The 226,755-nt window shown below is 71.4% G+C and carries 220 protein-coding genes, 3 tRNA genes, 2 pseudogenes and 1 riboswitch (1 of these 226 running past the window's edge); of the genes and pseudogenes, 151 read left to right on the forward strand and 74 right to left on the reverse strand.

Going from position 1 to position 226,755, the window contains the following annotated elements:
• Positions 1-16 precede the first annotated feature (16 nt).
• Complete coding sequence (locus tag OG990_RS33035; RefSeq protein WP_328420579.1) at positions 17-535, reverse strand: hypothetical protein; 519 nt, start codon at positions 533-535, stop codon at positions 17-19.
• A 679-nt stretch (positions 536-1,214) separates the two neighbouring features.
• Between OG990_RS33035 and OG990_RS33040 the strand changes: the two genes are divergently transcribed.
• The 56 genes from OG990_RS33040 to truA all read left to right on the forward strand — a co-directional run bounded on the left by OG990_RS33040 (position 1,215) and on the right by truA (position 44,367).
• The gene (locus OG990_RS33040) at positions 1,215-3,740 is read left to right on the forward strand and encodes a bifunctional diguanylate cyclase/phosphodiesterase (protein ID WP_328420577.1); all 2,526 of its coding nucleotides are present in this window, start codon (positions 1,215-1,217) and stop codon (positions 3,738-3,740) included.
• 93 nt (positions 3,741-3,833) lie between these two features.
• Positions 3,834-3,906: transfer RNA gene (locus tag OG990_RS33045), tRNA-Thr, on the forward strand.
• Positions 3,907-3,930: 24 nt separating this feature from the next.
• A tRNA-Met gene (locus OG990_RS33050) sits at positions 3,931-4,003 on the forward strand.
• Positions 4,004-4,135: 132 nt separating this feature from the next.
• Positions 4,136-4,303 (forward strand): 50S ribosomal protein L33, encoded by a 168-nt coding sequence (rpmG, locus tag OG990_RS33055; protein WP_007073056.1) that lies wholly within the window; start codon positions 4,136-4,138, stop codon positions 4,301-4,303.
• A gap of 125 nt (positions 4,304-4,428) precedes the next feature.
• Positions 4,429-4,875, forward strand: coding sequence for a MaoC family dehydratase N-terminal domain-containing protein (locus OG990_RS33060; RefSeq protein WP_328420575.1), 447 nt, complete (start codon positions 4,429-4,431; stop codon positions 4,873-4,875).
• 1 nt (position 4,876) lies between these two features.
• Complete coding sequence (locus OG990_RS33065) at positions 4,877-5,269, forward strand: MaoC family dehydratase (protein WP_328420573.1); 393 nt, start codon at positions 4,877-4,879, stop codon at positions 5,267-5,269.
• Positions 5,270-5,398: 129 nt separating this feature from the next.
• Positions 5,399-5,471 (forward strand) — tRNA-Trp (locus tag OG990_RS33070).
• A 211-nt stretch (positions 5,472-5,682) separates the two neighbouring features.
• Entirely contained in the window at positions 5,683-6,075 is a 393-nt protein-coding gene (gene secE / locus OG990_RS33075) for a preprotein translocase subunit SecE (RefSeq protein ID WP_328420571.1), read from the forward strand.
• A gap of 41 nt (positions 6,076-6,116) precedes the next feature.
• Positions 6,117-6,839, forward strand: a complete 723-nt coding sequence (nusG, locus tag OG990_RS33080; protein WP_328420569.1) for a transcription termination/antitermination protein NusG — start codon at positions 6,117-6,119, stop codon at positions 6,837-6,839.
• Positions 6,840-7,026: 187 nt separating this feature from the next.
• A complete protein-coding gene (gene rplK, locus OG990_RS33085; RefSeq protein WP_354964806.1) occupies positions 7,027-7,458 on the forward strand; it encodes a 50S ribosomal protein L11 in 432 nt (143 codons plus the stop codon).
• A gap of 79 nt (positions 7,459-7,537) precedes the next feature.
• Entirely contained in the window at positions 7,538-8,254 is a 717-nt protein-coding gene (gene rplA / locus OG990_RS33090; RefSeq protein ID WP_328420565.1) for a 50S ribosomal protein L1, read from the forward strand.
• A 79-nt stretch (positions 8,255-8,333) separates the two neighbouring features.
• Positions 8,334-9,146, forward strand: a complete 813-nt coding sequence (locus OG990_RS33095) for an ATP-binding cassette domain-containing protein (protein ID WP_406078244.1) — start codon at positions 8,334-8,336, stop codon at positions 9,144-9,146.
• On the forward strand, positions 9,143-9,832 hold the full coding sequence (locus tag OG990_RS33100) for a hypothetical protein (RefSeq protein WP_386987824.1): 690 nt from the start codon (positions 9,143-9,145) through the stop codon (positions 9,830-9,832). The genes OG990_RS33095 and OG990_RS33100 overlap by 4 nt, the downstream gene beginning before the upstream one ends.
• A 346-nt stretch (positions 9,833-10,178) precedes the next feature.
• Entirely contained in the window at positions 10,179-10,724 is a 546-nt protein-coding gene (gene rplJ, locus OG990_RS33105; protein WP_328420559.1) for a 50S ribosomal protein L10, read from the forward strand.
• Between the two features lie 54 nt (positions 10,725-10,778).
• Entirely contained in the window at positions 10,779-11,162 is a 384-nt protein-coding gene (rplL, locus tag OG990_RS33110) for a 50S ribosomal protein L7/L12 (protein ID WP_328420557.1), read from the forward strand.
• Positions 11,163-11,735: 573 nt separating this feature from the next.
• Positions 11,736-15,167, forward strand: a complete 3,432-nt coding sequence (locus tag OG990_RS33115) for a DNA-directed RNA polymerase subunit beta (protein WP_328420555.1) — start codon at positions 11,736-11,738, stop codon at positions 15,165-15,167.
• Positions 15,168-15,247: 80 nt separating this feature from the next.
• Complete coding sequence (locus OG990_RS33120; RefSeq protein ID WP_406078245.1) at positions 15,248-19,138, forward strand: DNA-directed RNA polymerase subunit beta'; 3,891 nt, start codon at positions 15,248-15,250, stop codon at positions 19,136-19,138.
• Between the two features lie 93 nt (positions 19,139-19,231).
• Complete coding sequence (locus tag OG990_RS33125) at positions 19,232-19,600, forward strand: hypothetical protein (RefSeq protein WP_355609865.1); 369 nt, start codon at positions 19,232-19,234, stop codon at positions 19,598-19,600.
• 461 nt (positions 19,601-20,061) lie between these two features.
• A complete protein-coding gene (locus tag OG990_RS33130) occupies positions 20,062-20,442 on the forward strand; it encodes a hypothetical protein (protein ID WP_328426107.1) in 381 nt (126 codons plus the stop codon).
• A gap of 521 nt (positions 20,443-20,963) precedes the next feature.
• Entirely contained in the window at positions 20,964-21,338 is a 375-nt protein-coding gene (gene rpsL / locus OG990_RS33135) for a 30S ribosomal protein S12 (protein ID WP_014440718.1), read from the forward strand.
• 1 nt (position 21,339) lies between these two features.
• Positions 21,340-21,810 carry a 30S ribosomal protein S7 gene (gene rpsG / locus OG990_RS33140; RefSeq protein WP_007465317.1) on the forward strand — a complete coding sequence of 157 codons (471 nt, stop codon included), beginning with the start codon at positions 21,340-21,342 and terminating at the stop codon, positions 21,808-21,810.
• A 74-nt stretch (positions 21,811-21,884) separates the two neighbouring features.
• Entirely contained in the window at positions 21,885-23,981 is a 2,097-nt protein-coding gene (gene fusA, locus OG990_RS33145) for an elongation factor G (RefSeq protein ID WP_328420549.1), read from the forward strand.
• A 213-nt stretch (positions 23,982-24,194) separates the two neighbouring features.
• Complete coding sequence (gene tuf / locus OG990_RS33150; protein ID WP_328420547.1) at positions 24,195-25,388, forward strand: elongation factor Tu; 1,194 nt, start codon at positions 24,195-24,197, stop codon at positions 25,386-25,388.
• Between the two features lie 352 nt (positions 25,389-25,740).
• Positions 25,741-26,049, forward strand: a complete 309-nt coding sequence (gene rpsJ, locus OG990_RS33155; protein ID WP_007073037.1) for a 30S ribosomal protein S10 — start codon at positions 25,741-25,743, stop codon at positions 26,047-26,049.
• An 11-nt stretch (positions 26,050-26,060) separates the two neighbouring features.
• The gene (rplC, locus tag OG990_RS33160) at positions 26,061-26,726 is read left to right on the forward strand and encodes a 50S ribosomal protein L3 (RefSeq protein WP_328420545.1); all 666 of its coding nucleotides are present in this window, start codon (positions 26,061-26,063) and stop codon (positions 26,724-26,726) included.
• Positions 26,723-27,373 carry a 50S ribosomal protein L4 gene (gene rplD / locus OG990_RS33165; RefSeq protein WP_234583436.1) on the forward strand — a complete coding sequence of 217 codons (651 nt, stop codon included), beginning with the start codon at positions 26,723-26,725 and terminating at the stop codon, positions 27,371-27,373. Before rplC ends, rplD begins: the two co-directional genes overlap by 4 nt.
• Positions 27,370-27,672 carry a 50S ribosomal protein L23 gene (rplW, locus tag OG990_RS33170; RefSeq protein ID WP_007465304.1) on the forward strand — a complete coding sequence of 101 codons (303 nt, stop codon included), beginning with the start codon at positions 27,370-27,372 and terminating at the stop codon, positions 27,670-27,672. The genes rplD and rplW overlap by 4 nt, the downstream gene beginning before the upstream one ends.
• Before the next feature lie 12 nt (positions 27,673-27,684).
• A complete protein-coding gene (gene rplB / locus OG990_RS33175; protein WP_053653944.1) occupies positions 27,685-28,524 on the forward strand; it encodes a 50S ribosomal protein L2 in 840 nt (279 codons plus the stop codon).
• A 12-nt stretch (positions 28,525-28,536) separates the two neighbouring features.
• On the forward strand, positions 28,537-28,818 hold the full coding sequence (rpsS, locus tag OG990_RS33180) for a 30S ribosomal protein S19 (RefSeq protein WP_007465299.1): 282 nt from the start codon (positions 28,537-28,539) through the stop codon (positions 28,816-28,818).
• Positions 28,819-28,859: 41 nt separating this feature from the next.
• The gene (gene rplV, locus OG990_RS33185) at positions 28,860-29,318 is read left to right on the forward strand and encodes a 50S ribosomal protein L22 (RefSeq protein WP_089018943.1); all 459 of its coding nucleotides are present in this window, start codon (positions 28,860-28,862) and stop codon (positions 29,316-29,318) included.
• Positions 29,318-30,190, forward strand: coding sequence for a 30S ribosomal protein S3 (gene rpsC, locus OG990_RS33190; protein WP_328420536.1), 873 nt, complete (start codon positions 29,318-29,320; stop codon positions 30,188-30,190). Before rplV ends, rpsC begins: the two co-directional genes overlap by 1 nt.
• Before the next feature lie 3 nt (positions 30,191-30,193).
• Complete coding sequence (gene rplP / locus OG990_RS33195; RefSeq protein WP_007465292.1) at positions 30,194-30,619, forward strand: 50S ribosomal protein L16; 426 nt, start codon at positions 30,194-30,196, stop codon at positions 30,617-30,619.
• Entirely contained in the window at positions 30,619-30,855 is a 237-nt protein-coding gene (gene rpmC / locus OG990_RS33200) for a 50S ribosomal protein L29 (RefSeq protein ID WP_007465283.1), read from the forward strand. The genes rplP and rpmC overlap by 1 nt, the downstream gene beginning before the upstream one ends.
• Positions 30,852-31,130, forward strand: a complete 279-nt coding sequence (gene rpsQ / locus OG990_RS33205; RefSeq protein WP_328420534.1) for a 30S ribosomal protein S17 — start codon at positions 30,852-30,854, stop codon at positions 31,128-31,130. The genes rpmC and rpsQ overlap by 4 nt, the downstream gene beginning before the upstream one ends.
• 97 nt (positions 31,131-31,227) lie before the next feature.
• Positions 31,228-31,596, forward strand: coding sequence for a 50S ribosomal protein L14 (gene rplN, locus OG990_RS33210; RefSeq protein WP_015619002.1), 369 nt, complete (start codon positions 31,228-31,230; stop codon positions 31,594-31,596).
• Positions 31,593-31,913: a 50S ribosomal protein L24 gene (rplX, locus tag OG990_RS33215; RefSeq protein ID WP_328420528.1), complete on the forward strand. Its 321-nt coding sequence runs from the start codon at positions 31,593-31,595 to the stop codon at positions 31,911-31,913. The genes rplN and rplX overlap by 4 nt, the downstream gene beginning before the upstream one ends.
• A complete protein-coding gene (rplE, locus tag OG990_RS33220; RefSeq protein WP_196929473.1) occupies positions 31,913-32,479 on the forward strand; it encodes a 50S ribosomal protein L5 in 567 nt (188 codons plus the stop codon). Before rplX ends, rplE begins: the two co-directional genes overlap by 1 nt.
• Before the next feature lies 1 nt (position 32,480).
• Positions 32,481-32,666 carry a type Z 30S ribosomal protein S14 gene (locus tag OG990_RS33225; protein ID WP_007465272.1) on the forward strand — a complete coding sequence of 62 codons (186 nt, stop codon included), beginning with the start codon at positions 32,481-32,483 and terminating at the stop codon, positions 32,664-32,666.
• A 116-nt stretch (positions 32,667-32,782) separates the two neighbouring features.
• The gene (gene rpsH / locus OG990_RS33230; protein WP_007465270.1) at positions 32,783-33,190 is read left to right on the forward strand and encodes a 30S ribosomal protein S8; all 408 of its coding nucleotides are present in this window, start codon (positions 32,783-32,785) and stop codon (positions 33,188-33,190) included.
• 16 nt (positions 33,191-33,206) lie between these two features.
• Positions 33,207-33,749 (forward strand): 50S ribosomal protein L6, encoded by a 543-nt coding sequence (rplF, locus tag OG990_RS33235; RefSeq protein WP_328420525.1) that lies wholly within the window; start codon positions 33,207-33,209, stop codon positions 33,747-33,749.
• A gap of 8 nt (positions 33,750-33,757) precedes the next feature.
• Positions 33,758-34,135 (forward strand): 50S ribosomal protein L18, encoded by a 378-nt coding sequence (gene rplR / locus OG990_RS33240; protein WP_354995205.1) that lies wholly within the window; start codon positions 33,758-33,760, stop codon positions 34,133-34,135.
• Between the two features lie 33 nt (positions 34,136-34,168).
• The gene (gene rpsE / locus OG990_RS33245; protein WP_328420521.1) at positions 34,169-34,783 is read left to right on the forward strand and encodes a 30S ribosomal protein S5; all 615 of its coding nucleotides are present in this window, start codon (positions 34,169-34,171) and stop codon (positions 34,781-34,783) included.
• A complete protein-coding gene (gene rpmD / locus OG990_RS33250) occupies positions 34,783-34,965 on the forward strand; it encodes a 50S ribosomal protein L30 (protein WP_151488125.1) in 183 nt (60 codons plus the stop codon). The genes rpsE and rpmD overlap by 1 nt, the downstream gene beginning before the upstream one ends.
• On the forward strand, positions 34,965-35,408 hold the full coding sequence (gene rplO / locus OG990_RS33255; protein WP_112584816.1) for a 50S ribosomal protein L15: 444 nt from the start codon (positions 34,965-34,967) through the stop codon (positions 35,406-35,408). The genes rpmD and rplO overlap by 1 nt, the downstream gene beginning before the upstream one ends.
• A gap of 233 nt (positions 35,409-35,641) precedes the next feature.
• A complete protein-coding gene (secY, locus tag OG990_RS33260) occupies positions 35,642-36,970 on the forward strand; it encodes a preprotein translocase subunit SecY (protein ID WP_328420511.1) in 1,329 nt (442 codons plus the stop codon).
• The gene (locus OG990_RS33265) at positions 36,971-37,624 is read left to right on the forward strand and encodes an adenylate kinase (protein WP_328420509.1); all 654 of its coding nucleotides are present in this window, start codon (positions 36,971-36,973) and stop codon (positions 37,622-37,624) included.
• 87 nt (positions 37,625-37,711) lie between these two features.
• Positions 37,712-38,563 (forward strand): type I methionyl aminopeptidase, encoded by an 852-nt coding sequence (gene map / locus OG990_RS33270; RefSeq protein WP_406078248.1) that lies wholly within the window; start codon positions 37,712-37,714, stop codon positions 38,561-38,563.
• A 158-nt stretch (positions 38,564-38,721) separates the two neighbouring features.
• On the forward strand, positions 38,722-39,315 hold the full coding sequence (locus OG990_RS33275) for a DUF1707 domain-containing protein (protein ID WP_406078249.1): 594 nt from the start codon (positions 38,722-38,724) through the stop codon (positions 39,313-39,315).
• A 300-nt stretch (positions 39,316-39,615) separates the two neighbouring features.
• A complete protein-coding gene (gene infA / locus OG990_RS33280; protein ID WP_007073013.1) occupies positions 39,616-39,837 on the forward strand; it encodes a translation initiation factor IF-1 in 222 nt (73 codons plus the stop codon).
• 91 nt (positions 39,838-39,928) lie between these two features.
• Positions 39,929-40,042 carry a 50S ribosomal protein L36 gene (gene rpmJ / locus OG990_RS33285; RefSeq protein ID WP_012184307.1) on the forward strand — a complete coding sequence of 38 codons (114 nt, stop codon included), beginning with the start codon at positions 39,929-39,931 and terminating at the stop codon, positions 40,040-40,042.
• A gap of 266 nt (positions 40,043-40,308) precedes the next feature.
• Positions 40,309-40,689 carry a 30S ribosomal protein S13 gene (gene rpsM, locus OG990_RS33290; RefSeq protein WP_184178702.1) on the forward strand — a complete coding sequence of 127 codons (381 nt, stop codon included), beginning with the start codon at positions 40,309-40,311 and terminating at the stop codon, positions 40,687-40,689.
• An 18-nt stretch (positions 40,690-40,707) separates the two neighbouring features.
• Positions 40,708-41,115, forward strand: coding sequence for a 30S ribosomal protein S11 (rpsK, locus tag OG990_RS33295; RefSeq protein WP_007073011.1), 408 nt, complete (start codon positions 40,708-40,710; stop codon positions 41,113-41,115).
• Between the two features lie 13 nt (positions 41,116-41,128).
• On the forward strand, positions 41,129-41,755 hold the full coding sequence (gene rpsD, locus OG990_RS33300) for a 30S ribosomal protein S4 (protein ID WP_089018952.1): 627 nt from the start codon (positions 41,129-41,131) through the stop codon (positions 41,753-41,755).
• A gap of 99 nt (positions 41,756-41,854) precedes the next feature.
• Positions 41,855-42,877 carry a DNA-directed RNA polymerase subunit alpha gene (locus OG990_RS33305; protein ID WP_089018953.1) on the forward strand — a complete coding sequence of 341 codons (1,023 nt, stop codon included), beginning with the start codon at positions 41,855-41,857 and terminating at the stop codon, positions 42,875-42,877.
• Positions 42,878-42,911: 34 nt separating this feature from the next.
• Entirely contained in the window at positions 42,912-43,469 is a 558-nt protein-coding gene (gene rplQ / locus OG990_RS33310; RefSeq protein ID WP_328420494.1) for a 50S ribosomal protein L17, read from the forward strand.
• A gap of 67 nt (positions 43,470-43,536) precedes the next feature.
• Positions 43,537-44,367, forward strand: coding sequence for a tRNA pseudouridine(38-40) synthase TruA (gene truA, locus OG990_RS33315; RefSeq protein WP_355609852.1), 831 nt, complete (start codon positions 43,537-43,539; stop codon positions 44,365-44,367).
• Between the two features lie 69 nt (positions 44,368-44,436).
• On the opposite strand, the gene OG990_RS33320 is transcribed toward truA, so the two are convergent.
• Positions 44,437-45,501 carry a hypothetical protein gene (locus OG990_RS33320; protein WP_406078250.1) on the reverse strand — a complete coding sequence of 355 codons (1,065 nt, stop codon included), beginning with the start codon at positions 45,499-45,501 and terminating at the stop codon, positions 44,437-44,439.
• 102 nt (positions 45,502-45,603) lie between these two features.
• Between OG990_RS33320 and OG990_RS33325 the strand changes: the two genes are divergently transcribed.
• From OG990_RS33325 to OG990_RS33340, 4 genes are read left to right on the forward strand one after another with little or no spacing between them, the layout of a single operon-like run.
• Positions 45,604-46,209: a class I SAM-dependent methyltransferase gene (locus OG990_RS33325; RefSeq protein WP_406078251.1), complete on the forward strand. Its 606-nt coding sequence runs from the start codon at positions 45,604-45,606 to the stop codon at positions 46,207-46,209.
• Between the two features lie 40 nt (positions 46,210-46,249).
• A complete protein-coding gene (locus tag OG990_RS33330; RefSeq protein ID WP_328420486.1) occupies positions 46,250-47,929 on the forward strand; it encodes an ATP-binding cassette domain-containing protein in 1,680 nt (559 codons plus the stop codon).
• Positions 47,926-48,726, forward strand: coding sequence for a nucleotidyltransferase domain-containing protein (locus OG990_RS33335; protein WP_406078252.1), 801 nt, complete (start codon positions 47,926-47,928; stop codon positions 48,724-48,726). The genes OG990_RS33330 and OG990_RS33335 overlap by 4 nt, the downstream gene beginning before the upstream one ends.
• Before the next feature lie 37 nt (positions 48,727-48,763).
• The gene (locus OG990_RS33340; RefSeq protein WP_406078253.1) at positions 48,764-49,726 is read left to right on the forward strand and encodes an aldo/keto reductase; all 963 of its coding nucleotides are present in this window, start codon (positions 48,764-48,766) and stop codon (positions 49,724-49,726) included.
• A gap of 62 nt (positions 49,727-49,788) precedes the next feature.
• On the opposite strand, the gene OG990_RS33345 is transcribed toward OG990_RS33340, so the two are convergent.
• On the reverse strand, positions 49,789-50,328 hold the full coding sequence (locus OG990_RS33345; RefSeq protein ID WP_406078254.1) for a hypothetical protein: 540 nt from the start codon (positions 50,326-50,328) through the stop codon (positions 49,789-49,791).
• Positions 50,329-50,399: 71 nt separating this feature from the next.
• Complete coding sequence (locus OG990_RS33350) at positions 50,400-56,243, reverse strand: ThuA domain-containing protein (protein WP_406078255.1); 5,844 nt, start codon at positions 56,241-56,243, stop codon at positions 50,400-50,402.
• Between the two features lie 310 nt (positions 56,244-56,553).
• Positions 56,554-56,663: riboswitch (TPP riboswitch) on the forward strand.
• On the opposite strand from OG990_RS33350, the gene thiE reads away from it, so the two are divergent.
• The 7 genes from thiE to thiC all read left to right on the forward strand — a co-directional run bounded on the left by thiE (position 56,658) and on the right by thiC (position 62,579).
• Complete coding sequence (thiE, locus tag OG990_RS33355) at positions 56,658-57,284, forward strand: thiamine phosphate synthase (RefSeq protein ID WP_406078256.1); 627 nt, start codon at positions 56,658-56,660, stop codon at positions 57,282-57,284. It overlaps the preceding riboswitch by 6 nt.
• Positions 57,278-58,486 carry a glycine oxidase ThiO gene (gene thiO / locus OG990_RS33360; protein ID WP_406078257.1) on the forward strand — a complete coding sequence of 403 codons (1,209 nt, stop codon included), beginning with the start codon at positions 57,278-57,280 and terminating at the stop codon, positions 58,484-58,486. Before thiE ends, thiO begins: the two co-directional genes overlap by 7 nt.
• Complete coding sequence (gene thiS / locus OG990_RS33365) at positions 58,477-58,677, forward strand: sulfur carrier protein ThiS (RefSeq protein WP_355609833.1); 201 nt, start codon at positions 58,477-58,479, stop codon at positions 58,675-58,677. Before thiO ends, thiS begins: the two co-directional genes overlap by 10 nt.
• Positions 58,674-59,453 (forward strand): thiazole synthase, encoded by a 780-nt coding sequence (locus tag OG990_RS33370; RefSeq protein WP_406078258.1) that lies wholly within the window; start codon positions 58,674-58,676, stop codon positions 59,451-59,453. The genes thiS and OG990_RS33370 overlap by 4 nt, the downstream gene beginning before the upstream one ends.
• A 113-nt stretch (positions 59,454-59,566) precedes the next feature.
• Positions 59,567-60,187 (forward strand): thiamine phosphate synthase, encoded by a 621-nt coding sequence (locus tag OG990_RS33375; protein WP_406081963.1) that lies wholly within the window; start codon positions 59,567-59,569, stop codon positions 60,185-60,187.
• Positions 60,184-60,969: a bifunctional hydroxymethylpyrimidine kinase/phosphomethylpyrimidine kinase gene (gene thiD / locus OG990_RS33380; RefSeq protein ID WP_406078259.1), complete on the forward strand. Its 786-nt coding sequence runs from the start codon at positions 60,184-60,186 to the stop codon at positions 60,967-60,969. The genes OG990_RS33375 and thiD overlap by 4 nt, the downstream gene beginning before the upstream one ends.
• 17 nt (positions 60,970-60,986) lie before the next feature.
• Positions 60,987-62,579, forward strand: a complete 1,593-nt coding sequence (gene thiC, locus OG990_RS33385) for a phosphomethylpyrimidine synthase ThiC (RefSeq protein ID WP_406078260.1) — start codon at positions 60,987-60,989, stop codon at positions 62,577-62,579.
• Positions 62,580-62,656: 77 nt separating this feature from the next.
• On the opposite strand, the gene OG990_RS33390 is transcribed toward thiC, so the two are convergent.
• From OG990_RS33390 to OG990_RS33405, 4 genes are all read right to left on the reverse strand, one after another.
• Positions 62,657-65,173, reverse strand: a complete 2,517-nt coding sequence (locus tag OG990_RS33390; protein ID WP_406078261.1) for a hypothetical protein — start codon at positions 65,171-65,173, stop codon at positions 62,657-62,659.
• 77 nt (positions 65,174-65,250) lie between these two features.
• Positions 65,251-65,559 (reverse strand): cupin, encoded by a 309-nt coding sequence (locus tag OG990_RS33395; protein ID WP_328420462.1) that lies wholly within the window; start codon positions 65,557-65,559, stop codon positions 65,251-65,253.
• Positions 65,556-66,506: an LLM class F420-dependent oxidoreductase gene (locus OG990_RS33400; RefSeq protein ID WP_406078262.1), complete on the reverse strand. Its 951-nt coding sequence runs from the start codon at positions 66,504-66,506 to the stop codon at positions 65,556-65,558. Before OG990_RS33400 ends, OG990_RS33395 begins: the two co-directional genes overlap by 4 nt.
• Positions 66,507-66,508: 2 nt before the next feature.
• Positions 66,509-67,294 carry an ABC transporter ATP-binding protein gene (locus tag OG990_RS33405; RefSeq protein ID WP_328420458.1) on the reverse strand — a complete coding sequence of 262 codons (786 nt, stop codon included), beginning with the start codon at positions 67,292-67,294 and terminating at the stop codon, positions 66,509-66,511.
• A gap of 271 nt (positions 67,295-67,565) precedes the next feature.
• On the opposite strand from OG990_RS33405, the gene OG990_RS33410 reads away from it, so the two are divergent.
• Complete coding sequence (locus OG990_RS33410; protein ID WP_328420456.1) at positions 67,566-68,597, forward strand: ABC transporter substrate-binding protein; 1,032 nt, start codon at positions 67,566-67,568, stop codon at positions 68,595-68,597.
• A 92-nt stretch (positions 68,598-68,689) separates the two neighbouring features.
• Entirely contained in the window at positions 68,690-69,550 is an 861-nt protein-coding gene (locus OG990_RS33415; RefSeq protein ID WP_406078263.1) for an ABC transporter permease, read from the forward strand.
• A gap of 106 nt (positions 69,551-69,656) precedes the next feature.
• Here the strand turns inward: OG990_RS33415 and OG990_RS33420 are convergent, their stop codons facing one another.
• Positions 69,657-70,838 (reverse strand): ABC transporter substrate-binding protein, encoded by a 1,182-nt coding sequence (locus OG990_RS33420; RefSeq protein ID WP_328420452.1) that lies wholly within the window; start codon positions 70,836-70,838, stop codon positions 69,657-69,659.
• A 445-nt stretch (positions 70,839-71,283) separates the two neighbouring features.
• Here OG990_RS33420 and OG990_RS33425 point away from each other — a divergent pair, with 445 nt between their 5' ends.
• The 4 genes from OG990_RS33425 to OG990_RS33440 all read left to right on the forward strand — a co-directional run bounded on the left by OG990_RS33425 (position 71,284) and on the right by OG990_RS33440 (position 75,860).
• Positions 71,284-74,397, forward strand: coding sequence for a nitrate- and nitrite sensing domain-containing protein (locus tag OG990_RS33425; RefSeq protein ID WP_406078264.1), 3,114 nt, complete (start codon positions 71,284-71,286; stop codon positions 74,395-74,397).
• Positions 74,394-74,801, forward strand: coding sequence for a roadblock/LC7 domain-containing protein (locus OG990_RS33430; protein WP_007465177.1), 408 nt, complete (start codon positions 74,394-74,396; stop codon positions 74,799-74,801). Before OG990_RS33425 ends, OG990_RS33430 begins: the two co-directional genes overlap by 4 nt.
• Positions 74,802-74,890: 89 nt before the next feature.
• Entirely contained in the window at positions 74,891-75,256 is a 366-nt protein-coding gene (locus OG990_RS33435) for a DUF742 domain-containing protein (RefSeq protein WP_406078265.1), read from the forward strand.
• Entirely contained in the window at positions 75,237-75,860 is a 624-nt protein-coding gene (locus OG990_RS33440; RefSeq protein ID WP_328420446.1) for an ATP/GTP-binding protein, read from the forward strand. Before OG990_RS33435 ends, OG990_RS33440 begins: the two co-directional genes overlap by 20 nt.
• Before the next feature lie 42 nt (positions 75,861-75,902).
• On the opposite strand, the gene OG990_RS33445 is transcribed toward OG990_RS33440, so the two are convergent.
• The 5 genes from OG990_RS33445 to OG990_RS33465 are packed head-to-tail and all read right to left on the reverse strand — an operon-like array spanning position 75,903 to position 83,500.
• Positions 75,903-76,991, reverse strand: coding sequence for a uroporphyrinogen-III synthase (locus OG990_RS33445; RefSeq protein ID WP_328420445.1), 1,089 nt, complete (start codon positions 76,989-76,991; stop codon positions 75,903-75,905).
• Entirely contained in the window at positions 76,991-77,338 is a 348-nt protein-coding gene (gene nirD, locus OG990_RS33450; RefSeq protein ID WP_328420443.1) for a nitrite reductase small subunit NirD, read from the reverse strand. The genes OG990_RS33445 and nirD overlap by 1 nt, the downstream gene beginning before the upstream one ends.
• The gene (gene nirB / locus OG990_RS33455) at positions 77,335-79,848 is read right to left on the reverse strand and encodes a nitrite reductase large subunit NirB (protein WP_406078266.1); all 2,514 of its coding nucleotides are present in this window, start codon (positions 79,846-79,848) and stop codon (positions 77,335-77,337) included. Before nirB ends, nirD begins: the two co-directional genes overlap by 4 nt.
• Positions 79,845-81,284 carry an FAD-dependent oxidoreductase gene (locus OG990_RS33460; protein ID WP_406078267.1) on the reverse strand — a complete coding sequence of 480 codons (1,440 nt, stop codon included), beginning with the start codon at positions 81,282-81,284 and terminating at the stop codon, positions 79,845-79,847. The genes nirB and OG990_RS33460 overlap by 4 nt, the downstream gene beginning before the upstream one ends.
• The gene (locus tag OG990_RS33465) at positions 81,281-83,500 is read right to left on the reverse strand and encodes a molybdopterin oxidoreductase family protein (RefSeq protein WP_406078268.1); all 2,220 of its coding nucleotides are present in this window, start codon (positions 83,498-83,500) and stop codon (positions 81,281-81,283) included. Before OG990_RS33465 ends, OG990_RS33460 begins: the two co-directional genes overlap by 4 nt.
• Positions 83,501-83,738: 238 nt before the next feature.
• Here OG990_RS33465 and OG990_RS33470 point away from each other — a divergent pair, with 238 nt between their 5' ends.
• The 7 genes from OG990_RS33470 (at position 83,739) to glmM (ending at position 89,208) form a co-directional block, all read left to right on the forward strand.
• Entirely contained in the window at positions 83,739-84,446 is a 708-nt protein-coding gene (locus tag OG990_RS33470; RefSeq protein WP_406078269.1) for a class I SAM-dependent methyltransferase, read from the forward strand.
• A gap of 87 nt (positions 84,447-84,533) precedes the next feature.
• Positions 84,534-84,791, forward strand: coding sequence for a DUF6364 family protein (locus OG990_RS33475; RefSeq protein ID WP_328420433.1), 258 nt, complete (start codon positions 84,534-84,536; stop codon positions 84,789-84,791).
• Positions 84,730-85,074 (forward strand): hypothetical protein, encoded by a 345-nt coding sequence (locus tag OG990_RS33480; RefSeq protein ID WP_406078270.1) that lies wholly within the window; start codon positions 84,730-84,732, stop codon positions 85,072-85,074. Before OG990_RS33475 ends, OG990_RS33480 begins: the two co-directional genes overlap by 62 nt.
• Positions 85,075-85,215: 141 nt before the next feature.
• Entirely contained in the window at positions 85,216-86,598 is a 1,383-nt protein-coding gene (locus tag OG990_RS33485) for an MFS transporter (RefSeq protein ID WP_406078271.1), read from the forward strand.
• A gap of 209 nt (positions 86,599-86,807) precedes the next feature.
• On the forward strand, positions 86,808-87,251 hold the full coding sequence (rplM, locus tag OG990_RS33490) for a 50S ribosomal protein L13 (protein ID WP_109815637.1): 444 nt from the start codon (positions 86,808-86,810) through the stop codon (positions 87,249-87,251).
• A gap of 20 nt (positions 87,252-87,271) precedes the next feature.
• Entirely contained in the window at positions 87,272-87,736 is a 465-nt protein-coding gene (gene rpsI / locus OG990_RS33495; RefSeq protein WP_328420426.1) for a 30S ribosomal protein S9, read from the forward strand.
• Between the two features lie 116 nt (positions 87,737-87,852).
• Complete coding sequence (gene glmM, locus OG990_RS33500; RefSeq protein WP_328420424.1) at positions 87,853-89,208, forward strand: phosphoglucosamine mutase; 1,356 nt, start codon at positions 87,853-87,855, stop codon at positions 89,206-89,208.
• Between the two features lie 21 nt (positions 89,209-89,229).
• On the opposite strand, the gene OG990_RS33505 is transcribed toward glmM, so the two are convergent.
• Positions 89,230-89,976 carry an ABC transporter ATP-binding protein gene (locus OG990_RS33505; RefSeq protein ID WP_406078272.1) on the reverse strand — a complete coding sequence of 249 codons (747 nt, stop codon included), beginning with the start codon at positions 89,974-89,976 and terminating at the stop codon, positions 89,230-89,232.
• Positions 89,977-89,982: 6 nt separating this feature from the next.
• Complete coding sequence (locus OG990_RS33510; protein WP_406078273.1) at positions 89,983-92,808, reverse strand: FtsX-like permease family protein; 2,826 nt, start codon at positions 92,806-92,808, stop codon at positions 89,983-89,985.
• Between the two features lie 75 nt (positions 92,809-92,883).
• Here OG990_RS33510 and OG990_RS33515 point away from each other — a divergent pair, with 75 nt between their 5' ends.
• Positions 92,884-93,516 carry a PadR family transcriptional regulator gene (locus OG990_RS33515; protein WP_355609798.1) on the forward strand — a complete coding sequence of 211 codons (633 nt, stop codon included), beginning with the start codon at positions 92,884-92,886 and terminating at the stop codon, positions 93,514-93,516.
• Here OG990_RS33515 and OG990_RS33520 read toward each other — a convergent pair.
• Positions 93,482-94,639, reverse strand: a complete 1,158-nt coding sequence (locus OG990_RS33520; protein WP_406081964.1) for a pyridoxal phosphate-dependent aminotransferase — start codon at positions 94,637-94,639, stop codon at positions 93,482-93,484. The two genes, OG990_RS33515 and OG990_RS33520, sit on opposite strands and share 35 nt — an antisense overlap.
• Before the next feature lie 79 nt (positions 94,640-94,718).
• Positions 94,719-95,237: an MmpS family transport accessory protein gene (locus OG990_RS33525; RefSeq protein ID WP_406078274.1), complete on the reverse strand. Its 519-nt coding sequence runs from the start codon at positions 95,235-95,237 to the stop codon at positions 94,719-94,721.
• 747 nt (positions 95,238-95,984) lie between these two features.
• Here OG990_RS33525 and glmS point away from each other — a divergent pair.
• A complete protein-coding gene (glmS, locus tag OG990_RS33530) occupies positions 95,985-97,898 on the forward strand; it encodes a glutamine--fructose-6-phosphate transaminase (isomerizing) (protein WP_406078275.1) in 1,914 nt (637 codons plus the stop codon).
• A gap of 163 nt (positions 97,899-98,061) precedes the next feature.
• On the opposite strand, the gene OG990_RS33535 is transcribed toward glmS, so the two are convergent.
• Together OG990_RS33535 and OG990_RS33540 are read right to left on the reverse strand one after the other, a co-directional pair.
• A complete protein-coding gene (locus OG990_RS33535; RefSeq protein ID WP_406078276.1) occupies positions 98,062-99,654 on the reverse strand; it encodes an alpha/beta hydrolase in 1,593 nt (530 codons plus the stop codon).
• Positions 99,651-99,947, reverse strand: a complete 297-nt coding sequence (locus OG990_RS33540; RefSeq protein ID WP_406078277.1) for a hypothetical protein — start codon at positions 99,945-99,947, stop codon at positions 99,651-99,653. The genes OG990_RS33535 and OG990_RS33540 overlap by 4 nt, the downstream gene beginning before the upstream one ends.
• A gap of 173 nt (positions 99,948-100,120) precedes the next feature.
• On the opposite strand from OG990_RS33540, the gene OG990_RS33545 reads away from it, so the two are divergent.
• The 6 genes from OG990_RS33545 (at position 100,121) to ung (ending at position 105,805) form a co-directional block, all read left to right on the forward strand.
• The gene (locus OG990_RS33545; RefSeq protein WP_355609788.1) at positions 100,121-100,489 is read left to right on the forward strand and encodes a holo-ACP synthase; all 369 of its coding nucleotides are present in this window, start codon (positions 100,121-100,123) and stop codon (positions 100,487-100,489) included.
• Between the two features lie 55 nt (positions 100,490-100,544).
• Positions 100,545-102,014: an NAD(P)H-hydrate dehydratase gene (locus OG990_RS33550; RefSeq protein ID WP_406078278.1), complete on the forward strand. Its 1,470-nt coding sequence runs from the start codon at positions 100,545-100,547 to the stop codon at positions 102,012-102,014.
• Between the two features lie 89 nt (positions 102,015-102,103).
• Entirely contained in the window at positions 102,104-103,222 is a 1,119-nt protein-coding gene (gene alr / locus OG990_RS33555; RefSeq protein WP_328420402.1) for an alanine racemase, read from the forward strand.
• 55 nt (positions 103,223-103,277) lie between these two features.
• Complete coding sequence (locus OG990_RS33560) at positions 103,278-104,384, forward strand: alpha/beta fold hydrolase (RefSeq protein WP_406078279.1); 1,107 nt, start codon at positions 103,278-103,280, stop codon at positions 104,382-104,384.
• Positions 104,381-104,911, forward strand: a complete 531-nt coding sequence (gene tsaE / locus OG990_RS33565; RefSeq protein ID WP_406078280.1) for a tRNA (adenosine(37)-N6)-threonylcarbamoyltransferase complex ATPase subunit type 1 TsaE — start codon at positions 104,381-104,383, stop codon at positions 104,909-104,911. Before OG990_RS33560 ends, tsaE begins: the two co-directional genes overlap by 4 nt.
• Before the next feature lie 177 nt (positions 104,912-105,088).
• On the forward strand, positions 105,089-105,805 hold the full coding sequence (gene ung, locus OG990_RS33570) for a uracil-DNA glycosylase (protein WP_406081965.1): 717 nt from the start codon (positions 105,089-105,091) through the stop codon (positions 105,803-105,805).
• On the opposite strand, the gene OG990_RS33575 is transcribed toward ung, so the two are convergent.
• Positions 105,788-106,492 (reverse strand): helix-turn-helix domain-containing protein, encoded by a 705-nt coding sequence (locus OG990_RS33575; protein ID WP_406078281.1) that lies wholly within the window; start codon positions 106,490-106,492, stop codon positions 105,788-105,790. The genes ung and OG990_RS33575 overlap by 18 nt on opposite strands.
• Positions 106,493-106,825: 333 nt before the next feature.
• Between OG990_RS33575 and tsaB the strand changes: the two genes are divergently transcribed.
• From tsaB to OG990_RS33605, 6 genes are all read left to right on the forward strand, one after another.
• Complete coding sequence (gene tsaB / locus OG990_RS33580; RefSeq protein ID WP_328420390.1) at positions 106,826-107,503, forward strand: tRNA (adenosine(37)-N6)-threonylcarbamoyltransferase complex dimerization subunit type 1 TsaB; 678 nt, start codon at positions 106,826-106,828, stop codon at positions 107,501-107,503.
• Between the two features lie 55 nt (positions 107,504-107,558).
• Positions 107,559-108,041, forward strand: coding sequence for a ribosomal protein S18-alanine N-acetyltransferase (gene rimI / locus OG990_RS33585; protein ID WP_406078282.1), 483 nt, complete (start codon positions 107,559-107,561; stop codon positions 108,039-108,041).
• The gene (gene tsaD, locus OG990_RS33590; RefSeq protein WP_406078283.1) at positions 108,034-109,080 is read left to right on the forward strand and encodes a tRNA (adenosine(37)-N6)-threonylcarbamoyltransferase complex transferase subunit TsaD; all 1,047 of its coding nucleotides are present in this window, start codon (positions 108,034-108,036) and stop codon (positions 109,078-109,080) included. The genes rimI and tsaD overlap by 8 nt, the downstream gene beginning before the upstream one ends.
• Before the next feature lie 14 nt (positions 109,081-109,094).
• A complete protein-coding gene (locus OG990_RS33595) occupies positions 109,095-109,349 on the forward strand; it encodes a hypothetical protein (RefSeq protein ID WP_386988503.1) in 255 nt (84 codons plus the stop codon).
• Positions 109,350-109,442: 93 nt separating this feature from the next.
• The gene (locus tag OG990_RS33600; RefSeq protein ID WP_386987705.1) at positions 109,443-111,143 is read left to right on the forward strand and encodes an ABC transporter ATP-binding protein; all 1,701 of its coding nucleotides are present in this window, start codon (positions 109,443-109,445) and stop codon (positions 111,141-111,143) included.
• The gene (locus tag OG990_RS33605) at positions 111,143-112,948 is read left to right on the forward strand and encodes an ABC transporter ATP-binding protein (protein ID WP_406078284.1); all 1,806 of its coding nucleotides are present in this window, start codon (positions 111,143-111,145) and stop codon (positions 112,946-112,948) included. Before OG990_RS33600 ends, OG990_RS33605 begins: the two co-directional genes overlap by 1 nt.
• Before the next feature lie 3 nt (positions 112,949-112,951).
• Here OG990_RS33605 and OG990_RS33610 read toward each other — a convergent pair whose 3' ends face one another.
• On the reverse strand, positions 112,952-113,692 hold the full coding sequence (locus OG990_RS33610) for a DUF4142 domain-containing protein (protein WP_328420380.1): 741 nt from the start codon (positions 113,690-113,692) through the stop codon (positions 112,952-112,954).
• Positions 113,693-114,094: 402 nt separating this feature from the next.
• Between OG990_RS33610 and OG990_RS33615 the strand changes: the two genes are divergently transcribed.
• The 7 genes from OG990_RS33615 to OG990_RS33645 all read left to right on the forward strand — a co-directional run bounded on the left by OG990_RS33615 (position 114,095) and on the right by OG990_RS33645 (position 117,485).
• The gene (locus tag OG990_RS33615; protein ID WP_406078285.1) at positions 114,095-114,634 is read left to right on the forward strand and encodes a MauE/DoxX family redox-associated membrane protein; all 540 of its coding nucleotides are present in this window, start codon (positions 114,095-114,097) and stop codon (positions 114,632-114,634) included.
• A gap of 10 nt (positions 114,635-114,644) precedes the next feature.
• Positions 114,645-115,169 carry a hypothetical protein gene (locus OG990_RS33620; RefSeq protein WP_406078286.1) on the forward strand — a complete coding sequence of 175 codons (525 nt, stop codon included), beginning with the start codon at positions 114,645-114,647 and terminating at the stop codon, positions 115,167-115,169.
• 115 nt (positions 115,170-115,284) lie between these two features.
• Positions 115,285-115,857 (forward strand): hypothetical protein, encoded by a 573-nt coding sequence (locus OG990_RS33625; RefSeq protein WP_328420374.1) that lies wholly within the window; start codon positions 115,285-115,287, stop codon positions 115,855-115,857.
• A complete protein-coding gene (locus OG990_RS33630) occupies positions 115,854-116,282 on the forward strand; it encodes a hypothetical protein (protein ID WP_406078287.1) in 429 nt (142 codons plus the stop codon). The genes OG990_RS33625 and OG990_RS33630 overlap by 4 nt, the downstream gene beginning before the upstream one ends.
• 13 nt (positions 116,283-116,295) lie before the next feature.
• Positions 116,296-116,838 carry a hypothetical protein gene (locus OG990_RS33635; RefSeq protein WP_406078288.1) on the forward strand — a complete coding sequence of 181 codons (543 nt, stop codon included), beginning with the start codon at positions 116,296-116,298 and terminating at the stop codon, positions 116,836-116,838.
• A complete protein-coding gene (locus tag OG990_RS33640; RefSeq protein ID WP_355608172.1) occupies positions 116,835-117,158 on the forward strand; it encodes a hypothetical protein in 324 nt (107 codons plus the stop codon). Before OG990_RS33635 ends, OG990_RS33640 begins: the two co-directional genes overlap by 4 nt.
• A 69-nt stretch (positions 117,159-117,227) precedes the next feature.
• Positions 117,228-117,485 (forward strand): hypothetical protein, encoded by a 258-nt coding sequence (locus OG990_RS33645; protein WP_328420366.1) that lies wholly within the window; start codon positions 117,228-117,230, stop codon positions 117,483-117,485.
• 53 nt (positions 117,486-117,538) lie between these two features.
• Here the strand turns inward: OG990_RS33645 and OG990_RS33650 are convergent, their stop codons facing one another.
• The 9 genes from OG990_RS33650 to OG990_RS33690 form a co-directional block, all read right to left on the reverse strand.
• Entirely contained in the window at positions 117,539-117,847 is a 309-nt protein-coding gene (locus OG990_RS33650; protein WP_406078289.1) for a DUF1707 domain-containing protein, read from the reverse strand.
• An 18-nt stretch (positions 117,848-117,865) separates the two neighbouring features.
• On the reverse strand, positions 117,866-119,047 hold the full coding sequence (locus tag OG990_RS33655; RefSeq protein ID WP_328420362.1) for an ROK family transcriptional regulator: 1,182 nt from the start codon (positions 119,045-119,047) through the stop codon (positions 117,866-117,868).
• 26 nt (positions 119,048-119,073) lie between these two features.
• A complete protein-coding gene (locus OG990_RS33660) occupies positions 119,074-120,333 on the reverse strand; it encodes a sugar ABC transporter permease (protein ID WP_406078290.1) in 1,260 nt (419 codons plus the stop codon).
• A complete protein-coding gene (locus tag OG990_RS33665; RefSeq protein WP_406078291.1) occupies positions 120,330-121,154 on the reverse strand; it encodes an ATP-binding cassette domain-containing protein in 825 nt (274 codons plus the stop codon). Before OG990_RS33665 ends, OG990_RS33660 begins: the two co-directional genes overlap by 4 nt.
• Before the next feature lie 107 nt (positions 121,155-121,261).
• Positions 121,262-122,359, reverse strand: a complete 1,098-nt coding sequence (locus tag OG990_RS33670; protein WP_328420356.1) for a substrate-binding domain-containing protein — start codon at positions 122,357-122,359, stop codon at positions 121,262-121,264.
• A gap of 191 nt (positions 122,360-122,550) precedes the next feature.
• Positions 122,551-123,030: a Cys-tRNA(Pro) deacylase gene (gene ybaK / locus OG990_RS33675; protein WP_406078292.1), complete on the reverse strand. Its 480-nt coding sequence runs from the start codon at positions 123,028-123,030 to the stop codon at positions 122,551-122,553.
• A gap of 10 nt (positions 123,031-123,040) precedes the next feature.
• Positions 123,041-124,243, reverse strand: a complete 1,203-nt coding sequence (locus OG990_RS33680) for a THUMP-like domain-containing protein (protein ID WP_406078293.1) — start codon at positions 124,241-124,243, stop codon at positions 123,041-123,043.
• Positions 124,244-124,286: 43 nt separating this feature from the next.
• A complete protein-coding gene (locus OG990_RS33685) occupies positions 124,287-124,475 on the reverse strand; it encodes a DUF397 domain-containing protein (RefSeq protein ID WP_210913918.1) in 189 nt (62 codons plus the stop codon).
• Positions 124,466-125,266 carry a Scr1 family TA system antitoxin-like transcriptional regulator gene (locus tag OG990_RS33690; protein ID WP_406078294.1) on the reverse strand — a complete coding sequence of 267 codons (801 nt, stop codon included), beginning with the start codon at positions 125,264-125,266 and terminating at the stop codon, positions 124,466-124,468. Before OG990_RS33690 ends, OG990_RS33685 begins: the two co-directional genes overlap by 10 nt.
• Before the next feature lie 335 nt (positions 125,267-125,601).
• Here OG990_RS33690 and groES point away from each other — a divergent pair, with 335 nt between their 5' ends.
• From groES to OG990_RS33705, 3 genes are all read left to right on the forward strand, one after another.
• The gene (groES, locus tag OG990_RS33695; protein WP_130404589.1) at positions 125,602-125,916 is read left to right on the forward strand and encodes a co-chaperone GroES; all 315 of its coding nucleotides are present in this window, start codon (positions 125,602-125,604) and stop codon (positions 125,914-125,916) included.
• Positions 125,917-125,986: 70 nt separating this feature from the next.
• On the forward strand, positions 125,987-127,627 hold the full coding sequence (gene groL, locus OG990_RS33700) for a chaperonin GroEL (protein WP_328420342.1): 1,641 nt from the start codon (positions 125,987-125,989) through the stop codon (positions 127,625-127,627).
• A gap of 123 nt (positions 127,628-127,750) precedes the next feature.
• Positions 127,751-129,394 (forward strand): molybdopterin-dependent oxidoreductase, encoded by a 1,644-nt coding sequence (locus OG990_RS33705; RefSeq protein WP_406078295.1) that lies wholly within the window; start codon positions 127,751-127,753, stop codon positions 129,392-129,394.
• A 165-nt stretch (positions 129,395-129,559) separates the two neighbouring features.
• Here OG990_RS33705 and OG990_RS33710 read toward each other — a convergent pair whose 3' ends face one another.
• Positions 129,560-129,943 (reverse strand): WhiB family transcriptional regulator, encoded by a 384-nt coding sequence (locus OG990_RS33710; RefSeq protein WP_328420336.1) that lies wholly within the window; start codon positions 129,941-129,943, stop codon positions 129,560-129,562.
• A 252-nt stretch (positions 129,944-130,195) separates the two neighbouring features.
• On the opposite strand from OG990_RS33710, the gene OG990_RS33715 reads away from it, so the two are divergent.
• Positions 130,196-131,017 (forward strand): response regulator transcription factor, encoded by an 822-nt coding sequence (locus tag OG990_RS33715; RefSeq protein ID WP_406078296.1) that lies wholly within the window; start codon positions 130,196-130,198, stop codon positions 131,015-131,017.
• A 127-nt stretch (positions 131,018-131,144) separates the two neighbouring features.
• Here the strand turns inward: OG990_RS33715 and OG990_RS33720 are convergent, their stop codons facing one another.
• Positions 131,145-131,564, reverse strand: coding sequence for a DUF5319 domain-containing protein (locus OG990_RS33720; protein WP_386987663.1), 420 nt, complete (start codon positions 131,562-131,564; stop codon positions 131,145-131,147).
• A 186-nt stretch (positions 131,565-131,750) separates the two neighbouring features.
• On the opposite strand from OG990_RS33720, the gene guaB reads away from it, so the two are divergent.
• Complete coding sequence (guaB, locus tag OG990_RS33725; protein WP_406078298.1) at positions 131,751-133,313, forward strand: IMP dehydrogenase; 1,563 nt, start codon at positions 131,751-131,753, stop codon at positions 133,311-133,313.
• A gap of 27 nt (positions 133,314-133,340) precedes the next feature.
• The gene (locus tag OG990_RS33730; RefSeq protein WP_328420328.1) at positions 133,341-134,459 is read left to right on the forward strand and encodes a GuaB3 family IMP dehydrogenase-related protein; all 1,119 of its coding nucleotides are present in this window, start codon (positions 133,341-133,343) and stop codon (positions 134,457-134,459) included.
• Between the two features lie 69 nt (positions 134,460-134,528).
• Here the strand turns inward: OG990_RS33730 and OG990_RS33735 are convergent, their stop codons facing one another.
• Both OG990_RS33735 and OG990_RS33740 read right to left on the reverse strand, forming a co-directional pair.
• Positions 134,529-137,846 carry a ThuA domain-containing protein gene (locus tag OG990_RS33735; RefSeq protein WP_406078299.1) on the reverse strand — a complete coding sequence of 1,106 codons (3,318 nt, stop codon included), beginning with the start codon at positions 137,844-137,846 and terminating at the stop codon, positions 134,529-134,531.
• Between the two features lie 214 nt (positions 137,847-138,060).
• Positions 138,061-139,188: a sugar phosphate isomerase/epimerase gene (locus OG990_RS33740; RefSeq protein WP_328420324.1), complete on the reverse strand. Its 1,128-nt coding sequence runs from the start codon at positions 139,186-139,188 to the stop codon at positions 138,061-138,063.
• A gap of 392 nt (positions 139,189-139,580) precedes the next feature.
• Here OG990_RS33740 and OG990_RS33745 point away from each other — a divergent pair, with 392 nt between their 5' ends.
• Positions 139,581-141,005 carry a M1 family metallopeptidase gene (locus OG990_RS33745; protein WP_406078301.1) on the forward strand — a complete coding sequence of 475 codons (1,425 nt, stop codon included), beginning with the start codon at positions 139,581-139,583 and terminating at the stop codon, positions 141,003-141,005.
• Positions 141,006-141,113: 108 nt separating this feature from the next.
• Complete coding sequence (locus tag OG990_RS33750) at positions 141,114-142,571, forward strand: M1 family metallopeptidase (protein ID WP_406078302.1); 1,458 nt, start codon at positions 141,114-141,116, stop codon at positions 142,569-142,571.
• 63 nt (positions 142,572-142,634) lie between these two features.
• Here OG990_RS33750 and OG990_RS33755 read toward each other — a convergent pair whose 3' ends face one another.
• A complete protein-coding gene (locus tag OG990_RS33755; protein ID WP_406078303.1) occupies positions 142,635-143,756 on the reverse strand; it encodes an LCP family protein in 1,122 nt (373 codons plus the stop codon).
• Between the two features lie 146 nt (positions 143,757-143,902).
• Between OG990_RS33755 and OG990_RS33760 the strand changes: the two genes are divergently transcribed.
• Together OG990_RS33760 and guaA are read left to right on the forward strand one after the other, a co-directional pair.
• On the forward strand, positions 143,903-145,600 hold the full coding sequence (locus tag OG990_RS33760; protein WP_406078304.1) for an FAD-dependent oxidoreductase: 1,698 nt from the start codon (positions 143,903-143,905) through the stop codon (positions 145,598-145,600).
• A gap of 150 nt (positions 145,601-145,750) precedes the next feature.
• The gene (gene guaA, locus OG990_RS33765; RefSeq protein ID WP_406078305.1) at positions 145,751-147,307 is read left to right on the forward strand and encodes a glutamine-hydrolyzing GMP synthase; all 1,557 of its coding nucleotides are present in this window, start codon (positions 145,751-145,753) and stop codon (positions 147,305-147,307) included.
• A gap of 7 nt (positions 147,308-147,314) precedes the next feature.
• Here guaA and OG990_RS33770 read toward each other — a convergent pair whose 3' ends face one another.
• Complete coding sequence (locus OG990_RS33770; RefSeq protein ID WP_406078306.1) at positions 147,315-147,701, reverse strand: PspC domain-containing protein; 387 nt, start codon at positions 147,699-147,701, stop codon at positions 147,315-147,317.
• 143 nt (positions 147,702-147,844) lie between these two features.
• On the opposite strand from OG990_RS33770, the gene OG990_RS33775 reads away from it, so the two are divergent.
• From OG990_RS33775 to OG990_RS33785, 3 genes are all read left to right on the forward strand, one after another.
• A complete protein-coding gene (locus OG990_RS33775; RefSeq protein WP_406078307.1) occupies positions 147,845-148,795 on the forward strand; it encodes an NUDIX hydrolase in 951 nt (316 codons plus the stop codon).
• 142 nt (positions 148,796-148,937) lie between these two features.
• Positions 148,938-149,828 (forward strand): NUDIX hydrolase, encoded by an 891-nt coding sequence (locus OG990_RS33780; RefSeq protein ID WP_406078308.1) that lies wholly within the window; start codon positions 148,938-148,940, stop codon positions 149,826-149,828.
• Between the two features lie 344 nt (positions 149,829-150,172).
• Complete coding sequence (locus OG990_RS33785) at positions 150,173-151,120, forward strand: CDP-alcohol phosphatidyltransferase family protein (RefSeq protein WP_328420306.1); 948 nt, start codon at positions 150,173-150,175, stop codon at positions 151,118-151,120.
• A gap of 59 nt (positions 151,121-151,179) precedes the next feature.
• On the opposite strand, the gene OG990_RS33790 is transcribed toward OG990_RS33785, so the two are convergent.
• The 3 genes and pseudogenes from OG990_RS33790 to OG990_RS33800 form a co-directional block, all read right to left on the reverse strand.
• A complete protein-coding gene (locus OG990_RS33790) occupies positions 151,180-152,433 on the reverse strand; it encodes a phosphatidylserine decarboxylase (protein ID WP_328420304.1) in 1,254 nt (417 codons plus the stop codon).
• A 623-nt stretch (positions 152,434-153,056) separates the two neighbouring features.
• Positions 153,057-153,251, reverse strand: a pseudogene (locus OG990_RS33795) (hypothetical protein); the annotation flags it as partial.
• Positions 153,248-155,182: a PspC domain-containing protein gene (locus OG990_RS33800; RefSeq protein WP_406078309.1), complete on the reverse strand. Its 1,935-nt coding sequence runs from the start codon at positions 155,180-155,182 to the stop codon at positions 153,248-153,250. The pseudogene OG990_RS33795 and the gene OG990_RS33800, both read right to left, overlap by 4 nt.
• A gap of 186 nt (positions 155,183-155,368) precedes the next feature.
• Here OG990_RS33800 and OG990_RS33805 point away from each other — a divergent pair, with 186 nt between their 5' ends.
• From OG990_RS33805 to OG990_RS33815, 3 genes are all read left to right on the forward strand, one after another.
• Entirely contained in the window at positions 155,369-156,604 is a 1,236-nt protein-coding gene (locus tag OG990_RS33805) for a PspC domain-containing protein (RefSeq protein WP_386987631.1), read from the forward strand.
• A gap of 2 nt (positions 156,605-156,606) precedes the next feature.
• Complete coding sequence (locus OG990_RS33810; protein ID WP_172899192.1) at positions 156,607-157,293, forward strand: response regulator transcription factor; 687 nt, start codon at positions 156,607-156,609, stop codon at positions 157,291-157,293.
• 191 nt (positions 157,294-157,484) lie between these two features.
• Positions 157,485-158,651 (forward strand): Cys-Gln thioester bond-forming surface protein, encoded by a 1,167-nt coding sequence (locus tag OG990_RS33815; RefSeq protein WP_406078310.1) that lies wholly within the window; start codon positions 157,485-157,487, stop codon positions 158,649-158,651.
• Between the two features lie 81 nt (positions 158,652-158,732).
• Here the strand turns inward: OG990_RS33815 and OG990_RS33820 are convergent, their stop codons facing one another.
• The gene (locus OG990_RS33820) at positions 158,733-158,966 is read right to left on the reverse strand and encodes a PIG-L family deacetylase (protein WP_328420298.1); all 234 of its coding nucleotides are present in this window, start codon (positions 158,964-158,966) and stop codon (positions 158,733-158,735) included.
• A gap of 456 nt (positions 158,967-159,422) precedes the next feature.
• Here OG990_RS33820 and OG990_RS33825 point away from each other — a divergent pair, with 456 nt between their 5' ends.
• The 5 genes from OG990_RS33825 (at position 159,423) to OG990_RS33845 (ending at position 165,155) form a co-directional block, all read left to right on the forward strand.
• Positions 159,423-161,060 (forward strand): ABC transporter substrate-binding protein, encoded by a 1,638-nt coding sequence (locus tag OG990_RS33825; RefSeq protein ID WP_328420296.1) that lies wholly within the window; start codon positions 159,423-159,425, stop codon positions 161,058-161,060.
• A gap of 149 nt (positions 161,061-161,209) precedes the next feature.
• Positions 161,210-162,136 (forward strand): ABC transporter permease, encoded by a 927-nt coding sequence (locus OG990_RS33830; protein WP_328420294.1) that lies wholly within the window; start codon positions 161,210-161,212, stop codon positions 162,134-162,136.
• Positions 162,129-163,094 carry an ABC transporter permease gene (locus OG990_RS33835; RefSeq protein ID WP_386987624.1) on the forward strand — a complete coding sequence of 322 codons (966 nt, stop codon included), beginning with the start codon at positions 162,129-162,131 and terminating at the stop codon, positions 163,092-163,094. Before OG990_RS33830 ends, OG990_RS33835 begins: the two co-directional genes overlap by 8 nt.
• A 26-nt stretch (positions 163,095-163,120) precedes the next feature.
• Positions 163,121-164,149 (forward strand): ABC transporter ATP-binding protein, encoded by a 1,029-nt coding sequence (locus tag OG990_RS33840; protein ID WP_386988500.1) that lies wholly within the window; start codon positions 163,121-163,123, stop codon positions 164,147-164,149.
• Positions 164,142-165,155 (forward strand): dipeptide ABC transporter ATP-binding protein, encoded by a 1,014-nt coding sequence (locus OG990_RS33845; RefSeq protein ID WP_355608097.1) that lies wholly within the window; start codon positions 164,142-164,144, stop codon positions 165,153-165,155. The genes OG990_RS33840 and OG990_RS33845 overlap by 8 nt, the downstream gene beginning before the upstream one ends.
• A gap of 141 nt (positions 165,156-165,296) precedes the next feature.
• Here the strand turns inward: OG990_RS33845 and OG990_RS33850 are convergent, their stop codons facing one another.
• Positions 165,297-165,629 (reverse strand): chorismate mutase, encoded by a 333-nt coding sequence (locus OG990_RS33850; protein WP_386988497.1) that lies wholly within the window; start codon positions 165,627-165,629, stop codon positions 165,297-165,299.
• Positions 165,630-166,011: 382 nt separating this feature from the next.
• On the opposite strand from OG990_RS33850, the gene pcrA reads away from it, so the two are divergent.
• Positions 166,012-168,417: a DNA helicase PcrA gene (gene pcrA, locus OG990_RS33855; RefSeq protein WP_406078311.1), complete on the forward strand. Its 2,406-nt coding sequence runs from the start codon at positions 166,012-166,014 to the stop codon at positions 168,415-168,417.
• A 159-nt stretch (positions 168,418-168,576) separates the two neighbouring features.
• Complete coding sequence (locus OG990_RS33860; protein ID WP_328420284.1) at positions 168,577-169,044, forward strand: NUDIX domain-containing protein; 468 nt, start codon at positions 168,577-168,579, stop codon at positions 169,042-169,044.
• A 1-nt stretch (position 169,045) separates the two neighbouring features.
• Here OG990_RS33860 and OG990_RS33865 read toward each other — a convergent pair whose 3' ends face one another.
• Both OG990_RS33865 and OG990_RS33870 read right to left on the reverse strand, forming a co-directional pair.
• The gene (locus OG990_RS33865) at positions 169,046-169,807 is read right to left on the reverse strand and encodes a M23 family metallopeptidase (protein ID WP_406078312.1); all 762 of its coding nucleotides are present in this window, start codon (positions 169,805-169,807) and stop codon (positions 169,046-169,048) included.
• 273 nt (positions 169,808-170,080) lie between these two features.
• Positions 170,081-170,788 (reverse strand): M23 family metallopeptidase, encoded by a 708-nt coding sequence (locus OG990_RS33870; protein WP_328420280.1) that lies wholly within the window; start codon positions 170,786-170,788, stop codon positions 170,081-170,083.
• 98 nt (positions 170,789-170,886) lie between these two features.
• Here OG990_RS33870 and OG990_RS33875 point away from each other — a divergent pair, with 98 nt between their 5' ends.
• The 4 genes from OG990_RS33875 to sucD all read left to right on the forward strand — a co-directional run bounded on the left by OG990_RS33875 (position 170,887) and on the right by sucD (position 174,139).
• Complete coding sequence (locus tag OG990_RS33875; protein ID WP_406078313.1) at positions 170,887-171,234, forward strand: hypothetical protein; 348 nt, start codon at positions 170,887-170,889, stop codon at positions 171,232-171,234.
• Entirely contained in the window at positions 171,234-171,638 is a 405-nt protein-coding gene (locus OG990_RS33880) for a cobalamin B12-binding domain-containing protein (protein WP_252420090.1), read from the forward strand. Before OG990_RS33875 ends, OG990_RS33880 begins: the two co-directional genes overlap by 1 nt.
• Before the next feature lie 432 nt (positions 171,639-172,070).
• Positions 172,071-173,249 carry an ADP-forming succinate--CoA ligase subunit beta gene (sucC, locus tag OG990_RS33885; RefSeq protein ID WP_355608080.1) on the forward strand — a complete coding sequence of 393 codons (1,179 nt, stop codon included), beginning with the start codon at positions 172,071-172,073 and terminating at the stop codon, positions 173,247-173,249.
• A 2-nt stretch (positions 173,250-173,251) separates the two neighbouring features.
• Entirely contained in the window at positions 173,252-174,139 is an 888-nt protein-coding gene (sucD, locus tag OG990_RS33890; RefSeq protein ID WP_328420273.1) for a succinate--CoA ligase subunit alpha, read from the forward strand.
• A 168-nt stretch (positions 174,140-174,307) separates the two neighbouring features.
• Here sucD and OG990_RS33895 read toward each other — a convergent pair whose 3' ends face one another.
• Positions 174,308-174,574: a DUF4190 domain-containing protein gene (locus OG990_RS33895; RefSeq protein WP_328420269.1), complete on the reverse strand. Its 267-nt coding sequence runs from the start codon at positions 174,572-174,574 to the stop codon at positions 174,308-174,310.
• Between the two features lie 201 nt (positions 174,575-174,775).
• On the opposite strand from OG990_RS33895, the gene OG990_RS33900 reads away from it, so the two are divergent.
• The gene (locus OG990_RS33900; protein ID WP_406078314.1) at positions 174,776-176,107 is read left to right on the forward strand and encodes a DUF6350 family protein; all 1,332 of its coding nucleotides are present in this window, start codon (positions 174,776-174,778) and stop codon (positions 176,105-176,107) included.
• A gap of 94 nt (positions 176,108-176,201) precedes the next feature.
• Here OG990_RS33900 and OG990_RS33905 read toward each other — a convergent pair whose 3' ends face one another.
• Together OG990_RS33905 and OG990_RS33910 are read right to left on the reverse strand one after the other, a co-directional pair.
• Complete coding sequence (locus tag OG990_RS33905; RefSeq protein ID WP_328420265.1) at positions 176,202-176,825, reverse strand: DUF4190 domain-containing protein; 624 nt, start codon at positions 176,823-176,825, stop codon at positions 176,202-176,204.
• A gap of 49 nt (positions 176,826-176,874) precedes the next feature.
• Positions 176,875-177,171 carry a CD225/dispanin family protein gene (locus OG990_RS33910; RefSeq protein WP_406078315.1) on the reverse strand — a complete coding sequence of 99 codons (297 nt, stop codon included), beginning with the start codon at positions 177,169-177,171 and terminating at the stop codon, positions 176,875-176,877.
• Positions 177,172-177,348: 177 nt separating this feature from the next.
• On the opposite strand from OG990_RS33910, the gene purN reads away from it, so the two are divergent.
• Both purN and purH read left to right on the forward strand, forming a co-directional pair.
• Positions 177,349-177,969 (forward strand): phosphoribosylglycinamide formyltransferase, encoded by a 621-nt coding sequence (gene purN / locus OG990_RS33915; RefSeq protein WP_406078316.1) that lies wholly within the window; start codon positions 177,349-177,351, stop codon positions 177,967-177,969.
• The gene (gene purH / locus OG990_RS33920) at positions 177,966-179,537 is read left to right on the forward strand and encodes a bifunctional phosphoribosylaminoimidazolecarboxamide formyltransferase/IMP cyclohydrolase (protein ID WP_406078317.1); all 1,572 of its coding nucleotides are present in this window, start codon (positions 177,966-177,968) and stop codon (positions 179,535-179,537) included. Before purN ends, purH begins: the two co-directional genes overlap by 4 nt.
• Positions 179,538-179,645: 108 nt before the next feature.
• On the opposite strand, the gene OG990_RS33925 is transcribed toward purH, so the two are convergent.
• From OG990_RS33925 to OG990_RS33945, 5 genes are all read right to left on the reverse strand, one after another.
• Positions 179,646-180,683 carry a dipeptide ABC transporter ATP-binding protein gene (locus OG990_RS33925; RefSeq protein ID WP_328420257.1) on the reverse strand — a complete coding sequence of 346 codons (1,038 nt, stop codon included), beginning with the start codon at positions 180,681-180,683 and terminating at the stop codon, positions 179,646-179,648.
• Positions 180,667-181,704: an ABC transporter ATP-binding protein gene (locus OG990_RS33930; protein WP_355608061.1), complete on the reverse strand. Its 1,038-nt coding sequence runs from the start codon at positions 181,702-181,704 to the stop codon at positions 180,667-180,669. Before OG990_RS33930 ends, OG990_RS33925 begins: the two co-directional genes overlap by 17 nt.
• Before the next feature lie 7 nt (positions 181,705-181,711).
• The gene (locus OG990_RS33935) at positions 181,712-182,668 is read right to left on the reverse strand and encodes an ABC transporter permease (RefSeq protein ID WP_386987591.1); all 957 of its coding nucleotides are present in this window, start codon (positions 182,666-182,668) and stop codon (positions 181,712-181,714) included.
• Positions 182,661-183,599, reverse strand: a complete 939-nt coding sequence (locus OG990_RS33940; protein ID WP_328420251.1) for an ABC transporter permease — start codon at positions 183,597-183,599, stop codon at positions 182,661-182,663. Before OG990_RS33940 ends, OG990_RS33935 begins: the two co-directional genes overlap by 8 nt.
• 201 nt (positions 183,600-183,800) lie before the next feature.
• On the reverse strand, positions 183,801-185,405 hold the full coding sequence (locus OG990_RS33945; protein ID WP_406078318.1) for an ABC transporter substrate-binding protein: 1,605 nt from the start codon (positions 185,403-185,405) through the stop codon (positions 183,801-183,803).
• 447 nt (positions 185,406-185,852) lie between these two features.
• Here OG990_RS33945 and OG990_RS33950 point away from each other — a divergent pair, with 447 nt between their 5' ends.
• Together OG990_RS33950 and OG990_RS33955 are read left to right on the forward strand one after the other, a co-directional pair.
• Complete coding sequence (locus tag OG990_RS33950) at positions 185,853-186,713, forward strand: bifunctional methylenetetrahydrofolate dehydrogenase/methenyltetrahydrofolate cyclohydrolase (protein WP_406078319.1); 861 nt, start codon at positions 185,853-185,855, stop codon at positions 186,711-186,713.
• Positions 186,714-186,888: 175 nt separating this feature from the next.
• Entirely contained in the window at positions 186,889-187,839 is a 951-nt protein-coding gene (locus tag OG990_RS33955) for a malate dehydrogenase (protein WP_328420245.1), read from the forward strand.
• Between the two features lie 165 nt (positions 187,840-188,004).
• On the opposite strand, the gene OG990_RS33960 is transcribed toward OG990_RS33955, so the two are convergent.
• The gene (locus tag OG990_RS33960; protein ID WP_406078320.1) at positions 188,005-188,802 is read right to left on the reverse strand and encodes an MBL fold metallo-hydrolase; all 798 of its coding nucleotides are present in this window, start codon (positions 188,800-188,802) and stop codon (positions 188,005-188,007) included.
• 138 nt (positions 188,803-188,940) lie between these two features.
• Between OG990_RS33960 and OG990_RS33965 the strand changes: the two genes are divergently transcribed.
• The gene (locus tag OG990_RS33965; protein ID WP_328420242.1) at positions 188,941-190,155 is read left to right on the forward strand and encodes an NADP-dependent isocitrate dehydrogenase; all 1,215 of its coding nucleotides are present in this window, start codon (positions 188,941-188,943) and stop codon (positions 190,153-190,155) included.
• A 270-nt stretch (positions 190,156-190,425) separates the two neighbouring features.
• Here the strand turns inward: OG990_RS33965 and galT are convergent, their stop codons facing one another.
• The 4 genes from galT to OG990_RS33985 all read right to left on the reverse strand — a co-directional run bounded on the left by galT (position 190,426) and on the right by OG990_RS33985 (position 195,569).
• Entirely contained in the window at positions 190,426-191,502 is a 1,077-nt protein-coding gene (gene galT / locus OG990_RS33970; RefSeq protein ID WP_406078321.1) for a galactose-1-phosphate uridylyltransferase, read from the reverse strand.
• Positions 191,499-192,323 (reverse strand): DeoR/GlpR family DNA-binding transcription regulator, encoded by an 825-nt coding sequence (locus OG990_RS33975; protein WP_355608041.1) that lies wholly within the window; start codon positions 192,321-192,323, stop codon positions 191,499-191,501. The genes galT and OG990_RS33975 overlap by 4 nt, the downstream gene beginning before the upstream one ends.
• Positions 192,324-192,436: 113 nt before the next feature.
• The gene (gene cysC, locus OG990_RS33980) at positions 192,437-193,966 is read right to left on the reverse strand and encodes an adenylyl-sulfate kinase (protein ID WP_355608038.1); all 1,530 of its coding nucleotides are present in this window, start codon (positions 193,964-193,966) and stop codon (positions 192,437-192,439) included.
• A gap of 88 nt (positions 193,967-194,054) precedes the next feature.
• Positions 194,055-195,569, reverse strand: a complete 1,515-nt coding sequence (locus OG990_RS33985; RefSeq protein ID WP_328426095.1) for a glycosyltransferase — start codon at positions 195,567-195,569, stop codon at positions 194,055-194,057.
• A gap of 232 nt (positions 195,570-195,801) precedes the next feature.
• On the opposite strand from OG990_RS33985, the gene OG990_RS33990 reads away from it, so the two are divergent.
• The 5 genes from OG990_RS33990 to OG990_RS34010 all read left to right on the forward strand — a co-directional run bounded on the left by OG990_RS33990 (position 195,802) and on the right by OG990_RS34010 (position 199,978).
• Positions 195,802-196,716, forward strand: coding sequence for an ABC transporter ATP-binding protein (locus OG990_RS33990; RefSeq protein WP_328420234.1), 915 nt, complete (start codon positions 195,802-195,804; stop codon positions 196,714-196,716).
• Positions 196,709-197,614 (forward strand): ABC transporter permease subunit, encoded by a 906-nt coding sequence (locus tag OG990_RS33995; protein WP_328420232.1) that lies wholly within the window; start codon positions 196,709-196,711, stop codon positions 197,612-197,614. The genes OG990_RS33990 and OG990_RS33995 overlap by 8 nt, the downstream gene beginning before the upstream one ends.
• Positions 197,614-198,525 (forward strand): ABC transporter ATP-binding protein, encoded by a 912-nt coding sequence (locus OG990_RS34000; protein ID WP_406078322.1) that lies wholly within the window; start codon positions 197,614-197,616, stop codon positions 198,523-198,525. Before OG990_RS33995 ends, OG990_RS34000 begins: the two co-directional genes overlap by 1 nt.
• 4 nt (positions 198,526-198,529) lie before the next feature.
• Complete coding sequence (locus OG990_RS34005; RefSeq protein ID WP_328420228.1) at positions 198,530-199,240, forward strand: ABC transporter permease subunit; 711 nt, start codon at positions 198,530-198,532, stop codon at positions 199,238-199,240.
• A gap of 93 nt (positions 199,241-199,333) precedes the next feature.
• The gene (locus OG990_RS34010) at positions 199,334-199,978 is read left to right on the forward strand and encodes a hypothetical protein (protein ID WP_406078324.1); all 645 of its coding nucleotides are present in this window, start codon (positions 199,334-199,336) and stop codon (positions 199,976-199,978) included.
• 15 nt (positions 199,979-199,993) lie between these two features.
• Here the strand turns inward: OG990_RS34010 and valS are convergent, their stop codons facing one another.
• From valS to OG990_RS34040, 6 genes are all read right to left on the reverse strand, one after another.
• Entirely contained in the window at positions 199,994-202,609 is a 2,616-nt protein-coding gene (gene valS / locus OG990_RS34015; RefSeq protein ID WP_406078325.1) for a valine--tRNA ligase, read from the reverse strand.
• Positions 202,610-202,731: 122 nt separating this feature from the next.
• The gene (locus tag OG990_RS34020; protein WP_406078326.1) at positions 202,732-204,612 is read right to left on the reverse strand and encodes an ABC transporter ATP-binding protein; all 1,881 of its coding nucleotides are present in this window, start codon (positions 204,610-204,612) and stop codon (positions 202,732-202,734) included.
• Positions 204,609-206,465 carry an ABC transporter ATP-binding protein gene (locus tag OG990_RS34025; RefSeq protein WP_406078327.1) on the reverse strand — a complete coding sequence of 619 codons (1,857 nt, stop codon included), beginning with the start codon at positions 206,463-206,465 and terminating at the stop codon, positions 204,609-204,611. The genes OG990_RS34020 and OG990_RS34025 overlap by 4 nt, the downstream gene beginning before the upstream one ends.
• A 37-nt stretch (positions 206,466-206,502) precedes the next feature.
• Complete coding sequence (locus tag OG990_RS34030) at positions 206,503-207,012, reverse strand: methylated-DNA--[protein]-cysteine S-methyltransferase (protein ID WP_406078328.1); 510 nt, start codon at positions 207,010-207,012, stop codon at positions 206,503-206,505.
• On the reverse strand, positions 207,009-208,520 hold the full coding sequence (locus OG990_RS34035; RefSeq protein ID WP_406078330.1) for a DNA-3-methyladenine glycosylase 2 family protein: 1,512 nt from the start codon (positions 208,518-208,520) through the stop codon (positions 207,009-207,011). Before OG990_RS34035 ends, OG990_RS34030 begins: the two co-directional genes overlap by 4 nt.
• Positions 208,521-208,635: 115 nt before the next feature.
• Positions 208,636-210,042 carry an FAD-binding oxidoreductase gene (locus OG990_RS34040; RefSeq protein ID WP_406078331.1) on the reverse strand — a complete coding sequence of 469 codons (1,407 nt, stop codon included), beginning with the start codon at positions 210,040-210,042 and terminating at the stop codon, positions 208,636-208,638.
• A gap of 45 nt (positions 210,043-210,087) precedes the next feature.
• On the opposite strand from OG990_RS34040, the gene OG990_RS34045 reads away from it, so the two are divergent.
• On the forward strand, positions 210,088-210,237 hold the full coding sequence (locus OG990_RS34045) for a hypothetical protein (protein ID WP_406078332.1): 150 nt from the start codon (positions 210,088-210,090) through the stop codon (positions 210,235-210,237).
• 68 nt (positions 210,238-210,305) lie between these two features.
• Here the strand turns inward: OG990_RS34045 and OG990_RS34050 are convergent, their stop codons facing one another.
• Positions 210,306-210,803 carry a hypothetical protein gene (locus OG990_RS34050; RefSeq protein WP_386987553.1) on the reverse strand — a complete coding sequence of 166 codons (498 nt, stop codon included), beginning with the start codon at positions 210,801-210,803 and terminating at the stop codon, positions 210,306-210,308.
• A complete protein-coding gene (locus OG990_RS34055; protein WP_406078333.1) occupies positions 210,800-211,309 on the reverse strand; it encodes a SigE family RNA polymerase sigma factor in 510 nt (169 codons plus the stop codon). The genes OG990_RS34050 and OG990_RS34055 overlap by 4 nt, the downstream gene beginning before the upstream one ends.
• A 138-nt stretch (positions 211,310-211,447) precedes the next feature.
• Between OG990_RS34055 and OG990_RS34060 the strand changes: the two are divergent.
• The 3 genes and pseudogenes from OG990_RS34060 to ychF all read left to right on the forward strand — a co-directional run.
• Positions 211,448-211,879: pseudogene (locus OG990_RS34060) on the forward strand (hypothetical protein); the annotation flags it as partial.
• A 297-nt stretch (positions 211,880-212,176) separates the two neighbouring features.
• Positions 212,177-212,911, forward strand: a complete 735-nt coding sequence (locus OG990_RS34065; protein WP_328420209.1) for a peptidase E — start codon at positions 212,177-212,179, stop codon at positions 212,909-212,911.
• A gap of 93 nt (positions 212,912-213,004) precedes the next feature.
• Positions 213,005-214,090 (forward strand): redox-regulated ATPase YchF, encoded by a 1,086-nt coding sequence (gene ychF / locus OG990_RS34070; protein ID WP_406078334.1) that lies wholly within the window; start codon positions 213,005-213,007, stop codon positions 214,088-214,090.
• Positions 214,091-214,110: 20 nt separating this feature from the next.
• Here the strand turns inward: ychF and OG990_RS34075 are convergent, their stop codons facing one another.
• Positions 214,111-214,398 (reverse strand): hypothetical protein, encoded by a 288-nt coding sequence (locus OG990_RS34075; RefSeq protein WP_355608003.1) that lies wholly within the window; start codon positions 214,396-214,398, stop codon positions 214,111-214,113.
• Between OG990_RS34075 and OG990_RS34080 the strand changes: the two genes are divergently transcribed.
• On the forward strand, positions 214,385-214,852 hold the full coding sequence (locus OG990_RS34080) for a hypothetical protein (RefSeq protein WP_406078335.1): 468 nt from the start codon (positions 214,385-214,387) through the stop codon (positions 214,850-214,852). The two genes, OG990_RS34075 and OG990_RS34080, sit on opposite strands and share 14 nt — an antisense overlap.
• 261 nt (positions 214,853-215,113) lie before the next feature.
• Here OG990_RS34080 and OG990_RS34085 read toward each other — a convergent pair whose 3' ends face one another.
• Positions 215,114-216,046, reverse strand: a complete 933-nt coding sequence (locus tag OG990_RS34085) for an MBL fold metallo-hydrolase (RefSeq protein WP_406078336.1) — start codon at positions 216,044-216,046, stop codon at positions 215,114-215,116.
• A 189-nt stretch (positions 216,047-216,235) separates the two neighbouring features.
• Between OG990_RS34085 and OG990_RS34090 the strand changes: the two genes are divergently transcribed.
• Positions 216,236-217,885 (forward strand): FAD-binding dehydrogenase, encoded by a 1,650-nt coding sequence (locus tag OG990_RS34090; RefSeq protein WP_328420200.1) that lies wholly within the window; start codon positions 216,236-216,238, stop codon positions 217,883-217,885.
• Positions 217,886-217,970: 85 nt separating this feature from the next.
• Here OG990_RS34090 and OG990_RS34095 read toward each other — a convergent pair whose 3' ends face one another.
• Complete coding sequence (locus OG990_RS34095; RefSeq protein ID WP_328420198.1) at positions 217,971-218,306, reverse strand: YnfA family protein; 336 nt, start codon at positions 218,304-218,306, stop codon at positions 217,971-217,973.
• Between the two features lie 72 nt (positions 218,307-218,378).
• Here OG990_RS34095 and OG990_RS34100 point away from each other — a divergent pair, with 72 nt between their 5' ends.
• A complete protein-coding gene (locus OG990_RS34100; protein ID WP_406078337.1) occupies positions 218,379-219,398 on the forward strand; it encodes a hypothetical protein in 1,020 nt (339 codons plus the stop codon).
• 410 nt (positions 219,399-219,808) lie between these two features.
• On the opposite strand, the gene OG990_RS34105 is transcribed toward OG990_RS34100, so the two are convergent.
• Complete coding sequence (locus tag OG990_RS34105) at positions 219,809-220,183, reverse strand: VOC family protein (protein ID WP_328420194.1); 375 nt, start codon at positions 220,181-220,183, stop codon at positions 219,809-219,811.
• A gap of 114 nt (positions 220,184-220,297) precedes the next feature.
• On the opposite strand from OG990_RS34105, the gene OG990_RS34110 reads away from it, so the two are divergent.
• Genes OG990_RS34110 through OG990_RS34120 form a run of 3 tightly spaced genes read left to right on the forward strand, consistent with a single transcriptional unit; the run spans position 220,298 to position 221,548 of the window.
• Positions 220,298-220,756, forward strand: a complete 459-nt coding sequence (locus OG990_RS34110) for an SRPBCC domain-containing protein (protein ID WP_406078338.1) — start codon at positions 220,298-220,300, stop codon at positions 220,754-220,756.
• Positions 220,753-221,103 (forward strand): ArsR/SmtB family transcription factor, encoded by a 351-nt coding sequence (locus OG990_RS34115; RefSeq protein WP_406078339.1) that lies wholly within the window; start codon positions 220,753-220,755, stop codon positions 221,101-221,103. The genes OG990_RS34110 and OG990_RS34115 overlap by 4 nt, the downstream gene beginning before the upstream one ends.
• A gap of 1 nt (position 221,104) precedes the next feature.
• Positions 221,105-221,548 (forward strand): SRPBCC domain-containing protein, encoded by a 444-nt coding sequence (locus tag OG990_RS34120; RefSeq protein ID WP_328420189.1) that lies wholly within the window; start codon positions 221,105-221,107, stop codon positions 221,546-221,548.
• Here the strand turns inward: OG990_RS34120 and OG990_RS34125 are convergent.
• The 5 genes from OG990_RS34125 to OG990_RS34145 form a co-directional block, all read right to left on the reverse strand.
• Positions 221,532-222,812, reverse strand: coding sequence for an MFS transporter (locus tag OG990_RS34125; protein WP_406078340.1), 1,281 nt, complete (start codon positions 222,810-222,812; stop codon positions 221,532-221,534). The two genes, OG990_RS34120 and OG990_RS34125, sit on opposite strands and share 17 nt — an antisense overlap.
• A gap of 148 nt (positions 222,813-222,960) precedes the next feature.
• Complete coding sequence (locus OG990_RS34130) at positions 222,961-223,692, reverse strand: class I SAM-dependent methyltransferase (RefSeq protein ID WP_406078341.1); 732 nt, start codon at positions 223,690-223,692, stop codon at positions 222,961-222,963.
• Between the two features lie 231 nt (positions 223,693-223,923).
• Positions 223,924-224,286: a PH domain-containing protein gene (locus tag OG990_RS34135; RefSeq protein WP_007464929.1), complete on the reverse strand. Its 363-nt coding sequence runs from the start codon at positions 224,284-224,286 to the stop codon at positions 223,924-223,926.
• A 10-nt stretch (positions 224,287-224,296) separates the two neighbouring features.
• Positions 224,297-225,052 carry a class I SAM-dependent methyltransferase gene (locus OG990_RS34140; protein ID WP_406078342.1) on the reverse strand — a complete coding sequence of 252 codons (756 nt, stop codon included), beginning with the start codon at positions 225,050-225,052 and terminating at the stop codon, positions 224,297-224,299.
• Positions 225,049-225,933, reverse strand: coding sequence for a LysR family transcriptional regulator (locus OG990_RS34145; RefSeq protein WP_406078343.1), 885 nt, complete (start codon positions 225,931-225,933; stop codon positions 225,049-225,051). The genes OG990_RS34140 and OG990_RS34145 overlap by 4 nt, the downstream gene beginning before the upstream one ends.
• A 117-nt stretch (positions 225,934-226,050) precedes the next feature.
• Between OG990_RS34145 and OG990_RS34150 the strand changes: the two genes are divergently transcribed.
• Positions 226,051-226,404 carry a DUF1801 domain-containing protein gene (locus OG990_RS34150; RefSeq protein WP_406078344.1) on the forward strand — a complete coding sequence of 118 codons (354 nt, stop codon included), beginning with the start codon at positions 226,051-226,053 and terminating at the stop codon, positions 226,402-226,404.
• Positions 226,401-226,755, forward strand: partial view of a VOC family protein gene (locus tag OG990_RS34155; protein ID WP_406078345.1) — the 5' portion only. 32 nt of this gene lie beyond the right edge of the window; 355 of the gene's 387 nt are visible here — the first part of the coding sequence; the start codon lies at positions 226,401-226,403; its stop codon lies off the right edge, out of view. Before OG990_RS34150 ends, OG990_RS34155 begins: the two co-directional genes overlap by 4 nt.

Here is a 226,755-nt window from a genome sequence, read left to right on the forward strand (position 1 = left end):
AACCCGCAGCCGTCGATCAGCTGTTCTCGCCGGTGGTGTCGCCGACCAGGCGCCGCGCTTCGGCGATGACGTCCGCGTCGATGTCCACGGTCGCGGTACTGGTGCACAGATTCCCGTCATGGACGGCGTCCACGTACTCGTACGCGTTGTCGAGGGCCATCAACTCGGCTGCCCGGGGAGTGCCCTCGTACGTGATGAAGCTGTACGCCCAGGACGTGAGATCGCGAGGCGCGATGGTCTCTGCGAGTAGTCGCCGAGCCATGATCCGAAGCGCTTCCTCCGCACCCTCGCGACTGCCCTCCTGGTGGTAGGTCAGGGAGTGCTCCGCCAGAGCGACGTCGAGCCATCGCCGCAACTCGTCACTCTCGTTGCCCTTCACGGGCGAGATGCCGGCGAGGATCCGGAGGGTCGGGCTGTCCATGCCTGCCGTGAGGCAGTCGCAGGCGGCCTCGATCACCTGGGCTGCACTGCCCGACCCGATACTCCAGAAGACGGCGGCGCCCTGGAGGCGAGCGAGCGCATCGTGACCAGGCACCCGTACATGATCTGCCGGCGCGTCCCCACCGTCGCCGAAATTTCCAGCGGTGCAATGGAGGCGTCAGCGGTTGGTGCCACTCGTCGCGTCCGGCTTCTTGTGTCGACGCGGTAAGCGGGTATGGTGGTCGATGTCTCGGCTCGCATCGGCGCGTTTCCAGGCCAGCAGATCCGTCACGGAGAGCGACTGCACGTGATCACGCCGGCGGAAGCCGAACGGCGTGGGTGAATTGTGCTGAAGGTCGTATCAAGCGCTGTGTGAAGCGCTGAAGTCGCAGGAAGCAGCCCTGATCTGGCCCGGCACGTCGCGGGGGACTGGGCCGAAGGGGGCAACCTTCTCAACGCTCGGACCGGTCCCACACTCACCGCTTTTCGGCGTACCGACCGTGTGGCACGATCGTGGAACCTCCACCATCCCTGTGACACTTCCCCGACAGGAGCAAACATGTCTGGTCGAAGACTGGGTCGACTGTTTGGCCCGCTCCTCGTGCTCGCCGCTGTCCTCGGAGGACTGCTCGGCACCGATTTCCTTCCCGGCGCAGGTAGCGCTCAGCTGACTGACGTCGTTTGGGGTGCGGGGTTGGGTGATGTCGTCTGGGGCGTGGACGCCTCCCGGTAGCCTCGCGGGTCGTCGCCCATGAGGGCAGCACCCACGGGCGGCGTCTTTCAGAGGGAGCGGTATGGCCAGGCGTGACCAACGGCGCAAGTCCACGGACCACGCCTGGCTAATCACCGGCCCGCTGGCACTGGTCGCCATCCTCTCCTGCACCGCGATCAGCGTCATCTCCGACCATCCCTACGGGGAGTGGGGGCTGGCGTTCCTGATTTTCCTGGCGATGGCCGGCATCAGCATTCCGGTGCTGAACTTCGTCGTCCGTCGGCAGTCCGTGGGCGTGACGCTCACCGAGATCCCACTCGTGGTAGGGCTGTTCTTCCTGCCACCGCTGACCGTGATCCTGATCTACACGGTCGCCTCGTTGATCTGGAGCGCCTCGCAGCGCTTCGCGCCAGCGAAGTTCTGGTTCAACGTCGCGAGGGCCGCCGCGGCCACGTCGCTGGCCAGCCTGCTTCTCCTGCGACTGCCACCGCTGGAGGGCGTGGGCCCCGGCACCTGGGGCAGTCTCTTCCTCGCGGTAAACACCATCACCCTGGTCAGTCTCGCCTCTGTCGTCGGCGTGCACGTGCTGCTACAGGGCTGGCAGGCCGGCCGGGAAGCCCTGCGGACCACCCCGTCGGTGCTCCTCACCACCTCGATCAACGCGTCCGTCGGTCTGCTCGTCCTGATCGCTCTGGACCAGACCTGGTGGTCCGCGTTGCTGCTGGGTGCCCTCTTCGCCGCACTCACCCTGGTCTACCGGTCCTACGCCCAGTTCTTCCGGCAGCACCGCACCCTGACCGGGATGTACGACCTGGCCCGGTTGATCACGACCAGCGGTGCCGACGGGTCGCTGGCCGACGTCCTGCTCGACCGGGTCCGTGCCCTCATGCAGGCGGAGTCCGCCACCCTCTGGCTGCCCGCCCAGGGCCGGCACCCCGAGGTGCTGTTGACGGCCCGGGTCGATACGCCAGGGCTGCTCGATGTTGCCCCGACCCCGTCGATACTGCGGGAGCGGGCGCGGGACCTGGCGAAGACGTTGTCGATGGGCCGTCTGCTGGGTGACGAGAGTGCGCTACGCGGCGAGATCAGCGCCCGCGAGATCAAGGACGTGATCGTGGTGCCGCTGCGCTCCGGGCAGGCGGTGATCGGCACCCTGGAGGTGGCGAACCGGCTCAGCGACATCGGCCACTTCGCCCCCGGTGACATTCCCATCTTCGAGACGGTGGCCGCGCACGCCGCCGTGGCGCTGGAGAATTCCCGGCTGGTCGATCGACTGCGGCACGACGCGTACCACGACGCCCTGACCCGGCTGCCCAACCGGCGGCGGATCACCGGCGCGCTGGACGAGTCGGTCAAGATCGGCGCACCCAACGAGGTGGTGGCGCTGCTGCTCTTCGACGTCGACGGGTTGCGCCAGGTCAACGAGTCCCTCGGTCACGCGGCCGGGGACAAGGTCCTCGCCGAGGTCGCCAACCGGTTGCGGGCCAGCGCACCGTCGTCGGCTCTGGTCGGCCGGGTTGGTGGCGACGAGTTCCTGGTGACGCTGCGGTTGGAGAACGCCGACGCGGCGCTGGAGTTGGCTGGCCAACTGCGCGACCAAATTCGTGACGAGATGGTCTTCGACGCGCTCACACTCGATGTGGACACTGCCGTCGGGGTGGCCGTACACCCGGATCACGGCAGCGACGCGGCCACCCTGCTGCTCCGGGTCGACCTCGCCGCCACAGCCGCCAAATCGGTACCGGGCAGCGTGCAGCTGTTCAACCCGGCGCTGGAGTCGCGGTCGCTGCGCCGACTGGGCCTCGCCGGCGACCTGCGCCGAGCGTTGGACCAGGACGAGCTGGAGGTCTACTTCCAGCCCAAGGTGACGCTGCGGGAGCGTCGCCTGGTCGGTGTCGAGTGCCTGGCCCGGTGGGAGCACCCGACGCACGGCACCGTCGCCCCGGAGGACTTCGTCGCGGTGGCCGAGCACACCGGCCAGTTGAGCCGGCTCACCGAGGTGGTGCTCCGCGAGGGGCTGCGCCGCAGCCGGGACTGGGCCGAGGCCGACCTTCCGCTGCCCGTCGCGGTCAACCTCTCCGCCCGTACCCTCACCGACCAGCATTTCCCCGACCGGGTGCAGGAGTTGTTGACCGAGTACGGGGTGCCGGCGCAGAGCCTCACCCTGGAGATCACCGAGGCGGGGGTGCTGGACGGCACTGACCGACCCATCCCGACCCTGCACCGGCTACGCGATCTCGGCGTCCGGCTGTCGGTGGACGACTTCGGCACCGGTGATTCGTCCCTGGCCCACCTGCGGCGGCTGCCGGTGCACGAGGTGAAGGTGGACCGCTCCTTCGTGCAGGGCATGGCGACCGATCCGGGGGACCTGGCCATCGTCAACGCGGTGGTGACCCTGTCTCAGCAGTTCGGCCTGGCGGTGGTGGCCGAGGGCGTGGAGAGCGAGCTGACCCTGGAGCTGCTCCAGGACATCGGCTGTGAGATCGGGCAGGGCTTCCTGTTCAGCCGACCGCTGCCGTACGAGCGGCTGGCGGCCTGGTTCGGCGCCCAGGCCGACCCGGAAACGATCTCCGTCGGAGAGCTTCCCCGCCTTCGTGTCGTGCCCTGAACTGGGCGTAGACGATCTCCGGGGATCCGATTTCACCTGCCGAGCCGGGCCGTGTACTCTTACTTCTGCGCGCCCCACGGGGAGATCGCGCAGGCCCCCTTAGCTCAGTCGGCAGAGCGTCTCCATGGTAAGGAGAAGGTCTACGGTTCGATTCCGTAAGGGGGCTCGAGGGTTCAGCTGGACCCACCACGGCGGTGTAGCTCAGATGGTAGAGCAAGCGGCTCATAATCGCTGTGTCGCCGGTTCAAGTCCGGCCACCGCTACTCTCGTCTTCCGGGCTTGTTTCCGGTGGTCGTGGGGATGGGCGCCACTGGCGCCCACTTTGCATGTCCGCGCTGTCAGCGACTAGGCTGGCGCGTCGTAGTTGTTTCCGTTAGCGAGGAAGGCACTCCGCCGTGGCGAAGGCTACCGATGTCCGGCCGAAGATCACTTTGGCGTGTGTGGAGTGCAAGGAGCGCAACTACATCACGCGCAAGAACCGCCGTAACGACCCCGACCGCATCGAGCTGAAGAAGTTCTGCCCGCGCGACGGTCGGCACACGGTCCACCGCGAGACCCGCTGACCTGGGGCCGGCTCCAACGCCGGCCACCGTTGAAGCTCTCCGATCGCCGATCTGACCGGGCTGGCGCGGTTCCACCGCCGCCGACCGAGCAGATCGGCGATTGTGTTTCCGTGTAGGTTCGCGGCATGTCTCTGGACCCTTCCTTCGTCGGCCGGACCTATCCGCCGACCGCCCCCTACCAGGTGGGCCGAGAAAAGATCCGTGAGTTCGCCACCGCCATCGGCGCCACCGATCCCGCCCACCACGACCCGGCGGCGGCCCAGGCGCTGGGCCACCCGGACGTGGTCGCTCCGCCGACCTTCCCGGTGGTCGTCACGATGGCAGCCAGCCGTCAGATCGTCGAGGACCCGGAGCTCGGCGTCGACTACAGCCGCGTGGTGCACGGTGACCAGCGGTTCGCGTACACCCGGCCGGTGGTCGCCGGCGACGAGCTGGTCTGCGCCAGCACCATCGAGGACGTCAGCACCCGGGGCGGGCACGGCTTCCTGACCACCCGCACCGACGTCAGCACCGTCGCCGGCGAGCCGGTCGTCGCCGTCTGGTCCAAGATCGTCGTACGCGGGGAGGCGTGAGATGGAGCTGCCAGCCAAGACCTTCCAGGTGACCCGCGCGGACCTGGTCCGCTACGCCGGTGCCTCGGGTGACTTCAACCAGATCCACTGGAGCGACCGGTTCGCCACCAAGGTGGGCCTGCCCGGGGTGATCGCGCACGGCATGTTCACCATGGCGCTGGTCGGCCGGGCGATCACCGAGTGGGCCGGGGCGCCCGACGCGGTGGTCGACTACAACGTCCGGTTCACCCGGCCGGTGGTGGTCCCCGACGACGACCAGGGGACCGAGATCGAGGTCACCGCGGTGGTCCGTGAGGTGACCGAGGACGGCCTCACCCGGCTCGATGTGACCGCCACCTGCCTGGGCGAGAAGGTGCTCTCGCAGGCCCGCGCCACCATCCGTACGAAGCGTTGAGTCAGGCCCGCCACGCGTGGCGGGGAGACCGGTTGGGAAAGTCGAGCGGCTACCCGTACACTGGTCCGCCGTGGGGCAAGTGACCCCTGCTCGGTCGTCTGTGGCCGCGTGGGGCGAGTGTTGCCGCACAGGGGTGTAGCTCAATTGGCAGAGCAGCGGTCTCCAAAACCGCAGGCTGCAGGTTCAAGTCCTGTCACCCCTGCGCCTCAGGCCTGACCGTTCCCGTGGGTCGCGCCGCCGAGATGGCGGCGTCCGGCCCGTGGTGGTGGCATTGGCGGGGTGGTCCCGAGGTATCGGGCCCCCGGTTGATCCACCGGCCGCGGCCCGTCGCGGGACGGTTGGTCCGGCCGGCGTGAACAGCGCCGCGCACGCCGCCCGGCGTGCGACCCGAGATTTCCGCGACGGAGGGCGAAGTGGCCGACAACAAGCGGCGCGGCGAGGACGCCGGCGACGATCGTCTGGACGACGAGGTCGTCGACGAGGTAGCTGACGACGACGCCACCAGCGCGGACGAGCCGGTCTCCCGGGGAGGCACCGCGACGCGGTCCCGTGCCCGGGCGGAGTCGGCGGACAGCCGACCGACCACCCGGTCCGAAACCGGTCGGGTGGGCGTCTTCGGGCGCATCGCCCGGTTTTTCCGCGAGGTCGTGGCCGAACTGCGTAAGGTCATCTGGCCGACGCGCAAGGAGTTGCTGACCTACACCGCGGTGGTGGTGACGTTCGTCGCGGTGATGCTGACGATCGTGGCCGTGCTGGATTACGGGTTCGCCAAGGTCGTGCTGTTTGTCTTCGGCAACTCGAGCTGACCGGCTGACTCCAGAGCCGATAGTGACGGAAGTGAGCGAGCGTGCCTGAGTACGACGAGACCGCCGGACCGGTGGACGAGCAGTCCACGGTCGCGACGGCGGCTGGTGACGAGTCGGTTGAGGCCGCCAGCGAGCCGGAGTTCCCAACCACCGAGCCCGCGCCGGACGAGGAGTACGACCCGGTCGCCGAGCTGCGGCAGAAGCTGCGCTACGCGCCGGGCGACTGGTACGTGGTGCACTCCTACGCCGGCTACGAGAACAAGGTCAAGACCAACCTCGAGACCCGGATCACGAGCCTCGACATGGAGGACTTCATCTACCAGGTCGAGGTGCCGACCCGGGAGGAAGTCGAGGTCAAGAACGGCAAGCGGTCCCAGGTCCAGGCCAAGGTCTTCCCGGGCTACATCCTGGTCCGGATGGAGCTGACCGCCGAGTCCTACTCGTGTGTCCGCAACACCCCGGGTGTGACCGGCTTCGTCGGCGCGACCGACCGGGCCGACCGGCCCGCGCCGCTCTCCCTCGACGAGGTGCTGAAGTGGCTGGCACCGGCCATCGAGACCGAGCAGAAGAAGGCGAAGCCCGAGATCAAGGTCCTCGACTTCGAGGTGGGTGACTCGGTCACCGTCACCGACGGTGCCTTCGCGTCGCTGCCGGCCACGATCAGCGAGATCAACGCCGACCAGCAGAAGCTCAAGGTGCTGGTGTCGATCTTCGGTCGGGAGACGCCGGTGGAGCTCAACTTCAACCAGGTCGCCAAGATCTGACCGGTCGTCGGCGGCGGGCCCGGCCCGCCGCCGACGTCGGCGTACGCCCTCCCGCTCGACCTCGGCGGACGAGTGGGCTGCGGCCTGCGCTACTCTTGAACGTCGCCGCTGTCGCACCGCGCTGACCGTGCGCGCCTCGAGGGCGGCGTCAGCCGCATTTTCCCAGCTCCAAGCCCCAGGAAGTGACATGCCTCCGAAGAAGAAGCTCGTCAAGACGTTCACGCTTCAGCTGCCGGCGGGCCAGGCCACGCCGGCGCCGCCGGTCGGCCCCGCGCTCGGCCAGCACGGCGTGAACATCATGGAGTTCTGCAAGTCCTACAACGCGCAGACCGAGTCCCAGCGGGGCGACATCGTCCCCGCCGAGATCAGCGTGTACGAGGACCGGTCCTTCACCTTCGTTCTGAAGACCCCGCCCGCCGCCCGGCTGCTGATCAAGGCCGCTGGTGTGCAGAAGGGCTCCGGCGTCCCGCAGAGCGAGAAGGTCGGCTCGGTCAGCCGCGCCCAGCTGCGTGAGATCGCCGAGAAGAAGATGGCCGACCTCAACGCCAACGACCTGGCCCAGGCCGAGAAGATCATCGCCGGCACCGCCCGGTCGATGGGCATCACCGTCAACGACTGACGTCGGCCCCGGCCAACGACCCGAACCGTGGGAGGGCCCGCGCCGAGCGGCCCGCCAGAGACCACAGGAGTAATCAGCAATGCAGCGCAGCAAGAGCTACCTCAAGGCCGCCGATGTCATCGACCGGTCCAAGCTCTACACCCCCTCCGAGGCCGTGAAGCTGGCCAAGGAGACCACCAACGTCAAGTTCGACGCCACGGTCGAGGTCGCCATGCGCCTCGGCGTCGACCCCCGCAAGGCGGACCAGATGGTCCGCGGCGTGGTCAACCTGCCGCACGGCACCGGTAAGACCGCCCGCGTGATCGTCTTCGCCGCCGGCGCGAAGGCCGAAGAGGCCGCCGCGGCGGGTGCGGACGAGGTGGGCACCGACGAGCTGGTCGCCCGGATCCAGGGTGGTTGGCTCGACTTCGACGCGGCGATCGCCACGCCGGACCAGATGGCCAAGATCGGCCGGATCGCGCGGATCCTGGGCCCGCGCGGTCTCATGCCGAACCCGAAGACCGGCACGGTGACCATGGACGTCACCAAGGCGGTGCAGGACATCAAGGGCGGCAAGATCACCTTCCGGGTGGACAAGCACTCCAACCTGCACCTGATCATCGGCAAGGCCTCCTTCACGGAGAGCCAGCTGGTGGACAACTACGCGGCGGTGCTCGACGAGGTGCTGCGCGCCAAGCCGTCCTCGGCGAAGGGCAAGTACCTCAAGAAGGTCGTCCTCACCACCACGATGGGCCCCGGCGTCCCGGTCGACCCGAACGTGGTGAAGAACCTGCAGGAGGGCTCGGCCGAGGCCTGAGCCGACACTCCGCTCCACCGGGGCGCCGCCACACTGTGGCGGCGCCCCGGCGCGTCTCAGGTGTGGCAGGCTCGACCGCATGCGACTGGAGGACGTCTGGTTGCGGTACCACCGGCGTAGCCCGTGGGTGCTGCGGGGCGTGGACGTGCGGATCGGTCCGGGTGAGGTGGCGGTCGTGCTGGGCCGCAACGGGGTGGGCAAGTCGACCCTGCTCCAGGTGGCCGCCGGCGTGCTCCGGCCGGGCCGGGGGCGGGTCACCGCCCGGCCCGGTCGGGTGGGCTGGGTGCCAGAGCGCTTCCCGGCCGACCAGCCCTTCACCGTGGTCCGCTACCTGACCGGGATGGCCCGGATTGTCGGGCTGGGCCGCGCGGCGGCCGACGAGGCGGTGACGACCTGGACCGACCGGCTCGGGCTGGCCGCGTTCCGTGCGGTCCGCCTGCCGGAGCTGTCCAAGGGCACCGCGCAGAAGGTGGGCCTGGCCCAGGCGATGCTGCGTCCGCCGGGCCTGCTGGTCCTCGACGAGCCGTGGGAGGGCCTGGACGCCACCACTCGCGAGCTGGTGCCCGAGTTGATCCACGAGGTGCTGGTCGCCGGCGGTGCGGTCCTGGTGAGCGACCACCGCGGTGAAACGGTCCGGCTGCCGGGCGCTCGCCGCTGGATGGTGGCGGACGGCACCGTGACCGAGGAGACGTCGCCACCGGACGAGACAATCGCGGTGGTCGAGGTCGCGGTGCCGGCCGCGCGGGTCGCCGGCACCGTCGCCCGGTTGCGCGCCGAGGGCCACCACGTGCTGCGGGTACGCCCCGACGCGTCGACGGCCCCGCCGGGGGAGCCGGTGGCCGTGGACGGTGCGGGCGTGGCGGTCGAACCAACCGCCGGGGAGGCCCGGTGATCGCCCTGATCCGGCTGAGGCTGGCCGGTTTCCTGCGTACCGGACGGGCGGTGGCACCGCTGCTCGCCGGCCTGGTCGCACTCGGCACCCTGTACGGCGGCGGCCGGGCCCAGCCGGCGGAGGCGTACGGCGTCTCTGCGGTGGTGCTCTTCCCGGTGCTCGCCTGGCAGACCAAGATCCTGTTGGACGTTGAGCCGGACGTGCAGCGCCGGCTGGCCCAGGTCACGGTCGGGGTGGCCCGGGAGCGGGTGGCCGGGCTGCTCGCCGCCGGTGTTGCGGCGCTGATCACGGTGGCCGTCGCGCTGGTCTTCCCGTGGCTGGTCGGTGGGGTCACCGGCCCGGTCGACCCGACGGACCGGTCGGTGCCGGTGGGCGTCGCGCTCGGGCTGTGGGCGCATCTGCTGGCCATACCCGCCGGGGTGGCCCTCGGTGCCCTGGCCAGCCGGGCGTCCGTGGGCGGTGCCGGGTACGGCGTCGCGGTGCTGGCCCTCGGCTGCGTCGGTGCGGTGGTGCTCGGCCTGGCCGGTTCGGTGGCTCCCTGGCTGGCGCCGCCGATCATGGCCACGGCGCGGACCACCGCGGGCGATGCCGCCGCGCTCACTCTGCTCGGGCTCACCGCCTGGGCCGTGGTCTGGAGCGGCGCGGCCGTCGGCGGCTACCTGTGGCGGCGGCGGGCCCGGGGCTGAGCGCCCGGGGACGACCGGTGGTGGCCTGTCTCACACGGGGCGATTTGGTGCTGGTCATGGGGTCGCGTACTCTTCAAACGTCATCCGTGTTGTCATGGATGAGGAACCACCCAGAGACCGCTGGTCACCGTGCTTCGGCACGGTCGAAGGTCCCGCGACATCGGGCGACCCGCGCAGGGCGGCAAGCGTAACTCGGCAGTGAGCATGGTCCGCCGACCGTGACGATCCGCCGGCCCTCGCCCCGTGCGCCCTGCGCCGGGGCTTTTCTCGTTGTCGTGCTGCCTCCGCCCCCGTTCCGGCTTCGGCCACGACGGGGACCAGCCTCGAGTAACGAGAGAGGAGGGACATGGCGGACAAGCCGATCCGGGCCGACAAGGCCACGGCCGTCGCTGAGCTGACCGAGAGCTTCCGCAGCTCGGGTGCCACCGTGCTGACCGAGTACCGCGGTCTGACGGTTTCCCAGCTCACCCAGCTGCGGCGCTCGCTCGGTGCCGAGACCAGCTACATGGTCGCGAAGAACACGCTGGCGAAGCGTGCTGCGACGGACGCGGGCATCACTGGCCTCGACGAGCTGTTCACCGGTCCTACCGCGCTGACTTTCGTTTCGGGCGACGTCGTCGAGGCGGCGAAGGGGCTTCGCGATTTCGCGAAGGCCAACCCGAAGCTCGTCATCAAGGGCGGTGTCTTCGAGGGCAAGGCCATTTCCGCGGCCGAGGTCACGAAGCTCGCCGACCTGGAGTCCCGCGAGGTGCTGCTGGCCAAGCTGGCCGGCGCGATGAAGGGCAACCTGAGCAAGGCTGCGGCCCTGTTCCAGGCCCCGTTGTCGAAGACCGCCCGTCTGGCGGCTGCCCTGCAGGACAAGCGCGAGAAGGAGAGCGCCGAGGCGGCCTGAGGCCGTCCGAGCGCACCAGTTCTTACTTATTAGATTCAGGAAAGGACGCCAGATATGGCGAAGCTCAGCACCGACGAGCTGCTCGACGCGTTCAAGGAGATGACGCTGATCGAGCTCTCCGAGTTCGTGAAGCAGTTCGAGACGACCTTCGAGGTCACCGCCGCTGCTCCGGTCGCCGTTGCCGGCCCGGGTGCCGCCCCGGCCGCCGCCGAGGCCGAGCCGGAGAAGGACGAGTTCGACGTCATCCTCGAGGCTGACGGTGGCAAGAAGATCCAGGTCATCAAGGTCGTGCGTGAGCTGACCGGCCTGGGCCTCAAGGAGGCCAAGGACGCGGTCGAGTCCGCTCCGAAGGCCATCCTGGAGAAGGTCAACAAGGAGACCGCCGACAAGGCCAAGGCCAAGCTCGAGGGCGAGGGCGCCAAGGTCACCCTCAAGTGACCTGACGTTCCACCAGCGCTGTGCCCGGCTCGCTGAGCCGGGACACGATCGCGTCGCGGCGGGCGGCGATCCGACACGGATCGCCGCCCGCGGTGTTGGTGGGCCCTTGGCAACCGTCGTGAGCTGGGTGCCGAAGACCGCCGCTGTGGTACCCGGACGAGTGCGGCGGGTCGCTCTCCGGTGGGAAAGAACGGACAACCCGGATAGCGGCCCTTGACGCGACCCCGGGCTGCCAGGCACGCTGGCACCAGCAAGACACCGCGCTTGCGACGGCCACGAAGTGGGTAATGACAGCGGCGGCACCATCAGCCGCTGCAACCCGAGCGGCCCAGCGGGAACGTTGCGTTCCGAGCGGCCCGGCAGACCCCGGTTTTCCGGGGGCCGAGGCACGTTCCGCAAACGGCCTGCGGGGTGGGCTGGACAGCGGTTAGCCTCTCGGCTACACTGCTAGTTTGCGCTGCCTTCCGACTAGACCCCTGCTCGGAAATGTCCGTTTACGGATATTTCTGGTGGGGTCATTGGAGTGCACGCGTACCAGCCGTTCTGCAGCACCGGTCCTCGGAAGGACGCATCTTGGCAGCTTCCCGCCCTGCGAAGACCAGTCGTACGTCGAGCGCATTCGCTCCCCGCCGAGTTTCATTCGGCAGGATCACCGAACACCTCGAGGTCCCCAACCTCCTCGCCATTCAGAACGAGTCCTTCGACTGGCTCGTCGGCAACGAGGGTTGGCAGGGCCGGTCGGCGGACGACCCGCACGCACGCTCGGGTCTCGCGGAGATCCTTGAAGAGATCAGTCCCATTGAGGACTTCTCCGGCACCATGTCACTTTCCTTCTCGGCGCCGCGCTTCGACGAGGTCAAGGCCTCGATCGAGGAGTGCAAGGAGAAGGACCTGACCTACTGCGCTCCGCTCTTCGTGACCGCGGAGTTCACCAACAACACCACTGGCGAGATCAAGAGCCAGACGGTGTTCATGGGTGACTTCCCGATGATGACGCCCAAGGGCACCTTCGTCATCAACGGCACCGAGCGCGTCGTGGTCAGCCAGCTCGTCCGGTCCCCGGGCGTGTATTTCGACAAGCAGCCGGACAAGACCTCCGACCGCGACCTCTCCAGCGTCAAGGTCATCCCGAGCCGGGGTGCCTGGCTGGAGTTTGACATCGACAAGCGCGACACGGTCGGCGTACGCATCGACCGCAAGCGTCGGCAGGCCGTCACCGTCCTGCTCAAGGCCGTCGGATGGTCGGCCGAGCGGATCCGTGAGCGGTTCGGCTGGTCCGAGCTGATGATGACCACGCTCGAGAAGGACCACATCGCCGGCCAGGACGAGGCCCTGCTCGATATCTACCGCAAGCTCCGCCCTGGCGAGCCGCCGACGCGCGAGAACGCCCAGACCCTGCTCGACAACCTCTTCTTCAACCCGAAGAGGTACGACGTCGCCAAGGTCGGGCGCTACAAGTTCAACAAGAAGCTCGAAGTCGGCGTGCCAATCACCACCGGCACGCTGACCGAGGACGACATCGTCGCCACCGTGGAGTACCTCTGCCGGCTGCACGCCGGTGAGGATGGCTACGAGGCCGACGACATCGACCACTTCGGCAACCGGCGCCTGCGCACCGTGGGTGAGCTGATCCAGAACCAGGTTCGGGTCGGCCTGTCCCGGATGGAGCGGGTCGTCCGCGAGCGGATGACCACGCAGGACGTCGAGGCGATCACCCCGCAGACCCTGATCAACATCCGCCCGGTGGTGGCGGCGATCAAGGAGTTCTTCGGGACGTCGCAGCTGTCCCAGTTCATGGACCAGACCAACCCGCTGGCGGGCCTGACCCACCGGCGTCGGCTGAGCGCGCTCGGCCCGGGTGGTCTGTCCCGGGAGCGGGCCGGCTTCGAGGTCCGTGACGTGCACCCGTCCCACTACGGCCGGATGTGCCCGATCGAGACGCCGGAAGGCCCGAACATCGGCCTGATCGGCGCGCTGTCCACCTTCGCCCGGGTCAACCCGTTCGGCTTCATCGAGACGCCGTACCGGAAGGTCATCGAGGGTCGGGTCACCGACCAGATCGACTACCTGACCGCGGACGAGGAGGACCGGTTCGTCAAGGCCCAGGCCAACGCGCCGCTGCGGGCCGACGGCACCTTCGCCGAGGACCGGGTCCTGTGTCGTCGTAAGGGCGGCGAGACCGAGGACGTCGTCCCCGGCGCCGTCGACTACATGGACGTGTCGCCGCGGCAGATGACCTCGGTCGCGACCGCCATGATCCCGTTCCTCGAGCACGACGACGCCAACCGGGCACTGATGGGCGCGAACATGCAGCGCCAGGCAGTGCCGCTGGTCAAGGCCGAGGCGCCGCTGGTGGGTACGGGCATGGAGTACCGGGCCGCGGTCGACGCTGGCGACGTGGTGGTCGCCGAGGTCGGCGGTGTGATCGAGGATCTCTGCGCCGACTACGTCACCATCCACCAGGACGACGGCCACCGCCGGACGTACCTGCTGCACAAGTTCCGCCGCTCCAACGCCGGCTCCTGCGTCAACCAGAAGCCGGTCGTCTTCGAGGGCGACCGCGTCGAGGCCGGTCAGGTCATCGCCGACGGTCCCTGCACCGACGAGGGCGAGATGGCGCTCGGGCGCAACCTGCTCGTGGCGTTCATGTGCTGGGAAGGCCACAACTACGAGGACGCGATCATCCTGTCGCAGCGCCTCGTGCAGCAGGACGTGCTCACCTCGATCCACATCGAGGAGCACGAGGTCGACGCTCGGGACACCAAGCTCGGCCCGGAGGAGATCACCCGCGACATCCCGAACGTCAGCGAGGAAATGCTCGCTGACCTCGACGAGCGCGGCATCATCCGGATCGGTGCGGAGGTCGTCCCCGGCGACATCCTGGTCGGCAAGGTCACGCCCAAGGGTGAGACCGAGCTGACCCCGGAGGAGCGGCTGCTTCGCGCGATCTTCGGTGAGAAGGCGCGTGAGGTCCGGGACACCTCGCTGAAGGTGCCGCACGGCGAGACCGGCACGGTCATCGGTGTGCGTACCTTCTCCCGCGAGGACGGCGACGAGCTGCCTCCGGGCGTCAACGAGCTGGTCCGGGTGTACGTGGCCCAGAAGCGGAAGATCCAGGACGGCGACAAGCTCGCCGGCCGGCACGGTAACAAGGGCGTCATTTCCAAGATCCTGCCGATCGAGGACATGCCGTTCCTGGAAGACGGCACCCCCGTCGACATCGTGCTCAACCCGCTGGGTGTGCCGAGCCGGATGAACATCGGTCAGGTGCTCGAGACCCACCTCGGCTGGGTCGCCAAGACCGGCTGGAAGGTCGAGGGCGACGACGCGTCCTGGAAGAAGCAGCTGCGGTCGATCGGCGCGCACGAGTCCGAGGGGGACACGAACGTGGCCACCCCGGTCTTCGACGGCGCCCGCGAGGAGGAGATCGCCGGTCTGCTCTCGTCGACCCTGCCCAACCGGGACGGCAACCAGCTGATCGGTTCCAGCGGTAAGGCGCAGCTGTTCGACGGTCGCTCCGGTGAGCCGCTGCCGGACCCGATCGCGGTCGGCTACATCTACATCCTGAAGCTCAACCACCTGGTCGACGACAAGATCCACGCACGGTCGACCGGCCCGTACTCGATGATCACGCAGCAGCCGCTGGGTGGTAAGGCGCAGTTCGGTGGTCAGCGCTTCGGTGAGATGGAGTGCTGGGCGATGCAGGCGTACGGCGCCGCGTACGCCCTGCAGGAGCTGCTCACGATCAAGTCCGACGACGTGCTCGGCCGGGTGAAGGTCTACGAGGCCATCGTCAAGGGCGAGAACATCCCGGAGCCGGGCATCCCGGAGTCGTTCAAGGTGCTGCTCAAGGAGCTGCAGTCGCTGTGCCTCAACGTTGAGGTGCTGTCCAGCGACGGCGTGGCCCTGGAGATGCGCGAGACCGACGACGAGGTGTTCCGGGCCGCTGAGGAGCTGGGCATCGACCTGTCCCGGCGCGAGCCGAGCTCGGTCGAAGAGGTCTGAGGTGAGCGGTCGGGGGCCGGCCTGCCGGCCCCCGACCTCGCCCGAGAATTAGCAGTACAGACGACGACATAGGGGACATAGTGCTCGACGTCAACTTCTTCGACGAGCTGCGCATTGGTCTCGCCACCGCCGACGACATCCGTCAGTGGTCGCACGGCGAGGTCAAGAAGCCTGAGACGATCAATTACCGCACCCTCAAGCCGGAGAAGGACGGGCTCTTCTGCGAGAAGATCTTCGGTCCGCAGCGGGACTGGGAGTGCTACTGCGGTAAGTACAAGCGCGTCCGGTTCAAGGGCATCATCTGTGAGCGCTGCGGCGTCGAGGTGACTCGCTCCAAGGTCCGTCGTGAGCGGATGGGCCACATCGAGCTGGCCGCTCCGGTGACCCACATCTGGTACTTCAAGGGCGTGCCGAGCCGGCTGGGCTACCTGCTGGACCTCGCCCCCAAGGACCTCGAGAAGATCATCTACTTCGCCTCGTACGTCGTGACGAGCGTGGACGCGGAGTCGCGTCACCGTGACCTCTCGACGATCGAGAACGAGATCCTGGCCGAGAAGCGGCAGTCCGAGAACAGCCGCGACTCGGAGATCGAGAAGCGGGCCGCCAAGCTCGAGGCCGACCTGGCCGAGCTGGAGGCTGAGGGTGCCAAGGCGGACGTCCGGCGCAAGGTCAAGGAGGGCGGAGAGCGCGAGATGCGCCAGATCCGCGACCGGGCCCAGCGCGAGATCGACCGCCTGGACGAGGTGCTGGACACCTTCCGCAAGCTGGAGCCGAAGCAGCTGGTCACCGACGAGCTGCTCTACCGCGAGCTGCGCGACCGGTTCGGTGAGTACTTCACCGGTTCCATGGGCGCCGAGGCGATCAAGGCGCTGGTCCAAAACATGGACCTCGACGCCGAGGCCGAGAGCCTGCGGGAGACCATCCGGTCCGGCAAGGGCCAGCGGAAGATCCGGGCGCTCAAGCGGCTCAAGGTCGTGGCGGCGTTCCTGAACACCCGCAACTCGCCGCTCGGCATGGTGCTGGACTGCGTCCCGGTCATCCCGCCGGACCTGCGCCCGATGGTGCAGCTCGACGGTGGCCGGTTCGCGACCTCGGACCTGAACGACCTGTACCGCCGCGTGATCAACCGGAACAACCGCCTCAAGCGGCTGATCGACCTCGGCGCGCCCGAGATCATCGTCAACAACGAGAAGCGGATGCTCCAGGAGGCCGTCGACGCACTGTTCGACAACGGCCGCCGCGGCCGGCCGGTCACCGGTCCGGGTAACCGCCCGCTCAAGTCGCTGTCCGACATGCTCAAGGGCAAGCAGGGCCGGTTCCGGCAGAACCTGCTGGGCAAGCGCGTCGACTACTCCGGCCGTTCGGTCATCGTGGTCGGCCCGAAGCTCAAGCTGCACCAGTGCGGTCTGCCCAAGCAGATGGCGCTGGAGCTGTTCAAGCCGTTCGTGATGAAGCGGCTGGTCGACCTCAACCACGCGCAGAACATCAAGTCCGCCAAGCGGATGGTCGAGCGGCAGCGCCCGGTCGTGTGGGACGTGCTGGAAGAGGTCATCGGCGAGCACCCGGTGCTGCTCAACCGGGCGCCGACCCTGCACCGCCTGGGCATCCAGGCCTTCGAGCCGCAGCTGGTCGAGGGCAAGGCGATCCAGATCCACCCGCTGGTCTGCACGGCGTTCAACGCCGACTTCGACGGTGACCAGATGGCGGTGCACGTGCCGCTGTCCGCCGAGGCCCAGGCCGAGGCGCGGATCCTGATGCTGTCGTCGAACAACATCCTCAAGCCGGCCGACGGCAAGCCGGTCACCATGCCCACCCAGGACATGGTCATCGGTCTCTACCACCTCACCCACTTCACCCCCGGTGAGAAGGGCGAGGGCCGGGCATTCAGCTCGGACGCCGAGGCGCGGATGGCGTTCGACAACGGTGAGCTGCACCTGCAGGCGCCGGTGCGGATCCGGCTGCGCGGCGTGACCGGGGTCGACAACGGCGCCGGTGCCGAGCAGTGGACCGCCCCGGAGGGCTGGGTCGAGGGTGACCCGCTGACCGTGGACACGACGCTGGGTCGGGTGCTGTTCAACGAGACGCTGCCGCGGGGCTACCGCTTCGTGAACTACGAGATCCGCAAGGGTCAGCTCTCCGCGATCGTCAACGACCTCGCCGAGCGCTTCCCCAAGGTGGCGCTGGCCGCCACCCTGGACGGGCTCAAGGAGGCCGGTTTCCACTGGGCCACCTGGTCCGGCGTCACGATCGGCATGGAGGACGTCATCGCTCCGCCGCGCAAGGCGGAGATCCTGGCGAAGTACGAGAAGGAAGCCGACCGGATCGACAAGCAGTACCAGCGTGGTCTGATGACCGCCGAGGAGCGTCGCGGCGAGCTCATCGAGATCTGGACCAAGGCGACCAACGAGGTCGCCAAGGAGATGGACACCGCGCTGCCGCAGGAGAACCCACTGTGGAAGATGATCAACTCGGGTGCCCGCGGTAACCTGCTCCAGCTCCGGCAGATCGCCGCGATCCGTGGTCTGGTGGCCAACCCGAAGGGCGAGATCATCCCGCGGCCGATCAAGGCCAGCTACCGGGAGGGTCTGTCCGTGCTGGAGTACTTCATCTCCACGCACGGTGCCCGTAAGGGTCTCGCCGACACCGCGCTGCGGACCGCTGACTCGGGTTACCTGACCCGTCGTCTGGTGGACGTCTCGCAGGACGTGATCATCCGCGAGGAGGACTGCGGCACCGACCGGGCGATCCCGATGCAGATCGGTGAGCGCCTGGAGGGTGGCAAGCTGGTCGTGCACGAGCACGCCGAGACCAGCGTGCACGCCCGTACCCTGGCCGACGACATCAAGGGGCCGGACGGCACCGTCGTCGCCGAGCGGGGTCAGGACATCAACTCCATCGGGGTCGACAAGATCGTCGCCGCCGGCGTGGAGACGGTCCGGGTGCGCAGTGTGCTCACCTGCGAGTCGAAGCTGGGTGTCTGCGGTGCCTGCTACGGGCGCTCGCTGCCGACCGGCAAGACCGTGGACGTCGGCGAGGCGGTCGGCATCATCGCCGCCCAGTCGATCGGTGAGCCGGGTACGCAGCTGACGATGCGTACCTTCCACACCGGTGGTGTCGCGGGTGAGGACATCACCCAGGGTCTGCCGCGTGTCCAGGAAATCTTCGAGGCTCGGGTCCCGAAGGGTAAGGCGCCCATCGCCGACACCCCCGGCCGGATCCGGATCGAGGATGGCGAGCGCTCGCGGAAGATCATCGTGGTTCCGGACGACGGCAGCGAGGAGATCGTCTACGACAAGATCTCCAAGCGGGTCCGGCTGCGGACCCACGACGGCGGTCACGTCGCGGTCGGCGAGAAGCTGACCGAGGGCACCATCGACCCGCACGAGCTTCTGCGGATCATGGGTCCGCGGGCGGTCCAGGTCCACCTGACCCAGGAGGTCCAGGAGGTCTACCGCTCGCAGGGTGTGCTCATCCACGACAAGCACATCGAGATCATCATTCGCCAGATGCTCAAGCGGGTGACGGTCATCGACTCCGGCTCGACCGAGTTCCTGCCGGGTGTGCTGGTCGACCGGGCACTGTTCGAGTCGGAGAACCGCCGGCTCGTCTCGGAGGGCGGCGAGCCTGCCGCCGGCCGTCCGGTGCTGATGGGTATCACCAAGGCCTCGCTGGCCACCGACTCCTGGCTCTCGGCGGCCTCCTTCCAGGAGACCACCCGGGTGCTGACCGACGCTGCGATCAACTCGCGCAGCGACTCGCTGGTCGGCCTCAAGGAGAACGTGATCATCGGCAAGCTCATCCCGGCCGGTACCGGTATCAGCAAGTACCGCAACGTCCGGGTGGAGCCGACCGAGGAGGCCAAGGCCAAGGTCTACTCGATGACCGGGTACCCGGAGACCGACTACGGGTTCGGGCCGGCCAGCGGGCAGGCTGTGCCGCTGGACGACTTCGACTTCGGGTCGTACCGCTAAGCACCAACGCACGACGAGGCCCCCGGCATCCGCCGGGGGCCTCGTCGCGTCCGGACCTGCCCACCCGCAGGCCGGGTTCGGCATGATGGAGGCATGACGACCGCACCCGGGCAGGTGTCCGTGGCGCAGCAGAGCCCGCGCCACCCGCTCGATCCCGACCCGGCCCGCAGCACGAAGGCGCGGGCTGTCTTCGCGCTGGGGTTGCTCGGCCTGCTGACCGGCCTGTTCATCGGCGGGGTGGTACCCGCCACGGTGGCGCTCCAGTTGGCCAGGCAGGCGCGCCGGGAGGCGTACGCCTCGGGGGGCTTCCTGACCGGCGGTGCCTGGCTGCGGCGGGGGGAGCGGATGGCCTGGGCGGGTCTGGTGCTGGTCGCGGTCAGCGTGGTGGCCGCGGTGGTGGTCGGCGTGGTCCGGTTGGCCGGTGCGCCGTTCGGCCACGACTACCCCTCGAACATGGACTGAGCGGCCCGCAGCCGCCGGCGGCGGCGCCCCCGGCGGTAGCCTGGCCGGTGTCCGCCGCGCGGCGGTGGCGGCCCTGTCGACAGGAGGACCTCGTGACGGAACCGGCGCGGCCCCCGGACGAACCAGCCGGGAATCCTGGCGCGCCGGACCGGGCCCCGGGCCCGTCCGAGCCGAGCGGCTGGGCGCGGCCCGATCCGACCGGGCAGCCGGGCTCGCCCGCCGCCTTCCCCGACCCGGGCACGGCGCCGGCGTCCTCGCCGCAGTGGGGTGCCCCGATGCCGTCCGTGCCGGGTGGGGGCACGCCACCACCGCCCGCGCCGTCGTCCGGACCGACGGGCGGGTATGGGGCGCCTACGGGCTGGGGACCGCCGCCGGCGGGTCATGCCCCCGCATGGGGTGCGGCGCCGGGCCGGTCGGTGCCGCCGCCACCGACCGACGACCAGCGCCGGCCGCCGAAGCGGGTGGAGCAGGTACCCGGCACGCCGTTCGGCGTGGTGTACCTGGACGTGCCACCGGTCACCTCCGGGCTGGCCGTCGGGGCGCTGGTGGCCGGGATCGCGTCGCTCCTCGTCGCGCTGCTGGTGACCTGCTTCGGGGTGGCCTTCTCGAACTACGGAGGGGCGTGGGCGTCCGGGGCGTTCGCCGTACTCGGCGTGCTGGCCGGGGTGGCCGCGGTCGTCGCCGGCCTGCTCGGTCAGCGGCAGATCCGCCGTCCGGCTCCACCACCCGCCGTCCGCTTCACCGGCCGCGGCCTGGCGGTGGCGGGGATCAGCTGCGGTGCGGGGGGAGCGCTGCTCAGCCTGCTGGGCCTGGGCCTGGCGCTGGTGATCTCCCTGGCGTGAGGCTGGTCACCGTCGGATCAGCCCTCCGAAGGGGGTCGGCGCAGGTGGCGCACCAGGTCGCGGGTGCCCGGGATGGGGGCGACGGGTGGTCCGGCGGGGAAGCCGGTACACTTGTAGTCGTAGGTGCCCATCGCGGGCGACGGGGCAGGACGAGATCCGGCTGGCGGGTGTGAGTCATTCGCCGGGCCATTCCGTTTTGACCTGTGCGGCTGTGGTAGGTACTCTTTCCCCTTGTGCCCGGGCGTGCCCGGGCAACTCGTGCGTGCGCTGGTTCCGGAGTCCGGACGGCGGCACGACAAGCCAAAGATCCGGGGCGGGGCGACCCGCGTGCCGGTGACAGACCCCGGTACGCCGCGAAAGCGTCCGCACCGGGACCGTGAGCTGGGCGACACGCCCGACCGCGGGTGCCGGGACCGCCGCAGGGTGGCCCTGGTCGGAATGTAGGAGAGCCGGTCATCAGGCCGGCTAACGAGCAGACGGCGCGGCCGCAAGACTGCGGCCGAAGGGAGCGGAGAAACCCGGTGCCCACGATCCAGCAGCTGGTCCGAAAGGGCCGCCAAGCAAAGACGAGCAAGACCAAGACCCCGGCGCTGAAGGGTTCCCCTCAGCGGCGCGGCGTGTGCACCCGCGTGTACACCACCACCCCCAAGAAGCCGAACTCGGCGCTGCGCAAGGTCGCTCGTGTGAAGCTCAGCAGCCAGATCGAGGTGACCGCCTACATCCCGGGCGTCGGTCACAACCTGCAGGAGCACTCGATCGTGCTCGTTCGCGGCGGCCGGGTGAAGGACCTCCCCGGCGTGCGTTACAAGATCGTTCGCGGCTCGCTGGACACCCAGGGTGTCCGCAACCGCAAGCAGGCGCGCAGCCGTTACGGCGCGAAGAAGGAGAAGAGCTGACATGCCGCGTAAGGGACCCGCTCCGCGGCGGCCACTGGTCGCTGACCCGGTGTACAACTCGCCGCTGGTCACCCAGCTGGTGAACAAGATCCTGCTCCGTGGCAAGCGTCAGCTCGCCGAATCCATCGTGTACGCGGCCCTCGAGGGCTGCCGCGAGAAGTCCGGCACCGACCCGGTCGTCACCCTCAAGCGGGCGATGGACAACGTCAAGCCGACCCTCGAGGTGCGCAGCCGTCGTGTCGGTGGCGCCACCTACCAGGTTCCGGTCGAGGTCCGTCCCACCCGGGCGACCACGCTGGGCCTGCGTTGGCTGGTCACCTACTCCCGCGCCCGGCGCGAGAAGACCATGGTCGAGCGGCTGATGAACGAGCTGCTGGACGCGAGCAACGGCCTCGGTGCCGCCGTCAAGCGGCGCGAGGACACGCACAAGATGGCCGAGTCCAACAAGGCCTTCGCGCACTACCGCTGGTAACACCCTGGTTCCGGCGCCCTCGGGCGCCGGAACCGCCACCAGTTGAGTCGAGACGACGATAAGTAGGGATTGAAGTGGCCGCCGCAGACGCGCTCGCCAACGTACGCAACATCGGCATCATGGCGCACATCGATGCCGGTAAGACCACGACCACCGAGCGGATCCTGTTCTACACCGGCATCACGTACAAGATCGGTGAGGTCCACGAGGGCGCTGCCGTCATGGACTGGATGGAGCAGGAGCAGGAGCGTGGTATCACCATCACCTCCGCTGCTACCAAGTGTGAGTGGAAGGGCCACACGATCCAGATCATCGACACGCCTGGCCACGTCGACTTCACGGTCGAGGTCGAGCGGTCGCTGCGGGTGCTGGATGGTGCGGTCGCGGTCTACGACGGTGTCGCCGGCGTGGAGCCGCAGACGGAGAACGTCTGGCGGCAGGCCGACAAGTACAACGTCCCGCGGATGTGCTTCGTCAACAAGCTCGACCGGACCGGCGCCGACTTCTTCCGCTGCGTGCAGATGATGATCGACCGGCTCAACGCCACCCCGCTGGTGCTCCAGATCCCGATCGGGCTCGAGGGCGACCACATCGGCGTCGTCGACCTGATCGGCATGCGCGCTCTCACCTGGCGTGGGGAGACCCAGAAGGGTGACGACTACGCGATCGAGGAGATCCCGGCCGAGCTGGCCGACTCCGCGGCCGAGTGGCGCGAGAAGCTGATGGAGACCCTGGCCGACGTCGACGACTCGGTGATGGAGAAGTACCTGGAAGGCGACGAGGTCTCCGTTGAGGAGATCAAGGCCGCCATCCGGCGTGCCACCATCGCTGGCAAGGCCAATCCGGTGCTCTGCGGCTCGGCGTTCAAGAACAAGGGCGTCCAGCCCATGCTCGACGCCGTGGTCGACTTCCTGCCGTCGCCGCTGGACGTTCCGGCCATCGAGGGTACGGCTCCCGATGGCGAGACCCCGCTGATCCGGAAGCCGTCCAAGTCGGAGCCCTTCTCCGGCCTGGCCTTCAAGATCCAGACGGACAAGCACCTCGGCAAGCTCACCTACGTCCGGGTCTACTCCGGCCTGCTCGAGTCCGGCTCCCAGGTGGTCAACTCCACCAAGGACCGCAAGGAGCGGATCGGCAAGATCTACCAGATGCACGCCAACAAGCGGGAAGAGCGTCCGTCGGCGCAGGCCGGCGACATCATCGCCGTGCAGGGTCTCAAGCAGACCACCACCGGCGACACCCTCTCCGACCCGGCGAACCCGGTGATCCTGGAGTCGATGACCTTCCCGGAGCCGGTCATCTCGGTGGCGATCGAGCCGAAGACCAAGTCCGACCAGGAGAAGCTGGGCACGGCCATCCAGCGGCTGGCCGAGGAGGACCCGACCTTCCGCGTCCGACTGGACGAGGAGACCGGTCAGACGGTCATCTCCGGCATGGGTGAGCTGCACCTGGACATCCTTGTCGACCGGATGCGACGTGAGTTCAACGTCGAGGCCAACGTCGGCAAGCCGCAGGTGGCGTACCGCGAGACGATCCGCCGCAAGGTGGAGAAGATCGAGTACACCCACAAGAAGCAGACCGGTGGTTCCGGCCAGTACGCCCGCGTGATCGTGAGCGTCGAGCCGCTGCCGCTGGACAACGACTCGCCGACCTACGAGTTCGCCAACGCTGTCAGCGGTGGCCGCATCCCGCGGGAGTTCATCCCGTCGGTGGACGCCGGTGCGCAGGACGCCCTGCAGTACGGCATCCTGGCGGGCTTCCCGCTGGTCGGTGTGAAGCTGACCCTGCTGGACGGCCAGTACCACGAGGTCGACTCCTCGGAAATGGCATTCAAGATCGCCGGCTCGATGGTGATGAAGGAGGCGGCCCGCAAGGCCGACCCCGCGTTGCTCGAGCCGATGATGGCCGTTGAAGTCACCACTCCTGAGGAGAACATGGGTGACGTCATCGGCGACCTCAACTCCCGCCGTGGCATCATCCAGGCGATGGAGGAGCGCAGTGGCGCCCGCATCGTCCGGGCTCTGGTGCCGTTGTCGGAGATGTTCGGCTACGTCGGCGACCTGCGGTCGAAGACCCAGGGCCGGGCTAGCTACAGCATGCAGTTCGACTCCTACGCCGAGGTTCCGCAGAGCGTCGCGAAGGAGATCATCGCCAAGGCAACGGGCGAGTAACGCTCTGAGCAGGTGATTCGTGGTTGGTCGCGGGAGGTTTCACCCGCCCGCGGCCACCACGATCGGATTGCGTGAGACCGGGCCTGTAGGCTTCATCGCCGCAGAACCCACAAAAGCTCTCCGGTCGTTCAGGCCGGAAAGGCTGTCGACAGAGTCCTAAGCGCCGACCGGCGCGCCGGGCGTACGAACCAAGAAGTCCACAGGAGGACACCAGTGGCGAAGGCTAAGTTCGAGCGGACTAAGCCGCACGTCAACATCGGCACCATTGGTCACATCGACCACGGTAAGACGACGCTGACGGCGGCCATCACCAAGGTCCTGCACGACCAGTACCCGGACCTGAACCCCTACACGCCGTTCGACGAGATCGACAAGGCGCCGGAGGAGAAGGCCCGCGGCATCACGATCTCGATCGCGCATGTCGAGTACCAGACCGAGTCGCGGCACTACGCGCACGTCGACTGCCCTGGGCACGCCGACTACATCAAGAACATGATCACCGGTGCCGCGCAGATGGACGGCGCGATCCTGGTGGTGGCGGCGACTGACGGCCCGATGCCGCAGACCCGCGAGCACGTGCTGCTGGCCCGTCAGGTCGGTGTGCCGTACATCGTCGTGGCGCTCAACAAGAGCGACATGGTCGATGACGAGGAGCTCCTGGAGCTCGTCGAGCTCGAGGTCCGCGAGCTGCTCTCCTCGCAGGAGTACCCGGGTGACGACCTGCCGGTCGTGCGGGTTTCGGCGCTGAAGGCCCTCGAGGGTGACCCCGAGTGGACCGGCAAGCTGCTGGACCTGATGACCGCGGTCGACACCTCGATCCCGCAGCCGGAGCGCGATGTCGACAAGCCGTTCCTGATGCCGGTCGAGGACGTGTTCACGATCACCGGTCGTGGCACCGTCGTCACCGGTCGGGTCGAGCGCGGCGTTCTCCTGCCGAACGAGGATGTTGAGCTCGTCGGTATCCGGGAGAAGAGCTTCAAGACCAAGGTCACCGCGATCGAGATGTTCCGGAAGACCCTGGACGACGCCCGCGCAGGCGAGAACGTCGGCCTGCTGCTGCGTGGCACCAAGCGCGACGAGGTCGAGCGCGGCATGGTCGTCGTGAAGCCGGGCTCGAACACCCCGCACACGGAGTTCGAGGCGACGGTCTACATCCTCTCCAAGGAGGAGGGCGGCCGGCACACCCCGTTCTTCCAGAACTACCGCCCGCAGTTCTACTTCCGGACCACGGACGTCACCGGTGTCGTCACCCTCCCCGAGGGCACCGAGATGGTCATGCCGGGTGACAACACTTCGATGACGGTGAAGCTGATCCAGCCCATCGCCATGGAGGACAACCTCAAGTTCGCGATCCGCGAGGGTGGCCGCACCGTCGGCGCCGGGTTCGTCACCAAGATCTTGAAGTGAACTAGGTAACCCCGATTAGACCCGCCGCCGGTCGTGCGGCATACTAGTCAGGTTGCGTAACGACAGTTCGTCGCCTGTGTTCGGCTTTCGCTGAACCTCCGGGTGGCGGCACAGTCGAGCGTTGGGGTGGTTGGCGACCCTGGGTCGCCAACCACCCTCGCACGGCGTTCAGGTCGCGTAATGCGATCGGCGCCTTGACCCACCGCGCGGTCAGGACCGCTCCGGAGTTCCGGGGCGGAGCCCGGCCCGAGGGCGCGACACGCCCGACCGCGGGGGTCGGCGAAGTGGGCCTGTGCCAGCCGGCACAGGCGCCCGCAACACAGCGGCATCGAGAGAAGGAACAGAAGCCACCATGGCGGGACAGAAGATCCGCATCCGGCTCAAGGCCTATGACCACGAGGTCGTCGACTCCTCGGCTCGGAAGATCGTCGAGACGGTGACGCGCACCGGGGCGCAGGTCGCGGGCCCGGTGCCGCTGCCCACGGAGATCAACCGTTTCTGCGTTATCCGCTCGCCGCACAAGTACAAGGACTCGCGCGAGCACTTCGAGATGCGCACGCACAAGCGGCTGATCGACATCATCGACCCGACTCCGAAGACGGTCGACTCGCTCATGCGCCTCGACCTGCCGGCTGGCGTCGACATCGAGATCAAGCTGTAGGGACCGGACAAATGGACAGGCAAGTCAAGGGGATCCTGGGCGCCAAGCTCGGCATGACCCAGGTCTGGGACAACAACCGTGTTGTTCCCGTGACCGTGGTCGAGGCCGGCCCGTGCGTCATCAGCCAGGTTCGTAGCGCCGAGAAGGACGGTTACTCCGCGGTCCAGCTGGCGTACGGCATCATCGACCCGCGCAAGGTCAAGAAGCCGATCAGCGGGCACTACGCGAAGGCGGACGTGGCGCCGCGCCGGCACATCGTCGAGCTGCGCACCACGGACGCTGGGGAGTACTCGCTCGGCCAGGAGGTCACGGTCGACGAGTTCCCGGCCGGCGTCACGATCGACGTCACCGGCAAGACCAAGGGCAAGGGCTACGCCGGTCCGATGAAGCGGCACGGCTTCCACGGTCTGCGTGCCAGCCACGGTGTCGAGCGCAAGCACCGCTCGCCCGGTTCCATCGGCGCCTGCGCCACTCCGGGTCGTGTCTTCAAGGGCACCCGGATGGCCGGCCGGATGGGTGGCGTGCGGTACACCGTGCAGAACCTCACCGTCCAGGCGGTCGACACCGAGAACAACCTCCTGCTCGTCCGTGGTGCCATTCCTGGTCCCAAGGGCGCGCTGGTTCTGGTCCGTACCGCGGCCAAGAGCAAGGTGAAGAAGGGCGGTGCGGCCAAGTGACCACCGTTGACGTGCGCACCGTCGAAGGCAGCACCAGCGGCTCCGTCGAGCTGCCGGCTGACATCTTCGACGTGCAAGCCAACGTCGCGCTGATGCACCAGGTCGTGGTGGCCCAGCTCGCGGCGGCCCGACAGGGCACGCACAAGGCCAAGACCCGCGGCGAGGTCGCCGGTGGCGGCAAGAAGCCGTACAAGCAGAAGGGCACCGGTCGCGCCCGGCAGGGCTCGATCCGCGCGCCGCAGTTCGCCGGCGGTGGCGTGGTGCACGGTCCCGTGCCGCGCGACTACAGCCAGCGGACCCCGAAGAAGATGAAGGCCGCCGCGCTGCGGGGTGCCCTCTCCGACCGGGCCCGCGCCGGGCAGGTGCACGTCGTCGAGGCGTTCGTCTCGGGCGAGAAGCCGTCGACCAAGGCGGCCCTGGCCACGCTGACCAAGCTCACCGAGGCCCGTCGGGTCCTGGTCGTGCTGAGCAGCACCGACGAGCTGAACTGGGTGTCCCTGCGCAACGAGCCGCGGGTGCACCTGATCGAGTCCGGCCAGCTGAACACGTACGACGTGCTGGTGGCCGACGACGTGGTCTTCACCAAGGACGCCCTGGACGAGTTCCTGGGCGTGCCCGCCGAGACCACCGAGGAGGGTGGCAAGTGAGCACCATCGCCGACCCGCGCGACATCATCGTGGCGCCGGTCGTCTCGGAGAAGAGCTACAGCGAGCTGAACCGGAACTGGTACACCTTCCTGGTGCACCCGGACGCGAACAAGACCGAGATCAAGATCGCTATCCAGCAGATCTTCAACGTCCGCGTCCTGACGGTCAACACGCTCAACCGCCAGGGCAAGCGCAAGCGCACCAAGACCGGCTTCGGTCAGCGCAAGGCGACCAAGCGGGCGATCGTGAAGCTGGCTGACGGTGACCGTATCGAGGCCTTCGGCGGCCCGGTCAGCTGAGGGGTGTAGACAATGGCTATCCGTAAATACAAGCCGACGACGCCGGGCCGACGAGGGTCCAGTGTCGCCGACTTCGCCGAGATCACCCGGTCCACGCCGGAGAAGTCGCTGCTGGCTCCGTTGCCGAAGAAGGGCGGGCGTAACGCCCACGGCCGGATCACCACGCGGCACCACGGTGGCGGTCACAAGCGCCAGTACCGTCTGATCGACTTCAAGCGGGTCGACAAGGACGGCGTGCCGGCGAAGGTCGCTCACATCGAGTACGACCCGAACCGCACGGCGCGCATCGCGCTGCTGCACTACGCCGACGGCGAGAAGCGGTACATCCTCGCGCCGAAGGACATGAAGCAGGGCGACCGCGTCGAGTCCGGCCCGGGCGCCGACATCAAGCCCGGCAACAACCTGCCGCTGCGCAACATCCCGGTCGGTACCACGATTCACAACGTGGAGCTGCGTCCGGGTGGCGGGGCCAAGCTGGCCCGGTCCGCCGGCGTCGGTATCCAGCTGCTCGGCCGGGAGGGCGCGTACGCGACCCTGCGTATGCCGTCCGGTGAGATCCGGCGTGTGGACGTGCGCTGCCGCGCCAGCGTCGGCGAGATCGGCAACGCCGATCAGTCGAACATCAACTGGGGCAAGGCCGGCCGGATGCGGTGGAAGGGCAAGCGCCCGACCGTCCGTGGTGTCGCCATGAACCCGGTCGACCACCCGCACGGTGGTGGTGAGGGTAAGACCTCCGGTGGTCGCCACCCGGTCAACCCGCAGGGTAAGCCCGAGGGCCGCACCCGCCGTAAGGGCCAGCCGAGTGACCGGCTGATCGTCCGCCGTCGCTACGCCACGCGTAAGCGCGGCTGAGGGAGATAAGACATGCCTCGCAGCCTGAAGAAGGGCCCGTTCGTCGACGACCACCTGCTCAAGAAGGTGGAAGTTCAGAACGACAAGGGCTCGAAGAACGTGATCAAGACCTGGTCGCGGCGCTCGACGATCATCCCGGAGATGCTCGGGCACACGATCGCGGTGCACGACGGACGCAAGCACGTCCCGGTGTTCGTGACCGAGGCGATGGTCGGGCACAAGCTCGGCGAGTTCGCGCTGACCCGCACGTTCAAGGGTCACGAGAAGGACGACCGGAAGAGCCGTCGGCGCTGACGCCGCGGGCATACGGATAGAGGGAACAAGGGGTTACAGCGATGCCAGGAAAGGGCGACGCTCCGGTGCTTCCGGGCGCGCGGGCGGTTGCGCGGCACGTGCGCATCTCGCCGATGAAGGCGCGCCGGGTGGTCAACCTCGTCCGCGGCCTGCCCGCGAAGGAGGCTCTCACGGTGCTGCAGTTCGCGCCGCAGGCTGCGAGCGAGCAGGTGTACAAGGTGCTCGCTAGCGCGATCGCCAACGCGGAGAACAACGAGCGGCTGGACCCCGATGCGCTGCTCGTGAGCGAGGCGTTCGTGGACGAGGGCCCGACGATGAAGCGGTTCCAGCCGCGGGCGCAGGGCCGGGCGTACCGGATCCGCAAGCGCACCTGCCACATCACCGTGGCGGTCGAGGCGGTCGCGCCGGCAGCGCCGAGGAAGGCCGCGGCGAAGAAGGCCGCCCCGGCGACGCAGGCCGCACCGGCCGAAGCGCAGAGCAAGACGGAGGACGCCGAGTAATGGGTCAGAAGGTTCACCCCACTGGGTTCCGGCTCGGCATCTCGACCGACTGGAAGTCCCGCTGGTTCGCGGACAAGCTCTACAAGGACTACATCGGCGAGGATGTCAAGATCCGCCGGATGATGTCCAAGGGCCTGGAGCGCGCCGGCATTTCCAAGGTCGACATCGAGCGCACCCGCGACCGGGTCCGGGTCGACATCCACACCGCGCGGCCGGGCATTGTCATCGGCCGTAAGGGTGCGGAGGCCGACCGGATCCGCGGCGAGCTCGAGAAGCTCACCGGCAAGCAGGTGCAGCTGAACATCATCGAGGTGAAGAACCCCGAGTCGGACGCACAGCTTGTCGCGCAGGGCGTGGCCGAGCAGCTGTCCAGCCGGGTCAGCTTCCGTCGGGCGATGCGCAAGGCCATGCAGTCCGCGATGAAGAACCCGGTCTGCAAGGGCATTCGGGTGCAGGTCTCGGGTCGTCTCGGCGGCGCCGAGATGAGCCGGACCGAGTTCTACCGCGAGGGCCGGGTTCCGCTGCACACGCTGCGGGCCAACATCGAGTACGGCTTCTTCGAGGCTCGTACCACCTTCGGCCGGATCGGCGTGAAGGTCTGGATCTACAAGGGCGACGCGGTTCCGGGCCGGGAGGCTCCGGCCGAGGCGGGTCCGTCTCGTCCGCGTCGTGGTGAGCGTGGCGACCGTCCGGAGCGGCCGCGCCGTGGTCGGTCCGGTTCGTCCGGCACGACTGCCGGTGGCACCGAGGCCGGCCGGGCTGCCGCGACCACCATCGCGCAGCAGGCCGAGACTCCGAGCGGCGAGCCGGTCGACAGCGCTGCTGTCGCCGCCAAGGCTTCCGCTCCGGCAGAAACGCAGCAGGAGGGCTGACAGATGCTGATGCCGCGCAAGCCCCCGAAGGGCTTCCGCAAGCCGCACCACCCGGACCGCAGTGGCGCGTCCAAGGGTGGTAACCGGGTGGTGTTCGGCGAGTTCGGGATCCAGGCTCTCGAGCCGGCGTACGTGACCAACCGCCAGATCGAGTCAGCGCGTATCGCGATGACCCGTCACATCAAGCGTGGTGGCAAGGTCTGGATCACGATCTTCCCGGACCAGGCCCTCACCAAGAAGCCCGCCGAGACCCGGATGGGTTCCGGTAAGGGCTCGCCCGAGTGGTGGGTCGCGAACGTCAAGCCGGGGCGGGTGCTCTTCGAGATGTCCTTCCCCAACGAGCAGATTGCGCGAGAGGCCATGCGTCGCGCGATCCACAAGCTCCCGATGAAGTGCCGCATTGTTACGCGCGAAGTGGGTGAATCCTGATGGCAGCGGGCGTTAAGGCGACCGAGCTGCGTGAGCTCTCCGAAGAGGAGCTGGTCACGAAGCTACGGGAGGCCAAGGCGGAGCTGTTCAACCTCCGCGTGCAGGCCGCAACCGGGCAGCTGGACAACAACCGGCGGCTGCAGGTCATCCGTCGGGAGATCGCCCGGATCTACACGATCATGCGTGAGCGTGAGCTGGGGCTCTCGGCCGCGCCGACTGAGGTGACTGCATCATGACCGACGAGAACACCACCGCCACCGTGCGGGCTCGCCGCAAGGTCCGTGAGGGCCTCGTGGTGAGCGACAAGATGGACAAGACCGTCGTGGTCGAGGTCGAGGACCGGGTCAGGCACGCGCTGTACGGCAAGATCATGCGCCGGACCAGCAAGCTGAAGGTCCACGACGAGCAGAACGCCGCCGGCACCGGCGACCGGGTCCTGATCATGGAGACCCGGCCGCTGAGCGCCACCAAGCGTTGGCGGATCGTGGAAGTCCTGGAAAAGGCCAAGTAGCGAAAGCTCGAGCTCGCCCGGCGTTGCGTCGGGCGTTGGTTCCGCCAGGCTCCGGCCGCCACGGCGGCCGGAGAACCGGCAGACATAGGAGATAGACGTGATTCAGCAGGAGTCGCGACTGCGCGTCGCCGACAACACGGGTGCTCGGGAGATCCTGTGCATCCGGGTTCTCGGTGGCTCCGGTCGGCGCTACGCGAGCATCGGCGACGTCATCGTGGCCACCGTCAAGGACGCGATCCCGGGTGCCGGTGTGAAGAAGGGCGACGTCGTCAAGGCGGTCATCGTCCGCACCGCCAAGGAGAAGCGGCGGCCGGACGGTTCGTACATCCGCTTCGACGAGAACGCCGCCGTCATCATCAAGGACGGCGGGGACCCGCGCGGTACCCGTATCTTCGGCCCGGTGGGCCGGGAGCTGCGGGACAAGCGGTTTATGAAGATTATTTCCCTCGCGCCGGAGGTGTTGTGACCGTGAAGGTCAAGAAGGGCGACACGGTCGTCGTCATCGCCGGCAAGGACAAGGGTGCCAAGGGCAAGGTCATTGCGGCCTACCCGCGGCAGGACAAGGTCCTGGTCGAGGGCGTGAACCGGGTCAAGAAGCACACCCGCATCAGCACCACCCAGCGTGGCGCCAAGACCGGCGGCATCGTCACCCAGGAGGCCGCGATCCACGTTTCGAACGTGCAGGTCCTGGACTCCGACGGCAAGCCGACCCGCGTCGGTTACCGGATCGACGACAACGGCCAGAAGGTCCGCATCGCGCGTAGCACCGGTAAGGACCTGTGATGACCACGGCTACCGAAAAGACCATGCCGCGCCTCAAGGAGCGGTACCGCAACGAGATCGCGGCGCAGCTGCGTGAGCAGCACAGCTACGGCAACCCCATGCAGGTGCCGCGGCTGGTCAAGATCGTCGTCAACATGGGTGTCGGCGAGGCTGCTCGCGACGCCAAGCTGATCGACGGCGCGGTCCGCGACCTCGCCACGATCACCGGCCAGAAGCCGCAGGTGCGGCGGGCGACCAAGTCCATCGCGCAGTTCAAGCTCCGCGAGGGCATGCCGATCGGCGCGAAGGTGACTCTTCGCGGCGACCGGATGTGGGAGTTCATGGACCGGCTGCTGTCCATCGCGCTGCCGCGTATCCGCGACTTCCGCGGTCTGGACGGGCGCAAGCTCGACGGGCACGGCAACTACACGTTCGGTCTGACCGAGCAGTCGGTGTTCCACGAGATCGACCAGGACCGGATCGATCGCCAGCGGGGCATGGACATCACGGTGGTCACCACCGCCACGACCGACGACGAGGGCCGGGCGCTGCTCAAGCTCCTGGGCTTCCCGTTCAAGGAGAACTGAGATGGCCAAGAAGGCGCTGATCATCAAGGCGGCCGCGAAGCCGAAGTTCTCGGTTCGCGCCTACACCCGCTGCCAGCGGTGCGGGCGTCCGAAGGCGGTCTACCGCAAGTTCGGTCTCTGCCGGGTGTGCATCCGGGAGATGGCCCACCGCGGTGAGCTGCCGGGTGTGTCCAAGGCTTCCTGGTAAGGGCGACCGCGTCCCGGCTGTAGGCCGGGAACTCCTGCACCGATTAGGTATTGCTCTTCGCCGTAGGCCCGGGGTCGATGCCCCGGGAACCCCGGCGAGAAAGGCTGACGAAATCCATGACGATGACCGACCCGATCGCAGACATGCTCACGCGTCTGCGTAACGCCAACCAGGCGTACCACGACCAGGTGAAGATGCCCTACTCCAAGATCAAGGCGAACATTGCCGAGGTCCTGAAGGCCGAGGGTTACATCGCCACCTGGTCGGTCGAGGAGCCCGAGGAGGGCGCCGTCGGCAAGCGACTGGTCGTCGAGCTGAAGTACGGCCAGAACCGCGAGCGGAGCCTGGCCGGCATCAAGCGCGTGTCCAAGCCCGGTCTCCGGGTGTACGCCAAGTCGGACGGGCTCCCCCGGGTGCTCGGTGGGCTGGGCGTGGCGATCATTTCGACGTCCCAGGGACTGCTGACCGACCGGCAGGCCCGCAAGCGGAGTGTTGGCGGGGAAGTCCTCGCCTTCGTCTGGTAACGGGAGACAGGTAGAAATGTCGCGAATTGGACGTAAGTCGATCCCGGTGCCAGCCGGCGTCGACATCACGATCGACGGGCAGACCGTCAAGGTCAAGGGCCCGAAGGGCCAGCTCCAGCACACCCTCGCCGAGCCGATCACGATCGAGCGGGCCGAGGATGGGCAGCTGAGCGTCAACCGCCCGAACGATGAGCGCAAGGCCAAGGAACTGCACGGCCTGAGCCGTACGCTTATCGCCAACATGATCGTCGGCGTGACCGAGGGCTACCGCAAGAGCCTGGAGATCGCCGGCACCGGTTACCGGGTCACCGCCAAGGGCACGGATCTCGAGTTCGCGCTCGGGTTCTCGCACCCGGTGGTTGTCCCCGCGCCGGCGGGCATCACCTTCACGGTGGAGCGGCCGACCCTGTTCCACGTGGCCGGCATCGACAAGCAGCAGGTCGGCGAGATCGCGGCCAACATCCGGAAGATCCGTCCGCCGGAGCCCTACAAGGGCAAGGGCGTGAAGTACCAGGGCGAGGTCATCCGCCGCAAGGCCGGAAAGGCAGGTAAGAAGTGAGCGCCACGCTGCTCAAGCGCCGCCGCGGTGTCGCCGCCAAGCGCGCCATTGGGCGTGCGCGTCGGCACTTCCGCGTCCGCAAGAACGTCAGCGGTACGGCCGAGCGTCCGCGCCTGGTCGTCACCCGCTCCCTGCGGCACATGGTCGCCCAGGTCGTCGACGACACCAAGGGTCACACCCTGGCGTCGGCGTCGACCCTGGACGCCTCGCTGCGCGGTGCCGAGGGCGACAAGAGCGCCCTTGCCGGCAAGGTGGGCGCGCTGCTCGCCGAGCGGGCCAAGGCCGCCGGCGTTTCCAAGGTCGTCTTCGACCGCGGTGGCAACCGGTACGCGGGGCGAGTCGCCGCGCTTGCCGATGCTGCCCGCGAAGCCGGGCTCGAGTTCTAACAACCCCGTCACGAGAGATAAGGAAGGCTGCTGATGCCAGGTCAACAGCGCCGTGGCGGCGGGTCCGGTGGCAACGAGGGTGGTCGCCGCGACAACCGCCGTGAGGGCGGCCGCGGAAACGCGCCCGTCGAGAAGACCCCGCACCTCGAGCGGGTCGTCGCGATCAACCGCGTCGCCAAGGTCGTGAAGGGTGGTCGTCGCTTCAGCTTCACCGCCCTGGTGATCGTGGGCGACGGCGACGGCACGGTCGGCGTGGGCTACGGAAAGGCCAAGGAGGTGCCCGCGGCCATCGCCAAGGGTGTCGAGGAGGCCAAGAAGCACTTCTTCAAGGTCCCGCGGATCGGTCAGTCGATCCCGCACCCGATCACGGGCGAGGCCGCCGCAGGCGTGGTGCTGCTCAAGCCGGCCTCGGCCGGTACGGGTGTCATCGCCGGTGGTCCGGTGCGCGCCGTGCTGGAGTGCGCCGGGATCCACGACGTGCTCTCGAAGAGCCTCGGCTCGTCGAACCCGATCAACATCGTGCACGCCACCGTGGCGGCCCTGAAGGGGCTTGAGTCCCCCGAGCAGGTCGCGGCGCGTCGTGGCCTGCCGGTGGAGGACGTCGCGCCGGCCGCCATGCTGGCGTCGCGTGCGGGGGTGGCGCACTGATGGCACGTCTGAAGGTCACCCAGCTCCGATCCGGCATTGGGACCAAGCAGAACCAGCGTGACTCGCTGCGTTCGCTCGGCCTCAAGCGGATCAACGACGTGGTGGTCAAGGAGGACCGGCCCGAGATCCGCGGCATGATCTTCACTGTGAGCCACCTCGTGAAGGTCGAGGAGGTCGAGTAATGACGATCAAGGTGCACCACCTGCGCCCGGCGCCCGGTTCCAAGACCGCGAAGACCCGTGTGGGTCGCGGTGAGGGTTCCAAGGGCAAGACCGCTGGTCGCGGTACCAAGGGTTCCAAGGCCCGCAAGAACATCTCGGCGGCGTTCGAGGGTGGGCAGATGCCCATCCACATGCGCCTTCCGAAGATGAAGGGCTTCAAGAACAAGTTCAAGGTGGTCTTCCAGGTGGTCAACCTGGACCGGCTCGCCGAGCTGTTCCCGAACGGCGGCCAGGTTGGCCCGCTGGAGCTGGTCGAGTCCGGTGCGGTCCGCAAGGGTCACCCGGTCAAGGTCCTCGGCACCGGGGACCTCGGCGGGGTGGCGCTCCAGGTGTCGGCGCACGCGTTCAGTGCGTCGGCCAAGGAGAAGATCGCCGCCGCCGGTGGCTCCACCACCGAGCTGTAAGGCGTACAACCCATGGCGCCCGTCCAGTTGTGAGCAACTGGCGGGCGCCATGGTCTGCCTGGGGCGTATGCGCCCGGTAATATCGGAATCGGTTTATGTAGCCGGGCGCATCTGCCCGGACCGGGATGAGGCTGTTAGAGTCCCATCCCAGCCATGGATTCCGGGCGCTCGCCCGGGATCCACCCCGACCCGCCAGGGATCACCGGCGGCCCGCCTCGCGCAGGAGGAAGAAGTTGCTGTCCGCCTTTCTCAGTGCGTTCCGTACGCCTGACCTGCGCAAGAAGCTGCTGTTCACAGTAGGCATCATCGCGGTCTACCGGCTGGGTGCAACGCTCCCCAGTCCGGGCGTCTCGTACGGCAACGTGCAGAAGTGCCTCGACACCCTCCAGGGTGAGTCGACGGGTGTGCTGAACCTGCTCAACCTCTTCTCCGGCGGAGCGCTGCTACAGCTCTCGGTCTTCGCGCTGGGCATCATGCCCTACATCACCGCGTCGATCATCCTGCAGCTGCTCACCGTCGTTATCCCGCGCCTGGAGCAGCTCCGCAAGGAGGGCCAGGCCGGCCAGGCAAAGATCACCCAGTACACCCGCTACCTGACCCTTGGTCTCGGTGTGCTGCAGGCTTCGGCGTTCGTGGCGCTGGCCCGCTCGGGGCAGCTCTTCCAGAACCGCTGCGACCAGTTCCCGATCATCCCCACGGGCACCGGCATCCCGGACTGGCTGACCCTGGTCATCCTGGTGATGACCATGACCGCCGGTACCGGCATGGTCATGTGGCTCGGTGAGCTGATCACCGACCGGGGCGTCGGCAACGGCATGTCCGTCCTGATCTTCACCTCGATCGCCGCCCGGCTGCCCAGCGAGGGCTGGCAGATCAAGACCAGCAAGGGCTGGGACATGTTCGCCCTGGTCATCGCGCTGGTCCTGGTGGTCATCACCGCGGTCACCTTCATCGAGCAGGCACAGCGCCGCATTCCGGTGCAGTACGCCAAGCGGATGATCGGCCGGCGGATGTACGGCGGCACCTCGACCTACATCCCGCTCAAGGTCAACCAGGCCGGTGTGATCCCGGTCATCTTCGGCTCGTCGCTTCTCTACCTGCCGCAGCTGGCCCTGCAGTTCTTCGATCAGACCGACCCGGGCAAGACCCAGGCGTGGATCCAGAACAACCTGGTCAACCCGAGTAGCCCGATCTACATCACGGTCTACTTCCTGATGATCATCTTCTTCACGTACTTCTACGTCTCGATCACGTTCAACCCGACCGAGGTCGCGGACAACATGAAGAAGTACGGCGGGTTCGTGCCGGGCATCCGCCCGGGCAAGCCGACCGCCGACTACCTGGACTTCATCCTCAGCCGGATCACCCTGCCGGGCGCGCTCTACCTCGGCGTCATCTCGATCCTGCCGAACTTCTTCTTCATCTGGCTGGACAACCAGCAGTACCAGAACTTCCCGTTCGGCGGCACCGCTGTGCTCATCATGGTCGGCGTCGGTCTGGAGACCGTGAAGCAGATCGAGAGCCAACTCATGCAGCGGAACTACGAAGGGTTCCTGCGGTAGATGAGACTCGTTCTGGTTGGCCCACCGGGCGCGGGCAAGGGCACACAGGCCGAGTTCGTCGCCGCCCATCTCTCGGTGCCGAAGATCTCGACCGGGGACATCTTCCGGTCGAACGTCACCCAGGGCACGCCGCTCGGCATCGAGGCGAAGCGGTACATGGACGCTGGCGAGCTGGTTCCGGACGAGGTGACCATCAACATGGTCCGGGACCGGCTGGCCGAGCCCGACGCCAGCGAGGGGTTCCTGCTCGACGGCTTCCCGCGGACCACTCCGCAGGCCGCCGCGCTGGACAAGCTCCTCGCCGACCTGGGCACCGCACTGGACCTGGTCCTGGAACTGGTGGTCGACGACGACGAAGTGATTCGGCGGCTCTCCGGCCGGCGCACATGTCGGGGCTGCGGCAAGATCTGGCACGTCGAGTTCGACGCCACCACCCGGCCCGACATCTGTGACCGGTGTGGCGCCGAGCTGTTCCAGCGCGACGACGACAAGCCGGAGACCATCGCCACCCGGCTGCGGGAGTACAGCGAGAAGACGGCCCCTCTGGTCGACTATTACGGCGCCCAGGGCAAGCTGGTCGGAATCGACGCCACCGGCCCGGTGGAGGACGTCACCACCCGGGCCATCGACGCGCTGCGGTCGTACGGCGGCTGAGGTCCCGCCGGGCCACGGCGGATAGAGTGCGAACAGCGGGGTACGTGCGACGTGCCCCGCTGTTCGGCAACGAAAGGTAATGGCTCCATGCGTCGTCCCCAGCTGGACATCCAGCTGAAGACCCCTGACCAGATCGAGAAGATGCGGGCCGCAGGGCTGGTGGTGGCCGAGGCGCTGCGCCGGATGCGCGACGCGGTGGCCCCCGGTGTGAGCTCGGCCGACCTGGATGCCATCGCCGAGTCGACCATCCGCGAGGCGGGTGGCGTCCCGTCGTTCAAGGGCTACCACGGGTTTCCGGCGTCGATCTGCTCCTCGGTCAACGAGCAGGTCGTGCACGCCATCCCCTCGCCGGGGCAGGTGCTCCGGGACGGTGACCTGATCTCGATCGACTGCGGTGCGGTGCTGAACGGGTGGCACGGCGACTCCGCGATCACCGTCGCGGTCGGCGACGTCGACCCGGCGCTGCTCAAGATGGCCGAGGTTGCCGAGGACGCCATGTGGGCCGGCATCGCCGCCGCCGCACGCGGTGCGGCCAGCGGCAAGGGGCGGCTCACCGACATCTCCCACGCGGTGGAGACCGCGGTCCGCAAGGGCGGCCGGTACGGCATCGTCGACGGTTACGGCGGGCACGGCATCGGCACCGAGATGCACCAGGACCCGCACGTGCTCAACCACGGCCGGCCGGGCAAGGGCCCACGGCTGGTCCCCGGCATGGCACTGGCCATCGAGCCCATGATCACCATGGCGTCCCCGCGCACGGTCGAGCTCGCCGACGGCTGGACGGTGGTCACCCGGGACGGCTCGGTTGCGGCCCACGTCGAGCACTCGATGGCGCTGCTGCCCGACGGAGTCTGGGTGCTCACCGCGTTCGACGGCGGCCGGGCCCGACTCGGCGACCTGGTCACCGCACGCCAGCCCGCCGCCTCGACCGCCCCCTGACCGACACCTACGGCGACCGGGCCGGACGAGCGCCGGCCTGGCGACCCGGCCAGGCGAGCGCCGGCAGGGCCGGCGCCGGAGGCCGCGGCGACCCGGGTGGATCAAGGCGGGACGACCGGGTGGGACGCCGCTGGCGTGTCGGTGGCATGCTTGCCGGCATGGACGGGCGGGACGGGATGCGAGCCGCTGACGCGGACCGTGAGGCGGTTGCGGACCGGTTGCGGGTGGCCCTCGGCGAGGGCCGACTGGACCTGCACGAGTACGACGAGCGGTTGCAGCGGGCCTACGCCGCGCGCACCTACGCCGAGCTGGACGTGCTACTCACCGACCTGCCACCGGTGACGCCCCCGGAGCAGTCGGCGCTGGCGGCGGTCACCCCGCCGGCTGCCGGCCTGCTGGCCGGCGGTACGGGCGGCCAGCCCGCCCCGGTGGCGGCCGGTGGCGTCACCGCCCGCTGGCTCGCCGAGGTGTGGCTGCCGTACCTGCGGGTGATCGCCATCGTGGTGACCATCTGGGCGGTGACCTCGCTGCTCAGCCGGGAGCTGCTCTACTTCTGGCCGGCCTGGGTGGCCGGGCCGTGGGGCGCGGTGCTGGTGGTCCGCACGGTCACCGGGTTGACCGGGGGAGAGCCGCGGCGCCAGGCGATCCAGCGGGAGCGCCGCCGGCAGCGCAAGCGGGCGAAGCGGGACCGCCGACGGGAGCTGCGCGCCGGTGGACTGGACGAACGGGACGACCCGCGACCGGCCGGCTGATCCGCCGGCGTGGGGGAGCCGGTCTGGTGACCCCGGCCGGCGACCGCCCGCGGAGATCATCGGACGCTCGGACGGGGGACCGGCGGCCGACACGGCGGTGCGGTGGGTGGCCGGTTTGGCGACCGCCCGCAGGCCGGCGTACACTTTCAGCTCGGCGCACAGCGTCCACTCCGGCATGCCCACCCTGCGCTTCGGTGGGACCTGGAGCCGCGGCTGGCGCGGGCTTCTGATTCTTGGTCAGTTTCCCGTGTAAGACGTTGTGGGCCGCCCGGAGCAATCGACGTCAGGACAGCGGAGGACATGCCGAAAAAAGACGGAGCCATTGAGATCGAGGGTCGGGTCATCGAGCCCCTGCCGAACGCTATGTTCCGGGTGGAGCTCGCGAACGGCCACAAGGTGCTGGCTCACATCAGCGGCAAGATGCGGCAGCACTACATCCGCATCCTGCCGGAGGACCGGGTCGTCGTCGAACTCTCGCCGTACGACCTGACCCGCGGGCGCATCGTCTACCGCTACAAGTAGTCCTGACGGCGGCCGGGAAGTCCCGTGTCCGTCTTCGACGTCCGGTCTCGTGCTCTGCGCGTCCCCGGGCCAGATGGGAAGTAAGGCAACCGTGAAGGTCAAGCCGAGCGTCAAGAGGATCTGCAACAAGTGCCGGGTGATTCGCCGGCACGGCCGGGTCATGGTGATCTGCACCGACCCGCGCCACAAGCAGCGCCAGGGCTGACTCAGCCCGTCCGGCCGGATCACGGCCGGGTGGTGTTGGTCCGGGCAGATCCCCAGCGACGCACACAACACAAATGCTCGTCCCAGCCACGAGCGGTACGCGAGACGTACTTCTGCGTGGCTGACCCCCGGTCGGAGGCCGGGGCCCGCTCGGGCAACGACCGATCCCGGTCGCCGGCGCTGACAGCGTCGGAAAGACGGGACGGCCGGTAGCGGGGTGGGACGGGTCCACACCTCCGCCACACATCACGAGGAGTACGCCCGCACATGGCACGTCTAGCCGGCGTGGATCTCCCCCGCGAAAAGCGGATGGAGATCGCGCTCACCTACATCTTCGGCGTGGGTCGTACCCGCGCCCTGGAGACGCTCGCCGCCACCGGCATCTCGCCGGACAAGCGCGCTCGGGACCTCACGGACGAGGAGCTCGTTCAGCTCCGCGACCACATCGAGGGCAACTACAAGGTTGAAGGCGACCTGCGCCGCGAGGTCGCCGCTGACATCCGCCGCAAGGTCGAGATCGGCTGCTACGCCGGCATCCGGCACCGCCGGGGCCTGCCCGTGCGTGGCCAGCGGACCAAGACCAATGCACGGACCCGGAAGGGCCCGAAGCGGACCGTCGCCGGCAAGAAGAAGCCCGGCAAGAAGTAACTAGGAGCGCACAGACTTATGCCACCGAAGGCTCGTGCCGGAGCCGCTGTAAAGAAGGTCCGGCGCAAGGAACGCAAGAACGTCGCCCACGGGCAGGCGCACATCAAGAGCACCTTCAACAACACCATCGTGTCTATCACGGACCCGACCGGTGCGGTCATCTCCTGGGCCTCCGCGGGCCAGGTGGGCTTCAAGGGCTCCCGCAAGTCGACTCCGTTCGCCGCGCAGCTGGCCGCCGAGGCCGCCGCGCGTCGGGCCATGGAGCACGGCATGCGCAAGGTCGACGTGTTCGTCAAGGGCCCCGGCTCCGGCCGGGAGACCGCCATCCGTTCGCTGCAGGCCGTGGGCCTCGAGGTCGGGCAGATCTCCGACGTCACCCCGCAGCCGCACAACGGATGCCGTCCGCCGAAGCGTCGCCGGGTCTGAGAGGTAGAGAGAGATGGCTCGTTACACCGGTGCTGACTGCCGCCGTTGCCGGCGGGAGAAGATGAAGCTGTTCCTCAAGGGCAGCAAGTGCGATGGCCCGAAGTGCCCGTTCGAGTCCCGGCCGTTCCCGCCCGGGCAGCACGGCCGCGGCCGCACGAAGGAGACGGAGTACCTGCTCCAGCTCCGTGAGAAGCAGAAGGCCCGTCGTGTGTACGGCGTGCTGGAGAAGCAGTTCCGCGGTTACTACGAGGAAGCCGTTGGCAAGCAGGCCAAGACCGGTGAGGTCCTCCTGCAGATCCTCGAGTCGCGGCTGGACAACGTCGTTTACCGGGCCGGCTACGCCCACTCGCGGGACATGGCCCGCCAGTTGGTCAAGCACGGTCACTTCACGGTGAACGGCAAGAAGGTCGACATCCCGTCGTACCGCGTCAAGGAGCACGACATCATCGAGGTCCGGGGCAAGAGCAAGGAGCTCACCCCGTTCATCGTGGCGCAGGCTCAGGCGGGTTCGCGGGCGGTGCCGGCCTGGCTCGAGGCAATCCCCAGCCAGATGAAGATCCTGGTGCACTCCCTCCCGGCCCGGCAGGTCATCGACACGCAGGTCCAGGAGCAGCTGATCGTCGAGCTCTACTCCAAGTAGTCGGAGCTCGTTGCGGTGGCCCGCCCTCCGGGGCGGGCCACCGGAACAGTTTGTGTCGTGGGCGTCAAATAGCGGGCGTCCCGGAAGAGAAGAGAAACCATGCTCATCAGCCAGCGACCCTCCCTCTCCGAGGAGTCGATCAACGAGACCCGGTCGCGGTTCGCCATCGAGCCGCTGGAGCCGGGCTTCGGCTACACCCTGGGCAACTCGCTGCGGCGCACGCTGCTGTCGTCGATCCCGGGTGCCGCGGTCACCTCGATCAAGATCGACGGCGTGCTGCACGAGTTCACCACGATCCCCGGTGTCAAGGAGGACGTGGTCGAGCTCGTCATGAACATCAAGGAGCTGTGCGTCAGCTCCGAGCACGACGAGCCGGTCAGCATGTACCTGCGCAAGCAGGGCCCGGGCGACGTGACCGCGGGTGACATCCAGCCCCCGGCCGGCGTCTCGGTGCACAACCCGGACCTGAAGCTCGCCACCCTCAACGGCAAGGGCCGGCTCGACATGGAGCTGACCGTCGAGCGGGGCCGGGGCTACGTGACGGCTGCACAGAACAAGCAGTCCGGCGCCGAGATCGGCCGCATCCCGGTCGACTCGATCTACTCGCCGGTGCTCAAGGTGACCTACCGCGTCGAGGCGACCCGCGTCGAGCAGCGCACCGACTTCGACCGGCTGATCATCGACGTCGAGACCAAGCCGTCGATGGGCCCGCGTACCGCGCTGGCCTCCGCCGGCTCGACGCTGGTGGAGCTGTTCGGTCTGGCCCGGGAGCTGGACGAGACCGCCGAGGGTATCGACATCGGGCCGTCCCCGCAGGACGCCCAGCTGGCGGCGGACCTCGCCCTGCCGATCGAGGAGCTGGACCTCACCGTCCGCTCCTACAACTGCCTCAAGCGCGAGGGCATCAACACCGTTGGTGAGCTCATCGGGCGTACCGAGGCCGACCTCCTCGACATCCGCAACTTCGGTCAGAAGTCGATCGACGAGGTCAAGATGAAGCTCGCCGGGATGGGCCTGGGGCTGAAGGATTCGGCCCCGAACTTCGACCCGGCGCACGTCGTGGACACCTTCGGCGAGGCCGACTACGACACCGACGACTACCGCGAGACCGAGCAGCTCTAGTCCGCGCTGCCGCCACAACTGAGGAGCACCAAGCATGCCCACGCCCACCAAGGGCCCCCGCCTCGGCGGCAGCCCCGCGCACGAGCGGCTGATGCTGGCCAACTTGGCCACCGCGCTGTTCCAGCACGGCAAGATCAAGACCACCGAGACGAAGGCCCGGCGGCTGCGTCCGCTGGCCGAGCAGCTCATCACCAAGGCCAAGCGCGGTGACCTGGCCGCGCGGCGGCGGGTGCTGGGCGTCGTCAAGGACAAGGACGTGGTCTACGCCCTGTTCGACCAGATCGCGCCCCGGTACGTCAACCGCCCCGGCGGCTACACCCGGATCGTGAAGACCGGTCCGCGCAAGGGTGACAACGCGCCGATGGCGATCATCGAGCTGGTGGAGGAGCTTCAGGTCGCCGAGCCGAAGGCGAACAAGAAGACCGCCGCCCGCAAGGCCGCGCAGCAGGACAAGGTCGAGGCGCTCGCCCCGGCCGAGGAGACCCCGCAGTCGGCCCAGGCCGACCAGGACTCCGAGGCGCCGGTGTCGGCGTCCGGTGACACCGCCGCCGCCCGCGAGGACAGCGACGAGGCCACCGAGAACAAGGCCTGATCAAGGGCAACGTCGGGCCCGGCACCCCATCGGGGTGTCGGGCCCGACCCATAACTGGAGGTACGAGGTGGACGAGCGGATCCGGCTGCGGCTGGACGTCTCGTACGACGGCACCGGCTTTTCCGGGTGGGCCGCCCAGCCGACCCGGCGCACGGTCGCCGGGGTGCTCGTCGAGACCCTGGACCTGGTGCTCGGTGCCGGCACGGCCACCGGGTTGACCGTGGCCGGGCGGACCGACGCGGGGGTGCACGCGACTGGGCAGGTCTGCCACCTGGACCTCCCCGCCGACGTGTGGCGGCAGCACGAGCAGCGGCTGCTGCGCCGGCTGGCCCGGCTGCTCCCCACCGACGTGCGGGTACGGGCGATGACCGAGATGCCGGCCGACTTCGATGCCCGTTTCTCGGCCACCTTCCGCCGCTACGAGTACCGGGTCACCGACGCCCGGTACGGCGCGGAGCCGCTGCGCCGGCACGAGGTGCTGGCCTGGCCGAGGCCGCTGGATCTGGCCGCGTTGAACGCCGCGGCGACCGGCCTGGTCGGGGAGCACGACTTCGCCGCGTACTGCCGGCGCAAGGAGAACGCGACCACCCTGCGCGAGGTGACCCGGCTGGACTGGCGCCGTGACCCGGACGGCATCCTGGTCGCCACCGTGCAGGCGGACGCGTTCTGCCAGGCCATGGTGCGCAGCCTGGTGGGGGCGATGCTGGTGGCCGGGGACGGCCGCCGCCCGGTGGAGTGGCCGGGCAGCCTGCTCACCCGCCAGGAGCGGTCCAGCGAGGTGACCGTCGCGCCGGCGCACGGGCTGACCCTGGTCGAGGTCGGCTACCCGGCCGACCCGGCCGAGTACGCCCGACGCGCCGACCTCACCCGCCGGCTACGGGTCCCGGTCGAGGGCTGACCACCGACGGCCGACCCCCGGTCGAGGGCTGGCCCGCCGACGGCCGGGACCGTAGCCGGCGGGGCGAGGTCAGTCGCCCGGCAGACTGTCGTTGCGGGTGCCGCCGCTCTGCGTTGCGCCGCTCTCCGTCGGGCCCGGGGTCGGTTGCCCGGCCGTGCCGCCGTCGACCCGCTTCTGCAGCACGCCTTGGCTGAGGTGCAGCTCGATCATGTCGAAGAGGATTTCCCGGACCTTGGTGTCGCCGGACTTGACAGCGGTCCCGTCCGCACGGACCACCAGCGCGTACGCCAGGTAGTGGCCGCGGACCTGCCAGCCGACCCGCGCCGGGGCGGTGGCCACCACGGCACTGCCGTCGCCGTCGCTGCCGACCATGCCCCGGAATCGGCCCTGCCGCTCGTCGAGCAACTGCCGGATCCGGTCCCGGACCCGTTCCGCGCTGACCTTGTCGGTCAGGTTGAACAGCCCGGTGGTGACCAGGTGGTCGCCGTCGGGAGTCCGCAGTGTGGCCCGGACCACCTGGTTGCAGCCGAGCCGGACCAGCAGGTCGGCCACCTCGTCGGTGGCGGCGACGGCGCAGCTGCCGCTGGAATGCGTCTTGAGCACCTTGTAGGCCGGCTGGCCGTCGGTGAGCTTCAGCTCCTTGCCGGGGAAGAGTTCCTTGGCGGTGAGCGGAGCCTGGTCGGTGTCCCGGGAGTCGAGGTCCTCCCGTTCCGCCGGGGCGGCGGACGCGGCGGCGGCGTTCGGCTGGTAGGTCGGAGTGGCCTGCGGCTGCGGGTCGCGATCCATCAGCAGCGCGGCGACGCCCAGGCCACAGAGCGCGAGCAGGACCAGGACGGCCGCGCCGCCGATCAGCACCTGCCAGAGTCGGCCACCGCTGCGCTCGGGGGGCGCCTCGATCGGCTGTGCCGAGGTGTAGACCTGATCGCGAGGCGCGGCGGGCGGGATGTCGGCACGGGCCGGCGGCGGCTGGGACGACGGCAGCGCGATCTGGTTCGGCCGGCGCAGCGACGGGGTGGGGAAGCGCGACGGAGAGGGCCCGGCCGGCGGGGGCGGGCCGCCGGGCACCGCCAGGTCGGACCCGGGCTCCGGGTACTCCTCGAAAGCGTCCTCATCGGACTCGTACCGATACACCATGTCGCCCAGAGTAAGAGGCATTGTCCCTTTAGGGGGTAATAACGGGAAATGTACGCGTGGGCCGTGTCATGGCGTGCCTGGGCCGGTGCGAGAATTGCCGGCGTGACCGGAGACCACTACTTCAGCGCTCAGCCCGCCAGCGACGCTCCGCCGCGCGAGGTCGAGTTCTCCGTGGCCGGCCGCGACTACCGGCTCGCCTCGGCCGGTGGGGTCTTCTCCGCCAGCCGTCTCGACCCGGGCACCGCCGTGCTCCTGCGGAAGGCCGAGCTGCCCACCGCCGACACCACCGGCGATCTGCTCGACCTCGGCTGCGGGTTCGGGCCGATCGCCTGTGTGCTGGCCGACACGGCACCGGCGAGCACCGTCTGGGCGGTCGACGTCAACGCCCGCGCCCGCGAGCTGACCGCGGCCAACGCGGCCCGGGTCGGCGCCGCCGACCGGGTCCGGGTCAGCGCGCCGGACGACGTACCGGCCGAGATCCGCTTCGCCCAGCTCTGGTCGAACCCGCCGATCCGGATCGGCAAGGACGGGCTGCACGACCTGCTGCTGCGCTGGCTGCCCCGGCTCGCCCCGGACGGCGTCGGCTGGCTGGTGGTCGCCCGGCACCTCGGCGGCGACTCACTGCACCGCTGGCTCACCGAACAGGGCTGGCAGGTTGAGCGGTGCGCCAGCCAGAAGGGCTTCCGGGTGCTGCGGGTCACCCGGTAATTGGATGTCCCCCCGGCCCTCACTGGGGCAGGATCCCGGCGTGGGATACGTGGATGTGGCAGCGGTCGGGCACATCCTGCCCGACGGTCGGGAACTCTTCGCCGACGTGTCGTTCCGGGTCGGGGAGGGCAGCAAGGTCGCCCTGGTCGGGCCGAACGGCGCGGGTAAGACGACGCTGCTGCGGATGGTCGCCGGCGACCTGCCGGTGCGTACCGGCGCCGTAGCGCGGGCCGGTGGGTTGGGCGTGATGCGCCAGTTCATCGGCATGATCGGCGACGAGTCGACGCTGGCCGACATGGCGCTGTCGTTGGCCCCACCGGCACTGCGCGAGGCCGGCCGCCGGCTCGGCGAGACCGAGGCGGCCATGCGGGCGGCCGAGGTCCGCGGCAAGTACAGCACCGCCGCCGGCAAGGCCCAGCTGGCGTACGCCGACGCGCTGGGCGCCTGGGGCGAGGCCGGCGGGTACGACGCCGAGGTGCTCTTCGACACCGTCGCCACCATCGTGCTCGACCTGCCCTGGGACGGCGTCCGGGACCGGCCGGTCCGCACCCTCTCCGGTGGACAGCAGAAGCGCTTCGCACTGGAGCTGCTGCTGCGCGGCCCCGACGAGGTGCTGCTGCTCGACGAGCCGGACAACTTCCTCGACGTGCCCGGCAAGCGTTGGCTGGAGGCGCGGCTGCGCGAGTCGACCAAGTCGGTGCTCTACGTCTCGCACGACCGCGAGCTGCTGGCCCAGACCGCCGACCGGGTGGTCGCCGTGGAGGGCGGCAGCGCCTGGGTGCACCCGGGTGGCTTCGCCAGCTGGTACGAGGCGCGGGTGGCCCGACACGCCCGTCTCGACGAGCTGCGCCGGCGCTGGGACGAGGAACACCAGAAGCTGCGCGAGCTGATGCTGATGTACAAGCAGAAGGCGGCGTACAACGACGGGCTGGCCTCGCGCTACCAGGCCGCGCAGACCCGGCTGCGCAAGTTCGAGGAGGCCGGGCCGCCGCCCGTACCGCCGAAGGACCAGGACATCCGGATGCGGCTGACCGGCGGGCGGACCGGCAAGCGCGCGGTCGTCTGCGAGCAGCTGGAGCTGGACGGCCTGACCTACCCCTTCGACCTGGAGATCTGGTACGGCGACCGGGTGGCTGTGCTCGGTGCCAACGGCACCGGCAAGTCGCACTTCCTGCGGCTGCTGGCCCGGGGCGGCACCGACCCCGACCCGGCGAACGGGCCGGTCGACGGTGCGGGCGCGCTCGCCCCGGTGGCGCACGACGGCACGGCCCGGCTCGGTGCCCGCGTCCGCCCCGGGCACTTCTCCCAGACCCACGACCGGCCGGAGCTGATGTCGAAGACGCTGGTCGAGATCCTCTGGCGGGGCGACGAGCACCGGACCGGGATGGACCGGCACGCCGCGATGGGTGTGCTCAGCCGGTACGAACTGGCAGCCCAGGGCGACCAGCGCTTCGGCACCCTCTCCGGTGGGCAGCAGGCCCGGTTCCTGGTGCTGTTGCTGGAGCTGTCCGGGGCGACCCTGCTGCTGTTGGACGAGCCCACCGACAACCTCGACCTGGCCAGCGCCGAGGCGCTGGAGGCGGGCCTGAACGCGTTCGAGGGGACCGTGATCGCGGTCACCCACGACCGCTGGTTCACCCGCTCCTTCGACCGGTTCGTGCTGTTCCGGGGCGACAGCGAGGTGGCGGAGACCCCGGAGCCGGTCTGGGACGTCGGGTGATCCCCGCCGACCTGCCCGACCGGCTGTGCGCCGTCGAGGGGGTGGTGGCCGTGGCGCTCGGCGGTAGCCGGGCACGCGGCGAGCATCGCCCGGACTCCGACTGGGACCTGGGTCTGTACTACCGGGGTGAGTTGGACGTACCGGCGCTGCGTGCGGTCGCCGCGACGGTCGCCGACGACACCGACATCGCGCTCACCGCCCCGGGTGGTTGGGGCCGCTGGGTCAACGGCGGTGGTTGGCTGCGGATCGACGGGTCCGCTGTGGACTGGATCTACCGGGACCTCGACCGGGTGCACCGCGTCTGGACGGACTGCCGGGCCGGTCGGTACGAGGTCGGGGTGCAGGCCGGGCACCCGCTCGGGTTCTACTCGTCCGCCTACGTGGGCGAGGTGGCGCTGTGCCAGGTGCTGGCGGACCCGACCGGCCAGCTGACCCGGCTGAAGGAGCAGACCCGGGAGTATCCGCCCGCGCTGGCCGACGCGCTGGTGGCCGGCGGCTGGGAGGCCGGGTTCCTGCTGGCCGGCGCGGCCAAGGCCAGCGCCGGCGGGGACAGCGGGTACGTCGCCGGCTGCCTGTTCCGGGTGGTCGGGGTGCTCGCCCAGGTGCTGCACGCCCGAGCGGGCCGGTGGCTGGTCAACGAGAAGGGGATGATCGCCGCCGCGGGGCGGTTGCCGGGCGCGCCGCCGGACTTCGAGCAGCGGGCGCAGGCCCTGCTCGGCGCCGTCGGCCGCAGCCCCGCCGAGCTGACCGCCACCCTCAGCGCCGCCCGCGAGCTGGTCACCGAGGTGGTCGGCTGAGCCGCCGCCGAGGTGGCCCACAACCGGCCGGCATAGGGTGGATCTCGTGACTGAGATGACCTATCGCCGGCTGGGCGACTCCGGGCTCGTGGTGTCCGTGGTCGGCATCGGCTGCAACAACTTTGGCCGCAAGCTCGACCTCGACGGCACCCGCGCGGTGGTGGACGCCGCCCTGGACGCCGGGATCACCCTGTTCGACACCGCCGACATCTACGGCGAGCCGCAGGGCGGCTCCGAGGAGCTGCTCGGACAGGCGCTCAAGGGCCGCCGGGACGACGTGGTGGTGGCCACCAAGTTCGGCATGGACATGAACGGCCTGAACGGGCCGGACTTCGGCGCCCGGGGTTCGCGGCGCTACATCGCCCGCGCGGTGGAGGCGTCGCTGCGCCGGCTCGGCACCGACCACATCGACCTCTACCAGATGCACGAGCCCGACCCGGGCACCCCGATCGACGAGACGCTGGCGGCCCTGGACGACCTGGTCCGCGACGGCAAGGTGCGCTACCTGGGCAACTCCAACTTCGCCGGGTGGCAGATCGCCGACGCGGACTGGGTCGCCTCGTCCAGCGGCCGGGCCCGCTTCATCAGCGCGCAGAACCACTACAGCCTGGTGGAGCGGTCCGTGGAGACCGAGGTGATCCCGGCCTGTGAGCGGTTCGGGCTCGGCATGCTGCCCTTCTTCCCGCTCGCCAACGGTCTGCTCACCGGCAAGTACCGGCGCGACGGGCAGCCGCCGGCCGGCAGCCGGCTCTCCGGCGGTGGCCGGTACGCCGAACGGCTCGCCGCCGCCGACTGGGACACCATCGAGGCGATCGAGGCGTACGCGGCCGAGCGGGGGCTGACCATGCTCCAGGTGGCGATCGGCGGGCTGGCCGCCCAGCCGGCGGTGACCTCGGTGATCGCCGGCGCCACCACGCCCGAGCAGGTGCACGCCAACGCCGCCGCCGGCACCTGGGAGCCCACGGACGAGGACCTGGCGGCGCTGCGCGCCATCCTCTGAGCCGCCTGGTCGGGCGTCGGGCCGGGCCGCTCATGGCGGCCCGGCCCGATCATCCGAGACGGTCAGTCGGGGCGGCGGCTGACCAGCATTGCCACCGCCACCGCCAGCGCGGTGAGCACCAGGGCGGCCAGCCCGACCGGCCACCACCAGGCGCTCCCGTCCGCGGCGGCGCGACCGTCGGCCGCCGCCGGCGCCGTCACGGCGACCCGCGCGGGAGCCGGCGGAGGCGACTGCGCCGGCCGCGCCTGCACCTCGGCGCCGGCCTGACCGGGGTTCGGCGCCGGGGCGCTCACCGTCACCCGCCACGTGCCCGGGGAGAGTAGCGGGCCGCTGCTGTAGAAGCCCTGCCCCTCGGGTGCCGGTTCCAACTGCACCGGGCCGAGCCGCCGCCCCTCCGGGCCGGTGCCGGTGAGGGTCAACCGCACCGGCTTGTCCAGCCGATGCCCGTCGGCGTAGGTGGCCTGCACAGTGACCCCGTCGGCCCCGTCGCCGGCCACGGTCAGCTTGAGCTTGCCGGTGTGCGCTGCGGCCGGAGCCGCCGAGAACAGGATCAGGGCCAGTCCGACGAACAGGGCGGCCAACCCCTTGCGGATACGCGTCACGGACGCCTCCTCACTACGGATGAGGGAGGCCCCTCCCCGGCGCCGGAGCGTCGGGGAGGGGCCTCGTCGGATCAGAGCTGGCGACCGGGGGCGAGCCGGGTGGCATCGCCACCGAGCCGCCCGGCACCCTTGACCGGCTCGCCGTCATTGGCCCGGACTCCGGCCTTGCTCGCCACGCCGCCGAGCCGGACGATCATGGCGTCGGCGTCCCGGATCAGGACGTCCCGGATCTCGGCCTCGGCCACCAGGGTGGCGTCGGCGGCGAGCGCCCGGAACGCGGTCAGCTGCTTGATCGCCTGAGCGTCCTTGCCGGACGCCTCGGCCTTCCGAGCCGCGTCGAGCTTCGCCGTCAACTGCTTGTGCGCGTTGGCCGACAGCCGCCCCGTCGCCTTGAACCGGTCCAGCAGGTTCTGCATGTCCCGGAACGAGGTGGTGACGAAGAACCGGACCTCCGAGGTGGTCTTGTTGCCAGCCTTGTCGGTCGCGGTCACGGTCAGCTCGTGCAGGCCGAGTGGCAGCTCGTACATGGCCTGCAGAGTGCCGCTGACGTACGGCCGGCCGTCCAGGTCGCCGACCACGGTCGCGATGCCCGAGGTCGGGTCGACGGCCTGCCAGGACACCCGGACATCCTGGCTGTCCCCGTAGAGCTGACCATCGGCGATCCCGGACACCAGCAGCGTCGGCTTGGTGCCGTCGATCCGTAGCACCGCCGACTTGAGCGTCTCGGCGTTGCCCGCCTTGTCGGTGGACCGGAACAGCAGCTCGTGCTGCCCGTCACCGGTCACCCCGACCGGCGCCGAGTACGGCGTCCAGGCGCCACCGTCCAGCGACCACTCCACCGTCCTGACCCCGGACCCGGCATCGGTCGAGGTCAGCACGACGGGGATGGTCCCGTTGTGCCAGCCGGCGTCGTTCGCGGGAGCGAACGTCGCCGAGGTGACCGGCGCGGTGGCGTCGATCTTGACCGCGACGGTCTTCGTCGACTCCACGTTGCCCGCCTCGTCGGTCGAGCGGAACCGCAGCTCGTGCTCGCCGTCCCCGCTGACCGCCACCGGAGCGGTGTAATCCGTCCAGGTGGTGGCCCCGTCCAGCTGGTACGCCGTACCGGCCAACCCACTGCCGCCGGCCTCGTCGACGCCGGTCAGGGTGACCGTCACCGGCCCGGTGTACCAACCGTCGGTCGGGGTGCCGGAGACCGCCGCCGTGGTCACCGGTGCGGTCTCGTCGGCCGCCTCGGTGCTGAGCCGGAAGTAGTCGAACCCGGCGGTCTTCGAGGCGGTCTGGTTGGCGCCGAGGGTGAACAGCCCGACCTTCGGGGTGGCCCCGACCGCGCTGTTGGTGAGCGCGGTCAACGCGGTCCAGGTTGCCCCGTCGGCCGAGTACGACGCAGTGAAGGTGTCGCCGCTGCGGGCCAGCCGCAGGTACCACACCGCACTGGTCAGGTTGCCCGCCTCCGGCTGCGGGTTCTGGACCGTCCCGCCGATCTCGCTGCGGAACTCGATCCGCCGCGTCACCGGCTGGCCGGGCTGATTGTCCGCGATGTAGTCGAACTTCAGGTAGTTGTCGTCGTCGGCCAGCACGATGAGGCCGGCCTGCTGGTACTGCTCGTTCAGCAGGCTGCCGTCGACCTTCGTCTCCAGGGTCCAGTCGCCGGACGGCGCGGTCTGGAGGATGAAGTTCTTCGGCCCGGTGTTGTCGCCGCCGTAGATGTCACCGTTGGGCACGTCGACCCGCAGCGCGCCACCGGTGACCCGGTAACCGTTCGGGTCCTCCCGCAGGATCGCGTTCCACCGGCACTTGTCCAGCGCGTCGCCGGTGAACTCGTCCGACGGCTCGACCGGCCCGGCCGGGGCGTCCGGCGTGATCTGGAACCAGTCGAAGCTCGCGTCGACCACCGGCGCCTCGGTGCCGCCGTTGAGCGCGAAGAGCCCGATCCGCGGGTTGGTGATGCCGTCGAGCGCGGCCGACCGGCCGACCGGGGTGAAGGTCTGGCCGTCGGCCGAGACGGCCGCGGTCAGGGTCGTCCCGTCGCTGGTGATCCGCAGGTGCAGCGTGTCACCGGCCGGTGCGGCGGTGCTGTCGGCAGCCTCGTTGCGGGGCGTGCCGGCCGTCTCCCGGATGAACTCCACCCGCCGGCTGCCCGAGTAGAGCAGGTCCAGCTTGGCGTAGTTGTCGTCGTCGCCGTACACCAGCAGGCCGGCCTGCTGGTAGTTGGTCGTCACCGGCAGGGTGACCCGGGTGGTCACCTGCCAGGCCCCGGTCGGAGCCGGCTGGAGCACCAGGTTGGTGGCGTCGTTACGGCCGCCGTAGAGGTCACCCACCGCCGTGGGCAGCCGCAGCGCGCCTCCGCTGACCGAGTAGAGCTGGTTCTCCCGGACCACGCTGGTCCACCGGCCCTTGTCGAGGCTGGCGCCGGTGAAGTCGTCCGAGCGCGCCCCGAAGCAGGACGTGTTCGGCGCGTCCACCCGCACCGGCACCGTGGCGTACGCCCTGGCGCCCTTGCTGTCGGTCACCGTGAGGGTCGCGGTGAAGGTGCCCGGGCTGGTGTAGGTGTGGCTGGCGTCCACAGTGGTCGCCGTGCCGCCGTCGCCGAAGTCCCAGGCGTACGTCAGCGGGGTGTCACCCTCGGCGTCGGTGGCCGTGCCGTCGAAGGCGACGGTTACCGGCGCGGTGCCGGTGGCCGGGGTGGCGGTGGCGCTCACCGCCGGCGGCGCGTTCTCGGTGACGCCGCGGCCGAGGAAGTCCATCCAGTTGACGTTGAGCAGCGATCCCGCGCCACCGTTGGGGTCCCGGGCGACGAAGTACAGCGTGCCGCTCCCGGCGCCGGTCACCGGCGCGGTCACGTCCGTGTACGTCTGCCACCCGCCGGTGCCCGGGACGGTGGCCGTGGCGACCACCGGTCCGTCGACCGCACCGGCGCGGACCTCGATCCGGCCTCCGGAAGTGGCCGAGGCGGCCCGGAACCGGATGTCGGTGATGTTGGTGAGGTCCGCCGGGGCGAGCGACCACCAGTCGCCGTCCTCGATGAACCCGATGTTCTGGCCGCCGCCGGCGGTGTCGCCGGTGGTCTCCCGCTGCACGCCGGCGTCGCCGCCGCCGGTGTTCACCGGCGCCCGCCCGGTGGCGGTGAAGTACTCGGCCTGCTTGCGCTTGGGCTGCAACTGCTCGATGGCCCGCCCGGTGAGCGGTCCGGCCCCGCCGGTGCCGCCCTGGTCGGTGTAGGTGGCCTCGAAGACCGCGAAGACGTTCGCCTCGGCGCCGTGCCCGGAGGCGAGCGACGTCTGGACCGTGCCGGTGCAGCCGGTGTGCTGCTCCAGCGGGTGGGCGTGCTCGTCGTGACCGAGCAGCACCTGGAGCTGCACCCGGTCGCAGTCGATCTGCCCGTCCTCCGGGTCGGTCACCTTGACCGTGTAGCGGACCTGGTCACCCCAGTCGAAGAAGCCGCCGTCCGGCGGGAACTCAATGGTCACGGTCGGCGCGGTGTTGCCCACGGTGACCGGTACGTTGGCCACCGCGGTACGGCCCTTCGGGTTGGTCACGGTGAGCTGGGCGGTGTAGCTGCCCGCCGTGGCGTAGGTGTGCGTCGGGTTCGCCTCGGTGGAGGTCTGGCCGTCGCCGAAGGCCCAGGCGTAGGTGAGCGTGCCACCGTCCGGGTCGCGGGAGCCCGCGCTGGTGAAGGCCACCGTCAGCGGTGCCGGTCCCGAGGTGGGGGTGGCGTCCGCCATGGCGATCGGTGCCCGGTCACCGGCGATGTAGTCGATCCGGTAGACGCCGGAGTCGTCGTTGTTGCCGCCGAAACCGGTGCCCCACTCGATCAGGTAGAGCGCGCCGTCCGGGCCGAACTCGAAGTCCATCGGCCGGATCAGGCTCATCCCGGTGAGCAACTGGTTGATGTCCACCAACGACTTGCCGTCGGCGGTCACCTGCATGGTGTACATCTTCGACTGGTTCCACTCGCCGAAGAGCGCCTTGCCGTCGTAGTACGCGGGCCACTTCCGGTCCGAGTTCAGGTCGGCGTCGTACCGGTAGACCGGGCCGGCCATCGGTGCGCCGCCCCCGCCGATCTCGGGGAAGAGCGGGTTGCCGCTGTAGTCGTAGTCGACGGTCGCCGGGACGACCGGCGGCAGGGCGGTGAGGCCGGTGTTGTTGGGCGAGTTGTTCACCGGCGCCGCGCAGTCGAACTTCGCCCCGCTCGGGCCGGACGGGAACGTGTAGTCGTTGTAGGCGTAGTTCGCCCCCGTGCAGTACGGCCAGCCGTAGTTGCCGGGCGTACCGACGATGTTCCACTCCACCGTGCCCTCGGGGCCGCGATTGGGGTTGGCCGCACTGGCGTCCGGCCCGTAGTCGGCGACGTAGAGGGTGTTGGTGCCGGGGTCGATGCCGATCCGGAACGGGTTCCGGAAGCCCATCGCGTAGATCTCCGGCCGGGTCTTCTCGGTCCCCTGCGGGAAGAGGTTGCCGTCCGGGACGGTGTACGTCCCGTCGTCCTCCGGATGGATCCGGATCACCTTGCCGCGCAGGTCGTTGGTGTTGCCGGAGGTGCGCTGGGCGTCGTAGTCCTGCCGGCCGGGCCGCTCGTCGATCGGGGTGAACGCGTCCGACTCGAACGGGTTGGTGTTGTCCCCGGTGACCAGGTAGAGGTTGCCGTTCCCGTCGAAGGTCATGCTGCCGCCAGCGTGGCAGCAGGTGTTGCGCTGCGTGTCGACCCGCAGCACCTGCTTCTCGCTGGCCGGGTCGATGGTGTCGCCGGTCACGGTGAACCGGGACAGCAGGTTACGCGCCACACCGTCGTTCGGCGCGTAGTAGAGGTAGACCCAGTGGTTGGTGGCGAAGTCCGGGTCGAGCCGGATGCCGATCAGGCCGTCCTCGTTGCCGGTGAAGACGTTCAGGTCGACGGCGGTGACAGTGCTGCCGGTGTCCGGCTTGACGATCTGCACCCGGCCGTCGCGCTCGACGTAGAAGACCCGCCCGTCCGGGGCGATGTCCAGCTCCATCGGGTTGCTGGTGTTGCTGTCCAGCGTGACCTTCTCGAAGCTCGAGGTCTTCGAGGCGCCACAGTCGGCGTCCGCCACGCCGGCGGCGGTCCGGATGCCGCCGAGCAGGTGGCTGAGGAACTCCGGCTCGGCGTACGACTCCCGGGTGTGCCCGCCCCCCGTGTACCAGGAGCGGCCGCCGTCGAAGTCCTGGCACCAGGCGATCGGGTGGTCGGCGCCCATCGCGCCAGCTCCCGGGGTGTAGGTCTTCTCGTCCAGGCTGGCCAGCACGTGCACGTCCGGCCGCGGGTTGGTCTGGTAGTTGTACCACTCGTCGAATCGGGACCAACGGTCCGGCAATCCGGTCGTGGACGGGTGGGCGTGCTCCTCCACCTTGACCGTGGCCTGCTGGTTGGCCGGGTGGTTGGCGAAGTACGCGCCGACCAGGTCGCCGTACCAGGACCAGCTGTACTCGGTGTCCGAGGCGGCGTGGATGCCGACGTAACCGCCGCCGGCCCGCACGTAGCGCTCGAACGCCGCCTGCTGCTCGGCGTCGAGGACGTCGCCGGTGGTGGAGAGCCAGATCACCGCCTTGTACTTGGCCAGGTTGGCGTCGTTGAATGCGGCGCCGTCCTCCGAGTTGTCCACGGTGAATCCGTTGGCGACGCCGAGCTGTTGGATGGCCTCGATGCCGGTGGGAATGGAGTCGTGCCGGAAACCGGCGGTCTTGGAGAAGACCAGGACGGAGAAGGGATCGGCCGCGGCCTTCGGCGCCTTCGGCACCACCTGGGTGACCGGGGCTGCGGCTGGCGCCTCTCGTGGGGGGACCTGCGTGGCGGCCGGAGCCGCCTGCGCCGGCAGCCCGAACAGGGTCGTCGAGGCGAGGGCAAGGGAGATCAGGGTCGCAGTGATGGGTACGCGGGCACGACGAGAATCGGACACGCCGCCTCCTATGTCGCGGTGGACAGGGATCGCGGGGGCCGGCTCGCCGAAGACCGTCCCAGATGGAGCCGGTGCGGGCGCCGTGCCAGGGCGTCCACTCCAGCATTTTGTCGAATCGCTGAACAAATTAATTCGGCTGGATCAATGTCGGGCAAGATGCCGACGGGTAACGGTTCTGCAACGGCGGGCGACATTCCGAACAGGACCGCATGAAGCGCCCAACGGATCTCGCCACGCGCCACGGCCGGGCCCGCCGACCAGCCGCCGACCCCGCCTTGGCAGACCGGCGGAACTGTCGTACGGTGACACGCAAGTAACCCACGGGAGCCCGGTGTACCGGGCTGAGAGGGGGGCTGACAGCCCCCGACCGTCGAACCTGATCCGGGTAATGCCGGCGCAGGGAGGAGAGTTGCCGTGCCGTCCCTTGGGCGACTGCATCTGATCACCGACACCCGACCCGGGCGGGATCCGCTCACCGTGGTCCGGGCCGCCCTCACGGCGGCCCGCGCCGACCTGGTGGTGCAGGTCCGGGTCGAGGACTCCGCCACCGACCGCGAGGCGTACGACCTGGCCCGCCGGGTGCTGGCGCTCTGTGCGCCGTACGGGGCGAACTGCCTGGTCAACGACCGGCTGCACGTGGCGCTGGCGGTGGGCGCCGCCGGTGGGCACGTCGGGGCCGACGACCTGCCGGTCGCCGCGGCTCGCCGGGTGCTCGGCCCCACCGGTGTGCTGGGAGCCACCGCCCGCGCGCCGGGGACGGCGGTCGAGGCGGTCGCCGCCGGGGCCAGCTACCTGGGCGTCGGGCCGTGCCACGCCACCAGCACCAAGTCCGGGCTACCCGACCCGATCGGCCCAGCGGGGGTACGCGCGGTCACCGGCGCCGTCGACGTGCCGGTCATCGCGATCGGCGGGGTGACCGCCGACCGGGTGCCGGCGCTGCGGGACGCCGGGGCGTACGGGGTGGCCGTCGTCAGCGCGATCTCCGCTGCCGCCGACCCCGCTCGGGCCACCGCCGAGCTGCTCGGGGCACTGACGTGCTGACCGGCCGGTCCCCGTCGACGCGATCCGACGACCGGGCCCGGCCGGACGTGGCGGTGGTGGGGGCGGGCCCGATCGGGTTGGCGATCGCCTGGCGGTGCGCCGCGCGCGGGCTGCGAGTGGAGGTGCACGATCCAGCCTCCGGCTCGGGGGCGTCGGCCGTGGCCGCGGGCATGCTCTCCCCGGTCGCCGAGGCGTACTTCGGTGAACGGCAGTTGACCGGGTTGCTGCTGGCGTCCGCCGCCCGCTGGCCGGCGTTCGCCGCCGAGCTGACCGAGGCGACCGGCGCCGAGCTCGGCTACCGGACCGAGGGCACCCTGATGGTCGGGCTGACCGGCGACGACCTGGCCGAGGCGCGCCGGCTCTGGGCGTACCAGCAGGGGTTGGGACTGCCGGTGACCCCGCTGCGTCCCACCGAGCTGCGTGACCGCGAGCCGGCGCTCGCCCCGCGGGTGCGCGGCGGCGCGCTCGCGCCCACCGACCACCAGGTCGACCCCCGGCTGCTGGTGCCGGCGCTGCGCACGGCCGCCCGGCGGGCCGGCGCGGTGCTCGTGCCGCAGCCGGTCCGGCACCTCTCCGAGGTGGACGCCCGGATCACCGTGGTCGCCGCCGGGTGCGGCGCGGCCGCCCTCACCGGCCTGCCGGTGCGGCCGGTGAAGGGCCAGGTCCTCCGGCTGCGCGCGCCCGACGGCGTCGCGCCGGGCTTCCGGCACGTGATCCGGGGGTACGCCGACGGCGAGCACGTCTATCTGGTGCCCCGCGTCGACGGCGAGGTGGTGCTCGGCGCGACGGTCGAGGAACGGTCGGACACCACGGTCACCGCCGGCGCGGTGCTGCGCCTGCTCCGTGCCGGCGTCGACCTGCTCCCCGAGCTGGCCGAGTACGACCTGGTCGAGGCGGTCGCCGGGCTGCGCCCGGGCACCCCGGACAACGCGCCCATCCTCGGGCCGCTGCCCGGCCGGCCGGACGTGCTGGCCGCCACCGGGCACCACCGGCACGGCATCGTGCTCACCCCGGTCACCGCCGACCTGATCGCCGACCTGGTGACCACCGGCGTGCCCGATCCGCTGCTCGCGCCCTTCCGGCCTGACCGCTTCTCCAGCAACTCCCCGGAATCAACCGGCGCGGTCGGTGTCGGTGGGCTGGCTGGGTCCGGTGCGGTCGGTGTTGGCGATCGGACGATGGAGGAGGACCGATGGAGTTGACGGTTAACGGCGCCGGACGCAGCGTCCCAGGTGGCGCGTCGGTGGCCGACCTGGTCCGCGACGTCGCACCCCAGCAGCGCGGGGTGGCGGTCGCGGTCAACGGCGAGGTGGTGCCCCGGGCCGGCTGGCCGGCGACGGTGCTGCGCGACGGTGACCGCGTCGAGGTGCTCACCGCCGCGCAGGGCGGGTGAGCGGCGTGCCGTTCGAGCTGGGCGGAGTCACGTTCACCTCGCGGCTGATCCTCGGCACCGGCGGAGCCGCGAATCTGCACGTGCTGGAGCAGGCGATCCGGGCGTCCGGCACGGAGCTGGTCACCCTCGCACTGCGCCGGGTGGACACCGCCCCGGGCTCAGCCGGTGGGCTGTTGGAGCTGCTGGACCGGTGCGGGGTACGGCTGCTGCCGAACACCGCCGGCTGCTACACCGCCGCCGAGGCGGTGAAGGTGGCCCGACTGGCCAGGGACGCGTTCGACACCGACTGGATCAAGCTGGAGGTGATCGGCGACGAGCGGACGCTGCTGCCCGACGGGGTGGAACTGCTCCGCGCCGCCGAGGAGTTGGTCGCCGACGGCTTCACCGTGCTGCCGTACACCAGCGACGACCCCGTGCTTGCGCGCCGGCTGGCCGACGTGGGCTGCGCCGCGGTGATGCCGGCCGGCGCGCCGATCGGCTCGGGGCTCGGCATCGGCAACCCGCACCACATCCGGCTGATCCGGCAGGGCGTGGACGTGCCGGTGATCCTCGACGCCGGCATCGGCACCGCGTCCGACGCGGCCCTGGCCATGGAACTGGGCTGCGACGCGGTGCTGCTGGCCAGTGCGGTCACCCGGGCCGCCGACCCGGTGACGATGGCCACCGCGATGCGGTACGCGGTCGAGGCGGGCCGCCTGGCCGCAGGCGCCGGACGAATCGCCCGCCGCTTCCACGCCCTCCCGTCCACTCCGGACGAGGGAAGACCCGACCTGTGACCCCCACCCCACCTCCGTCTGCGCCGGGACGAAGCCCCGCAGATCTTGGACCGGATTCTTCCAAGACCTCGACGGGGACCGTGCCGTCGGGCGTCGTGGTGTTGACGGATCGGCTGGTGGCGCGGGGGCCGCTTGACCTGGTCGTGGCGGGGGCCGTGGCTGGGGGAGTGCGATGGGTGGTGCTGCGGGAGAAGGATCTGCCCCGCGCCGAGCGCGCCGCCCTGGCCGCCGACCTGCGCGCGATCCTCAGCGAAGCCGGCGGAACCCTGATCGTGGCCGGTCCCGACCCGCTCGGCGGCGACGCCGTCCACCTGCCCGCCGCCGGTCCGTACCCGCCACCGACCCACCCGCTGGTCGGCCGCTCCTGCCACAACCAGTCCGAGCTGCGCCGCCTGACCACCGAGCACTACACCACCCTCTCCCCGGTCCACCCCACCAGGACAAAGCCGGGCTACGGCCCACCCCTGGGCACGGCAGGGCTGCAAGAACTGATCCAGGCCAGCCCGGTGCCGACCCTCGCGTTGGGAGGCATCGAAACCCCGGCCCAGGTCACCGCCTGCGTAGAGGCGGGAGCCATCGGAGTAGCGGTACTCGGCGCGATCATGCGAGCCGAAGACCCCACCGAAGCAGCCACGACCCTGACCAGAGCCTTCAAGAAGGCGGTCACCCCGATGACGCAAACCCGGCGCGGAGCCGCGCAGGTCCCCACCGCAACCACCGGAGACCCGAGATGACACCGAGCACAGTGCTCACCATCGCCGGCTCCGACTCCGGCGGCGGCGCCGGCATCCAGGCCGACCTCAAGGTCTTCGCGGCGCTCGGCGTGTACGGCACCAGCGTCCTCACCGCCGTCACCGCACAGAACACCCGGGGCGTCGACGCCGTCCTGCCGCTGCCCCCGCGCACGGTCACCGAACAGCTCGACAGCGTGCTCAGCGACTTCACGGTCCGCGCGGTCAAGACGGGGATGCTCGGCACCCCCGCCGTCGCCGACGCGGTGGCCGAGGCCGCTCGGGACGGCCGGCTGCCCCAGCTCGTCGTCGACCCGGTGCTGGTCGCCACCAGCGGCCACCGGCTCGGCGTGGTCAGTGCGGTGGAGCGGCTGCTTCCGTACGCCAGGGTGGCGACGCCGAACTGCGCGGAAGCCGCGGCCATCACCGGACGCCCGGTGGACGACGTGGCCGGGATGGTCGTGGCCGCCGAGGCCCTCGCGGCCGGCGGTCCGGAGCACGTGGTGGTCACCGGCGGCGACCTGGACGGGGGAGAGGCGGTCGACGTGCTGCACGGCGGCGGCGTGACCACCCTGCTGCGCGCCCCACGCGTTGCCACCCGGCACACCCACGGCACCGGGTGCTCGTTCTCGGCGGCGATCGCCGTGCGGCTCGCGCTGGGCGATCCGGTGCCGGCGGCGGTCGGGGCCGCCAAGGAATACGTGCTCCGCGCGCTGACCGGCGCGCGGAGTTGGGAGCTGGGCGCGGGACGCGGGCCGCTGGACCACTTCGGCTGGTCCGCTTGATCACCAGGGAGGCTGTCATGCAGGCACGAGGCAAGGTGTATGTCGAGGGGTCGCGGCCGGATCTCCGGGTGCCGTTCGCCGAGGTGGCGCTGACCGGCGACCATCCACCGGTACGGCTCTACGACACGTCCGGCCCCGGCTCGGACCCGGAGGTGGGGCTGCTGCCGCTGCGGGGTCGGTGGATCGCCGAGCGGGGTGACGTCGCCCCGGTGCGGGGCGCGGGTACGCCACTGGCCGGGGTGGCCGGGCACCGCCCGACCCAGCTCGCCTACGCGCGGGCCGGAGTGGTGACGCCGGAGATGGAGTTCGTGGCGATCCGGGAGAACGTCGACCCGGAGTTCGTCCGCGCCGAGATCGCGGCCGGTCGGGCGGTGCTGCCGCTCAACGTGAACCACCCGGAGTGCGAGCCGGCGATCATCGGAAAGGCGTTCCTGGTCAAGGTGAACGCCAACATCGGTACCTCGGCGGTCAGCTCGTCGGTCGCCGAGGAGGTGGAGAAGCTGACCTGGGCCACCCGTTGGGGTGCGGACACCGTGATGGACCTGTCCACCGGCAAGCGGATCCACGAGACCCGCGAGGCGATCGTGCGGAACTCGCCGGTGCCGATCGGGACGGTGCCGATCTACCAGGCCCTCGAAAAGGTCGGCGGCGACCCGGTGAAGCTCAGTTGGGAGGTGTTCCGGGAAACCGTGATCGAACAGGCCGAGCAGGGCGTGGACTACATGACGGTGCACGCCGGGGTGCTGCTGCCGTACGTGCCGCTGGCGGTGGACCGGGTGACCGGGATCGTCTCCCGGGGCGGCTCGATCATGGCGGCCTGGTGCCTGGCGCACCACGAGGAGAACTTCCTCTACACGAACTTCGCTGAACTGTGCGCGCTGCTGGCCCGCTACGACGTGACCTTCTCCCTCGGCGACGGGCTTCGGCCCGGCTCGATCGCCGACGCCAACGACGAGGCGCAGTTCGCCGAGCTGCGCACCCTCGGCGAGTTGACCACGGTGGCCTGGGAGCACGACGTGCAGGTGATGATCGAGGGTCCGGGGCACGTGCCGATGCACAAGATCAAGGAGAACGTGGACCTGCAGCAGGAGTGGTGCCACGAGGCGCCGTTCTACACGCTCGGCCCGCTGACCACCGACATCGCCCCGGCGTACGACCACATCACGTCGGCGATCGGCGCCGCGATGATCGGCATGTTCGGCACCGCGATGCTCTGCTACGTCACCCCGAAGGAGCACCTGGGCCTGCCGGACCGGGACGACGTGAAGGCGGGCGTGATCGCGTACAAGATCGCGGCGCACGCGGCGGACCTGGCCAAGGGGCACCCCGGCGCGCAGGAGTGGGACGACGCGCTGTCGAAGGCGCGGTTCGAGTTTCGCTGGGAGGACCAGTTCAACCTGTCGCTGGACCCGGAGACGGCGCGCTCGTACCACGACGCGACGCTGCCCGCCGAGCCGGCGAAGACGGCGCACTTCTGCTCGATGTGCGGCCCGAAGTTCTGCTCCATGAAGATCACCCAGGAGCTCAAGGAGTACGCGGCCCGTGGCATGAAGGACAAGTCGGAGGAGTTCGTCTCCGGCGGTGGCCGGGTCTACCTGCCGCTGGCCTGATCAACCGCACGGCGCCGGCCCGCTCGAAAGGTGGCGGGCCGGCGCTCGGGTGCGGCGCTGCAGGTCGTCGGTCGGGGTCAGTCGCGGTGGTGTCGACCGGTGGAGCGCAGCGAGCGACGACCGTTCTCCTGCTCCGGCTCGTTGTCCGCCACCGGCTTACTCAGGCCGGCGACCCAGTCGACGAACTCCTCGTCCTGTGTCGGCAGCGGCTCCGCCGTTTCCGGTGCGGTCTGGCTCTCCTCGTCGGCCCGGGACCGGTTGCGGCGAAACAGGCCGCCGATGCGTCCCCGGCGGGAGGGCTGCTCGGCGTCATCCGTCGGCGCGGCCGCGCCACCGTCGGCGCTCGCCGGGCCGCGGGTGGCGTCGCCCGCCTGGGGCGGCCCGGCGGCCTGCTCCGGTATGACCGGAGACGCAGCGGTCGGGGTGGTGGGTGCCGCCGAGCTGTCCTGCGGGTCGGCCGGCCCGGCGGGTCGGGGGGCTGTGAAGGCGTCCCAACGGGTGGCTCGGCCCAGGTCTGGCAGCGGGGCGCGATGCCGGGGCCGGGGCGTCCACTCGGGCTCCTCGGGCTCGGTCGCGGCGTCCGAGGCGGTTGGTCCGGCGTCATTCGTCTGCGGCGTTGCCGTGGATGCCGCGGTGACCGGCCAGACCGGCGCGGCCGGCGTCCACCGGTCCGCCGCCGGGTTGCCGGCGGTCGCCGTCCCGAACAGCGGACCGACGGAACCGCTCTCGGTCACGGATCGCTCGGTGTCGGTGGCCCGGTCGGTCCCGGCCGTGTTGGCGGCAATGGATTGAGTGGCCGGGTCCGCCGTGACGGCCGGCTCCGAGGTCGCCGCCGGGTTGGCCGTGCCGGTCGGCTCCGAGGTCGTCGCCGGGCCGGTGGCGGCGACCGGGGTTGCCGGAGTCCCGGTGCCTCGGCCGGATGCGGTGCCCTGGGTCTCCTTGCCCGGCTGGGAAACAGTGCTGGCCTTGCCGGACCCGGCACCCGTTCCCTTGCCGGGCCGGCTGGCCTTCGCGGTGTCCGCAGCGGTCGTGCCGTCGGTCACGTCCGAGGTCGTGTCCGCCGGGGTGGCCTTCGGCTTGCGCGTCCGGCGCGGCTTGGGTGCCGGGGCGGCGGCCGTGCCCGCGTCGGTCGTGCCCATGTCGGTCGTGGCCGTGCTGGTCGACGTGGCCGTGCTGGTTGTGGCCGGCTCTGCGGTGCTGGCCGCACCGTCATCGCCGGGGCTGCCCGTCGGACTGGCGGCCTTGGCGTCGGTCCGGTCCGACGTGGCGGTGGTGGCCGCCGGGGCGGCCTCGCTCGGGGTACGACCACCGGCGCGGCGGGGTGACCGGCCCCCGGCCGGGCCGTCCTGGACCGGCTCGCCGGTGGCCGTCCGACCGGTGATCGGCTCGCCCGCTGGGGCGGTCACGGCGGGGTCCGGTGCGGCGTCGGTGTGGTGGCGGGGGCGGCCGGCCGGTCGGGGAACGGTGGCGTCCTCGGGGCCGGTCGGGTCGATGGGGACCGGACCGTGCTGGCCGCTCGCCGTGGTAACCGGCCAGTCCCAGTGTGCCGGGACGGTGCGGACGGTGCCGGTGGAGTCGCCGTCGCGCCGGTCCTGGCCGGTGCCGGCCAGTTCGACGCCGGTAGGCGCGACGGTTTCCCGGTCGTCGGCCGAACCCGCCGGCTCGGCGCCGGGCAGGGCTGGGCCGGCGGGCAGCGGCCGCAGGATGTCGGTGGGTTCGATCGCCTGCGGATCGGAGGTGCGGGCATGCACCGGCCAGCGCAGCAGGGCGGCGGCGGCCGCGCCGAGCACGCCGGCGAGGACGGCGATCAGCGCACCGTAGTAGGGGGTGGCCTGGTAGCGGTCCACCGCGTCGCCGGGGCCGGCGGTCAGATAGGCGAATGCCACCAGCGCCGGGCCGGCCACCCCGGTGGCCCCGCTGATCAGCGGGATCTGGCCCCGCCAGCGGGAAAAGCCGGCGGTCGCCGCACCGGCGAGCAGTGCCGTGGTGGGCAGCAGGAGCAGCCCCAGCCGCTGTGCCGCGCCGTCGTCCAGCCAGCTCGGCTCGAGTACGCCGAGCCGGACCGTGGGCAGCGGGCCGGTGGTGCCGAGCGACGGCAGGACGGAGATCAGCGCAAGCACCCAGACGATGCCGGCCACGGCCGCCATGTTCCAGCCCAGCTCGGGTCGGAGCAGGACGCCGATAGCCGCGCCGGCCCCGATCACCGCGCCGAGCACGGCGCAGATGCCGACCGCCCAGACCGGGTCCACGGAGATCAACTCGGCGGCCCGGGCCGGCTGCATGCAGAGCGGGGCGACGATGGTGGCGCCGAGCGCGGCGGCACCCCCGACGGCCAACTGCCGACCGGTGGTGGTCGGCAGCCCGTCCCGGCGGGCCAGCCGTCCGGTCAGGACGGCGCCGACCACTGCGGCGTTCGCGGCGAACCAGCCCACCCAGACGAGCTGGGCCGGCCACTGGTTGACGGTCGTACCGGTGACGGCGCCGGTGAGCCGGACGATGCCGAAACCGTACGCGACGCCGAGCTGGCCGGCTCCGGCCAGCACGCTCACCCCGAGCGCCGTGAGCAGCAGTCTGCCCCAGGTCCGAAAGGCCATGTCCGGCACGTTACGCACCCGGTACACCCGATCGCCACCGGCGCGCCGCGCGGCGTGGCGGCCCGCCGCCGGCGGGTCTACTTGAGTTCGACCAGCCGAGCCAGGTAAGTCGTGTCCCCGACATTGGTGAGCATGTGCACCGCGCCCGGGTCCCGGTAGACCACTCCGCCGGTGGGCTCGTCGGCGTCGATCCGGGTGCCGTCGACCGTCTGAATGACGTTCTTCGCACCCTCGATCGCCACCACCAGATAGGGGTGGTCGTGCCGGTGCAGCGGCTGTCGCTCGCCCGGTTCGAGCCGGATGTGCCAGACCCGGACCCGATCGTTCTCGTACACGATCTCCTGGCCCACCGGCCCGAGTTCGGTGCTGTCGATCACGTCGCTCATCGTTCTCCGTCCAGTTGCGGGAGCACCTCGGCGGCGATCAGCTCAAGGTGGTCGAGGTCAGCGAAATCGATCAGGCGCAGGTGGACCCGGGTGGCGCCGATCGCGGCGAACTCGCCGATCCGCTGCACGAGCTGCGCGGGCGAGCCGACCACCGGGTCCTCCGGGGGCAGAGCGCTCTTCTCGTGCAGTGGCGCGGCCCGCCGCTGCGCCTCCGCGTCGGTCCGCCCGATGGCCACCACGATCCCGGCGGAGAGCACCAGCGGTGCCCGTCCGGACTCGGTCCGGCCGGTCCGGTCGCACGCCTCCCGCACCCGCTCGTACGCCCCGGCGGTCTCCGCCACGGACTTGAACGGCATGTTGAACTCGTCGGCGTACCGGGCGGCCAGCTCGGGGGTGCGCTTGGGACCGCGCCCGCCCACGATGATCGGCGGCCCGGGCACCTGCACCGGCTTCGGCAGGGCAGGGGCGTCCACCAGCTGGTAGTGGTCGCCGGAGTAGCTGTACGTCTCGCCCGCCGGGGTCCGCCACAGCCCGGTGATCACCTCAAGCTGTTCGGCCAGCCGGTCGAAGCGCTCGGCCACCGCCGGGAACGGGATGCCGTACGAAAGGTGCTCGCGCTCGTACCAGCCAGCGCCGATACCCAGCTCGACCCGGCCGCCGCTCATCTGGTCGACCTGCGCGACCATCACCGCCAGCGGACCGGGTGGCCGGAAGGTGGCCGACGTCACCAGGGTGCCGAGCCGGATCCGCTGGGTCTCGCGGGCCAGCGCGGCGAGGGTCAGCCAGGCGTCCGTGGGGCCGGGCAGGCCCGGGTCGGTGCCCATCGACTGGTAGTGGTCGGCGCGGAGGAAGCCCTCGAAGCCGCCCGCCTCGACCAGCCGGGCGAACCGGAGCTGGTCGTCGTAGCTGGCGCCCCGGTGCGGTTCGGTGAAGACCGACACCCGCATGTTCATCGTCCTTCCGCGCCGGCCACGGCCGGCTGGTCACGTTCCATCAACAGCTCGTGCAGGTCGGCGCTGACCTGGGCGACGTCCGCGAGGTGGGCGTTGCGGCCCAGGGTGCGGGGTCGGGGGATGTTCACCTCGACCACCTTGCGGATCCGGCCGGGCCGGGGGCTCAGCACGACCACCCGGTCGGCGAGCAGCACCGCCTCGTCGATCGAGTGGGTGACGAAGATGATGCTCGGCCGGTTCTCCATGTGCACCCGCTGGAGTTCGCCCGAGAGCTCCTCGCGGGTGAGCGCGTCGAGCGCGGAGAACGGCTCGTCCATCAGCATCACCCGGGGCTCGCCGATCAGCGACCGGCACAGCGACACCCGCTGCTGCATGCCGCCGGAGAGCTCGTGCGGCAGCCGCTTCTCGAAGCCGGACAGCCCGGCCACGTCGAGCAGTCGCCGGGCCCGCTCGCGGTGCTTGGCGCGGCTCCAGCCGAAGATCTCCACCGGCAGCAGGACGTTGTCCAGCACGGTGCGCCAGGGCAGCAGCGCCGGCTTCTGGAACAGCATGGCGATGTCCCGGCGGGGCCGGGTGATCGGCGTACCGGCCACGGTGATCTCGCCGGCGGTCAGCGGGAGCAGCCCGGCGACCAGCCGCAGCAGGGTGGACTTGCCGCACCCGGAGCGCCCGAGCACGGCGACGAACTCGCCATCGGCGACGTCGAGGTCGATGCCCCGCAACGCCTCCACCCGGCCGGATCGGCCCTCGAAGGTACGGGACACCCCGGACAGTCGGATCATCTCCGGCGGACCTCCGCTGAGTGGACGGTCAGGAATCCGGCAAAGGTTATCCGGCTCGTCTCCCTATCGCACCGTCCGGGGTGGTCGTCAGGTTGTTTCCGTTCCGCAACGCGGTACGCCTGGCGTCGCAAAGGTGGGTTTCTCGTACGCTGTGCCCGCGAAGAGTCCCCTCACGACGGCGGTGCCCGGCTTCCACCCCCCTCGCCGGTCCCGCCACGACAACCCCCTCCGGTGGCCTGCCGGCCCCGGTCGGAAAGGACATGGTGCACTGATGAGAAGGCTGACCCGTACGGTCGCTACGGCCGCGCTGGCCACCGCCCTCGCCCTCGTCTCCGCCTGCAGCAGCGGGTCGGACTCGTCCGACGACGCCAAGGGCGGCAACGGCGGGGCTCTGGAGAAGGTGACCTACCTCACCTCCTTCGGTAACTTCGGCCGTGACTCCTACGCCTGGGTGGCGAAGGACAAGGGCTTCTTCAAGGAGGCCGGCTTCGACGTCGAGATCAAGGCCGGTCAGGGCACCGGTGGTGTGATCCAGACCGTCGTCGGTGGCCAGGCCGACTTCGGGCCGATCGACCTCACCGGCGGTCTGCTCCAGCTCGGCAACGGCCAGGCGAAGGACTTCGTCGCGGTGGCCGCGATCCAGCAGCGCACGATGGCCGGCATCGCCACCGTCGAGGGCAAGAACATCGCCTCCCCCAAGGACCTGGAGGGCAAGAAGCTCGCCGACACTCCCGGGTCCGTGGTCCGCAACCTGTTCCCGACGTACGCCCGGCTCGCCGGCGTGGACGTCAACAAGGTGACCTGGGTCAACGGTGAGGCGCAGGCGCTGATCGGCACGCTCGCCTCCGGTTCGGTGGACGGCATCGGCCAGTTCGTCGTGGGTCAGCCGACCATCGAGGCGGTGGCCAAGAAGAAGGCCGTCATGCTGCCGTACAGCAACGTGATGCAGGACCTCTACGGCAACGTGCTGATCACCTCCTCGAAGATCGCCAAGGAGAAGCCCGAGATGGTGAAGCGGTTCACCGCGGCGCTGCTCAAGGGCCTCGAGTACAGCCTGGCGAACTCGAAGGAGGCCGCCGACATCCTGAAGAAGAACGTCGACGCCACCAACCCGGCCTCGGCCGCCGCCGAGCTTGAGCTGATGGCGGCGTACGTCCGCTCCGGTAACTCCGGCACCGCGATCGGCACCCTGGACAACGGCCGGGTAGCCAAGAGCATCGCGATCCTGCAGGGCGCTGGCGCCCTGAAGCAGAACATCACCCCCGAGCAGATCATCGACTTCAGCCTCACGCCGAAGGCCTGATCGCGCGCCGTCACCAGGGGGTACGTCCCGCCGATTCCGGTGGGGCGTACCCCCGTCGGCCCATTGGGCCGTGGGATTTCGAGGAGGACAAGATGACCGACGTCCGGGCAGCGGAGCCGGTGGCGGGGGTGCCCACGCCCCCGGGTGCCGGCCCCGAGGTGGGGCGAGCGGGTCGGAGCGCCGGCCTCCGCTCCGGGGCCGGGGCGGCGTTGCTGCCCGTGGCCGGCCTCCTGGTCGCCCTGGCGGCGTGGTGGTTGATCGCCCGGCTGGAGTTGGTCCACCCGGCGGCCCTGCCACCGCCGGGCGATGTGCTCGCCGCTTTCACCGACAAGCCGGCCCGGATGCTGGAGCACACCTGGGACACCCTGCTGGAGATCCTGATCGGCTTCGTCCTGTCGGCGGCGGCGGGTGTCCTGATCGGACTCTCCCTGGCCAGCTCCCGCACGGTGGAGCGGATGTTCACCCCGCTGCTGGTCGCCATCAACGCGGTACCCAAGATCACACTGGGTCCGCTGCTGGTGGTCGCACTCGGCTGGGGTCAGAAGCCGATCCTGACCATGGTGTTCCTGCTCTGCTTCTTCCCGATCGTGCTCTCCACCGCGACCGGGCTGACCACCACCCCGGCCGACCTGGCCGAGCTGGTGCGCTCCTGGAACGCCTCCCGCTGGCAGGCGTTCCGCAAGGTGCGCTTCCCGGCCGCGCTGCCGCAGATCTTCGTCGGGCTCAAGGTGGCCATGCCACTGGCGGCGATCGGCGCGGTGATCGGTGAGTTCCAGGCCGGCGAGACTGGCCTGGGCTACGTCATCCTCCAGTACGCCGGTGTCGGCGACACCGCCACCGCCTGGTCGGCGATCATGCTGGTGGCGCTGGTGAGCATCCTGCTCTACTCGACGCTGGTGCTGGTCGAGCGGCTCGCCCTGCCCTGGGTACGGGAGACCACCAGCAGCCGCTGACCACCGAGGTCATCGCCGAAGCCGAGCCGGATACGGCAGGGCCACACCGCCCTTCGACGCCCGAGAGCGTCGGAGAACGGTGTGGCCCGTTGGCTTTGAGTCGGCCTCAGCCCGCCAGCCGCCACCGGCCGTTGCGGGCAACCAGCGTGGTGAGCGCCTGCGGCATCAGCCCGGAGTGGTTGTCCGGCGTCATCCGGATCGGGCCGGAGAGACCGTCCATCTGGGACGTTTCCAGCACGTCGCGGAGGCCGTCGCGGTCCACCTTCCCGACCGGACCGCCGGCACGCAGCTCGGCATCGGCGATCAGCTGGACCGCGTCGGCGGCGAAGGACGAGGACCCGTTGTACCCGCCGAATCGCGCGGTGTAGTCCTGGAACCACTGCCGCCGGGCCGCCTTGGCCGGTGTGGTGGCGATCACGTCATCGATCACCATGGTCTGCGTGAAGATCAGCGTGGCACGCTCGGTGGCCTGGGCCGCCGCGCCGAGGAAGAGGTCGCCGGCCGCGCCCGCGTCGAAGAAGAGCGACCCACGGAAGGCGGCCTGCTGGGCGCTGGTGGCGGCGAGCGTCGCCTGCTCCGGCGGGGTCCAGATGACCAGCGCGTCGGGCTTTTCCTCGGCGAGCCGTCCGACCTGCTGACCGACCTCGGTGTCGGTGGTCTTCACCGACTCCTCGCCGACCGGCTTGATATTGGCCTTGGTCAGTTCGCGGCGGAGCGCGACGGCGCCCTCCCGGCCGTAGTCATCGTCGGTGTAGAGCAGACCCACCTTGCGGATGTTCTTGCGGCGCAGTTCTGTGGTGAGCGCGGAGGCGCTGTCCACGGCGTTCGGGCCCAGCTTGAACATGTAGCGCCGCTCGGCGGCCGGGCTGGCGATCGTCCCGGAAGCGGCGAGGGCAATGGTGGGGATTTTCTTCTCGTTGATGGTCCCGACCGCGCCGACCGCGCATTCGTTGCAGCCACCCATGATGATGGCGCTGACCCGGGAATCGCTGCTGAAGTCGACGACGTTGCGCAGTGACTCGGCGGCGTCGGAACGGTTGTCCTTCACCTTCAGCTCGATCTTCCGGTCGTTCAGTGCTCCGGAGGAGTTCAACTGGTCCCTCTTGAGTTCCAGCGCGCGCTGGTATGCCCGCCCGACGGGGGCGGCGGCGCCGGAGAGTTCGAGGTCCGCGGCGATCACGATCGGACTAGTGTCCTGCTCTGCCTCGCCGAACTGGCAGCCGGTGAGCGTGGTGGCCATTACGGCCGATGCGAGCGCCGCGATGGTCGCGGAGCGGATGGGGCTCAACTCAGTCCTCCAGGTGCGGGCGCGGGCGCTGCCCGGTCACCGCCGCTAATCCGTCCTCAGTAGAGGGACGGGATCGGTCTGCCGTACGGTGTGACGCGAAGCCTGCAAAACCTTGCCAATGGCCGGCGCTGTGGTCAAGCGCGGACCCTGGTTGCACTTTCGGGACGACCATCCCACATGCTGGGGTAACGCAATGTTTGCAAAAGCTCACTTTGCATACACGCGTGACCACTCTGGAGTCACATGCCCTGTTCAGGGGCTTGCGGAAATGAAGGTATCAGTTGACCGGATCACGGGTTGCGCGCCGTCCGACCGTTTCCTGCCTCACTGCGGCTTCCCAAACAGGATCTTCTCTGATGAAATCGCGGCCGTGCCGCGCGTGGTCCCCTCCGCCTACGGCACGGCTCGGCGGGTCAGGCGGGGAAGAAACGACGGAGGCGATGTCGTGAGCACCGGACCGACGACCCTGCCCGCGCTCGGCGACAGCGCTCGGCCCTCGCGCCGCCGGTTGCCGAGACTGCGTGACGCCCGGATCCGGTCCAAGCTGGCGCTGATCCTGGTCGTCCCGGTGGCGGCAGTGATCGCGCTGGCCACGGTCCGGCTGATCTCGGTTGGCGAGGGCGCCCTCGACGCCACTCGGGCGCGGTCACTCACCGCACTCTCCATCGACGTCAGCGCGCTGACGCAGGACCTCCACTCCGAGCGGATGGCCGCGGCGGCCTACCTGGCCACCCCGCAGCAGCCGGCCGACTCGTACAACCTGCGGGTCCGCCAGACGCAGCAGCGGGTGGACGAGTACCGCACCGAGCGGGGCCGGATCGGCGAGGTGCCGGCGGCGCTGCGGGGCCGGCTGGCGGCCATCGACGACCACCTGGCCACCCTGGACGCCACCCGTCAGGAGGTGCTCGACCGTCGGCAGATGGCCGTCGCCGAGGCGGTGCTGCGCTACGGCGTCATCCTCACCGACCTGGTCGCTTACGGCGACGGGCTGGCCCAGCTGCCTGGCGAGGAGAGCCTGTCGGACAGCCGCCGGGCGGTCGCCGCCTTCGCGCGGGCCAAGGCGTCCGTCGCCGAGGAGCAGGCGGTCGCCTTCACCGCGCTGACCGCCGGCCAGCTCGACTCGGAGCAGTTCTCCTCCTTCGTGGCCACGCTGACCAGCCAACAGGAGGCCCTGGTCTCCTTCTCGCTCGCCGCTGACCCGGTGCAGCGGTCCCTGGTCAACAGCACCGTCTCCGGCGACGCGGTCGGCCTGGCCGACCGGGTGGCCACCGACATCACCCGCTCGGTGGGGCGGCGCTCGCTGGTCGGCGTGCAGGACGCCACCGCCGCCATCGGCGCGGTCAACGATCTGATGCGCTGGGCCGAGGTCCAACTGCAGAACCGGCTGTTCGAGCAGGCCGACCAGGCGCGCTCGGACGTCATCCAGCAGGCTGTGGTCGAGTCGGTGCTGGTGCTGCTGACCCTGATCATCGCCGTGTCGCTGGCCGTGGTGCTGGCCCGGTCGCTGAACCACTCGCTGCGACGGCTGCGTGAGGGCGCGCTCTCGGTGGCCAACCACGACCTGCCCGACGCGGTCAAGCGGCTGCAGAACATGGGCAGCGTGGGCGACGGCGGGGTGGAGGAGATCGTCCGGCAGGTCCGGGACCCGATCCAGCTCACCAACCGCGACGAGGTCGGTCAGGTGGCGTTGGCATTCAACGTCGTGCACCGGGAGGCGGTCCGGGTCGCGGCTGAGCAGGCCGCGCTGCGTACCAGCGTCTCGGCGATGTTCCTCAACCTGGCCCGCCGTAGTCAGAGCCTGGTCGACAAGATGATCGGTGAGCTGGACGCGATCGAGCGCGGCGAGGAGGACCCGAAGCGGCTGGCACAGCTCTTCGAGCTGGACCACCTGGCCACGCGGATGCGCCGCAACGACGAGAACCTGCTGGTCCTGGCCGGCGCCGACTCCGCCGTACCGCGTCGCGACGACGCGCTGGTGGTGGACGTGCTGCGCGCCGCCCAGTCCGAGGTGGAGCTGTACAACCGGATCGAGTTCGGCACCGTCGACACCGACATCTCGGTCGCCGCGCACGCGGTCAACGACGTCGTGCGGCTCGTCGCTGAGCTGCTCGACAACGCCACCCGGTTCTCGCCGCCGAACACCACGGTGGTCGCCGACGGTCGCCGGATCCGCGACTACGTGCTGATCCAGATCGAGGACCGGGGGCTCGGCCTCAGCGACGAGCAGCTCGACTCACTCAACCGGCGACTGGCCGCGCCACCGAGCGTGGACGTCGCCGCGTTCCGGCTGATGGGTCTGGCAGTGGTGAGCCGGCTCGCCTCCCGCTACAGCATCCGGGTGGAGCTGCGCCGCAACGTCGAGGGCGGCACAGTCGCTCAGGTGACGCTGCCCGCCGCCACCGTGGTGCTGCCCGTCAACCGGGGCCGCGACCAGGTGCTCACCCGGCCACGCCAGCCGATGGCGGTCGAGCAGGCGCCGCTCACTCCGGCCGGCCACAGCGAGCCGTTCGCCGGCGCCACCACCGCGGCAGCGACGCTGCCCGACCAGTGGCGGACCAGCGCGCCGGCGCCGGCACAGTGGCAGTCCCCGCTGGATGCGCGGGACACCGCCCCGGCCGTGCAGGCCGGTAGCTTCAGCGGAGCGAACACGGCGGCCCCGGCCGCGCCGGCCCGGCCGGCGTACGGCAACACCACGGGTGCCTCGGTGGGCAGCCCGACCGTGGCCTACCCGACGATCGACCCGCTGCCCCGGCGCGGCTCCGCGGCGGACGCCACCGACGGGCGGAGCGCTCCGGTGCTGCCGGTCGGGCCGGTCGCCGGCCCCGGCGCGGTCGCACCGCCGGCCACGCTGCCGGCGCCGGCCGCACCGATCAGCACCCGGCCGGAGTTCCCCGCCGAGGCGCCGATCTTCCGGGAGATGGAGGCGGTCTGGTTCCGGTCGCACGGCGACGACGCCACCGCGATCTTCACCCGACCGAAGTTCGACTCGCCGCCGGCCACCGTCAGCGCCGGGTCGGCCGATGCGGGTCTGCGCACGGGCAACGGCGGCTACCCGGCAACCGCGTCCGCGCCGGCCGCGGCACCGGCCCGACCGCCGCTGCCCACCCGTACCCCGGGCAGTTCCAACGCCGACGGTCTCGGGCCGTCGGGCACCGGGAGCATCAACGGGTTCGACACGGGTGGAGCCGGCACGGCGCCGCCGTCGTACAACCCTCCGCCGGCCGCCCGAACGGCGCCATCCGCGCCCGCCGCTCCGAGCACGCCCGCCAGGCCGGCCACGGACCCGGACGCCTGGCGGACGGCGGCGGACGAGGGCTGGTCCCGGGCCAGCCGGGCTGCCGAGCCGGCCCCGGCCGGAACAACGCGCTCCGGGCTGCCCAAGCGGGTGCCGCAGGCGCAGCTCGTGCCGGGCGGTATCGAACCGAAGAGCGGCCGGGATCGCAGCCGGCGGACACCCGATGAAGTACGCGGCCTGTTGTCGGCCTACCACCGCGGCGTACAGCGCGGCCGGACGGCCGGTACGGACCTGAACAGCACCTCGACCAAGGAGAGCCGATGAACAGGCCAGCTGCCATGCAGGACATGGGTTGGCTGCTCACCAACTTCGCCGACAGCGTGGCGGGCATCGCCCACGTGGTGGCGGTGTCCGCCGACGGGCTGCTGCTCGCCTCTTCCCGGGATCTGCCCGGGGACCGGGCGGACCAGCTCGCCGCGATCACCTCCGGCGTGGTGAGCCTGACCGAGGGCGCGGCCCGGATGTTCAGCGCGGGCGGGGTGTTGCAGACCGTCATCGAGATGGACAGCGGCTACCTCTTCCTCATGTCGATCAGCGACGGCTCGTCGATGGCCGTGCTGGCCGCGCGTAGCTGCGACGTGGGCCAGGTGGGCTACGAGATGGCGCTGCTGGTCGAACGGGTGGGTGCCGCGCTGGTGCCGCTGCCACGGGACGCGGTGCGCTCGTAGCGCCTAGACACGGCGCGCGGCCCGCGTGCCGGACCAGGGATGGGAGGCGGTGTGGACCGGCTCCGCAGGGGACGAGGAGGTGATCGGGGATGGACCAACGACGCGCTGACCCGCGCGGCGCTCTGGTGCGTCCGTACGCGGTCACCCGTGGTCGTACCGAGCCCCGGCAGGACATCGCTCTCGAGGCGGTCCTCACGGCTTCTCCCACCCAGGTCGCCGAGTCCCGCTTCGCCGGGCATGACAAGCACCGCATCGCCACGGTCTGTGAAGGCCGGGCACAGTCGCTGGCGGAGATCGCCGCGTACACCCGGATGCCGCTGGGCGTCGCCCGGGTGGTGGTCGCCGACATGGTGACCGAGAGCCTGCTGACGTTACACACTGCTGCTCCCGCCGAGGGATTCGAGGAGCGAATGGAACTGCTTGGAAGGGTGCTAAGTGGACTTCGCAGGCTATGACCCCGCTGGGGGGCGGCAGAGCCGGGGAATCGTCTCCGCGAAGATCGTCGTCGCGGGCGGCTTCGGCGTCGGCAAGACGACACTCGTCGGTTCGATCTCCGAGATCACACCGCTGACCACCGAGGCGGTGATGACCGCGGCCGGTGTCGGCATCGACGACCCGTCCAAGGTGCCGGGCAAGGAGACCACCACGGTCGCCATGGACTTCGGCCGTATCACCATGGCCCAGGACCTGATCCTGTACCTCTTCGGCACACCCGGCCAGACCCGGTTCTGGTTCATGTGGGACGAGATCATCCGGGGTGCGGTGGGTGCCGCCGTGCTGGTGGACACCCGCCGGATCACCGATGCGTTCGCCCCGCTGGACTACTTCGAAAACCGCAACCTGCCGTACGTGGTGGCGCTGAACCGGTTCGACGGCGCTCCCCAGTACGACCTGGACGAGGTCCGCGAGGCGCTGGCCATCTCGCCGCACGTGCCGCTGGTGATGACCGACGCCCGGCACCGGGAGTCGGTCAAGCAGGTGCTGGTGACGGTGGTCGAGCACGCCATGCTCCGGCTCCAGTCCGAGCAGGGTCGAGGCTTCCCCACGCCGGTCGGCTGACCCGAGGCGGCCGGCCGGTCCGTTCCGGCCGGCCGCGACGCGTCAGTCGACCCGGAGCCGGTAGCCGCGCTTGACCACGGTCTGCACCACGCGGGGAGCGCGCAGGGCGGCCCGGAGCCGGGCCACGGCCATCTCCACCGCGTGCTCGTCCGCGCCACGGGGCAGGGCCCGCAGCAGCGCCGTGCGCGACAGCACCCGGCCGGGCGACTGGGCCAGCGCCCGCAGCACCGCCATCGGAGCAGGGGCGAGCGGGCGCAGCTCGCCGTCGATCACCGCGGCGTGCCCGCGCAGGGTGAGCAGGTGCCCATCGGCCTTGAACGTCATGGTTCGGCGGGGCAGCTCCTCGACGATGGTCCGTACCAGCGCGCCCAACCGGGCCCGGCTGGGCGCACAGACCGGCACCCCGCGCCGCAGCAGCGGCTCGGCGGTGACCGCGCCGACGCAACTGGCCAGTACGTCCTTGTGAAACGCGGACACCATTGCGTCGGTGCGGTCCCCGGCCGCCCGCAGCAGCGCCTCGGCCGCCGGTGCCGAGGTGAACGTCACCGCGTCCACCAGCCGGCCGGCGATCAGGTCGATCAGTCGGTGCAGCGGCGCCGGGTCGGTCGGCGGGGCCCAGCGGTAGACCGGCACCTCGATGACCGTGGCACCGGCCGCCTCCAGCGCGAGCGTGCACTCCGGCTGCCGCTCGCCGTGCAGCTGCATGGCGATCACCTGCCCGGCCACGCCGCGCCGGCGTAGGTGGTCGACCACCTCGTCGCAGCTCTCCGAGGCAGGCGACCACTGATCGTGCAGCCCTGCGGCCCGGACCGCACCGCGTGCCTTGGGGCCCCGGGCGACCACGTACGAGCTGGCCAGGACCGAGCGCAGCGACTCGGCCAGCCCCCAGCCCTCGGCCGCCTCGAGCCACCCACGCATGCCGATACCGGTGTTGGCCATCAGGATGTCCGGTGGCTGGTCCAGGCAGGCCCGGGTCGCCTCGCGCAGCTCGGTGTCGTCGGACAGCGGCACGATCCGCAGTGCCGGGGCGAGCACCACCCGGGCGCCTCGCCGTTCGAGCAGCGCGGCCAGCTCGTCGCGCCGCCGGTCGGCGGTCACCCCGATGGTGAAGCCGGCCAGTTCCTCCCGCATCAGCCCTCCTGTCGCAGCCGCACTTCGACCAGCCCGCCGCGGCAGCGCGCGTCGTGCCGGGTCACGGCCACCCCGGGCAGGTCGAGGCAGTGCCCGGTGCGGAGGTCGTACACCTGCTTGTGCAACGGCGAGGCGATCGTCGGCACCCCTCTGCGGCTGCCCACGATGCCCCGGGACAGCACGTACGCCCCGGAGACCGGATCGCGGTTGTCGATCGCGAACAGCCCGTCCGCGGTCCGGAAGAGGGCGACCTGCACCCCGTCGACCAGGGCGGCGACCCCCCGGTCCGGTTCCAGCCGGTCGAGAGGGCAGACCGGGGCCCAGCCCAGCGTGGTGGCGTGGTTCATCGCCGCACCTCCGGCAGGCCCAGCGCGACCGGCTGGGGTCGGGCCGGGGTGTGGCCGCCCGCCGGCACCGGCTGGCCGCGTTCCCGCGCAAAGGTGATCGACGGGTCGGGTACCTCGGGAGCATTGACGAAGGAGGTGTAGCGGCGCAGCCGATCCGGGTCGTCCAGCACGTCGCGCCACTCGTCGGAGTACGACGCCACGTGCCGGGCCATTGCCGCGTCCAGTTCGGCGCAGAGGCCCAGCGAGTCGTCCACGATCACCGAGCGCAGGTGGTCCAGGCCGCCGTCCATCGCCTCGATCCAGCCGGCCGTGCGCTGCAGTCGGTCGGCGGTGCGGATGTAATAGATCAAGAATCTGTCGATCAGCGAAATCAGCGCTTCCGTCGACAGGTCGGTGGCGAACAAATCGGCGTGCCGGGGCCGGAAGCCACCGTTGCCACCGACGTAGAGATTCCAGCCGCTTTCGGTGGCGATGATGCCGAAGTCCTTGCTACGTGCCTCGGCGCACTCCCGAGCGCAGCCGGAGACCGCTGACTTGATCTTGTGCGGGGCGCGCAACCCCCGATAGCGCAGCTCCAGCGCCACGGCCAACCCCACCGAGTCCTGCACCCCGTACCGGCACCAGGTCTCTCCGACGCAGGACTTCACCGTGCGCAGCGCCTTGCCGTACGCGTGGCCGGACTCGAAGCCGGCGTCCACCAGCCGCCGCCAGATCTGCGGCAACTGCTCCACCCGCGCCCCGAACAGGTCGATCCGCTGCCCGCCGGTGATCTTCGTGTAGAGCTGGAAGTCCCGGGCGACCTCACCGATCACGATCAGCTTTTCGGGGGTTATCTCGCCGCCGGGGATCCGGGGCACCACCGAGTAGCTGCCGTCGCGTTGCAGGTTGGCCAGGAAGTGGTCGTTGGTGTCCTGCAACGACGCCTGCTCCCCGTCGAGCACGTGCCCGGCGCCCAGCGAGGCGAGGATCGAAGCCACCACCGGCTTGCAGATGTCGCAGCCGCGCCCCCGACCGTGCTCGGCGACCAGCCGGGAGAAGGTGCGGATGCCGCGCACCCGGATGATCTCGAACAGCTCCCGCCGGCTGACGTCGAAGTGCTCGCAGAGCGCGGTGGACTGCGCCACCCCGGCCGCGTCCAGGAGTTGCTTCAGCGTCGGCACGCAGGAGCCACAGCTGGTGCCGGCCCTGGTGCACGCCTTCAACGCCGGTACGTCCGCGCAGCCGCCGGCGATGGCGGCGTCCACGTCGCTCCGGGTCACCGCGTTGCAGGAGCAGACCTGGGCGGTGGCGGGCAGCGCGCCGGCGTCCGCGCCGCCGCCGTCCGGGGCGAGCAGCGCCAGCGGCTTGGCCGGCAGCGGACCACCCACGCTCGCCCGCAGCGTCGGGTATGCGTTGGCGTCGCCGACCAGCACCCCGCCGAGCAGGGTGTGCGCGTCGTCGGAGAGGACCAGCTTCGCGTAGACCCGGGTGGCCGGGTCGGTGAACGTGACGTCCAGGCAGCCCGGGGTCGTGCCGTGCGCGTCGCCGAACGAGGCCACGTCGACGCCGAGCAGCTTCAGCTTGGTCGCGCTGTCCGCGCCCGGGAAGGTCGCCGCGCCGCCCACCAGCCGGTCGGCCACCACCTCGGCCGTCGCGTATCCCGGTGCGACCAGGCCGTGGCAGGTGCCGTCGACCGCCGCGCACTCGCCGACCGCCCAGATCCGCTCGTCGGCGGTGCGGCAGGTCGCGTCGACCAGCACCCCGCCGCGCGGACCCAGTGGCAGGCCGGCGGCTCGGGCCAGCTCGTCCCGGGGCCGGATGCCGGCGGCCACCACCACCAGATCCGCGTCGATATCAGCACCGTCGGAGAGCCCCAGGGCGGCAACGGCGCCGTCCGGGCCGGGCCGGATCGCGGTGGTGGCGACCCCGAGGTGGGTCCGCACGCCCAGCTCCTCGACGTAGCGGCGGAGCATCGCACCGCCGGCCTGGTCCACCTGCACCGGCATCAACCGGGGCGCGAACTCGACCACGTCGGTGCTCAGGCCGAGCAGCCGCAGGGCGTTCGCCGCCTCCAGCCCGAGCAGCCCGCCGCCGATCACCGCGCCGGCCCGCCGGCCTCGGGCGTACGCCTGGATCGCCGCGAGGTCGTCCAGGGTCCGGTAGACGAAGACTCCGGGCAGCTCCGTGCCGGGCACCGGCGGCACGAACGGGTAGGACCCGGTGGCCAGTACCAGCATGTCGTAGCGGTACTCGCCGGTGGCGGTGGTCACCACCCGCCGGCTCCGGTCGATGGCGGTGGCGGGCTCACCGAGACGCAGCCGCACCCCGTCGTGCGGGGTGTGCAGGTTGAGCTCACTCTCGCTCACCCCGTCGAAGAACGCCGAGAGCCGCACCCGGTCGTACGCCGGACGTCGCTCCTCGCCCAGCACGGTCACCCACCAGCGCCCCTGCGGGTCACGGGCGCGCAGCGCGTCAACGAAGCGCTGCCCGACCATCCCATTGCCGATGACGACCAGGTCACCGCCGCTCATCGCGCCACCTCCACCGATTCCGCCTCGGCCAGCCAGTCGACGATCCCGCCCACCGCGTCCCGGCATCCGCCGCAGCCGGTGCCGGCTCGGGTCGCCGCCGCCACCGCGCCGGCCGTCCGGGCCCCGGAGCGCCAGCTGCGCACCAGCGCGCCCTTGGTCACCGTGTTGCACTGGCAGACGGTGGCCGCGTCCGGCATCAGCGCCGGTGACGCGGCCGGCGCCGCACCGGTCGCGCCGAGCGACCGGCCCAACAGCAGCGTCCGCCGGTCGGCCGGCACCGGGTGACCGCGGTCGAAGAGCTGGATCACCGTGCCGACCGCCGGGTTGTCACCGAGCAGGATCGCGCCGATCAGTCGCTCGTCCCGGATCCGCAACCGGGCATACGTGCCCCGGGTCGGGTCCGTGAAGGTCAGCTCCTCGCCCGGCTCGCCACCCACCGCGTCGCCCATCGCGGCCAGGTCGATCCCGGCCGCCTTGAGTCGGGTCACCACAGGCCGTGGCCGGTATCGGGCCAGCGGGTCCGCCCCGGTCAGCACATCGGCGAGCACCCGGGCCTGGGCCCAGGCGGGTGCGACCAGTCCGGTGAGCGCGCCGTCGTGCTCGGCGCAGTCGCCGATCGCCGAGATGCGCCGGTCGCTGGTGCGCAGCCGGTCGTCCACCACCACGCCGCGTCGCAGGGTCAACCCGGCGGCCTCGGCGAGGGCGGTGTCCGGGCGTACCCCGCAGGAGAGCACCAGCAGGTCGGCGTGCAGCGATCGGCCGTCGGCCAGGTCGAGGCGTACGCCGTCGGCGTCCGTGGCCACGCCGGTCGCCGGCACCGCGAGCTGGATGGTGACGCCGAGATCGGCGAGCGTGCCGGCGAGCACGGCGCCGGCCGCCGGGTCGAGCTGCCGTTCCATCAGGTGCCCGGTCGGATGCACCACGGTTGTGGCCAGCCCGCGCGTGGCGAGCCCTCGGGCGGCCTCCAGGCCGAGCAGCCCGCCGCCGAGCACGAGTGCGCTGTGCGCGCCGTCCGCCGCGGCGAGGATCCGCCGGCAGTCGTCCAGGGTGCGGAACGGGACCACCCGCTCCGGCAGGTCGCCCGGGTCGAGGCCGGGCAGTGGCGGCACCACCGCCCGGCTGCCGGTGGCCAGCACCAGGTGGTCGTAGGAGATCCGTTCGCCGTGCGCGGTGCGGACCTCCCGGGCGGACCGGTCCACCGCGGTCACCGGTACGCCGATGCGCAGGTCGATGCCGTGCACGGCGGCCTCGGTCAGCTCCACGTCCGGCTCGCCGATCCGACCTGCCAGCAGCGTGGAGAGCATGATGCGGTTGTACGCGCGGTGCGGCTCCGCCCCGAGCACGGTGACCTTCCGGTCCCCTTCCCGGACGCGTAGCTCGCCGGCCAGCCGGGCGCCCGCCATCCCGTTGCCGACGATCACCACTCGGGCGGTCATGCCTTCTCCACCCTGACCGCGCAGATCTTGAACTCGGGCATCCCGGAGATCGGGTCCACCGCGTCGTTGGTCACTGAGTTGGCGCGGGCCACCCCGGCCCAGTGGAACGGGGCGAAGACGGTGTCTGGTCGGATCCCCGCGCTGAGCCGGGCCGGAGCGAGCATCTCGCCTCGGCGCGACGTGACCCGCACCGGGTCGCCGTCGTCGATGCCCAGCCGGGCGGCCAGGTCGGGATGCAGCTCGACGAACGCCTCGGGCGCGGCGCGGCGCAGCGCGGCCACCCGGCGGGTCTGGGTGCCGGACTGGTACTGGGCCAGCACCCGGCCGGTGGTGAAGTGCAGCGGGTAGGTGGCGCAGACCTCCTCGGCGGCCGGCCGGTGGTCGACGGGGTGGAACCGGGCCCGGCCGTCCGGGGTGGCGAACCGGTCGGTGAAGAGCCGTGGCGTGTCCGGCCCATCCTCGGCCGGGCAGGGCCAGTAGACGCCGTCAGCGGCGTCGATCCGGGCCCAGCTGATGCCGGCGTAGTCGGCGGCCCCGCCAGCGGAGGCGCGGCGCAGCTCGGCGAAGACGGCGGCCGGGTCGGCCGGGAACCGAGCCGCCGCGATGGCGTCCGGTCGGGCATCGGGTCCCCCCGCGGCCGGCCCGATGGCCGCGGGTCGGCTCTGCGCCTCGGTTGTCGGGTCAGCCGCGCCGGGAGCCGCCGGGTCGGCAGCGGCCAGCCGGACCGCGAGGTCGGAGATGATGGCCAGGTCGGTCCGGACGCCCGGTGGCGGCGGGCGTAACGCGCGCCGACGCAGCACACGACCCTCCAGGTTGGTCATCGTGCCGTCTTCCTCGGCCCACTGCGCGATGGGCAGCACCACGTCGGCCAGCGCGGCCGTCTCGGAGAGCAGCAGGTCGGCGACGACCAACAGGTCGAGGTCGCGCAGCCGGCGCTCGATCCGGGCCGCCCGGGGCGCGGAGACCACCGGGTTCGAGCCGAACACCAGTAGCGCGCGGGGACCGTCGGGAGTGCCGAGGGAGTCGAGCAGTTGGTAGGCGGGCACACCCGGGCCGGGCAGCTCGTCGGCCGGTACCCCCCAGACCCCGGCCACGTGCTCCCGGGCCACCGGGTCGTCGATCCGCCGGTAGCCGGGGAGCTGGTCGGCCTTCTGCCCGTGCTCCCGCCCGCCCTGGCCGTTGCCCTGGCCAGTGAGGCAGCCGTACCCCGAGCCGGTCCGGCCGGGCAGGCCCAGGGCAAGCGCCAGGTTCACGTACGCGGTGACCGTGTCCACTCCCTTGGCATGCTGTTCGGCACCGCGCGCGGTCAGGATGATCACTCGCCCGCCAGTGCCCAGCGCCCGGGCGGTCGCCTCCAGGTCGGCCACCGGCACCCCGGAGAGCTGCTCCGCGCGGGCCGGCCACCAGGCGGCGACACTGCGACGGACCACCTCGAAGCCGGTGGTCCGCTCGGCCACGTACGTCTGGTCGATCCAGCCCTCGATGAGCGCGATGTGCAGCAGCGCGTTGGCCACCGCGAGGTCGGTGCCGGGCAACGGTTGCAGGTGCAGATCGGCCAGGCGGGCGGTGGCGGTGACCCGGGGGTCCACGACGATCAGCCGGCCACCGTTACGGCGCTGCTCGGTGAGCCAGCGCACCAGCGGCGGCATGGTCTCCGCCGGGTTCGCGCCGACCAGCAGCAGGGTGTCGGCCTGGCCCAGGTCGGCCAGTGGGAACGGCAGCCCTCGATCGACCCCGAAGGCGCGCAGGCCGGCAGCCGCCGCCGAAGACATGCAGAATCGTCCGTTGTAGTCGATGTGCCGGGTGCGCAGTGCGATGCGGGCGAACTTCCCCAACGCGTACGCCTTCTCGTTGGTCAGGCCACCGCCACCGAAGACGGCGACCGCGTCCCGGCCGGCGCCGTCCTGGACGGTGCGGATGCCGGCGACGACCCGATCCAGCGCGGCGTCCCAGCTGGCCGGGCGCAGCTCGCCGGTGGCCGGGTCGCGCAGCAGCGGGGTGGTCAGCCGCTCCGGGTGGTCGAGCAGGTCGGCGGCGGTCCAGCCCTTCTGGCAGAGCCCGCCCCGGTTGGTGGGGAACTGGCGGGGGTGCACCGTCACCCCGTCGTCGTCCTGGCGCAGCACCATGCCGCACTGGAGCGCGCAGTACGGGCAGTGTGTCGCCACCTCTCGGGGCGTCCGCCCCGGGCGAGTTGCCGACCGCGCACCGTCTGTCATGTCGGGAAAGCGTGCCGCCGGGCGGTTTCCGGTCCGGGTCTCTTCTGTTTCGGTCCTGTCAAGTGGGGCTCACACCGCACAGGGGCAGCGGACGTGACGGGTGGGTGGTGTCCGTCGGCCTGCTGTCCGCCAGCCGTGGCCTGCGCCGCCCGCGTCTCACCGTGCGGTCGGTGCTACGCCAGTCACGCGGTTCCCGTCTAACATATGGGAAGGTTTTCTCATAGAATGGGAGAGTGCGATGAGCGTGGCGGACGCCTTCGACGCGGTTGCCGGCAGCTACGACGAGGCACGCAGGCGACTGGTGCCTTGCTTCGACGCCTTCTACGGCACCGCCGTCCAGGTGGCCGCTCCACCCCTGCGCGCCGCACTGGCCGCCGGGCGTGCCCCGGAGGTGCTGGATCTGGGCGCCGGCACCGGCCTGCTCTCGCTCCTGCTCGCCGAGGCGGTGCCGGGGGTGCGGCTGACCCTGGTGGACGCCGCGCCGGCGATGCTCGCCCGCGCCGCCGACCAGTTGAACGCCCGGTCCATACCGCACCGGACGGTCCGGGCCGGCCTGGCCGACCCGCTACCGGCCGGTCGGTACGACGCGGTGGTCAGCGCGCTGGCGATCCACCACCTGGACGACGCCGACAAGCGTGCGCTCTACCGGCGGGCCTCCGCGGCGCTGGTGCCCGGCGGGGTGTTCGTCAACGCCGAGCAGGTGGCCGGCCCGACCCCGGCCCTGGACCGGCGCTACGACGAGGTGTGGACGGCACGGATCACCGAGTTGGGCTCGCCCCCCGAGGAGATCGCCGCCGCCCGGGAGCGGATGCGGCACGACCGGCCGTCGACGGTCGCCGAGCAGTGCCAGTGGCTCGCCGAGGCAGGCCTGGTCGACGTCGACTGCTACTTCAAGGAATGGCGCTTCGCGGTGTTCGGCGGCCGGGCTGCCGAGTCGACCCGGTGAGGGCCGGAATGTGCGTTTCGACGACCGGGGGTGAGTTGGCGGGCGCGCGGATGACTGGTGGTCATACCGATGGGTAGTCTCCTCGGCATGACTGCCAAGGTGACCCTGTCGTTCACAGACGAGACGATCGAGGAGGCCCGGCGGTTCGCCAAGCGCGAAGGGCTGTCGCTCTCCGCGTGGATGGACCAGGCCGCCCGGGAGAAGGCGCTGCGCGAGGTCTTCACCGCGCATGCCGCCGCCGTGGGTCGCGCCGGCATGGACCTGGAGTCCGCCGCCCTCGCCGATGCCCGCGAGGTGGGCATGGTCGACGACCTGCTCTTCCGCGGCCGGCCGCGTGCTGCGTAGGGGTGAGGTCTGGCGCATCGAGGGCGCTCGGGAACGCCTCGGACTCGTGATCAGTTCGGACGTCTACAACTCCACCGACGTGCCGATCGTGATCGTGGTCGAGGTGGTCGAGGAGTCGCTGCTGCGGGACTCCCCGCTCGCCGTGACGATGGGCCGCTACGTGGTGATGCCCGACCGTCTCTCCTCGCCGATGAAGAAGTGGTTCACCGATTGCGTGGACGTCGCCGACACCGACACCATGCTCCGGGTCGGCCGCGCGCTGCGCATCCTCCAGGAGCTCTGACCTCCGACCGGGGTGCCCCGCTCACTACCGCTGCCGGCCCGCGGTGCGGTTACCGTTTCCGGGCCGACCCGCGACGGGCACCGCCCGGTAACCCGGTGTTCCTAGCGTTCCCCCTGGTCACATCGACGAGGAGGAGCCGCAGTGAGCACGCTCACCAGCACCGCAGTCACCGCCGTGCCGCCGGGCGCCACGGGGCGCCGGCACCGCCTCGACGACTGGCGCCCCGAGGACCCCGACTTCTGGCGGACAACGGGCGCACCGATCGCCCGGCGCAACCTCTGGGTCTCGATCTTCGCCGAGCACGTCGGCTTCTCGGTGTGGAGCCTCTGGTCGGTGACCGTGCTCTTCCTCGGCCCCGAGTACGGCATCGATCCGGCCGGGAAATTCCTGCTCACCGCGGTGCCGGCCGCGCTGGGCGCAGTGCTGAGGCTGCCGTACACGCTGGCGGTGGCCCGCTTCGGTGGGCGGCGCTGGACGATCGTCAGCGCACTGCTGCTGCTGGTGCCCGCGGTGCCGATGACGTTGCTGCTGGAGCCCGGGGTGTCCTACACCACGCTGATGGTGCTCGCCTGCCTCACCGGCGTCGGAGGTGGCAACTTCGCATCCTCGATGGCGAACATCAACCTGTTCTATCCACAGCGGCTGAAAGGCCGGGCCCTCGGGCTCAACGCCGGTGGCGGCAACCTGGGCGTACCCGCGGTGCAGTTGGTCGGGCTGGCGGTGCTGGCCACCGCCGGTGCCGCGTACCCCCGGCTGGTTCCGGCGGTCTACCTGCCGCTGATCGTGCTGGCCGCGCTGGCGGCGGCCCGCTGGTTGGACACCGTGCCCGGGGCGCGCAACGAGCCGGGCGCGCTGCGCGAGGCCGCCCGCGACCCGCACACCTGGATCATGTCGCTCCTCTACATCGGCACCTTCGGCTCGTTCATCGGGTTCGGCTTCGCGTTCGGTCAGGTGCTCCAGCTCCAGTTCGCCGAGCGGTTCCCGACCCCCGTCGACGCTGCCTGGTTGACCTTCCTCGGCCCGCTGGTGGGCTCGCTGATCCGGCCGCTGGGCGGGCACCTCGCCGACCGACTCGGCGGAGCCCGGGTGACCTTCTGGAACTTCGTGGCGATGGCGGCCGGCGCCGGAGCGGTGCTGTACGCGGCCCGGGAGCGCTCGTTCGGGCTCTACCTGGCCGGGTTCCTCGCCCTCTTCGTCTTCTCCGGCATCGGCAACGGCTCCACGTACAAGATGATCCCGGCCATCTTCCGGGCCCGGGCGGCGGACGCGGTGGCCGCGGGCCGGCGCGACCCGGAGGCCGCCGCCCGTTGGGCGCGGCGCATGACCGGCGCGTTGATCGGGATCGCCGGCGCGGTCGGCGCCTCCGGCGGGGTGCTGGTCAACGTCGCGTTCCGCCAGTCGTTCCTCGGCTCCGGCAAGGCCGACGCCGCCTACCTGGCGTTCATCGGCTGGTACGCGCTGTGTGTCGCGGTGACCTGGGTCGCGTATCGTCGTCCGAGGGCCGAAGGGCTCGCTGGCGTGTGAGCTGGGCCACGGCCGTTGGGTCGCCGCGCGGGGCCGTACCCCCGTTTTGACCTGCCGACCGGGCGCCCGGTATCGTTGCCTGCTGTTGTACGACATCCAGAGGCGTGCCCTATCAGGTACGCTTGGTCGTTCGTGCGCGCTGGTCCGGCCTGCAAGATCTGGTCACCTCGGCGCGCGACCCCAGACCGACGACGAGACAAGGTAGACCTGTGCGTACGTACAGCCCGAAGCCGGGTGAGATCGAGCGTCAGTGGCACGTCATCGACGCCTCTGATGTCGTGCTGGGCCGCCTGGCCACCCACGCCGCCACGTTGCTGCGTGGTAAGCACAAGCCGACTTTCGCGCCGCACGTCGACACGGGCGACTTTGTCGTCATCGTGAACGCGGGCAAGGTTGCGCTGACCGGCAACAAGCGCCAGACCAAGGTTGCTTACCGCCACTCCGGTTACCCGGGTGGTCTGAAGCAGGTCGGCTATGACGAGCTGCTGACCAAGCGCCCCGAGCGGGCCATCGAGCTGGCCGTGAAGGGGATGCTCCCGCACAACAAGCTCGGCCGTCAGCTGATCAAGAAGCTGAAGGTCTACGCCGGTGCCGAGCACCCGCACGGCGCTCAGCAGCCGATGCCGTTCGAGATCAAGCAGATCGCGCAGTGAGCGCGGGCGAAGGAAGCAGCATGACCGACATCACCGAGACCGAGGTTGCCCCCGAGGCCACCGAGGCGCCCGCGCCCGTCGCCCGCGCGCCGCGTGGTGACCGCCCGATCCAGACCGTGGGTCGGCGCAAGCAGGCCATCGTCCGGGTCCGTATCGTTCCGGGCACCGGCAAGATCACCTGCAACGGCCGCGACCTTGAGGCCTACTTCCCGAGCAAGGTGCACCAGCAGCTGATCAAGGACCCGCTGGTCACCGCCGAGAAGCCCGAGCAGTTCGACGTCATCGCCAACCTGCGCGGCGGCGGCACCACCGGCCAGGCCGGCGCGCTGCGGCTGGGCATCGCCCGGGCGCTGATCGTGAACGAGCCGGACGACCGCCCGGCCCTGAAGAAGGCCGGCTTCCTCACTCGGGACGCCCGGGTCAAGGAGAGCAAGAAGTACGGCCTCAAGAAGGCCCGTAAGGCTCCCCAGTACTCGAAGCGCTGATCTTCGCCAGCGCGTTGTACTTCTGACGGACGGCCGGTCCGCCTCCCCTCCAACGGGGAGGTGGGCCGGCCGTTCCGCTTTCTCCTTAACAGCAGTGTCATCGGAGGTTGGCGGCTATGGGTCGGTTGTTCGGCACGGACGGCGTACGCGGGCGGGCGAACGCGGATCTCACCCCCGAGTTGGCGCTCGCGCTGGCCGTGGCCGCCGCGCACACTCTCGCCGAGACGGACCGCAGCCATCCGCCGCTCGCGGTGGTCGGCCGGGACACCCGGGCCAGCGGGGAGATGCTGGAGGCTGCCGTGGTGGCCGGGCTCACCAGCGCCGGTGCCAACGTGGTGCGGGTCGGCGTGCTGCCCACCCCGGCGGTGGCGTACCTCACCGCGGAGGCCAAGGCAGACCTCGGCGTGATGCTCTCCGCGTCACACAACCCGATGCCGGACAACGGCATCAAGCTCTTCGCCGCCGGCGGGCACAAGCTGCCCGACGAGATCGAGATGCAGATCGAGGCGGCCGTCGAGACGAACGCCACCACCGCCTGGGACCGGCCGATCGGCGCCGGCGTCGGCCGGGTGCACGACCTGCTCGACGGTGCGGACCACTACGTCCAGCACCTGGTCGGCACCGTGCCGCACCGGCTCGACGGGATCAAGGTCGTGGTCGACTGCGCCAACGGAGCCGCCGCCGAGGTAGCCCCGGTCGCCTACCGGGAGGCTGGCGCGGAGGTCGTGGCGATCCACGCCGAGCCGGACGGGCTGAACATCAACGACGACTGCGGCTCCAACCACATCGAGGCGCTGCGCGAGGCCGTGGTCGAGCACGGCGCCCACCTGGGCATCGCCCACGACGGTGACGCCGACCGCTGCGTGGCGGTCACCGCCGACGGCGACGAGGTCGACGGCGACGAGGTGATGGCGATCCTCGCGCTGGCCATGCGGGACGCCGGCACGCTCACCCAGGACACCCTGGTGGCCACCGTGATGAGCAACCTCGGGCTGCGGCTGGCCATGTCCGCGCAGGGCATCCGGCTGATCGAGACCAAGGTCGGCGACCGGTACGTGCTGGAGGAGCTGCGCGGCTCCGGGCTGGCGCTCGGCGGCGAGCAGAGCGGCCACATCGTCATGCCCGCACACGCCACCACCGGCGACGGGGTGCTCACCGGCCTGCACCTGATGGCCCGGATGGCGGCCACCGGCCGGTCCCTGGCCGAGCTGGCCTCGGTGGTCACCAAGCTGCCCCAGGTGCTGATCAACGTGCCCGTCGGCGACCGGACCGTCGGCGCCAACGCACCGGCCGTACGCGCCGAGGTCGAGCGGGTCGAGGCGGAACTTGGCGAGACCGGCCGGGTGCTGCTGCGCCCGTCGGGCACCGAGCCGCTGGTCCGGGTGATGGTCGAGGCGGCTACCGAGCAGACCGCCCGCGAGGTCGCCGAGCGGATCGCCGAGCAGGTCCGCACCGCCAGCCCTGTCGGCTGAAACCGCCGTCCCGCTGCGCCGTCACAGCCGTAGCCGGGCCGCCCGCTCGTACGTCTCGGCCGGGTCCTCGCCGTCGGTGAGGTCCAGGTCCTCGGTGACACGTCCGTCGTTCAGACGGACCAGTCGGTCGCAGCGGGCGGCGATGGCCTGTTCGTGTGTGGCCAGCAGGATGGTCATGCCGTGCCGGTCGCGAAGGTCGAGCAGCAGATCGAGGATCTGCCCGCCGGTGGTCGAGTCGAGGTTGCCGGTGGGCTCGTCGGCCAGGAGCAGGCCCGGTGTGCCCATCAGCGCCCGGGCGATGGCGACCCGTTGCTGCTGACCGCCGGAGAGCTGCGCGGGCAGCGCGCGCTCCCGCCCGGCCAGGCCAACCGCGTCCAGCAACTCCCGGGCTCGGGCCGCGTGATCGGCCCGGCCCCGGCGGGGGAGGACGGGCGCGATCACGTTGTCCAGCACGGTGAGCGCGGGCAGCAGGTGATAACGCTGGAACACGAAGCCGACCCGTTGCCGGAAGCGTGCCAGCGCCGCCCTGCGCAGGCTGCTGACCACCACGCCGTCGACGGTGACGGTGCCCTCGTCGGGCTGCTCGATCGCGCCGATCAGGTGTAGCAGCGTCGACTTGCCCGACCCGCTCGGCCCGGTCAGCGCGACCACCGAACCGGCCGCGATGGTCAGGGACACGTCGTCGACGGCCGTCAACCGGTCCGCGCCGGTGCCGAACTGTCGGATCAGGTGGTCGACCGCGATCGCGCTGCCGCTCTGCTCGCTCATGATCTGCTACTCCTCTGCCAGTAGTCGGGCGGGCCGCAGGCGCGGCAACAGAGCGGCGGGCACCAGCGCGGCGACGGCGCTGACCAACGCGCCCGCCAGCGCCGTCAGCGCGGCGACCAGGACCAGCGCGCCGGGAAGGTCGCCGATCAGCCAGCCCGCGCTGGCCAGGCCGATCGCCGCTCCGGTCGTCGCCCCCACGATCCCCAGCGCCAGCCCTTCGTAGCCGACCAGCCGGCCCAGCTCGGCGTCGGTCCAGCCGATCGCGCGCAGGGTTGCCAGCTCGGCGGCCCGGTCGCGGATGTTCAGGTAGAGCACGTCCGCGACCGCTGCGGCACCGAGCAGCACCGTGGCGGCAGCGGCCACGGTGTCCGCGCCGCGCACGCTCAGCGAGACCATGTCGCCGAGCAGACTGCCGACGATTGCGCCCCGGAACGCCCACGTGGCGGCGGCGACCAGCGTCAGCGCGGCCACCCCGATCGCCAGCGCACCGGCACCGAGGAATGTGCGCCCGGGGGTGCGGGCCAGGTTGACCAGGGCCAGCCCGAAGAGGGTCCGCGGCCGACGTGCCCAGCCGGCGGGAGCGACCATCGGGCGGAGGGCGGCGGCCGGGTGGGCGCGCGCGGCCCGCAGCGCCGGCACCAGGCCCGCGGCCAGAGCGAGCAGCAGGGCGATGGGTACGGCCAGGGCCGACCGCCGCCAGTCGACGTCGATGCCGAGCGCCATCCCGAGCGGCACCGCGAGCGTCAGCGACAACAGACCGGCGATGAGCCCGAGCAGGGCGACCTCGCCGAGGATCAGCGCCGCGATCCGACGGACCGGCCAGCCGAGGCAGGAGAGCACCGCCAGTTCGGAGCGCCGGTCGCGGACGGCAGCGCTGACCGCGTTGCCGAGGAACAGCACGCAGACCACCAGCACCAGCACGAAGAGCACCAGGCTCTTACGGTCCACCGCCTGCGTGATGACCGATGCCACGCCGAGTGCCGACCAGTTCTCGGTCAGCCGCAGCATCGGCCGTCCGAACGAGCCGGCGGGCAACTCCACGGTCTGTGGTGCGGCCGAGGAGCCGAGCGTGATGTCGACGTCCAGCCCGGTGCGTGCCGCGATCTGCTCGGCGACCAGCCGGACCCGCTCGGCGGAATGCTCGCTGTAGCCGCCCACATCGGCCACCCGCACCCGGATCGCGCTGATCGGCGCCCTGGCCTGTGGCCCGCCGCCGCCCTGAAGGAGTTTCGGCACGCTGCCGAGGTTGGTGAGGAGCAGCGGCGGCGCCGAGAGGTAGCCGGCGGGATTGCCGCTGGGCGCCAGTGGCTGACCGCCCAGTGCTGCCCGGCTGCGGTCGTCGGCACCCTGCGCCATCGGCGCCTGGTAGGTCTCCAGCGGGAGTTGGCCGAGGTCGCTGAACCCGGTCAGCCGGCCCGGGTCGAAGACACCGATGGCCCGCCAGAAGCGATTGGGGGTGTTTCCGCCCGTGGGTAGCGGCAGCGCCCGTACCGATCGCGAACCGCTGTCGTCGGCGAGCCAGGGTCGGGGCATCGGGTTGAAGGCTTCCTCTTCGCCGTACACCTCGGGGTTGCCGGGCGGCTGCTGGCGCGCGCGCAGGCTGCCGTCGGGTAGCCGGTCGTACTGCACGTCGGCCGACTGCACGACGGTTTGCAGTTGGCCGACACAGCACCCGGCCGGCGACAGCTCCTCGGTCAGCATCGCCTGGTGGCCGGCGGTGAGGTCGTACCGGCTGGACCCGGCCGGAGTCCCACCAGGGCGGCTCAACGTCTTTTCCAGGTCGATTGCCTCCACGCCGACGGGACTGATCGCGAGCCGGGTGAATCTGGCCGCCAGCGACTCGTCGATGAAGGGTCGGTTGGTGACGAGGACCGGCACCTCGTGGTTCTCCGCCGTGCCGAGGCGTCTGACGGCAACCGTGTCGTCCACGCGGACGGATCGGCCCGTGACCACGGCATCGTCGAGGCCGACCAGCTGTTCCTCGGCCGCCGGGTCCACCGCCGCCAGGAGGAACGGCACGGTCAGGTCGTACGCCAGCACCAGCCGGTCGGCGGGTGTCGAGGAGCCGTCCCGGTCGGTCGCCAGCAGGTAGGGCGGGCCTTGGAACCGGCCGTCGGGCAGCAGTTGCACGGCGTCCAGGGACCAGTGCTCGCGCTCGGAGAGCGTGCCCGGGTTTCCGAGCAGGGCGAATTGCGGATCGCAGATGGGAAGGCTGCGCCCGTCCGGCTGCACCTCCCGGGTAGTAAGCCCACAGGTGTCCGACCAGGGGTACGACCGCCCATCGGAGTACGGCGTGGCACTGCTGTCGATCTCCCCGTCGAGCCGGGGGTAGATCAGCGGCTTCGTGGTCACGTACACGTACCGGGGTTTGCCCGGCGCGCTGGAGAGACCGCGTTCGGCGTGGAAGGTCGGGTCGACCCGGATGACCTGACGATCGAGCGATCGGTCGACGGCGTCGGTGAGGTCGATCGGCGTCGGTAGCAGGGTGGTGGAATAGCCGAGCATCGCGATCGGGGCCGCCACCTCGATGCCGGGGACCGCTTGTACCTGCTCGTACTGCTGGGCGGTGATGCCGCCGAAGAGCCCGGAGAGATAGTTGGGGCGGACGAGCCCGCGCTCGGCCTCCAGCGGAGTGCGCGTCCCCTTCGGACGGACCAGGATCTCGTAGGCGACCTGGGTGTTGCGCTCGACCGTGCCGATGACGTCCAGGTGGGAGGTGGTGGTGGCGCCGGTCAGGACCACGAAGCCGGTGGTGGCCACCAGCACGCCGACCAACAGCGCCACCGACCGCCCCGCACGGCCGCGCAGCTGTCTCCAGATGAAGCCGAGCATGTCGCGCCTCCCCGTGTGCTGTCTCCCACTCTGCGCGATACATTGTGACAATGCAAGACCCGTACCGGAGGTGACATGGCGATCCAGCACGCCGTCCTCGCCCTGCTCGCTGGTGGCCCCAGCCACGGCTACCAGCTCAAGGGCGCGTTCGAGGCCGCCGTCGGCCCGCAGTGGGGGCCGCTGAACATCGGTCACCTCTACCAGATCCTCGACCGGCTCTCCCGGGACGAGCTGGTCGTCGCCGAACGGCAACCGCAGCCGATCAAGCCGGACCGGGTGGTCTACGAGATCACCCCGGACGGCCGCGCGGAGTTGGCGCGGTGGTTGGCCGAGCCGAGTCCGCGCAGCGGCGGATTCCGGGACGACTTCTTCCTCAAGGTCACCGCCGCCGCCCGGTCCGGCTCGGCAGCCACGGTTCGCGCGGTGCTCAGCAACCAGCGCGGGCACCTGCTGCGCGAGCTGCGCAATCTGGACGGCCTACGCCGTGCCGTCGAGGACCCGGTGGTCGGGTTGCTGCTCACCGCCGCGAGCCGGCACGTGACGGCGGACCTGTCGTTCGTGGACGACGCCGAGTCGGTGCTGCTCGGTGACGAGGGCCAACTGCTGACCCGGCTCGCGACATCGACGGCGGATCAGTCGTCGAGCGACCCCGGGTCGGCCCTCCCCGGGCCGGTCAGTGGCTCGGGCTCAGAGCGCGCAGCCGGGTGACCGCCTCGGTCAGCACCTCGGGACGCTTGCAGAAGGCGAAGCGGATCAGCCGCCGGCCCGCGTTGGCGTCGTCGTAGAAGACCTGGGTGGGCACTGCCACCACGCCGCAGCGCTCCGGCAGCGAGCGGCAGAAATCCACCCCGTCCCGGCCGCCCAGGGCGGTGACGTCGGCCGTGACGAAGTACGTCCCCTCCGGCACCAGCACCTCGAACCCGGCGTTGGTGAGGCCGCCGACGAGCTGGTCACGGCGCTGCTGGAGCCCGTCCCGGAAGCCCGTGTAGTAGTCGTCCGGCAGGGCCAGTGCCACGGCGACCGCCGGTTGCAGCGGTGCCGCGTTGACGAAGGTGAGGAACTGCTTCACCCGCAACACCGCCGAGACCAGCGCCGCCGGACCGCTCACCCAGCCGACCTTCCAACCGGTGCAGGAGAAGGTCTTGCCGGCGGACGAGATGCGCAGCGTTCGCTCTCGCATCCCGGGCAGGCTGGCCAGCGACACGTGCGGGCTCGCCGCGTCGGTGAAGACCAGGTGCTCGTACACCTCGTCGGTGACCGCGTACGCGCCGTGCTCCTGGCACAGCTCGGCGACCAGCGCCAGCTCGGCCGGGGTGAAGACCTTGCCGGTGGGGTTGTGCGGCGAGTTGAGCAGTACCAGCCGGGTGCGGGGGCCGAACGCCGCGCGCAGCGCGGCCGGGTCGAAGGCGTACCGGCCGTCGGCGGCGGGACGAAGCGTGACCGGCCGCCGGACCGCGCCGGCCAGCGCGATCGAGGCGGCGTACGAGTCGTAGTACGGCTCGAAGCAGACCACCTCGTCGCCCGGCTCGCAGAGGGCGAGGATGCTGGCCGCGATCGCCTCGGTCGCGCCTGCGGTGATCACGATCTCGCCGTCCGGGTCGTACGCCAGATCGTGGAACCGCCGTTGGTGCTCCGCGACCGCCGCACGCAGGGCCGGGATGCCCGGCCCTGGCGGGTACTGGTTCTGCCCGCCACGCAGCGCCTCGGCCGCGGCGGCCAGCATCTCCGGTGGGCCGTCGGTGTCCGGGAAGCCCTGGCCGAGGTTGACCGCCCCGGTCCGTACGGCGAGGGCGGACATCTCCGCGAAGATCGTGGTGCCGAACGGCCGCATCCGGGCCACCAGCGGGTCGACATTGGTGCTCGTCGTCACCTGCGCCAGCCTACGGCCACCCCCGGGCCGAACCCCAGCCTCACTCCGTCGTGCAGGTGGTCCGCCAGTACCCCTCGGTCTTGTTGATCACCGGCTTGCCGGCGCCGGTGACCGTGACGGTGCAGTCGATCGGTTTGTCGCCCACCTCGTCGGGCCAGGTGGCCTCCACCATGACCCGGCTTTGGCCGTTGGTCCGGATGGTGGTGCGCCAGGGCAGCTTCGCACGGTCGACGTGGATGAGGTCGCTCTCGGCGTCGTAGAACGAGATGTCCGCCTCGCCCGCTCCGGTGACCTCGTAGACCACCGTCACCGGTGCCGGCCCCGAGGTCGGGCTGGTGATCGGCTTCTTGGTGGGGGTGGGTGCGGTGGTGGTCGGCACCACGGTGGTCGGCTCGGCGGTGGGCGCGGCCCAGCCGTCGTCGTCGCCGTACGGGCCGTCGTACGGGTCACTGGCGACCGGGTCCGGGGCTCCCTCGCTGAGCAGCAGGCCGCCCACGCAGAAGCAGCCACAGACGGTGAGGACGAGCACCACGACGACCGCGACGACGATCCCGACCACCCGACCGGTGTCGCTGGACGGGCTGCCGCCGACCTGCGGGTACCCGGGGTAGGCGTAGGGCGGCGGATAGCCGGGCGGCGGCCAACCGGCGGGCGGCGGACCGGAGGCCGACGGCGGCCAGGGCGCCTCCGATGCTCCCGGCGTCCAGGAGGTTGCCGGTGGCCCGGGGGTGTCCGGCGATCCCGGCGTCCAGGAGGCGGGCGGCGGGGACGGTGTCCACGGGGCGGCGGGCGGATCCGGCGTCCATGGCGCTGCCGGAGGTCCGGGTGTCCACGGGGCCGGCGGGGACGGTGTCCACGGGGCCTGTGGTGCCCACGGTTGGCCCGGGCCCAGCGGGTCAGGTGCCGGAAGCGGGCTCGGGGGTGCCCAGGAGTGCGGTGCCGTCGGGTCCGGCGGTGGGGTGCCCGCTCCCGCGGGGTGCGGCTCGGCGGACGGTCCCGGCGTCGCGCCGGGTGACGGCTCCGGGGACGGGGTCGGGGACGGATCGGGCGGGGGCGCGTCGGACATGGCTGCTCCGGGCGGGAGTGGGTATGGGACGAACGGGCCAGGGAAGGGACGCGCCGAACCCGCCGAGAGACTTTCGTACCCGGAGACCGTCCGCAACCCCCTCGCCCCGGCCCGGGCCCCGACCGGACCGGTGAAGCTCGTCCCGTTGCGTCCCGCCAGCCACCGATCGCTCAGATTCGGTGATTGTTTAGCCGACTTTCGAGCACCCATGATGAGCGAAACTGGGTTAGGCTGCGGGCCATGTGTGGAATCGTGGGATACGCGGGCGCGCGCCCCGCACTCGGCATCGTGCTCGACGGGCTGCGGCGGCTGGAATACCGCGGCTACGACTCGGCGGGCGTCGCGATCGTCTGCGATGACCAGCTGCTGATCGAGAAGAAGGCCGGCAAGCTGGCCAACCTGGAGAAGGTGCTCTCCGAGCGGGCCGCCGACGACCCGGCCTCCTGCGCGGCCAGCCCGATCGGCATCGGTGACGGCACCACCGGCATCGGCCACACCCGCTGGGCCACCCACGGCGGCCCGACCGACCGCAACGCCCACCCGCACCTCGCCCCCGACGGCCGGGTCGCGGTGATCCACAACGGCATCATCGAGAACTTCGCCAAGCTGCGCGCCGAGCTGGAGGCCGACGGCGTCCAGTTCACCAGCGACACCGACACCGAATGCGCGGCCCACCTGCTCTCCGCCGCGCTGGCCGACCTGCGCGCAGCCGGTCAGCCGGACAGCCCGCAGCTGCTCGCCGCCGGAATGCGGGTGGTCTGCCAGCGGCTGGAGGGTGCCTTCACCCTGCTCGCCGTCGACGCCTCGGTGCCCGGCGCGGTCGTCGGCGCCCGGCGCAACTCGCCGCTCGTGGTTGGTCGGGGCGACGGGGAAAACTACCTGGCCAGCGACGTCGCCGCGTTCATCGAGCACACCCGGGAAGCGGTCGAGCTGGGCCAGGACCAGATCGTCCTGATCACCGGTGACAGCATCGAGATCACCGACTTCCACGGCCAGCCCGCCAGCGGCAAGGACTTCCACGTCGACTGGGACTCGTCGGCCGCCGAGAAGGGTGGCTACGACTGGTTCATGCTCAAGGAGATCGAGGAGCAGCCGCAGGCCATCGCCGACACGCTGCTCGGCCGGCTCACCGAGACCGGTGAGATCGCCCTCGACGAGGTCCGCCTCAGCGACCAGGATCTGCGCGACGTGGACAAGATCTTCATCGTGGCCTGCGGCACCTCCTACCACGCCGGGATGGTGGCGAAGTACGCCATCGAGCACTGGACCCGGATCCCCTGCGAGGTGGAGCTGGCCAGCGAGTTCCGCTACCGCGACCCGGTGCTCGACCGCTCCACGCTGATCGTGGTGATCTCGCAGTCTGGCGAGACCATGGACACCCTGATGGCGCTGCGCCACGCCAAGGATCAGAAGGCCCGGGTGCTCGCGATCTGCAACACCAACGGCTCGACCATCCCCCGCGAGTCGGACGCCGTGCTCTACACCCACGGCGGGCCGGAGATCGCCGTCGCCTCCACCAAGGCGTTCCTCACCCAGCTCGTCGCCTGCTACCTGATCGGCCTGCACCTGGCCCAGGTGCGCGGGATCAAGTTCGCCGACGAGGTGGGCGCGGTGGTGGCTCAGCTCCAGGAGATGCCGGGCAAGCTGCGCGAGCTGCTGGACCGCATCGAGCCCGTCCGCGAGCTGGCCCGGGAGCTGAAGTCCGAGCCGACGATACTGTTCATCGGCCGACACGTCGGCTACCCGGTGGCCCTGGAGGGCGCGCTCAAGCTCAAGGAGTTGGCGTACATGCACGCCGAGGGCTTCGCCGCCGGCGAGCTGAAGCACGGCCCGATCGGGCTGATCGACAAGGGCACCCCGGTGATCTGCGTGGTGCCCTCGCCGGTCGGCCGGGGCATGCTGCACGACAAGGTCGTCTCCAACATCCAGGAGGTGCGGGCGCGCGGCGCACGGACCATCGTCATCGCGGAGGAGGGCGACGAGGCCGTCGTCCGGTACGCCGACCACCTGATCTACGTGCCGCGTACGCCGACGCTGCTGGCCCCGCTGGTCACCACGGTGCCGTTGCAGGTGCTCGCCGCCGAGATCGCCGCTGCCCGGGGGCACGACGTGGACCAGCCCCGCAACCTGGCCAAGTCGGTCACCGTCGAGTAACCGAGGCCCGACCTCCGGAGCCCCGGTCGCCGCACCTGCGGTGGCCGGGGCTTCTTGTCGAGCCGGTGCCGGTGCCGGTGCCGGTGCCGGTGGCGGTGGCGACCTGGGCGAGGAGACCGCCAAACGGGCGAGCCCGGCATTCGCCGCCGACAAGTGGCCACCGTCAGCGGCCCAGCACGACGCGGGCCATCCCGTCGAGCGCCGGATTGCCCGGGTCCCAGTAGCCGGCGTGCCCGCGCCGGTCGCTGGGGAAGACCCGCCCGCCGAACCCGGGATCAGCCGGGTCGTGGCCGAACCACAGCTCGTGCCCGCCCCGGTCGGGCCAGCCGAGTACGGCGGCGAGCGGGGCAGCGCCGAGCAGCGCCCGCCGGGCCAGTTCGTCGGCGGGGCGGGCCAGCCGGATCACGTCGTCGGGGGCGCTGCTGGCCCAGACCTGCCCGGGCGGCAGGCCCAACTCGGCGGCGTGCGCCGCACCCACCCCGGGTGAGCCGACGAAGACCAGCGCGTCGGCGGCCAACCCGTGCTCCCGGGCTGCCATGCCCACCACCAGCGAGCCGTAGCTGTGCCCCAGGACGGTCTGCCGGGCCGGCGGTCCCTCGTGGCTGGCCCGTAGCCCCTCCTGGAAGCGGTGCAACGCCGGCCCGGCGTCGCGGGCCTGGCCGGCCGAGGCCGCCTCGGGCAGGAAGTCCGGTGCGTCGTAGTCCAGCCAGAGCACCGCCGAGCTGCGCTCACCCGGGGCGAGCGCGGCACACCGGTCCAGGACCCGCGCCGCCCGGCCCAGCTCGCCGGGGGCGTCGTCCAGACCCGCCGTCATCCCCGGCACATAGGTCAACACCCGGTCGGCATGGTCCGGGTCGCCGAGTGCCATCACCACCCGCCCCTCCCCGGCCGCGTCCAGCCCGAGCAGGTACGCCCGCGGCTCCCCGGCCGCCACCAGCCGCCCAGCCAGCGCCTCCAGCCCGGCCAGCCGCGCCGCCACCCCGCGCAGCCGGACCGACGCGGCCGGCCCGGGCGGCACCCGAGTCAGCAACCGTCGCCGCTCGGCCAGCAACTCCTCGCGCCAGGCACCGAGTCGCAGCCGGTTGGCCTGGTCGCGGGCGGCTACCGGCACCCCGTCCAGGCGGCCGACCAGGGTCGGCTCGTGCCCGACCAGCCACCGCCGCTGCGCCGGGGTCAACCCGGACCACCAGGCCCGGACCAGGGCCGGCGCGGCACCGGGAGCCGGGCGGCCGGGCGGTGGCGGGGACGCCCAGCCGGAGCGGGCGGCGCGGGCCAACTCGTCCAACCGGTCGGCGGCTGTGCGGTCGGCCGCCCCGGCCCGGTCGAGCGCGTCCCGCAGCGCCGCCGCCACCCGGGCTGCCGCCTGGCCGGCCCGCTCGGTCGGCCGCGCCCGGGTCGGATCAACGTGCACCCCGCCCGCCCGGTCCACCACCAGGCCGGACGCATCGGCCAGGGCGACCGCCTCGCCGAGCCGCGCCTTCGCCACCACCAGCCGGCCGGCCAACTCGGCCAGCACCTGGTCGGCCTCGATCAACGCGGGAACGACCGAGGTCAGGTCGTCGCGCAGGCCGGCGAGCCGGGCGTCCGCCGCCGTGGCGGCCGCACCGGACCAGCCGTCCCGCAGCCGCCCGGTGGCCCCACCCAGCTCGCCGGCGCGCCGCTCGACCGGCCCGGTCAACCCGGCCCACGCCGCCCCGGCGGCCCGCCACCCGCCCGGGTCCGCAGCCCAGAGTTGCCGGTAGCCGACGGTGGTCACCGGGGCAGGCCGGCGAACCGGCCGGCGGCCCGGTCGTCCACCGTCTCGTACGCCTCCGCCGCCGCCCGGACCCCACCGGCGGTCGCCGCCGCCCGCGCGCCCAGCCGGCAGAACCAGGCGTGCCCGGCCGCCTCCAGCTCAACCAGGGCGACGGCGGCCCGCCACTCGGGCGCCGGCACCAGCAGCCCGGGCAACCCGGCCAGGCCCAGCGCCAAGCGGTGCGCCGTGTTGTCGAGCGCGACGGCCACGGCGCGCAGCTCCTCCGGCCGGACGGCGAACGGCTCCTCGGTCATGACCACACCCCCGTGGACGATCGATATCGACGCGCCGACGCTAGGCGCGGCATGGACGCCCGGAAGTGCCCTGTGGACAGCCGGCTGCGGCCGTACCCCGGCCTGTCCACAGGCGTTGCCCACCACGGGCCCGACGGCTAATCTGCCGCCTTCGCCGCCGGTAGGGTGAACTGGTGATCGTCGCTGTCGGCATCGACGTCGTCCTGGTGGACCGGTTCGCCCGGGCACTGGCGCGGACGCCGCTGCTCGCCGACCGGCTCTTCACCGAGGCCGAGCGGTACACCCGCTCCGGCAACCCGCGCTCGCCGGAGTCGCTCGCCGCCCGCTTCGCCGCCAAGGAGGCCGTCGCCAAGGCGCTCGGCGCGCCGTCCGGGCTGAGCTGGCACGACTGCGAGATCGTGCCCGACCCGGACGGCCGCCCCTGGCTGACCGTCTCCGGCACGGTCGCGGCGGTGGCGCTCGAGCGTGGGGTCAACCGCTGGCATCTCTCGCTGTCGCACGACGGCGGGATCGCGTCGGCGATGGTGGTCGCGGAACGGTGACGTCGGTCGGGTGGGCCGTCCCGGCCCGCCCGCGAGGGGAATGGGACACGGTGGCATGAGACCGGTGTGGCGGGTGGCTGACGTACGGGCGGCCGAGGCGGGACTGATGGGCGCGTTGCCGGAGGGCACGCTGATGCAGCGGGCCGCCGCCGGGCTGGCCCGACGGGCCGCGCTGCTGCTCGCCGAGCGGGGTGGTCTGTACGGCGGGCGGGTGTTGCTGCTGGTCGGCTCCGGTGACAACGGCGGCGACGCGTTGTACGCCGGGGAGCGGTTGGCCCGCCGGGGCGTCGCCGTGTCCGCTCTGCTGCTCGCCCCCGGGCGGGCGCATGCCGCAGGGCTGGCCGCGCTGCGGGCCGCCGGTGGCCGGCTGGTGGACCGACCGATCGGCCCGGTGGACCTGGTCCTCGACGGCATCGTCGGCATCGGCGGCACGGGCGGGCTGCGGGCGAACGCCGACGAGGTGGTGCAGCGCCTCGCTGAGCTGCGTGGGCGGGACGGCGGCCGGGCCACCGTGCTGGCGGTCGACGTGCCGAGCGGGGTGGCGGTGGACACCGGGCACGTACCGCTGGCCGCGTCCGGCCGGCCCACCGCGGTCCGCGCCGACGTGACGGTGACCTTCGGCGCGCTGAAGCCCGCCCTGGTCGTCGGACCCGCCGCCGTGCTGGCCGGGCAGGTGGAGCTGGTCGACATCGGGCTGCGGCCGTGGCTGCGGGGCACCCCGGCGATGCGGGTCACCGAGTGGTCCGACGTGGTCGACTGGTGGCCGCGGCTGGGCCCGGCGTCGGAGAAGTACAGCCGGGGCGTGGTCGGTGTGGCCACCGGCTCGGCGACCTACCCGGGCGCGGCGGTGCTCTCCGTCGGAGGGGCACTGGCCGGGCCGACCGGCATGGTCCGCTACGCCGGCGGCGCCAAGGCGGAGGTGTTGCACCAGCACCCCTCGGTGATCGCCACCGAGCGGGTCGCCGAGGCGAGCCGGGTGCAGGCCTGGGTCTGTGGCTCCGGGCTGGGCACCGGCGAGGACGCGGCGGCCGAGCTGCGCGCCGTGCTGGCCGCGCCGGTGCCGGTGGTGCTCGACGCCGACGCGCTGACCCTGCTCGTGGACGGCTCGCTCGCCGACCAGCTGCGCGGTCGGGACGCGCCGATCGTGGTCACCCCGCACGATCGGGAGTTCAGCCGGCTCTGCGGGGAGGAGCCCGGCGCCGACCGGGTCGGCGCCGCGCTGCGGCTGGCCGCCTGGATGAACGCCGTGGTGCTGCTCAAGGGGGACCGCACGGTGATCGGCACCCCGGACGGTCGGGCGTACGTCAACCCGACCGGCACCTCGGCGCTGGCCACCGGCGGCACCGGCGACGTGCTGGCCGGGCTGCTCGGCTCGCTGCTGGCGGCCGGCCTGCCCCCCGAGCGGGCGGCGGCCTCCGCGGCGTACCTGCACGGGCTGGCCGGCCGGGAGGCGGCCCGCGGCGGGCCGGTGACCGCGCCCGACGTGGCGATCGCGCTGCGTCCGGTTATCGCCCGGCTGGGCTGATCAAGACGGTTGTGGACGAGACGACCGGCTCGGTGTCCGGGACGTGCGTCGCCGCCCGCGGTGATCACGGCGGAAAGTAGGCTGGGCGTATGTGGCAGGCCGAGGTACGCGTCGATCTTGACGCGATCCGTGAGAACGTGAGTCGACTCCGCTCCGGCACCACCGCTGAGCTGATGGCGGTGGTCAAGGGCGACGGGTACGGCCATGGCATGCTTCCGGCCGCCCGGGCCGCGCTCGACGCCGGGGCGGACTGGCTCGGTGTCTGCACCCTCGACGAGGCGCTCACGCTGCGCCGGGCCGGAGTGACCGCGCCGGTGCTGGCCTGGCTGCTCGCTCCCGGGCTGCCGCTGCACGAGGGGGTCAGCGCCGGGGTGGATCTGGGCGCGGCCAGCCTGCCGCAACTGGACGAGATGGTCGAGGCGAGCCGGCGCGCCGAGCGCCCGGCCCGGTTGCACCTGAAGATCGACACCGGGCTCTCCCGGGGTGGGGCGACCGTCGCGGACTGGCCGGCGCTGCTGGACGCCGCCGCCAAGGCGCAGGCCGACGGCCTGGTCGAGGTGGTCGGCGTGTGGAGCCACTTTGTGTACGCGGACATGCCCGGCCACCCGACCACCGACCGGCAACTGGCCGTCTTTCACGAGGGGCTGGCCATGGTCGAGCGGGCCGGGCTCCGCCCGCGCTGGCGGCACCTGGCCAACTCGGCGGCGACCCTGACCCGCCCGGACACCCACTTCGACCTGGTCCGTCCCGGCCTGGCCGTCTACGGCCTCTCCCCGGTGGCCGGCGAGACGTACGGGCTGCGCCCGGCGATGACCGCGCGGGCCCGGGTGATGCTCACCAAGCGGGTGCCCTCCGGCACCGGTGTCTCCTACGGGCACACCTACACCACTGAGGCCGACGCCAACCTGGCCGTGGTGCCACTCGGATACGCCGACGGGGTGCCCCGGCACGCGTCCAACAGCGGGCCGGTGCAGCTCGCCGGCGCGCGGCGGACCATCTCCGGACGGGTCTGCATGGACCAGTTCGTGGTCGACTGCGGCGACGACCCGGTGGCCGACGGCGACGTGGCGACGCTCTTCGGCAGTGGCGCCAACGGCGAGCCGACGGCCGACGACTGGGCCGAAGCGGCCGGCACCATCAACTACGAGATCGTCACCCGGTTCGGCGGCACCCGGGTGCCCCGGGTCTACGACGGCGAGCGGCCGTGAGCGCGAGGAGTGAGCCGGGGTTGCGAGCCCCGCAGTCGCGAACCGAGGTGGCACCGTGAGCGCGAGGCGCATCCCGCGTCCGCGGACCGCGGCTGGCCGGGTCGCCGGAATCGTCGGTGCCGCGGTCGGGGTGGCCGCGGCCGGTCTGGCCGCCGGCGTCGCGACCGAGCGCACCCTGGTCCGCCGGCTCAAGGCCGACCCGGCCGACCGCTACGCGCACGAGAAGTTCGACGAGCAGTGGTACGACGACGCGTTCCGGCTGGAGCTGCCCGACGGCACCGACATCCACGTCGAGGTGGTCGAGCCGACCCGCCCGGTCTCCGGACATCCGACGGTGGTGCTGGTGCACGGCTTCTGCCTGGACATGGGCACGTTCCACTTCCAGCGGCAGATGCTCGCCGAGCGCGGCGATTACCGGATCGTGGCGTACGACCAGCCCGGTCACGGCCGGTCCGGCCGGCTGGAGACCGGCGAGTACGACCTCGCGGTGCTCGGCCGGACGCTGCGTCAGGTGATCGACCGGACCGCCCCGGACGGGCCGCTGGTGCTGGTCGGCCACTCGATGGGCGGCATGACCATCATGGCGTTCGCCGAGTTGTTCCCGGAGCTGTTCGGAGACCGGGTGGTGGGCACCGTGCTGATGGCCACCTCGGGCGGGCTGATCGCGGAGACCAAGCTGGTCGCGCCGGCGCTGCTCGGCCGGGTCGGCGGCCCGGTGCTGTTCATGGTGAGCAATGCCACCCGGTACGGCGGGTCGGTGATCGACAAGGCCCGCAAGTCGACCTCGAACGTGGCCTGGCTGCTCACCCGCAAGTACGGCTTCGGCACCCGCAAGCCCAGCCCGGCACTGGTGTCCTACGTGGAGATGATGAACTCCCGGACGTCAGCCGACACGGTGACCCGCTATCTGCGGACCCTGGCCACCCACTCGCGCTTCCCGGCGCTCGCGGCGCTGGCCGACACACCGGTGCTCGTGGTGGTCGGCGACAAGGACATGATCACTCCGGTGACCCACTCCGAGGAGATCGTCCGGCGGCTGCCGCACGCCGAGTTCGTGCAGATCCAGGACAGCGGACACGTGGTGATGCTGGAGCACGCGGACGAGGTCAACGCCGCGCTGGCGCGGTTCCTCGAGTCACTGGAGAGCGCGGAGGAACGGTGAGTCACGTCGTCAAGCTGTCGACCGTCGAAGACACTCGGGAGTTCGGCCTCCAACTGGCCGGGCTGCTGCGCGCCGGTGACCTGGTGCTGTTGACCGGCCCGCTGGGCGCCGGCAAGACCGCGCTCACCCAGGGCATCGGCGTCGGGCTCGGGGTTCTCGGGGACATCACCTCGCCGACGTTCGTGATCGCCCGGGTGCACCGACCCGACCCGGCCCGGGGCGGTCGGGTGGCCCTGGTGCACGCCGACGCGTACCGGCTGGGCGACGCCACCGACCCGCGCGCCGAGATCGACGATCTGGACCTGGACGCCTCGATCGACGAGTCGGTGACCGTGGTCGAGTGGGGCGAGGGCATGGTCGAGCAGTTGGTCGACGCCCACCTGCGGGTGCGCATCGACCGCCGCGACGACGACACGCGGGTGGTCGAGCTGGACCCGGTCGGCGGCGACTGGGCGCGGCGCCTGGCGGCCCTGCACCCCTCGCCACTGTCGACGAGGGGCGCCGGCCCGGCCGATCCGGAGCGCTAGGGCTGAAGGGGCATCGTCCAACGCAAGCTAACAGCGGCCCATACCTTAAGTGACCCGCCAGTAAGTTACTCTACGGTAACTTTCGTGGTCGGCTCCGCGTCGTCGCTCGGTGACCGGGGCCGTGCGGTGTCGGTGGCGACTGGTAGGAAGATGGCGATCGACTACGAAAGGTTGCCGATGTCCCACGACGGCCCCACCCTGGACCTGCCGGCGCTGCTGCCGCAGGGCTGGCGTACCGCGCTCACCCCGCACCTCGATCCGTCCCGCACCGCGGAGCTGGCCGCGTTCGTCGCGGGGGAATACGCCACCCGCGCCGTCTTCCCGCCGGTCGAGGACCTCTTCTCGGCCTACCGGCTCTGCGCGCCGGCCGACTGCCGGGTTCTGATCCTCGGGCAGGACCCCTACCACAAGGCGGGGCAGGCGCACGGGCTCAGCTTCAGCGTGCGCGAGGGCGTGACCGTGCCGCCGTCGCTGCGCAACGTCTTCAAGGAGCTGGGCGAGGATCTCGGCGTGCCGAAGCCGCGCGGCGGCAACCTCAGTGGCTGGGCGGCGCAGGGCGTGCTGTTGCTCAACTCCGTCCTCACCGTCCGTGAGGCCACGCCCGGCTCGCACGCCAACCGCGGCTGGGAGGAGTTCACCGACGCCACCATCCGGGCGCTCGACGCGCTGGATTCCCGGGTGGTCTTCCTGCTCTGGGGCGGCTACGCGCGCAAGAAGGCCGCCCTGGTCACCAACCCGCAGCACGTGGTGCTGGAGGCCGGGCACCCCAGCCCGATGAATCCGCGCGGTTTCCTGGGCAGCCGCCCGTTCAGCGCGGCCAACAAGGCACTCGCCGACGCCGGCCTGCCCACCATCGACTGGGAGCGCACCGCCGGTTCACCGGCCGCTGGCTAGCTGCCGGGCCCGGTAGCGGCGCAGCAGGTCGCCGGCTCGCGGGTCGGTCAGCTCCAGTTGGGCCAGCGGCACCACCCGGTAACCCCGTCCAGCGTGGCGCACCTCGATCGTCTCGGGCAGCTCGTCGCACATCGTCGCCCTGATCTCGCCGTAGCGGGTCGACCAGAGGTGCTCGCCCTGCTCCTCGGGCTCCAACCGCACCCCGCCGAACTCACCCCAACGGGCGTTCCACCGCTGGCCGTAGGCCGCCTCCAGCCAGCGGGTGAACCGTTCCGAGTCGTGCCAACACACGGCGATCTCCAGTGCGTCGACGGGCACCGGCGCGCCCTGCAACAGTGCCGCCGTGCCTCCGGTGATCACCTGCGGGAAGTTGGCGAGCCGGTCCAGCGCCCGATCAAGGCCGAGCTCGTCGATGCGCTCGGCAAGCGGTCGGGCGGCAAGTTCGGCGATCCGGGCGTCGAGGTGGGCGTCGAGCGGCTCGACCCCGACGGCCAACTGGACATCCATGGCGGCGAGCAACCGCTCCAGCACCAGGATGCTGGGTGCCCGGTCGCCGCTTTCGATCCGGGCCACCGCCGCCTGGCTGACCCCGGCCAGTTCGGCAAGCTCGCGCTGGCTCAGCTCGCGCAGGTGTCGTTGTCGTCGCACGGTGGCACCGAGGAGGGTGACGAGGCGAGTGGATGACATCCCGGCATGGTGGACCAGGCCGAACTGACGGCGATACCGCTGAGCAAGATTGATGACTCGCCGACATTGCTGCCTGGGGGATCGCCTCGGCGATGCCCCGGCTCCGGACGGCGGGCCCCGCCCTGATGAGCGTGATACCTGTGAGGCATAAATATGACTCACAGGTATCACGCCTATCGGCGGATGTGCCGCCGGCCGGGTGCGCCGTCGCCGGCCCACGCTGAACCGCGCGGGGCCGCGTCGGTAGTCGGGGCGGTGGTCGGGCCGGGGCGGTGCTGTGTGCGGGGCGGGGCGTGACCGGGGCGGCGGGCGGGGCGGCTAGGCTGGCTTACCGTGCTCGTACTCGTGGTGGACAGCTCGACCCCCGCGGTGACCGCGGCGCTGGTGGAGGTCTCGGCGGACGGTGTGGCGTCCCGAGCGCACCGGTGCACGGTCGACGCCCGCGCCCACGGCGAACTGCTCGCGCCTCAGGTTGACGCGGTCCTCGCCGATGTTGACGCGCGCCCGCGCGACCTGGGTGCGATTGTCACCGGGCTCGGCCCGGGGCCGTTCACCGGGCTGCGGGTCGGCCTGGTCACCGCCGCCACCATGGGCCAGGTGCTCGGCATCCCCACGTACGGCGTCTGCTCCCTGGATGGGATCGGCTACCCGGCGGCGGCCGGCGAGCCGGTGCTGGCCGCCAGCGACGCTCGCCGCAAGGAGCTCTACTGGGCCGTCTACGACGGCGCTGGCCAGCGGATCGTCGGACCCGAGGTGTCCGCGCCGGCGGTCGCCGCCGCCCGCGCCCGGGAGCTGGGGGCGACGGTTGCGGTGGGTGATGGTGCCCACCGGTACGCGGACACGCTCGGTCTGCCGGTCCGGGTGGAGCCGCGCTACCCGGACGCCACCGTGCTGGCGCTGCTCGCCGCCGAGCGGATCCGGGCCGGGGCGCCCACGGAGCGGCTCACCCCGCTCTACCTGCGCCGCCCGGACGCCGTGGCGGCGACCAGCCACAAACCGGTCCTCCCGTGAGCGCGAAGAGTGAGCCGGGGTTGCGAGCCCCGCAGTCGCGAACCGAGGGCACACCGTGACGGCGGTGCGGCTGGAGCGGTTCCGCTGGTGGCACATCGACCAGGTGCTGCCGATCGAGGCGGACCTCTTCGGCGCCGAGCAGTGGTCGCCGGCGATGTTCTGGAACGAGCTGGCCAACCGGCACCACTACCGGGTCGCCATCGATGCCGACGGCGCGGTGCTCGGCTACGCCGGGCTCGCCGGGGCTCCGCCGGACGAGGTGTGGGTGCAGAACATCGCGGTCCGCCGCGACGCCCAGCGGCGCGGCGTCGGCCGTGCCCTGTTGGAGGAGTTGCTCGCCGAGGCCGCCCGGCGCGGTGTGCGCAGCACCCTGCTGGAGGTCGCCATGGACAACGCCCCCGCCCAGCGGCTCTACGCGACGTACGGGTTCGAGCCGATCGGGGTGCGGCGCGGCTACTACCAACCGAGCAACACCGACGCGTTGGTCATGCAGCGCGTCGCCGAGCCGACCGGGGACGGACCACACGACCATGGCTGACGAACCGCTGATCCTGGGCATCGAGACCTCCTGCGACGAGACCGGCGTCGGCATCGTGCGGGGGCACACCCTGCTGGCCGACGCGCTCGCCTCCAGCGTCGAGGAACACGCCCGGTTCGGGGGAGTGGTGCCCGAGGTGGCCAGCCGGGCCCACCTGGAGGCCATCGTGCCGACCATGGACCGGGCACTGCGCGAAGCCGGGGTCACCCTGGCCGACATCGACGCGATCGCGGTCACCTCCGGCCCCGGGCTGGCCGGCGCGCTGCTGGTCGGCGTCGCCGCCGCCAAGGGGTACGCGCTCGCCGCCGAGAAGCCGGTGTACGGGGTCAACCATCTCGCCGCGCACGTCGCGGTGGACACGCTGGAGCACGGCCCGCTGCCCGAACCCGCAATCGCGCTGTTGGTCTCCGGCGGGCACTCGTCTCTCCTGCTGATCGACGACCTGGCCCGGGGCGTCACCCCGCTCGGCGCCACCATCGACGACGCGGCCGGTGAGGCGTTCGACAAGGTCGCCCGGCTGCTCGGGCTGCCGTTTCCGGGCGGCCCGCCCATCGACCGCGAGGCGCGGGCCGGGGACGCCGCCGCCATCGCCTTCCCGCGTGGCCTGACCGCCGCGAAGGACCTCGCCGCGCATCGGTACGACTTCTCGTTCTCCGGGCTGAAGACGGCGGTGGCCCGCTGGGCCGAGGCGCGGCAGCGCGCCGGTGAGTCGGTGCCGGTGCCCGACGTGGCCGCGTCGTTCCAGGAGGCGGTCTGCGACGTGCTGACCACGAAGGCGCTCGCCGCCTGCCGGGCGAACGGGATCGAGACCCTGGTGATCGGCGGGGGAGTGGCGGCGAATTCCCGGCTGCGGGCGATGGCCGAACAGCGGGCCGAGAAGTACGGCATCCGGGTTCGGGTGCCTCGGCCGAAGCTGTGCACGGACAACGGGGCGATGGTGGCCGCGCTCGGCTCGCACCTGGTCGCCGCGGGGGTCGCCCCGAGCCGGCTGGACCTGCCGGCCGATTCGGCGCTGCCGCTCACCACGGTCAGCGTGTGACGGGGGCGACGGACATGATCGTGCGGATGTGGGAGGCGCGCGCGGAGGCGTACGGCGTCGCCGACCTGATCACCTGGGTGTGCGACACCGCCCTGCCCGAGTTGGAGCACGACCCGCTGTACGTGTCCAGCGAGGTCTTCTCCTCCACCGACCACCGGGTGGTGGTCATCTCCAAGTGGCGCAGCAACCCGCGCCCACTGCCCGAACCGCCCGCGCTGCTGGTGGCCCGCCCCCCGCACTCCTGGGACTTCACCCAGGTCGACCGCTGACCCTGCCGGGCCCGGTGTCGGCCGTGAGTCACGGCACGTCCGGGCGGTAATTGGTTCGCCGGTTCGGTGCCAGCCGCCTAGCGTCGAGCCGCTATGCGCTTCTCACTGGCCGGTGAACCCGGCGTACCCGATTCCCGGTCGCCGACCCGCTACCTGATCTGGTTGGCCAGCCGGCACAAGCGGCTGTTCACCGGCGGCATCGCACTCGGTGTGGTGTGGATGGTGGCCCAGGCGCTGATGCCGGCCGCCGTCGGTCGTGCTGTCGACGGGCTTGCCCACCGCGACGAGGGCTCTTTGCTCACCTGGGGTCTCGTGCTGTTCGGGCTGGGCGTGCTTCAGGCGGTCGCCGGGATCCTGCGGCATCGTTTCGCGGTGCACAACTGGCTGGCCGGGGCGTACCGGACGGTGCAGTTGACCGTGGGGGCGGCGAACCGGCTCGGCGCCGCGCTGCCCCGCCGGGTGGCCGCTGGCGAGGTGGTGAGCATCGGCACGGCCGACATCGGCCAGATCGGGCACGCCATCGACATCACCGCCCGGGGCACCGGCTCGCTGGTCGCGATCGCCACCGTCGCGGTGATCCTGCTGAACGCCTCGATACCGCTCGGGCTGGTCGTGGTGCTCGGCGTACCGGTGCTGATGGCGGTGGTGGCGCTGCTCATCCGGCCGCTGCACCGCCAGCAGCAGGCGTACCGGGATGCGGAGGGGGCGCTGACCACCCGGGCCGGCGACATCGTCTCCGGGCTGCGGGTGCTGCGGGGTGTCGGCGGCGAGCCGGTGCTCTCCGCCCACTACCGGACCCGGTCGCAGGAGCTGCGTACGCGCGGCCTGCGGGTGGCCCGGGTGGAGTCGCTGTTGGAGGCGGCGCAGGTGCTGCTGCCCGGGGCCTTCCTGGTGCTGGTGACCTGGCTGGGTGCGCGGTTCGCGTTGCAGGGCCAGATCAGCGCCGGGCAACTGGTGGCCTTCTACGGCTACACCGCGTTCCTCGTCAGCCCGCTGCGCAACCTCACCGAGGCGGTCGACAAGCTGACCCGGGGGCACGTGTCGGCCCGCCGGGTGGTCCGGTTGCTGCAGCTCACCCCGGAGCTGGTCGACCCGGCGCAGCCGGTGGCGCTGCCGAACGGGCCGGGTGAGCTGGCCGATCCAGAGTCCGGGGTGGTGCTGCGGCCGGGGCGGTTCACCGCGTTGGCGACCGCCGCCCCCGAGGACGCGGTGGCGATCGTGGACCGGCTCGGCCGGTACACCGATTCGGACGTCACGCTGCACGGCGTACCGCTGCGGGCGCTGGCACTGGCGACGGTGCGCGGGCGGATCCTGGTGGCCGACAACGACGCACATCTGTTCACCGGCCCGCTCCGGGCGGAGCTGGACCCGCACGATCGGGGCGATGACGCGGTGCTCGGCGCGGCGCTGGCCGCGGCGAGCGCGACGGACATCGTCGAGGCGCTGCCGGACGGGCTGGACAGTGCGGTGGCCGAGCGCGGACGGGAGTTCTCCGGCGGGCAGCGGCAGCGGCTGCGGTTGGCCCGTGCGCTGGTCGCCGACCCGGAGACGCTGCTGCTGGTCGAACCGACCAGCGCGGTCGACGCGCACACCGAGGCCCGGATCGCGCAGCGGCTGGGTCCGGCCCGCGCGGGCCGGACCACCCTGGTCTGCACCACCAGCCCGCTGGTGCTCGGCCGGGCCGACCGGGTGATCTTCGTGGAGGACGGCAAGGTGGTGGCCGAGGGGACACACGCCGAGCTGCTGGACGGCGAGCCGCGCTACCGGGCGACGGTCAGCCGGGAGGAGGACTGATGGCCACCGCACTGCCGGTCGCCGACGCGCGGCAGGTCCGCCGGTACGCGCGGACGCTGGTCCGCCGGCACCCGCGCGCGCTGGCCCTCGCGCTCGGCCTGCACGCGCTGGCCGCCGCCGCCGGGCTGGTCGCCCCACGGCTGCTCGGCGACCTGGTGCAGGGCATCTCCCAGGGTGTCGTGCAGTCCACCGTGGACCGAATCGCGCTGCTGATCGCCGGGTTCGTGCTGGCTCAGTCGGTGCTGGTCCGGTTCGCCCACCTGGCGTCGTCCCGGCTTGGTGAGCGCGTCCTCGCCGAGCTGCGCGAGGAGTTCGTGGACCGGATCCTCGACCTGCCGCTGGCCACGGTCGAGCGGGCCGGCACCGGGGACCTGCTCACCCGGACGTCCCGGGACGTCTCCGCGCTGTCCCGTACCGTGCGCCTGGCGGTGCCCGAAACGTTGATCGCGGTGGTCACCTCCGGCTTCATCGTCGGCGCGCTGCTGCTGATCGGTCCGCTGCTCGCGTTGCCCTGCCTGCTGGCGGTGCCGCTGCTCTTGGTCGGCACCCGCTGGTACCTGCGCCGCGCCCCCGCCGGCTACCTGCGGGAGAACGCCGCCTACTCGGACATCACCGACGGGATCAGCGAGACCGTCGAGGGTTCGCGGACCACCGAAGCGCTACGGCAGCAGGCGCGCCGCCGGGCCCGCACCGACGCGGACATCCGCCGGTCGTACGGGGCCGAGCGGTACACCCTCTACCTGCGGACCGTCTTCTTCCCGGTAGCCGAGATCGGGTACGTGGTGCCGGTGGTCGCCACGCTGCTGATCGGCGGCTGGTTCTACCTGCGGGGCTGGGCCAGCCTCGGTCAGGTCACCGCGGCCACGCTCTACGTGCAGCAGTTGGTGGACCCGGTCGACCGGCTGCTCTCCTGGTTGGACGAGCTCCAGGTGGGCGGCGCCTCGATGGCCCGCCTGCTCGGGGTGGCCCGCACCGGTGAGACTCCCGCCGCCGTGCCGGCCGACGGCGGCGCGCCGGCTCGGGACGCGTCCTCCGACGCCGGCCCGGAGCAGCTCGTCGCCCGGGACGTCCGGTACGCGTACCGGACGGGACGGGACGTCCTGCACGGGGTGACCCTGGTGCCGCGGCCGGGGGAGAAGCTGGCCATGGTCGGGCCGTCCGGCGCCGGTAAGTCCACCCTGGGTCGGCTGCTGGCCGGGGTGCACGCCCCGCGCAGCGGCTCGGTGACCGTGGCCGGTCGTCGGCTGGACGAGCTGCCGTTGGACGAGCTGCGTTCGCACGTCGCGCTGGTCACCCAGGAGCACCACGTCTTCATCGGGCCGCTGCGCGAGAACGTGGCCATGGTCCGTCCGGGCGCCGACCCGGCGCAGGTGCGGGCGGCGCTCGCCGCGGTGGCCGCCCTGGAGTGGGCCGAGGCGCTGCCCGACGGGCTGGACACCGTGGTCGGTGCCGGTGGCCACCCGCTCTCCCCGGCGCAGGCGCAGCAGGTGGCGCTGGCCCGGCTGGTGCTGGCTGACCCGCACACCCTGGTGCTGGACGAGGCGACCTCACTGATCGACCCGCGCGCGGCCCGGGAGCTGGAACGCTCCCTGGCCGCCGTGCTGGCCGGCCGTACCGTGATCGCCATCGCGCACCGGCTCTTCTCGGCGCACGACGCCGACCGGGTGGCGGTGGTGGAGGACGGCCGGATCACCGAGCTGGGCCCGCACGAGGAGCTGGTGGCGGCCGACGGTTCGTACGCCGCGCTGTGGCGCTCCTGGCACCAGCCCGGCACCGATCCGGCCGCCGGCCCAGCCCGCGACTAGTGGTCAGGTGCGGCGCAGCATCCGGTAGGTGGCGATCCCGCCGGTGCCCAGCGCGGCGAGGAAGACCAGCCAGACGACGGTGCTGCTGACGCCGACCTGTGGGCCGGTGTTCGCCGCGGCGGCGGCCAGCAGGCCGTCGTTGCCGGGGGCGGGCAGCGCCGCCGGTGGCAGCTCGGGCCAGCGGACCAGCCCGGTGCTCTCCAGCATCTGCATGTGGTGCATCACGAACCCGTTGGCGTCGTCGCAGAGCTTGCGGACGGTGGCGTCCCGGGTGCTGGCCCGTACCGCGCCGATCACCGGGAAGATCTTGCCGTGAGCCACTCGGAGCCGGGTGACGAAGATCTGGTCGAACCGGGCGCCGGAGGCCTTCTGCATCTCCGACAGCCAGCCCTTCTGCTCGGCGGTCGGCTCGCTCGGGATGGTCGCGCCCAGCTTGTTGGCGGCGTTCACGACGAGCTGGTCGAGTTCCTGGTGCTCGTTGGCGATGCCCGCGCCGATCTCCCGGACCTTGGCCGACTGCCCCTTCTCGGCGGCCATCTGACCGGCCGGCATCTCCCACAGTCCGGCCAGCCGTACGCCGTTGAGCAGGGTCATGTCGGCGGCGTTGAGCTGCTGCCCGCCGGCGGGCGCGGCGACGGCCACGCCGGGCAGGACACCGACCCCCGCGACGATGGCGATGAGCAACATCGCCGCCCGGTGGGTCCGGTTGCCCAGCCGGCGACGGGCGGATCTGAGCGGTGCCATGTCTGCGGTGCCTCCTCGGTCCCGACCGATACGCGTCTGGACCGGCCAGCCGCACCCCTGCCGGCTGCCCGTCCGTCCACTGGTACGGACTGACCGCCCGATTAGTTCATCGGACGGCCCGGCTCGGCGGGTGTGGTGTGGGAGCCGCCGGGCGACCCGGTTGTGGTTGTCGTCGAAGGCGCGCGGCGCGACATCCACGCCGGATGGGATGGGCGGCCAGAGGAATCGACCACAGCAAATAAGCCTTCCCGTGAACCTTGACGCTCATCGATGCGCACCGTAAGAATTGGGTCTCGCAGAGCGACGATCGATCGGCGAAGGTGAATCCCTCAGGGGGAAGGCCGGTCAACACGGGGGTGGCGCGGTGTCGATGACCTATGCCCGGACACGGGTGACCGGAGCATGACCGGTTCCGCCCTCGCTGTGGGCCTGATCATCTGTGGAACCACCGCCGTCTTCGTCTCCGCCGGGCTCGGCAAGCTAGCTGCTCCCGAAGCGAGCCGGGCGGCGGTAGCGGCGCTGCTCCGGCTGCCCGAGACCAGAGCGCAGCGAGCGGTACGCCTGCTGGCCGTGGTGGAGACGCTCACCGGCATCGCCCTCATCGTTCCCAGCCTGCGCACCGCCGGAGCGGCGGTCGCCGGCGTGCTCGGCCTGCTCTTCGCCGGCGCCGGGCTGGTCGGCCGGGCACGCGGCCTCGCCACGCCGTGCGGTTGCTTCGGGCAACGCGACAGTCGCCCGCTGGGCCTCCGGTCGGTGCTCGTCGGGCTCGCTCTCGGTGCCGGGGCGCTCGTCGTGCTCCGCGGCGGCGCGGACGCCGTCCCCCGCCCCGACCTGCTCCCGATCGGCGTCGCCGGCCTGACGGTGCTGCTCGCCGTCTGGATCTGGCGGGACATGGTTCGTGAGCTGGTCCGCCCCCGGCCGACGGCCGCCACACACGACTGAGGAGTGCGCCATGACGTACGTGTTCGGGATCGCCCTTCTGGTCCTCGCCGGGGGCGTGGTGGTCCTCTTCGCGATGCTCGGTCAGCTCGCCGACCGCGCGGGCGTCACCCCGTCCCAGGGCAGCGGTATCCGACTACTGGAGGAGGCCCACGTCGGCCGGGTGCCGGCCGCCTGGCCCGCCGGTCTGGCCGGATTCGGCGACGGGCCGCTGCGGATCGTCCTGGTGCTCAGCACGGCCTGCTCCAGTTGCCGTACGGTGGCCGGCCAACTCGCCGACCACGCCGACGTGGCGGACATCGCCGTGGCCGTCTCCACCGCGGATGCCGCCGCCGGCGCGGAGTTCGTCGCCACGAACGGGCTGGCCCGGCTGCCGCACCACGTCGACGAGGGCGGTGACTGGGTTGCCGGCGAGTTCGGCATCGCGGTCAGCCCGGCCGCCCTCGTGTTCCGGGACGGGATGCTGATCTCCGCCTTGGCGTTCACCGACTTCACCATGCTGCGGTCGACGGTTTCGCCGATCCGCCAGCGCGTGTAGGACCAACCCGCCGTCGCACCCGCCGTCAACTGGGAAGGAGTCCGCCATGGTCCTCTGGGTCGTCCTCGGCATAACCGGAGCCATGCTGCAGGCCCTCAGCCCTTGAGGCGTGTCCATGGCCGGGGTCGCCGGTCCCATGTTGCGGCGGAACGCGTTCGAGGGCGTCCGGTTCCTCGTCGGCCTCGCGGTCGGCGGGCTGATCGCCGGTGTGATCCTCGCGGTTCCGGTGTATTTCGCGGGCTCCCTGCTCCAGCAGGCGCTGCCCGAGTGGCTACGGCTGGTGCTGTTGGCGGCAGTCGCCGGATGGCTGGGCGTGTCCGATGTGCGCGACCGTACCCCGCACATCTGGCGGCAGGTCCCGCAGCGGCTGGTCCGCACCCTGCCGGGCGGGACGCTCGGCGTGGTCTGGGGCATTGACCTGGGACTGCTCTTCACCACACAGAAGACGGTGTCGCTGATCTGGCTCTCGCTCGCTGCCGTCCTGCTGGTGGACGCCGGGTCGGCGCCGTTGGTGCTCTTCTGCGTCGTCCTCGTCGCCAGCCTGCTGGTGTCGCTGTGGAGCCTGACCAGGTATGCCGACCTACCGGAGAAGAGGAGTCGGAAATGGGTGGTCCGGGCACGGCGCGTCTCAGGCGTGACGATCCTGGCCGTCGCGCTGTCCCTCGTCGCGACGGTCGTCCAGACATGACCCCGGTGCTGGAGCCGGACCCCGCCAAGGGGCAGGTCGTGGTGACCCGGTTCAACTGCGGCAGCCTGCCCAAGGTGCTGCTGATCCTGGTGCTGCACCTACGCCTGAAACGGCACGTCCGGCGGGCCGCCAAGGGATACCTCGGCATCAAGGTGCTGGTCGACTGGCGGCAGCGGGTGGTGCTCAGCATCTCGCTCTGGCAGGACCTGGACAGCGTCTACTCGATGGGCGGCATCCCACGGCACGTGGGCGCGTCGCGGGCCCCGGGCCGGTTCGGCATCACCACCACCTGCGGCGTCTTCTGCTACGCCGGCGAATGGACGCGGGTCATGTTCGGCGGATCCACCCGGGCCACCTCGCCGCTGCATCCGCCGGCCCCGGCTCCCGAGCCGGAGCCACGACCGGCCGACACCTCGACCGCATGAAGGAAGGGCCTCGATGAACTACCTGACCATCATCGTGATGCTGCTCGTGGCGGGTGCCGTCGTGCTGCTGTTCGCCATGGCCGGCGAGATGTACGCCCGGACCGGCGGACTGGAGGGCTCGCCCGAGTCGACCCCCGGCGGCACCGGGGTACGACCGCTTGAAGGCGCCCGGTTCGGCTCCCGGCCGGGCACGTGGCCAGAGCCGTTCGCCCGGTTCGGCACCGGCGGGCCGTACCTGCTCCTGGTGCTCAGCACGAGTTGTGCGAGCTGCGAGGACGTCGCAACGCAGCTCGCTCATCAACCCGACACCGGCGATGTCGGTGTCGTCGTCACCTCTGCCACGTTCGGCGACGCGGTCGAGTTCGTCCAGCGTCATGGCCTCGCCCGGTTGCCGTACCTCATCGACGAGGGCGCGGCCTGGGTCTCCACCGAGTTCGGCGTCAAGATCAGCCCGTCCGCTGCGGTCGTCAAGGACGGACGGCTGGTTTCCGCATTGTTGTTCACCGATGTCGCGGCAGTCCGTGCCGCGGTGCAGGCAACGAAGGAGGCGGTATGAGCAACGACGAACACGAGGCCCCCCGGTCTCGTGGAGGCGGGACCCGGCGTGGGTTCCTCGCCAAGTTGGGCGCGATCGGCCTGGTCACCTCGGGCGCGGTGTTCGCCCGGTCCACGCCGGCGATGGCGGCCAACTACCAGTGCTGCAACCTGGTCTTCCCGCCGCCCAGCAGCAAGTTCATCAGTTTCAGTTCGTGCCGGGCGGCCACGAACTACACCTGGTCGTGTACGACCTCCGGCGGCTTCCTCTGGTGCCAGTGCTGCGAGAAGAAGTCCGGCAGCACGACCGTCGGGTCGGCCGCGTCCTGCCAGTACGGCTGATCGTCCTCGACAGCGCCAGCAACGTCCGAGATTCCAGCACCGCCACTGAGACCAGAGAGGGGTCGTGCAGTGAAACTTCCCATCGACCGGGGCCTCGTCGTTGTGGACGAGGAGGCCGACGGCACCCGGACCGTCAAGGTCTGTGCCGACATCAGGAACGGCCAGGCCGTCGACGTCTTCGCCGAGCACAACGGCGCCGACCGGGTGAAGATCCACGACGGGGTGGACCTCACCCGGCGTGGTCGGCGTAGCTTCTCCACCCAGATCCTCGAAGTGTTCGACGAGGAGGGCGTGGTCAACATCAAGCGGGTCAGCTCCCACAGCTGACCGGCGGGCTGTCGGGTGGGGCGCGACCGAGCCCCACCCGGCGGTGGCCCGGATCAGCGGGTGACGGCGAGGAACCCGCCGAGCAGCAGCAGGGTCAGCGCGGCGACGGCGAAGAGCACCAGCAGCTCTCGACGGCCTTGCCCGGCGTGGTCGCCGTCGGCCGTCGCGTTGGCGGACGGGGCGGGCAGGACCGGCAGGTCGCGGGTGAGCGCGGCCAGGTCACCGAGGGTGCGTGCGGTCCACACCGCACCGACCCGGTCGGAGAACTCGTCCAGGGTTAGCCGGCCCGCCGTGGTGTGCCGGTGCAACTCGGCGACCACCCGGTTGCGGTCGTCGTCGGAGGCGCGCAGCTCGACATCCACGCCGGACAGGGTACGCGCTCAGCCGGCGTCGAGCGGGTCCGCGAGCAGTCGCTCGAACGCCAGCTCGGCCGCACCGATCAGGGCCGCGTCCTGGCCCAGCTTGGGCGTCCGCAGGCGGACGTGCTCCAGGCAGGCACCGAGCGCGTTGGAGTTGAGCCGGCTGCGTACCTGGGCCGCCGAGGCGAGGTACAGGTCGCGGATGGTGCCACCGAAGATGACCATCTCCGGGTTGAAGATGTTCACCAGGTTGGCCACGCCGAAGCCGAGCCAGTCACCCGCCTGGCGAACCGCCGTCTGGGCGCGGGCGTCGCCCCGGCCGGCGGCGTCGAAGAGCGCCAGCAGCGCGTCCCGGCCGCGGGCGTCCGGCCGGCTGGCGGCACGGAACAGGCCGTACTCACCGATCACGGTCTGCCAGCAGCCCCGGGAGCCGCACTCGCAGGGCTCGCCCTCGCGGACCACCTTCATGTGGCCGACCTCGCCGCCGTACCCGCCGTGCCCGGTCAACCGGCGCCCGCCGGCGATGATCCCGGCTCCCACCCCGACGTCGCCGTACAGGTAGATGACGTCGTCGCAGCCGGCTGCCACTCCCCGGGCGTGCTCGGCGACGGCGGCCACGTCGGCCACGTTGCCCACGGTGATCGGCTGGTCCAGGCCCAGCTCCGCGCTGAGCGCCGCGCCGATCGGCTCGTCCACCCAACCGCTGGTCGGCGCGAGCAGGGCCAGGCCGTCGTCGCGGCGCACCATCCCGCAGACGGCGACGCCGGTGCCGACGCACATCGCGCCGGCTGGCACCGCCTGCTGCATCTCCTTGGCCGCCCCGGCCAGCAGCGGCGCGGCCTCCGCGGCCAGCAACCCCCGGGGCCGGTCCAGCTCCCGGCGGTCCAGCACCGCGCCACCGAGACCGACCCGGGCGGCCCGCAGCCGGTCCACCTCAATGGAGTACGCGTACGCGTAGACCCGGACCGACTCGGGCCGGACCTCCAGGGACGGTCGGCCGGCACGCCTGGTCTGCTTCGGCGTCGCCTCGGTGACCAGCCCGGCACCGGCCAGGTCGGCGGTCAACGCGCCGATGGTGCTGCGGTTCAACCCCAGCGTGGTGGTCAGCTCGGCGCGGGTGGTCGCCCCATGGACGTGCACGTGGCGCAGCAGGGCGCCGAGGTTCTGCCGGCGGATCTCGTCCTGACTCGGCCCGGTGCGCATGGTCGACGACACCGCGATGCCCGCCGTCAGCGGGTGCCGGTCGTGGCCGAGCGGCGACGGGAGAAGGCGTCGACGCTGGCGGCGAGCAGCAGCACCACGCCGGTGACCACGTACTTGACCCCCGCGCTGTACCCCATCAGGCCCATCCCGTTGTCGATGACCGCGACCACCGCCCCACCGAGCACGGCGTCGAGGATGCGGCCCTTGCCGCCGAAGAGGCTGGTGCCGCCGATCACCGCCGCGCCGACGGCATAGAGCAGTACGTTACTGCCCCCGGTGTTCGGATCGACGGAGTTGGCCCGGCTGGCCGCGACGATGCCGCCGACCGCGGCCATCGACGAGCAGATCACGAAGACCGAGATGCGGATGCGGTCGACGTCGATGCCGGCACGGCGGGCCGCCTCCTTGTTGCCGCCGACCGCGTAGACGTGCCGGCCGTAGCTGGTGCGTTGCAGCACAAAGGTCAGCAGAACGAGCAGCGCCGCCATGATCGGCACCACCACCGGTACGCCCCGCAGCGAGACGGCCGGCACGTTGCGGCTGCGCTCGAGGTTGAGGATGAACACCGCCACGCCCAGCAGGAGTGCAAGCCCGGCGATGCGCGCGACGACCACCGCGAACGGGTCGGTGACGAGCCCGCGAGCGGCCCGGTTGCGGTGCCGCAGCAGTTGCGCCGCCGCGAAGCCGGTGATCGCCACGGCGGCCAGCAGCCAACCGGCGGCCGGGCTGAGGGTGCGGTTGGCGATGGCGAGCAGCACGTCGTCGCGGACCGAGATGTTCCGGCCCTCCTTCATCAGCATCAGCACGATGCCCTGGAAGGCGAGGAAGCCGGCGAGGGTGACCACGAAGGACGGAATGCCGATCTTTGTGACCAGGAAACCGAGGGTGGTGCCGATGAGCACCCCGGTGACGATCGCGGCGAGCACCGCGACCCACCACGGGTAGCCGAGCACGGAGGCCACGTTGGCCAGTACCGCAGCGCATACGCCGCTGGCGAAGCCGGCGGAGAGGTCGATCTCACCGAGCAGCAGGACGAAGACCAGGCCCATGGCGATCAGCGTGACCGCCGCGCCCTGCGTGAACAGGTTGGCGAAGTTGCCGGCCGACAGGAACGACGGCCGCATGATCGAGAAGACCGTGCCGAGTACGACCAGCCCCAGGACGGCCGGTAGGCCACCGACGTCACCACCGCGGACCCTGCTCAGGTAGGTGCGCAGGTGACTGCCGATGGTCGGCGCCTCGGGCACGGTCGGGGAGTCATCCCGGCGTACGGCGGTGGTGGTCATCGGACGCCTCCTGTGCTCACATCGGCCGGCCACAGGCCGTTGTCGGTGCCGCCCGGGGCGGGGTCGGCGGCGAGCCCGAAGCCGCCCGAGCGGCCGGAGGTGATCAGCTCGACCACCTGGGCGTGGGTGATCTCGGTGGTCCTCACCTGGGCGACCATCTGGCCGAGGTACAGCGCGGCGATCCGGTCGGAGATGGCGAAGACGTCGTTCATGTTGTGCGAGATGAGCACCACGGCGAGACCGTTGTCGGCCAGCCGGCGGACCAGTTCGAGGACCTGGGCGGTCTGCGCCACGCCGAGGGCGGCGGTCGGCTCGTCGAGGATGACCAGCCGGTTGTTCCACAGCACCGCCTTGGCGATGGCCACGGTCTGGCGTTGCCCGCCGGAGAGGCTGGAGACGTGCTGCCGCAGCGACGTGACGCTGCGGACCGAGAGCCCGGCGAGCGTCTCGGCGGCCATCTGCTCCATGGTCGCCTCGTCCAGCACGATGCCGTTGCGTTTCTCCCGGCCGAGGAACATGTTCTGCACGATGTCGAGGTTCTCGCAGAGTGCGAGGTCCTGGTAGACGATCTCGATGCCGAGGGCGGCGGCGTCCCGGGGGCTGCTGATGGTCACCGGCTCGCCGTTGAAGAGGAACTCACCGGCATCGGTGGGGTGGATACCGCTGATGCACTTGACCAGGGTCGACTTGCCGGCGCCGTTGTCGCCGACCAGCGCGGTCACCTCACCCGGATGGGCCGAGAAGGCCACGTCGCGCAGCACCTGGACGGGACCGAAGCTCTTGTCGATCCCACGGAGTTCCAGCAGGGGTCTCCCGGGCACGGGGGGTCTCCTTCGGATGGAGGGGATGCTCTGGGACGCGCCCGGCGGGCACCGTCCGGCGCGGAGGTCTGCTGCCGTGCCGGTCGGCGGAGTCGCCTGGACGCCGATCAGCGGACGCCGGCTTCGGCGCAGAGTTTGGCGTATCCACCGGAGCAGACCTCGTCCCGGGTGACGAAGTCGTCCGCGATGACGTCCGCGATGTCCTCCCGGTAGACGGCCCGGGGGGTCAGCAGGACCGCGGGGACGGCCCGGCCGGTCTCCGGGTCGCGGACCGTCTGCCCGGTGTCCTTGGTCCTGCCCCGGGCCACCGCGACGGCGAGGTCGGACGCGGCCTCGGCCTCCTCCTTGATTGCTTTGTAGACCGTCATGCACTGGTCGCCGGCGAGGACGTTCTGCAGGCCCTGTGGGTCAGCGTCCTGGCCGGTGACCGGCACCCTGCCGTTGAGCTTGTTCTTCTTCAGTACCGAGATGACAGCGTTGGCGACGCCGTCGTTGGCGGCGATCACCCCGTCGATGCGGCCGTCGGCCTGGGTCAGCTGCTGCTCGAAGATCGTGGCGGCCTGGGCGTTGTCCCAGTCCGGCACCGCGTCCATCGGTCCCTGGGTGTACTCGCCCGCGTCGAACTTCGGCTGGAGCACCGAGTTGTAGCCGCTCTTCAACTGACTGGCGTTGTTGTCGGTCGGTGCACCGTTCAGATAGGACACCGCCGGCTTCCGCACGCCCTTGTCGGCCAGGCACTTCACCAGGCCCTCACCCTGGAGTTTGCCGACGGCCTCGTTGTCGAAGCTGACGTAGTAGAGCGCCGAGCCGCCCACGGTGAGCCGGTCGTAGTCGATGGTGGCGACCCCCTGTGACCTCGCCTTGTCGAGTACGGCCTTGCCGGTGCCGGAGTCCAGGTTCACGATCATCAGGGTGGTGACGCCATTGGTGATCATCTGTTCGGCGATGGTCTGGAACTGACTCTTGTCACCCTGGGCATTCTGGATGTCGTACTTGACCCCCGCGCGCTGGAACGCCTCCTCCAGGAACCTGCGGTCGGCGCCCTCCCAGCGCGCCGAGGACTTGCTGTCCGGCAGGATCACGCCGATCTTCGGGGTCTTGGCGGAGCCAGCCTGGTCGACTCCGCCGAACGTGTCGCCACAGGCCGCCGTGCCGCCGGTGGCCAGTAGGCCCGCGGTGGCGAAGGTGAGGAGCCCCTTACGCATGTGCAGGGTCCTTTCCGGGGGTGGGGAGTGTGGTGTTTGTTGTGCCCGGCAACGTATGGCGCTGTCGCCGCGTCCACAAGACTGCCGGGGCGGGGACTTCGTTCGTCGGGGTAACAGTTCGGCAACGCGGCCGTCACCCGGTGATCATCTGGCGCGGACCTGGGCGCTGTCGGCCTCCCTGGACCGAGCGGTCAGTGGGCCTGGAGTGGAGCGGTCCGGGCTTCGGTCAGCGCCACCAGATCCGCGGCGGTCAACTCAAGCTCAAGACCACGCCGGCCAGCGGAGACGTAGATCGTCGGCAGGTCCAGCGCGGAGTCGTCCAGCACGGTGGGCAGCCGTCGGCGCTGCCCGAGCGGGCTGATTCCGCCCCGTACGTAGCCGGTGGCCCGCTCGGCGACCGTCCGGTCGGCCAGCGCGGCCCGCTTGCCGCCGACCGCCGCGGCGAGCGCCTTGAGGTCCAGCTCGCCGGTGACCGGGACGACCGCCACGGTGAGCGCGCCGTCGACGTCGGTCACCAGCGACTTGAACACGCGCTCCGGCGGTACGCCGAGCGCCGCCGCCACCAGCGCGCCGTAGTTCGGTGCGTCCGGCGCCACCCGGTACGGGTGCGTGCGGTGCGCGATGCCGCGCTTGGTCAGCAGTGCTGTCGCCGGAGTGCCCTGTCCCGCCACACTCTGGAACCTAGTCGACCGGGCGGCAGATCAGCACGGTCGGTGCCCCGGCGACCCGGGTGAGCACCAGACTCGCCGCCGTGTCACCGGCCAGCCGCAGGTCCCGCCGGAGCTGCTCCGGAGTGAGCGCGGAACCCCGCTTGAGGATCTCCACCCGGCCCACCCGGCGGTCGCGCAGCAGCGTCCGCAGCCGCTTCAGCGAGAACGGCAGCACATCGGTGATCTCCAGGCAGCGCGCGTACGGGGTGCGGGTCGGGCGGTCGGCGTAGAGGTAGGCGATGCTCGGGTCGCCGAGGGTGGCGTCCAGTTCGCCGGCCAGTTCGGCGACGAGGTGCGCGCGGACCACCGCCGGATCCGGGTCGTACAGGTAGCGGCGTGGCGGCCCGACCGGCGCCTCGGCGGCACCCGAGCCGGTGAGCTGGTGGCAGCGGACCCCGTCGCCGCCCGCCTCCTGCCGGTACACGGTGGCGCGGCGGGTCACCTCGGCCAGCTCACCGCACCAGAGCGCCGCCTCGACCAGGTCGCCGTCCACGCTGACCCACTCCGCCTCCGCGCCGGTCGGGATGAGCGCGTGGTCCAACCCCGGCGCGACCTTCACCACGGTGCGCGGCACCCGCTCGGCCAGCCCGGTGACGAAGTCCCACGGCGGCGAGTAGGCGCGCGGGTCGAAGATCCGTCGCCCGGTGCCCGCGCGGCGTCGGGCCGGGTCGCAGAAGACGCCGTCGACGCCGGAGACGTCGAAGGTGGTGGCGTCGCCGCACTCGACCGTGAACAGCTCGGCCAGCCCGGCAGCGGCGGCGTTGGCAGCGGCCATCGCTGCGGTCACCGGGTCGGCCTCCACCCCGTACACCCGGATGCCGGCGCGGGCGGCGGCGAGCGCGTCGGCGCCGAGCCCGCACCCGAGGTCGGCCAGGGTGCGCACGCCGGCCGCGCGCAGCCGGGCGGCGCGGCGGTCGGCGACCACCCGGCGGGTGGCCTGCTCCAGCCCGGCGCGGGTGAGGAACATCCCGGCGGCGGCCGGGCCGAACTTGCCGACCGCCCGGTGCCGCAGCTCGGCCTGGGTCAGTGCCGCCGAGGCCAGTGCCGGCGGCACGCCGGTCGCGCGCAGGGCCGACGCCGCGGCCAGCGGGTCACCGCCGGCCAGCCCGGCCGCCGCCGCGAGCGCGGCCGACCCCTCGGGGGTACGCAGCGCCGCGAGCTGGTCGAGATCCACCCGGTCATTGTCCCGGGCCGGCCGGGCTGGCTGGACGGTGGTGTCAGTCGGTGGGCGTGGCGGCGACGAAGGCCCGCCAGCTCGCCGGGGTGAAGGTGAGCGCCGGCCCGGTCGGGTCCTTGCTGTCGCGCACGGCGACCACGCCGGGCAGGTTATCGGCGACCTCGACGCAGGCACCGCCGTTGCTGTTGCTGCGGGAGGCCTTGCGCCAGGTGGCGTGGGTCAGGTCCATGTCTGCACCACTTCCTCGATCAGCCGGGCGGACTGCCGGCATGGCAGCGCCTCGCCGGTGACAGTCTCCCAGCGCCGCTCCAGGGCGGCAACGTCGTTCGGGCTGTCCACGGTCTGCCCCCGGAGCTGGTTGTCCAGGTGGACCAGCTCGGCACCGCTCTCAAGCCGGGCCAGGATGAACGGGCCGTTGAGCCCGACATGCCAGGGGGCGTCGGCCGGCACGACCCGGACCTGCACGTTCGGTGCGGTGCCCACGGCCAGCAGGTGCTGTAGCTGGTCGCGCATGGTCTCCCGGTCGCCGAGTTGCCGGCGCAGCGTGTGCTCCTCCAGCACCGCGACGAGCTGCGGACGCGGGTCGGCGGTCAGCAGCGACTGCCGGGCGAGCCGGGCCACCACCCGCGTCTCCACCTCCTCGGCGGTCAGCTCGCCGCCCACGCCGAGCATCGCCCGCGCGTACCCCTCGGACTGGAGCAGGCCGGGGATCACCGTCGGGTCGTACCAGCGCAGCGCAGCCGCCTCCCGCTCGATCTCGTCCCACGGGCGGAACCAGTCGGGTGCGGCGTGGAAGCGGACCAGCTCCAGCATGCCGACGAAGAGACCGCCGGTGTCCAGGATTGAGTCGATGCGGGCCAGGTAGTCCGGCTTGACCGGGCTCTGCCCGATCTCGACCGCACTCACGTACGACGATGAGTAGTTGACCAGCTTGCCCAGCTCCTCCTGGCTGAGCCCGCGCGCCTGGCGTGCCCGGCGTAGCTGTTCGTGCAGGAACGTCAGGGTCGGTATCCGGGTCACTCGGCTCCCCTTCGTCGGCATCCGGTGGTGGCAACCGACGGTAGGGAGATGGCCACGGTGCGGCGAGGTGCTCCCGGCGTGTTGCGGTAACGACTGGCGGAACTGTGGCGACACGGCGGAGGGTGCGTTGGCACTCTCCTTGACGGAGTGCTAGCCACGGAATAACCTGCGATTAGCACTCTCACCCTGAGGGTGCCAGCTCCCGGGTCTCACGACCCGGGTGCGAAACGCCAGGCGGACCGGCACCCGCGACGACGGCCCCGCCCGGTGGCATGAGGCAGATTGACGCTGGTTGGCCTCGCCGACCGGCAACGAAACCAGTACCCCAGGAGGGTATGCCCGTGACTACCGCGACCAAGGTTGCGATCAAGCCGCTCGAGGACCGCATCGTGGTCCAGGCGAACGAGGCTGAGACCACCACGGCGTCGGGCATCGTGATCCCCGACACCGCCAAGGAGAAGCCGCAGGAGGGCACTGTCCTCGCTGTCGGCCCGGGGCGCGTCGACGACAACGGCAACCGGGTTCCGGTTGACGTCAAGGTCGGCGACACCGTCCTCTACTCGAAGTACGGCGGCACCGAGGTCAAGTACGCCGGCGAGGAGTACCTGGTGCTCTCCGCCCGCGACGTCCTCGCGGTCATCGAGAAGTAAGCAACCGATCAGTGTCGTTGCCCCGGTCCGGCTCGCCGGGCCGGGGCAACGGCGCTTCGAAGGGACATTCATGGCGAAGATCCTTAGCTTCTCGGACGACGCCCGGCACCTGCTGGAGCACGGTGTCAACGCCCTCGCTGACGCGGTCAAGGTCACCCTCGGCCCGCGCGGGCGCAACGTCGTCCTGGACAAGAAATTCGGTGCGCCGACGATCACCAACGATGGTGTGACCATCGCCAAGGAGATCGAGCTCACCAATCCCTACGAGAACCTCGGCGCGCAGCTGGTCAAGGAGGTGGCGACCAAGACCAACGACGTCGCCGGCGACGGGACCACCACCGCGACCGTGCTGGCCCAGGCGATGGTCCGCGAGGGCCTGCGCAACGTCACCGCCGGGACCAACCCGGCCGGCCTCAAGCGGGGCATCGACGCGGCGGCCACCAAGATCTCCGAGGCGCTGCTCGGCCGGGCCGCCGAGGTCACCGGCAAGGAGTCGATCGCGAACGTGGCGACGATCTCCGCGCAGGACTCCACCATCGGCGAGCTGATCGCCGAGGCGATGGAGCGGGTCGGCCGCGACGGTGTCATCACCGTCGAGGAGGGCTCCGCGCTCACCACCGAGCTGGACGTGACCGAGGGTCTCCAGTTCGACAAGGGCTTCATCTCGCCGAACTTCGTCACCGACCTGGAGGGTCAGGAGTCCGTCCTTGAGGACGCGTACATCCTGGTCACCACCCAGAAGATCTCGGCGATCGAGGAGCTGCTGCCGCTGCTGGAGAAGGTCCTGCAGAACAGCAAGCCGCTGCTGATCATCGCCGAGGACGTGGACGGCCAGGCGCTCTCCACCCTGGTGGTCAACTCGCTGCGCAAGACCCTCAAGGTCTGCGCCGTGAAGGCCCCGGGCTTCGGTGACCGCCGCAAGGCCATGCTCCAGGACATCGCGATCTCCACCGGCGCCGAGCTGGTCGCCCCGGAGCTGGGCTACAAGCTCGACCAGGTCGGCCTGGAGGTGCTCGGCACCGCCCGGCGCGTCGTGGTCGACAAGGAGAACACCACGATCGTCGACGGCGGCGGCCAGTCCTCCGACGTTGCCGACCGGGTGGCCCAGATCCGCAAGGAGATCGAGGCCTCCGACTCCGACTGGGACCGGGAGAAGCTGGCCGAGCGGCTGGCGAAGCTCTCCGGCGGCATCGCCGTGATCAAGGTGGGCGCGGCGACCGAGGTCGAGATGAAGGAGCGCAAGCACCGCATTGAGGACGCCATCGCGGCGACCAAGGCTGCGGTCGAGGAGGGCACCGTGCCCGGCGGCGGCGCCGCCCTGGTGCAGATCCTTCCGGTGCTCGACGACGACCTGGGCTTCACCGGTGAGGAGAAGGTCGGCGTCTCGATCGTGCGCAAGGCGCTGGTCGAGCCGCTGCGCTGGATCGCGCAGAACGCCGGCCACGACGGCTACGTCGTGGTCCAGAAGGTTGCCGGCAAGGAGTGGGGCCACGGCCTCGACGCCGCCACCGGCGAGTACGTCGACCTGGTCAAGGCCGGCATCATCGACCCGGTGAAGGTGACCCGCAACGCGGTCACCAACGCCGCCTCGATCGCCGGCCTGCTGCTCACCACGGAGAGCCTCGTGGTGGAGAAGCCGGAGCAGGCCGAGCCGGCCGCCGGCGGCGGGCACGGCCACGGTCACGGCCACCAGCACGGCCCGGGCTTCTGACCCGGTAGCGGTACCTTCCCGGGGCACACCGTCGACGACGGTGTGCCCCGGTCCGTGTCCGGGGTCAGCACCGAGCGCTGACGTGGTTGGCGACCGGGCGAGATGACCGCGCACACTGGGCCGATGAGCACCATGTCGCGGCGGTACGCCGCGCTGGCCGGAGTCACCGCCGCCGCCGTCGCGATCGGGATCGCGGAACCGGTGGCGGTGCTGACCGGGCCCCGGTCGGCACCGTTGGTCGCGGTCGGCGGGGTGGTCGTCGACGCCGTCCCGGAGTCGCTGAAGCAGCTCGCCATCGACCTCTTCGGCACCGCCGACAAGATCGCCCTCCTGGTCGGCACCGCGCTGCTGCTGGGAGCGTTCGCCGCGCTGCTGGGAGTGCTGGCGGTGCGCCGGTTGGCACTCGGCCTGGCCGGCATCGCGGCGTTCGCCGCCGTCGGCGTGGCCGCCGCGCTGACCCGTCCCGGCGCGGACGCCGCCGACGCGCTGCCATCGCTGGTCGGCGGCGGTCTCGGTGCCCTGGTGCTGTGGATGTTCATCGCCGGTCCGCTGGAGCTGGACCCGTGGCCCTGGTCCCCACCCACTCCACCCGCGCCGGCCGCGCCCGCGGGCTCGGTGGGCTCGGACGGCTTGCCGGTCCCGGTGACGCCGGCCGCGCCGCCGGTGCCCGTCGGGCGGGCGTCGGACGACGGGGTCAACCCGGAGTCGCGGCGGAGATTCCTCACCGGTGCCGGGGTGTTGCTGGGCACGGCCACGGTGGCCGGACTCGGCGGGCGCTGGCTGGCCGGGCGGCGCGGCGTGTCCGCGGCCCGGGACGCGATCCGGCAGCCCGCGCCGGTCGCCCCCGCACCGGCCCTGCCGGCGGGCGCCGACCTCTCGCTGGCCCAGCTCGCGCCGTACGTCACCCCGAACTTCGGGTTCTACCGGATCGACACCGCGCTGGTGGTGCCGCAGGTGGACCCGGCGACGTGGCGGCTGCGGATCCATGGGCGGGTCGGCACCGAGCGCACCTACACGTACGCCGACCTGCTCGCCCGGCCGTTGGTCGAGCGGTACGTCACGCTGGCCTGCGTCTCCAACGAGGTGGGCGGGGACCTGATCGGCAACGCCCGGTGGCTCGGCGTACCCCTGCGTGAACTGCTGGACGAGGTCCAGCCGGACGCGGACGCAGACCAGGTCGTCGGCCGGTCGGTCGACGGCTGGACCTGCGGCACCCCCACCGCCGCGCTGCGCGACGGGCGGGACGCGCTACTGGCGATCGGCATGAACGGGGAGCCGCTGCCGGTCGAGCACGGCTTCCCGGTCCGCATGGTGGTGCCCGGCCTGTACGGCTACGTGTCGGCGTGCAAGTGGGTGACCGAGCTGGAGCTGACCCGGTTCGCCGACTTCGACGCGTACTGGGTGCCGCGGGGCTGGTCCGTCCAGGGGCCGATCAAGACCCAGTCGCGGATCGACGCGCCGCGCTCGCGCAACCGGCTGACCGCCGGCCCGGTGACGGTGGCCGGGGTGGCCTGGGCGCAGCACCGGGGCATCCGCCGGGTCGAGGTACGCGTCGACGGCGGCCCCTGGCAGGAGGCGGAGCTGGCCCCGACGGTGTCGGTGGACACCTGGGTGCAGTGGTCGTGGCGCTGGGACGCCACGACCGGCGAACACCGGCTCCAGGTCCGGGCGACCGACGCGACCGGGGAGACCCAGACCGAGCGCGAGCAGGGTGTGGTCCCGGACGGTGCCACCGGCTGGCACACGGTCACCGTCAACGTCCGCTGACCGCGGGGCGGCGGCGGTGCGGGGTTTCCCGTGGAGATCTTGGACAGTTTCCGCTCCGTGCTAACGGAAACTGTCCAAGATCCGTGCGCTCCGACCCGGAAGACGCGGAAACCGCGCCCCCAGCGGGTGGGGGCGCGGTTCGCGGTGTCGCGGGGGAGTGCCGGGTCAGGCGACGTTGCGCTGGGCCGGGACGGTCGACTTGTGCGGGTGGCCCAGTCGGGCCTCCAGTCGGGTCACGTCGACCCGGGCCTGCCGGCGGTCCGCCAGGTCCTCCCAGCCGACGGCGAGCAGGCGTAGCCGCTCCGACTCGCTGAAGCCACCCCACACGCCGTACGGCTCGCGGACCGACAGCGCGTGCGCGGCGCACTCGGCACGGACCGGGCAGGCACGGCAGACCGCCTTGGCGGAGGACTCCCGACGCAACCGGGAGGAGCCCCGCTCGCCATCGGGGTGGAAGAACTGAGCGCTGTCCCGCCCACGGCAGGCACCGAGACGCTGCCAGTCCCAGAGATCGACGATGGGTCCGGGCAGTCTACGTACGTTCGACATCAGCACCCCTCCTCCCGCGCGGCACCGCGAGATCCTTGTGGCCGGCTTCCGGGCGGCGGGCCGCGCAGGCGCACCGTTTCCGGCCTGGATTTCTCGGTACCCGGGCTGTCCCCGGCTCACACTTCTGTGATCGAGAACGCCCCAGAACTTGCGGCTTTTGCCCCATCTGTCGGAAAAGTTCGGAGGATTGCCGGGAACCCCCTCCCCGGCCGACCCCGTCATGGTCTGCTCGTGGTCGGAGAGGAGATCACAGTGCGTAGCGTTCTTGTGTGCGTTCGGACACCACTCGCGGCCCAGCACCTGACTTCCGCGGCCGCGCGGCTGGGGTTGTCCGCGATCGTTCGTACCGCTGTCTCCGATCCCGAGGTGATGCTGCGGCTGGCCGAGCGGCCGGCCGACGTGGTGCTGGCCGACACGGCCCTCACCCGGCCGGACAGCGCCGGCTTCGTGCGCCGGGTGCTGGCCCGCGCGCCGCAGGCCGCGGTGCTGCTGCTCGGCGTCGAGGAGTCCGAGGCGGCGGCGGCCACCATCAGCGCCGGCGCCCGGGGCCTCATCCAGAACGCCGACCACGACCTGACCAGCGCGGTGGCCAAGGCGCTGCTGCTGCTCACCGCGCCCGGCCGGGCCACCCGGCAACGGGCCACCGATCCGGCCCGGGACACGGCGGCGGTCGGGGGTTCCGCCCGCTCCGCGCCGTCGCTGCGCGGTTCGGCCGAGCCGGGCTGGGCCGCCGCGCCCGGCGAGGGGCCGGCGGGTGTGCCGTCGGTGCCGGTGCAGCGGGGCGACGACGAGCCTGAGCCGGCGACCGGTGAGTCGGCGACCGACCAGCAGAGCGACCCGCCCCGTCCCAACCCGGCTGCCCGGCCCGCCCGGGCGTCGATCGGGCTCACCGAGCGGGAGCTTCAGGTGCTGCTGGGCATGGCCGAGGGCAAGAGCAACGCGGAGATCGGCCGGGAGTTGTTCGTCTCGGAGGACACCGTCAAGACCCACGCCCGCCGGCTGTTCCGCAAGCTCGGCGCCCGGGATCGCGCCCACGCGGTGGCCGCCGGGTTCCGCGCCGGCCTGGTCGCCTGACCCACCCACCCACGTGCCTGATCGTGCTCGATCCAGGATGCAGTGGCCTCCCCGAACCGGGAGGCCACTGCTTCCTTGTCGCAGCACGATCTTGCCGGCGCGAACGCCGGCGGGGTCAGGACGGGGGTCAGTCGGTGGAGGGGGAAGCGCCCGGCTCGTCCTCGGTGCCCTCGGTCAGGGTGTCGTGCACCCCGTCGGCGTACCCGCGGGCATAGTCCCAGGTCACGTAGTGGTCCGGGTCCGGGTCGTACGCCGGCTCGTGCACCCGGGGACGGCCCGAGTTGAGCAGGTGGCGCAGGTTGCCCCGGAGCAGATCCCAGTCGAAGTAGTGCGGCTCGCGGCAGTCTTCGCATTCGATGACCAGCCCGCGGACCCCGATCGGCGCCAGCAGCGCCTGGTAGATCTCCAGGTCGGCGAGGTCCTCCAGCACATCCTGCCGCTCGACGTCGGTCAGCGGATCCGGCGTCGCGTCGTCGCCCGGATCGTCCAGCCCCGCGGTCGGGTCGGCCGGGTCGCCGTTGAACGGGTCGATGGGCTCCTCGTGCACCCCCTCACCGTAGACCCAACGCGGCGGGGACGTCCGCCCCCGGCACCGCGCCGGGCCGGCCCGCCACCGGCAGAGGTCGCCCAGCTCACTGGGTACGATGGGACGACGTGCCGGCACCGTGGCATGTTCCGGTGCCCGCCCGCGCCACCTCGCTGAAGCCCATCCGAGCAGCTCAGGGGAGCAATCGTGGAAAATTCGCCCAACAACGATCTTCCGGCCGGCGCCGAGCACGCCGACCTGGGCGGCCACCTGCCCGAGCTGCCCGCCGGCTCGGCCCGGGTGGTTCCGCTCGGCCTCACCTTCGATGACGTGCTGCTCCAGCCGGGCGAGTCGGACGTGGTTCCCAGCCGGGTCAACACCCGCACCCGCCTCACCCGCAACATCCAGTTGACCGTCCCGCTGCTCTCCAGCGCCATGGACACCGTCACCGAGGCGCGGATGGCGATCGCCATGGCCCGCCAGGGTGGCATCGGCGTGCTGCACCGCAACCTCTCGCTGGAGGACCAGGCCCTCCAGGTCGACCTGGTCAAGCGCTCCGAGTCCGGCATGATCACCAACCCGGTGACCGCCAGCCCCGACGACACCCTGCGCGATGTCGACGAGCTGTGCGGGCGGTACCGGATCTCCGGCGTGCCGGTGGTGGACGGCGACGGCCAGCTCGTCGGCATCGTCACCAACCGCGACATGCGCTTCGTCTCCGAGCCGAACACCCCGGTACGGGAGATCATGACCCGGACGCCGCTGGTCACCGCCCGGGTCGGGGTGAGCAAGGACGAGGCACTGGACCTGCTGCGCCAGCACAAGATCGAGAAGCTGCCGATCGTCGACGACTCGGGCCGGCTGCGCGGGTTGATCACCGTCAAGGACTTCACCAAGAGCGAGCAGTACCCGGACGCCACCAAGGACGACGCGGGCCGACTGCGGGTGGCCGCCGCCGTGGGGGTCGGCGAGGACGCGTACAAGCGGGCCCGCACCCTGGTCGACGCGGGCGTGGACGTGCTGATCGTGGACACCGCGCACGGCCACCAGCGGGCCGTGCTGGACATGGTCCGGCAGCTCAAGAAGGACGTCGCCATCGACATCGTGGGCGGCAACGTGGCCACGTACGCCGGCGCGCGGGCGTTGGTCGAGGCCGGCGCCGACGGGATCAAGGTGGGCGTGGGTCCGGGCGCGATCTGCACCACCCGCATCGTCGCCGGGGTCGGCGTGCCGCAGATCACCGCGATCATGGAGGCGGCCCGAGCCGCCCGCCCGGCCGGCGTGCCGGTGATCGGCGACGGCGGCATTCAATACTCCGGCGACATCGCCAAGGCACTGGTCGCCGGCGCCGACACGGTGATGCTCGGCAGCCTGCTGGCCGGCTGCGAGGAGAGCCCGGGCGACCTGATCTTCATCAACGGCAAGCAGTACAAGGCGTACCGCGGGATGGGCTCGCTCGGTGCGATGCAGTCCCGGGGCCAGGCCAAGTCGTACTCGAAGGACCGGTACTTCCAGCAGGACGTGCTCGCCGAGGACAAGCTGGTCCCCGAGGGCGTCGAGGGCCAGGTGCCCTACCGGGGCCCGCTGTCCGCGGTCGCCCACCAGCTCACTGGCGGGCTGCGCGCCGCGATGGGGTACGTCGGCGCGGAGAGCATCCCCGAGCTGCACCGGCGTGGCCAGCTGATCCGGATCACCGCGGCCGGGCTCAAGGAGAGCCACCCGCACGACATCCAGATGACCGTCGAGGCGCCCAACTACCACTCCCGCTGACCATCCCCCAACAACCTGGAGTCCCCCATGCGTGACGTGGTCGAGATCGGGCTGGGCAAGACCGCGCAGCGCGGTTACCACCTGGACGACATCGCCATCGTGCCGAGCCGCCGAACCCGGGACGTCGACGACGTCTCCACCGCCTGGCAGCTCGACGCGTACCCGTTCGGCATCCCGTGCGTCGGGCACCCCTCCGACGCCACGATGAGCCCGTCGTCGGCGGTTCGGCTCGGTGAGCTCGGCGGCCTCGGCGTGCTCAACGTCGAGGGGTTGTGGACCCGCTACGAGAACCCGACCAAGGTGCTGGAGGAGCTGGCCGGCCTCGACGAGGACGCCCGCGCCACCAAGCGGCTCCAGGAGGTGTACGCCGAGCCGATCCGCCCCGACCTGATCGCGGAGCGGGTCCGCGAGCTGCGCGCCGGTGGCAGCACGGTGGCGGTGCGGGTCTCCCCGCAGCACACCCTGGCGCTGGCCCCGGTGATCCTGGACGCCGGCGTGGACATCCTGGTCATCCAGGGCACCATCGTCTCGGCCGAGCACGTCTCGACCACCGACGAGCCGCTGAACCTCAAGGAGTTCATCGCCGACCTCGACCTGCCGGTGATCGTCGGCGGCTGCACGGACTACAAGACCGCGCTGCACCTGATGCGCACCGGCGCGGCCGGCGTGATCGTGGGCATCGGCGGCGACGAGTGGTCGACCACCGAGTCGGTGCTGGGCATCCGGGTGCCGATGGCCACCGCGATCGCCGACGCCGCGGCGGCCCGCCGGGACTACCTCGACGAGACCGGCGGCCGGTACGTGCACCTGATCGCCGACGGTGACATCCAGACCTCGGGTGACATCGCCAAGGCGCTCGGCTGCGGCGCGGACGCAGTGATGCTCGGCGAGCCGCTGTCGCTCTGCGACGAGGCGCCCGCTGGTGGTGCCTGGTGGCACTCGGCGGCCAGCCACCCGTCGCTGCCCCGGGGCGCGTTCGAGGTCTCCGGCGACCCGATCGGGTCGATGGAGCAGCTGCTCTTCGGCCCGGCCGACGAGGCCGACGGCCAGCTCAACCTGTTCGGCGGGCTGCGCCGCGCGATGGCCAAGTGCGGCTACCGCGACCTCAAGGAGTTCCAGAAGGTCGGCCTGGTCCTCGACCGCTGACCCGTCCCCCGTACGCCGGAAGGCCGGCCCCGCCACGCTGCGGGGCCGGCCTCCGTCGTACCGGGGGCGTCAGCCCTCGGTGAACTCGACCCAGTTCAGGTTGACCAGGCCGCTGGTCGGGCCGCCGGGTACGGCGCTGAAGACCAGGTAGAGCCGGTGCGCCCCGGCGGGCTGGTCCACCGGCACCGTGGTGCTGGTGAAGGCCCCGTTGCCGGTGGTCGCGTTCAGCGTCGCCGTGGCGACGACCGGGCCGGTCGGCGAGTCGAGCCGCAGCTCCACCCCGGCCCGGGCGGTGCCGGCGGTGGCCGCCGAGCCTCCCGAGTGCCGCATCGTCACGGTGGTCACCCCGCCCAGGTTGATCGGGTCGAAGGCGACGTGGTCGCCCGGGTCGATCCCGCTGACGTGCTGCCCGCCGCCGGTGTCGCCGGTGTTGGCCACCTCGACGCCCTGCTTCACCTGGGCGTTCTCGGCCTGCTGCCGGGGCGCCTGGATGATCGCCTGGCCGACCGTGGTGAGTGCGGCCTGGCCGCCGCCACCGAGGTCGGTGTACGAGGCGCTGATCCCGCCGTACAGGTACCCGCCGGCGTGGTCACCGCCGTCGGCCGGCGTGGAGAGGGTGCCGGTGCAGCCGGTGGTGGAGCTGTCCGGGTGGCCGTGGCTGTCATGGCCGAGGACGAAGGTCACGGTCACCCGCGAGCAGTCCACCGGCCCGTCCTCCGGGTCGGTCACCGTGACGGTGAACGGCACGCTCTCACCCCAGGTGAAGAAGCTGCCGGCCACCGGGGAGGTGACGGTCACCGTGGGCGCGGTGTTGCCGACCACGATCTCCTTGGTGAGCACCGCGGTCCGTCCGCTGGAGTCGGTCACCGTCAGCTTGGCGGTGTACGTCCCGTTCGCGGTGTAGGTGAACGACGGGCTCGGGTCGGCCGAGTCGACCGTGCCGTCGCTGGTGAAGTCCCAGGCGTACGAGATGGACTCGCCCGGGTCCGGGTCGTAGCTGCCGGCCGAGGAGAACTGCACGGTCAGCGGTGCCGTCCCCGAGGTCGGGGTGGCGTCGAGCTTCGCCACCGGCGACCGCTGGCCCTTGACGTACCGGATCACCGACAGCTGCGCGTCCGGGTTGGCCCGGAAGAAGCCGTCGCCGTACTCCAGCAGGTAGAGCGAGCCGTCCGGGCCGAACTCCATGTCCATCGGGTTGTCGAAGACGACGCCCGGCAGGAACTGCTCGACCCCGGTCAGGGTGCCCTTGCCGTCGGTCCGCATCATGAAGATCTTGTCCCGGGTGAACTCACCGAACACCACCGCGTTCTGGTAGTACTCGGGGAACTTCACCTCTGAGGTCGACGCCGGGTCGTACGAGTAGATCGGGCCGCCCATCGGGCCGACGCCGCCGGTGCCGATCACCGGCCACTTGAAGTCGCAGCCGACCGGCGGGTTCTCCAGGTACGAGCCGGCACACGGGGTGCGTCCGTCGAACGTGTACCAGAACTGCGGCTGCTCGACCTTCGGCAGCACCCGCAGGCCGGTGTTACGCGGCGAGTTGTTGACCGGGGCGCCGCAGTTGAACGGGGCGCCGGAGGTCCGGGTGACGAAGTCGAAGTCGATGTACGGCAGGCTCGGCGAGTAGCAGTACGGCCAGCCGTAGTTGCCGGCCTTGTTGGTGGCGAACCAGCGGCCGGTGCCGTCCGGCCCGCGGGTGGCGCTGGGGACACGGGAGTCCGGCGAGTAGTCGCCGACGTAGACCATGCCCCGGGCGTCCACGTCGTAGCGGAACGGGTTGCGCAGCCCCATCAGGAAGATCTCCGGCCGCGTCTTCCCGGCGGTGTCCTGCTCCTCCGGGAAGAGGTTGCCCTTGGGGACGGTGTACGTGCCGTTGGCCCGCACCTTGATCCGCAGCAGCTTGCCGCGTAGGTCGTTGGTGTTGGCGGAGGAACGCTGAGCGTCGTAGCCGGGGCCCTGGGTCGGCGACTCGTTGATCGGGGTGTACCCGTCGGAGCCGCCGGCGTTGGTGTCGTCCCCGGTGACCAGGTAGAGCAGCCCCTTACCGTCGAACTTGATCTCACCGGCCACGTGGCAGCAGATGCCGCGGTCCACGTCGACGCGGAGGATCTGCTGCTCGGTGCTCATGTCCAGGTGCGGAGTGGGGGAGTCCACCAGCTTGACCCGGGAGAGCTGGTTGTAGCCCTTGAACTTGTCCCAGACCGTCGGGTCGGTGGAGGTGGCCGGCGCGTCGCCCTCGTTGACGCCCGGGGTGGCCGGGTTGTCGACCGGGGTGTTCAGCTTCGGCGCGTAGTAGATGTAGACCCACTTGTTGGTCGCGAAGTCCGGGTCGATCGCCACCGACTGGAGGCCGTCCTCGTCGTGCTGGTACACGTCGACGGTGGTGATCACCGGGCTGGCACCGGTGGCCGGGTCGTAGAGCCGCACCTCGCCGCCGCGGGTGTTGTGCAGCACCCGGCCGTCCGGGAGCACGGCCAGCGACATCGGCTCGCCGGGGTCGTCGTTGAGGGTGACCTTCTCGTAGTTGCCGAGCACCGTGGCGCCACAGTCGCCCTCGATCACGCCTGCGGACCACTGGATGCCGCCGAGCAGGTGCTCGCGGAACTTCGCCGAGCGGTACGTCTCGATGCTGTGCCCGAGGCCGGTGTAGAAGGATCGACCGCCCTGGTAGTCCTTGCACCAGGTGACGGGGTGGTCGTACCCCATGGCGCCGCCGGTGTAGGTCTTCTCGTCCACCGTGCCCAGGACGTGCGCGGTGCCCCGGACGTTGCGGTTGAAGTTGTACCACTCCTCGGTGAGGGTGAGTGTGCGCGGCAGCGTCTCGGTCGCCGGGTGGGCCCGGTCGGCCACGTCCACCACGCCGCGGACGACCGGCGAGGCGCCGGCCACCTTCGCGCCGACCAGGTCCTGGTAGAAGGCCCAGTCCGGCTCGGTCTCCGCCGCCGCGTGCACGCCGACGTAGCCGCCGCCGGCCTTGACGTACGACTCGAAGGCCGCCTCCTGGCTGGCGTTGAGCACGTCACCGGTGGTGTTGAGGAAGACCACCGCCCGGTACTTCGCGAGCTCGGCGGCGGTGAACACGGCGGCGTCCCGGCTCACCGTGACCTTGAAGTCGTTCGCCTGGGCCAGCTTCCGGATGGTGTCGACGCCGTCGGTGATGGATGCCCGGCGCTCACCGGCGGTCTTGGTGAACACCAGCACCCGGTAGGTCTGCGGTGCGCGGGCGGCGGAGCGGAGCGCGGCCGGCCCGTTCTCCACGACGGCCGGCGTGCTCGGGGGCGCGTCGTCGGTCGGTGCGGCGGCGGCGGGGACGGCGGAGGTGAGGGGGATGGTGAGGATGAGTCCAGCGGCGACGGCTAGCCATCGTCGTCCGGTCGGTCGGGTCATCGTTCCTCCGGTGGTCGGCAGGCGCGCGGCATCCCCGACCTGTTGGGGCCGGCAGCGCGACTGCGTGGGGGATGGGACCGGGCGCGTCCCGTCGCCGTACGGGAGGCGCGGTGTGACCGGGCCGGTGGTCGACCGTTCGGTCACCGGCCGCCGGCGGCGTCGCCGGCGAGGTGCGGCGTGGCCGGCGTCGGAGGGACGCCGGCCACGCCGGGGGTCACTTCTTGAGGTAGATGGTCAGGTCGGACATGTTGCGGTAGCTGAGCGCCGCGAAGTCGAGCGACTGGGCCCGGTTGGCGGTGCCACCGGGGGCGGTGTCCATCTCCCAGTTGGCGTGGTGGAAGTCCCGCTCGCCGATGGTCTGGAAGAACTGCTGGAAGTTGAGGTCGCCCTCGCCCAGCGGGGTCATCTGGTGGCCGTTGGGCACGCTGGTGTCCCGGTCGCCGTCCTTGGCGTGGAAGAGCGGGAACCGGGTGGTCCGGTCGGCTACGGTGAGGATCGGGTCAAACAGGTCGGTCACCTCGCGGCCGGTCGGGTCGATGTACTTCTGGTGCTTGTACCGGGCCACGTAGGCCCAGTAGATGTCGAGCTCGAAGTAGACGTACCGGGGGTCCGTCTTGCCGAAGAAGTACTCCAGCCGCCGGACGCCGGAGGAGCGGGTGGGGCGACCCTGGTCGTCCAGGGGCCCGGAGTCGAGCAGGAAGCTGTACGCGGCGTCGTGGTTGTGCGTGTAGAGCCGCATGCCCCGGGCCCGGGCCTGCCGGCCCAGCTCGTTCCAGGTGTCGGCGGCGGCGTCCCAGTCGGCCTTGTACGCGCTGTTGGTCGGGTCGCTGCCGGTGCCGATGTTCTTCATGCCGAGTTCCTCGGCGATGTCCAGCTGCTGCTGGAAGGTGGCCGCCTGGATCGAGGCGTGGGTGCCGTTGGCCACCAGGCCGTTGTCGTCGAGGATCTTGCGGATCTCGGTCGGGGTGATCTGCCGGCCGAGGATCGCGGTGTTCTGGGTGTAGCCGGCGAACTCGATCTCCTTGTAGCCGATCTCGGCGAGCCGGGCAAGGACCCGCTCGAAGCCGTACGGCACGCCGCTGTCGTCGGGCGCCGCGGTGATCCGGTCCCGGACGCTGTAGAGGATGATGCCGCGGTTCTTCGACGGGATCAGCGGCTCGACCCGCAGCTTGCTCTTTCCCTTGTCCCTGTCTTTGGAATGGGCGAGTGCGGGGGTGCCGGTGGCGAGCACCGGCAGGCCGGCCGCGCCGAGCGCGGCGGCGGCGCCGGCGGACGCGGCGAGCAGTGACCGGCGGCTGAGCCGGCCGGCAGAGGAGGCGTCGGGTGCGATCTGGTCTGGCATTGTTCCACCTTTCGCGACGGCGGTTTGCCGTCGATAACGATCAGCAGAGGTGCGAGAGGGTAGGTCGCGGGGCGCCGCCGAGCGCCCGTTCCGCGCTCCCGGTGGACCGGGACTGCGCGGTGCCGCGAAGTTGAAGGGGCAGGTCCACGCCGCCGCCACGGCGTGTCGAGCCGGGACGAGGCCCCGTCTCCGGTAGCGGTCGGCGTGAATGTTCCGAACGCGTTACATCTTGGAGACAGACACTAACGTCGGTCGAAGCCAAAAGAAAGTATCGATCAGCACCAACTTTTGTTTGGATCGACGAAAGTTACTGATGGTCGTCGATACCGACCTCGCGTCCGCCTGCGCTGGCTACGCTCGTCGTGACCGGGGACGTCGCAGGAGGAGTGTGCATGGTCCTGACCGGACGGAGACCGCCCCGGCGCCGGGTGGCCGTCGCCGTCACCGCGCTGACCAGCGCGATCGCGCTGGGCGCGGCCGGCTGCACGGGCGCCGACCGCGACATGTTCCGGCCGGGTGCCGCCGACGCCGGAGACCCGTACGTTCCAGGCCACGGCAACGGCGGGTACGACGTCAAGAACTACCACCTGGACGTCCGCTACGACCCGGCGACCGACCGGCTGACCGGCCGGGCCACCATCACGGCGACGGCAACCCAGGACCTGTCCCGGTTCAACCTCGACCTGGTCGGTCTGCAGGTCGGCGCGGTCACCGTCAACGGCACCCGGGCCGAACACCGCCGCGACGACGGCGAGCTGGTGGTGACCCCGCCCGACGGGTTGTCACGCGGCCGGCCGTTCACCGTGGCGGTCGACTACGCCGGCGTACCCACCGCCGTCAGCGACGGGGCGCTGGGCAGCGGCGGTTTCCTGCACACCGCCGACGGCGCGGTCGCGCTCGGCCAGCCCGACTCCGCCGCCACCTGGTTCCCGGTCAACGACCACCCGTCGGACAAGGCCAGCTACGAACTGGCGGTGACCGTCCCGGATGGTCTCTCCGCGCTGAGCAACGGCGTGCCCGGGCCGAAGAGCAGCGCCGACGGCTGGACCACCTGGCGCTGGTCGGAGCGCACCCCGATGGCCAGCTACCTGAGCACCCTGGTGATCGGCGACTACCGGGTGGTGACCGGCAGTCACGCCGGCCAGCCGATGATCACCGCGGTGGCGGCGAGCCTGCCGGCGACCGGTGGCGCGGCCGGCTCGCTGGCCCGCACCGGAGAGATCGTCGACTTCCTGGCCAGCCGCTTCGGCCCGTACCCGTTCGAGTCGTACGGCGGGATCGTCGTCGCCGACGACCGGGTCGCCTACGCGCTGGAGACCCAGTCCCGGCCCGTCTACGGGCCCGCCTTCTTCGCCGACGACCGGCCCAACCCGGGCGTGGTCGCGCACGAGCTGGCCCACCAGTGGTTCGGCGACAGCGTGTCGCTCACCAGGTGGGGGGACATCTGGCTCAACGAGGGCTTCGCCAGCTACGCCGAGTGGCTGTGGGAGGAGCACGACGGCGGCCGGACCGCGCAGCGCAACTTCGAGCTCCAGTACGCCTCGACCGACTGGTCGCAACCATCGGTCGAGCCGGGCCGGGAGCGGATGTTCGGCGCCGCCGTCTACAAGCGTGGCGCGCTCGCCGTGCACGCGCTGCGTCGGACCGTCGGCGACGCCACGTTCTTCCGCATCCTGCACACCTGGACCACCGAGCGGGCGGCGGGCAGCGGCACCACCGCGGACTTCGTCGCGCTGGCCGAGCGGGTGGCCGACCGGCAGCTACGCCCGCTGTTCGACGCCTGGTTGGTGGGTGGCGCGGCGCCCACCCTGCCGTGACGGGACCGTGATGACCGATCGATAGGCTGCCGCCTGCGATCGGCCGGGAGTTGCCGCTCGCGCGGAGCGGCGGAGGCCGCCTCCGCCACCGTACGGGGGAGGCTCGTGATGCGGGTGACGAGGCGCAGGTTGCGGGTTGGTGTCGGTCTGCTGGTGACCGGGGCGCTCGCACTGTCCGGATGCAACTCGGCCGCCCCGGAGGCGGCGCCGTCGCCGAGTGCGTCCCCGACGCCGTCGCGGACCTTCACCGCGGGCGCGGCCGGGGTCGGCGACGCCTACTTCCCGAGCTACGGCAACGGCGGCTACGACGTCGGGCGGTACACCGTCAAGGTGCGCTACGACCCGGCGAAGGATCGGCTGACCGGCACGGCCACCGTGCAGGCCACCGCGACGGCCGACCTGTCGACGTTCAACCTCGACCTGGCCGGCCTGACCGTCAAGACGGTCACCGTGGACGGCGCACCGGCCACCCACACCCGGGAGAAGAACGAGCTGGTGATCAAGCCGGCGGCCGGGCTGATCACGGGCAACGGCTTCGTCGCCGAGATCGTTTACGAGGGGGTGCCGAAGCCGCTGAAGAACGAGGTGCTCGGCGAGGGCGGTTTCCTGCACACCTCCGACGGTGCCATCGCGCTGGGCCAGCCCGAGTCGGCGAGCACCTGGTTCCCGGTCAACGACCACCCGTCCGACAAGGCCGCGTACGACTTCGAGATCACCGTCCCGGACGGCCTCACCGCGGTCAGCAACGGTGTGCCGGGCGGCAAGGCCAGCACGGACGGCTGGACCACCTGGAAGTGGTCGGAGAAGTCGCCGATGGCCAGTTACCTGAGCACGCTGGTGATCGGCAAGTTCCGGATCACCACCGCCGAGCACAAGGGACGGCCGGTGTACAACGCGGTCACCACCACGGTGGCCAAGGGCGCCGCAGACGCGTCGATCGCCCAGACCGTCAAGGTGGCCGACTACCTGGAGAGCGTGTTCGGGCCGTACCCGTTCGACGCGTACGGCGGCGTGGTGGTCTCCGACAGCCGCATCGCGTACGCGCTGGAGACGCAGAGCCGTCCGGTCTACTCCGCCGGCTTCTTCCGGCGCGGCGAGAACACCGAGGTGGTCGCCCACGAGCTGGCCCACCAGTGGTTCGGCGACAGTGTGGCGCTGGCCAAGTGGGAGGACATCTGGCTCAACGAGGGCTTCGCGACGTACGCGGAGTGGCTCTGGGCCGAGCACACCAAGGAGTACACCGCCAAGCAGGCGTTCGACATCCGGTACGCCCAGGTGCCGGCCCAGGTGTGGAAGACGCCGCCGGGCAAGCCGGGGGCGAAGGAGTTGTTCAGCGAGTCGGTCTACCAGCGCGGCGGGATGACCCTGCACGCGCTGCGGGTGGCCGTCGGCGACAAGGCGTTCTTCGAGATCGTCAAGACCTGGGCGGCGGAGAAGCGCAACGGCACCGCCACCACCGCCGAGTTCGTGGCCCTCGCCGAGCGCATCTCCGGCAAGCAGCTCGACGCTCTCTTCGACGCCTGGCTCTACGGCACCAAGAAGCCCTCAACCCCCAAAGCCCTCTGACGACCCGTCACCTTCCCGCCGCGAATTGGGGACCGAAAGCTCAAGATCGCGGCGGGGAGGGGGTCAGGTTTTGATGCGCAGGGTGGGGTGGGCGGACAGGTAGGCGTCGGCGCGGCCGGCACGGAGTTCGGTGATGAACTTCTGGCCGACACTGGTGAGCTGTTCGCCGCGATAGGCGCTGCCCTTGCCGACGCCCGAGCCGGGCAGGCCGACCAGCACGAACCGGTCCTCCGGCACCCCACCCAACGCGTACGCCAGGTCGACAATCCGGCGGCCACCGACGTAGATCAGGGTGTCGCCCAGCGCGGCGACCACCTGGTCGACCCGCTCCGGCTGCCGGGCCAGGCCCTCGTCCAGGATCTTGCGGGTCAGCGCCCGGATCAGCTGCTGCTGGTGGCGCTGCCGGGCATAGTCGCCGCCGGTGATGTAGCGCTGCCGTGCGTAGTCCAGCGCCTGCCAGCCGTTGAGGTGACGCTCGCCCTTCTCGTAGACCATCTGCGGCCCGGTGTAGCCGCCGGGCACACTCTCCCGGTGCTTACCGTCCGGCCGGCGGTGCAGCGAGGCGACCCGCTGGTCGATGTAGACGTCCACCCCGCCCAGGGTGTTCACCAGCCGGTCGAACCCGGTGAAGGTGAGCACCGCGCCGGCGTCGATGCGGAGCCCGGTGTACCCGCTGACCGTGCTGCGCAGCAGTTCGTACCCCTGGGCTGTGCTCGGCTGTTTGGGCTTGCCCGGCACCCGGCTGCCGTAGCTCATCGCGTGGGTGAGTTTGGTCTTGCCACCGGCGTAGCCGGCCTTCGGGAAGGCCGGGATGTCCACCAGCAGGTCGCGGGGGAGGGAGAAGAGGTACGCCCGGCCCAGCCCTTTGGGTACGTGCAGCACCAGCACGGCGTCGGCGTGCGGCTCCCAGCCGGGCACGCTGACCCGGGTGTCCACCCCGACCAGCAGCAGGTTCAGCGGACCGGTGATGTTGGCGCCCGGCGGCGGCCCGGACGGGCTGGGGGTGGGCGTGCCGGCCGGCGTGGCGCTCGGTGAGCCAGCCACCGGTGCCGTTCGGTCAGGCGTGTCGTTGCCGGTCAGCCGGGTGATCACCACAGCCCCGGCCGCGACCAGCGCGACGACGGCGAGGGCCGCCAGACCCAGCAGCAGCCACCGTCGACGCGGCGCCATCGACGCGAGGTTCATGTTGGACGTCCTTCCCACCCGTATCCGAACAACGCCCCGACGAGTGCTCCAGGTTGCGGCCGGGAGGCGCCGGGTCGGTCGGCCGGTGCATGATCGCGCGAAAACGGGCGCTGGCGCGAGCGCTACTGGCGAGTAATGATGCGTCCATGCGGTATGACGTGGTCGTCATCGGGTCCGGCTTCGGCGGCAGCGTCACCGCGCTCCGGCTGGCCGAGAAGGGTTATTCGGTCGGCGTGCTGGAAGCCGGCCGACGCTTCGCCGACGACGAGTTCCCGCAGACGTCCTGGCGGGCTCGCCGGTTCCTGTGGGCACCGAAGCTGGGCTGCTACGGCATCCAGCGGCTCACCCTGCTCCGCCCGGCCGACCGGCGATCGGGTGGCGGCGTGCTGGTGCTCTCCGGAGCCGGGGTGGGCGGCGGCTCGCTGGTCTATGCGAACACCCTCTACGAGCCGCTGCCGGCCTTCTACACCGACCCGCAGTGGCGGGACATCACCGACTGGCGTGACGAGTTGGCCCGTCACTACGACCAGGCGAAGCGGATGCTCGGTGTCACCACGTACCCGCTGAACACCGGCGCGGACCGGGTCATGCGGGCGGTGGCCGACCGGATGGGGGTGGGGCACACCTTCCACGCCACCCCGGTGGGCGTGCACATCGGCCGCCCCGGCGAGCGGGTCGCCGACCCGTACTTCGGCGGCGCCGGCCCGGAGCGCACCGGCTGCCTGCACTGCGGCTCGTGCATGACCGGCTGCCGACACGGGGCGAAGAACACACTGGTCAAGAACTATCTCTGGCTCGCCGAGCGGCTGGGCGCCACGGTGCATCCGCTGACCACGGTGACCGCCGTCAAACCGGCCGCCGACGGCGGGTACGAGGTGCACACGGTCCGCACCGGCGCCTGGCTGCGTCACCGCCGCCAGGTGATCCACGCCGACCAGGTGGTATTCGCCGCGGGCGCGCTCGGCACCCAACGGCTGCTGCACGAGATGAAGGCCGACGGTGCGCTGGCCGGGCTCTCGTCCCGCCTCGGCGAGCTGACCCGGACCAACTCGGAGGCGATCCTCGGCGCCTCGGTGGCGCGCCAGCGGGCCCGGGCCGAGCGGTTGGACTTCAGCGAGGGGGTGGCCATCACCAGCTCGTTCCATCCCGACCCGCAGACGCACATCGAGCCGGTCCGCTACGGGCGCGGCTCCAACGCGATGGGGCTGCTCCAGTCGCTGCTGGTCGACGGTGGTCCGCACCGGGTCCGGCGCTGGCTGGGCAGCATCGTGCGGCAGCCCGGGCTGGCCGCCCGGATGCTGTCGGTGCGCGGCTGGTCGGAGCGGACGGTGATCGCCCTGGTGATGCAGTCGCTGGACAACTCGCTGACCACCCGGTGGCGGCGCGGCGTGTTCGGCCGTCGGCTGGTCACCGGCCCGGGCCACGGCACGCCGAGCCCGACCTGGATCCCGGCCGGCAACACGGCGGCCCGGCTGCTCGCCGAGGAGATCGGCGGTACGCCCGGCGGCTCGCTCACCGAGCCCTTCGACATCCCGATGACCGCGCACATCCTGGGCGGGGCGGCGATCGGGGCCACCCCGGCCGACGGGGTGATCGACCCCTACCACCGGGTGTACGGGCACCCCGGGCTGCACGTGGTGGACGGAGCCGCGGTCTCGGCCAACCTGGGCGTCAACCCATCGTTGACCATCACGGCCCAGGCCGAACGCGCCATGTCCCTCTGGCCCAACAAGAACGACCCGGACCCGCGCCCCCCACTCGGCACCCCCTACCGCCGCCTGGACCCGGTCCCACCCCGAGCCCCGGCCGTCCCACCCGAGGCGCCGGCCGCCCTGCGTCCCTGACTCGCCCCTCGGCGATCCCGCGGGCGGGTTCGCCGCTACGGGGCATATGTCCTGTTTGGTGAGGCAGTCAGTGCAGGATCTTGGAAGGGAGGGTGCGGGGGCGGCGGGGCGGGGCGGGAGCGGCCGTGACTGTCGGTAGGCTTTGTGCACATGAGCCTGCCTCGCCCCGTCCTTGTGGTGGACTTCGGAGCCCAGTACGCCCAGCTCATCGCCCGCCGGGTCCGCGAGGCGAGGGTCTACTCCGAGATCGTGCCGCACTCGATGCCGGTCGCCGAGATGCTGGCGAAGAACCCGGCCGCGATCATCCTCTCCGGCGGCCCGTCCAGCGTCTACGCGCCGGACGCGCCACAGATCGACGCCGGTATGTTCACCGCCGACGTGCCGGTCTTCGGCATCTGCTACGGCTTCCAGGCGATGGCCCAGGCGCTCGGCGGCACGGTCGCGAAGACGGGCAACCGCGAGTACGGCGGCACACCACTGCGCCCCCGTCTCCTCGACCCCGGTGTACTGCTCCGCGACCTGCCGGCCGACCTGCCGGTCTGGATGAGTCACGGTGACTGCGTCACCGAGGCGCCCGAGGGCTTCACGGTGACCGCCGAGTCGGCGGGCGCGCCGGTGGCCGCGTTCGAGGATCTGGCCGGTCGCCGGGCCGGGGTGCAGTTCCACCCGGAGGTCGGGCACACCGCGCACGGCCAGGAGATGCTGACCCGCTTCCTGTACGACATCGCCGGCATCGAGCCGACCTGGACGCCAGAGAACATCATCGACGAGCAGGTGGCCCGGATCCGCGCTCAGGTCGGCGACAAGGAGGTCATCTGCGGCCTGTCCGGCGGGGTGGACTCGGCGGTCGCCGCCGCGCTGGTGCACAAGGCGGTCGGTGACCAGCTCACCTGCGTCTTCGTCGACCACGGCCTGCTGCGTGCCGGCGAGGCCGAGCAGGTGGAGAAGGACTACGTGGCGGCCACCGGCATCAAGCTGAAGGTGGTCGACGCGGCGGAGCGGTTCCTCGGCGCGCTGGCCGGGGTGACCGACCCGGAGCAGAAGCGCAAGATCATCGGTCGGGAGTTCATCCGGGTCTTCGAGGCCGCCGCCCGCGAGGTCGCCTCGCACGGCGATGTGGAGTTCCTGGTCCAGGGCACCCTCTACCCGGACGTGGTGGAGTCCGGCGGCGGCACCGGCGCCGCCAACATCAAGAGCCACCACAACGTCGGCGGCCTGCCGGAGGACCTGAAGTTCGCGCTGGTCGAGCCGCTGCGCACGCTGTTCAAGGACGAGGTCCGGGCGCTCGGCCTGGAGCTGGGCCTGCCCGAGGCGATGATCTGGCGGCATCCGTTCCCGGGCCCCGGCCTGGCCATCCGGATCATCGGCGCGGTCGACCAGGAGCGGCTCGACCTGCTCCGCCAGGCCGACCTGATCGCCCGGGAGGAGCTGACCGCCGCCGGCCTGGACCGCGGCGTGTGGCAGTTCCCGGTGGTGCTGCTGGCCGACGTGCGCAGTGTCGGCGTGCAGGGTGACGGGCGCAGCTACGGGCATCCCGTGGTGCTGCGCCCGGTCTCCAGCGAGGATGCGATGACCGCCGACTGGTCACGGCTGCCCTACGAGGTGGTGGCCCGGATCTCCACCCGGATCACCAACGAGGTGGCCGAGGTCAACCGCGTGGTGCTGGACGTGACCAGCAAGCCGCCGGGCACCATCGAGTGGGAGTGAGCGCACCTCACGCGGCCGGAGGCGCCTCGTCCGCCGGTCGTGTGCTGGGCGGGCTCGCCGACGGGTAGGGCGGCGTCGGGGCGTACCCCGGCCATGGCCCGCCGGGCGCGGGCCCGGCGGTGGGCGGCGGACCGGTCTGCGGCGCGGTGCCCGCCCCGTGCGGCCAGGCCGGCGCGCCGCTGGGCTCCTCGGGCATCAGGAACCACATGATCGGGTACGCGAACAGCGCGAGCCCGCCGGTGAGCAGGCCGGTGACCGCGAAGATCACCCGGACCAGGGTGGGGTCGACGGCGAAGTAGCGGCCGAGACCGCTGGCGACCCCGGCCACCATGCGGTCGGTGGTGGGTCGCCGGAGCTGCTTGTACGGAGCGCGGGGAGCGGTGGTGGGTGTCATGTCTCCACAGTCCGCGCCGCTGTCCCTCCCGGCCTCGGTGACCGCCCGGATCCTTACCCTGACCAGCCCCTGATCGGGGTCAGACAGTCAGGAATCTGACTCTTTTCCGTTCCGGTAACCCTGCCCGGGGAGAATTTGCTCCCGTGACCACCTTGCTGGAGCCGCTCCGCAGGATCGCGGCATACGCAGTTTGTGCTGACTCAGACGGCCGGTTCTTGCTGGTCCGCGCATCGGAGCGCTCCGGCACACCCGGTGTGTGGTCGCTGCCCGGCGGGGCGGTCGACCATGGCGAGGACCCGAACCACACGGTGGTCCGGGAGACCGCCACCGAGACGGGTCTCTCGGTCGCCGTCTCGGGTCTGGCCGACGTGCTCGCCGACATGCGGGCGCTGCCGGAGCGCGGCATCACCATCCACACCGACCGGCTGATCTACCGGGTGGCGGTGCGCGGCGGCACGCTGGCCGACCGGGTGGGCGACCGCCCCACCGACCTGGCTCGCTGGTACACCCTCGACGAGGCGCGCGAGCTGCCGCTGCGCTCGTTCACCGCGCGCGCCCTCGGGCTGCCCGCCTCCTCGGCCGACGTGGTGCCCGACGAGGTGCCCGAGTTCCCGTCGTTCTACGCGGTGCCCGGCCCGGACGGGCTGCACCGGGCGCAGCGCTTCGCCGCGTACGCGGTGTGCACCGACCCGGCCGGCCGGGTGCTGCTCACCCGGGTCTCCGCCGGCTACCCGGGCGCCGGCTGCTGGCACCTGCCCGGCGGCGGCACGGACTACGGCGAGCAGCCCGGCGCGGCGCTGATCCGGGAGCTGGTCGAGGAGACCGGGCAGACCGGCCGCCTGGTCGAGCTGCTCGGGGTGGCCAGCCACCGTGACGCCGCCTCGCTCGGCCCGGAGGGCTACCCGATCGACTGGCACGGCGTACGCGCCTTCTACCGCGTGGTGGTCGACAAGCCCGACCCGTTGACCGTGGCCGACGTGGGCGGCTCCACCTGCGAGGCCCGCTGGTTCGCCCGCGATGAGCTGGGCGCCCTCCCCACCCACCACCTCACCGAGGTAACCGCCGAAGCAGTCCAAGCCGCCCAACTCACCTAACCCCCCACCCCTCCCTCCCCCTCCCCCTCCCAACCCCCCAACCCCCCCTCCCCGCGTTGATCATGAAGTTATTGTCAGGACGCGCCGAGATGGACGGCGATAACTTCATGATCGACGGGGACAACCGGGGGCGGGGAGCGGGATGGAAATGCGGCGGGTGGGGGTTTATGGGGTTTTGTGGGAATCGGGTCGGGTTTTGGTTGTTCGGGACAGGAGCTTGGGGGTTTGGCGGCTGCCGGGGGGTGCGGTGGCGCACGCCGAGCATCCGGAGCACGCCGTGGTCCGCGAGGTCTCCCGGCAGACCGGGCTGACCGTGGCGGTGGACCGGCTGCGGGCGGTGGTTGCCGACGTGACCACCTACCCGGAGGACGACGTCGCGCTGCACACCGACCGGTTGGCGTTCGACTTGAGTGTGCGTGGCGGTGCCCTGCGCGACGCCGTGGACGGCCCGACCGACCAGGCCCGCTGGCTCGCCCCGGCCGAGGTGGCCCGCCTGCCGCTGGCACCGTTCAGCGCCGAGCTGCTCGGCCTGCCGGTCACCCCGCTCCCGACCGGAGCGCACCGGCCCGGTGAGCCGTTCCCGCCGGTGCACCCGGACCGCCGATTGCGCTTCGGCGCGTACGGGCTGGTCACCGACCCAGCCGGGCGGATCCTGCTCACCCAGATCGCCGACGGCTATCCGGGGGCCGGCATGTGGCACCTGCCCGGTGGTGGCACCGATCACGGCGAGCAGCCGACCACCGGGCTGCTCCGTGAGCTGGTCGAGGAGGGCGGCCAGTTGGGCCGGGTGGTGGAGCTGCTCGGCGTGGACAATCTGCACAACCCCGCCGCGCTCGGCCCGGAGGGGCGCCCGCTGGACTGGCACGGCGTACGGGTGATCTATCGGGTGCTGGTGGACGTACCTACTGACGCGGTGGTCACCGAATCCGCCGGCGGCTCGACGGCGCGGGCCGGCTGGTTCACCCCGTCGCAGGCCGCCGACCTGCTGTTGACCGGGATCGCTGCCTCGGCAATCGGACAGCTGGGCCGATAGCCCTCCGCTCGGTGAGCCGAGATGGTGACCCTCCGGTACAGTCAAAGGCGGGAATGATGGAGGAAACGGGCGATGAAGCCCGGCATGGGAATAAGAGAGCGGTTCGCGCGGTTTAGGCCAGATATAAGTACCGCCGGCAGCTATCGCCAAGTCCTGTTCCCTTATGCGATGGTGTACTCCGCAAAACGGCTGCCGGGCCAAGCAAGGTCCGGCACGAGACAGCCGGACACCCGCCCACGGCGGTCAGCTGATCCGGTGATGGAGGAAACGTGCCGAGAGCCCCATGGCGCCGGCGTCGTACGACTGACAGTCCGCGCCCCGCTGGGCGTCGCTGGGCGGGCCGGTTGCGCCGCAGCAGCACGTTCGCCCGCCAGGTGCTGCTGGTCCGGGTGGGTCGCCGCGACGGCGACCTGCACACCGCCGACGTGGCGCTGCCCGAGCACCGGTACGCCGAGCGGCAGCGCCGCCGCTACGGCCTGGACCGGCTGGACCGGCTCGGCCGGCAGTCGCTCAACCTGGGTCGGGCGGAGATCGAGGCGGTCATGCCGGTCAGCCCGGCGCTGCCGCCGATGGCACACGCCGACGAGGTTTCGCCCGGGTCGATCCCGCTGCTCCCCGGCGAGCGCACGGTCGCCCGCCGGATGAAGTTCGGCCTGGTCAACGCGTGCACCCTGGCCAGCCTCATGCTCGGCATGCTGGCCATCTTCCAGGCCATGCAGGGTGAGGTGCGCATCGCCGCGCTCTGCCTGATTGCCTGCGTCGCCTTCGACGGCCTGGACGGCGCGCTGGCCCGCCGGCTCGGCGTGGCCAGCCCGTTCGGCGCGCAGATGGACTCGCTGGCCGACATGTGCTCGTTCGGCCTCGCCGCACCGGTCGTGGTCTACGCCTCGCTCGCCGGCTCGGTCTCGACGGCTGCGGCGGCGGTCGCCTGCGCACTGGTAGCGGCGTGTGCCGCGATCCGGCTGGCCCGCTTCAACGTCTCGCCCAAGGACGGCCGCTTCTTCTGCGGGGTGCCAACCACCATGGCGGCCGCGGTGCTCGCCGTGACCGTCGCGATCGGCCTTCCGGTGCCCGGCCCCGTGCTGGTCGCCGGGGTGGCACTGCTCGCCTTCGCGATGGTCTCCAGCTTCCCGTACGCCAAGCTCGCCCGGCTGGTCAAGCTGCCGCCGTGGCTCTGGCTGGCCCCGATCATCGGCGCGCTGGTCGACATCCGGCTCACGTTCGCCCTGATTGTGGTGGGCTACCTGGTCAGCGGGCCGGTGCTCTGGCTGCGCCAGCGTCGTACCGCCTGATCCACGCAAGCGAAACGGGGCGCCGCGATCAGCGGCGCCCCGTTCTCTGTTGCGCGGGATCAGTGCCAGCGGGCGATGACCGTGGAGCCGCCGACGACCTTGTCGCCCGGCCCGACCAGCGGCTCGGCAGCCTCGGCCGGCAGGTAGACGTCGGTCCGTGAGCCGAACCGGATCAGCCCGAAGCGCTCGCCCTTCGCCAGCAGCGCGCCGATCGGCGCGCGCTGCACGATCCGCCGGGCGATCAGCCCGGTCCGCTGCGCGACCACCACCGGGCCGCGGGAGGTGTCCAGCACGGTGTACGCGGCCACGTTGTGCTCGGCGTCCGGCTTCATGGCGTTGACGAAGCCGCCATCGGCGACGAAGTAGTCCACCACCTTGCCGGCGACCGGGGCTCGGTTGACGTGCACGTCCAGCACCGACAGGAAGACCGCGATCCGCAGCCACTCGCCGTCGCCGAAACGCTCGTCGTGCAGGCGCTGCACCGACAGGACCTGCCCGTCCGCGCTGGCGACCACGGCGTTCGGGTCCTCCGGCACGTCCCGCTCCGGGTCCCGGAAGAACGCGGCGACCGGTCCGGCGGCCAGCGCCGGCAGCAGCCAGAGCTTCGACGAGGGACGCGCCACCCGGGCCAGCGCGGCAAGGCCCAGCGTGATGCCCGCTGCGGCCACCCCGTTGGAGTCGATGTGCATGCCGCGGGTCAGCGGAACGCTCGACGGCCGGTACGCGGGCGCCAGCCGGTCGGCCGCGGCCGGGCTGGCCGGAGTGAACCGCAGCCGGTAGACCCGTACCGGTGGCGAGTTGCGCAGCACCAGGTCGGCGCCGACGCCGTACAGGGCGTCCTGCCGGGCCAACTCGGCGGCGGCACCGGTGGTCCGGCCGGGCGTGGCGGTGGTGGCCACGCTCAGCACCGCGCCGTCGGCCAGGTACTTGGCCATGTCCTCGATGCCGCTGCGGGTCTCCTCGGCGGTGCCGGTGAACGCCTCGCCAGCGATGACCACCCCGGCGGCCTCAGCCTCGGCCAGCGAGTCGACCACGCGCACCCGGTCGGCGACCCACCGACCCTGAGCGGTGACGTGCTCGCGGAGCGCGGTGGCGCTGGACGACTCGGCGGCCACCACGGTGAGCCGGTCGCCGGGGAGCAGCGCCTCGATCGCCGCGGCCAGCACCGCGGACTGCGGGCTCGCGCCGACCAGCAGGGCAGCCTTGGGATCGTTGATCCGGGCCAGCTCGGTGACGAGCGTACGGGCGGCTCGCTCGCCGATGCGGACCGGACCGGACCGACCGGTGGAACGCACGGCGGGGGACTGGGTCATGTCGGACGGGCTCCTGACGGGGTAGAGACGGGAATCGCGGCGGGACCGCCATGGCGGGACGGGCCGGCCGGCGGAGGCGAAATCTCCACCGGCCAGCATATGCGCCTGCCCGCGCCTGCCGCACCGCCCCAGCGGTCGAGAAGGCCGCGCCGGCAGGCGCAGGGTCAGGACTCCCGCCGCTGCCCCTCCCGCTCGTCCGCCGGGTGGTCGTCGACGCGCTCGACCGGATGGTCGACCAGGGTCGGCTCGTCGGCCTCCACGGCGGCCGGTCGGGCGAGGCTCCCGGTGGTCGGCTCGTCATTCCCGTCGGCGGGCTGACCGGAGATCGGCGCGGTCTCCGGCTCCGACGGCGAGTGAGCCAGCCAGGCCGGGTGGATCACGTCTGCGGTCGGAGCCTCCGGTACCCGTACCTCCGTGGTCGCCTCCGATGCCGGTCCCGGCCCGGGAGCGTCCCAGGTGGAGTGTTCGGCGTCCCAGGCCGCCAGACCCGCGCCGGACGTCGGTGCGGCGCCGGAGACCGGTGCGGTCGCCCCGGAGACCGGTGCGGCGGCGCCGGAGACGGGTGCGGTCGCCCCGGAGACCGGCGCGATGGGCTCGGTGGCGATGGCCTGGGCGGTCGGCTCGGGCCGGGCCGGGCGGCCGGAGCGCAGCGCGCCGACCAGCCCGAAGACCCCGATCAGGATGAGCGCGCCGGCCAGGAACCAGCCGACCGGCGGCAGCGCGAGCCCGAGCAGTTGGGCGAGCAGCCACCAGGCCGACAGCGCCAGGAACACCAGCCCGAAGGCGAACGACACCAGGTCCGTACGGTGGGCCTTCACCGGGTCACCTCCAGGTTGCCGGCATTGACATGGATGTACAGGCGCAGCTTCCCGCCCCCGGGACCGTCCGCGCCGAGGTCGGTGGTCTCCCGCAGGCTGCCGTCAAACCCGCCGGATCGGTTGCCGAAGACGGTGGCGTCGCCCGCGTTGACGTCGGCCACCGTGGTGACGTCCACGTTCGGCGGAACGACCACGGTCCCCTTGCCGAAGTTGATCGCTACGGTCACCTGGCTCTCCCGATTGGAGAAGTCGATCGAGCGGAGGTCGAGCACGGCGTCGCCGAAGCTGTTCTCGTACCGGTTGGCGAGGTCGCGGTAGTCGGTGGGCGCCCACGTGACCGCGCCGTCGACGCCCCGGATCCGATCGTACGACTCGGCGATCGTGGCCGTTCCCAGCGCGGCGGCGGTCACCAGGCCGAGCGCGATCAGCCAGCGGGCCCGGCCGAACCAGGTGCCGACCAGCAGACCCAGCGCGATCGTGGCCAACGCGGCCGCGAAGTACGCCGACGCGCCGACGTCGAAGACGTTCAGCAGGTCGAGCAGGGCGACCACGCCGAGGACCAGGAAGATCAGCGAGAAGGTCACCGCGCCGAGCGGTGAACGCTCCCGGGGTCGCTTCGGCGGCTTCGGTGGCTTTGGCGGCTTCGGCGGGGGGTACGCGGCCGGAGCCGGCGAGGCGTACGGGCCGTGTGGCGCGAACGGGGGGCGGTATCCGGCCGGTGGCGGCGGCGTGACCGGGTAGTCGGACGGGACACCGGTAGCAGGAGCACCGGTCACCGGTGCCGACGGCCAGTCGGCGCTGGGCATGCCGGTGCTGGGCAGGTCAGTGCTCGGCCAGCCCGGGGCGGCGGGGGCGGGCGCGGGCCAGCCGGCCTGCGGACCAGCCATCCCGGCCGGTTGCCCGGACACCGGACCGACCCCGGAGACCGGACCCGCTCCGGACACCGACTGCGCGCTGGCGAACTGCTGCGGAGCGGCGGCCGACTGTGCGCCGACGACCGGGGCGGGCCCGGTCGGCGACCCACCCGTGGTGGCGTACGCCGGATCGCCGCCAGCCAGCGGCGCGGTCGGCAGCGGGCCGGCGGGCGGCACGGTGCCGTACGTCGGCGCCGGCCAGGCGACTGGCGGGACCGGCCCGGGTGGCGTACCGATCGGCCCGGACGGCACCGGCCCGCCCGGCGTACCGGGCTGTGGCCCTCGGCTGTCCCGGTTGAGCAGCAGCGCGCCGCCGATCAGGATGGCCGCGCCGAGCAGCACCGCGCGGAAGGCATCGGTGACGATGTAGCCGAAGCTGGCCGCCACCAGGATGCCCAGGATGATCACGGTCACCGGCGACATGCTGGACCGGCCACGCCCGAGCATGGACTCCACCGGGGACGCGGTGTCGCCCTCGTTCGGGATGATCAGCCAGGCGGCGACGTACACCAGGATGCCGATGCCGCCGAAGAACCCGAGCACCGCGAGCAGCACCCGCCAGAGCACCGGGTCGGTGTTGGTGGCTCGTCCGATCGCCGCGCAGACCCCGGCCAGGTACCGCCCGTCGCGCGGCCGGACCAGCCCGTACCGCGAGGTGAAGCCGGCGCCGCCCAGCGGCGGTGGCGGCGCGGCCGGACCGGGACCACCCGGCCCGGGTGGCGTACCCCCGGCCCCGCTCGCCCCGTAGCCGGTGCCGGCCGCGAAGCCGGCACCAGGCCCGTAGCCCGCGCCGCCCGGTCCGTAGCCCGTGCTGCCGGGCCCGTAGCCCGCGCCGGCCGGGTCGCCCGGTGCGTGTTCGGCGGCCGGGCCGGTGCCGAACCCGGTGGCGGCGCCGGTGGGCGGGCCGAATGTGCTGGGCTCGGTCCAGCCGGCGGGTGTCGCGGCTGGTGCGGGCGGCGATGCACCACCCGGCTGTGCCGACCCGGGACGGGGCGGCGGGGCAGCTTCCTCGGTCATGCCTCGATCCTGCTGCCAGGTCCGCCCGAACGACCTCAGGACCCGACCCTGACCCCACCCTGAGATCCTGGCAGCCGGAATGTCGGGGGCGTCCCCGTGGTCGCGGGACACCGCAGCGTGTGACGATCGGATCCACCGAACCCGACCAGCCCGAAACCGTGACCAGGGGAGCCTCCGATCAGCATCGTGACCCCGCCTCCGCGCCTGTACCGCGCCCCCGAGCACCGGATGGCCGCGGGCGTCGCCGCCGGCATCGCCGACCACCTCGGCATCTCGGTGCTGCGCGTGCGGGTCGCGTTCATGGTGCTGCTCGGGCTGAGCGGGCTCGGCCTGCTGCTCTATGCGGCCTTCTGGGCGGTGGTGCCGCTGCGGCCCGGTGACACCGCGGTGCCGCCCCGGCGGGACGTGGCCCAGCTCCTGCCGTTCGTGGGGATCGGGCTCGGGGTCCTGCTGATCCAGGTGATGGTCTTCGACTCGGTCGGCGCGGCGGGCACCGCCGGCTGGCTGGTGGCCATCATCGCGGTCGGTGCCGGTGTCATCTGGCACCAGTCCGCGCCCGAGCGGCGGCGGCGGTGGGGCGACACGCCGGTGCCCTGGCTCGGCGCGGTCGTCGAGGAGAGCGACCGGCGAGCCTTCGTGCTCCGGTTCATCGGCGGCGGCGTGCTGGTCGCGGTCGGCATCATCGGCGTAGCGGCGGTCTACTCGCCGGCGCAGAACTTCGACGCGGTGATCAACGGCGTGATCTTCGCGCTGGTGGGGCTGGCCGGGGTCGGCGTGGTCGCCGCGCCGGTGCTCTGGCGGACGTACAACCAGCTCCGCTCGGAGCGCGAGGGGCGCATCCGCGAGCAGGAGCGGGCCGAGCTGGCCGCGATGGTGCACGACCAGGTGCTGCACACGTTGGCCCTGATCCAGCGCAACGCCAGCGATGTCAAGACGGTCCAGCGGCTGGCCCGGGGGCAGGAGCGTTCGCTGCGCAACTGGCTCTACAAGCCCACCGCGTCGCCCAACGAGCGCTTCGCAGCGGCCCTGGAGCAGGCCGCTGCCGAGGTCGAGGACACCTTCGCGATCACGGTGGAGGCGGTGGTGGTCGGTGACCGGGAGACCGATGAGCGGGTCGGCGCGCTGGTCGCCGCCGCGCGGGAGGCGCTGGTGAACGCGGCCCGGCACGCCGGGGTGCAGACCGTGTCGCTCTACGCCGAGGTGGAGCCGGATCAGATCAGCGTCTTCGTCCGAGACCGTGGAAAGGGCTTCGATCCGGATACCGTGGAGGACCACCGGCACGGCGTACGCGGCTCGATCATCGGGCGGATGAAGCGGCACGACGGACGGGCCGAGATCCGGTCCGGACCGGGGGACGGGACCGAGGTCCGGTTGATCCTGCCGATCTCCCGGGACTCGTCCGCAGCGGAGAGGAACAGATGACCATGGCCGAGCAGTCGATGGAGCACCTCGACCCGGCGGACGCCCGCCCCGAGCGGCTGCGGGTGTTCCTGGTGGACGACCATGCCATGTTCCGGGCCGGGGTACGCGCCGAGCTGGGCGCCCACGTCGAGGTGGTGGGCGAGGCGAGCACGGTGGCCGAGGCGGTCACCCGGATCGCGGCCACCGGGCCGGACGTGGTGCTGCTCGACGTGCACATGCCCGACGGCGGCGGTCGTGCGGTGCTGGAGGCGATGCGGCGCAGCCACCCGCAGGTCAAGTTCCTGGCGCTGAGCGTCTCCGACGCGGCGGAGGACGTGATCGGGCTGATCCGTGCCGGTGCCCGGGGGTACGTCACCAAGACCATCTCCCCGGACGAGTTGGCCGCGGCGATCCGCCGGGTCGCCGACGGTGACGCGGTTTTCAGTCCTCGGCTGGCCGGGTTCGTGCTGGACGCCTTCGCGGCCCGGCCGGACGCGCCGGTGGCCGATCCGGAGCTGGACCAGCTCACCAACCGGGAGCGGGAGGTGCTGCGGCTGCTCGCCCGGGGGTACGCGTACAAGGAGATCGCGAAGGAGCTGTTCATCTCCATCAAGACGGTGGAGACGCACGTGTCGAACGTGCTGCGCAAGCTTCAGATGTCCAACCGGTACGAGCTCTCCCGATGGGCGGCGGACCGCCGACTCGTGTGACCTATTCCTCCTCCCCGACAATTGGGTCACATGCGACGGATGCCGCCGCTCGGGGCTGACAAATGATCAACCGTCGTCACATAATGCCTCGGTCCCGTCTCCGCGCGCGGGTGCTGCGCATCCCGTGGAGGCAGTGACTCACGCGTGCCCGCGTTTGCGGGTCACCCCTGGGGAGAGGTGCACGAATCTTGATGTTCGGACAACGAGGACGACGCTGGGCGCGGATCGCGCTGGCGACCGTCGCCGGTGGCACGCTGGCGCTCGGCATCGCCGGCCCGGCCGCCGCGGCCCCGGCCACCGGTGTGGCCAAGGCGGTCGACGGCACCGGCGTCAAACTGATGCTCGATGGCAAGCCGCGCACCACGTCCGCGCTCGCGCTGCAGATCGACGGCAAGCTGGTGCCGGCGTTCTGCATCGACTACCACACCAGCGTGAAGCTGGACGGGAAGTACGAGGAGGGCACCTGGGACAAGTCCCAGGTGAAGAACCTCGGCAAGGTGCAGTGGGTGCTCACCCACGGCTACCCGAACGCCGACTCCACCGCGCTGCTCGCGGCTGCCGGCGCCACCGTTCCGGCCAAGATCGAGAAGAAGCGGCTGGACACGCTGCTCTACTTCGGCACGCAGACCGCCGTCTGGCACTTCAGCGACGGGATCGAGCTGGGCGACTGGGAGAAGGGCCTGCTCGCGCAGCAGCAGTACGACGTGATCAAGAAGGTCCGTGACTACCTGGTCAAGAACGCCACCGACCAGCCGGAGCCGCGGGCCGAGCTGTCCGTCGACCCGGCCAGCGCCACCGCGACGGTCGGCGGCAAGGCCGGCCCGTTCACGGTCAAGGGTCCGGCCGGTGACATCACCGTCGCGGCCACCGGCGGCGCGGCCGTCGACGCCGAGGGCAAGCCGGTCACCAAGACCACCAACGGTGGGCAGTTCTGGCTGACCGCCGAGGGTGCCGGCACGGTCAACGTGACGCTGACCGCGCAGGACTCGGTCTCCTTCGGCCGGGTGTTCCTGTTCACCGGCGCCAAGAAGGCGCAGAAGCTGATCCTCGGCGGCAGCACCGGTGCCACCGTCACCGCCAAGGCCGAGGCCGGGTTCACCGCCGCCCCGACGCCGTCCGCGACCCCCTCGACGCCGGCCCCGACCCCGAGCGCGACTCCGTCGACTCCGTCGGCCACCCCGTCGGACTCGTCGCCGGCCAGCCCGGCCCCGTCCACCTCGCCGGCGAGCAACGGCGGCGGCCTGCCGCTGACCGGTTCGCCGATCGCGACGGCGGCGACCGCTGGCGTACTGCTGCTCGCCGCGGGTGCGGTGACGGTCCTGATGGTCCGTCGCCGGAAGGTGCGCTTCACCGCCTGATCCGCTTCGGTTTCACCATCGGCCCCGGCCCCGCCCCACGCGGTGCCGGGGCCGATGCCGTCTGGCCCCCAGGCCGGCGTGTCAGACCGTCGGGCCATCCATGGCTTTAGCCAACGACTCGCTGTTCCGCCATGCGCAAACGGGGCATTTCGGCTCGCGCGGTGTCGTCGAAATCGCGCGCGTCACCCGGGTGATGATCAGAGAGCCGACCTCGATGCCCTCATCCACCCAGCCGGTGATGGTGGCCGCGCAGCCGAGGTCGACATCGTCCGGATGGGCAAAGACGGCGAGCCCTCGACGGACGTCGGGAAGCACGGGAGCGGACTGGGGAAAGCTCACAGAACCCGACCCAACGCGGACCGCCGTGGTCCGGCTGGGCCACGTCTTCCCTGCTCAGAGCCACCCCACCCGACCGCTTTATGATCATTTTTCAAGTATCGGCAACGTGGCGGGCAACTAACGTCTTGATAACGGCACCTTCACGGAAGCGGCCAGTGAGTGTCACAGTGGCAACACCTCACCCTCGGTGTGTGGCACTCCGTACGGCCCACGACCACGCCCTCCGCTATTTCGCGGCGGTCCGTGGCTGTGTCGCCTGCGTAGGGTTGCGCCTCGCCGGGTGGGGAGCCCGGCGGATCGGAACATCAGGGGTGTCTCCAACTTCCCTGTGGTCCCGGCGACCCGCGCCCCGGGGTGGTCGGGCGGTGTCACCCCCAGACGTGCGTGAAACCCACGACGGAACCAGGTCTTAGAAAGAGGAGGCCCCTCGGAATGAGAGTCTCGAAGCGGGCGACGAGCGCAATCGCGCTCAGCGCGGCTGCCGTGCTTGTCGCGAGCGGTTGCTCGAGCGGTGACGGTGACGGCGACGCCGCCACCAGCACGGACGGCTCGATCGTCATCCACGGCGTCCAGCCGGAGAACCCGCTGGTCCCGTCGAACACCACGGAGACCGGCGGCGGCAAGGTCATCGACTGGCTGTGGACCGGCCTGGTCGAGTACCCCAACGACGGTGGGGCCCCGCGCAACGCGCTGGCGGAGTCCATCGACACCAAGGACTCCAAGGTCTTCACGATCAAGATCAAGAAGGGTACCAAGTTCCACGACGGTACCGAGGTGAAGGCGAAGAACTTCGTCGACGCCTGGAACTGGGCCGCCTACTCGCCGAACGGCGCGCAGAACGGCACCTTCTTCTCGGACATCGCTGGCTTCGACCAGACCTACACCTCGGACCCGGACGGCGAGGGCCCGCAGAAGGCCCCGGCGCCGACGGCCGAGAAGATGTCCGGTCTGAAGGTCGTCGACGACCAGACCTTCGAGGTCACCCTCGCCGCGCCGACCGCGGTCTTCCCGACCAAGCTCGGCTACAGCGCCTTCATGCCGCTGCCGGACGTGTTCTTCACCCAGAAGCCCGAAGAGTTCGGCAAGAAGCCGGTCGGCAACGGCCCGGTGAAGTTCGTGTCGTGGGAGGACAACGTCCTCATCAAGCTGACGCGCTTCGACGACTACAGCCTGCGCGACAAGATGAAGCTCAAGGACGTCGACGTCAAGCTGTACCAGGACGAGTCGGCTGCCTACGCCGATCTGCTGGGCAACAACCTCGACTTCATGGAGGTTGTCCCCACCTCGGCGCTCGCCGGTGACAAGTGGAAGACCGACCTCGGCGAGCGGGGCCTGTCGACCGTGACGCCGTCGACCGCGCTGATCGCGTTCCCGACCTACGACAAGCGCTTCCAGAACCCGAAGCTGCGTCGTGCCGTGTCGCTGTCGATCAACCGGCAGGAGATCTCGGACAAGATCTTCTTCGGTACCCGCAAGCCGGCCGACAGCTGGGCGAACCCGCTGACCCCGGGCGCCAAGCCGGGCAACTGCACCGCCTGCAAGTTCGACGCCGCTGCGGCCAAGCAGCTGCTGGCCGAGGCCGGTGGCTTCACCGGTGAGATGGTCTTCTACTACAACGCCGACTCCAGCCACAAGGACTGGATGGACGCCGTTGCGCAGCAGGTCAAGACCAACCTCGGCATCGAGGCTCGCGCCGAGGGCGTGCCGACCTTCGCGGTCTTCCGCCAGAACATCAACGCCCACAAGATGACCGGCCCGTACCGTGCCGCCTGGCAGCAGGACTACCCGGACGTGGAGAACTGGGTCAACCCGCTCTACGTGACTGGTGGCTCCTCGAACGACGGTCTGTACAGCAACAAGGAGGTCGACGCCCTGGCGAAGCAGGCCAGCGCCGCTCCGAGCCTGGAGGCCTCGCACGAGGCGTTCTCCAAGGCGGTTGAGCTTGTCGACCAGGACGTCCCGAGCATCCCGATCTACTTCTACGGCCAGCAGTCCGGCCACTCGGAGAAGATCAAGAAGCTCGAGCTGAACAACGTCGGCGAACTCGACATCACCTCGGTCGAGCTCTGATCCGAACGGTCTGACCCCGGGTCGGGCTCGCCACATCCGGTGAGCCCGACCCGGGGCCGTTCCGCGAGTGGGTGTTACAACACTCCACTCGCCACGTTGTCACCACCGTGTCGGCCGTCCGACGCGCCCCCTGTCTGGAGGACCACCCCATGGGCCGTTATCTGTTGAGACGGCTGCTCCAACTCGTGCCGGTCTTCATCGGCACGACGTTCCTGATCTATGCCCTCGTCTGGGCCGTCCCGGGCGATCCGTTCGCCGGCAAGTGCGGTGAGCGCCGCTGCCCGGACCAGTACATCGCGTTCATGACCGAGAAGTACCACCTGGACCAGAACGTCTTCGTGCAGTACGCCAACTACATGAAGAACCTTCTCCAGGGCGACTTCGGTCAGACGTTCTCGCAGCGCGAGATCAGCGACATCATCATGACGTCGTACCCGAACACCCTGAAGCTGGCACTGGTGGCGCTCACCATCGAAGCCGTGATCGGCCTCGGCGCCGGCGTGCTGACCGGTCTGCGCCGCAACGGCTTCCTGGACAACCTGGTCCTGGTCTCCACCCTCTTCCTCATCGCGTTGCCGGTCTTCGTCGTCGGCTTCGTGCTCCAGTGGCTGCTGGGCGTGCAGTGGGGCATCATCACGCCGACCGTCTCGTCCGAGATGCGGATCTCCGAGCTGATCGTGCCGGGCTTCGTGCTCGGTAGCGCGTCAGTGGCGTACATCGCCCGGGTGGCGCGAACGAGCATCGCGGAGAACCGCCGCGCCGACTACGTGCGTACCGCCATCGCCAAGGGCCTGCCGATGCGCCGGGTGGTGGGCGTGCACCTGCTGCGCAACTCGCTCATCCCGGTGGTCACCCTGCTCGGCACCGACCTCGGTGCCCTGATGGGCGGTGCGATCGTCACCGAGGGCATCTTCGGCATCAACGGAATCGGCCGCCAGGTCTTCCGCGCGATCGTCACCAAGGAAAGCGCTACCGTGGTAGGGATCGTCGTCGTCCTGGTGCTGGTCTATCTCGTGATGAACCTGGTGGTTGACCTGCTCTACGCCGCCCTGGACCCAAGGATCCGCTATGAGTGACCCGAGTACCGCATCGATCGTCAGCACCCCTCCCGCCCAGGCCGACGTCGTCGCCCCCACCGGGACGGGCCTGCCGCAGAGCAACGAGAAGCCGCGTGGCCTGCTCGGTGACGCCTGGCGGGATCTGCGGCGCAAGCCGCTGTTCTGGATCTCGGCCACGCTGATCGTGATCTTCCTCCTGATGGCGGCCTTCCCGCAGCTGTTCGCCCCGGGCGACGCGGTCAACGGCACGCTGTCCCGGAGCCTCAACAAGCCGTCCGCCGACGGCTGGTTCGGTTACGACGTGCAGGGCCGGGACGTCTACGCCCGGGTCATCTACGGTGCGCGCGCCTCCATCGTGGTCGCCGTGCTCTCCGTGATCGGCACCCTGCTGGTCGGCGGCGCCATGGGCATCATCTCCGGCTACCGCGGTGGCTGGGTCGACGGTCTGCTCAGCCGGATCGCCGATGTCTTCTTCGGCCTGCCCTTCGTGCTCGGCGCGATCGTCATCCTGACCACGTTCAACGGCTCGGGCTCCGGCAACAGCAAGGCCCAGATCATGGGCCTGGTGATCGCCTCCCTGATCGTGCTGAGCTGGCCGGTCGTGATGCGGCTGATGCGCTCCTCGGTGCTCGCCACCAAGGAGGCCGACTACATCGTCGCGGCCCGCGCGCTGGGTGCCGGCACCGGCCGGATCATCCTCAAGCACCTGCTGCCGAACTGCCTGGCCCCGCTGCTGGTCTACGGCACGATCATGGTCGGTTCGTTCATCGGTGCCGAGGCCACCCTGTCGTTCCTGGGCGTCGGCCTGAAGTCACCGGTGGTGTCCTGGGGCATCATGATCAGCGACGGGCAGCAGTTCATCCGGGTCGCGCCGGGGCTGGTGTTCTTCCCCGCCGCGTTCCTCGTCACCGCTGTGCTGAGCTTCGTGATGCTCGGTGAGGCGGTCCGCGAGGCCCTCGATCCGAAACTCCGCTAGGGGAGATCCAGTTGTCCGACATTCTCGTGTCCGAGCAGTCCGCGCCGGGAACCGGCGGGTCCGGACGTCCCTCTGGCCGGCTGCTCGAGGTCGACGACCTGCGGGTGGAGTTCCGTACCCGGGACGGCGTCGCCAAGGTCATCAACGGGGTCACGTACCACGTCGACGCGGGGGAGACCCTCGCCGTGCTCGGCGAGTCCGGCTCCGGTAAGAGCGTCACGGCGCAGACCATCATGGGCATCCTCGACACCCCGCCCGGGTTCGTCACCGGCGGGCAGGTCCGCTTCCACGGCAAGGACATGCTCCGCATGTCCGAAGAAGAGCGGCGCCGCATTCGCGGTGAGGGCATCGCGATGATCTTCCAGGACGCGCTCTCCGCGCTGAACCCGGTCTTCACCGTCGGGTTCCAGATCGCCGAGCAGTTCCGGGTCCGGCGGGGCATGGGTCGCGCGGAGGCCAAGAAGCGCGCGATCGAGATGCTCGACCAGGTCAAGATCCCGAACGCCAAGGGCCGGTTCAACAACTATCCGCACCAGTTCTCCGGCGGTATGCGGCAGCGCGCGATGATCGCGATGTCGCTGGCGCTCGACCCGGAGGTGCTGATCGCGGACGAGCCGACCACCGCGCTCGACGTGACCGTGCAGGCCCAGATCATGGACCTGCTCGCCGAGCTCCAGCGTGAGCGGCAGATGGGCATGATCCTGATCACCCACGACCTCGGCGTGGTCGCCGACGTCGCGGACCGGATCGCGGTCATGTACGCGGGCCGGATCGTCGAGGAAGCCGACGTGTACGACCTGTACGCCAAGCCGGCGCACCCGTACACGATGGGCCTCATCGACTCCATCCCGCGGATGGACGAGAAGGGGCAGCAGCTCCGGACGATCAAGGGCCTTCCGCCGAACCTGATGAACATCCCGCCGGGCTGCCCGTTCAACCCGCGCTGCCCCATGGCTCAGCCGGTGTGCCGGGAGAAGGTCCCGCCGCTGCTGCAGGTGGGTCACGCCCGGGCCAGCGCCTGCCACTTCGCCGAGGAGCTGGTGAACCGTGTCTGAGAACATCATCGAGGTCCATGACCTGGTCAAGCACTACCCCGTCACCCAGGGTGTGGTGTTCAAGAAGACCGTCGGTCAGGTCAAGGCGGTCGACGGGGTCTCGTTCGGTCTGCGTGCCGGTGAGACGCTCGGCGTGGTCGGTGAGTCCGGCTGCGGCAAGTCGACCCTCGCCCGGGTACTGATGAACCTGGAGAAGCCGACCGCCGGCAGCGTGGTCTACAAGGGCCAGGACATCTCCAAGCTCTCCGGTGGTGCGCTGCGGCGGCTCCGTCGGCAGATCCAGCTGGTGATGCAGGACCCGTACACCTCGCTGAACCCGCGGATGACGGTCGGTGACCTGATCGGTGAGCCGTTCGAGATCCACCCGGAGGTGGCGCCGAAGGGCAGCCGTCGGGGCAAGGTCAAGGAGCTGCTCGACCTGGTCGGGCTCAACCCGGAGCACATCAACCGGTACCCGCACCAGTTCTCCGGCGGTCAGCGCCAGCGCATCGGCATCGCCCGCGCGCTCGCCCTGCGGCCCGAAGTGATCGTCTGCGACGAGCCGGTGTCGGCGCTGGACGTCTCCATCCAGGCCCAGGTGATGAACCTGCTGGAGCAGCTGCAGTCCGAGTTCGGGCTCTCGTACATCTTCATCGCGCACGACCTGTCGGTGGTCCGCCACCTCTCGGACCGGGTCGCGGTGATGTACCTCGGCAAGGTCGTCGAGATCGGCACCGAGGACGAGATCTACGAGCGGCCGACCCACCCGTACACCCAGGCGCTGCTCTCCGCGGTGCCGGTGCCGGACCCGACTCAGCGGAACAACAAGACGATCATCCGGCTCACGGGTGACGTGCCGTCGCCGATCAGCCCGCCCTCGGGCTGCCGGTTCCGGACCCGCTGCTGGAAGGCGCAGGACGTCTGCGCCGAGCAGGTCCCGCTGCTGGAGATCCGGCAGACCTCGGACCACCCGAGCGCCTGCCACTTCGCGGAGCGGCGCGAGATCGTCGCCACTCACGAGGCGTGAGTCACCGGAACCGCCTGCCGACGTCACCACGACGACGGCAGGCGGTTTCGTTTGTCCGTGGCCCTGATCGGGCCGCTCCCGCGCCGACGGGCCGGCGGGGGTATCGGGGGGCTTCGGCGCCCGGTGGGCCGCCGGAGCGGCTCACAGCGGCCCGCGGCCCGCGCGGAGCAGCAGCAGCGCCAGTTGGGTGCCGTCGGCGCCGAGTGCGATCCGGAAGCGCTCCAGGATCTCCCGTTCCCGGGAGAGCACCAGGCGAGTGCCGCCGGAGGCCATCCGGGTCGCGCCGACCTCCTGGGACAGCGTGGCCCGCTCGTGCCACAGCGCGATCAACGCGTGGTCGATCTCGTCGATCCGTTCCCTGATCTGCACGATCCGCGCGGCGGCGGCCGGCTCCGCGGTGCCGGTCCGTGCCTCGGCCGGCCCGCCGCCCTCGGCGACCCCGGCGTCCTCGGCCGGCGGCGTCGTCGCCGCCACCGGCTCGCTCCCGTTCACCGGGGGCTGCTCCGCCCCCGGTCGGGCCGGGCCGCCGTTCTGCTCCGCCACGTCTGTCATCATCGGGTACCCCTCGCACTGTGGTGCCCGGTGCCCGGATCCCGGGACGAAAAAGCCCCGGACTCCAGGAGCCCGGGGCTTTTCGCAGGTCTGATCGATCAGGCGCGACCTACGGCTGCCGGACTCCCGGTGCCGTAGTAAAAGTAGTAGCGCTGAGCGAACACGCCGTCGAGTATGCCCATGCCGCCCGCCCGTGCGCAAGCGGTTCGATCGGACGGCACGGTGCGGCGACGGGGGAGACGGCGCGAGCCACGACACCGCGCGGTCGGGAAGTGTCTGCCCGGCGGCATAGACTTGCTGGGCGATGCATCCTCTCTTCGACATCCCCGCGTCCCCGCCTGCGCCGGAGTCCGCGCCGGCTCGCCCGGACCGGCCCCGGCCGTCCGCCGTACGCCTCGATCCGCAGCAGCTGCTCGCCGGGCTGAACGGGCCGCAGCGCGACGCGGTCACTCATGCCGGCTCGCCGCTGTTGATCGTGGCGGGCGCCGGTTCCGGCAAGACCCGGGTGCTCACCCACCGGATCGCCTACCTGCTCGCCGCGCGGGACGTGCACCCCGGGGAGATCATCGCGATCACCTTCACCAACAAGGCCGCTGGCGAGATGAAGGAGCGGGTGGCCGCGCTGGTCGGCCCGCGGGCCCGGCTGATGTGGGTGTCGACGTTCCACTCCGCGTGTGTCCGGATCCTGCGCGCCGAGCACGAGCACGCCGGCCTCAAGTCCACGTTCTCGATCTACGACGCGGACGACTCCCGCCGGCTGATGCAGTTGGTCGCCCGCGAGCTGGACCTGGACCCGAAGCGCTACCCGGCGCGTGGGCTGGCCGCCCAGGTCTCCAACCTGAAGAACGAGCTGGTCGACCCGGAGCAGTTCGCGGCGGGGGCCAAGGGGCCCAACGAGCGGGCGCTGGCCGAGGCGTACACGCTCTACCAGCGGCGGCTGCGCGAGGCGCACGCACTGGACTTCGACGACCTGATCATGACCACCGTGCACCTGCTCCAGTCCCACCCGCACGTCGCGGAGAGCTACCGCCGCCGGTTCCGGCACGTCCTGGTCGACGAGTACCAGGACACCAACCACGCGCAGTACACGCTGATCAAGGAGCTGGTCTCCGGCACCGAGGGGCTGGACCCGGCCGAGCTGTGCGTGGTCGGCGACGCCGACCAGTCGATCTACGCGTTCCGGGGCGCGACGATCCGCAACATCCTGGAGTTCGAGCGGGACTTCAGCAACGCGCGGACGATCCTGCTGGAGCAGAACTACCGCTCGACCCAGACCATCCTCAACGCGGCCAACGCGGTGATCGACCGGAACACCTCCCGCAAGCCGAAGCGGCTGTGGAGCGAGGCCGGCGCCGGCGAGCGGATCGTCGGCTACGTGGCCGACACCGAGCACGCCGAGGCGGACTGGGCGGCCCGGGAGATCGACCGGCTGGTCGACGCCGACGAGACCCGTCCCGGTGACGTCGCCGTCTTCTACCGCACCAACGCCCAGTCCCGGGTCTTCGAGGAGGTGTTCATACGGGTCGGCCTGCCCTACAAGGTGGTCGGCGGGGTGCGCTTCTACGAGCGCAAGGAGGTCCGCGACGCGCTCGCGTACCTGCGGTCGGTGGTCAACGACGACGACACGGTGAGCCTGCGGCGGGTGCTGAACACCCCGCGCCGGGGGATCGGCGACCGTGCGGAGGCGTGCGTCGAAGCGCTCTCCAGCCGCGACCGGATCTCGTTCGGCGCCGCGCTGCGCCGGGCCCGGGAGGCGCCGGGCATCTCCAGCCGGGCGGCCAACGGCATCGCCGACTTCGTGGCGCTGCTCGACGACGCCCGCACGCTGGCCGAGACCGGCACCCCGGAGGAGGTGCTGGAGGCGCTGCTGACCCGATCGGGTTACCTCACCGAGTTGGAGGAGAGCCTCGACCCGCAGGACGCCGGCCGGGTGGACAACCTCCAGGAGCTGGTCAGCGTCGCCCGGGAGTACACCGAGCGGATCGAGGCGTTGGGCGAGGAGGGGGAGCGGGCCACTCTGGCGGGCTTCCTGGAGCAGGTCGCGCTGGTCGCCGACGCCGACCAGATCCCCTCCGACGACCCCGACCATCAGGGCGTGGTCACCCTGATGACGCTGCACACCGCCAAGGGGTTGGAGTTCCCGGTGGTCTTCCTGACCGGGCTGGAGGACGGCGTCTTCCCGCACCTGCGCTCGTTGGGCGACACCCGCGAGCTGGAGGAGGAGCGTCGGCTGGCGTACGTGGGCATCACCCGGGCACGGCAGCGGCTCTACCTCTCCCGGGCGGTGACCCGCTCGGCCTGGGGGCAGCCGGCCTACAACCCGCCGTCCCGGTTCCTGGAGGAGCTTCCACCGGAGCTGGTGCACTGGGAGCGCACCGAGGGTTCGTACACCTCGTGGGCTGGCGGGGGCGGCGGCGTCGGTGGTCGCGCGGACCGCGTGCCCGGCGGGCGGGGCACCTTCAGCGGGGGCACGCCCAAGGCCGCGCAGTTGGCGAAGCGGCTCGGCGTGGACGCCAGCCGCCTGACCACGGCCAGTGAGCTGCCGCAGGGGCCGAAGGTGGCGGCCGGCGACCGGGTCAACCACCAACGCTACGGGCTGGGGCGGGTGGTCGCCGTCGAGGGGCACGGCCCCGGCGCCCGCGCGCAGATCGACTTCGGCGACCAGACGATGTGGCTGGTGCTGCGGCACGCCCCGATCGACAAGCTCTGACCTCGTCACGTCGAGCCGGAGTCGCCCTCCCACGATTCGCGCTACATCCGGGAAAGAGTGGCCTCCGGAGGTGCTGAGGCCACTCTTTCCCGGATGCCGCGACCGAGCACGCCCGACGTCGAGAGATCACTGATATAGGGTCCGGCGGGAGGTGCGAGGATGAGTTTCCGGCTGGCGGCGTACGCCGTGTGCATCGAGGATGAGCGGGTACTGCTCGCCCGTTACGTACCACCGGCGGGCGACACTCACTGGACCCTCCCAGGCGGCAAGGTCGAGCACGCGGAGGATCCGTTCGATGCGGTGATCCGGGAGGTCGCCGAGGAGACCGGCTGCGACGCGGTGGTCGAACGTCTCCTGGGTGTGGACTCGAGAGTGATCCCCGTTGCCGAGGCGTGGTTGGGGATCGAGCACCAGAACGTCGGCATCTTCTACCGAGTTCGTATCACCGGTGGCGCTCTCCGGCCCGAGCCGAACGGCGAGACCGCCGAGTCGGTCTGGACTCCGATACCCGACGTAGCTCGCCTGCGCCGATCATCGCTGGTAGACATCGGCCTCGCACTGGCGCAGACCCTTCCGGTGACCGGCCACGTCGCCTCCGTCCCGGTCGCCGGTCTCATTCAGCACTGAGTCAGCAGCCCAGGTCGACGCCGCGTGCGCGCATGAACGGCGCCGGGTCGATCTGGTTCCACATGCCCTGGTGCACCTCGAAGTGCAGGTGCGGGCCGGTGGCGTCGCCGGTGGCGCCCTCGTAGCCGATCACCTGGTTGGCCTTGACCTTCTGCCCGACGGTGACCGCGATCCGGCTCTGGTGGGCGTAGTGGGTCAGGTAACCGTTGCCGTGGTCGACGAAGACGGAGTTGCCGTACCCGTCGGCGGCGTCGCCGGCCTGGACCACCGTGCCGGCGGCAGCGGCGTGGATCGGCGTGCCGGAGGGCAGCGCCAGGTCGATGCCGGCGTGCAGGGTGCCCCAGCGCTGCCCGTAGCAGGAGGTGACCGCAGCGCCCGGCATCGGGTCGACCCAGGCGGGCGTGGGCTTGGTGGTCTTCTTCGGCTTCGGCTTCGCGGTGGCCGTCTTCGTCGGTGTCGGGCTGGCGCTGGCCGTCGACGGGCTCGGTGTCGGGCTGGCCGACGGGGAGACCGGCGCGCTCGACTCACGGGCGGAGCGGTCCGCGCGGCTGGCGGCCTCGGCCCGGGACTGCGCGTCGGCAGAGACGGCGGTGGGCGCCGGACGGTCCGAGCCGGTGGTGGCGACGGCGACGCCGCCCAGGCCGAGGACGACCAGGGCGGCCGCGCCGAGCACGATGAGACGGCTCCGCCGGCCGGCGCGCTGCGGCTGCTCGGTGGCGGTGTCGAGGGTGTTCTCGTTCTGGACGGGGCTGTCTTCCTGCACGGCGGACCTTCACAGTCGAGGGGCACTTGACCTCGAAATACTGGTGTCGGGCCGAGTTGACCCGGGTACGGGGACCGAGGCGCCGGCCGACGGGCCGAGTGTCACCTGCCCGGATATGGTCCGCTCTGCGTTGTTCCGTCCGTAAAAGTGATCATGCGGGCCGGTGTCACCGGTCACAGTCGGTGCTGTGACCCAGCAGACATCCAGCCGACCCGGGCAACAAAAAACCGCCCGGATCGACAGATCCGGGCGGTCAACGGTCAGTACGCAGCGTCAGGACGCGGCTACCTCGCTGTAGATTGCCTCGACTTGCAGCTTGATGTCCACTCCGCGCTCCTGGAGGAACGGCACCGGGTCGACCGGCTGGCCCTTGACATGGATCTCAAGGTGCAGGTGAGTGCCGTAGGAGTGGCCGGTGTAGCCCACCAGTCCGAGCTGGTCGCCTGCCTTGACCTGCTGGCCTTCCTTGACGCTCAGCGCAGAGGAGTGGCCGTAGATGGCCTCGCTGCCGTCGGCGTGCTGGACGATCACCGCCTGGCCGTACCCGCCATACCAGCCGGCCTTGGTGACCAGCCCGTCGTGGACCGACAGGTACGGCGTGCCCTCGGGGGCGACCAGGTCGACGCCGGTGTGCATCTTGCCCCAGCGCACACCGTAGGGGGAGTTGAAGTCGTAGCCCTGCAGGGGCAGCAGCCAGACGTCGGGCTCGGCGGCGTCCTTGCTCCGGCTGTCCCGGGAGGCGCGGTCGGCGTTGTCGGCACGGGCCGCGGCGTCCTGGCTGGTGGCCGAGGCCTGCTTCAGGTCGTCGAGGACCGACGAGCTGACGTCCTTGGCGTCCGGCATGGCGCCCGCGCCGAGCGCGACGATGCCGGCTCCGACGAACGCGGTGGTGACGACCGCGGCGTAACGGCTACGCGGGGGGGTGGGAACGCGGCGACGACCGCGATATCGATCGGGCTCAGACGACAGGCGCTGGCGCACGCACACCCTCCGTTGTCGGGGTTCCGAGGCGGCCGGTGGACGTTCGTGACGCTCAAGTGAACGTCCGCTGGCCGCGTCGTCACCCGTCCATGGACCTGATGACAACCGTGGACACGTTAGCCAACCACCAGGCGACCCACAAGCCGAACCGCCGAATTGGCGTGTCGATCTGTCCGTTTGCGTCCAAGATTGTCACGCATCGTGACGTCGAACGGCGCCCTCGTTACTGCCCGTTCGTCGCCGAGCGTGACCGGTCCGGCGGAGTCGTCCGGCTTGACGGCGGGGACCGTCGAATGCCATCGGTGTACCCGTCCGCACTCCCGGTGATCCCGCCCCGCGGCGCCGGTTCGCCGAGCGGGTTTCCGGCCCAGATTTCCCGGGGCCGGTCGGCCGGGTTACCGTTCGTTCAGGTGAAGGCCGTGGAGCCGGTGAAAGGTGTGCGCTGATGAGCTCTCGTATTCGGGTCGTCGTCGCCAAGCCAGGCTTGGACGGCCACGACCGTGGCGCCAAGGTGGTCGCGCGTGCCCTGCGGGACGCTGGGATGGAGGTCGTCTACACCGGCCTGCACCAGACTCCCGAGCAGATCGTGGAGACCGCGATCCAGGAGGACGCCGACGCGGTCGGCCTCTCCGTACTCTCCGGCGCGCACATGACGCTCTTCCGTCGGGTGCTGGAGCTGCTCGGCGAGCGGGATGCCCGGGACATCGTCGTGTTCGGCGGCGGCATCATCCCGAACGGCGACATCCCCGAGCTGGAGAAGCTGGGCGTCGCCAAGATCTTCACGCCGGGCGCCACCACTGCGTCGATCGTCGAGTGGGTTCGGCAGAACGTCGCGCAGCCGGTCGCCTGAGGCGACGCCGGATCGGGTGGTCGGGCGGGTCCGGACACGGGGGAGGGGCCGGACGCACCCCTCACACGTCCGGCCCCTCTATGCACGATGCCCCGCCGCCACCCCTCGACCGACAGGGCATCGGCCGTCTCCCGTCATCGCGCTGATCAGCGCTCCGACACCTGACTCAACGACGCCCCGACGGGCGGGTTACGCACCCCCGGCAACATCGCCCGGACGGTGGACGCCGCCCGTAACGTGGCCGGAACCTGCCTTGTCTGCTGCCCGGTTGTGCATTACCGCACACCGCGCACCCGCTCGGTTGCCGGCGGTGCCCACCTCGCTAGGCTGCGGCCAATGGCCTGTTTCAAGTGATGACAGGCGTCAAACTGTTTTCTGAACGCTGGTGGCGGCGCGACGGCGCGCCGCGGAGACGGGACGGGACGCGCAATCGTGGACCTGTACGAGTACCAGGGGCGGGACCTGTTCGAGCGGCACGGCTTGCCCGTGTTGGCCGGCGGCGTCGCCACTACCCCGGAAGAGGCCCGCGCGATCGCCGAACGCCTCGGCGGTCGGGTGGTCGTCAAGGCGCAGGTGAAGGTCGGCGGCCGAGGTAAGGCCGGTGGCGTCAAGCTTGCCGAGGGCCCGGATGAGGCGGTGGCCAGGGCCACCGACATCCTCGGCATGGACATCAAGGGTCACACCGTCCACAAGGTCATGATCACGGTGACCGCGGACGTGGCCGAGGAGTACTACTTCTCGTACCTGCTCGACCGGGCGAACCGCACCTTCCTCTGCATCGCCAGCGTGGCCGGCGGCATGGACATCGAGCAGGTCGCCGCCGACACCCCGGACAAGGTGGTCAAGGCCCCGATCGACGCCGTCAAGGGTGTGGACGAGGCGAAGGCCCGCGAGATCGTCACCGCCGCCGGCTTCCCGGCCGAGGTCGCCGACCAGGTGGTCGAGGTGGCTGTCGGCCTGTGGCAGGCGTTCGTCGCCGAGGACGCCACCCTGGTCGAGGTGAACCCGCTGGCCAAGAACGGCGACGGGCGGATGCTGCTGCTCGACGCCAAGATCACCTTGGACGAGAACGCCGCGTTCCGGCACCCGGACCACGAGGCCCTGGTCGACCAGGCCTCGGTGGACCCGCTGGAGCAGGCCGCCAAGGAGAAGGACCTCAACTACGTCAAGCTCGACGGCGAGGTCGGCATCATCGGCAACGGCGCGGGTCTGGTCATGTCGACCCTCGACGTGGTCGCGTACGCGGGTGAGCGGCACGGCAACGTCAAGCCGGCCAACTTCCTCGACATCGGCGGCGGCGCGAGCGCCGCCGTGATGGCCAACGGGCTGGAGATCGTGCTCTCCGACCCGGCCGTGAAGAGCGTCTTCGTCAACGTCTTCGGCGGCATCACCGCCTGCGACGAGGTCGCCAACGGCATCATCCAGGCGCTGGCCCTGCTGGAGCAGCGTGGCGAGCAGGTCACCAAGCCGCTCGTCGTCCGTCTCGACGGCAACAACGCCGAGGCCGGCCGGGCGATCCTGGACAGCGCGAACAACCCGCTCGTGCAGCGGGTGGACACCATGGACGGTGCGGCCGAGCGGGCCGCCGAGCTGGCAGCTGCGGGGGTCTGATCATGGCTATCTGGCTGACCAAGGACTCGAAGGTCATCGTCCAGGGGATGACCGGTTCCGAGGGTTCCAAGCACACCCGGCGGATGCTCGCCGCCGGCACCAACGTCGTCGGTGGCGTCAACCCGCGCAAGGCGGGCCAGAAGGTCGACTTCGACGGCACCGAGCTGCCGGTCTTCGCGTCCGTGGCGGACGCCATGGCCGAGACCGGTGCCGACGTCACGGTCATCTTCGTGCCGCCGCAGTTCACCAAGGCCGCCGTGGTCGAGGCGATCGACGCCGCGATCCCGCTGGCCGTGGTGATCACCGAGGGCGTGCCGGTGCACGACACCGCCGCGTTCTGGGCGTACAACGTGGCGCAGGGCGAGCAGACCCGGATCATCGGGCCGAACTGCCCGGGCATCGCCTCGCCCGGCGCCTCCAACGCCGGCATCATTCCGGCCGATATCACCGGCTCCGGCCGGATCGGCCTGGTCAGCAAGAGCGGCACGCTGACCTACCAGATGATGTACGAGCTGCGCGACATCGGCTTCTCCACCTGCGTCGGCATCGGTGGTGACCCGATCATCGGCACCACCCACATCGACGCTCTGAAGGCGTTCGAGGCCGACCCGGACACCGACGCCATCGTCATGATCGGTGAGATCGGCGGTGACGCCGAGGAGCGTGCCGCCGAGTTCATCAAGGCCAACGTCACCAAGCCGGTGGTCGGCTACATCGCCGGCTTCACCGCGCCTCCCGGCAAGACCATGGGCCACGCCGGTGCGATCATCTCCGGCTCGGCCGGCACCGCCGAGGGGAAGCAGGCGGCGCTGGAGGCGGTCGGGGTCAAGGTCGGCAAGACGCCGACCGAGACCGCCCGCCTGATGCGCGAGATCATGTCCGGCAGCTGAGCGGACCAGGCAGCACCGAAGGGGGTCGACCGGTTCCGGTCGGCCCCCTCGGCGTACCACACGGTGCTGGCGCGCACCGGATTCACCGTGGTGGGTGAGGTCCGCGTCGGCGGCCGCGCCGGCCTGCGGTACCAACGTCGACTGGTCGGCTGACCACCCGGCACGGGCTCAGTCGTTGTTCCAGAACGGGTAGTTGCCGCTGAGGCGCAGGATCGCGCCGCCGATGATGTTGATCACGCCGAACGCGATGGCGAGGTAGCCGAGCAGGGGCGACTGGCCGTACCGCCGGGCGTCGCGGATGGACAGGTAGCCGAAGATGATGCCGAGGATGCCGCAGCAGATCAGGCCGAGCACGATGCCCAGCACGCCCCAGAGCGTGGTCCGGTCCCGTCCCCTGGCCGGTGGCGGCGGGGGCGGCGGGTATGCGGTCGTCACGGCTTCCTCCGGGCGCTCGTGGGCGTCGGGCCGACCCGGAACGCGACCGGCGGACCCGGCCCGGGTGGCGGCGACGGTCAGCCCCTCTGGGCCGAGGCTAGACCCGGCCGGACGGCCCGGACCCCGCTTCGGTCAACTCGCCGCCGCTCGGGGCGGGTTAACGGACTGCCACTGCCCGCACGACGTGCCAGAGTAGAGCCGATGTCCCCCGTCACCCCTGACCATCCCAGCCGGACCGCCGGTGTGCGCGCCGACGACCGGACGGCCGACCGTGCCGCGCCGGGCCGGCGGGTGCCCGCCCCCCGCGCCGGCGGGTCGCCGCGCGGACGGGCACCGCTGCTCGTCGCCGCCGGGGTGGCCGCCGGCTGGGCCGCGCTCACCTCGTACCTGCCGGTCGCCATCGTGCTCGGCCTGGTCCAACTCGGCGCGGATTCCGCCACGCTGACCGGCACCCTGCGCACCACGCTGGCCGGCTGGCTGCTGGGGCACGGCGTGCCGCTGCAGACCGAGTCCGGCCCGTTCGGGCTCGCCCCGCTGGCGCTGACCGTGCTCGCGTTCTGGCGGCTGACCCGGGCGGGCGTGCACGTCAGCCGCGCGATCGGTGCCCGCGGCACCCGCTCACCGCGCCGGGCGCTGCTCGCCGCGGGCGCGGTCGGCATCGCGTACGCGCTGTTCGGCGCGCTCGCGGCGGTGCTGGTCGGCTCCGGCGGGCCGGACGTGTCCCTGGCGCGGGCGGCAGCCACGTTCGCGGTGGTCGGCACGCTCGCCGCGCTGGTCGGCGCGACCCGGATCACCGCCGTGACCCGGCTGCTCGTCACCCGGATGCCGGGTCCGCTGCGCGACGGCGTACGCACCGGTCTGGTGGCCGGGATCCTCCTGCTCGGCGCGGGCGCCGGCGCGGCCGGCCTGGCGGTGGCCACCGGCGGCGGGGACGCGGCGGACATGATCGGGGCGTACCGCACCGGGGTGGCCGGGCAGGCCGGGATCACCCTGGTCAGCCTCGCCTACGCGCCGAACGCGGCGGTCTGGTCGACCAGCTACCTGCTCGGGCCGGGCTTCGCGGTCGGCGTCGACACCGCGGTCCGCACCAGCGAGGTGTCGGTCGGCGCGCTGCCGGCCGTACCGCTGCTCGCCGGCCTGCCACGCGGCCCGGTGGACGGCTTCGGCGCCCTGCTGCTCGCGGTGCCGGTGCTGGCCGGGATGGTTGCCGGCTGGCTGCTCGCCCGCCGGGTGGCCCGGCTGGCCGGGCCGGAGCGGGCGCCGCAGCGCTGGGCTGAGCTGCTGGCGCCGGCGGCGCTGGCCGGGCCGGTGGCCGGCGTGCTGCTCGGCGTGGCCGCCGCGGTCTCCGGCGGGCCGCTCGGTGCCGGCCGGCTGGCGCAGGTCGGGCCGGTGGGCTGGCAGGTCGGCGCGGTGGCGGCCGGTGTCATCGCGGTCGGCGCGCTGCTCGGCGCGGCCGCGACCCGGGCCCTCACCCGGGCCCCCGCGCAGAAACCCCGCACCAACGCCGCGACCCCGCCCTCGACCGGGCCCTGACCCCGGCCGGCCGCCCGGCGCGGGCGGTGGCCATGGCGGAGACGGCGCGGGGCGCCCCGGACGAATCCGGAGCGCCCCGTCAGGACCGGACCGCTCAGGGCTCGGTCGGCAGGTTGACGTTCGCCACGATGCTCAAGATGATCAGCAGGATGCCCAACCCGGCACCGACCGCACCGCAGATCAGGCCGGCCTTGGCCTGCCCGCCGTTGTTGGCCTGGCCCTGGGCGACCTTCTGCTGGGCCAGGTAACCGGTCACCACGCCCGCGATGCCGACCGGGATGCCCAGGTAGAGGCAGCAGATCAGCGGGATCGACGCGATGCCGAGGATCATCGACACCAGGCCGAGGGTGTTGTTCTGCCCCTGCTGCTGCGGGTAGCCGGCGTTCGGGTACGTCGGTGCACCGTAGGGCGGCGGCTGCTGCTGGCCGTACGGGTCCTGGTACGGCGGCTGCTGGCCGTACGGCTGCCCCGAGGTGGGCTGCTGGCCGTAGGGCTGCCCGGGGGTGGGCTGCTGGCCGTAGGGCTGCTGGCCGTACGGGTTCTGCGGTGCGCCGTACGGGTCCTGCGGCTGCTGGCCGTACGGCTGGCCGGAGGTGGGCTGCTGACCGTACGGGGCGGCCGGCGGCGGAGCGTACGGGTCGTGCGGCGGTTGGGGGGCGGTCGGGTCCTGATTGGGCTGCTGGCCGTACGGGTCCTGACCGGGGTTACCGGGCTGCATTCGAGAAGCTCCTTGGGCTGGGTTTGTCAGTAGCTGCTGTTGTTCCTACTCATGAGCTGCTGCTGCCGCCACTCATGAGCGCGCCCAGACCGCCCAACGCACAGCACACCAGGAAGATGGCATACCACGTGATGCCGGCGATCAGGGCCCACTTCGACCACTTCCGTGACTCCGCGGCAGCGGCCTGGGCTCCGGCGTAGTCGCCCTGCTGGAGAAGCGGGTTGACCTTGGACGCGTTGATGATCGCCGGAATGGCCAGCGGCCAGAAGAGGAAGATGGCGACGATCGACATTGTCATGTTGTTGTTGATTGGCGGCTGCTGCTGGGGGTGGTAACCGGGCTGCATGGGGGTGCTCCTCATTCAGACGACGCGGCTGGCGTGCCGGATCACTGACGGGGTGCGGCCGGCACGGTGTTCAGCCCGAGCGACCGGCAGCGTACCGAATCGATGCCCGCGGGACTGTCAACGATCAGCGCGCCGCCCAGCCGATGGGCGTCCTGACCTGCCCGATAGGGTTGCCTGGTGACCGAGCCCGCGTCCGTCGCCCGCATCGTCGTCCTCGTTTCCGGCTCCGGGAGCAACCTGCAGGCGCTGCTGGACGCCGCCGTCGACCCCGCGTACGGCGCGCAGGTTGTCGCGGTCGGCGCGGACCGCGACGGAATCGCGGGCCTGGACCGGGCCGCAGCCGCCGGGGTTCCGACGTTCGTCGAGCGGGTCCGCGACCACGAGACCCGGGAGGACTGGGACCGGGCGCTCACCGCGCACGTCGCGAAGCACCAACCCGACCTGGTCATCTCCGCCGGGTTTCTCAAGCTGGTCGGCCCGCACTTCCTCGCCGCCTTCGGCGACCGCTACCTGAACACCCACAACACCCTGCTGCCGGCGTTCCCCGGCATCCACGGCCCGCGCGATGCCCTCGCCTACGGCGTGAAGCTCACCGGGGCCACGCTGTTCTTCGTCGACGCCGGTATGGACACCGGGCCGATCGTGGCGCAGGTCGCGGTGCCGGTGCTGGACTCCGACGACGTGGAGACGCTCACCGAGCGCATCAAGGAAGCCGAGCGGCGCCAGCTCGTCGAGCAGGTCGGCCGCCTGGTCCGCGAAGGCTGGACCATCACCGGAAGGAAGGTCACGGTTCCGTGAGTTCCACTCAGGACGGGCGCCGCCCGATCAGGCGGGCGCTGGTCAGCGTCTACGACAAGACCGGGCTGGTCGAGCTGGCCCAGGCCCTGCACGTGGCCGGCGTGGAGATCGTGTCCACCGGCAGCACGGCGGCCACCATCGCCGCCGCCGGGGTGCCGGTGACGCCGGTGGAGACGGTGACCGGCTTCCCCGAGGTGCTCGACGGCCGGGTGAAGACCCTGCACCCGAAGGTGCACGCCGGTCTCCTCGCCGACCTGCGCAAGGACACGCACGTCGCGCAGCTCGACGAGCTGGGAGTGGCCGCGTTCGACCTGCTGGTCTCCAACCTCTACCCGTTCCAGGCAACGGTCGCCTCCGGCGCCGGCGTCGACGAGTGCGTCGAGCAGATCGACATCGGCGGCCCGGCCATGGTGCGGGCCGCCGCCAAGAACCACGCCTCGGTCGCCGTGCTCACCGACCCGGCCGGGTACCCGGCGTTGCGCGCCGCGCTCGGCGAGGGCGGGTTCACCCTGGCCCAGCGCCGCGCACTGGCCGCCCGGGCGTTCGCCGACATCGCCGAGTACGACGTGGCGGTCGCCCAGTGGTGCGCTCAGGAGCTGGCCCCGGCCGACGACTGGTGGCCGGCGTTCGCCGGGCTGGCGCTGCGCAAGTCCGCGGTGCTGCGCTACGGGGAGAACCCGCACCAGCCGGCCGCGCTCTACACCGACCCGGACGCACCGGCGGGGCTGGCCCAGGCCGAGCAGTTGCACGGCAAGGAGATGTCCTACAACAACTACGTCGACGCGGACGCCGCCTGGCGGGCGGCGAACGACTTCGCCGACCAGCCGGCCGTGGCGATCATCAAGCACGCCAACCCGTGCGGTATCGCGGTGGGCGCGGACGTGGCCGAGGCGCACCGCAAGGCGCACGCCTGCGACCCGGTGTCGGCGTACGGCGGGGTGATCGCGGTCAACCGGCCGGTCTCGGTCGAGCTGGCCCGGCAGGTGGCCGACATCTTCACCGAGGTGGTGGTCGCCCCGGGCTTCGACGAGGGTGCGGTCGAGGTGTTGCAGGGCAAGAAGAACATCCGGCTGCTGCGCGCGCCGGCCTGGAGCCCGGCGAAGGTCGAGTGGCGGCCGGTGACAGGTGGCGTGCTGTCCCAGGTCGCCGATCGGGTGGATGCCCCCGGCGACGATCCGGCGAGCTGGCGGCTGGCGACCGGCGAGGCGGCGGACGAGGAGTTGCTGCGCGACCTCGCGTTCGCCTGGCGGGCGGTCCGCGCGGTGAAGAGCAACGCGATCCTGCTCGCCAAGGGCGGCGCCACTGTCGGGGTCGGCATGGGGCAGGTCAACAGGGTCGACTCGGCGCTCCTGGCGGTCAGCCGCGCGGGCGCCGACCGGGCCCGGGAATCGGTCGCCGCGTCGGACGCGTTCTTCCCGTTCGCTGACGGCCCGAAGATACTCATCGAGGCCGGTGTCCGCGCCATCGTGCAGCCCGGCGGTTCGATCCGCGACGAAGAGGTCATCGCCGCCGCCAAGGAAGCCAACGTCACGATGTACCTGACCGGCACCCGCCACTTCTTCCACTAACCCCGGCCTACCCCCGCGTCGATCATGGAATTGTGGTGCCTCGTGAAAGCCGCGATAGGCCACAACACGGCCACCACGACTCCATGATCGACGGCGCGGGGAACGGGGTCAGGTGGTGGGGATCGGTGGGCGGAGTTCGGCGAAGTGGCAGGCGGAGGGGTGCGCGTCGGCGGCGCGGGGCACCAACTGCGGGTCCTCGGTGGCGCAGATGTCCTGCGCCTTCCAGCAGCGCGTCCGGAAGTGGCAGCCCGACGGCGGGTCGGCCGGGCTGGGCACGTCACCGACGAGTCGGATCATGTTGCGCTGCTCGCGGGCCTCCGGGTCCGGCACCGGCACCGCGGAGAGCAGCGCCTGGGTGTACGGGTGGGTCGCCCGCTCGTAGATCTCGTCCTCGGTGCCGATCTCGACGATCCTGCCGAGGTACATCACGGCGACCCGGTCGGAGATGTGCCGCACCACGGACAGGTCGTGGGCGATGAAGATGTACGAGAGCCCGAACTCGTCCTGAAGTTGCTCCAGCAGGTTGATCACCTGGGCCTGGATGGACACGTCCAGCGCCGAGACGGGCTCGTCGCAGACGATGATCTCCGGCCGCAGGGCGAGCGCGCGGGCGATGCCGATGCGCTGGCGCTGACCGCCGGAGAACTGGTGCGGGTACCGGTTGATGTGCTCCGGGTTGAGCCCGACCACGTCCAGCAGCTCCTGAACCCGCCGCTCCCGACTGCCCTTCGGCGCCGCGTCGCGGTGGATCTCGAACGGTTCGCCGATGATGTCGCCGACAGTCATCCGCGGGTTCAGCGAGGTGTACGGGTCCTGCATGACCATCTGCATGTTTCGGCGCAGCCGGCGCAGCTCTGACCCGGAGGACTTGAAGAGGTCCTTGCCCTCCAGGGTGGCCCGGCCGGAGGTGGGCGTCTCCAGCCGCATCAGCAGCCGGGCGAGGGTGGACTTGCCGCATCCGGACTCGCCGACGATGCCGAGCGTCTCGCCCCGGCGCAGCTCGAAGCTCACGCCGTCGACGGCCTTGACCGCGCCGACCTGCCGCTGGAACAGCACACCCTGACTGATCGGGAAGTGCTTCACCAGGTTGTCGACGGAGAGGATGGTCTCGCCCCGGACCTTGGTGGAGCTAGCGGGCGCTGTCATCAAGGACCTCCTGCGCGAAGTGGCAAGCGCTGGTCCGGCCGTCGCCGAGGACCAGATCGTGCGGCACCGCGTCCACGCAGACCTGCTGGACGTACGGGCACCGGGGGTGGAACGGGCATCCGGAGGGGATCCGCATGAGGTTCGGCGGCAGCCCCTTGATCGTCGACAGTTCCTGACCGCGGACGTCCATGCGCGGGATCGATTCCAGCAAACCCTTGGTGTACGGGTGGGCCGGCGCCCGGTACAGCGAGCGGACGTCGGCGTGCTCGACGATCCGGCCGGCGTACATGACCGCGATCCGGTCCGCGACGCCGGCGACCACGCCCAGGTCGTGGGTGATCAGGACCATCGCCATGTTGAGGTCCCGGCGCAGGTCAGCCAGCAGGTCCATGATCTGGGCCTGCACGGTGACGTCGAGCGCCGTGGTGGGCTCGTCGGCGATCAACACCTTCGGGTCCAGCGCCAGCGCCATGGCGATCATGACGCGTTGCCGCATGCCCCCGGAGAACTGGTGCGGGTAGTCGCCGATCCGCTTCGCGGCGCCCGGGATCTTGACCAGGTCCATCAGCTCGATGGCCCGGCGGCGGGCGTCGCCCCGGGACATGCCGGCGCGTTGGCGCAGCGTCTCGCCGATCTGCCAACCGACCGGGAAGACCGGGTTCAGCGCGGAGAGCGCGTCCTGGAAGATCATCGCGATCTCCTTGCCGCGGACCTGCCGGCGCTGCTCCTCGGAGCGGGTGAGCAGATCCTGACCCCGGTAGAGGATCTGGCCGGAGCGGATGAACGCGGGCGGGGTGTCCAGGATGCCCATGATCGCCTGGGCGGTGACCGACTTGCCGGAGCCCGATTCGCCGAGCACGGCCAACGTCTCCCCGGCGTCCAGGTGGTACGACACACCGTTGATCACCCGGGCCACGCCCTCGTTGGTACGGAACTCGACGTGCAGGTCCCGCAGCTCCAACAGGTGGCCACCCTCGGGGGTGGCGGAGGCGGGGGTGGGTTGGACGGTGGAGTGGGTCATGAGGTTCTCACCGCAGCTTCGGGTCGAAGGCGTCACGGATCGCGTCGCCGAGCATGATGAACGCCAGCACGGTCAGCGCGAGGAAGGCCGACGGGACGATCAGCGGCGTGGCCGCCTCGCGCATGTGGATGCGGCCGGTGTCGATGTCCTGGCCCCACGAGATGGTCGGTGCCTTCAGGCCGATGCCCAGGAAGGAGAGCGTCGCCTCGGCGGCGATGAACGAGCCGAGCGCGATGGTCAGCACGACGATGGCCGGGGCCAGCGAGTTCGGCAGGATGTGCCGCCACATGATCCGACCGTTGCCGGCGCCGAGCATCCGGGCCGCCGCCACGTAGTCCTGCTCCTTGGCGGTGATCACCGAGGAGCGCACCACCCGGGCCGCCGTGGTCCAGCCGAGGATGGCCAGCACGAAGATCACCGCGGCGATCCGGGCGGTCTCGCTGTCGCTGGCGACTCGCTTGAGCAGCACGATCGCGGCCAGCAGCAGCGGGATGCCGAGCACCACGTCGATCACCCGGGAGAGCACCGCGTCGACCCAGCGGCCGAAGTAGCCGGCCAGCATGCCGACCACCAGCGCGATCACCCCGGTGCCGAGCGCGGCGAGCGCGCCGACCAGCAGCGAGGCCCGGGTGCCGTAGACCGCCCGGGAGTACGTGTCGCAGCCCTGGAAGTCGTACCCGAAGATGGCTCCGCCGGACGGCCCGGCGTGCTGCCGGGAGAGCAGGCAGTCCCTCGGGTCGTTGGCGGTGAACACGCCGGGGGCCAGGGCCATCAGCGTGAGGATGACGACCAGCGTCAGCGAGATCCAGAAGATCGGGTTGCGGCGTAGGTCGCGCCAGGCGTCCCCGGCCAGGCTGCGCGGTTTGTTCGGCGCGCCGATCTGGCCCGGTGTGCCGGGCTCGCCCGAGGGCCCACGGCGAGCGGCCTGGTTCTCGGTGGCCGCCACAGTTTCGAAGTCACTCATAGCGGATCCTCGGATCGAGTACGGCGTACAGGACGTCCACCACCAGGTTCGAGACCAGGTAGACCACGACCAGCACGCTGACGATGCCCACCACCAGGGGGCCGTCCTCGGTGCGGATGCCGCGGAAGAGGTTGAAGCCCACGCCGGGGATGTTGAAGACGCCCTCGGTGATGATCGCGCCGCTCATCAGGTTGCCCAGTTCCACACCGAGGAAGGTGATCACCGGGATGAGCGAGTTGCGCAGCACGTGCACGGTGACGATGCGGCGCTTGACCAGGCCCTTGGACCGAGCGGTCCGTACGTAGTCGGCGCGCAGGTTCTCCGCCACCGAGGTACGGGTCAGCCGCAGCGCGGTGGCCAGCGACAGTGAGCCGAGCACGATGCCGGGCAGCAGCAGCGCGTAGAAGGTCGGCTCCGAGCCGGCGGTGGGTGGGAAGAGCTGCCACTTGACGCCCAGGAAGTACTGCGCCAGCGGCGCCAGCACGATGGTGGGGATGCCCAGCACCAGCAGGGTCAGCACGAGCGTCGAGTTGTCGAAGATGCTGGCCCGGCGGATGCCGGCGACGACGCCGGCGGTGACCCCGACGATGATCGCCACGGCGAGCGCGATGAGCGCGAGTTTCAGGGTGACCGGCCAGGCCGCCTGCAGGATGTCGCCGATCTGGCGGCCGGTCAGTGACTGGCCGAGGTCCCCCTGGAGCAGGCTCTTGACGTAGTCGAAGTAGCGGTAGAAGAAGCCGCCGACACCGGTGGCGTCCAGGTGGTACTTCTCAGTGAGGTAGGCCCGCTGAGCCTCCGTCACCGGTCGTTCGCCCGCGAGGGCCTGGATCGGGTCGCCCTGGCCGGCGAACATCAGCGCGTAGACGATCAGGGTGGTCCCGAAGAACGCCAGGACCATCTGCAGTAGGCGCCGCACGATGTAGCGGAACATGCTTAGCAGTCTCTCCGGAAATGTGCGGAAGGGTCGCAGGACGGCATCTCTGGTCGTACCCGAAATATCTGATACGTCTGCCGTCCGGCCCGGGGGAGGCCGGCGCCACCGGTGCCGGGGTCCGCGACTGCGTCCCGGCGGGGGTAACGCGGTCCGGGCCACCCGGGCGTCTTCGCCCGGGTGGCCCGCACCATGGTCAGCTCAGCTGGCCGCTTCGATCTTCACGAGGTTGACCCGCTGGAACAGGTCCATCTCGACGTTCTTGACCTTGGACGAGTGGCCGTACACGTTCTCGCCGAAGCGGAGCGGGATCACCGGCATGTCCTTGGCCAGGATGTCCTCCGCCTGCTGGTACTTGGCGATCGCCTCGTCCTGCGTCTTGGCGGCGGAACCCTCCTTGACCAGCTTGTCGAACTCCGGGTTGCTGTAGCCGTAGTAGTTCGACGAGCCGTTGGTGCTGTACAGCGGGCCGAGGTAGTCCTCCATGCTCGGGTAGTCCATGACCCAACCCAAGCGGAACATACCCACCGGCTGCTTCTTCTCGACCTTGGTCAGCAGGTCGGCGAACTTCGGCTCGGCCGAGCCGACAACCTCGACGCCCAGGTTGGCCTTCAGCTGGTTGGCCGTGGCGTCGACCCAGTCCTTGTGACCGCCGTCGCCGTTGTAGGAGATGACGATCTTCGACGGGCCGCCGGCGGCCTGGTAGAGCTTCTTGGCCTCGGTCGGGTTGAACTCCGCCGCCGAGCCCGCGGTGTTCTCCCGGTAGCCCGGCAGCACCGGCGAGACGAACGAGCGGGCCGGCTCCTGTGAACCCTTGAAGACCGACTTGGTGATCTCGTCCCGGTCGATGGCCATCGAGATGGCCTTACGCACGTCCGGGTTGCTGAAGTCCTTGTCGAACGTCGGGAACGCCAGGAACTGGAACGACGACATCGGGCTGACCTGGTACCGGTCGCCCAGGTCGGTCGGGGCGTTGCTCAGGCTCTCGGTCGGGATCGTGGGCAGCACGTCCAGGTTGTCGCCCAGGACGTCCGCGTAGGCCGCGGAGAGCTGCTGGTAGACCCGGAACTCGACGCCCTTGACCTTGGGCTTCTCACCCGGGTACGCGTCGTACCGCTCGACGTCGATCTTGGAGTCGTGCTGCCAGGTGCCCTTCATCTTGAACGGGCCCTGACCGATCGGCGCCTGCTCGTACGAGTCCTTGAGCACGCCCGGAGCGGAGAACGCGGCGTCCGGCAGCGGGTAGAACGCGTTGTAGCCGAGCATCGTCTTGAAGTCGATGTACGGCTCGGACAGCGTCACGGTGAAGGTGAGGTCGTCGACCTTCTTCAGCCCGGACATCGTCTGTGCCTTCGGCTTCTCGCCCTGGAGGTCCGCGTAGCCGGCGATCTTCTCGAAGAAGTAGCTGCCGCCCTGGCCGTTGGGCGCGTACGCGCCGTAGTTCCAGGCGTTGACGTAGTCCTCGGCCGTGACCTTCTCACCGTTGTGGAAGGTGAAGCCGTCCTTGAGCTTGATCGTCCAGACCTTGTTGTCCGACGACGTCACCGACTCGGCCGCGACCTCGTACGGCTTGTTCTGCGCGTCGTAGTCCACGAGCGGGCTGAACAGGCCGGCGAGCACCTGCGAGCCCGAGGTCTCGGTGGTGTTCGTCGGAACCAGGTGCTGCGGCTCGCCGATCTGGATGCTGACGGCCGCGTTGGGGTCGCTGCCACCGGATCCACCATCTCCGCCGCTGCCGCAGGCCGCGAGGCCCAGCGTCACCGCGAGCGGGAGGGCGGTCCAGGCAGCGAGTCTACGAACTCGCATTGAGCCTCCTCATCTCCTCACGCTGCGCAGTCAGGCCCGACGCTGGGTTACGCTGCGCAACAAGCCGTAACGGTAGGTCGGCCGTCGGCCTTCGACAACGACCCGGTTGCGGGTCGATAACGGTCCGGGGGTCCCTCCCTTGCCGGCTGGCGACGGAGCTGCTAGCGAAAATCCGATTCAGGGGCTCTGGCGAGCGAATTCTTCGGTCGGTTCGGGCACTCCTCGCGGTGCCACGGCCGGACTCGCCGGCTCTCGACCGAACGTGCGGTCCCTGCCCCACTCGGCCGACCTGCCCGATTCGGCGGTGACCTGATCCACAAATCGTCACTGAGAGTGACGATCAACACGTCACGTATCGTTACCGTGAAGAGAGTCGAACTGGGCGCTCGGCAGCCGCCCGACCGAGGTCGTCCGAACGGCGGGCGGCGGCCGTGAGACGATCGGATCGTGACGGCGACGCTTCTGGACGGCAAGGCAACCGCGGCGGAGATCAAGGACGAGCTGCGGATACGGGTGAAGGCGCTCGCGGAACGCGGCATCACCCCCGGGCTGGGCACCGTCCTGGTCGGGGCGGACCCGGGCAGCCAGGCGTACGTCAACGGCAAGCACCGGGACTGCGCCGAGGTGGGCATCGCCTCGATCCGCCGGGAGTTGCCGGCGGACGCCACCCAGCAGCAGGTCGACGACGTGTTGGCCGAGCTGAACGCCGACCCGGCGTGCCACGGCTACATCGTCCAGCTGCCGCTGCCCGCCCACCTGGACACCCAGCGGGTGCTGGAACTGATCGACCCGGACAAGGACGCCGACGGCCTGCACCCGGTCAACCTGGGCCGGCTCGTCCTCGGCTACGACGGCCCGCTGCCATGCACCCCGCGCGGCATCGTGGAGCTGCTCCGCCGGCACGACGTGGCGCTGCGCGGTGCCACCGTCGCGGTGGTCGGCCGAGGCAACACCGTCGGCCGCCCGCTCGGCCTGCTGCTCACCCGGCGCAGCGAGAACGCCACCGTGACCTTGTGCCACACCGGCACCCTCGACCTCGCCTCGCACACCCGGGCCGCCGACATCGTCATCGTCGCGGCCGGCGTACCGGGCCTGCTCACCGCCGACATGATCAACCCTGGCGCGGTGGTCGTCGACGTCGGCATCACCCGGGTGATCGGCTCGGACGGCAAGGGCCGCTACACCGGCGACGTGGACCCGGAGGTGGCCGAGACGGCCGGCGCGCTGGTCCCGATGCCCGGCGGCGTCGGCCCGATGACCCGGGCCATGTTGCTCAGCAACGTCGTCGAGCGGGCCGAGCGCGGCTGACCGCCGCCCCGCATGCCGCCCAGGCCTCGGGCGGTCGCGCGGCAGGTCGGCCTGGTGAATCGGGCGGCCGTGACGTTCACCCCATCCCGGCGATGGCCGCCGCCCCTGGCCCGATCGGTGCCACGATGACTGATACGGTCCGGAAAACCGACTGGTATCAGGGAGTGGGACGACCATGGGTAAGAAGGTCACTGTCGTCGGGGCTGGCTTCTACGGCTCCACCACCGCACAGCGCCTGGCCGAGTACGACGTCTTCGACACAGTCGTGATCACCGACATCGTGGAGGGCAAGCCCGCGGGTCTCGCGCTCGACCTCAACCAGTCGCGGGCCATCGAGGGCTTCGAGACCAAGGTGGTGGGCGTGACCACCGGCCCGAACGGCGAGGGCTACGAGGCCATCGAGGGCTCCGACGTCGTCGTGATCACCGCTGGCCTGCCGCGCAAGCCGGGCATGAGCCGGATGGACCTGCTGGAGACCAACGCCAAGATCGTGCGGCAGGTGTCCGAGAACGTGGCCAAGTACGCCCCGAACGCCGTCGTCATCGTGGTCTCCAACCCGCTGGACGAGATGACCGCGCTGGCCCAGCTGGCCACCCAGTTCCCGAAGAACCGGGTGCTCGGCCAGGCCGGGATGCTGGACAGCGCCCGGTTCACCAACTTCGTCGCCGAGGCGCTGAACGCGCCGGTCGCGTCGGTGAAGACGCTCACCCTGGGCTCGCACGGCGACACCATGGTGCCGGTGCCCTCGAAGAGCACGGTCAACGGCAAGCCGCTGCGTGACGCGATGCCGGCGGCGCAGATCGAGGAGCTGGTCGTCAAGACCCGCAACGGTGGCGCCGAGGTGGTCGCGCTGCTCAAGACCGGTTCGGCGTACTACGCCCCGTCCGCCGCCGCGGCCCGGATGGCCAAGGCCGTCGCCGAGGACTCCGGCGACGTCATGCCGGTCTGCGCGTGGGTCGACGGCGAGTACGGCATCGCCGGTGTCTACCTGGGCGTCGAGGCCGAGATCGGCCGCGAGGGCGTCCGCCGGGTCGTCGAGACCGACCTGGACGCCGACGAGCGCGCCAGCCTCCTGGCTGCCGCCGAGGCCGTCCGCGCCAAGCAGGGCGACGTCGCCAGCATGTGACCCACCGACCACACCCGAAGGGCCCGCCGGCACCCGCCGACGGGCCCTTCCCCGTACCCCCCCGGGACCTCCACCCGTGTTGATCAAGAGGTTTGCGTCACCGGGAACGCGATTCCTGACGCAAACCTCTTGATCAACAGGGCGAAGGGTGGGGGTGGGGTGGGGTTAGGCGGGGGTGAAGGGGGTGCCTAGGTGGGGGGTGGCCAGGAGGGTGGGGGAGAGGGTGCGCAGGAGGGTGGTGCGGGAGACGCGGGCGGCGTCCGGGTCCTCCTCGTGGGCGTAGGCCAGGTCGGGGTCTACCAGTTGCACGGCGTGCACCAGCAGGTCGCCGGTGACCAGCAGGCGTTCCCCGGACGTCTCCAGCAGTACCGACTGGTGGCCGGGGGTGTGCCCGGGGGTGGGTAGCAGGCGTACCGCAGGGGTGAGCTTGGTCTCGCCGTCGACCACCCGGAGCTGACCGCTGGCGCGCAACGGCGCGATCAAGCCGGCCGGCAGCCCCGGATTCAGCGTCGCCGCCGCGTCCAGTTCGGCGCGCTGCAGCAGGTAGCTCGCGTTCGGGAAGTACGGCCGAGCCGGCGTGCCGGTGACCGCCCAGCCGATGTGGTCGGTGTGCAGGTGGGTGAGCACGACCGTGTCGACGTCAGCCGGGTCGATGCCGGCGGCGGCGAGTTCGGCGGGCAGCCGGCCGGGCACCGGCGCCCAGCTCGCGGCGGGCGCGTCGGCCGGGCCGATCCCGGCGTCCACCAGGGTGACCGGCCCGTCGCCGGCGCGGATCGCGAAGCTGCGGAACTGCAGCCACCACTGCCCGTCGGCGGTCACCGAGCCGGGGTCGCGCCGGTCGGCCTCCTGCCAGTGTGCCGCCGTGGCGTGCGGAAACGCCTCCGTCCGAGGCTGGAAGAAGGCACCCTCCCCGTCGGTGAGGGCGGTGACCGTGATAGACCCGAGGGTGCGGCTCAGTGGCATCGGGCGATGATGCCAGGCAATCTCTGCGCCGTGCAGCCCGGTTTCCGCCGGCCGGTCGAGGCCGGCTGGGGGCCGCCGGCTCGTTTCCAGTACGCTCGTACTGCTTGAGCACGTGTCCCCCGAGAGGAGCGCCGGCCGATGGCGAAGATCAAGGTAAACAACCCGGTCGTGGAGCTCGACGGCGACGAGATGACCCGGATCATCTGGAAGCAGATCCGGGAGCAGCTGATCCTGCCCTACCTCGACGTCGACCTGCACTACTACGACCTGTCGATCCAGCACCGCGACGAGACCGACGACCAGGTCACCGTTGACGCCGCCAACGCCATCAAGGAGCACGGCGTCGGCGTCAAGTGCGCGACCATCACCCCGGACGAGGCCCGGGTGGAGGAGTTCGGCCTGAAGAAGATGTGGCGGTCGCCCAACGGCACCATCCGCAACATCCTCGGCGGTGTCGTCTTCCGCGAGCCGATCATCATGTCCAACGTGCCGCGGCTGGTCCCCGGCTGGACCAAGCCGATCATCATCGGCCGGCACGCCCACGGTGACCAGTACAAGGCCACCGACTTCGTTGTCCCCGGCCCGGGCACGGTGACCATCACCTACACCCCGGCCGACGGCGGCGCGCCGATGGAGATGGAGGTCGCCAACTTCCCCGGCGGCGGCATCGCCATGGGCATGTACAACTACGACGAGTCGATCCGGGACTTCGCCCGGGCCTCGTTCCGGTACGGCCTGGACCGCAACTACCCGGTCTACCTGTCCACCAAGAACACCATCCTCAAGGCGTACGACGGCCGGTTCAAGGACATCTTCGCCGAGGTGTTCGAGAACGAGTTCAAGGCCGAGTTCGCGGCCGCTGGCATCACCTACGAGCACCGGCTCATCGACGACATGGTCGCCGCCGCGCTCAAGTGGGAGGGCGGCTACGTCTGGGCCTGCAAGAACTACGACGGTGACGTGCAGTCCGACACCGTCGCGCAGGGCTTCGGCTCGCTGGGTCTGATGACCTCGGTCCTGCTCTCCCCGGACGGCCGCACCGTCGAGGCCGAGGCCGCGCACGGCACGGTCACCCGGCACTACCGGCAGTGGCAGAAGGGCGAGAAGACCTCGACCAACCCGATCGCGTCGATCTACGCCTGGACCCGGGGCCTGGCCCACCGGGGCAAGCTGGACAACACGCCGGCGGTCACCGAGTTCGCCAACACCCTGGAGCAGGTCATCGTCGACACCGTCGAGGGCGGCCAGATGACCAAGGACCTCTCGCTGCTCATCTCGCGGGACGCCCCGTGGCTGACCACCGACGAGTTCATGAACGCGCTCGACGAGAACCTGGCGCGCAAGCTCGCCTGATCCAGGCGTACCGCATCATCGGAGCCCGTCGGCACCCGCCGGCGGGCTCCGGCGTGTCCGGGGTCGACACGCCGTCGGCGTCACTGCGGCCGGCGCGCCTCGTTGACCAGAGTGGACGAGATGCCAGTCGCGTCCAGGAAGGTTGACCGCGGTCGACCGCGGCATGCGTGCCGATCAGCCAGCCTTCCCGGCTGTGTCGAGCACAGCCAGCCGTCCCTTCCCTGCGGGGGGCCCTGTCCCGGGCCCCCCGCGCCCTGTCTCCCGCCCGTCTCAGGCGGCGCGCAGGAGGTCGGCGGCGCGCTCGGGGGAGATGTCGTTGATGAAGACACCCATCCCGGACTCGGAGCCCGCCAAATACTTCAGCTTGTCCTTGGCCCGCCGGATGCTGAACAGCTGCAGGTGCAGGTGGCCCAGCTCGCGGTCGATCCGCACCGGCGCCTGGTGCCACGCCGAGATGTAGGGCATCGGCATGTCGAACAGGCCGTCGAAGCGGCGCAGCAGGTCCAGGTAGAGCGGCCCGAAGGCGTCCCGCTCGCTGTCGCTGAGCGCCGGGATGTCCGGCACCACGCGGTGCGGCGCCACGTGCACCTCGAACGGCCAGCGGGCCGCCGCTGGGACGAACGCCGTCCAGTGCTCGTTCTCGGCCACCACCCGGTCGCCGGCGGTGCGCTCGGCGGCCAGCACGTCCGCGTAGAGGTTGCCCCCGCCGTTCCGCTCGGCGTGCCGGCGTGCCGCGGCCAGCAGTGCCCGGGTGCGCGGCGTCACGAAGGGGTACGCGTAGATCTGCCCGTGCGGGTGATGCAGCGTGACGCCGATCTCGACGCCCCGGTTCTCGAAGCAGAACACCTGCTCCACGCCGGGCAGGGCACCGAGCACCTCGGTCCGGTCGGCGAGCGCGTCCAGCACGGTTCGGACCCGGCGCGGGGGGAGGCTGGCGAAGGAGGCGTTGTGGTCGGAGGTGAAGCAGACCACCTCGCACCGGCCGAGGCCCGGCCGGACTGGCGTGAACGGCGTGATCTCCCCAGGCTCGTCAGCCACCCGGCCGCTCAACGACGGAAACCGGTTCTCGAACACCACCACGTCGTAGTCGGGGGCCGGGATCTCGGTCAGCCGGTCACCCAGCGACGGGTCGAGTGGGCACTCGTTCGCCGGCGGAAGGAATGTGCGGGTCTGTCGGTGCACGGCGACCGCCACCCACTCGTCGGTCAGCGGGTCGTAGCGCAGCTGGGACGCGGGGGGCGGCGGCGGCAGGTCCCGGCGATCCGGCTGGTCGCGGACGGCGTCGTCGCGCTCGTCGAAGTAGATCAGCTCCCGGCCGTCGGCCAGGTCGATCGCGGTGCGCTTCACGGCGCCGTCCCCTCACTTGTCGGCGTGCCCGTCGCGCGGCCCGCCCCTGTCGCCTTCACCATGATCAATTCACCCACCTGCTCGCCGAGTACCCGGCGCGCGGGCGGAGGCAACCGGTCGTCGCTGACCAGTACGTGTGCTGCGGCCAGCTCGACGATCGAGGAGATGCCGACCGTGCCCCACTTGGTGTGGTCGGCGAGCACCACCAGCCGGTCCGCCGCCGCCACCAGCGCCCGGTCGGTTTCCGCCTCCATCAGGTTGGGGGTGGTGAAGCCGGCCCGCTCGGTGATGCCGTGCACGCCGAGGAAGAGCAGATCCAGGTGCAGCCTCCGGACGGCGCTGACCGCGAGCGGGCCGACCAGCGCGTCCGACGGTGTGCGTACGCCACCGGTGAGCACCACCGTCTGATCCGGTCGACCGCCGGCGTGCAGGATCTCGGCCACCGGCAGCGAGTTGGTCACCACGGTCAGGCCGGGCACGTCCACCAGCCTCCGGGCCAGCTCCGCGGTGGTGGTGCCCGCCGAGAGCGCGACCGCCGCGCCCGGCCGGACCAACTGCGCCGCCCGATCCGCGATGGCGGCCTTCTCCGGCAGTTGTCGGACCGACTTGGCGTGGAAGCCCGGCTCGTCGGTGGAGCTCGGGCCGGCCGCCGTGGCACCGCCGTGCACCTTGGCCAGCAGACCACGCTCGTGCAGCGACTCCAGGTCGCGCCGGATGGTCATGTCGGAGACGCCGAACTCGGCGGCCAGCTCGGTCACCCGGACGCCGCCGGTCGACCGGACCCGCTCCAGGATGGCCGCCTGCCGCTGCTGAGCGAGCATCCGCCGTGCCTCCCCGGGGTCCACGTACTCTCACGCGGTCGAACGTGTTCCAACAAAGATGAACACTAGCGCGTAGCCGGCAGCGGTGGAAGGAACGGGGGTACGGCGACGCCTCAGACGGACGGGATCTTCAGCTCCACCCAGCCGGTCTCGGTCAGGTGGTGCAGCACGGCCTGCACCGCTTCCGGCACGCTCAGGTCGGTGGTGTCCAGCACCAGGTCGGCGTCGGTCGGCACCTCGTACGGGTCGTCGATCCCGGTCATGCCGGTGAGCAGCCCGGCGCGGGCACGCGCGTACAGGCCCTTGCGGTCCCGCTGCTCGCACACCTCCAGCGGGGTGGCGACGTGCACCAGCACGAAGCCCGCCCCGGCGGCCAGGGCCATCTCCCGAGCCGTGGCGCGGGCCGCCGCGTACGGCGCGATCGGGCAGCAGATGCCCACCCCGCGATGCCGGGCGATCTCCGCCGACACCCAGCCGATCCGCCGTACGTTGAGATCCCGGTCGGCCTTGCTGAAGCCCAGCCCGGCGGAGAGCTCCCGGCGCACCACGTCCCCGTCGAGCAGGGTCACCGTGCGGTCGCCGCTCTCCCGCAACGCGTCCGCCAGCCCTCGGGCGATGGTCGACTTGCCGGAGCCGGAGAGACCGGTCAGGAAGACCACCAGGCCTCGGTGCCGGCGCGGCGGCCGGGCCCGCGCCAGCTCCTTCGCCACGGCCGGCGGCGTGTGCCACTCCGGCAGCGGGAAGCCCCGGTCCAGCAGGTCGTCGATCTCGTCCTGGGTCAGCGCGAGACGGCGGTTGCGCTGCGGGATGTCCTCCCGCCAGCGCCACTGCCCGTCCCGGTTGTCGTACGCCAGCTCGCGCGGCACCAGCACCCGCAGCCCGGCTCCGGAGAGCATCTCCCCAGTGGAGAGCAGGTGGGTGACCCCGTACGCGGCGGAGACCCGGGCGCGCAGCAGCGCGTCGCTGATCTCGTCCCGCCGGTGCGACAGCGGCACCGCCACCAGGGTGGCCGGCGGCATCCGGTCCCGGGCGGCGAAGATGCTGCGCACCAGCGCCTCCGGCGGGAACCCACCGGCGCCACCCTCGCCGACCGGGATCATCACCAGCAGGTGCGCGGCCAGGGTGCGGGCGGCGTGGGCGATCTGGGCGAGCTGGGGCCGGTGCAGTGGCCGGTCGGCGATCACCCCGAGCACCCGGCCCGGTGGCAGCAGCGCCCGGACCTCCTCCGGGCTGCGGCGTAGCCGCTGGAACGGGCCGTGGCCACCGTCACCCAGCCGCCGGACCCGGCCGCCCACCCCGGCCACGCCCTCGCGTACCGGCCAGACGTCCGCCACGTCCAGGGCGGCCGCCGGCGCACCCTCGCCGTCGGTCAGCAGCAACGCCCGGCGGGCCGGGTCGCGCGGATCGAAGCTCTCGGCCAGTGCGGCCGGCACCTGGAGGGTCACCGCGACCTGCCACGGCGTGCCGTCGGCCAGCCGACTGCGCCGGCTGACCGAAACCAGGTCGGCGCGGGTCATGAAGCCAGTCAAGGGGGCGTACGCGCCGGTCAGCAGCAGTTCCAGATCCGCGAGCTCACCGGGACGCGGCGTGTACGCCGGCGCGTCCCGGAGCACCTCGTCGGGCAGCACCCAGCCGTTGCTCATCCACACCCCCCACTCGCTGACCGGCACACAGTTTCGCAGCCGACCGCCGATCGGTCGAGGGCGCCACTCCACGACCAGGGCGGGCGGATCAGCGGCGGATCCGGCGGCCCACCGCCGACCGCAGCCGGTTCCAGGGCTTTCGCTGGTCGCGGATCCGGGGTCGCGAGCCGTCGGCCCGGCAGATGAACACCAGCGGCAGGTGCGCGTCCTCGGTCCAGCCGGCGTTGGTGATCCGTGCCTTGAGGAGCCAGCTACCCCGGGTCCGGCCGCCGTTGAGGGCGCCGAAGTCGATCGTGGTGGTGGCCCGGTGGACCAGGTGGGTGGTGTCCGCGTCGGTCGGGCTGGCGACCCGTTCGGTTCGGAACTGCACCGGCAGGAAGATCTCGTCGCCGGTCTCCCTGCGGCGGGCGACCACGTCCAGCCGGGCCTTGCGGACCTGGGTGGTGGAGTCGAGCACCTCGGGGGCGACCTCGTCCACCGGCAGCACCAGCACGTCCCGCCCGTCGTCGGCGCGGAAGCCGATCGGCCGGTCCGCGGAGCGCAGTTCGGCGGCGACGGTCACCGTGACGGCGCGGTCGGCCCGCTTGTGTTCGTCAATCGTGCCGTGCGCCGCGATGCCCGCCTCCCAGGAGGCCAGCCGGCGCAGGTCGGCGAATCGGCCCCGCTCCGCCAGGAACGCCACGGCTCGTTGCAGCGGCGGCAGGCCCGCGGCCACGCCGGGAGCGAACCGGTCCTGGATGACCTTCTGGGTCTCCAGGGCGACCTGCTCCAGCCAGCTCTCGGGGGCGCTCAGCAGTCGCTTGCCGCGCAACCGGTTGAGCATCTCGTTGCGCAGCCACCGCCGGTGCAGCCGGTCCCGCAGCGGGCCCGGCTCGGTGTTGGCATCCACGATGTCCAGCGCGTCGCGCAGGTTGGCGAAGTAGCTCGACGGGTCCAGCAGGGCAGCGGTGACGTTGCGCGCGTCGCCCCGCTGGGCGTGGTGGTAGCACGTGTAGTCGGACAGCACGCAGGTGCGCCCAGACAGGAAGTAGGCCCGCACCACCACCAGGTGGTCCTCCAGCCGACGCTTGCCGCCCTCCGGGAACCGCACCCCGTGCTCGTTGAGGAACGACCGGCGGAACAGCTTGTGGCAGGTCAGGCTGTCGATCAGCGGCGAGTTCTCCAGGGTGGCGTCGAAGTTGTTCTTCCGGAACAACTCCCGCGGCACCGGCCGCCCGTGCCCGGCCATCTTCCCGACCACGATGTCCGCGTCGTACTTCTTCGCGCACTCGTAGAGCCGCTCCAGCGCCTGGTCGGCGAACCAGTCGTCGTCGTCGGCGAAGAAGACGTACTCGCCGCGGGCACGCTCGATGCCCAGGTTGCGCGGTCGCGACGGCCAGCCCGAGTTCTCGATGTGCAGCACCTGGATGTGCGGGTGCGCGGCGGCCAGCTCGTCCAACCGCTCGCCCGTGCCGTCGGTCGAGCCGTCGTCGACGACGATCACCTCGAACTCGTCGGCGGGCATCGACTGGCGCAGCAGCGAGGCGATCAGCTTCTCGATGTGACGACGGCAGTTGTACGCCGGCACCACGACACTCACCTTGGGGACGTCCACTCCGACCATCACGATCCCTCCCGTGTCGGCGGCCGAATACCCCCGGAACACCGCCAGGTGAACGGAGGGTGAATGGTGTCATCTTCAATGCGCGATTCCAGCGGCGGGGTCCGGTGGAGCGCGGGACCGGCGCAAACGTCGCCGGCCAGCGGACCTTAGGGGTCAACTGTTGCCAGGATCAGGGGAGCGCCCGGGGCGAGCCGGTGCCCGCTGTGGGCACCGACTCCCTACGCTGGGCAGCGTGACACTGATCGCGACCCAGTCGCTCACCAAGACGTACGGAGGTCGGGTCACCGCGCTCGCTGACCTCACCGTCGCCGTCGAGCCCGGGATCATCGGCCTGGTGGGCGCGAACGGCGCCGGCAAATCCACCCTGATCAAGATCCTGCTCGGCCTGATTGCTCCCACCACCGGTCAGGTGTCGGTGCTCGGCATCGACCCGACCACCGACCCGGCGGAGGTCCGGGCCCGGGTCGGCTACATGCCCGAGCACGACTGCCTCCCGCCGGACCTGTCCGCCGCTGAGCTGGTCACCCACCTCGGCCGGATGAGCGGCCTTCCGCGCACCGCGGCCCGGGAGCGGGCGTCGGAGGCGTTGCGGCACGTCGGGCTCTACGAGGAGCGTTACCGCCCGGTCGGCGGCTACTCCACCGGCATGAAGCAGCGGGTCAAGCTGGCCCAGGCGCTGGTGCACGACCCCGACCTGCTGCTGCTCGACGAGCCGACCAACGGCCTCGACCCGGCCGGCCGGGACGCCATGCTGGCGCTGGTGCACCGGATCGGCACCGAGTTCGGCATCTCCGTGCTGGTCTGCTCGCACCTGCTGGGCGAGGTGGAGCGGATCTGCGACACGCTGATCGCGATCGACGGCGGTCGGCTGCTGCGCGCCGACCACATCTCCGCGATGACCTCGGCCACCGACGTGCTCGCCGTGGAGGTCAGCGAGGGCACCGAGGAGTTGGCCGCCCGGCTTGCCGAGCTCAAACTGCCGGTGGCGCGCGACGGCCGGCTGCTGCTCGTACCGCTGGCCGACGACAGCACCTACGACCTGATCCTCGGCGCGGTCGCCGAGCTGGACCTGCCGCTGCATCGACTGGACCAGCGCCGGCACCGGGTGGCCGAACTCTTCGCCACGAGGGAGCTCACCCATGCCTGAGCCGTCTTCCGCCGCCGTGCGCTCCGCGCCGGGCGGCGTCATCCACGACATTGGCTACCAGCGCTACCGCGGCTCACGGCTGGGCCGCCGGCACGTCTTCGGCGCGCTCTACCTGCACGGGCTGCGCACCGCGTTCGGGTTCGGGCGTAGCGCCAAGGCCAAGATCTTCCCCTGGCTGGTGGTCGGCATCGTCACCCTGGTCGCGGTGGCGCTGGCCGCGGTACGCAGCCAGATCGGCGAGCCGGTCGCCACGTACGCCCAGTTCGCCGACTCGATGAGCTGGCTGGTCCTGTTCTTCGTGGCGGTGGCCGCACCGGAGCTGGTCTCCCGGGACCTGCGCAGCGGCGTGCTCCCGCTCTACTTCTCCCGGCCGCTGCCGCGCGGCGACTACGCGCTGGCCAAGCTGCTGGCGCTGGTCACCGCGCTCTGGCTGCTGCTCGGTGGGCCGCAGCTGGTGATGTTCCTGGGTGCCGCGTTCACCACCAAGGAGGGCATGCGAGGGGTCTGGAACGAGCTGCTCGACCTGCTGCCCGGGCTGCTCTACGCCGGGCTGTGGGCGGTGGTCTTCGCGTCGGTCGGGCTGCTGGTCGCGTCGCTGACCGGCAAGCGCGCCTTCGCCGCCGGCGGCGTGGTCGCGGTCTTCCTGATGACCACCCCGATCGTGGGCACGCTGAGCATCCTGCCGTCGCGGACGGCCAACGAGCTGGCCGGGCTGGCCTCGCCCTCCACCCTGGTGCAGGGCGTCGGCATCTGGTCACTGGGCGACCTGCTGGTGGAGGGCGATCAGGGCGGCCCGTCGATCGGCAGGTTCGGCCCGGTCTACGCCTTGGCCGCGGTGCTGCTGGTCGCTGGCGCGACCGCCCTCCTGCTGGCCCGCTACCGGAAGGTCGCCTCCTGATGAGCACGCTGAGCCTGGCCGGGGTGTCCCGGTGGTACGGCAATGTGGTCGCCGTCAACGACATCAGCATGACCCTCGGGCCGGGAGTGACCGGGCTGCTCGGCCCGAACGGCGCTGGCAAGACCACGCTGTTGCACATGATGGCCGGGTTCCTCTCCCCGTCGCGGGGCACGGTGACGCTCGACGACGAGCCGACCTGGCGCAACCCCGACGTCTACCGGCGGCTGGGGCTGGTCAGCGAGCGGGAGGCGGTGCAGGGCTACCTCAGCGCGTACGAGTTCGTGCTGGCCAGCGCGAAGCTGCACCGGCTGGCCGACCCGACGGCGGCGGCCCGACGGGCCATCGACCTGGTGGAGCTGGAGTCGGCGCAGGACCGGCGGATCGGCACCTACTCGAAGGGCATGCGGCAACGGGCCCGGGTGGCCGCCGCGCTGGTGCACGACCCGCAGGTGCTGCTGCTCGACGAGCCGTTCAACGGGATGGACCCGCGCCAGCGGCTGCACATGATGCAGCTGCTTCACACCCTGGGCGACGCCGGCCGGACCATCCTGTTCAGCTCGCACATCCTGGAGGAGGTCGAGCAGGTCTCCGGGACGGTCCAGGTGATGGTGGCCGGCCGCCTGGCGGCCTCCGGCGACTTCCGGACCATCCGCCGGTTGATGACCAACCGGCCGCACGTCTTCGCGGTGCGCTCCACCGACGACCGGGCGCTGGCCGTGGCGCTGATCGCCGAACCGTCGGTGAGCGGGGTCGAGCTGGACCGCACCGGCCTGACCGTGCGCGCCGGCGACTACGGCGCCTTCACCCGGGCGCTGCCCCGGATCGCGCTGAACCGGGGCATCCGGGTGCGCCAGCTGGTGCCGTCCGACGAGTCCCTGGAGAGCGTCTTCTCCTACCTGGTGGAGGCCTGAGAACATGTCGACCGTTACCTGGATCACCGCGCGCGGCCTGTTCGGCCGGCGCCGGTTCCTGCTGCTGCTCCCGCTGCCGTTGGTGCTGCTCGGGCTGGCCGTGCTCTGCCGCTCGCTGGGGGTGGACCCGGGCGAGTGGGGGCCGCCGGTGCTGGTCGGCCTCGGGCTGGCCGTGGTGCTGCCGGTGGTGGCGCTGATCATCGGCACCGGCGTGCTGGGCGCCGAGATCGACGACGGCACGGTGGTGCACATCCTGACCAAGCCGTTGCCGCGCTGGCAGATCGTGCTGCCCAAGCTCGCGGTGGCCGCCGGGGTCACCGCGGCCACCGTCGCGGTGCCGCTCTACATCGCGGGCGTGCTGGCCGCTTCGGTACGCCTCGGTCTGGCGCTGGCCGCCGCGGCGACGCTCGGCGCGCTGGCGTACACGGCGCTGTTCCTCGCGCTCAGCCTGGTGACCCGGCGGCCGGTGCTGCTCGGCCTGGTCTACGTGCTCATCTGGGAGGGGCTGCTGGGCAACTTCGTCAGCGGCACCAAGGTGCTCTCCATCCAGCAGTACGTGATCGCCCTCGCCGACCGGATCGCCCCCACCGGGCTGCTGGAGACCAGCGTGTCGGTGCCGGTGGCGGCGGTGATGACCGCGTTGGTCAGCGTCGGCTTCACCGTGCTGGCCATCGACCGCCTGCGCTCGTTCAGCGTGGCCGGCGAGACGAGCTGAGGCCGGTGCGAGTCGCTGTTCCGGCCAGCCACCCCCGGTCGGTAGGGCTGGCCGGATGTACCGGCAGGGGTGCCTCGGGCCAGGCTGGTGGGCGTGAACGTCGAAGCGGAGCGGACGTCGTTGGCTGAGCCGTACTCCCGAAGCAGCCGGCCGTGGCTGACCAGCCTGGCGGTCGCCGGGCTGGTCTGCGCCACGGTCGCGACGGCCGCCCAGGGCAGCGGACGGTTCCACTGGTGGGCCGGGTTCATCCTGATCCCGGGCGCGCTGATCGCCGCCAGCGGCGGGCCGCTGCTGGCCCGGGGCGGCGGCCGGGCCTTCGCCGGGTACGTCATCGCCTGCGTCGGCACGCTGGTGTTCGCGGTGGGCGCGCTGCTGATGTTCGGCGTGATGGGCCGGGGCTGGCCGGCGCTGGTGGTGCTGCCCTGCCTGGCGGTCGCCGGCACCTACCTGTGGCGGGCAGCCCACCCGCTGGCCCGCGGCCTGCACCGGGCGGTGGCCCTGCTCGCGCTCACCGGCGCGCTGGTCGGGCTGACCCTGCAACTGATCCGGGTGGATCTGATCGACCTGAGGACCGGCTGGTGGGGCGGGTTCATGATGCTGGCCGGGGCGATCGTGCTGGGCAACGCGGTCGAGTTGACCCGGCACCGGATGCAGTACCGGCTCCAGGCGATCACCCTGCTGGTCGGGCCGGCGGTGGTCGCGATCCTGGTCGGCCTGCGTTTCCTGCGCGGCTGGTGACCGCTTCCGCGCCGGTCAGAAGGCGCAGGCGATGACGAGTTCCGGGGTGCGGTCGGGGAGCAGGTCCAGCTTGCCGATCCGGCCGGCCGCGCGCAGGTCGTCGGCGACCAGGGTGAGCTGTTCCAGCAGCGCCGCCGGCCCGAGCGCCTCCGCCAGCGGCACCTCTGCCTTCATCGACAGCTTCCGCTCCGACTTCGCCCGCCGCACCTGGCTCAGCGCGTCGCCGGCCAGCCGTAGCAGCGCCGGGTCGCCCGTCCCCTCCGTCGTCCGGGCCACCTCGTGCGTGGTGGGCCACGGCGCCCGGTGCACCGAGCCGTACCGCCACCAGGACCAGACCTCCTCGGTGACGTACGGCAGCACCGGGGCGAACAGCCGCAACTGCACCGACAGTGCCGAGGCCAGCGCCGCCCGCGCCGAGTCGGCCCCCGCTCCGGTGCCGTACGCGCGCTCCTTGACCAGCTCGATGTAGTCGTCGCAGAACCGCCAGAAGAACGCCTCGGTGACCTGCAACGCCGCCGTGTGGTCGTACGAGTCGAAGGCGGCGCCCGCCGCGGTGACGACGGTGGCCAGTTCGGCGAGCATGGCCCGGTCCAGCGGGGCGGTCGCCGGGGTGCGCAGCGCGTCCGCCGCGCCCAGCCCGAGCGCGAACTTCGACGCGTTGAGCAGCTTGGTGGCCAGCCGCCGACCGACCTTGATCTGCGCCGGGTCGAAGGCCAGGTCCATGCCGGGCTTGCCACTGGCCGCCCAGTAGCGCACCGCGTCCGAGCCGTGCTGCTCCAGCAGCGCCAGTGGGGTGACCACGTTCCCCTTGGACTTGGCCATCTTCTTGCGGTCCGGGTCGAGGATCCAGCCGGAGAGCACGGTGTCCCGCCAGGGCAGCACGCCGTGCTCGAAGTGCGAACGGACCACGCTGTCGAAGAGCCAGGTCCGGATGATCTCCTGCCCCTGTGGGCGGAGGTCCATCGGGAAGACCTGGGCGAACAGGTCCGGGTCGGTCTCCCAACCGCCGACGATCTGCGGGGTCAGCGACGAGGTGGCCCAGGTGTCCAGCACGTCCGGGTCGCCGACGAAGCCGCCCGGCTGGCCGCGCTGCGACTCGTCGTAGCCGGGCGCCGGATCGCTGGATGGATCGACCGGCAGCGCGGACTCGTCCGGCGTGAGAGGGTGGGACCAGTCCGGCTCGCCAGCGTTGTCGAGCCGGTACCACACCGGCACCGGCACCCCGAAGAAACGCTGCCGACTGACCAGCCAGTCACCGGTCAGGCCGGCCACCCAGTTGTCGTAGCGGTGCTTCATGTGCGCGGGCACCCAGTGCAGCTGCTCGCCCCGGGCCAGCAACGTCGCCCGCAGCTCGGCATCCCGGCCGCCGTTGCGCAGGTACCACTGCCGGGTCGAGACGATCTCCAGCGGCCGGTCGCCGCGTTCGTAGAACTTGACCGGGTGGGTGATCGGGCGCGGCTCGCCGATCAGGTCACCCGCGTCGGCCAGCATCCCGACGATCGTCCGGCGGGCGCTGTTGACGGTCTGCCCGGCCAGTGCCGCGTACGGCTGCGCCGGCACCCCGGCCGGCGGCTCGGGAAGCAGCCGGCCGTCCCGGCCGATCACGACCCGGGTGGCCAGCCGCAGCTCACGCCACCAGGTCACGTCGGTCAGGTCGCCGAACGTGCAGACCATCGCGATGCCGGTGCCCTTGGCCGGGTCGGCGAGCGGGTGGGCGTGCACCGGCACCTCGACGTCGAACAGCGGGCTGCGCACCGTGCCGCCCACCAGGTCGGCGTACCGCTCGTCGTCGGGGTGGCAGACCAGTGCCACACAGGCCGGCAGCAGCTCGGGCCGGGTGGTGTCGATGAGCACCGCGCGCCCGGTCGGCCCGGTGAACCGCAGCCGGTGGTAGGCGCCGGGGCGCTCCCGGTCCTCCAACTCGGCCTGGGCGACCGCGGTGGCGAAGCCCACGTCCCACAGGGTCGGCGCCTCCGACTGGTACGCCTCGCCGCGGAGCAGGTTGCGCACGAACGCCCGCTGGCTGGTCGCCCGGGCGACCCGGCCGATCGTGGTGTACGTCAGGGACCAGTCCACCGAGAGCCCGAGCCGTCGCCAGAGCGCCTCGAAGACCTGCTCGTCGGCGACCGTCAGCCGCTCGCACAGCTCGATGAAGTTGCGTCGCGAGATCGGGGTGGGGTCACGGCGCGCCGCCTCGTCGACCGGCGTCGCCGGTGGCCGCCACACCGGGTCGTACGGCAGCGCCGGGTCGCAGCGCACCCCGTACACGTTCTGCACCCGGCGCTCGGTGGGCAGGCCGTTGTCGTCCCAGCCCATCGGGTAGAAGACGGCCTTGCCGCGCATCCGCTGGTACCGCGCCGTGGTGTCGGTGTGCGTGTACGAGAAGACGTGTCCCATGTGCAGCTCGCCCGATACGGTCGGCGGCGGGGTGTCGATCGAGTACACGTCCACCCTGCGACCACTCCGGCTCGGCGCGTCTGACGCCGCGTCGCGACCCGGAACAGTCGACCTGGAGCGGTCGAACGCGTACGTGCCCTCCTCCTGCCAGCGGCGCGCCCAGGTCTCCTCGAGCCCGTCCAAACTCGGACGCTCGGGCAGACCGGCGCGGGCCGTCCTCGCCGTATCGGTCATCCTGCGATCGTAGGCACCGCGCGGGTGCCGGGCCACGTAGTTGCGGCCGGGACACGACGGCTGCCTGCGCCGACAGGCCGGCCGGGTCGGTGCGGCACCGTCGACGGCGGGTCGGTGCGCGCCTAGATCATCGAGTCGCGCCACTGACGGTGCAGGGCTGCGTACCGGCCGTCGGCCTCGGCCAGCACGGCGGGCGGGCCGTCCTCGACGATCCGCCCGCCGTCGAGGACGAGCACCCGGTCGGCGGTCTCCACGGTGGAGAGCCGGTGCGCGATCACCAGGGCGGTCCGGTCCCGCAGGATGGTGCCGAGCGCCCGCTGCACCAGCCGCTCGGTCGGCACGTCCAGCGAGGAGGTCGCCTCGTCCAGGATCAGCACGGTCGGGTCGGCCAGGAACGCCCGGGCGAACGCGACGAGCTGCCGCTGCCCGGCGGAGAGCCGGCCGCCGCGCCGGTGCACCTGCGTGGCGTACCCCTCTGGTAGAGCGGTGATGAACTCGTGCGCGCCGATCGCCCGGGCGGCGGCCTGCACCGCGGCGTCGTCGGCGCCGGGCCGACCGAACCGGATGTTCTCCGCCACGGTGCCGCTGAACAGGTGGTTCTCCTGGGTCACCAGCACCACCGCGCGGCGCAGGTCGGCGTCGCTCACCGCACGCAGGTCGATGCCGTCCATCCGGACCGCACCGCTGTCCGGGTCGTGAAACCGGGCGACCAGCTTGGCGATGGTCGACTTTCCCGCGCCGGTCGGCCCGATCAACGCGACGGTCTGCCCGGCGGGCACGGTCAGCTCCAGCCCGGCGAGGATCGGGGTGTCGGCGCGATAGCCGAAGGAGACCGCCCGGAAGGTCAGTTCCCCTCGACCGGCGCCGGTCGGCAGCGGCACCGGCCGGGCCGGCTCGGCGACCGCCGGTCGCTCGTCCAGCACGCCGGCCAGCTTCTCCAGCGCTGCGGTGGCCGACTGGAGCGAGTTGTAGAACTGGCTCAGCTCCTGCATCGGCTCGAAGAAGCGGCGCAGGTAGAGCAGGAACGCGGCGAGCACTCCGACCTCGGTATGCCCGCCGAGCACCCGCCAGCCGCCGTAGCAGAGCACCACCGCCACCGTGACGTTGCCGATCAGCTTGATCGCCGGGGAGTACGTGGCGATCAGGCGGAACGCGTGCAGGCTGGCCTGCCGGTAGTCGTCGCCGAGCGCCATGAAGATCCGCTGGTTGCGTGGCTCCCGACGGAACGCCTGCACCGCCCGGATGCCCCGCATGGACTCCACGAAGTGCACGATGACCAGCGCGACCGCTTCCCGGGTCCGTCGGTACGCGCTGGCCGACGCCCGGGCGAACCAGCGGGAGAGCCAGAACAGGAACGGGAACGCGAACAGCGTCACGGAGGCCAGCGGCAGGTCCAGCCAGAGCAGGATGGCGGCCACCGACAGGATCGACAGCGCGGCCAGCACCAGACTGTCGATCCCGCCGTCGACCAGCTCGGCGATCGAGTCCAGGTCACTGGTGAGCCGGGAGACCATCCGGCCGGAGGTGTACCGCTCGTGGAAGCCCACCGACAGTCGCAGGAAGTGCCCGAACACCCGCTGCCGCAGGTCCAGCAGGACGGCCTGGCCGATCCGGGCGGAAAGCGCGAGGAAACCTCGGCGGGCCGCGTACTCGGTCGCCGCAGCGACGGCGAACGCCCCGGCGACGGCGGCCACCGGGCCGGCGTCACCGGCCCGCAACGGCGCGATGGTCCGGTCGATGCCGATCATGACCAGGTACGGGCCGGCCATCGCCGCGCCGTTCTGGGCCAGCAGCAGGCCGACCGCGCCGGCGAGCCGACTCCGGTGCGGCCGGAGCAGGTCGGCCAGCAGCGCCCGGCTGAGCCGGCGCAGCCGGGCCACCGCCTCGGGGCTGGTCTCCTCGGCCCGGCTCCGGTCGGCCTCCGGGTCGGTGGCCGTCCCGCGCCAGCGGGCGAACTCCGGTTCTTCCCCGGGCGGTGGGTCGGCCGCCTCCCGCACGGTCATGAGCGCACCAGTCCCCATCCGTCCGAGGTGGACGACGCGGACGTGTCCGGCCCGGCAGGTGGTGGCCGCCCGGCTGGCGGCTCGGCGGCGAGCAGCGCCCGGTAGGCCGGCACGGTGGCCAACAGCTCGGAGTGCCGGCCGATCGCGGCGATCCGCCCGCCGTCGAGCAGGGCGACCCGGTCGGCCAGCGCGATGGTCGACGGTCGGTGCACCACCAGCAGCGCGGTGCTGTCCCGGAGCACCCGCCGCAGCGCTGCCTCGATCAGCGCCTCGGTGTGTACGTCGAGGGCGGACAGCGGGTCGTCCAGCACCAGCAACGCCGGCCGGCCGAGCACCGCCCGGGCCAGCGCCAGCCGTTGCCGCTGCCCGCCGGAGAGTGACAACCCCTGCTCGCCGACCCGGGTGGCCAGACCCCACGGCAGGTCGTACGCGAAATCGGCCTGGGCGAGCGCGAGGGCCGCGCGGACCTCGTCGTCACCGGCGTCCGGGTGCCCCAGGGTCAGGTTCTCCCGGACCGACATGGAGAAGAGCGTGGGCTCCTCGAACGCCACCCCGACCAGTCGGCGCAGCGAGTCCAGCCGCAGCTCCCGCAGGTCGTGCCCGTCCAGGGTGATCCGACCGTCAGTCACCTCGTGCAGTCGGGGCACCAGGGAGAGCAGTGTGCTCTTGCCACAGCCGGTGGCCCCGACCAGCGCCACGGTCTCGCCCGGCTCGATGGTCAGGTCTATCTCGCGTAGCACCCGCTCGCTGGTGCCCGGGTACTGGAACGCGACCCGCTCGAAGCGGAGCCGGCCGTGGACCGCGTCGCGGGGCAGCGCGACCGCGCCCGGCGCGTCGACGATCTGCGGTGGGGTGTCCAGCACCTCCAGGATCCGGTCGGCGGCGGTGGCCGCCTCCTGAGCGTTGGCGATGATCCAGCCGAGGGTCTGCACCGGCCAGATGAGCATCAACTGGAGGCTGACGAACGCGACCACCTCGCCGATGGTGAGCACACCCCTCGCGGCGGCGGCCGCCCCGGCGACCAGCACCACGCCCAGGGTCAGGTTGGGCACCAGGTCGAGCAGCGCCGCGGTGTTGGCCAGCAACCGGCCCTTGCGTACGCCGGTGTCGTGCAGCCTCCGGGCCCCACCGGCGAAGCGGGCGACCAGCTCGGGCCCCCGGCCGTACGCCTTCATGGTGCGCAGGCCCTGCGCGGTCTCCTCGACCAGGGTGGCCACGTCGCCCTGCTGGTCCTGCATCCGTCGGGACGCGCTGTGGTAGTGCCGCGCGAAGCGCCGGGTGATAAGCAGTAGCGGCACGGTGCTGGCCGCCACCAGCATCCCGAGCGCCACGTGCAGGCGGATCAGCAGCAGCACCACCACGAGGTAGGTGGTCAGGTTGAGCACCAGGAAGAACACGCCGAAGGAGAGGAACCGGCGGATCACCGACAGGTCGCTGGTGATCCGGGAGAGCAGCTGACCGGACTGCCAGCGGTCGTGGAAGCTGGTCGGCAGCCGCTGGAGGTGGGCGTAGACGTCGGCGCGCAGCGCCGCCTCCATGCCGACGGCCGAGGAGGACTGCACCCACCGACGGATGAAGATCAGCACCGCCTCGACCACGCCGAGCAGCAGCGCGAGGCCACCGAGCTGGAGCAGGCCGGCGGGCTCGCGCTGGGCCACCGGCCCGTCCACCACCCGCTGCACCACCAGCGGTACGGCGATCCCGGCCGCCGTGCCGGCGAGCCCCGCGATCATCAGCCAGGCGAACTCGGTGGCGTACGGGCGCAGGTAGCGGCGCAACCGCCAGAGGTTGTGCACGGGGTGAGGGCCCGCGGCGACCCGGGCGGCCGGGCTGCCGACGCTGTCCGCAGGCACTACCCGACGGTAGCGTCAATAGGCGTCGATGCTTGTGTCAGCTTTTTGTCAACCGCCGCTCATGACCGAGAAGCCACTTCTTCACGTCCAGCCCCCAGCGGTAGCCGCCGAGCGTGCCGTCGGTACGCAGCACCCGGTGGCAGGGCACGAACAGCGCCGCCGCGTTACGGGCGCAGGCGGCCGCGGCGGCCCGTACCGCTGGCGGTCGGCCAGCCAGCGCCGCGTACCTGGTGTAGGTGACCGGGGTCCCCGGTGGGACCTCGCGCAGCACCTCCCAGGCGTGCGCCATGAACTCGCCGCCGGTGCGCTGCCGCACCGGCACCGTGTCGATGGCGGTGAGGTCACCGTCCAGGTAGGACCGGACGGCCGCGCTGACGGGGCCGAGGTCGGCCCGTTGCCGAAGCGGCGCCCGTAGGGTCGGGTGGACCAGGGGCAGCAGCGCCGCCGGGTCCGGGGTGAAGCCGGCCGCCAGGACCTCGCCGTCGGTGTCGGCGAGGATGCTCAGCGGGCCGGTCGGGGTGCTCAGGACGGTGCTGTCGATGCTCATGCCGCTCTCCAGAGTCTGATCGTGGCGTAGGACCGCCAGGGGCGCCAGCGGTCGGCGTACGTGTTGAGGGTCTTCGGGTCGTCGGGCAGGCCGAGCGCGGCCGCGCCGCGTCGGACCGCCAGGTCGGTGGGTAGCAGGACGTCCGGGTCGCCGAAGGCGCGCATGGCAAGGTAGCCGGCGGTCCACGGGCCGATGCCGGGCAGCGCCAACAGCAGCCGGACCGTCTCCTCACGGTCGCCGCCCGGTGCCAGGTCCAGGTGCCCGTCGATGACCGCCCGCGCCAGCCCGCGGATCGTCTCCCGCCGTCCGACCGGCATCCCGAACGCGGTGTCCGGCTTCCCGAGCACGTCCTCCGCGCTGGGAAACCCCCGGAGCAGCCCAGGCTGGTTCCCGGCGTGTTGATCATGAGGTTGACCGGCGACTGGATCTCCGTTCGGCCCGTCAACCTCATGATCGACGTGGTCCTCGGTGGAGCCGGGGGCGGCCAGTAGGCGGATGAGAGTGGTGCGGGCTGAGGTGACTGAGACCTGCTGGCCGATGATGGCGCGGACCGCCAGCTCGAAGCCGTCCACCGCCCGGGGAACCCGGATGCCCGGTTCGGCGGCGACCGCCGGGGCGAGCGCCGGGTCGGCGGCGAGCGTGGCGTCGATGGCGGCCGGGTCCGCGTCCAGGTCGAGCAGCCGGCGGCAGCGGGCCACCGCCGGCGCCAGGTCGCGCAGGTCGGCCAGCCGCAGCGTCGCCGCGACGTGCCCGTCCGCCGGGGTCAGCGCCACCTGGCCGGTGCCGTGCGGCAACCGCAACCCCCGGTGGTACGTCCCGTCGCGGACCTCGTCCACGCCGGGCAGCGCCCGCACCGCCAGGAAGTCCAGCAGCGCCTGGGCGTGCAGCGGGGGGCGGTACGCCAGCCGGAGCGTGATGGTCCCCGCCCCGGGAGGTGCCTGGTGCCGGCCACGGGCCGTGCGCAGCTCGGACGGGGCGATCCCGTACACCTCGCGGACCGTGTCGTTGAACTGCCGCACGCTGCCGAAGCCGGCGGCGAACGCGATCTCGGCCATCCCCAGGCCGGTCGTCTCGATCAGGATCCGGGCGGTCTGCGCCCGCTGGGCCCGGGCCAGCGCGAGCGGCCCGGCACCCATCTCGGCGCGCAGCATCCGGTGCAGGTGCCGCTCGGTGTAGCCGAGTCGGGCGGCCAGCCCGGGGACGCCGTCGCGGTCGACCACCCCGTCGGAGATCAGCCGCATCGCCCGCCCGACCACGTCGGCGCGGACGTCCCACTGCGGCGAGCCGGGTGCGGCGTCCGGCCGGCAGCGGCGGCAGGCGCGCAGCCCGGCGCCCTGTGCCGCGGCTGCGGACGGGAAGAACCGGACGTTCTGTCGCTTGGGCGTGGTCGCCGGGCAGGACGGCCGGCAGTAGATCCCGGTGGACGTCACGCCCGTGTAGAACCAGCCGTCGAACCGCTGGTCACGGCTGTCCACGGCTCGGTAGCACCGCTCGAAATCCATCTCCACGCCACCGATGATGCCCCGCTCGCCGGGCTCGCGGCTGGCGGGAATCGGACCTGGGCGTGCGGCCCGGCAGTCGGCGGCTTGACGGCCGTCCGCGGCAACCGCCGCCGGGTGCCCGTCAGCGGCGGCGCCGGTGGGGTTGGCCAGAGCGTGCGGGCTGACCGGACCGTGCCGGCTGGCTGGACCGCGCGGGCTGGCCGGAACGGGCGGGTCGGGCGGTCAGCAGGGCCGACCGGAACACGCCGTCCGGGTCGTACCGTCGCCAGAGCCGCCGCACCCGGGCCCCGGTCTCACTCGGGTAGATCCGGGCGAACGCGGCCGGGTCCGGCCGGCTCTCGAAGTTGACGTACGCGCCGTCGGCCCGACCGGCGACGCCCCGCCAGGCAGCGTCCAACGCCGCGCCGCCCTGCGGCGGGAAGACCGAGGCGATGACCAGGGTGTTCTGGTGCCGGTGCGGGTAGGCGGTCGCGTCGGGGGCGACGTCGTTGACCGCCCCGCCCACCGAGCGGAGCTGGATGACCGCCCGGCCGGGACCGGTCACCGCCCGCATCAGGGCCCGAGAGCCGGCGTCGTCCAGCTCGGTGAACAGGCCGTTGGTGGTCGTGCCCCGCTGCTGCCCGACGTTCGGGTTCAGGTGTGCGGTCGGCACCAGGGACGGGTAGGGCAGCAGGTCGGTCCGGTGTTCGAGCAGCTTCCCGATGGCCAGCAGCGGCTCCACCACGGGTCGGGCCCGGCGCAGGCTCTCGGCGGCGACCACGGCGGTGATCGACATGAGGGCCGACCGTCCCTCCGCGAACAGCACGGCGGCTGCCGACAACTCCCGTGGGGCCTGCGCCAGGTAGCCCGCCCACTCCCGAACGGTGCGGCCGTCGGGGTGCGCCTCGACGACCAGTTGCGCCACCCCGACGTTGCGCTGCTCGGTGGCCTCGATCTCGAACGCCACCACGATCCCCGCTCCCGCGCCGGCACCCCGGACAAGCCAGAACAGCTCCGGCTCGTGCTCCGCGTCCGCGCGCACCAGCGTCCCGTCCGCGAGCACCACCTCCACCGCGCGGACGCGGTCGATGGTGAGGCCGTACGAGCGGACCAGCCAGCCGACGCCACCCCCGGTGGTCAGGCCGCCCACGCCGACGTTGCCGTGGTCACCTGAGCTGATCACCAGGCCGTACCGGGCCAGCGCCGTCGCGACATTCGCCCAGCGGGCGCCGGCCTCGACCCGGACCAGCCCGGACCGCTCGTCGAGCACCTGCACCCGGTTGAGCATGGACAGGTCGATGACCAGGCCACCGTTATTGGAGGAGGTGCCGGCGAGACCGTGCCCGCCGCTGCGGACGGCGATCGGCAGCCGCTGCTCCCGCGCGTAGCGGATCGCGGCGACCACCTGCGCGACGTTCTTCGGCAGCAGGACGCCGGCCGGCGAGGCCGGCGTGGTGTACGTCGAGCGCAGCTGCGCATACCGGCGATCGCCGGGGGTGACGAGCTGGCCGGTGAGCGGACCGGGCACCCGGGCCAGGGCGGGACTCATCGCTGCCTTCGCAGCTCACGCGCCGTCGGGTGTCCGTGATCGGTCATGCCCCAAGAGTGGGCGGCCGTACCGACCTTGGCAAACGGCACCCTGTTCGACGGGATGCGCAGCGCATGCCGGTGCGGGGAGTGCCGGGCGATGGTGACCGGGATCTCCGACCGGCTTCTCGCGCGGCAGCTCAAGGAGCTGGAGTGACGGGCTTACCAAGGACGGGCCGGCCGGTCGGACCGGGCGGGAGAACCGCCCGGTCCGACCGGATCTGATCAACTCGCCGGGCTGGGCACCCCGGGCGGGCCGAGCGGGGTCGGCGTGGCCGACGGCCGTGCCGGGCCTGGCTTACCCGGCACGCCGGGCGGGCCGAGCGGGGTCGGCGTGGCCGACGGCCGTGCCGGGCTCGGCTTACCCGGCACGCCGGGCGGGCCGGACGGGCTGGGTACGACGATCGGCCCGGTCGGGCTGGGTGCGCCGGGCGGCGCGGACGGGCTGGGTACGACGATCGGCCCGGACGGGCTGGGTGCGCCGGGCGGGCCCGAGGGGCTGGGCGCGGCCGGACGGGGTTGGTCGGAGCCGGTCGCCGCGAGGGCGATCGGGGTGGCGATCAGGATGGCCGCGAGCGTGCCCACCGCGCCCATCGTCACCGTGGCCCGGCGCCGGTTGCGCACCCGCCGTTCCGCTCGGCTCAACTGGTCATGCACGATCGGTGCCTCCTCGGCCAGGTCGGTGAGGGTGGAGCGGATGAGGATCTCGAAGCGGTCGGTCATCGCCGTACCTCCAGCAATTCGACCTCCGGCAGGAGTTCGCGCAGCCGGCTGACCGCCCGGTGGGTACGGCTGCGGACCGTGCCCACCGAGCAGCCCAGCAGCTCGGCCACCCGGGCCTCGGGCAGGTCCTCGTAGTAGCGAAGGACCACCACCGCGCGCTGCGCCGGTGGCAGGTGGCGCAGCGCGGCGCGCATCGCCAACCGCACGTCCGACCCGCCGCTCGGGTCGGCGCCGACCGGTTCGTCCGCCGGGTTGAGCGGCGTCTCCCGCCACCGGCGCAATCGCCGCCACCAACTGACCTGCTCGCGGTACATCACCACACGCAGATACCCCTCCGGGTCGGCGTGCCGGATGCTTCCCCACTTGGGGATGGTCCGCGCCAACGCCGACTGGAACAGGTCCTCGGCGGCGCTGCGGTTCCCGGTCAGCAGGTACGCGACCCGCATCAGCGCCGGAGTCCGGTTGGCGACGAACTCGGCCAACCGGGCTCGCTCGTCCTCGTCCACCCACCACCCCTTTTTCTTGTCACCGATACAGACGCCCCAGGTCATCATCGCTATCCACGTTCGAGGGCGAATTTTCCGCCCGAAAGTGTCGGTCGCGGCGGGTAACGTCCGGCCACCAACTCAAGAAGGGGTGCGGCGATGGCGAGCGTGGCGGGTCGGGCGGCGGCATCGACACGGGACACGTTCCCGCCGCTGCCCCGTGCGGTGGTGCAGTCCTTCTACCGCCGGATGCGGGCCGTGGCGCCGGCCGCGGTCGGCGCGATCGAGCGGGACCGGGCGGCCGACGCAGAGCCGGCCTTCGCCGACACCGCCTGCGGCCGGCTGGCCCGCTCCCTGGACGATGCGGGCCTGCGGGCGCTCGGCATGTGGACGCACCACTGGTGCATGCGCTTCTACGACGACGACACCCGGGCCGGCCGGCGGCTGGTCCGGGAGATCGCCGCCCGGCCAGCGCTGGGCTGGACGGCCGACGAGGTGCGCTGGATGCTGCGCGAGTCGGTCGCGGCCGGCCCGGCCGCCGCCGAGCGGTTCACCCTGCCCCGCGCCGCCGCCGCGCAACTGCCCCAGGGGCAGCGGCCGTTCGGCGAGCTGCCCCCGGGTCACTGGCCCGAGGGCGAGGTGGTGATCCAGGACCGGCCGACCGGGGCGGCGTCAGCCGGTGAGCCGGCCGAGGGCCAGCCCACCGCCGAGCCCGACGAGGGCCAGTCCGCCGGGCCGCTTTCCCTGGTGCCCCGCCAGCGGCGCGCTGGCTGAGTCGGTCATCGTCGCGCTGGCCTGGCCCTGAGCCGGGCCTCGCGCGGGTGGGTGATCGGCCGGCGGTCGGCTGCGGCAGGATGAACGCGGCCCTGCACCGACGGAAGGACCCACATGCCCGCCAGCGAACCGACCATCCTCGCCACCAGCATGGGTTTCTTCCGGGGCGACCGGGGTCCCTTGGATTTGCGTCCCGGCCCGGTCTTCGAGCTGGCGGCCGAGCTGGCCGAGGCTGGCCCGCAGCCGCGCATCTGCTACCTCGGTCAGGCCGTCGGGGACCAGCCCACCTCGCTGGCCTCTATCTACGGCGCGTTCGCCGACACTCGGTTCCGGCTGTCGCACCTCGCCTTGTTCCCGATGCCGAACGTCGAGGACATCCGCGCCCACCTGCTCGCCCAGGACGTGATCTGGGTCGGCGGCGGCAGCGTGGCCAACCTGGTCGCGGTCTGGCGGGTGCACGGGCTCGGCGAGATCCTGCACGAGTGCTGGCAGGCCGGCGTGGTGCTGGGCGGCGTCTCCGCCGGCTCGATCTGCTGGCACGTGGGCGGCGCCACGGACAGCTACGGCCCCCGACTGCGCGGCTTCACCGAAGGTCTGGGCTGGCTGCCGTACGGCAACGGCGTGCACTACGACAGCGAAGGCCAGCGGCGACCGTTGATGCACGAGCTGGTCGGCGACGGGACGCTGCCCACCAGCCACTGCACTGACGACGGGGTCGGGCTGGTCTACCGGGGGACCCGGCTGGTCGAGGCGGTCGCCGACCGCGAGGGCGTTTCGGCGTACGAGGTCAGCCGCGGCGCGGACGGCAGCGTCCGCGAGGCGATCATCGCCCCGCGCCTGCTCGGCTGACGGCCGGTCGGCGCCGCCTCCGACGGGGGCGGCGCGGCCGGAAACCGAGCCGCGTGGACCGGTCTGGATGCCATCGGCGTAAGCTGGCCCGTCGTGAGTCTCTCCATCGGCATCGTCGGCCTGCCCAACGTCGGCAAGAGCACGCTTTTCAACGCGTTGACCAAGAACGACGTGCTGGCGGCGAACTACCCGTTCGCCACCATCGAGCCCAACGTCGGCGTGGTCGGGCTGCCTGACGAGCGGCTGGGCAAGCTGGCCGAGATCTTCTCCTCGCAGAAGGTGCTGCCGGCCCCGGTGTCGTTCGTCGACATCGCTGGCCTGGTCCGTGGCGCGTCGAAGGGGCAGGGCCGGGGCAACGCCTTCCTGGCCAACATCCGGGACGCCTCGGCGATCTGCCAGGTGGTGCGGGCCTTCTCCGACCCGAACGTGGTGCACGTCGACGGCAAGATCTCCCCGGCCGACGACATCGAGACGATCAACACCGAGCTGATCCTCGCCGACCTGCAGACCCTGGACAAGGCGCTGCCCCGGTTGGAGAAGGAGGCCAAGCTCCGCAAGGACCGGGCCGCCGCCGTCGCCGCCGCGAAGCAGGCCATCGAGGTGCTCGACGGTGGCACCACCCTGTACTCCGGGGCCGCCGCCGCCAAGATCGAGCTGGAGCACCTGCGCGAGCTGCACCTGCTCACCACCAAGCCCTTCCTGTACGTCTTCAACGTCGACGAGGCCGAGCTGGCCAACGAGACGTTCCTCGACGAGCTGCGCGCCCTGGTCGCCCCCGCCGAGGCCGTCTTCATGGACGCCAAGATCGAATCCGAGCTGGTGGACCTGCCCGAGGAGGAGGCCCGCGAGCTGCTGGAGTCGATCGGGCAGAACGAGCCCGGCCTCAACCAGCTCGTCCGGGTCGGCTTCCGCACCCTCGGGCTCCAGACGTACCTGACCGCCGGGCCGAAGGAGGCGCGCGCCTGGACCGTCCCGGTCGGCGCCACCGCGCCGGAGGCCGCGGGCGTCATCCACTCCGACTTCCAGCGCGGCTTCATCAAGGCCGAGGTGGTCTCGTACCACGACCTGGTCGAGTTTGGTTCGATGGCGGCGGCCAAGGCGGCGGGCAAGGTCCGCATCGAGGGCAAGGAGTACGTCATGCAGGACGGCGACGTGGTGGAGTTCCGCTTCAACGTCTGAATCTGCCCTGTTTCCGCAGGTCATGCGGTTGATTCGTTGCTCGACTCGTGGTGCCCTTCGGTAGCCCGGCCCGCTCGACAGCCGCCGAGAAGATCAGCGAGCCGTAGTAGTCGTGCCGGTACGGGCCGGCGAAGTGAGCGGCGTGTCTTCGGCTCGGTGCGGACCTTGGACTGTGGCGCGAACTGCCATTCGATCCGAACTGTCCGGGCGAGGTGGTCGACATCCTGGACGCGCAGTGCGAGCAGCTCGCCGAGGCGAAGCCCGAGGCCGGCTTGCACGATCACCATGGCGTAATTGCGGGCGGGCATCGCGGCGGTGCTGCCTGTGTTCCTGCTCGACATGGTGGTCCAGAGTGGCGGAATCGCGGTTACTGTCGCTGTCATGCGTACACGGCACCCAGGATGGCTTTCGTTGCAGCTCGACGCGATCTACTGCGCGGTGGCGGCGGTGTCGCTGGCCCTGTTCGTGGATTCGGTGTCGGAGCGGTTGGCCGTGCCGCCCGCGTTGACCATCGCGGTCGCGGTCGGTATCGGCGGTTGGGCGTTCGCGCTGCACCGCGTCGCCGGGCGTCCCCGGCTCCGACCGTGGCTGGTGGGGGTACTCATCGCCAACGTCGTCGCGGCCACGCTGATCGCGGTGTTCGCGGCGGTCCGGCCGTGGGATGGCGCGTTTACGGTGCTGCTCGCCGCCGTGGCCGTCGAGGTCGCAGCGTTTGCGGTCAGCCAGGCCGTGGCCCTGCGTCAAGCGGCCCCGGGCATTTGAGGAACGAAGAGGCCTCGACGTTGACGATCAACACAACGATCAACCGGCGCGATAGCAGGACCGACGGCGAACTCCTCTTCTCTATCCTGGCCGACGCAACAGCCGCTGAGCAGGCTGACGTGCGGGTGCTCGGACGAGCGCCGGCTGACCCTGAGCGGGTGATCGTTCCCGTGGCACGAATCCCAGAAAGGCGTCAGGCCGCGTTCCCGCTGGTGGCGGGACAGCCGATCTAAGTTCCGCTTCAACGTCTTGCAGGACGGGTCACCGCAGCCCCGCCCAGGGATCCTCCCGACGCCACAGGGTCGGCAGGTGCAGAGCGACCCGCTCGTCGTGAGCCAGTCGGGTGAGGACCCCCATGGTGACGTCGAGGTCGTCGCCCGCGTACGGCAGGGCGCGCAGCGGCCGGTCGAGCGGGCGGAAGAAGTCGTCCCAGTGGACGAGGACCACGCGACGGGCTCCGACGGCCCGTACGGTCTGCGCCCAGTACGCGCGAATGTAGTCCTCGTCCTGCACGCCGAGCTGGCCGATGCCCAGGTAGACGACGTCGCCGCGACGCCCGTCGAGCGCTCCCGGTCGGTGGCCGGCGCTGCCCTGGATCAGGGCGGTCCGGCCGCTCTCGTGCGCGACGAGCACCGACCAGGCTTCACCGCACCGGTAGGCGGACGCCCTGGCCGGGGGCACCACGGGTTCGGTGATGGTGCCGGGGAAGCGGTCCGGTGGGCAGTGTTCGGACTCGACGAACGTGAGGGTGAAGGCTCCCAGGGACATCGGCTCGTGGGGCGTGACGACGTGGATGCGGTCGTCGGTGAGGCCGGCCCCTCGGCCGACGTTGGCCGCGGAGTGGCCGCCGGCGAGCACCGCGCCGGTACGCAGGGCGACGGTCGCGGAGTCCATGACGTGATCGAAGTGGGTGTGTACGGGGATCACGGCGGCCAGCCGGCGGCCCCCGTGGCCCAGTCCCAGCCGGGCGAGCGCCGAGTTGATGCGTGCGTCGTCGGGTGTGAGCCTGCCGAGGGCGACCCTGAGCAGGGACGGCCGGGAGAAGAACCCGTCGGTCAGCACCGCCGTGTCGCCGTCGTCGAAGAGCAGGCTGGCGACGCCGAGAAAGGTGACGCTGAAGCCCTCCGCAGCGGGTGGGACGTCGAACCGGTCGGCGTACGCGGCCAGGTCGGGCCGGCCGAGCTTCATGCGCATGGGGTGGCTACCTTCTGACGGGTGGTCGGCCGGTCGGCGTACGGTCGCGGTCGCCGACCTGGTCCAGGCTCCGGGCGATGTCGAGCAAGGAGTGCCGGACGCCGCTGTTTTATCACGCAGTGACAAGGTGGACCCTCAACCGCTGCGGTTTGATCGTCAGCGGATACGCCGGTGGGGAGAGTGCCTGTCATGGACGCAGACGTCATCGTTGTCGGGGCCGGGTTGGCCGGTCTGGTCGCCGCCGCCGAACTCGCGGAGGCGGGCCGCCGGGTGATCCTGCTCGACCAGGAGCCCGAGACGAATCTGGGTGGGCAGGCGTTCTGGTCCTTCGGCGGCCTGTTCCTGGTCGACTCGCCGGAGCAGCGCCGGATGGGGATCCGGGACTCGCACGAGCTCGCCCTGCAGGACTGGCTCGGCACGGCCGGGTTCGACCGGCCCGAGGACGAGTGGCCGCGCAGGTGGGCCGAGGCGTACGTGGACTTCGCGGCCGGGGAGAAACGGTCCTGGCTGCACGCCCGGGGCGTACGGTTCTTCCCGGTGGTCGGCTGGGCCGAGCGCGGCGGGTACGGGGCCATCGGGCACGGCAACTCGGTCCCGCGTTTCCACGTCACCTGGGGCACCGGACCCGCGGTCGTCGCGCCGTTCGCCCGCCGGGTCCGTGACGCCGCCGCGAAGGGACTGGTCACCCTCGCGTTCCGGCACCGGGTCGACGAGCTTGTCGTGACCGACGGTGTCGTGACCGGCGTACGGGGTGCTGTCCTGGAGCCGAGCGACTCCGCTCGCGGGGTGGCCAGCAGCCGCACAGTGGTCGGTGACTTCGAGCTGACCGCCCAGGCCGTCCTGGTGGCCTCCGGCGGTATCGGTGCCGACCACGACCTGGTCCGGAGGAACTGGCCGGCGCGGCTCGGTACCGCACCCGAGCGCATGATCACCGGTGTCCCCGCCCATGTGGACGGGCGGATGCTGCGGATCACCCAGGACGCCGGCGGCACCGTCATCAACCCCGACCGGATGTGGCACTACGTCGAGGGCGTGCAGAACTGGAACCCCATCTGGGCCGGCCACGGCATCCGAATCCTGCCCGGGCCCTCCTCGCTGTGGTTCGACGCCACCGGCAAGCGGCTGCCCGGACCGCTCTACCCCGGCTTCGACACCCTTGGCACGCTGGCGCACCTGCGGACCACCGGGCACGACCACAGCTGGTTCGTACTCACCCAGAAGATCATCGAGAAGGAGTTCGCGCTCTCCGGCTCCGAACAGAACCCTGACCTCACCAACAAGTCGGTCCGGCAGACCCTCGGCCGCATCCGCCCCGGCGCACCCGCACCCGTCGAGGCGTTCAAGCAGCACGGCGAGGACTTCGTCGTCGCCCACACCCTCGATGAACTCGTCGCCGGTATGAACGCGCTGACCGGCACGCCCCTGCTCGACGTCGAGGACATCCGACGTGAGGTCGTCGCCCGCGACCGGGAACTGGACAACGCGTTCACCAAGGACGGCCAGATCTCCGCCATCCACAACGCCCGCCGGTACCGCGGCGACAAGCTGGTCCGTACGGCCACCCCGCACAAGATCCTCGACCCGAAGGCCGGCCCACTCATCGCGGTCCGGCTGCACGTGATCACCCGCAAGACCCTCGGCGGCCTGCAGACCGACCTGTCGGGACGGGTGCTCAACTCCGATGCGACCCCGATCCCCGGCCTGTACGCCGCCGGTGAGGCGAGCGGATTCGGCGGGGGCGGCGTGCACGGCTACCGCTCCCTGGAGGGCACCTTCCTCGGCGGCTGCATCTTCTCCGGCCGCCAGGCCGGCCGCGCGATCGCGCAGGCAACCGCGTGACGGTGGCGCGGCGGGCCGGGCGGGCGAGGGCTGGTTGGCGTCCCGGCGCGGTTCCGACCAGGCCGGGATCGGCCAAGGGGCGGGTTCAGCCGCTGCGCGGGGCGTACATGATGATGGCGACCCCGACCAGGCAGATGGCCGCGCCGACGACGTCGTAGCGGTCGGGGCGGAACTTGTCGACGATCATGGCCCAGGCCAGGGAACCGGCGACGAAGACACCGCCGTACGCGGCCAGGATGCGGCCGAAGTTCGGGTCGGGTTGGAAGGTGGCGACGAAGCCGTAGAACCCGAGGGCGATGACCCCGGCCGCCACCCACAGCAGGCCCCGGTTCTCGCGCCAGCCCTGCCACACGAGCCAGGCTCCGCCGATCTCGAACAGCGCGGCGAGCAGGAACAACAGGATCGAGCGGGCGACCGTCATGGTTCGGACGGTAGCGGGACCACCACCTGGTCCTGCGGGTCGGGCCGCCCGCCGGCCGCCTACGATCTCGCCATGATCACGCCGCCCCTGCCACCCGAGGCGCTCGCCCGCTATCCCGGCCTGGAGAAGCTCGGCCGCACGACGACCCGGCTGCACCCGCGTCCCGGGGCGGTCACGGCCACCGACAGCCACATCGGCGGGCCGCTGCGCTGGCCGGCCGACGAGCCCTGGCCCACCTGCGACGTGCCGCACATGGTCCACGAGGAGGTGCCGATCCCGGCAGAGCTGGCGACCCGGATGCGGACGGCGGAGCGCGGGCGCAGGCAGTCACACGTCCTTGCCGAGGGCGAGCTCGATCTGCACCAGGAGTTGGCCGCCCTGGTCGGCCCGGGTTTCGTCGGCTGGGGCTCGCGCGACGGCGGCCCGGTCGTCGGCTACCGGTACGTGCCGCGAGAACACCCCGCGCCCAACCCGATGGTCGCGCTGGCGCAACTGCGCGCCGAGGACGTACCCGACCTGCCCCGCCCCGGTGGGGCGGACCTGTTGCAGGTGCTGTGGTGCCCGTTCGAGCACTCCGAGGGCCCGTGGGGGCCGACGGTGAAGCTGCGCTGGCGGCGGGAGGCGGAGCTGACCGACCTCCTCGCGGAGCCGCCGCGCGGCGAGGTCGGCACCGACGGGTACGTGCCGCGGCCGTGCCGGCTGCACCCGGAGCAGGTCGTCGAGTACCCGTACCCGGAGGAACTGCCGGAGGACCTGCGGCGGCTGGTCGACGAGGACGAGGACGAGGACGAGGACGAGGAGTACGTCGACACCTTCATGGCGCCCGGGTGGAAGGTCGGCGGGTACGCCAACTGGAGCCTCACGGACCTGGGCCCCACGCCGTGCCCCCGCTGTGCCGGTCCCACGACGTTGACCCTGGTCATCGACTCCTCCGAGCGGGGCACCGAGCGGTGGCAGCCGACGCGGGCGGACGGCGAGCCGGACGACGATTCGTACGAGCCGACCGGGGTGGTCGTCGGCCGGCACGGCGCGCTGCGCGTCTTCGCCTGCCTGACCTGCCCGGACGTGCCGTTCCTGCTCGACCAGCAGTGAGGTTAGGGCCGCGTCAGTTCGACCTCATCGCCCGGTAGGACCTCCACGCCACCGTGGCGGTGCCCGTGGGTCAGCCGAGAGATAAATCGGATCCGATCGGTCGGGCCAAGCAACGGCTGAAGGCGGGAGCTACCCGACGGGGGCGTTGTATCGATCGAGCGTCGCCTTGGACGTCCAGGCGTCCTGGAAGATCAGCTCCCACGGGCCGGTGTTGACGGTCAGGATTTCTGATCGGCCATGACGTACGAGGGGTCGGCTGCCAGCTCGGGGCCGGCCCCTCACGCGCGTCCGTCGAAGTGCCTCGGCTGCGCCGACCCGATCCTTCCGCTTCTGCCAACGTGCGGCGGCGACCGGATCCCGTCCGACGAACTGGGCTGGTACTGCGACTGCCCACGTGCCGAGTCTCGCGGCTACAGCTCGGCCCAGGCGCCCAGCTCGTTGCCGCTGGGGTCGGTGAAGTGGAATCGGCGGCCACCGGGGAACTCGTACGGCCCGTTCACCACCTGGCCGCCGGCGTCCTTCACCGCCTGCACGGACCGGTCGAGGTCGGCCGAGTAGAGCAGCACGAGCGGGCCGCCTGCCCGGACTTCCTGGTCGACGCGCAGGCCACCCACCTCGGGTGCGGGGTCGCCGAGCGGGCTGCGGATGCCGGCGTACTCCGGCCCGTAGTCGTTGAACTGCCAGCCGAACGCATCGGCGTAGAAGCGCTTGGCCTGGGCGAGGTCGGTGACCGTCAGCTCCACGTAGTCGATGGCGTGGTGCCGGTGCGGAGAGTTTTCAGACATGCGCCGCATTGTGCGTCCCGGGTACGACGGGAACGCGACATGCAACTAAAGGTTGCGCAACGAGAGTCGGCTGTCGTACGTTGATGCAACCAAAGGTTGCGAAAGGTTGTGAGCATGGAACAGGGATCCATCGAGCGCGACATCCATGTCGACGCTTCACCTGAGGTGGTCTTCGAGGTCGTCAGTCAGCCCGAGCACATGCGGGAATGGTGGCCTGACGACGCACGGTTCGAGCCGGTCGCGGGCGCACCCGGTGAGCTCGTGTGGCGTAACGGTGAGACGGGCGAGACGACGACCGTCGCACTCGCTGTCGTCGAGGTCGACCCCCCGAAGCGATTCTCCTTCCGGTGGTGCTTCACGGACGCGGATCGGAGCGGGCAGTCACTGCTCGTCACCTTCGATCTGGTGCCGAGCGGTGCCGGGACCGTGGTCCGGATGACCGAGACCGGGTTCCGGGAGATGGGCTGGGAGATCGCTGTCCTGGAGGAGCAGTACCGCGACCACGAGACCGGGTGGGACCACTACATCCGGAGGCTGGGCACGTACGTTGCGCGGCTGGTTGCCACCTCATGAGCACGGCCGTCGACGATGACCTGTGGTCGGCGATCGGCGACCCCATCCGGCGTACGATGATCGACCTTCTTCTTTCCGGCGGACCAGGCACAGCCACGTCGCTCAGCAAGCGGCTACCCGTCACCCGCCAAGCCGTCGCGAAGCACCTGGCCGTCCTGGACCGGGTCGGGCTGATTCACGCGGCGCCGGCCGGCCGCGAGCGCCTCTACCAGGTGGACGAGGCGCAACTCGCCCGAGCCGTCGCCCAGTTGTCAACGGTCGGCGCCACCTGGGACGCCCGACTCCGGCGGATCAAGCGGATCGCCGAGGCGATCGAACGCAACCGCACCAACAACGAAGGAGAATGACATGGTCGACATCCTGCACCGGGTCGGCGTCGTGGCTCCGCTCGACGACGTCTACCGAGCGGTGGCAACTCCAGAGGGCCTCGCCGGCTGGTGGACGACCGACACGGTGGGCAAGAGCGAGGTCGGCGGGCAGTTGGCCTTCCGGTTCGGCGACGCCGGTGGGTTCGATATGGAGGTCCTTGAGTTGGACCCCACCGGCCGGGTGCGGTGGCGAGTCGTCGACGGTCCCGAGGAATGGATCGGCACCGAGGTCAGCTGGCGTCTCGACCAGCGCGGCGAGTACACGATCGTCCAGTTCACGCACGAGGGCTGGCGCGAGCCGGTCGAGTTCATGCACCACTGCAGCACCAAGTGGGCGACGTTCCTGATGAGTCTCAAGGAACTGGTGGAGACAGGGCGCGGCAGGCCGGCGCCGGACGACGTCAGGATCAGCGACTGGCACTGATCTCGGTGACGGCTGAATCGCCGGGGGATCGCGCGGTCCGTCGCGAGATCGCGAACCCCCCGGCGATCAGGCCGAGAGCCACGATCGCCGTGGCGCAGAGCAGCAGCGTCGGACGGGCGCCGATGGCGCCCACCAGCGGGCCGCCGAGCATGGTGCCCAGTGGCACCGCCAGCACGAGGACGGCGCCGTTCGCCGCCAGCACCGCCGGTAGTTGTGCGGTGGACGTGCTGCGCTGGAACAGCGCCATCGACATGGACATGTACGGCGCCCAGATCAGGCCCGCCAGGGCGAAGGCGGGCAGCGACAGACCCACGGGTGCGCCCAGGCCGAGGGGCAGCATGGCGACGCCGAACCCGACGACGATGCCGATGGTGGTGGTCCGCAAGGGCCAGCCGCGCAGATGGCCGGCGACCACACCGCCGACGAGGCCGCCGATGCCGAACGCGGTGTAGTAGATGCCGAGCAGCGTCGCGGAGGCGTGCAGGTCATCGGTGACGTGGATCGGCATGGCCACGTACACCGGTCCGAAGAGGAAGAAGAACCCGAAGCTCAGGACCAGAAGGCCGAGCAGGGCGGGGTTGTGACGGATGACGGCGAAGCCCGCGGTCCGTGAGGCGCCGCGCTCGTATCGGTGGGCGCTGTCGGCGGCGGGAAGGGCGAGGCGGTACGTGAGGGCCAGGACGGCGAAGGTGGCGGCGTCGATGGCGATGACCCAGACCGCGCCGGCCCAGCCGATCAGGATGCCCGCCAGTGGTGGGCCGACGATGGTGGCGAACCCGGAGATGGTGGTGAGCACCGCGTTGGCCGGCAAATGGTGTCGCTGCGGCAGGAGTTCGGCGATCAGGGTGAAGCGCCCGGCGGAACCCCACGAGTGCAGCAACGCCGACGCGGCCAGCAGGACCACGTACAGCCCGATGGTGAGCACGCCGGAGAGGTAGGCGAGGGGGATCGCCGCGAGTGCCGTGGCCCGCAGGATCGCGTCCCAGCCGGCGAGCTGTGCGCCGCTACGCCCGCGCAACAGCCGACCGAAGATGACCGTCCCGGCCGCGCTGGGCAGGGCGTACGCCGCCACCGCGATGGCGATCCACGTGCCGCGCTGGTCCTGCGGTGCGAGCTGGATGGCGAGCCAGGTCACGGCGACCACCGCCATGCCGTCGCCCAGGGCGGACACCGCCAGCCCGGGCAGGACCCGCCGGAGCAGTGGGTGACTGACCACTGGCCAGTAGGGCGAGGAGCGCGGGAAACGGGCGGTGTCCGATGGCATGCTGCCAGCTGACCCGGCGCGGACCCTACGGATCAACAAAGGTCGCTACCAGCAGAATCAGCTATGGGCGGAAGCCCACGTCAGTTCCCCCGGACGGAGGTCGACTCCGGTTCCGTGTGGACCCGGAACCGGAGTCGACCAACCGCAGCTACTCCGCGCGGTAGACGGAGATGTGGGCCGTGCTGTCAGCGTCGAACGGTCGCCGGTGCCAGTCGGCGTACCGCTCGGTGAGCCGGAGCCCGGCCTGCTGCGCCATCGCGTCGATCTGGTGCGGCCAGGCGTACCGCATGGCGAAGGGCTTCAGGTGCACACCGTCGCCGTCGAACGTGATGGTCTGCCGGATGAAGCGCTGCGCCGGTCGGTCGTACCGGTGCAGCCGGATCGTCGCGGAGTCCTCGGTCACGGCGCGGACCTGCAACTGCTCGTCGGAGTCGAAGCTGCGAGGGTCGGGCACGAACGCCTCGACGACGAACGCACCGCCGGGCGACAGCACCCGGGCGACGTTGCGGAAGCAGTCCGCCTGCCGCTCGGCGTCGACCAGGTTGAACAGCGTGTTGTAGACCAGGTACGCCAGGCGGAACGGGCCCGGTACGCCCACGTCCGCCATGTCGCCGACCACCACCGGGATGTGCTCGCCGCCGGGCTTGGCCCGCAGTTTCGCCAGCATCTCCTCGGACGCCTCGACGCCGTGCATGGTGAGGCCGCGCTCGGCCAGCGGCAGGGCGATCCGGCCGGTGCCGATCGCCAGTTCGAGAACCGGCCCGTCGTCGGCCAGGTCGGCCAGGAAGTCGACGGCCGACGTCGGGTCGGGGTTGGGTCCGTCGTCGTAGCCGGCGGCCCACAGTCGGCCGAAGAGGCCGGGATCGTCGAAGACCGACATCAGCGGCCTCCGGGGTTGGTGTCAGTGGCCCGCAGCCGCGCCGTGGCCAGGGAAGCAGGTCTGCTCACGAAGTCTCGATTCCTCAGGTCGGATGACGTTCGGTCGGGGGGACTCCGTTGAGTGGGGCATGGCGGCTGCTCCTTTCGCGCGGCTGTCGGCTGAGGACACCAGAGGTCGCCGGGGCCCGGCAAGGCATTTACCTCGGCCGGGCCCGCAGCATGCCGGACCGGGTCAGGAGATGTGGTGCAGGATCACGTTGTGCACGTGGTGGCTCTTCTGCGCGCCACGGAACTCCACCTCGTACGTGTGCGTACCGACGTGGATGGCGATCGCCCCGGTGGAGAAGAACGTGCCGCCCCAGGACTTGTTGCTGACCACGCTCACGCTGGTGATCTTCGAGTACGGAATGCTGGTGATCGCATGCCGCTTCCCGACGAAGGAACGGTCCTGGATGATCACGCGCCGATCGGTCAGCCCGATGAACCCGGTGCCGGTGCCGACAGCGTCGTAGACGGCAATGATCTGCTCACCGTCGAGGAGTCCACTCTCGATCTGCTGGACCTGCTCCTTGCGGTCGTACGCGATGTTCGCCATGTGAACCAGGCTAGGCAACCGGTGCCAGCCGGCTGGCCTGGGCGATGACCAGGAACTCGCCGTCGCCCTGGCCGACCGGCTCGCGGTGCCAGCCGCCGTGGATGCGATCCACGGTGAAACCGGCCGCGCCCAGGGAGTCGCGTAGCTGCGCCTCGGTGCGGAAGCGCAGCGTCGCCGAGCTGAGCAGCTCCTCGTCGTCCGCGAAGTGGTAGTGGTGGGTAAAGCTGACCGCGCCGTCGCGTACCCCGGTGACCTCGGTCCAGGCGCGGACCTCGCCGCCGTCCGGCAGCGTGATCCGCCGCTGCGAGTCCACCGGGTTCCACCGCTCCCAGCGGCGGTCCGCCGGGTCCCGGGCGTCGAAGACCAGCCGGCCGCCGGGCACCAGCGCCCGTCGCAGGTCGGCGAGGGTACGTGCCCACTCCGCGTCGTCGACGAAGAACTGCGCCACGTGGCTGGTCAGCACCGCCACCTCGAACGCCTGGTCCGGCAGCAGCGCCGAGGTGCCCTCGATCCAGGTCACCCGCTCGCCGCCCGGCTTGGCGCGGGCGGCGGCCAGGGACGCGCCGGCGGGGTCGACGCCGGTGACGGTGTGGCCACCGGCGGCGAGGGCGACGGTCAGCCGGCCGGTGCCGCAGCCCAGGTCGAGGACCCGGGCGCCCGGGGTCTCGTCGACCACCGCCCGGAAGAAGTCGTCGTCCGGCCCCCACGGGCATTCGGCGTCGTAGACCTGGACCAGCCGGCGGTGGCGGAACTCGCCGTGCCTCACCGGGGGTTCGCCTCGGTCGCGGCGCGGACGAACTCCAGCACCCGGGCGGTGCTGTTGCTGGCCAGCCAGATCGGCCCCCGCTCGATCGGCGGCGCGTCGTGGATCGGCACGTACGCCACGTCGGGGCGCGGGTAGTAGCGCCGGGTGTGCTCGCCCACCGGCAGCACGCCACGGCCCAGCGCCACCAGGGACAGCATCTCGGAGAACGTGTTCCCGGTGGGGCCCTTCGGCACCGGCCGGCCGGACGGGGTGCGCTCCGGGGTCCGGTCCCGCTTGAACTCCGTCGAGGTCACCGTCGGGTACTGCACCACCGGATGGTCGGCGAGCACCTCCAGCGACACGGACCGCTCCCGGGTGAGCGGGTGGCCCGCGGCCACCGCCAGCACCCGGTCCTCGGAGAGCAGCGCCGGGCCGTTGGCCATCCCGTCGAAGGGGTACGAGGCGATCAGCACGTCGGTGGAGCCGTCGAGCAGGCCGGAGCGGGTGGTGGCCAGCTGCGCCTCGTGCACCTCAACCCGGCAGTCGGGGTGTCGCTCGGTGAACAGGGCAACCGCCCGGAGCAGCACCGGCGCGGTCCACTCGCCCAGGAACGCCACCCGCAGTGTCCCGGTGACGCCCCGCCCGGCGTCGACCGCGCGACGGACCGCCTCGTCCATCCCGGCCACCAGCGGGGCCAGCTCGTCGGCGAGCTGCCGCCCGATCGGGGTGAGCTGGACGACCCGACTGGTCCGGGCGAACAGCGGCGCCCCGATCCGGCGTTCCAGCTTCTTGACCACATGGCTGACCCGGCCGGTGCTGACCCGCAGCCGCTCGGCCGTCCGGCCGAAGTGCAGCTCGTCGGCGAGGGTCAGGAACGTCTCGACCTCGTACCGCTCCAGCACGCCGCTCCCACCGTTGACCTGTGCGCAACGATCGTAGCGGCAACGGCTCTTGGTCGGCGGCGCCCGTCAGCGGATCGTGAACGCGGCAAGGAAACCACTCGACCGAAGGGCTTCGCGATGAGCATCAACGACTACCTGGCCGGCCTGCCCGGGCCGCTGCGCGAGATCGGGGAGAAGCTGACGCCCGTCATCGCCGCCGCTCTGCCCGGGGCGACCGGCGCGATGTGGCACGGTCACCCGGTCTGGAGCCTGGGCGACCGGCCGGGCCTGCGCCCGGTCTGCCTGCTCAAGGCGTACCGGTCGGACGTCACCTTCGGGCTGTGGCGGGGGCAGGAGATCACCGACCCGTCCGGGCGACTGGTGCCCGGCGCGCGGGTGATGGCGGCGGTGAAGCTGCGTGGCGTCGCCGACATCGACCCGGCGCTGTTCACCGACTGGCTCCGCGCGGCGGCCGCGCTGGAGGAGGCGTGAGCACGGTACGCGTGACCGGTTTCGACCATCTGGTGCTGACCGTCGCCGATGTGGAGCGGGCCCTGGACTTCTACTGCGGCCGGCTCGGGCTGGAGCCGGTACGGGTCGACGAGTGGCGAGTCGGTGCCGTGCCGTTCCCGTCGGTGCGGATCAGCCCGGAAAGCATCATCGACCTCGTCCACGGCGACCGGAAGGGCACGAATGTCGACCACTTCTGCCTGGTGGTGACACCGCTGGACTGGGCGCAGGTGATCGAGTCGGGCACCTTCACGGTGTTGACCGGCCCGGTCAGCCGGTTCGGCGCCCGCGGGACGGCGACCTCGATCTACGTGCGGGACCCGGACGGCAACT

Source organism: Micromonospora sp. NBC_00858, assembly GCF_045207365.1.
Taxonomy (GTDB): domain Bacteria; phylum Actinomycetota; class Actinomycetes; order Mycobacteriales; family Micromonosporaceae; genus Micromonospora.

Excerpts from the sequence above, each read along its gene's own strand:
- OG990_RS33040 (WP_328420577.1), top strand. The coding sequence starts at position 1,215 with ATGGCCAGGCGTGACCAACGGCGCAAGTCCACGGACCACGCCTGGCTA.
- OG990_RS33060 (WP_328420575.1), top strand. The coding sequence starts at position 4,429 with ATGTCTCTGGACCCTTCCTTCGTCGGCCGGACCTATCCGCCGACCGCC.
- OG990_RS33065 (WP_328420573.1), top strand. The coding sequence starts at position 4,877 with ATGGAGCTGCCAGCCAAGACCTTCCAGGTGACCCGCGCGGACCTGGTC.
- rplK (WP_354964806.1), top strand. The coding sequence starts at position 7,027 with ATGCCTCCGAAGAAGAAGCTCGTCAAGACGTTCACGCTTCAGCTGCCG.
- rplA (WP_328420565.1), top strand. The coding sequence starts at position 7,538 with ATGCAGCGCAGCAAGAGCTACCTCAAGGCCGCCGATGTCATCGACCGG.
- OG990_RS33095 (WP_406078244.1), top strand. The coding sequence starts at position 8,334 with ATGCGACTGGAGGACGTCTGGTTGCGGTACCACCGGCGTAGCCCGTGG.
- rplJ (WP_328420559.1), top strand. The coding sequence starts at position 10,179 with ATGGCGGACAAGCCGATCCGGGCCGACAAGGCCACGGCCGTCGCTGAG.
- rplL (WP_328420557.1), top strand. The coding sequence starts at position 10,779 with ATGGCGAAGCTCAGCACCGACGAGCTGCTCGACGCGTTCAAGGAGATG.
- OG990_RS33125 (WP_355609865.1), top strand. The coding sequence starts at position 19,232 with ATGACGACCGCACCCGGGCAGGTGTCCGTGGCGCAGCAGAGCCCGCGC.
- rpsG (WP_007465317.1), top strand. The coding sequence starts at position 21,340 with ATGCCGCGTAAGGGACCCGCTCCGCGGCGGCCACTGGTCGCTGACCCG.
- rpsJ (WP_007073037.1), top strand. The coding sequence starts at position 25,741 with ATGGCGGGACAGAAGATCCGCATCCGGCTCAAGGCCTATGACCACGAG.
- rplC (WP_328420545.1), top strand. The coding sequence starts at position 26,061 with ATGGACAGGCAAGTCAAGGGGATCCTGGGCGCCAAGCTCGGCATGACC.
- rplB (WP_053653944.1), top strand. The coding sequence starts at position 27,685 with ATGGCTATCCGTAAATACAAGCCGACGACGCCGGGCCGACGAGGGTCC.
- rpsS (WP_007465299.1), top strand. The coding sequence starts at position 28,537 with ATGCCTCGCAGCCTGAAGAAGGGCCCGTTCGTCGACGACCACCTGCTC.
- rplV (WP_089018943.1), top strand. The coding sequence starts at position 28,860 with ATGCCAGGAAAGGGCGACGCTCCGGTGCTTCCGGGCGCGCGGGCGGTT.
- rpsC (WP_328420536.1), top strand. The coding sequence starts at position 29,318 with ATGGGTCAGAAGGTTCACCCCACTGGGTTCCGGCTCGGCATCTCGACC.
- rplP (WP_007465292.1), top strand. The coding sequence starts at position 30,194 with ATGCTGATGCCGCGCAAGCCCCCGAAGGGCTTCCGCAAGCCGCACCAC.
- rpmC (WP_007465283.1), top strand. The coding sequence starts at position 30,619 with ATGGCAGCGGGCGTTAAGGCGACCGAGCTGCGTGAGCTCTCCGAAGAG.
- rpsQ (WP_328420534.1), top strand. The coding sequence starts at position 30,852 with ATGACCGACGAGAACACCACCGCCACCGTGCGGGCTCGCCGCAAGGTC.
- rplE (WP_196929473.1), top strand. The coding sequence starts at position 31,913 with ATGACCACGGCTACCGAAAAGACCATGCCGCGCCTCAAGGAGCGGTAC.
- OG990_RS33225 (WP_007465272.1), top strand. The coding sequence starts at position 32,481 with ATGGCCAAGAAGGCGCTGATCATCAAGGCGGCCGCGAAGCCGAAGTTC.
- rpsH (WP_007465270.1), top strand. The coding sequence starts at position 32,783 with ATGACGATGACCGACCCGATCGCAGACATGCTCACGCGTCTGCGTAAC.
- rplF (WP_328420525.1), top strand. The coding sequence starts at position 33,207 with ATGTCGCGAATTGGACGTAAGTCGATCCCGGTGCCAGCCGGCGTCGAC.
- rpsE (WP_328420521.1), top strand. The coding sequence starts at position 34,169 with ATGCCAGGTCAACAGCGCCGTGGCGGCGGGTCCGGTGGCAACGAGGGT.
- rpmD (WP_151488125.1), top strand. The coding sequence starts at position 34,783 with ATGGCACGTCTGAAGGTCACCCAGCTCCGATCCGGCATTGGGACCAAG.
- rplO (WP_112584816.1), top strand. The coding sequence starts at position 34,965 with ATGACGATCAAGGTGCACCACCTGCGCCCGGCGCCCGGTTCCAAGACC.
- OG990_RS33265 (WP_328420509.1), top strand. The coding sequence starts at position 36,971 with ATGAGACTCGTTCTGGTTGGCCCACCGGGCGCGGGCAAGGGCACACAG.
- map (WP_406078248.1), top strand. The coding sequence starts at position 37,712 with ATGCGTCGTCCCCAGCTGGACATCCAGCTGAAGACCCCTGACCAGATC.
- OG990_RS33275 (WP_406078249.1), top strand. The coding sequence starts at position 38,722 with ATGGACGGGCGGGACGGGATGCGAGCCGCTGACGCGGACCGTGAGGCG.
- infA (WP_007073013.1), top strand. The coding sequence starts at position 39,616 with ATGCCGAAAAAAGACGGAGCCATTGAGATCGAGGGTCGGGTCATCGAG.
- rpsM (WP_184178702.1), top strand. The coding sequence starts at position 40,309 with ATGGCACGTCTAGCCGGCGTGGATCTCCCCCGCGAAAAGCGGATGGAG.
- rpsK (WP_007073011.1), top strand. The coding sequence starts at position 40,708 with ATGCCACCGAAGGCTCGTGCCGGAGCCGCTGTAAAGAAGGTCCGGCGC.
- rpsD (WP_089018952.1), top strand. The coding sequence starts at position 41,129 with ATGGCTCGTTACACCGGTGCTGACTGCCGCCGTTGCCGGCGGGAGAAG.
- OG990_RS33305 (WP_089018953.1), top strand. The coding sequence starts at position 41,855 with ATGCTCATCAGCCAGCGACCCTCCCTCTCCGAGGAGTCGATCAACGAG.
- rplQ (WP_328420494.1), top strand. The coding sequence starts at position 42,912 with ATGCCCACGCCCACCAAGGGCCCCCGCCTCGGCGGCAGCCCCGCGCAC.
- OG990_RS33320 (WP_406078250.1), bottom strand. The coding sequence starts at position 45,501 with ATGGTGTATCGGTACGAGTCCGATGAGGACGCTTTCGAGGAGTACCCG.
- thiS (WP_355609833.1), top strand. The coding sequence starts at position 58,477 with ATGGAGTTGACGGTTAACGGCGCCGGACGCAGCGTCCCAGGTGGCGCG.
- thiD (WP_406078259.1), top strand. The coding sequence starts at position 60,184 with ATGACACCGAGCACAGTGCTCACCATCGCCGGCTCCGACTCCGGCGGC.
- thiC (WP_406078260.1), top strand. The coding sequence starts at position 60,987 with ATGCAGGCACGAGGCAAGGTGTATGTCGAGGGGTCGCGGCCGGATCTC.
- OG990_RS33390 (WP_406078261.1), bottom strand. The coding sequence starts at position 65,173 with ATGGCCTTTCGGACCTGGGGCAGACTGCTGCTCACGGCGCTCGGGGTG.
- OG990_RS33395 (WP_328420462.1), bottom strand. The coding sequence starts at position 65,559 with ATGAGCGACGTGATCGACAGCACCGAACTCGGGCCGGTGGGCCAGGAG.
- OG990_RS33400 (WP_406078262.1), bottom strand. The coding sequence starts at position 66,506 with ATGCGGGTGTCGGTCTTCACCGAACCGCACCGGGGCGCCAGCTACGAC.
- OG990_RS33405 (WP_328420458.1), bottom strand. The coding sequence starts at position 67,294 with ATGATCCGACTGTCCGGGGTGTCCCGTACCTTCGAGGGCCGATCCGGC.
- OG990_RS33410 (WP_328420456.1), top strand. The coding sequence starts at position 67,566 with ATGAGAAGGCTGACCCGTACGGTCGCTACGGCCGCGCTGGCCACCGCC.
- OG990_RS33415 (WP_406078263.1), top strand. The coding sequence starts at position 68,690 with ATGACCGACGTCCGGGCAGCGGAGCCGGTGGCGGGGGTGCCCACGCCC.
- OG990_RS33430 (WP_007465177.1), top strand. The coding sequence starts at position 74,394 with ATGAACAGGCCAGCTGCCATGCAGGACATGGGTTGGCTGCTCACCAAC.
- OG990_RS33435 (WP_406078265.1), top strand. The coding sequence starts at position 74,891 with ATGGACCAACGACGCGCTGACCCGCGCGGCGCTCTGGTGCGTCCGTAC.
- OG990_RS33445 (WP_328420445.1), bottom strand. The coding sequence starts at position 76,991 with ATGCGGGAGGAACTGGCCGGCTTCACCATCGGGGTGACCGCCGACCGG.
- nirD (WP_328420443.1), bottom strand. The coding sequence starts at position 77,338 with ATGAACCACGCCACCACGCTGGGCTGGGCCCCGGTCTGCCCTCTCGAC.
- nirB (WP_406078266.1), bottom strand. The coding sequence starts at position 79,848 with ATGAGCGGCGGTGACCTGGTCGTCATCGGCAATGGGATGGTCGGGCAG.
- OG990_RS33460 (WP_406078267.1), bottom strand. The coding sequence starts at position 81,284 with ATGACCGCCCGAGTGGTGATCGTCGGCAACGGGATGGCGGGCGCCCGG.
- OG990_RS33465 (WP_406078268.1), bottom strand. The coding sequence starts at position 83,500 with ATGACAGACGGTGCGCGGTCGGCAACTCGCCCGGGGCGGACGCCCCGA.
- OG990_RS33470 (WP_406078269.1), top strand. The coding sequence starts at position 83,739 with ATGAGCGTGGCGGACGCCTTCGACGCGGTTGCCGGCAGCTACGACGAG.
- OG990_RS33475 (WP_328420433.1), top strand. The coding sequence starts at position 84,534 with ATGACTGCCAAGGTGACCCTGTCGTTCACAGACGAGACGATCGAGGAG.
- OG990_RS33480 (WP_406078270.1), top strand. The coding sequence starts at position 84,730 with ATGCCCGCGAGGTGGGCATGGTCGACGACCTGCTCTTCCGCGGCCGGC.
- rpsI (WP_328420426.1), top strand. The coding sequence starts at position 87,272 with ATGACCGACATCACCGAGACCGAGGTTGCCCCCGAGGCCACCGAGGCG.
- glmM (WP_328420424.1), top strand. The coding sequence starts at position 87,853 with ATGGGTCGGTTGTTCGGCACGGACGGCGTACGCGGGCGGGCGAACGCG.
- OG990_RS33505 (WP_406078272.1), bottom strand. The coding sequence starts at position 89,976 with ATGAGCGAGCAGAGCGGCAGCGCGATCGCGGTCGACCACCTGATCCGA.
- OG990_RS33510 (WP_406078273.1), bottom strand. The coding sequence starts at position 92,808 with ATGCTCGGCTTCATCTGGAGACAGCTGCGCGGCCGTGCGGGGCGGTCG.
- OG990_RS33515 (WP_355609798.1), top strand. The coding sequence starts at position 92,884 with ATGGCGATCCAGCACGCCGTCCTCGCCCTGCTCGCTGGTGGCCCCAGC.
- OG990_RS33520 (WP_406081964.1), bottom strand. The coding sequence starts at position 94,639 with ATGCGGCCGTTCGGCACCACGATCTTCGCGGAGATGTCCGCCCTCGCC.
- glmS (WP_406078275.1), top strand. The coding sequence starts at position 95,985 with ATGTGTGGAATCGTGGGATACGCGGGCGCGCGCCCCGCACTCGGCATC.
- OG990_RS33540 (WP_406078277.1), bottom strand. The coding sequence starts at position 99,947 with ATGACCGAGGAGCCGTTCGCCGTCCGGCCGGAGGAGCTGCGCGCCGTG.
- OG990_RS33550 (WP_406078278.1), top strand. The coding sequence starts at position 100,545 with ATGAGACCGGTGTGGCGGGTGGCTGACGTACGGGCGGCCGAGGCGGGA.
- alr (WP_328420402.1), top strand. The coding sequence starts at position 102,104 with ATGTGGCAGGCCGAGGTACGCGTCGATCTTGACGCGATCCGTGAGAAC.
- ung (WP_406081965.1), top strand. The coding sequence starts at position 105,089 with ATGTCCCACGACGGCCCCACCCTGGACCTGCCGGCGCTGCTGCCGCAG.
- OG990_RS33575 (WP_406078281.1), bottom strand. The coding sequence starts at position 106,492 with ATGTCATCCACTCGCCTCGTCACCCTCCTCGGTGCCACCGTGCGACGA.
- tsaD (WP_406078283.1), top strand. The coding sequence starts at position 108,034 with ATGGCTGACGAACCGCTGATCCTGGGCATCGAGACCTCCTGCGACGAG.
- OG990_RS33595 (WP_386988503.1), top strand. The coding sequence starts at position 109,095 with ATGATCGTGCGGATGTGGGAGGCGCGCGCGGAGGCGTACGGCGTCGCC.
- OG990_RS33600 (WP_386987705.1), top strand. The coding sequence starts at position 109,443 with ATGCGCTTCTCACTGGCCGGTGAACCCGGCGTACCCGATTCCCGGTCG.
- OG990_RS33605 (WP_406078284.1), top strand. The coding sequence starts at position 111,143 with ATGGCCACCGCACTGCCGGTCGCCGACGCGCGGCAGGTCCGCCGGTAC.
- OG990_RS33610 (WP_328420380.1), bottom strand. The coding sequence starts at position 113,692 with ATGGCACCGCTCAGATCCGCCCGTCGCCGGCTGGGCAACCGGACCCAC.
- OG990_RS33615 (WP_406078285.1), top strand. The coding sequence starts at position 114,095 with ATGACCGGTTCCGCCCTCGCTGTGGGCCTGATCATCTGTGGAACCACC.
- OG990_RS33620 (WP_406078286.1), top strand. The coding sequence starts at position 114,645 with ATGACGTACGTGTTCGGGATCGCCCTTCTGGTCCTCGCCGGGGGCGTG.
- OG990_RS33625 (WP_328420374.1), top strand. The coding sequence starts at position 115,285 with ATGGCCGGGGTCGCCGGTCCCATGTTGCGGCGGAACGCGTTCGAGGGC.
- OG990_RS33630 (WP_406078287.1), top strand. The coding sequence starts at position 115,854 with ATGACCCCGGTGCTGGAGCCGGACCCCGCCAAGGGGCAGGTCGTGGTG.
- OG990_RS33635 (WP_406078288.1), top strand. The coding sequence starts at position 116,296 with ATGAACTACCTGACCATCATCGTGATGCTGCTCGTGGCGGGTGCCGTC.
- OG990_RS33640 (WP_355608172.1), top strand. The coding sequence starts at position 116,835 with ATGAGCAACGACGAACACGAGGCCCCCCGGTCTCGTGGAGGCGGGACC.
- OG990_RS33655 (WP_328420362.1), bottom strand. The coding sequence starts at position 119,047 with ATGCGCACCGGGCCGAGTCAGGACGAGATCCGCCGGCAGAACCTCGGC.
- OG990_RS33660 (WP_406078290.1), bottom strand. The coding sequence starts at position 120,333 with ATGACCACCACCGCCGTACGCCGGGATGACTCCCCGACCGTGCCCGAG.
- OG990_RS33670 (WP_328420356.1), bottom strand. The coding sequence starts at position 122,359 with ATGCGTAAGGGGCTCCTCACCTTCGCCACCGCGGGCCTACTGGCCACC.
- OG990_RS33685 (WP_210913918.1), bottom strand. The coding sequence starts at position 124,475 with ATGGACCTGACCCACGCCACCTGGCGCAAGGCCTCCCGCAGCAACAGC.
- groES (WP_130404589.1), top strand. The coding sequence starts at position 125,602 with ATGCCCGTGACTACCGCGACCAAGGTTGCGATCAAGCCGCTCGAGGAC.
- groL (WP_328420342.1), top strand. The coding sequence starts at position 125,987 with ATGGCGAAGATCCTTAGCTTCTCGGACGACGCCCGGCACCTGCTGGAG.
- OG990_RS33705 (WP_406078295.1), top strand. The coding sequence starts at position 127,751 with ATGAGCACCATGTCGCGGCGGTACGCCGCGCTGGCCGGAGTCACCGCC.
- OG990_RS33710 (WP_328420336.1), bottom strand. The coding sequence starts at position 129,943 with ATGTCGAACGTACGTAGACTGCCCGGACCCATCGTCGATCTCTGGGAC.
- OG990_RS33730 (WP_328420328.1), top strand. The coding sequence starts at position 133,341 with ATGCGTGACGTGGTCGAGATCGGGCTGGGCAAGACCGCGCAGCGCGGT.
- OG990_RS33735 (WP_406078299.1), bottom strand. The coding sequence starts at position 137,846 with ATGACCCGACCGACCGGACGACGATGGCTAGCCGTCGCCGCTGGACTC.
- OG990_RS33740 (WP_328420324.1), bottom strand. The coding sequence starts at position 139,188 with ATGCCAGACCAGATCGCACCCGACGCCTCCTCTGCCGGCCGGCTCAGC.
- OG990_RS33745 (WP_406078301.1), top strand. The coding sequence starts at position 139,581 with ATGGTCCTGACCGGACGGAGACCGCCCCGGCGCCGGGTGGCCGTCGCC.
- OG990_RS33750 (WP_406078302.1), top strand. The coding sequence starts at position 141,114 with ATGCGGGTGACGAGGCGCAGGTTGCGGGTTGGTGTCGGTCTGCTGGTG.
- OG990_RS33755 (WP_406078303.1), bottom strand. The coding sequence starts at position 143,756 with ATGAACCTCGCGTCGATGGCGCCGCGTCGACGGTGGCTGCTGCTGGGT.
- OG990_RS33760 (WP_406078304.1), top strand. The coding sequence starts at position 143,903 with ATGCGGTATGACGTGGTCGTCATCGGGTCCGGCTTCGGCGGCAGCGTC.
- guaA (WP_406078305.1), top strand. The coding sequence starts at position 145,751 with ATGAGCCTGCCTCGCCCCGTCCTTGTGGTGGACTTCGGAGCCCAGTAC.
- OG990_RS33770 (WP_406078306.1), bottom strand. The coding sequence starts at position 147,701 with ATGACACCCACCACCGCTCCCCGCGCTCCGTACAAGCAGCTCCGGCGA.
- OG990_RS33780 (WP_406078308.1), top strand. The coding sequence starts at position 148,938 with ATGGAAATGCGGCGGGTGGGGGTTTATGGGGTTTTGTGGGAATCGGGT.
- OG990_RS33790 (WP_328420304.1), bottom strand. The coding sequence starts at position 152,433 with ATGACCCAGTCCCCCGCCGTGCGTTCCACCGGTCGGTCCGGTCCGGTC.
- OG990_RS33800 (WP_406078309.1), bottom strand. The coding sequence starts at position 155,182 with ATGACCGAGGAAGCTGCCCCGCCGCCCCGTCCCGGGTCGGCACAGCCG.
- OG990_RS33810 (WP_172899192.1), top strand. The coding sequence starts at position 156,607 with ATGGCCGAGCAGTCGATGGAGCACCTCGACCCGGCGGACGCCCGCCCC.
- OG990_RS33815 (WP_406078310.1), top strand. The coding sequence starts at position 157,485 with ATGTTCGGACAACGAGGACGACGCTGGGCGCGGATCGCGCTGGCGACC.
- OG990_RS33825 (WP_328420296.1), top strand. The coding sequence starts at position 159,423 with ATGAGAGTCTCGAAGCGGGCGACGAGCGCAATCGCGCTCAGCGCGGCT.
- OG990_RS33830 (WP_328420294.1), top strand. The coding sequence starts at position 161,210 with ATGGGCCGTTATCTGTTGAGACGGCTGCTCCAACTCGTGCCGGTCTTC.
- OG990_RS33835 (WP_386987624.1), top strand. The coding sequence starts at position 162,129 with ATGAGTGACCCGAGTACCGCATCGATCGTCAGCACCCCTCCCGCCCAG.
- pcrA (WP_406078311.1), top strand. The coding sequence starts at position 166,012 with ATGCATCCTCTCTTCGACATCCCCGCGTCCCCGCCTGCGCCGGAGTCC.
- OG990_RS33860 (WP_328420284.1), top strand. The coding sequence starts at position 168,577 with ATGAGTTTCCGGCTGGCGGCGTACGCCGTGTGCATCGAGGATGAGCGG.
- OG990_RS33875 (WP_406078313.1), top strand. The coding sequence starts at position 170,887 with ATGACAACCGTGGACACGTTAGCCAACCACCAGGCGACCCACAAGCCG.
- OG990_RS33880 (WP_252420090.1), top strand. The coding sequence starts at position 171,234 with ATGAGCTCTCGTATTCGGGTCGTCGTCGCCAAGCCAGGCTTGGACGGC.
- sucD (WP_328420273.1), top strand. The coding sequence starts at position 173,252 with ATGGCTATCTGGCTGACCAAGGACTCGAAGGTCATCGTCCAGGGGATG.
- OG990_RS33900 (WP_406078314.1), top strand. The coding sequence starts at position 174,776 with ATGTCCCCCGTCACCCCTGACCATCCCAGCCGGACCGCCGGTGTGCGC.
- OG990_RS33905 (WP_328420265.1), bottom strand. The coding sequence starts at position 176,825 with ATGCAGCCCGGTAACCCCGGTCAGGACCCGTACGGCCAGCAGCCCAAT.
- OG990_RS33910 (WP_406078315.1), bottom strand. The coding sequence starts at position 177,171 with ATGCAGCCCGGTTACCACCCCCAGCAGCAGCCGCCAATCAACAACAAC.
- OG990_RS33925 (WP_328420257.1), bottom strand. The coding sequence starts at position 180,683 with ATGACAGCGCCCGCTAGCTCCACCAAGGTCCGGGGCGAGACCATCCTC.
- OG990_RS33930 (WP_355608061.1), bottom strand. The coding sequence starts at position 181,704 with ATGACCCACTCCACCGTCCAACCCACCCCCGCCTCCGCCACCCCCGAG.
- OG990_RS33935 (WP_386987591.1), bottom strand. The coding sequence starts at position 182,668 with ATGAGTGACTTCGAAACTGTGGCGGCCACCGAGAACCAGGCCGCTCGC.
- OG990_RS33940 (WP_328420251.1), bottom strand. The coding sequence starts at position 183,599 with ATGTTCCGCTACATCGTGCGGCGCCTACTGCAGATGGTCCTGGCGTTC.
- OG990_RS33945 (WP_406078318.1), bottom strand. The coding sequence starts at position 185,405 with ATGCGAGTTCGTAGACTCGCTGCCTGGACCGCCCTCCCGCTCGCGGTG.
- OG990_RS33955 (WP_328420245.1), top strand. The coding sequence starts at position 186,889 with ATGGGTAAGAAGGTCACTGTCGTCGGGGCTGGCTTCTACGGCTCCACC.
- OG990_RS33960 (WP_406078320.1), bottom strand. The coding sequence starts at position 188,802 with ATGCCACTGAGCCGCACCCTCGGGTCTATCACGGTCACCGCCCTCACC.
- OG990_RS33965 (WP_328420242.1), top strand. The coding sequence starts at position 188,941 with ATGGCGAAGATCAAGGTAAACAACCCGGTCGTGGAGCTCGACGGCGAC.
- OG990_RS33975 (WP_355608041.1), bottom strand. The coding sequence starts at position 192,323 with ATGCTCGCTCAGCAGCGGCAGGCGGCCATCCTGGAGCGGGTCCGGTCG.
- cysC (WP_355608038.1), bottom strand. The coding sequence starts at position 193,966 with ATGAGCAACGGCTGGGTGCTGCCCGACGAGGTGCTCCGGGACGCGCCG.
- OG990_RS33985 (WP_328426095.1), bottom strand. The coding sequence starts at position 195,569 with ATGGTCGGAGTGGACGTCCCCAAGGTGAGTGTCGTGGTGCCGGCGTAC.
- OG990_RS33995 (WP_328420232.1), top strand. The coding sequence starts at position 196,709 with ATGCCTGAGCCGTCTTCCGCCGCCGTGCGCTCCGCGCCGGGCGGCGTC.
- OG990_RS34000 (WP_406078322.1), top strand. The coding sequence starts at position 197,614 with ATGAGCACGCTGAGCCTGGCCGGGGTGTCCCGGTGGTACGGCAATGTG.
- OG990_RS34005 (WP_328420228.1), top strand. The coding sequence starts at position 198,530 with ATGTCGACCGTTACCTGGATCACCGCGCGCGGCCTGTTCGGCCGGCGC.
- valS (WP_406078325.1), bottom strand. The coding sequence starts at position 202,609 with ATGACCGATACGGCGAGGACGGCCCGCGCCGGTCTGCCCGAGCGTCCG.
- OG990_RS34020 (WP_406078326.1), bottom strand. The coding sequence starts at position 204,612 with ATGACCGTGCGGGAGGCGGCCGACCCACCGCCCGGGGAAGAACCGGAG.
- OG990_RS34030 (WP_406078328.1), bottom strand. The coding sequence starts at position 207,012 with ATGAGCATCGACAGCACCGTCCTGAGCACCCCGACCGGCCCGCTGAGC.
- OG990_RS34040 (WP_406078331.1), bottom strand. The coding sequence starts at position 210,042 with ATGAGTCCCGCCCTGGCCCGGGTGCCCGGTCCGCTCACCGGCCAGCTC.
- OG990_RS34045 (WP_406078332.1), top strand. The coding sequence starts at position 210,088 with ATGCCCCAAGAGTGGGCGGCCGTACCGACCTTGGCAAACGGCACCCTG.
- OG990_RS34050 (WP_386987553.1), bottom strand. The coding sequence starts at position 210,803 with ATGACCGACCGCTTCGAGATCCTCATCCGCTCCACCCTCACCGACCTG.
- OG990_RS34065 (WP_328420209.1), top strand. The coding sequence starts at position 212,177 with ATGCCCGCCAGCGAACCGACCATCCTCGCCACCAGCATGGGTTTCTTC.
- OG990_RS34075 (WP_355608003.1), bottom strand. The coding sequence starts at position 214,398 with ATGCCCGCCCGCAATTACGCCATGGTGATCGTGCAAGCCGGCCTCGGG.
- OG990_RS34085 (WP_406078336.1), bottom strand. The coding sequence starts at position 216,046 with ATGCGCATGAAGCTCGGCCGGCCCGACCTGGCCGCGTACGCCGACCGG.
- OG990_RS34090 (WP_328420200.1), top strand. The coding sequence starts at position 216,236 with ATGGACGCAGACGTCATCGTTGTCGGGGCCGGGTTGGCCGGTCTGGTC.
- OG990_RS34095 (WP_328420198.1), bottom strand. The coding sequence starts at position 218,306 with ATGACGGTCGCCCGCTCGATCCTGTTGTTCCTGCTCGCCGCGCTGTTC.
- OG990_RS34100 (WP_406078337.1), top strand. The coding sequence starts at position 218,379 with ATGATCACGCCGCCCCTGCCACCCGAGGCGCTCGCCCGCTATCCCGGC.
- OG990_RS34105 (WP_328420194.1), bottom strand. The coding sequence starts at position 220,183 with ATGTCTGAAAACTCTCCGCACCGGCACCACGCCATCGACTACGTGGAG.
- OG990_RS34110 (WP_406078338.1), top strand. The coding sequence starts at position 220,298 with ATGGAACAGGGATCCATCGAGCGCGACATCCATGTCGACGCTTCACCT.
- OG990_RS34115 (WP_406078339.1), top strand. The coding sequence starts at position 220,753 with ATGAGCACGGCCGTCGACGATGACCTGTGGTCGGCGATCGGCGACCCC.
- OG990_RS34120 (WP_328420189.1), top strand. The coding sequence starts at position 221,105 with ATGGTCGACATCCTGCACCGGGTCGGCGTCGTGGCTCCGCTCGACGAC.
- OG990_RS34125 (WP_406078340.1), bottom strand. The coding sequence starts at position 222,812 with ATGCCATCGGACACCGCCCGTTTCCCGCGCTCCTCGCCCTACTGGCCA.
- OG990_RS34130 (WP_406078341.1), bottom strand. The coding sequence starts at position 223,692 with ATGTCGGTCTTCGACGATCCCGGCCTCTTCGGCCGACTGTGGGCCGCC.
- OG990_RS34135 (WP_007464929.1), bottom strand. The coding sequence starts at position 224,286 with ATGGCGAACATCGCGTACGACCGCAAGGAGCAGGTCCAGCAGATCGAG.
- OG990_RS34150 (WP_406078344.1), top strand. The coding sequence starts at position 226,051 with ATGAGCATCAACGACTACCTGGCCGGCCTGCCCGGGCCGCTGCGCGAG.